We start from the raw sequence: 228,873 nt of genomic DNA on the forward strand, positions 1-228,873 counted from the left end.
ATGCCGCGTTGACGATCATCCCGCACGGCTGGCCCGGATCGTCCGAGTGGAACAGCTCGGTGCCCGGCCGCACCGTGTCCAGCTCGCCGGCGACGTTGGCGAGCGACGTGCGCCGCTTGATCGTGCCGCGATACTGGCTGCGCGCGACCACTTCCTGACCCGGATAGCAGCCCTTGCGGAAATTGACCGCGCCGAGCACGTCGAAGTTGACCATTTGCGGCACGAACTGCTCGACGACCGGCTGCGTGATGCGCGGCTCGCCCGCGCGGATGTCGAGCCAGTCCCACACGGCTGGCGACACGCGCTTTAGCCTGCCGTCGAGCGACGGCAGCAGCGCTTCGATCTGCGCCTTCGGCCCGATCCACAGATAGCGCAGGCGCGCCAACGCATCGGGCACGCGGATCAGCGTGCCCGCTGTGCCGTCGACCTGCACGTGCACACCGTCGGGCAGCGCGTCGAACACGCCGGACAGCGCGCCGCGCACGTCGCCCGCGAGGCCGACCACCGCGAACTCGCCGCTCGCGTCGGCGAGCTTGGCCTTGGCGCGCAGCACGAACATCGACAACCGCTTTTGCACCGCGGCCTGCACGTCTTTGGATACCAGCAGGCGGATCGTATCGCCGCTGCGCCAGCTGAGGAACGACGCGAGCAGCCGGCCCTTGGCCGAGCAGTAGCCGCAGAGGCGCGCGTTCGCGGCGTCGAGATGCTGGACGTCGTTGGTCAACTGGGCGTGCAGGAAGCTCGCCGCGTCGTCGCCGGTCGTGTCGATCACGCCGAACTGCGGTAGCGGCATGTACGCGCCGTGCTCGAGCACGGCGGTGAATTCTTCGGCCGACGGGCGCGGCAGGATGGGCAGGGCGGCGGGCGCCGCCGCGGCGGGAGTGAGACCGGAAGCGTTACCTGAGGCGTTCACGAGCGGTGTGTTCATGGATTCCGGGAACAGTCAATTCTGACTTTGGCGAAGGCAAACAGTCATTATATTCAGTCCAGCCCTGTCGCGTTTCGCAAGTCCCTGGCGAATGAAGGCTTTCCGAGAGCCTGGCGCAGCAGGGGATTGCACGTTATCACCCTGCGGCTGTGCCCATGTTGTGACCATGTTGGGGTGTTCTGCCAGAGGGTCCGGCGCAAGATGGGCAGGCACCCGACGTGCCGGATCTGCTGTCCGCTGCCGCGGTCACAGACGAGCCGCCGCCGGGGTGGCTGCGGCGGGGCCACTGAGGAAGGCGGACGAGCCACTGTCATTCCGTGGGCGGCTTGGCCGGTGCCCAGTCCATCGGCTGCTCAGTCGTGATTTTCAGCCGTTCGCGCAATTCGGGATGCGCGATTGCCTGAATCAGAATCGCCATTCCTCCAAGCTTCCGAGCGTCCTCGTCTGTCACTGGCAACATTGAATTTTCCGGAGCATCCGGTGGGATAGTGATTGCCAGCGCTCGATCAATCGCCGCTTGCACGTGAACCCGTGAAACTGTGCACATCTTTAACTGCTGAGTATCGGCGTCATAAAAAATGACGCTAGCCCGATCCGGTTTAGTCATCTCAATATCCCCTGCATGCCTGGAATTTATCGAATGCTCGCTGTGTGCAGAGCGCATAGGTGCGTGGATCTTGATACATTGCTCGGGCCACCTGACACTGCTCCATGTCTGAATGGTAGTCCGCGAAACACTCAGCCTCATCCAACTCACTGACGCCACGCGCGGCCAGTTCCTGCACATCGCCGAACTGCGGATCCTCGGTGTACTCAAACGGCCGCGCATCGCCGAGCGGCGTCGATACTGGCGTAGCGATGGTTCCATCTGGCAAGACGTCGCCGGGGCGGGCGTACCAGATCGCGAGGCCATCGTCGGCGGCCAGTCGCGGCAGTTTGGGGCGCTCGAATGAGCGCGCGGCACGCACCAAGGGCAGCGCCCTCCGGAATAGCTGCGACGGCGTAACGGTTGGATAGTACGGCCGGGTCTGCTGTTGGACAGGCGCGCCGCGTCCGCGCGAGGCGCGCAGCTTCGGCGCGACTGCAATCACATCGCCACGCTCAAGGGCTGCCCGTAGCGCCTGGCCGAGTTGAGCCGGTGCCGCGCCGCTCGCATACGCGCCGCCCCGCACATTGCGCATGAACTCGACGAGCCGCGGTAGCTGGCGCGTGTCATGCGTAAGCTCCCATGCGCTTGCCGAGGCAATGAGCTTCCGGCCGGCTCGCGCTTCGTCGCTAAATGCGTTGCCGCGATATTCCTGCCGCGTGTGGAGCATGCAGCCCCAGTCGGTTCCGACTTTGAAGTCGATCGCCATGTGCCCCTCTGTAACGTCAGATCAGCCGGCATACCTATGGCCGGGACCCGATCGTGCGTTCCGAAAGAATGAATTCCGATGCGAATCCCTATTGTTGTTGTCGTACCGCCTTGGCGACCACAAGAATTCTCAGAGCGGAACGGGGCGTGGAGTCTCCCAATTGCCGCAACTCGTGCTCGGGTCTTTCGCGGCGGCGTGCAGGTCGCCCCTGAACCATCGTTTGAAACTGTCAATAACGGCCAAAAGCGGCAGGAGCCGAAAAGGCGTTTGGTCGGGAATTGTCGAACCTTTGAAACTCTGACCTATGTTGTGACAGCGTACGCCTCGACTAGCATCAGACCGACGCCAGCGGAATTCATATTGTTGTTTCCGGCCGTGACCATCTGGTGCCCGCATCTATACAATACAGGTCGCAAAAGGCCGAAAGGGCTGCAAAACGGCACAGTCTCAATGTTGACCGACGCAAGACTTTCCCGTTAAAAATCAGTTCGTTGCCATCTAAACGCTAATTCTTTCCTGTCGTGTCCCTTCTGAAGAAATGTTTCGTCGCCGGCGCGCTCGTCGTTGTGCTGGCCGCGGCGGCCATCGCCGCTGGATACTACTGGGCCACCCGCCCGCTCGAATTGACCCCGGCGCAACTCGACGTCACCGTCAAGCCGCACAGCAGCCTGCGCAGCGTCGCGCTGCAGCTCAATCGCGGCGGCGTGCTGGTCGAGCCCGAGCTGTTCATCGCGATGACGCGGTTGCTCGGGCTGCAAAGCGAGCTGAAGTCCGGCAATTACGAGTTCAAGAGCGGCATCACGCCCTACGAGGTGCTGCAGAAAATCGCGCGCGGCGACGTCAACGAATATGTGGCGACGGTCATCGAAGGCTGGACCTTCAAACATATGCGCGCTGAACTCGACGCCAATCCTGCGCTGAAGCACGACACGCTCGGCATGAGCGACGCCGATCTGATGAGCGCAATCGGCGCGCCCGAGGCGTCGATCGGCAACGGCGAGGGGCTGTTTTTCCCGGATACCTACCTGTTCGACAAGGGCACCAGCGACCTCGACATCTATCGCCGCGCTTACCGTCTGATGCGCGTGCGTCTCGACGAGGCGTGGCTCTCGCGCGCGCCGAACCTGCCGTATAAGACCCCGTACGACGCGCTGACGATGGCGTCGATCGTCGAAAAGGAAACCGGCAAGGCGTCCGACCGGGCGCTCGTCGCCGCGGTGTTCGCCAACCGTCTGCGCGCCGGCATGCCGCTACAGACCGACCCGACCGTGATCTACGGAATGGGCGACAGCTACGCCGGCCACATCAGGAAGAAAGACCTGCAGACCGACACTCCATACAATACCTACACGCGGATGGGCCTACCGCCGACGCCAATCTCGCTGCCGAGCGTCGCGTCGCTGCAGGCGGCGATGAACCCGGCGCAAAGCAACGCGCTGTACTTCGTGTCGCGCGGCGACGGCAGCAGCATCTTTTCTGACACCCTCGGCGAACACAACAAGGCCGTGGACAAATACATTCGAGGGCAATGATGGCGCGCGGCAAATTCATTACGTTTGAAGGCATCGACGGCGCGGGCAAGACTACCCATTTGGGCTGGTTCCGCGAACGGCTCGAGGCGAAGCTCGCGCCGAGCGGCCGCTCGGTCGTGATGACACGCGAGCCGGGCGGCACGCCGCTCGGTGAGCAGATCCGCGATATCGTGCTGCATCAGAAGATGGATCTCGAAACCGAGGCGCTGTTGATGTTCGCGCTGCGCCGTCAGCATCTGGCCGAGGTGATCGAGCCGGCGCTCGCGCGCGGCGATTGGGTGCTGTCCGACCGTTTTACCGATGCCACTTTCGCCTACCAGGGCGGCGGCCGCGGCTTGCCGCGCGACAAGCTGGAGACGCTCGAGCGCTGGGTGCAGGGCGGTTTCCAGCCGGATTTGACCGTGCTGTTCGATTTGCCGCCCGCCGTCGCCAACGAGCGGCGCAGCGCGGTGCGTAATCCGGATCGTTTCGAGAGCGAGTCGGCGGCGTTTTTCGAGCGCACGCGCGCCGAATACATGCGCCGCGCCGAAGAAGCGCCATATCGATTCGCTATCATCGACTCTTCGCAGAGCATCGTTCGAATTCAGAAGCAGCTTGAGGAGTTGATTGCAAGCCTCTGATTCGAAATAGATATAACCGCTTCTTATAATCTCGTGCGAAGTTCACTCGACATCTGAAGTAGCGCCTACAACCGATTGATTCAAAAAGACAAACGATGATCTATCCGTGGCAAGCCGATGACTGGAATCGCCTGCAGCAGCTGCACGGCCACTGGCCGCACGCATTGTTGCTGCACGGCCAGGCGGGCATCGGCAAGCTGCGTTTCGCGCAGCACCTCGCGCAGGGTCTGCTGTGCGAGGCGCCGCAACCGAACGGCGAGCCGTGCGGCGCGTGCGTGGCCTGCAACTGGTTCGCGCAGGGCAATCATCCCGACTACCGCATCGTCGTGCCGGAGGCACTCGCCGCCGAAGCCGGCCTCGCGAACGCCGCGAACGGCGCCGACGACAAGGCCGAAAAAGCCGATGGCGACGAAGGCAAGAAGACCCGCACGCCGAGCAAGGAAATCAAGATCGAACAGATCCGCGGTCTGCTCGACTTCGTCGGCATCGGTTCGCATCGCGGCGGCGCGCGCGTCGTCGTGCTGTATCCGGCCGAGGCGCTCAACGTCGCGGCCGCCAACGCGTTGCTGAAGACGCTGGAAGAGCCGCCCGCGGGCGTCGTGTTCCTGATGGTGTCGGCGCGCCTCGACCGTTTGCTGCCGACCATCATTAGCCGCTGCCGTCAGTGGCCGATGAGCGTGCCCGCGCCGGACACCGCCGCGCAGTGGCTGGCCGCGCAAGGCGTCGACGACGCCCGCGCGCTGCTCGCCGAAGCGGGTGGCGCGCCGCTCGCCGCGCTCGCGCTCGCCAGCGACGAAAACCGTCCGCTGCGCGACTGGACGCTCAAGCAGCTCGCGGCCGGCGCCGGGTGCGACGCATTCGCGTGCGGCGAGGCGCTGCAGAAGCTCCCAGTGCCGCTCGTGCTCGGCTGGCTGCAGCGCTGGATGTACGATCTGCTCGCGCAGCGCACCGCCGGCGCGCCGCGCTATTTCCCGCAGGCGTCGGCCGCGCTCACCCGCTGCGCCACCCAGGCCGACGCCAATGCATTCGCGCGTTTTCTGCGCACCGTCACGCGCCAGCGCGCGGTCGAGAACCATCCGTTGAACGCGCGGCTCGTATTCGAGGAACTGTTCATCGGCTATCGCGCGCTGTTTGCGTGAGCCCGCAGCCGGACAGCCTGCCGTCTTTTTTCATTCAAGCCAACCCGCCATGAGCCTTTCCTACCGCGACGCCACGCTCGACGATCTGCCCGCGATCGTCGCCATCTACAATTCGACGATCCCGTCGCGCCAGGTCACCGCGGACCTCGAGCCGGTCAGCGTCGAGAGCCGGCATGGGTGGTTTCATGCGCACAGGCCGCAGAAGCGGCCGCTGTGGGTGGTCGAAGATCCGAAGCAGGCGGGCCGCGTGATCGCGTGGCTCAGCTTTTCCGACTTTTATGGCCGGCCGGCTTATCAGCGCACCGCCGAAGTCAGCATCTATCTCGACGAAAGCGCGCGCGGCCAGGGACTCGGCAAGCAACTGCTGGCGGCGTCGCTCGACGCGGCACCGGGTCTTGGCATCGATACGGTGCTCGGCTTCGTGTTCGGTCACAATGAAGCGAGCGTGCGGCTGTTCCGCGGCTTCGGCTTCGATGCATGGGGCACGTTACCGCGCGTCGCGGTGCTGGATGGCGTCGAGCGCGATCTGGTGATTCTTGGCAAGCGTCTTGCACACGCCGGTTAAGCGCGCTGCGCAAGCAGCGCCACCTGAGCTGTGCCAAGCGGCCCCGGCCACGCTATCGCCCAGCCGCAAGCCCCTTTTTTGCAGGACCTGACCATGTTTGTCGATTCACACTGCCACATCAACTTCGAAGGACTCGCGGACCGTCTGCCGCAAGTGCTCGAAAACATGCGCAGCCATTCGGTCTCGCACGCGTTGTGCGTGTCGGTGGATCTTGAAACGCTGCCGTCGGTGCTGGACATCGCCAGCCGCTATGACAACGTGTACGCGTCGGTCGGCGTGCATCCCGATCACGAGCACATGCGCGAGCCGAGCGTAGCCGAGCTGGTTGAACTGGCCGGGCACCCGAAGGTCGTCGCGATCGGCGAAACCGGGCTCGATTACTACCGCCTCGAAGGCCGCTCGATCGCCGACATGGAGTGGCAGCGCGAGCGCTTTCGCACGCACATCCGCGCCGCGCACGCGACCAGCAAGCCGTTGATCATCCACACCCGCTCGTCGTCGGAAGATACGTTGCGCATCATGGACGAGGAGCGCGCCGGCGTGCCGGGCGGCGTCATGCATTGCTTCACCGAACCGTGGGCCATCGCCGAGCAGGCGCTCGCGCAGAATTTTTACATCTCGCTGTCGGGCATCGTCACGTTCAAGAGCGCGACCGATGTGCAGGACGTCGCGCGCCGCGTGCCGCTCGACCGTCTGCTGATCGAAACCGACTCGCCGTACCTGGCGCCGGTGCCGTATCGCGGCAAACCGAATGAACCTGCGTACGTCAGTTATGTCGGACGCTTCATCGCGCAGCAACGCGAGATGCCGGACGAGGCGCTGGCCGCCGTCACCACGCAAAACTTCTTCAGACTGTTCGGACTCGCCGCGCCGGCCGGAATCTGAACCAAAAAGCCGAGTAACATCAAAGGGATAGGAAGATTTCCTAAAGTACCATATGAAAAATATTTCGACGTCGTCCGCTGATTTCCAACCGCTGTCCGCCGGGTCGGCCGCCCGGGCTTTCGCGCCGGCGCGCCGTCTCGCGTGCGCCGCCGCGCTCGCGTGCGCGGCGCTCGTCGCGGTGCCCGCGCATGCGGCGCCGATCGACTCGCTGATCAAGTCGGTCAAGTTCGACGACGTCGACGGCGTCAACAAGCTGCTCGCGAAGGGCATGGACCCGAACAGCGTCGACAATCAGGGCATCCCGCTGCTCGTGATCGCCGCGCGCGAGAAATCCGACAAGGTCGCGGCCGCGTTGCTTGCGAATCCAAAGACCGATATCGAGATTCAGGACAAGGCCGGCGAAAACGCGCTGATGATGGCGTCGCTGGTCGGCGACCTGAACTTCGTGAATCTGCTGATCGCGAAGGGCGCCGAGGTCAACAAGAAGGGCTGGGCGCCGCTGCACTACGCGGCCGCGAACGGCCACGACGACATCGTCAAGGTGCTGCTCGACCACTCGGCCTACGTCGACGCGGGCTCGCCGAACGGCACCACGCCGCTGATGATGGCCGCGCGCGGCGGCCACGTTTCCACCGTCAAGCTGCTGCTCGACAACGGCGCGGACCTGTCGGTGAAAAACCAGATCGGCATGACCGCGCTCGATTTCGCCAAGACCTACAAGGAGCCGGACGTCGTCGAAGGGCTCACGGCGCGCATGCAGCAGACGCAGCAGCAGAAGCAATGACGTTTTGTCGGCAGGCGCCTCGCCATGCCGTGCCGCTTTGCAGCCGTTTTGTCCGAGCCGCGCGGCTGCCGGCCTGCTGCCGCCGCGTAAAACAGTGCAGAATGACGACTTCGGCGCGCCGCGTAGCGCGCCGTCCGGACGCGGCAGAAAGACCGCGTGAATAAACAACCCTGGAAAGGAACACCATGCTGCGGGCTTTGATTTTCGCCGGCGCGCTTGCCTTGCCGCTTTCGGCAGCCGCGTTTACGGGAGGCGACCTCAACAAGCTGTGCACCAAGACGGACGTGGCTTCGCGTAGCGCCTGCGCGGCCTACATCGAAGGCGCGGCCGACGGCATCTTCAACACGATCGACGCGATCGGCGGCACCACCGGTCCGCGCGTCGGCCAGTACTTCTGCCTGCCGCCGGATGCGCGCTCGGCGCAGTTGACCGACGCGGTGCGCAAGTACATCGCCGAGAACCCGAACGCCGCGGCCTACAACGCGAGCACGGCGATTTCGCTGGGTCTCGGCAAGGCGTTTCCCTGCAAGAGCGGCGGCTGATCGATAACCGCGGCGCATCGAAGAACCCGTTGTAACGCCCAGGCGCGGTCGTGCGCCCCGGATGTCAGTCGTCGCGCAGGCGCGCCGCCGCTCATCGAGCCCGGAGGAAGATGCCCGTTATGCCTACTATCGACGACTTCTACCGCGTGGCGGCCGCGCCGCTGCATACGTGGCTCGGCACGCTGATCGTGACGGCCGTCGTGGCGATCGTGGCGAGCGGCATTCACCGCATCGGCGCGCGCGTCGTGAAGCGTCTCGCGCGGCCGCACGCGCTGACGAGCGTCGTGCTGCGCTACATCGACAAGCCGTCGCTGTTCGCCCTCGTGATCCTCGTGTTCGCGTGGGTCGGGTCCGAGGCACCCGACACCCTCAACTTCATCGAACCGGTGCGCGACATCACCGGCATCGCGCTGATCGCCGCGCTGACGTGGCTGTCGGTGCGCTCGGCCGCGGCGATCGGCGAAGCGATCATCCGCGCCCATCCGCTCGATTCCGCCGATAACCTGCAGGCGCGCCGCATCCATACGCAGGCGCGCGTACTCGCGCGCTCGGTGATGATCGTGATCGTGATCATCGGTGTCGGCGGTGCGCTGATGACCCTGCCCAACGTGCGGCAGATCGGCGCGAGCCTGCTGGCGTCGGCGGGTGTCGCCGGTCTGGTCGCCGGTATCGCGGCGCGGCCGGTGCTCGGCAACCTGATCGCCGGTTTGCAGATCGCGCTGTCGCAACCGATCCGCCTCGACGACGTCGTCGTGATCCAGGACGAGTGGGGACGCATCGAGGAGATCACCGGCACGTACGTGTCGGTGCGGCTGTGGGACCAGCGCCGTCTGATCGTGCCGTTGCAATGGTTTATCGAAAATCCGTTCTCCAACTGGACCCGCAGCAGCTCGCAGATCATCGGCACCGTGTTCCTGTTCGTCGATTACCGGATGCCGCTCGCGCCGCTGCGCGAGGAGCTTGCGCGCATCGTCGAGAACGCGCCCGAGTGGGACCGTCGCGTGCAGGTGCTGCAGGTGACGGACTGCACCGAGCGCGCGATGCAGTTGCGCGCGCTCGTCAGCGCGCCCGATTCCGGCCTTGCGTGGGATCTGCGCTGCCGCGTGCGCGAAGGGCTGCTCGATTTCGTTCATCGGCATTACCCGGAATACCTGCCGCGGGCGCGTGCCGAGGTGTCGGCGGAGCTGGAGACCGGTGGCGCTGGCCCGAGCGACTGGCTGCCGCGCAGCCGGCAGGCGCCAGCCGGCAGCACCGCCGCGCATACCGAAGCCGATCCGGTGGCGAGCCGCATCGGCCGCACTGGCGCGGGCGAGGTCGCGCAGAAGGCGAAGGAACAGGCTTAGGCGGGCGTTGCGGATCGCGAATCGCGAGCGGCGAGTGGCAAATTGCGAGTTGGGTATCGCGAGCCGCGTGCGGCGACCGCCCTCGGCAAGCCCGGCGATGCGCGGGCACGCCGATTGCTACTAACGGGCGCGCCACGCCTGCTCAGGCGTCGCGGCGCATCGCAAGAATGACGGAGGACATGCACTATGGGCCGATTGATCGTCGTGTCGAATCGCGTCGCGACGCCGACGGAGACCAAGGGATCGGCGGGTGGACTCGCGGTCGGCGTATTCGGCGCGCTGAAGGATGCAGGCGGCGTCTGGTTCGGCTGGAGCGGCGACGTAGTCAGCGAAACGGTCGCCAACGCGGGGCCGATGCTCGAGCAGGACGGCGCGGTGACCTTCGCAACCGTCGGCCTCACGCGCAAGGACTACGACCAGTACTACCGCGGCTTCTCGAACGCGACGCTGTGGCCGGTATTCCACTACCGCAACGACCTCGCGCGCTACGAGCGCGAGGAGTACGCGGGCTACCGGCGCGTCAACGCATGGCTCGCTCACAAGCTGGTCAAGCTGCTCGAACCCGACGACATCATCTGGATTCACGACTACCATCTGATCCCGTTTGCCGAGGCGCTGCGCAGCGAGGGCGTGACGAACCGCATCGGTTTCTTCCTGCATATTCCGTTTCCCGCGCCGCAGATCCTGCTCAACATTCCGCCGCACGAGGAACTGGTGAAGTCGATGTCGTGCTACGACCTGCTCGGCTTCCAGACCGCCACCGACCAGCAGGCATTCCACGACTACGTGACGCGTCACGCGCGTGGCACGGTGAGCGCGGACGGCTTCGTCGAGGCGTTCGGGCGCAAGCTGCGCACCGGCGTCTACCGGATCGGCGTGTTCCCCGACGAAATCGCCGAGCAGGCCAAGCGCTACGAAAGCCGCCAGCACGTGCTCGAGCTGAAGCAAAGCCTCGAGGGGCGCAAGCTGATCATGAGCGTCGACCGGCTCGACTATTCGAAGGGACTGGTCGAGCGCTTTCGCGCGTTCGAGTTGCTGCTCGAACGCTCGCCCGAATGGCGCGGCAACGTCACGCTCGTGCAGATCGCGCCGCCTACGCGCTCGGACGTCGCGACCTATCAGAAGATCCGCCAGGATCTCGAATACGAGGCAGGGCGCATCAACGGCCGCTACTCGGGGCTCGACTACACGCCGATCCGCTATCTGAACCAGCAGTACGACCGCTGGAAGCTGATGTCGCTGTTTCGGGAGTCGCAGATCGGCTTCGTCACGCCGCTGCACGACGGCATGAACCTCGTCGCGAAGGAGTACGTGGCCGCGCAGAATCCCGACGATCCCGGCGTGCTCGTGCTGTCGATTTTCGCGGGCGCGGCCGCCGAGCTCTCTGGCGCGCTGCTCGTCAATCCGCACGATGCGATCGGCATGTGCGAGGCCTTGCAACGCGCGCTGCAAATGCCGCTCGACGCGCGCCAGCGGCGTCACGAGATCGACATGGCCGCACTGCGTAAGAACGATCTCGGAGTGTGGCGCGACAGCTTCCTCAGGGATTTGCGCAGCATGCCAGTGCGCGGGTCGGGCGAGGGCGGCGGCCACAAATGACGGCGCGGCGACGGCCCAAAGCCCGCGCAAACCCGGCGCGTGGCCGCGTGTCACCGGATGTAAGCCGCTTGTAACAGCACCGGGCAATTGCAAGACCTGCGGCTTTTCGACCGATGCCAGGGAATAATTCCCCGTAGCGACGATGCATGCGACGCTTAGGGACCGCGTTAGGGACCGCGCGCATTGTTCCGACGTCATGGCGCTGTCATACTCGGCGTCGCCGACGGCATCGCGATTGCGCGCCAGCCGCCGGCTCACGGAGACACAATATGAAGATTGCGCAGATCGCCCCGCTGACCGAATCGGTGCCGCCGAAGCTCTACGGCGGCACGGAGCGCGTCGTGTCGTACATCACCGAAGCGCTGGTCGAGCAAGGCCACGACGTGACGCTGTTCGCGAGCGGCGACTCCGTCACGAGCGCGAAGCTCGAAGCGGTGTGGCCGCGCGCGCTGCGGCTCGATCCGGGCATTCGCGACCGCATCGCGCCGCATATGCTGTTGATGGAACTCGTGCGCCGCCAGGCCGAAGAGTTCGACGTGCTGCATTTCCACCTCGACTACTACTCGTTCTCGGTATTCAAGCGGCAGGACACGCCGTTCGTCACGACGATGCACGGCCGGCTCGATCTGCCCGAGCAGCAGCCGGTGTTCGACACATTCAACACCGCGCCCGTGATCTCCATTTCGAACGCTCAGCGTCATCCGCTGCCGCAGGCGCGCTGGCTCACCACCGTCTATCACGGCCTGCCGGCGCAACTCTATACGCCGCAACCGGTCGAGCAGAAGTACCTCGCGTTTCTCGGCCGGATTTCGCCGGAAAAGCGCGTCGATACGGCGATCCGCATCGCCGGCCGCTGCGGCATGCCGATCCGTATCGCCGCCAAGGTGGATGCGGCCGATCGCGAGTACTTCGAGCGCGATATCCGGCCGTTGCTCGACCTGCCGTACGTCGAGTACATCGGCGAGATTGCCGATCATCAGAAGGCCGAGTTTCTGTCGGGCGCGCATGCGCTGCTGTTTCCGATCGACTGGCCGGAGCCGTTCGGTCTCGTGATGATCGAGGCGATGGCTTGCGGCACGCCGGTGATCGCGTTCAACCGCGGCTCGGTGCCCGAAGTGCTCGAAGAGGGCGTGACCGGGTTCATCGTCGAGGACGAGATCGGCGCGGTGGCGGCCGTGAACCGGCTGCACAAGGTGTCGCGCGCGGGCGTGCGGCGGCGTTTCGAGGAGCGCTTCACGTCGCACCGGATGGCGCGTGAGTATGTGGAGGCCTATCAGTTGGTGATTCGCGCACAGAAGCGCTCGAGGTTCAAGGTGGTCGATTCGTCGGGCCGTTGACGCGGGATCGTTGGGACGTGTCGAAGCGAAGGACGGCGGTGCGCGATGCGCGGCGCCGTTTTTTTGGTGCGCCAGGCATGGCGCGTAGCGCCGTGACTGGCGCTGTCCGACCCGCTGTGGTGGCGAGCCGGATGACTTGGGGGTGAAAGTCCTCTGCACACCCGGCAAGGGGAAGTGCTAGCTGAACGGCAAGGGTGTCCGTCGTAAGGCGGAATCTGAAGGAAGCCGCAGGCAAAATGCTGGCCTGACGAACAGGAAGCGGATATCAGGCGGTGTGGCGGGGTGAGCAGTCCAAGATCTGTAAAGCCCAATACTTGCACGGAACGCCACGACGTAGATCCGACAGGCATAAGCAGGAAGGTCGCGCGCATTACCCTGGGAGCCCCGTCAGTCTGCCTTGTGCTACTGGCATCGCAAGGTGCCGGGATGGGCTGGCGGGAGTCAGCAGAGGCCATAGTAGCGGCTCGGAACCGGAGCAGTGAAGGGCCGAACCTGACGAGAGTGGATAGTCACGCGTGCTCTCTGAGCGTTTGGGCACAAGTCTCGGCACAGCCGGGAGCCTGCGATCAAACTTGACGGCCGGAAGCCTGAGAGAGGTTGGGGTGTCCATTGAACGACAGGCGACACGACGAACGAAACGAAGCTCGCTGGAGCAATCCAGTCGTCAGGAAACGCCGGATACGTGATCCGTACGTCCGGTGTTGTGGGAGGACGGCGGGGGCAACCCCGCCTCCTACCCGATCGCGCGAGTTTTTCCGTTCCCGAGCGTCGGCATCGGCATACATAACAAAAAGACCGCGCGACGACCCGCGCAGGGTCCTCCGCGCGGCCTTCGCCGCGATGCGCGCAAGTGATCAGTGAAGCGCGCCGATGAGCGCGCTCAGATCTTCAGCCGCGTGACCTTCGTGCCTTGCAGCGAGACGTCGCCCATCAGGCCCGCGTTGGTCATCACGAAAACCTGCACCGGCGCGGTGGCCGTGGTCGTGTCGACGGCGCCGTTCGCGCCGATCTTCACGAGCGCGACCGATGCATCGACGCCGGCCGACCAGCCCTCCGCGTTGCGGAATTTGTCGAGCGAATCCTGCGTCATGAACAGGAAGATGATCGCCTTCGACTGCGCGCCCGCCTGCAGGCCGAACGAGCCCGACACGGTGCTGTAGTAGCCGACCGTCGCGCCGCCCACCCGCAATGCGCCTTCGCCATACTGGCCGCCGACGATCAAGCCCGCCTGCAGCACCGACGGGAACACCAGCACGCCGCGCGCCTTCGACACCAGCTCGCGCGAGCCCGGCACGGTCGTGAACAGCTTGGACAGCGTGCCATCGACGCTGGCGTCGATCGACTGTCGTTTCGAGGCGTCGACATGAGCATTTTCCGGCGTGTTGCCCGTCGTCGTGCAGCCGGCGAGTGCAAGGCCTCCGAAAGCAAGCGCAGCGGTCGTCTTCAACATGAAGTGTCGTCTTTGCATCGTTTTTCTCCGTCATGGATCCGGGGCGCAACCGTGGTGGTGTCGCCTGGTTGCCTTTGAGTTATAACACACGCTGGTGCAAAAGGCGCGCTGCGTGACAACGCGAAAAGCCTTATGGGACAAGGGTTTGAGCCTGATCGCAAGAGGTCTTCCCAGTAAATTTGACCGGCCTTGCGCGCGACTTCCGAGCACGCGTCGCGCGACGATCCGAGGGGCGACGCCGAACAGCGCCCGAGTCGCGGCGATTGTGGGGACGCTTCGGCGTGGCCGCACGATGCGCCGGTTTTTACCGATTTTCGCGTCGCGCGGCGGCCCATCGACATGGCAATGAGAGTGTTGTTTCGGCGCAGCAAATTGCGGCGAAGTGCAAGCGGCGCGGCCGCCGCTCACCCATGATTCGCCGGACTCTTGACCGCGGGCGGGCGCCGCAGCGCGCGGCGCACCATGCCGATGATCGCGCCGATCGCGAACAGCATAGCCGCCGGCACCATCCAATAGCCGACGAACGCGTGCCACAGATAGGCGAATAGCGTCGAGCGGCGCACGCTGTATTCGTTGATCGCGTCCTGCTGGCGCGGCGCGTTGGCGGCCAGTACGTCGGCCGGGCAGCCGGCCGCCTTGGCCTCGTCGGGCTTGCCATGGCAATGCGCGGGCGCCCCGGCGGCGCGCTGCGCCTGGGTGAAATTCCAGGTGGTCAGCGCGCGGTCGAGATCGACCGCGTTGTACGACATTTCCTCGCGGATCTCGTTGACCGCGACGATCGCCACAGGCACGGCCCAGAATATGATGACCAGCAACCACCGCCTTAACCAGCGGTTTTTGTGCTTCGATACCATCCTTGCCTCCGATCGATGCTCAGTAGCACCAACGACAAGATGGCGGCCCGCGTAGTTGTTTGGTTCTATATGAGTGAGGGTGGGCCGTCTCCGCAGCCATCATAGAAGAAAACGGCGCGTTGCGGCGGGTGGACGACGAAGCGGGGGACTCGATCGGAGCGCCGCGTGGGCGCAACGATGCGCCGGCGCCGCGTCGATCGGAGGGCGCCGGCGTGGGGGACGGCTACGCCTTTCGCTCAGTGGGCCGGCGCCGAGGAGGACAGGCAGGTCTTCATGAAGGCCTTGCGGTCGTCGCCTTTCTTGTCGGCCGCCTGCTTGTTGCACACCTTCATCTTGTCCTGCTGGCTCATCGGCGCGGCGGCGGCCGGCTTCGCGGAAAGACAGGTTTGCATGAACGCCTTGCGCTCGTCGCCTTTCTTGTCGCCGGCCTGCTTGTTGCAGTCGGCCATCTTGGTTTGCTGGCTGTTCTGCGCAAACGCCGGCGATACGAGTACCGCGCCCAACACCAGCGTAGCGATAGCGGATTGGATTTTCATGGGACACTCCATCGGTGGTGAAAACGTTTCTGATCGTTCATGCGCGCGGGCGACGACGGCATCCATGGGCCCATCGGCGCATCCATTATGGCAAATGCCGTCTGCCAGAACGGCTCAAAATGCATTCCGGTTGACAGCGGTCCGCGCTCGTTTTCCCTGAGCAGCGTGGCGCACCTGGCGCTGCGGCGTTTGAAACAATCGAATGAACGAGAGCGCGAATTTTGTCATGCAATGCAGATTGCTCGTGACGCTTATTTCAAGCTTACTGAAACGAAATTACGGTTCCCGCTATTTTGATCTATGGTTAACAGGCAATGAGAATTTTCTTATTGCTGCGAATGCAACCGAATAGAAAATAGGCATGAAATTCGGTAGTCGCCGTTATCCTCAACTGCGCTCCGGCGCATGCCGCTCCCTGCCAACCCTCAACCTCGCGAGGAGACTCACCATGCATTACCTGTTGATGTACGAGTTGGTACCCGACTATCTGGAGCGGCGCGGCGAGCACCGCGACGCGCATCTGAAACTCGCATGGGCCGCCGCCGAGCGCGGCGAACTGCTGCTGGCCGGCGCACTCGCGGAGCCGACGGACGGTGCGGTGCTGCTCTTCACCGGCGCGTCGCCTGCGGTGGCGGAGGCCTTTGCTACCGCCGATCCGTACGTACTCTCCGGACTGGTTACGCGTTGGCGCGTGCGCGAATGGACCACGGTCGTCGGTGAGCACGCATCGAAACCAGTGCGCCCGTAACGTCGTTCGAAGCGACTTCATCGCTTCTGTCACGCCTCGAACTCCGCGCATGCGCGGCGGCCGCCTCCCGTTGCCTCCACGTCACCGCGCGGGCGCGTCGCAGTCCTTTCGCCGACGCTTGAAACCGATGTTCACATCAACCATCAAAGCGCATAGAAATGCATGCTGGATCGGCAATGACATTTCTAAATCCCATTCTGTTCGGTCATGCGGTATTGTGCTTTGCAATAGACAGATCCGATGCCGGATAAGCAGCGGCTTCTGTTACGGCAATACGAGAATCGACGCAACGAAACCGACAAGATTGTTTCTATCCGTAACACTTGTCTCAACTGTACTCATGCAAAGATTGGAATGGTATGCTTCGTGCACAAATTTTCCCACGCACGAGTGAGACCGCGTTTTGTGCTTCGTAATAGGGAAGAGCCGCACCACGTGTGGGCGGGCTGCTCCAGCGAGCCGAACGGACCAAACAAATTTGTGCAACCGAGGGCCGCACACGGGTCGTGAACGCTGAGAATCCGTGGCAGGCCCAACGCCGCGGCCAGGCCAGGCCGCGTGGAGAAAATCCAATGTTTTTCGATGAGCTAAACAACGACGAATGGGCGCTGCTCGCGCCGCTCGTCTCCGACGAGCCGGCCGTCCGTCTGAACCGGCGCGGCCGGCCGCGCGCCGAACCGCGCATCGTGACGAATGCCGTGCTGTGGATCATGACCACCGGCGAGCCGTGGTCGAAGCTGCCGGGCCGCTATCCGTCCGGTCCCACCTGCCGCCGCCGCTTCGAAGAGTGGCAACTGAACGGCACACTGCTGGAGATGGTCCGTCTGCTGTCGCAGAGCGGGCGTACCTTCGCATACATTCCCCAACCGGCGCCGCCCGTTACGGCCAGACCCGCGGCACCGGTTGCGCAAACCCCGAGCCCGCGCGAAGACAATAATCTGCGCGGCGTGTCGTGGAAGAGTCCCGAGTCGTGGCAGGCGCCCGGCGTCGCGAGCGCGTTGAGCCAATGGCGTACGGCCGATCCGATCGGCGACATCACGCGGCAATTGTCGGGGCTTGCGCCGGCGAGCGCGGTGGCGACATCGGCGTTCGCGACGCCCGCAGTGGCGAGGTCCGCGACGGCGGCGGAGATGCGCGTCGAACCGGCCGCATTTGAAACGGTCGAGACCGTCGCGGTCGACGACCCGCGCCCGTCGCTGACGCTGGGCCTCGCCCCGCGCGGCATGCAGGTCGCCGATTCGCGCGGTTATCTGATCTACGTGGTGGTCGAGGAAGTGCCGAATGCGATGTATCGCGGGTGGGCGGAGATCATCAGGGACGGCAAGCGCGTCGAGCGCTCTGGCCTCGTCGGCCCGCGCTTCGCGGATGCGCAGCACGCGCAGCAGTTCGCGCTCGACTGGGCGCGTCAGTGGATCGATCGCGAATGCGCGACCGACGCGGCGGCCACGACCATGGTCCACGCAACGGCCGCGCCCGCGTCGGCGAACCTTGCGCAGCGGTCCGCGGACCGTTCGTTGTCAGGCCTGCGTCATGCGCCGGAACCGGCATCGGTCAATGGCATCGCGAATCACCCGGGCAATCACGGCGCGCCGTTGCACGGGCCGCTGAAGCCATCACTGAATGCATTACGCGGGACGCTGCGCCGCTATCCGTCGGACACCGCGACCGCGGGCGGGGCAAGCACGCCCACGGTGACGACCGACAGCGGCACCGCGGAGCGCTTATCCGCAACCTACAAAGAACTCATCTCATACGTGGGATGAGCCCGGCGGTCCCCGCGGCCGCTTTGCGCCGCCGCAGGTTCCCGCTTCGTCATTGCGACCGCTCGCGCCTCATTGCCTTCCGTACGTATCGTCGAAGCGCACGATATCGTCTTCGCCGAGGTACGAACCCGACTGCACCTCGATCATTTCGAGCGGCATCTTGCCCGGGTTTTCGAGGCGATGCGTCACGCCGAGCGGAATATAGGCCGACTCGTTTTCGGACACGATAAAGCGCTCGTCGCCGCGCGTGACGAGCGCGGTGCCGCGCACGACGATCCAGTGCTCCGCGCGATGATGATGCATCTGCAGCGACAACCGCGCGCCCGGCTTCACGACGATCCGCTTGACCTGGAAGCGCTCGCCGGTGTCGACGGAATCGTAGTTGCCCCACGGCCGATGCACCTTGCGATGATTGGCCGCTTCGAGCCCGCCATCCTCGCGAATCCGGTTGACGATCTTCTTGACGTCCTGCACGCGTGATTTGTCGGCGACCAGAATCGCATCGGCGGTCTCGACGACGACGAGATTCTGCGTGCCGACGCAGGCAATCAGTCGTCCTTCGGAATGCGCGAAGGTGGAGTTCGCGCCTTCGAGCATCACGCGGCCGCGGCTCACGTTGCGATCGGGGTCCTTCTCGCTGATGTCCCAGATCGCGTCCCACGAACCGACGTCGGACCAGCCGGCCGTAAGCGGCACGACCACGCCCGACGCGATGCTCTGATCGGCGCCGAGCTTTTCCATCACCGCGTAGTCGATCGAATTCGACGGCGAGCCGCTGAACGCATCGCGTTGCAGCCGGAAGAAGTCACCGTCCGCCGTGCTGCCCGCGAAGGCCGATTCGCATGCTGCGTAAATGGCCGGCTGAAAATGGCGGATCGCTTTGAGCCACGTCGATGCGCGCACGATGAAAATACCGCTGTTCCACCAGTATTCGCGTGATGCGACATAGCGCTGCGCGAGTTCCAGATGCGGCTTTTCGACGAAACGCTCGAGGCGATGCGCGACCGGGCGAGCCGCTGCTGCGGTCTGCGCATCGTCAGAACCGAGCGGCGCGCCGATGCGGATATAGCCGTAGCCGGTTTCGGCACGCGTCGGCACGATGCCCATGGTGACGATATGGCCAGCGGCCGCATGCTGTACGCCGGCGGCGAGCGCCGCGTGAAATCCTGCGCTGTCGGTGACCGCGTGATCGGCGGGCATCACGACCATGATGCCGTCTTCATCCTGCGCGGCGACGGACAACGCGGCCACCGTCAACGCGGGCGCGGTGTCACGGCCCACGGGTTCGAGTATCAGCCGGCTCGGCTTGGCGCTCGTGCGCAATTGTTCGGCTGTCGTGAAGCGCTGTTCTTCATTGGCGACGACCACGAGCTGGCCGGCAAGCGGATAACCGGCTTCGAGCCCATCGAGACGGCGGGTCGTCGATTGCAGCAGCGACTCTTCGCCGAGCAGGCCGATCAACTGCTTCGGATGCTGCTCGCGCGACATCGGCCACAGCCGGGTGCCCGAGCCGCCCGCGAGAATCACGGGATGAACCTTGAGCTTGACGCTGGTTGCGGTTGAGGGCATGGACGATTGGGCGGGGGTGGGCCGGGTGCCGGCAGGCGTGACCGGGGCCGGAGCTGTCATGGTGAACTCTCCTCGAGGCTGGATGAATGCGTCGAGTTTTATCACGAAGTCGCGAATCAATAAAAGCGCGTTAAATACAATTCCGATAAAAGGCGCGTCGCATTCATTCGAAATTCACCAAAAAATGTCTCGTCGATTTATTTATAAATAAAAATTACCTGAAAAAAATCAGCAGGCATTTTTTTCGCTTAATGATGCGCAAGAATGACAGCACGAGTAGCGCCCGAGCTTCGCGCCAGGACTGTTGGCAAAGCGAAAGCTTCCATGTGAAAGCGCTGAGATTGGGTGCCCGGAACCTTCTGTCGGGCCGCATTGCGGCAACAATTGCCGCACAAAATGCATAAAAAATGCCGAAATTTTGACCGATACAATTTGAGATTTTTTGCGGTCTTGTCGTGGGAATTTTAATACCGCTTTATTGAGGTATGAACAAGGGTATTCACTCATTCGCATTTGGAATTTGCGGTCTGGCCATTCGGGCTCATTCAGTCCAATCGCGCCGCCAGGCAGATCGGAAATAAAAAGCCCTACGACGAAACCCGCATGCAACAGCCATTTCAACCAACCGACGGATCGCACTTGACTGACGAACAGAGGGGCGGCGCATGCTGAGCGTTCTAGCGAGAATCATCGACATCGCCATGGTCGCGCTCGCCGCGGTGCTGGCGGCGGGCGTGCACAGCGGCAGAGTGGTATGGCTCGACGATATGCAAAGCGTGTCGCTCGCGTTCGGCTGCCTGCTCGTGGTGGTGTTCTTCCCGCCGCTCGGCATCTATCAGTCGTGGCGTGGCAAGCCGCTCTACGATCTGCTGTCGCGCGTCACGGGCGGCTGGCTGATGGTCGAAGTGACCGGCGTGCTGATCAGCTTCAGCGTGCACCGCGCCGACAGCCTGTCGCGGCTGTGGCTCGTTTACTGGGCGCTCGCGTCGATCGTGCTGCTGGTCGTCACGAAGGTGATCGTCTATTCGATCCTGCGCGGGCTGCGCCGCGAGGGCTTCAATCAGCGCGCGGTCGCGATCGTCGGCGGCGCGCCGTACGGCCGCTTCCTGATCGAACAGATGCGCGGCCGTCCCGAAGCTGGCTTCAAGCCCGTCGTCGTGTTCGACGAGGACGGCACGATCAATCCCTACGAAGACCCGGACGCCGCGCACGCGGTCGCGGGCGTGCCGGTCGAGCGCGACTATCAGCGCATGATCGAACTGGTACGGCAGCGCGCGATCCGCGAGTTGTGGCTCGCGCTGCCGATCTCGAAGGAGAAAGCGATTCATCGCTTCGTGATGGATCTGCGCAACGACTTCGTGAACATCCGCTTCATCCCCGACGTCGGCAGCCTGACGCTGTTCAATCAGCCGATGGTCGAGTTGCTCGGCGTGCCCGCGATCAATCTGGCCGCCTCGCCGATCACCGATCTGCGCGTGCTGCCCAAGCGCGTGTTCGACAGCCTGTTCGCGTTCGGCGCGTTGCTCGCGCTGTCGCCGCTGATGCTCGCGATCGCGCTGATGGTGAAGCTCAGCTCGCCGGGGCCGGTGTTTTTCCGCCAGCGGCGCAAGGGGATCGACGGCCGCGAGTTCGAGATCTTCAAGTTCCGCTCGATGAAGGTCCACACGGAAGCGGCCGGCAAGATCACCCAGGCGACGCGGCGCGATCCGCGCATTACCGCGGTCGGCGCGTTCCTGCGCCGCACCAGCCTCGACGAACTGCCGCAATTCATCAACGTGCTGCGCGGCGAGATGTCGGTGGTAGGTCCCCGTCCGCATGCGCTCGAGCACGACGACATCTACAAGGATCTGGTGAAGGGCTACATGCACCGCTACCGGATCAAGCCGGGCATTACCGGCTGGGCGCAGATCAACGGTTATCGCGGCGAAACCGATCGCATCGAAAAGATGATGGGCCGCGTAAAGCTCGATCTGTACTACATGCAGCACTGGACCTTCTGGCTCGACATCAAGATCGTCGTGCTGACGCTGTGGAAGGGCTTCGCGGGCAGCAACGCTTATTGAACGCGGGGCGCCGGGCCGCGCCGATGCCACGCATCGCGCGAGCGCATTCCTGAATCAACTTTTTTACCGAGGTGCAATCCATGAACCTGACGATCATCGGTAGCGGCTATGTCGGCCTCGTGACCGGCGCGTGTCTGGCCGACATCGGCCACGACGTGTTCTGTCTCGACGTCGACGCGCGCAAGATCGACGTGCTCAACAACGGCGGCGTGCCGATCCACGAGCCGGGGCTGCAGGAGATCATCGCGCGCAATCGCCGCGCCAGGCGCCTGACGTTCTCCACCGACGTCGAGGCCGCGGTCGCGCACGGCGACATCCAGTTCATCGCGGTCGGCACGCCGGCCGACGAGGACGGTTCCGCCGATCTGCAATACGTGCTCGCGGCCGCGCGCAACATCGGCCGTTATATGACCGGCTTCAAGGTGATCGTCGACAAATCGACGGTGCCGGTCGGCACCGCCTCGCGCGTGCGCGAAGTGGTGGCCGCCGAGCTGGCCGCGCGCGGCGTCGAGCCGATGTTTTCGGTCGTGTCGAATCCGGAGTTCCTGAAGGAGGGCGCGGCCGTCGAAGACTTCACGCGGCCCGATCGCATCGTGCTCGGCTGCGACGAGGACGTGCCCGGCGAAAAGGCGCGCGAACTGATGAAGCGCCTGTATGCGCCGTTCAACCGCAATCGCGAGCGCACGCTGTATATGGACGTGCGTTCGGCCGAATTCACCAAGTACGCGGCCAACGCGATGCTCGCGACGCGCATCTCGTACATGAACGAGCTCGCGAATCTGGCCGATCGCGTCGGCGCGGATATCGAGGCGGTGCGCCGCGGCATCGGTTCCGATCCGCGCATCGGCTATGACTTCCTCTACGCGGGGTGCGGCTATGGCGGCTCCTGTTTTCCGAAGGACGTGCAGGCGCTGATCCGCACCGCGGCCGATCACAACGCGAACCTGCGCATTCTCGAAGCGGTGGAAGCGGTCAATGATGCGCAGAAGCAGATCCTCGCGCAGAAGATCGTCGCGCGTCTCGGCGAGGATCTGTCGGACCGCACGTTCGGCGTCTGGGGTCTCGCGTTCAAGCCGAACACCGACGACATGCGCGCGGCGCCGAGCCGCGAGCTGATCGCCGGGCTGCTGGGCCGCGGCGCGCGCGTGAAGGCCTACGACCCGGTCTCGATCGACGAAGCGAAGCGCGTGCTCGCGCTCGATCTGAAGGACGTGCCGCAGCAGCATGCGCGACTTTCGTTCGTGAGTGAAGAGATGGAAGCGGCGAGCGGCGTCGATGCGCTCGTGATCCTGACCGAATGGAAGGTCTTCAAGAGTCCAGATTTCGATGCGCTGAAGCGCATCCTGAAGACGCCGCTGATCTTCGATGGCCGCAATCTGTACGAGCCGGACGTGCTGCTCGAACTCGGCATCGAGTATCACGCGATCGGCCGGCGGCATGCGTTGCGCAACGCGCCGGCGCGTGTCGGCGCGAAAGGTTCGATGCAGGCGGCGGACCTCGCCGCGACGGCTGCCTCCGGCCGCTGAGGCCACCGCGATCGCCGCGCGAGAGAGTCCGCCATGTTCGACAACGTTCTGATCGTGTGCCACGCCAACGTGTGCCGCTCGCCCGCCGCCGAGATGCTGTTCAAGGCGAGCCAGGCGCGCGCGCCGCGCTCGGGGGCCGCACCTATTGCGTTTCATTCGGCGGGCATTCGTGCGGTGAACGGCCACGGCATGGACCCGGTGATGCGGCGCCTGCTCCAAGAGCGCGGCGTCGCGGCCGGCGTTCACCACGCGCGGCGCCTCGAGCGCTCGCTCGTGCGCGCGGCCGACCTCGTGCTGGTGACCGAGCGCGCGCAGGTGAGCGAGGTCGAAGCGCTCGATCCGTCGGCGCGCGGCAAGGTCTATCCGCTCGGCAAGTGGGAAGCCGATTCGGACGTCGCCGATCCGCACGGCGGCGCGGAAGACGAATACAGGGAGAGTCTCGTGCTCATCGAACATCTGGTCATGGGATGGCTGAAAAAAATATGCTGAAGAAACCCCGCATCGAAAACTCATTCGCGAGCTTGCGCACGAAGCTCGCCGCCTCACTTCTGCTGACGTCCTTTCTGTCGGCCTGCGCGACCGCACCGGGCAATTACCTCGACACGTCGCGGCTCAAGGACAACGATCATGCGCCGAGCGAAACCTATCCGGTCCATCTGATCGACGCGAACCTGATCATGGCGCAGGCGCAAGCCGCCGCCGCGAGAATCCAGCCGTTGCCGCCAGCGGCGCTGTCCGATCCGTCGCTGTACGTGTACCACCTCGCGCCGCAGGACATTCTCGGCATCACCGTGTGGGATCACCCCGAGCTGACCACGCCGCAGGGCAGTACCTTGTCGTCGGGCGGCAATACCACGCAGACGATCGCGGGTGCGTTGCAGCAGCCGTATACGGCCGCGCTGCCGGGCCAGGCCGATCCGTACGGCCAGACCATCGCCGCCGACGGCACGATCTTTTTCCCGTTCGTCGGCCGCATCCAGGCCGCGGGCAAGACCACGACCGAGCTGCGCGATCAGCTCGCCGCCCGCCTCGTGCCATATATCCGCAATCCGCAGGTCGACGTGCGCGTGCTGTCGTATCGCAGCCAGAAGGTGCAGGTCACGGGCGAAGTGAAGCAGCCGGGACCGCTCGCGGTCAGCGACGTGCCGCTGAAGCTGGTCGACGCGATCACGCGCTCGGGCGGCACGAACCCGGACGCCGACATCCAGCGCGTGCGACTCACGCGCAACCACAAGCTCTATGTGCTCAATGCCGATCGCATGCTCGATCAGGGCGATACCACCCAGGACGTGATGCTGCAGAACGGCGACGTGGTCAACGTGCCGGACCGCACCGACAGCCGCATCTTCGTGCTGGGCGAAGTGAAGACGCCGATCCAGGTGCCGATCGCGCGCGGCCGCATGACGATCGCCGACGCGCTCACGCAAGGGGGCGGCATCCTCAACACCGACGCCAATCCGCGCCAGATCTACGTGATGCGCGGCATGCGCGAGCATCCGACCACGCCCGAGGTGTTCCGCCTCGACATGACGCAGCCGGACTCGATCATGCTGTCCTCGCAGTTCCAGTTGCAGCCGCTCGACGTCGTGTACGTGGGCACCGCCGCGTCGACCACGTTCAACCGTGTGTTGCAGCAGGTGCTGCCGAGCGTGCAGACGCTGTTCTATCTGAAGCAGCTGACGCGCTGAACGTTTGGCCTGTAATGTCCCGCGCCGCTGTTGTCCGGGCGGTGCGGGACGTGCAACGAAAGCAGAAGTACCGCTGACGCGAAAGCCGAAGCCAACGACACGGGATGGAACAGTGAGCAACCAACTCTCTCCACACATGGCTGGTCCGATCAAGACCGAAGAAGAAGACGTCGTCCTCGGACAACTGGTGCAGGTGATCCTCGACGACATCTGGTGGCTGCTCGCGATCACCGCGATCATCGTCGCGATGGCGGTCGCATACTGCTACCTCGCCAAGCCGACTTATTCGGCCGACGCGCACGTGCGCGTCGAGCAGTCCGACAGCACGTCGCAGGCGCTCACGCAAACGCAGACCGGCGCCGCGATCACGAGCGGCTCGACGTCGCTGCCGACCGACGCCGAGATTGAAATCATCAAGAGCCGTGGCGTGGTCGCGCCGGTCGTGCAGCAGCTCAAGCTGAACTTCAGCGTTACGCCGAAGACGATCCCGCTGCTCGGCAGCATCGCCGCGCGCCTCGCGACGCCGGGCCAGCCCGCGCGCGCGTGGCTGGGGCTCACGTCCTACGCATGGGGCGGAGAAAAAGTCGACGTCGATTCGATCGACGTGACGCCGTCGCTCGAAGGCGAGAAGCTGCTGCTGCGCGTGATCGACGCGCAGCACTATGAACTGTTCGCGCCGAACGGCTCGCTGCTGCTGCGCGGCCAGGTCGGGCAGCAGGCGCAGGGCGGGGGCGTGACGATGGTCGTCAATACGCTGATCGCGCGCCCCGGGCAGGAGTTCACCGTCGTGCGCTCGAACGATCTCGATGCGATCACCGCGTTCCAGTCGGCGATCACGGTGCAGGAGCAGGGCAAGCAGACCGGCGTGATCCAGATCTCGCTGGAGGACAAGAGTCCCGAGCATGCGGCGCTCGTCGCCAATGCGCTCGCGCAGTCGTATCTGCGCGAGCACGTGTCGACCAAGCAGGCCGACGCGAGCAGGATGCTCGACTTCCTGAAGAGCGAGGAGCCGCGCCTGAAGGCCGATCTCGAACGCGCGGAGGCCGCGCTGACCGCTTATCAACGTCAGTCCGGCTCGATCAACGCGAGCGAAGAGGCGAAGGTCTACCTCGAAGGCAGCGTGCAATACGAGCAGCAGATCGCCGCGTTGCGTCTGCAGATGACGCAGCTCGCCGAGCGCTACGGCGACGACCATCCGACGCTCGTCGCCGCGCGTCAGCAGATGGCCGAATTGCAGGCGCAGCGCACCAAATACGCGGACCGCTTCCGCAATCTGCCGGCCACCGAAGTGAAGGCCGTGCAGTTGCAGCGCGACGCGAAGGTCGCCGAAGACATTTACGTGCTGCTGCTCAATCGTGTGCAGGAGCTGTCGGTGCAGAAGGCGGGCACCGGCGGCAACGTCCATATCGTCGACGCCGCGCTGCGCCCCGGCGCGCCGGTCAAGCCGAAGAAGATGCTGATCATCTCGGCGGCCGTGATTCTCGGGCTGATCGCGGGCACCGGTTTCGTGTTCCTGCGCCGCAATCTGTTCAAGGGCATCGACGACCCCGATCACGTCGAGCGCGCGTTCCATCTGCCGGTGTTCGGCCTCGTGCCGCAAAGCGCCGAGCAGGTGCAGCTCGAAAACAGCTATGCGCGGGGCGGCGAACGGCTGCGTCCGGTGCTTGCGAACGCGCGGCCGAAGGACGTGACGATCGAAAGTCTGCGCAGCCTGCGCACCGCGATGCAGTTCACGCTGATGGACGCGCGCAACCGCATCGTGATGCTGACGGGGCCGATGGCCGGCGTCGGCAAGAGCTTCCTCAGCGTGAACCTGGCGATGCTGCTCGCCCATTCGGGCAAGCGCGTGTTAATGATCGACGGCGACATGCGGCGCGGCACGCTCGAACGTTACGTGGGCGGCTTGCAGGAAAACGGCCTGTCCGAGCTGCTGAGCGGCCAGATCTCGCTGGAGGAAGCGATTCGCGGTTCGAGCATCGAAGGCCTGAGCTTCATTTCGTGCGGCCGCCGTCCGCCGAATCCGTCCGAGCTGCTGATGTCGCCGCGACTGCCGCAGTACCTCGACGGCCTCGCGAAGCGCTACGACGTGATCCTGATCGACACGCCGCCGGTGCTCGCGGTGACCGATGCGTCGATCATCGGCGCGTATGCGGGCTCGACGTTCTTCGTGATGCGCTCGGGCATGCACAGCGAGCTCGAGCTGGCCGATGCGCTGAAACGCCTGCGCTCGGCGGGCGTTCACGTGCAGGGCGGCATCTTCAACGGCATGCCGGCGCGCTCGCGGGTCGGCTACGACCGCGGCTACGCGGCGACTCAGGCATACCTGAGCACGTGACGCGGGCTCCGCACTCGAGCACCGACTTCTGCACGACAGGAACAGAGGACATCACGATGAAACTGACGGTACTGGTACCGACTTATCGCCGCCCGGCCGATCTGGCGCGCTGCCTCGCGGCGCTCGAGCGGCAATCGCGCGCGCCCGACGAAGTGATCGTGGTCGCGCGCGTCGACGACGACGCGACCCATGCGTGCCTGCGCGATCCGTCCACGGGCGGCCGCCTGCCGCTCGTGATCGCGCCGGTGGACATACCCGGCCAGGTCGCGGCCCTGAATCGCGGGCTCGACGCCGCGAGCGGCGACGTGATCGCGATCACCGACGACGACGCCGCGCCGCGCCGCGACTGGGTCGAGCGCATCGCGGCCGCGTTCGAAGCCGATGCGCGCCTCGGCGCGCTGGGCGGGCGCGACTGGGTGCACGAAAAAGGCCGCGTGCTCGACGGCGAGCGGCCGCTGGTCGGCAAGGTGACCGCGCACGGCAAGATCATCGGCAATCATCATCTGGGTGTCGGTGCGGCGCGCGAGGTCGACATCCTGAAGGGCGCCAACATGAGCTACCGGCGCGAAGCGGTGCGCACGATCCGCTTCGACGCGCGTCTGCGCGGCGCGGGCGCGCAGGTGCACAACGACATGGCGTTCAGCCTCGCGGTGAAAAACGCGGGCTGGAAGCTCGTGTACGACCCGCAGATCGCGGTCGATCATTTCCCGGCCGAGCGTTTCGACGACGACAAACGCGACGCGCAGACGATGGCCGCGCTGCGCAACGCCGCGTTCAACTTCCATCTGATCCTGCGCGACCAGTTGCCGCCGCTGCGCCGCGAAGCCGCGTGGTGGTGGTGGACGCTGGTGGGCACACGGCTTTATCCGGGCCTCACGCATGCGGCGCTCGCGCTGCTGTCGAAGCAGGCGCAGTTGAAGCTGTCGCGCTGGCGCGAGGTTCGCGCAGGCGCCCATGAGGCGCGGCGCGCGCTGTCGAAGAACGGAGTGTCCGCATGAGCACGAAGGTTCACGTTCATCTCTTTTACGGCGCCGATCCGCGTTTTTATCGCAAGGGCGACGATATCGGCTGCCTGTACGGTTATCACCATGCGCAGTCCGAAGCATTCGCGCTGACTTATTCGCAGGACGCGCGCGAAAGCCGGCCCGTGCGGCTCGTACGGCGCGCGCTGAAGGCCGCGCTCGGCTTCGATTTCATCCATACGTGGCGCAATCGCGCGCAGATGCTGCGCTCGGACGTGATCTGGACGCATACCGAGCAGGAGTGGCTGGCCGCCGCGCTGATGCTGCTGCTGTGCGGGCGCAAGGCGGGGCCGGGCGCGTCGCCGCTGCTGCTCGCGCAAAGCGTGTGGCTGCTCGACAAGTGGCCGTCGTACGGCATCGTGCGCAGCTGGTTGTATCGCAAGCTGTTGACGCGGGCGGATCGCTTGACCACACTCGCTAGCGAAAACGCCGGGTTGTGCCAACGCTATTTCCATCGCGACGCGACGCCGCTGCTGTACGGCCTGAACACGCGCGACTTCCCGGTCACCGCGCCGACGCAGTGGACGCCGCGCACGCCGCTGCGCATCGCGGCGATCGGCAACGATCGCGACCGCGACTGGGAGACGCTGATCAAGGCGGTCGGCAACGATCCGCGCTACACGGTGAAGCTCGCGACGCGGCGGCGCATTCCCGCGTCGCTGCGCGCGTCGAATGTCGAGATCGCGCTGTTTTCCGGCATCAAAAAGCAGCACGAACTGTACGACTGGGCCGATGTGATCGTCGTGCCGCTGCGGCCGAACTCGCACGCGTCGGGTATCACGGTGATGCTCGAAGCGGCGGCGGTCGGCAAGCCGATGGTCGCGACCGACGTCGGCGCGCTGCGCGACTATTTCCCCGCCGACGAAGCCGCCTACGTGCCGCCGTTCAATCCGCAGGCACTGCGCGATGCGCTCGACCGGCTCGCCGCCGAGCCTGACGAGGCGCTGCGCCAGGCGCAGGCAGCCGCGGCCGGTCTGCTCGCGCGCGATCTGACCACCCAGCACTACGCGATGCAGCACGTGCGGATCACGCGCGAGATGCTGAGCGCGCGCGGGCAGGCGAGCGCGCATGCCGGCGCGGCCACGCACGCGCAGCCCGCCGCACCCGGGCGCGAATCGCGCGGAGGCCTATAAGCGATGTCGACGATTCCGCGCGCGAACCCGTTGCCGCCGCCAGGCGCGGCCAACGCCGGCCCTGCAAAACACGCCGCGAGCGGGCTGCTGTCAGGCGGCCCGCGAGAATGGCTGCCGCCGCTCCTGCTGTGGCTGATCGCCGCGGTGCTGATCGTCGCGCATCAGGGCACGGTGCTCACGCTGGCGTTCCCCGTGCTGGCGATCCTCACGGGTCTGTGGCTCTACTTCAAGAGCCCGGCGCGCTACATCGGCTTCATGTGGTGGCTGTGGTTCCTGAGCCCCGAAGTGCGGCGTCTCGCCGACTGGTCGAAGGGCGCGTTCACGCCGACGAGCCTGATCCAGGTCGCGCCGCTCGCCGTCACGATGATCAGCGGGCTGTCGCTGCTGCGCTACTACCGGCTGCTCGCGCAGCGCCGAGGCTTGCCGGTGCTGCTGATCCTGCTCGGCCTGATCTACGCGTTCCTGATCGGCGTGATGTCGAGCGGCCCGCTCGCGGCCACCTACGACCTCGCGAACTGGCTCTACCCGATCCTGATCGGCTTTCACATCATGGCGCACACGCGCCAGTATCCGCAGTATCGCGACACGATCATCAACACGTTCATCTGGGGGATGCTGGTGATGGGCGGCTACGGCCTGATCCAGTTTTTCATCATGCCGCCGTGGGACGCGCTGTGGATGCTCGGCTCGCAGATGAACTCGCAGGGCGACCCGGTGCCGATGGGCGTACGCGTGTTCAGCACGATGAACTCGTCGGGCCCGTTCGCGTTCGCGATGATGGGCGCGATGGTGTTCGTGATGGCCGCGCAGCATCGCGTGCGCTGGATCGCCGCCGCGCTCGGCTTCTTCTCGTTCGCGCTGAGCCTCGTGCGCTCGACGTGGGGAGGCTGGGTCATCGCGCTCTTGATCCAGCTCGTGAAGTCGAACAACAAGGTGCGCGTGCGCATCGTCGCGAGCGCGGTACTGCTCGCCGGCTTGTGCGTGCCGCTGCTCGCGGTCGGCCCGGTGGCCGAGCGGATGCAGGCGCGGCTAAACACGATCGTCAATCTGCACGACGACCAGAGCTACGCGGCGCGTAACGAGTTCTACGCGAGCTTCGCGAAGACCGCGTTTACCGACGTCTCGGGCGAGGGCATGGGCGCGACCGGCACCTCGACGAAACTGTCCAACGACGGCGGCCAGCTCGGCCAGTACGGCAACTTCGACAGCGGCGTGATGAACATTCCGTTCGTGCTCGGCTGGCCCGGCACCTTGCTGTACATGTCCGGCATCGTGTGGCTGCTGACGCGCGCGGTGCTCGGCTCGTTCAGGCTGCGCGACGACAAGTTCGTCTCCGCGTGCCTGAGCCTGTGTCTTGCGACCTTCGCGATGCTCGTGTTCACGAACTCGCTGGTCGGCACCGGCGGCCTGCTGCTTTTCATGGGCGCTTTTTCGATTCTTTCCGCGGTTCACCACGAAAAAATGAACCGCGCACGCACGCTATTTCTCCACGGAGGCACGGATTGAGAGTCGCCATTGTCACGCACGTAGTGCGCCATAACGACGGCCAGGGGCGCGTCAACCACGAGATCGCGCGCGCGGCGCTCGACGAGAACATCCGCGTGACGCTGGTCGCGTCGCACGTGGCGCCGGAGCTGCTCGCGCATCCTAACGTGCGCTGGGCGCCGGTGAAGATCGGCCGCTGGTGGCCCACCAATCTGCTGCGCCAGCAGGTGTTCGCGGCGAAGAGCGCACTGTGGCTGCGCGCGCATCGCCGCGACTACGACGTGCTGCACGTGAACGGCTTCATCACCTGGATGCGCGCCGACGTCAATACCTCGCATTTCGTGCATAGCGGCTGGTTCGCGAGCAAGTACTACCCGTTCGGTCTCACGAAGGGCGTGTGGTCCGCGTACCAGTCGGTCTATACGCGCTGCAACGCGTTGCTCGAGCGCTGGGCGTACCGGCGCTCGAAGGTGATCACCGCGGTGTCGCAGAAGGTCGCCGACGAAATCCGCGCGATCGGTCTCACGCCGCGCAACCGCGTGGACGTCATCTACAACGGCGTCGACACGCAGGGCTTCGCGGCGGCGAGCGGCGATCGTGCAAAGTTCGGGTTACCAGACGATGTGTTCCTGCTGCTGTTCGTCGGCGACCTGCGCACGCCGCGCAAGAATCTCGGCACCGTGCTCGCCGCGTTGAAGCATCTGCCCGAGCATGTGCAGATCGCGGTGGCCGGCTTTCTGCCGGGCAGCCCGTATCCGGACGAGGCGAAGGCGCTTGGCATCGCGCATCGCGTGCATTTTCTCGGGCTCGTGAAGGAAATGCCGGTGCTGATGCATTCGGTCGACGCGTTCGTGTTCCCGTCGCGCTACGAAGCGATGAGTCTGTCGCTGCTCGAAGCGATGGCGGCGGGGCTGCCCGTCGTGACCGCGCGCACCGCCGGCGGCGCCGAGATCATCACGCCCGAGTGCGGCATCGTGCTGGACGATCCCGACGACCCGCAAGCGCTCGCTCGCGCGGTCGCGCAACTCGCCGGCGACGACAGCGCGCGCCACGCGATGGGCAAAGCCGCGAGCGAACTCGCGACCGGCTTCGGCTGGGCGCGCATGGCCGCGCAATACATCGCGCTGTACCGGCAGTTGGCGGGGCAGCAGGAAAACCGCCGTCGCAGCCAGACGGAAGCGACGGTCGTCGCGCAGAACGATGCGCTGACGCTGAACCATCTCGCCGGACAGAAGAGCGTGGAATGACCGCGCGAGGCGCGCCGTCCACGTCTACACATAGCAACTCACCGCAAGCAACACACAGGGGCACACCATCATGACGACTGGCTCAATCAAATCACTGCAGATCGGGATGCACTGGTTTCCCGAACGCGCGGGCGGCCTCGACCGCATGTACTACTCGCTGGTCGGCGCGCTGCCGGGCGCGGGCGTCGCGGTGCGCGGCGTCGTCGCCGGCTCGCCGAAAGTCGCGGCCGATACCGGTGGCGCGATCAACGGCTTCGGCCCCGCCGCGCAATCGCTGCCGCTGCGGCTAATGGCGGCACGCCGCGCGCTGCGCCACGAAATCCGCACGTCGCGGCCCGATGTGATTTCGTCGCACTTCGCGCTCTATACGTTTCCGGGGCTCGACGTGACGCGCGGCATTCCGCAGGTGTCGCATTTTCAGGGACCGTGGGCCGACGAGAGCCACGTCGAAGGCGCCGATTCGTTCGGCCAGCGCGCGAAGCGTTATCTGGAGCAGTCGGTATACGCGCGTTCGTCGCGGTTGATCGTCCTGTCCGACGCGTTCGGCAAGATTCTCACGACGCGCTACGGCATCTCGCCGGAGCGCGTGCGCGTGGTGCCGGGCTGCGTCGATGTCGAGCAGTTCAATCTGCCGATCACGCAGGCCGAGGCGCGTCTGCGTCTGCAATTGCCGCAGGACCGACCGATCGTGCTGGCGGTGCGACGGCTGGTGCGGCGCATGGGTCTCGAAGATCTGATCGATGCGGTGAAGCTGCTCAAACGCAGCGCGCCCGACGTGCTGCTGCTGATCGCGGGCAAGGGTCGGCTCGAAGGTGAGCTAGAGGCGCGCATCGCCGACGCGGGGCTCGAACACAACGTGAAGCTGCTCGGCTTCGTGCCCGATCAGCATCTGGCGGCGCTGTATCGCGCGGCCAATCTCAGCGTCGTGCCGACCGTCGCGCTGGAAGGCTTCGGGCTCATCACGGTCGAATCGCTTGCGTCGGGCACGCCGGTGCTGGTGACGCCGGTCGGCGGATTGCCCGAGGCGGTGGCGGGATTGTCGCCCGATCTGGTGTTGCCGGAGACCGGCGCAGCTGCGATCGCCGCGGGTCTCGCCGGCGCGCTGAACGGTACGCTGAAGTTGCCCGATGCGGATGCATGCCGCCGCTATGCGCGCGAACGCTTCGATAACGCGGTGATCGCGAAGCGGGTCGCGGCGGTGTATGCCGAAGCGATTGCGGGGAACGTGCTGCATTGAAGCGCAGCGGCGGCGGTTCAATCGAATGAAACAAGGGGCGAGGCTCGGATCGCTGCGTTCGGGCCTCGCGTTCATGTCGCCGCAAGACCGGCAAAAAAATAGGCCACCAATAACGGCACTTTTCTGTTGAACTTGAGCCCGGATCAGCCCTTAGCCGCGATTTTCCGACCTTATTTTTCAAATCCCTGAAACGTGGCGCCCGGCGTCGACTTCGTCACGTTTACGTCACACATCCGCGACGATAATCCCCGCGCCCGAAAGTACAAAAACACACGGGCGTCCCGCCAGAAAGCGGGGACCTTGTATTTTCAGATCTCGGGGATTTTCAGATGACCATCCGCCACCGCATCACGCTTCTCGTCATTCTGATGCTTGTCGCGCTATCCGCCATTGGCGGATACGCCGTGCTTCAGACCCGCAACAGCGCCGCCAACGTCAGGCAGGTCACCCAGGGCGTCGTGCCGAGCGCGCTCGCGTCGGCAGACCTCGTATCGCAGGTCAAGGACGTGCAGCTCGCGATGATGACGCTCGTCTATGCGCCTGACGCGAACATGGTCTCGCAGGCTCAAGACCTGCTGAAGAGCAAGGAAGCGTCGTTGCAGGCGGCGCTCGACGTGCAGGCGAAGGCCGCGCAAGGTCAGGCCCAAACCGGGCTCGTGAGCCAGGCGCGCGACAGCCTCGCGAATTATTTCAACGCGGTCAACGACACCGCGAAGATGAAGGCCGACGGCAAGAACGAACTGGCGCAGGCCTATCTGTTCGCGAACGTCGCGCAATACCGCGATGAACTCGAAGGCATCGTCGAGACGCTGCGAATCGAAAAGAACCGCCAGAAAGATGCCGCGATCGACGAACTGAACAGCGCGCTCGCCACCACGACGACGGCGATCGGCGCCGCGACCGGCGCGGCTATCGTGGTGCTGTTGCTGATCAGCGCGCTGCTGTATCGCCAGATCACCCGGCCGCTGAGCCGCATGCAGGTGGAGATGAGCGAGATCGCGGCGAGCCAGGACTTCACGCGCCGCGTGCCGGTCGGACGCATGGACGAGATCGGTCATTCGATCGTCGCGTTCAACGGCATGATCGAGAAGATCCAGCAAAGCTCGCTGCAACTGAAGCAGAAGACCGCCGATATCCAGGCGATGCTGCAAAACATGCAGCAGGGGATTCTGACGGTGGTCGAAGGCGTGGTCGTGCATCCGGAGTACTCCGCCTATCTCGAGGCCATCTTCGAGACGCGCGAGATTGCGGGCCGTCCGTTGCTCGATCTCGTGTTCGGCGGCACCGATATCAACAGCGATGCGCTCTCGCAGATCGAAGCGGCGCTGCAGGCATGCATCGGTGAAGACAGCATGAACTTCGAGTTCAATCAGCATCTGCTCGTCAACGAGATCGCCAAGCCGATGGCCGATGGCCGCGTGAAGACGCTCGATCTGAGCTGGTCGGCGATCACCGACGAACACGACGTCGTGCTGCGTTTGATGCTGTGCGTGCGCGACGTGACCGAACTGCGCGCGCTCGCCGCCGAGGCCGGCGAACAGAAGCGCCGGCTGGAAATGATCGGCGAGATTCTCGCGGTGAGTCAGGAGAAGTTCCATCACTTCGTCGAAAGCGCGACGGGCTTCATCAGCGAGAACGAACGGATCATCCGTCAGCATCACGAGCCGAGTCACGAAGCCGTCGCCGAGCTGTTCCGCAACATGCACACCGTCAAGGGCAATGCGCGCACGTACAGCCTTCAGCATCTGACCGGCATCGTCCATGAAACCGAACAGCGCTACGACGCATTGCGCCGCGCTGACAGCAGCGAAGCGTGGGACCAGCAGCTTCTGATCGAGGATCTGCAGCGCGTGAAGGCCGCGCTCGAAACCTACGCGACGATCAACGAAGTGAGCCTCGGCCGCAAGGGGCCGGGCCAGAGCGGCGCGGTGGATCGCTACCTGATGGTCGATCGCGAGTCGATCCAGAAGCAGCTGGACCTGCTCGAAAGCGCCGATCCGGCCGACCGGGACGCGCTCGTGTCGATGCGCGAATCGTTGCAGCGGGAACTGCGTCTGTTGGGCACCGAATCGATCTACGAAGCGCTCGCGGGCGTGCTCGACTCGCTGCCGTCTCTGGCGGCCGAACTCGGCAAGGAGGCGCCGGCCGTCAGCATCGACAACAACGGCTACCGCGTGCGCAGCGAGGTCAGCCATACGCTGCGCAATGTGTTCACGCACCTGCTGCGCAACTCGGTCGACCACGGCATCGAGCCTGCCGCCGAGCGTGTCGCGAACGGCAAGGACCCGGCCGGCGTCATCGAACTGGAAGTGGGCGTCGACCATCACGCGTTGCAGATCACCATCAGCGACGACGGCCGCGGTCTCGCGCTCGCGAAAATCCGTGGGGCCGCGATCGAACGCGGCTGGATCGACGCCGATGCCGCGCTCAGCGACGAAGCGATTGCCGAGATGATTTTCCGTTCTGGTTTCTCGACCGCGCAGACCGTCAGCGAGATTTCGGGCCGCGGCGTCGGCATGGATGCCGTGCGCGATTTCGTGCGGCGCGAGCATGGCCGCATCGAATTGCGCTTCACCGACGATCGTCGCGGCGCGGACTATCGCCGCTTTCAGACCGTCGTGTCGTTCCCCGAGGACTGGGCGGTGGACAGTCTCGAAGCGTCCGCCGATGCAGCGCGCGAGCGTGACGCGGATGCGGTAGCAGGCTGACGGCCTGATGGATTGATCGAAGCGATGGGAGCAGGTTGTGCTTGAAAGTTATCTTTTGGCCGCAGGCGTTGGCGGTATTCTCTGCGCACTCGCGACGGGAATTTTTTATCGTCGCAAGCTTCGCGCGGGTGCGCAGGCGCAGCGTGTCGACGCGCTCGCGCGGCAGGCCCTCGAGCAGCAACTCGACGCGGCGGTCCGGCTCGGCGAGCAGGCCGACAGCGAGCGCGCCGCACTGGAGTCGATGCTCGCCGATCTGCGCGCGCAAGCCGGGCAGTGCGCGCACGATCGCGAAGCGTTGCAGGCGTCGCTCGACGCCGCGAGTTCGCGAAGCGACGAATGGCTGCAGCAAGCGACGCGGATCGCGCACGAGGCGGGCCGTCTGAAGACGCTGACCATCACGTTCGAGCGTTGGCACGAGCAGATGATTTCGCTGATGTCGCAGAACCGCGACATGCACAAGAAGAATCAGGAGCTGTCGTCGATCGTGCAGCACGTGCTGATCGTTTCGCTGAATGCGTCGATCGAAGCGGCGCGCGCCGGCAGCGCGGGTCGCGGCTTTTCGATCGTCGCGGGCGAAGTGCGCTCGCTGGCGTCGCGCTCGCAGGAGTTGTCGAAGAGCTATCGCGAGAGCCTGCATCGCAACGACTTGACGACGGCGGCGACGTTCCAGGACATCCAGGCCGGCGGCAAGATGATCACGGCGTCGCTCGGCGGCGTCGAAGTGCTGGCGACCCAGTTCCAATCCCGGCTCGAGCAGGCCGCAGCGTGATTACCGATCAGGCGAAGCAAAGCATCGCGGACATCTTCTGTCACGCGGCGCGCGCGAGATTGCCCGCGACGCCGGGCGATTCGTGCGAGATCACGGCGGTGCCGAGGTGGGATCGCGATCATCCGGCCGGACCTTGCGCGATGGCGTTGACGATCTCGTCGATCGGCTTTCGTCTGCTGTTCGTGCTGCATTTCGGCAAGGACGACGCGACGCACGCCTACTACGCCAGCGGCGACACGACGCGTTCGCTGTCGGAAACGCTGATGGAACTCGGCAACCTGTGCTGCGGCTACATGAACCAGCAACTGGTCAATCATTTTCCCGATCTTGGCATGTCGACGCCGTATGAATTGAACAGCGCCTGTGTCGAGTATCTCGACGAGTTGCGGCCCGATCACGTGTGGGCGTACGAGCTGACGATCGGCGGTGCGGCCCGGCTGGGTGTCACGTTATGTCTATGCGCGCAGGCGCCCCTCGATTTCAAGGCTGAATTCGCCACGGCCGACGAGGCCGAAGGCGAGCTCGAACTTTTCTAGCCCCTCAACACTGCATTCGCAGACTGAAACACGATGAATACCAGCAAGCCCGTCAGCAAGGTGCTCGTGCTCGACGACTGTCCGGCACACGCGCAAGCGCTGAAGCTCTTTTTCGACGAACACAACCTGATCGCACTGAAGGTGCGCGACAGCAACCGCCTCGGCTCGGTACTGGCCACCAATATCGATCTCGGCGGCGTTCTGCTGGCGGATAACTACGGCGGATCGGTCGAGCAGGCGGCGACGAGCGCCGCGCGCATCAATGCCTTGCGCCCCGAACTGCCGGTGATCCTGCGTTCGAGCGGCCACGCGCCGCTCGAACGGCTTCCGAAGCCGTTGACGAACGCGGCATGCGCGCATTTCAATGCCGCCGATCTGACGGCGCTGCGTGAAGCCGTCGATCGATACATCTTCAGCCTCGACTTCCCGAACGCGCTCGTACGCGGTATCGCGGAGATCACGCAAGCGCGGCTCGCCACGTTGTTCGACGGCGTCACGGTGCAACGCGACACGCCCAGTATCGTGCGCGATCGAATCATCTTCGGCGAGGTCTTCAGCCTGATTCCGCTCGAAGGCAACTGGTGTCGCGGCTATATGTTGATGCAGGCCGAAGAGGAGCCGCTGCTCGGCATGATCGATCGCGATCGCGCGGCACGCGACCCCGACATGGGCGCGGGGCAACCGGGCTTTCGCGATCTGAACGACGTGCTCGGCGAATTGACCAATCTGATCTGGGGAGCGTTCAAAAACCGCTTCCTCGGTCAGCAGAACGCTCGCGATGCAAGTCAGGTGCAGGTGCCACTGCTGGTCAATCACAAGCATCGCTACATCTCGTTCGGCTCGGACAATCCGCAGTTGCGGTTTCAATATCGATTGAGCGACGCCGCGAGCGGACAGTCGGTATCGATCGACCAGCGCTTCGTTTTCAACCTGAGCTGGTCACCCGAAGATTTTTCTGAAAACGCGGTGGATGTCGACGATCTCGTCGAGTCCGGCGAACTCGATCTGTTTTGATACGACGCGTCGGTGACGCAAGGGAATGGTTATGGCAAAGATTCTGGTGGTGGACGATTCGAGCACGGTACGCGATGAAGTCGCGGGTTTTCTGGCGAAAAACGGTCTCGACGTCGCGACGGCCATCGACGGCAAGGATGGCCTTGCGAAGCTGAAAACGGATTCGAATATCCGCCTGATCGTCAGCGACGTGAACATGCCGAACATGGACGGCCTGACGATGGTCGAAAAAATCCGCGGCGAACTCGCGAACAAGACCGTCAACGTGATCATGCTGACGACCGAAAGCAGCCCCGCGATGAAGGAGCGCGGCAAGGCCGCCGGCGTGAAGGGCTGGATCGTCAAGCCGTTCAAGGGCGATGCGGTGCTGGAGACGTTCCGGAAACTGGCGGGTTGACGGGGCAGTGTGCGGCGGCGAGCGCCGCCGCACACGGATGCCGGGTTAGAACGTCTCGTGGTGCTCGTTGCGCGCGATGTCCGCCTGCACCATCATCTGGCAAAGCTGCTCGAGCGAGGTTTGCGGTTGCCAGCCGAGCGTGTCGCGCGCCTTGTCCGCGCAGCCGATCAGCAGGTCCACTTCGGCCGGCCGATAGAACTTCGGATTGACGCGCACGAGCGTCTTGCCGGTCGCGACGTCGATGCCGGTCTCGCGCTCGTCCTTGCCCGACCATTCCAGCTGATAGCCGGCCGCCGCGAACGCCATGCGCACGAAATCGCGAACCGTTTCGGTGCGGCCGGTCGCGAGCACGAACGTGTCGGGCGCGTCGGCCTGCAGCATGCGCCACATGCCCTCGACGTATTCGAGTGCGAAGCCCCAGTCGCGCTGCGCGCTCAGGTTGCCGAGTTCGAGCACGTCCTGCTTGCCGAGCTTGATCTTCGCGACCGTGTCCGAGATCTTGCGCGTGACGAATTCGCGGCCACGTAGCGGCGATTCGTGATTGAACAGAATGCCGCTGCTCGCGAACAGGTCGTACGACTCGCGATAGTTGATCGTCGACCAGTGCGCGAACAGCTTCGCGACGCCATACGGGCTGCGCGGATAGAACGGCGTGCTTTCGCGTTGCGGCACCGCCTGCACGAGGCCGAACATCTCGGAGGTCGACGCCTGGTAGAAGCGTGTCTTCGGGCTCAGGATACGCAGGCCTTCGAGCAGATTCAGCGCGCCGACGCCGGTCACTTCTGCGGTGGTCACCGGCTGGTCGAACGACACGCCGACGAAGCTCTGCGCGGCGAGGTTGTACAGCTCGTCGGCCTGCGTGCCGTCGAGCAGGCGCAGCGTCGAGCCGAGGTCGGTGAGGTCATGTTCGACGAGACGCAGATTCGGATGATCGAGCACGCCAAGCTCACGCATGCGCCAGAAGTTGACCGAACTCGTGCGCCGGTAGGTGCCGGTCACGTGATAGCCCTTGTCGAGCAGCAGCCGGGTCAGATAGGCGCCGTCCTGTCCGGATACGCCGGTGATGATCGCTTTGCGTGGTTGGCTCATAGCTTGCCTTCTAGTTTGTGGGAGAAAAGAGAACGGAACGCGCCTAAGGGCCTGGCTCAATGCGCGTTGTCCAGCAGCCGCCGCACCAACGGTTCGACGACCCGATAATCCTGTTCGGCCTTCAGCCGGTACAACTCCGGCTTTGGATGCGCGCCGTCCGACATCAGCGACTTCCAGTCGGGCAGGCTGCTCACATACGCGTATTGATCGACGAGCGGCACCTGCTGTTCGGCGGCCACGCGTCGCGTCATCGCTATCATCGCGGCGAGCCGGGCGTTGAGCCGGTTATCGGGCATCGGGTTCGAGGTCTGCAAAACAGGCTCCTTGCCGAGCGCTCGCGCGGTTTGCACGAGCGACGTCTCGGCCGCGTAAAACTGCTCGGGCGTCTGGTTGTGCATCACTTCGTTGATGCCGTAGTTGATCAACACGATCCGCGCGGGCGAGGCGGCGAGACGTTCGCGCCACGGCAGTCCCGCCGTCGGCCCCGCGCGACGATTGCCGGTGCCGTCGCGCAACTGCCAGGCCATCGTGCCGCCGACGCCGTAGTTCGTGACGCGCACGCGCTCGCCGTCATGCGCCTGCAACGCTTGCTGCAGAAACGTGACGGCGTTGCGGGCTTGCGGGCCGCAGTGGCCATCGCTGCAGGTGATGCCGAGCGTGGTCGAGTCGCCGTAAGCGTCGATCAGCAGTTGCGTCGGCGATGAAACCGCCGGCCCGGCCACGGCCGCGCGCGTTGCCGGCGCGATCAGCATCAGCGCCGACACGACACCCAGCACGTGGGCAGCAACAACGGCCAGGCGGTTCATGCGCGGCCTTGCGGTGCTTGCCGTGCAACGTTGGCGCCTGCGCGGGTCGTCTTTCTCGACCCGCGCGCGCCGAAAATCAGGCGCTTCTCGAATGCGAACCACGTGATGCTCGCGTACACGAGCGTGATAGCGAGCGCGATCGCGGCGCTCAGATAGCGATTCAGATGCAGCGGCCACACCATGTACAGCACGCTCAGGTGGATCAGATAGATCGTGTAACTGATGGTGCCGATATAAACGAGCACGCGATTGCACAACAGCCGCTTCACGATGCCCTTGCTCTGCAGCGCGATCACGACGATCGACGTACACAGCACCAGCGACACGCTATACAGCCCCGCATTCGACAACGGCGTATTCTCCGCGCGAAAACGCGGGTAGTGCAGATGCAGCCATGCCAGCACCGCGAGCGCGGCCAGAGCGCCGAGCACCGCGAGTCCCTTGAACGGTTCGAGCGCATTGCGATCGCGCCGCACGGCAACCGCGAGCAGCGCGCCGGCCGCGAGCAGATCCATGCGGAACGGCGTCAGGTAGTAGATCGGCCAGAACGAATCGAACCACGGCGTCGCGAGCGCGCGCAGCAGCGGCACCAGCACGATCAGCGCGGCCGCCACCAGCCCAAGCAGACGCTCGGGCACGAGCAGGATCACGAACGGCCAGAAGATATAAAACTGCTCCTCGACCGCGAGCGACCACAGCACGTTGAGGCTGTCATGACCGCTTTGATTGAGCGCATCGCCGATATTGGTCGCGAAGAACGCGTACCAGTACCAGTGCCGCGCCCACGCGAGGCCGAACAGCAGAGACGACACGGCCATCAGCAGCAGGTACGGCGGCAGGATGCGGCGCGCGCGCCGCGCATAGAAATAGCTGAAATACGACTGCTGGCGCGACTTGCGATCGAGCAGGATGCCGCTGATCAGAAAGCCGCTCAAAACGAAGAACAGATCGACGCCCATCCATAGCGGCGCTTTCAACGCGTGCTGCGCGAACACCGCGAGCACGGCGATCGCGCGCAGACCGTCGAGCTGCACGATGCGGGAATGGGAGGGCGCGAGGGGCAATGCGCTGGCTGTCATGAACCGTCCATGGTGTAAAGCGGATGAGCCGGGCGAAGCGCCGCGCGGTTCGCCACGGATTGCCGGCGAGCAGGCGCGCGCTTCGCGTCGCAACTGAAGTGCAATCGATTCTAGGGAAAAGAAACTCGAGAAAAAACCCGATGGAATGGGCTAATTGAATCAGATTGAAACAGGGTATTTCTTTGGCCATTCTCGAAAGATTTATATGTTTATGTGGTGAGCATCGGGCAATCCGTAATAAATGCGCATTGCGTGATATCACATCGGTAGGAACGGGGGATCGTCGCGATAGAGGCGACCTGGCGGCGAGGCTTGCGCTTTTATCGATTTTTAAAAATCGTTTCTTTTGCGACGCATAAGCGGACGAATATTTTTGAATTATTTTCGATTTTCGTCACCGCATTTTTTCCGCGTAACTTAGCCGTGCGGACGGCTGCCTTCAGGCGCCGCGCTTCAAGCGGTTGCGCTTCGTTTCGCTTTGCCACATCACTGAATTTCGCCCCGAGCGGGCGCAGGTCCGCGTGCATCGCGTTGACCGGACATCGACTGGAGGTTCCGCCTTGCGCCGTATCACGTTCAAAAGCTGGTTCGCCCTGACAGCCTGCGCTGCCGGCGTCGTCGCCGCATCGGCCGGTCTGCCGGCGCGCGCCGAAACCGCTTTGAACGCGAAGACCTCATGGATCGGCAACAGCTTCGGCTTTGGCGATGGCACATGGACGCAGATCGATATCACCGCGATCGCGGTCACGCCCGACGGCAAGGTCTATACGAACGCGCCGTGGGACGAAAGCGGCGCTGAAGCGAGCGTCTATCAGGACGGCAAGATGCTCGGCTTCGCGGGCGGCACGCATGGCTGGGGCAACGCCGGCGGCAATGCGATCGCGGTCAACCGGAAGTATGCGTTCGTCGCGATCGCGGTCGGCAATGAAAAGGGACGCCTGGTCGAGCCGGGCGTGTGGCCGGACAAGGGTAAGCAATGGTTTGGTATCTCGCGGCGCCTGATCGACGAGCCGAAGCGCGTGGCACCGTTTCAGCCCGCCGCTAAAAACGCGGACCCGCACGCGCAGCTCGCGGCCGGCTTTCTGATGATGAACGAAGTGCCGACCGGCACGAACGCTGAGATCGGCGGGCTCGCCGCGAACGACACGACGCTGTTCGCGGCCAATACCGCGCGCAATCGCATCGAAGTCTACGATGCCGAATCGATGCAGCAGAAAGCAACGTGGAACGTGCACGAGCCTGGACGTATCGCGCTCGCGCCCGACGGCACGCTATGGGTGCTCAGCGGCACGCGCGGCGATCGCGCGCCGGGTATCGAGCATTACACGGCGACCGGTCAGCGCATCGACGAGATCATCACGCTGCCGGCCGATACGGTCGCGGTCGGCCTCGCCGTCGATGCGCAAGGCCGCCTCCTGATCGCCGATAACGGTCCGCGCCAGCAGGTGCTGTTCTTCACGAAGCGCGACGGCCGCTACACGGAGTCGGGCACGCTCGGCGAGCGCGGCGGCATTTTCAGCGGCGTCGCGGGCAAGCCCGGACCGTTGCGATTCAACGGGTTGACCGGCGTGGGTGTCGATGCGCGCGGCAACGTGTACGTGTCGACCAATGGCATCGGTCCGCGTTACGAGCCGATCGGCGCGGGCCTCGGCGCGACGCTCGAAAGTTATGCGCCGAACGGCAAGCGCAACTGGCAGGTCGAGGGGCTGCTGTTCGTCGACGGCGCGTGGATCGATCCGGCCCGGCCCGACAGCGTCTATACCGGCAACAAGCGCTTCGAACTCGATTTGTCGAAGCCGTCTGGACAGGACTGGAAATACGCGGGGTTCCTGTCGAATCGGTTCAAGTACCCGGACGATCCGGTGTTCCATACCGACCAGTATCCGGGTCTGCCGATCGCGCGGCGGTTGAAGGGGCACACGTTCCTCTATCTGACCGACATGTATGCGGATCATCTGAAGATCTATCGCTTCGATCCGAAGCATGACGGCGAGACCGCGATTCCCTCGGGATTTATCGCAGGTCGCGAGCGCGCGGTCGCGAAGGTGCCGAATGCACCGCCGGGCGGTGACTGGATCTGGCGCGACACGAATGGCGACGGGCGCTTCGATCGCGACGAATACGCGCTGAACACGAGCGGCACGAAGCTCGCCGGCGGCTGGGGCTGGTGGGTCGACATGGCCGGCGACATCTGGCGTACCCGGGATACGAAGGGCATCTATCGCTTCCGTTTCGGCGGACTCGATGCGAAGGGCAACCCGGTCTACTCGTACTCGAACCTGACGCAGTACCCGGTGCCGGCACCGTTCAGCGAACTGCATCGCGCGATCTATGAATCGGACACCGACACGATGTACGTGAGCGGCTATACGGCCGATATGCCGATCGCGCAGGGCTTCTGGAAGGAAGTGGGGCGCGTGCTGGTGCGCTATGACAAGTGGTCGAGCGGCAAGCCGGTGCAGCGCTACGCGATCACGCTGCCGTGGCAGACGCAGAGCAAGCCCATTGCGACGATCATCGGCGTCACGGTCGAGGGACAGTACGTGTTCGGCGTCGAGCCGGTCGGCGCGGTGCACGTGTGGGACAAGGACAGCGGCAAGGAACTCGGCGTGATCCGGCCGGGCCCCGAAGTGGGCCGCGCGTCGGGTTGGGTCGACGTGCCGAACGGCATCAGCGCGACGAAGCGCGGCGATGGCGAGTACCTGGTGTTCGTCGAGGAAGACGCGCGCGGCAAGGTGCTGATGTATCGCTGGAAGCCTTGAGGTGCGTTGGCCTCGCTGACGCAGCCCCGCACCCAATCTAACCGCAAAACCGAAGGGATTCGATGGACAAAGGCATTCTCAGGAACGTGGCGATCAACTTTTTCGGGCTCGTGCTGCCGACGTTCGTATCGCTCGTGACCGTTCCGTCGTATATCCGGCTGCTCGGCGTGGAGCGCTACGGTGTGATCAGTCTCGTGTGGACGCTGATCGGCTACTTCGGGATTCTCGATCTCGGCATGAGCATGGCCGCGCAGAACCATATTTCGAAGGCGCGCGCGTCGGGCGATCAGCAGGAAAGCGCACGCGTGTTCTGGAGCGCAACCTGGCTCAATCTGACGACCGGCGTTGTCGGCGGTCTGATCATCTACTTCGGCGCGTTCCTGTACACCGCGTATTTCACGAAGGTATCGCCCGAGCTGCAGCACGAAGTCTATATGGCGCTGCCGTGGCTCGCGGTCGCGATTCCGATCGCGAACGTGTCGTGGGTGTTCGCGGGCGCGATCAATGGCGCGGAACGCTTCGGCGTCTACAACACGAACCAGACCATCGGCACGTTCCTGTTCCAGCTGCTGCCGCTCGGTGCCGCGTTCTGGCTCGGCGCGACTTTGCAGAACGTACTCGCCGCGGCAGTCGTCGCGCGGATTCTCGCGGCGTTGCTGCTCGGCCGCTACGCGCTGAAAGTGCTTGAAATACGCAGCATTCAGCCGCCGCGGCTCGGCGTCGCAAAGGGGCTGTTCAACTTCGGCGGCTGGATGCTGATCGCGAGCGTGACGACGATGGTCGCCGATTCGCTCGATCGCGTCATGCTCGGTTCACGGCTCGGCGCGCGTTTCGTCACGTACTACACGGTGCCGCAAAACCTCGTCACGCGTCTGAACATCGTGCCGACCGCGCTGGTACGCACGCTGTTTCCGCGGCTTTCCGCAGTCGGCCGCGCCGACGCCGACACGATCACGCAGCAATCGCTCGAATTTCTGAACGGCGTGTTCACGCCGGTCGCGCTCATCGCGATGCTGGTGCTCGAACCGTTCCTGCATCTGTGGGTCGGCAACGAGATCGCGACGGTCGCGGCGCCCGTGGGCCGCATCATGATCGTCGCCGTGTGGCTCGTCGGCCAGGCGAACGTGACGCGCATCCTGATTCAGTCGCAGGTCAATCCAGCCACCGCCGCGCGCATCGGCCTCGTCGAGTTGCCGCTTTTCGCCGGCGCGTTGTGGCTCGGTATCACGCATTTCGGGCTGACGGGCGCGGCGGTCGCGGTCGCTGCCCGCGCGCTGTTCGACTACGCGGTGCTGCTGCGTTTCGCCGCGATCCGCGCGCGCCAGATCGTGCTCGACATGCTCGCCCATCTCGCTTTCCTGCTCGCCAGTCTGTGGCTCGCCAGCTTCCTGCCGAGCCTCGCGCTCGCGATCGCCGCCGGTGTGCTGATGGTCGGCGCGAACGTCGCGTGGTCGATCACGATGACGCCCGCCTTGCGCAATCTTGCGCGTTCACTGCTATTGCGACTGAATCCGAGGAAAAGCGCATGAATCATGACGTCCTTGAAAAAAAACTGTTGAGGCCCGCGACGCGCAGCGCGCTCGACGAACTGACGAGCGTGCCCGGCATCCAGCCGGCACCGCGCCGTACCGCACCGCGCGCGAGCAAAAGCGTGCGCATCGCGATCGTGCACGACTGGCTCGTCACCTACGCGGGCGCGGAGAAAGTGCTCGAGCAGATCATCGCGTGCTTTCCCGACGCGGACCTGTTCAGCCTCGTGGACTTTCTCGACGATCGCAGCTTCCTGCGCGGCAAGCCGGTGACGACGTCGTTCATCCAGAAGTTGCCGCTTGCGCGCAGCAAGTACCGCTCGTATCTACCGCTGATGCCGCTCGCGATCGAGCAGCTCGACGTGTCGGCGTACGACGTCGTGATCTCGAGCAGTCACGCGGTCGCCAAGGGCATACTGACCGGTCCCGATCAGGTGCATATCAGCTATGTGCATTCGCCGATCCGCTATGCGTGGGATTTGCAGCATCAGTATCTGCAGCAGTCGAAGCTGACCAACGGCCCGAAGTCGGCGCTGGCGCGGCTGATTCTGCATTACATGCGCAACTGGGATATCCGCACGTCCAACTCGGTCGACGGCTTCGTCGCGAACTCGGCGTTCATCGCGCGACGCATCAAGAAGGTGTATCAGCGCGAGGCGCAGGTGATCTTCCCGCCGGTCGATGTCGAGGCGTTCACGCTGTGCACGGAGAAGCAAGACTTTTATCTGACCGCCTCGCGCATGGTGCCGTACAAGAAAATCGATCTGATCGTCGAGGCGTTCGCGCGGATGCCCGAGCGCAAGCTCGTCGTGATCGGCGACGGACCCGACATGGAGAAGATCCGCGCGAAGGCGGGGCCGAACGTCGAGATCATGGGCTATCAACCGTTCGAGGTGCTGAAGGACCGCATGAGCCGCGCGAAGGCATTCGTGTTCGCGGCCGAAGAGGACTTCGGCATTTCGGTGGTCGAGGCGCAGGCTTGCGGCACGCCGGTGATCGCGTACGGCAAGGGAGGGGCGCTCGAAACGGTGCGCGATCTGTCGGAGCCGAAGCCGACCGGCATGTTCTTCGATGAACAGGATACCGACTCGATCATCGCTGCCGTGAATCGTTTCGACGAGCTTCGGCACCGGTTCCTGCCGGAGAATTGCCGCGGCAACGCCGCGCAGTTTTCGGCCGCGCATTTCCGCGAGCGCTTTTTCTCGCAGGTGCGCGCGGCGGTGCCCGCGTTGCGCACGGCGACGCTGCCGGCCTATACGCCGTATCGGCCGGCCGTGCAGAGCGCCGCGAACGTGCCGCGCATTCTCGCCGTCGATCAGAGCGGCGTGCTCGGCGGCGCCGAACTGTCGCTGCTCGAGATCGTCAAGGCGCTGCGCTCGCGCATCGAGGTCGTGCTGTTCGACGACGGGCCGTTCAACACCGCACTCGCGAAAACCGGCGTCGAAGTCACTGTACTCGATGCCGGCGCGCTCAAAAATGTGCGCAAGCAGGGCGGTTCGATGCCGAAAGGTCAGGCGTTGAAGGGACTCATCTCGCTCGTGCGTGCCACCGCGAAACGCGCGCGCAAGGTGGATGTGATCTACGCGAACACGCAGCGTGCGATGGTGATCGGCGCCGTGGCCGGCAAGCTCGCGAGACGGCCGGTGGTCTGGCATTTGCGCGACATCGTCAGCGCCGAGCATTTCGGCGGCAAGCAGCTTGCGATCATCAAGTGGTGCGCGCGGCTCGGCCTCACGCACGTGATCGCCAATTCGGCTGCATCGGCGCAGGCGTTTGCGAAGCTCACGCGGTTCGACAGCAAGCGCATCGACGTCGTGTTCAACGGGATCGCCGCAAAACCGTTCGACGCATTGCGCACGGTGCCGCAAGCGCTGCTGCGCGAGCGCCTGAATCTGCCGCGCGACGCGTTTCTCGTCGGCTCGTTCAGCCGGCTTGCGCGTTGGAAGGGACAACATGTGCTGCTCGAAGCGATGGTGCTCAATCCGCAGATGCATGCGGTGCTGGTCGGCGCGGCGCTGTTCGGCGAGGACCAGTACGAGAGCGAACTGCGCGCCTTCGTCGCCGCGCACAAGCTTGGCGAGCGCGTGCATTTTCTCGGCTTCCAGCACGATATTCCGGCCTGCATGTGCGCGGTCGATGCGGTTGTGCATACGTCGATCACCCCGGAGCCGTTCGGTCGCGTGATCGTCGAGGGGATGCTCGCGCAGCGGCCGGTCGTGGCGTCGCGCGCAGGCGGCGTGCTCGAAATCATCGACGACTACGAGAACGGCGTGCTGTGTACGCCGGGCGACGCGCATGCGCTCGCCGATACGCTCGCCGAATTGCGCTCGAACGGCGAGTTGCGCGACAAACTGGTCAGGAACGGCTATCGGACCGCGCAGGAGCGCTTCGGCACGCGCAGCTATGTGGATGGGGTTGCGCAGATTCTGACCGGCGTGGCAGCGCGGTGACGAGGTGATTTTTACGCGAGGATAGACGAGGGCTTGGCCAGTCCTTGCTTGGCGTAGCGGAGCGAAAGTCTCGAACGACTTTCGCTCCGTTTTTTTTATTCCTCGCGCAGCGACAGGTTGATTACTCGCTCAGAAGGCGCTTGAGTTCGTCAAGGAATGAAGCAGTAGTGTGGCCCCACAGATTGGGATCAATCCCTGCGCCGTAATCTCTTTCGAACGCAGAATCGAGGTCGGACGGATGCTCATTCATGAATGAATTTATTTCATCAACTATTTCCTTTTGATATTCCAGTGGGCTATCATTTCTATAGCATGAGACAATTTCAGGGATTGTGTTTCCCCACAAATCAAAATCCTCATTGAAATACGCACCGAAAAGCTCGTACATTCTAGGGTAGCGATCTGATAGCATTGGCTATCCTTAGCCCACGTGGGCGGTAAATATGTAATACGGCATATTATTATATTCCTGAAACTTCAAAATTACGGTGACTTCGTTCATCTTGGTCAGTTCGTTGGTTTTTCTCGTTACCCCGTATCCTATATCGCCACAAACTTTCTTGACCAATGTAAGGGGAATGCGGTTTTTCGGAGATTGTATCCAGCTCTGTATTTTCAAGGCATTTGAGTTCATTACATCAGATATCGCCAACTCTGCCACCTGAAGATTATAAAACGATGAAACAACCCTTTTTTGGGGTTCCCGTTTAAGGCGTTCCCGTAGCCATGCCTCGTCCTTCTCAACATGCTTCAGAATCGTATGCCCGCCAAGCCTTGGATTAATGGCCTTCGCCTCATGCATTTGCAGATTGATCCTGCCCATCGTGACGCTGGCCACGCGTGCAGCCTTGATCGAGCCAGCGAAGCCAAACGGCACGATCATATCAACTGACAGGCCGATCTTGTTTGCCAGGTCAGGACTGGCCTTCATCGCCTCGGCCAGTTTCGTCGTACCTTGCTGGGTCAGCGTGGCCGTATCCCGGCCCGTCCAGATTTGTCGCAAACCTGCCGACGCCGTATCTGAGCCATGCACGCCGAACACAACGCACCCCGCCTTGCTCGCCATCGTCGGTTCGGGCAGCACACACAGAGCCGCCGCCCCGACCATTTCCAATACCCCGCCGACAACCTGCAAATCGCCCCATAGCCGGTTGGAAAGCATTTCGGTGGGGCTGATCGACTGGCGGGAGAGCACCGCCGCCAGTTGAGGCGCACTGAGTACCACTCGCACGGCATCCGGATCGTGTTGATACGACATTACGATGTCCCCTGGAGTTGTTGGGCTACCACGCTAGCAGGCGACTACAGGGAGATGGAATGGGCGACGGATGATTTTAGGGGGCTTTGCCTGTGTCAATCAAACGGCGCGCGGCGAGTGGCGGTCGAAATCGAGACTTCGGCATGCGCGCGAAGCGCCTCAGCCACAAGTTGCCCGCATCAAGCTGGCACGCAGGATTATCCGCGAGCCGCAGCGCGCCGCTGCAATGGATGCAATAGCGCTGATCACGCAGAACACCGGCACACCGGCCGAACCCCGGGCGGCATCGATTCCTGACGGTAAAGGTGGCTCAACGCCGCCCTTTTTGTTGAACCGCGATTGCGGAAATATGCATTGAAAATGAGATACGCGAAATCATCGTGAATATTTGTCAAAAAGTCTTAATCTCAAATTAAAGGTGTTGACCGTGGCTGCTTCGGATGATTAATTCGTCGGTGTGTTCTGGAAAATCAGCAGAGGTCAAATGGAACAACAGAATCAGAAAAGTGCCATGGACGAGAAAGAGTGCCCTGGGAGCAGCACTAACAGATACAAACCCGAGTTCACTTGTAATTCTCCAGTCAGACAGGATCGGCACGCCGTGGAATGTTTCCCAAGCCGGAGTTCAGTTCACTGCGCAGTGGGAGGCCTTTCGGTCGCATTTGTACGATAAGGATCGAGGTGGCGGCGGCGGAAATGCCACGATCGGATACGGACATCTGGTCCATATCGGACCAATATCCGGTGCACCTTCCGAAGCGCTTTACGGAAATGGAATTACCGAACCGCAAGCGCTGAAACTGCTTCATCATGATCTACGCGAAGCCGAGCGAATTGTAAATAGCAGAATTTTTGTTCCGTTGTTTCAGTACGAGTACGATGCGGTGGTTGATTTCATCTTCAATCATAGAAGTGGAAATAACGAGTTTTTCGCGCTCGTTAATACCGGTCATTACGATCAAGCGCCGTCGAAATTTCTGCAATACACAGCGGCGCATGGCAAACACCCGCTGGGGTTGGTCAGGCGCCGTCGTGCTGAGGGCCGACTGTTTGCTACGGGGAATTATGATGCGACTCACTAAGATAACGGTTGCAGTGATCCTATCATGCGGCACGTCGGCCGCCTTTGCAGACGCGACTTGCGAGGCATCCGCGAAAACGCGCGATGACTATCTGGCGTGTACAAATGCAGACACGAAGGGCATGCTAAGTGACGCTGAAAAACTCTATCGAAATCTCCACGCCAACGCTAAGGGCGAAGCGCTCGCGGAACTCGCGAAAAATCACAAGCTGTGGGAAGAAAAATTGCAATCCGATTGCAAGTTATTTGGGATGGCATTCAACGACTGGAAAGGCGGTTATATGCCTGATACAGACTTCCAGGTGGCGGCGTGCAGGCAGGATGCTGCAAAACAGAGGCTCGAATTTTATGAATGGTTGTCTTGTCCGGACGATATGGAATCGTCGGAGCATCCGGAATGCTTAACGGTTAAAACGATTCTTGGACGCAAGAAATAAATCGAAATTGAGTTGCGTCCGATCTGTAACGAGAGGGAACTGCGCGCGGATGTGCGACAAGCTGTTGAACTGCGTACGCACGCTCGTTGAGGACGTGCCGCTTGCAGAAGGGAAAACGCGTTCATTTCCGGTGAAGGATCATCCGAATTTGATCGTCGTGGCTTGGCGTGCAAGGGATGGGCGATGAGTGATCCGATCAATAAGGATCTGCGATTGCTTTTCCAGTGCTGCCCACGGAAGCACGATTTTCTGGACGCTTAACCCCAACTATCTGAAAGCGACAGGCGCCAAAGCATACCGATGAGAATCACTACGATACTGGTGGCCGCTATGGCCGCCCTATCTGGCAGCGCACATGCGGCTCAGTCTTACGACAGCTACGAAGCCTTGTACGTTGCCCAAGCGGGGGCAGTGTTTGGCGACCCGATCAAACAAAACGGTGACCCGACCGATCAAAACGCCGGCGTGGTCTATTCCTACCCAGGCGAGCCAGGCACTTTTATGAAACTGCAAGCCAAACTGGAACGGAAAACGCTAAACATTGAGCTCTGGAAGGATCGCCTGGCAGTCGACGGCAAATCCTATCGCTTTGCGCACGCTACGACATTCCCCGGAGAGCATGTGCCGGAAATCTTTCCGCAATCAGCCAACGTATTCATTGCAGCGCGAACCGATACGCATCCGCCCTTACTCTGCGTGGAAGGGCACGGCAACGGTTCGGGCGAAGCCGGAAGTCGGTACCGGCAGATCTCGCTGCTGGTCAACCCTCTAGCGCGCAAGCCGACGTTTCTTCATCTGCCGAGTTTACTTTCGTCATGTCGGGCCGTCGTGGCGACGAAGGAAGGGAAGCTTGCCTTTCCGAATAACACTTACGTATTCGACGATGCACAGGCATCCCGCGTTGGCCTGTTAGTGTCGTACTACACGTTTAAGAATCAGCGATTTGTCCCGGTCCCGGCTCTAAAGCAACTCCGGCTCAAATTTACGCATCCAGAGATACCGTTTCAATTTTCCCTTCAGGACGAGCACCAGGTATCGACGTTGCTATTCAACGAGATCAAATGATGGTGAAGCACCCGAACGCGCGGGATTGATCCAATGTCAACGTTCTATCAGCGCCCTTTAGGCTTAAAACTCGCCGACCACTTCATCGCAGGCAACTCAACGAGCCGATAAAACACATAGGCAAACGGCACCGCGACCAGCATATAGCCGAACGACGGCCAGATCGACAATTGCAGTGACGAACGAAACAGCCACGCCGACAGCAGTACGAAGATCGGCAGATGGATCAGATACAGCGAGAAGCTGAAGTCGCCGACGCGCGACAGCAGGCGCGCTACTGCATCCGACCCGGCACGAAGCAGCGCGCGCACGCCGCCCGTTTCACGCCGGGGGGCATGACGTCCATCGAGCGCCTTGTACAGATAGCACGCGAAGCCGAGCGCCCATATCTGGAACGCGCCGTACTGGCCGAAATGAAACGCGACGCAGCCTGCCGCGATCAATACCGCCGCGAGCACGTACAGCGATGCCGGCGCACGCGCCGCTCGCACGCTGCGCGCTTTGGCGTCGGCGATCCACGCACCGAGCGTCCAGGAGAACCAGTACGACGTGAAGAACTGCACATCGTGGCGCTCCAACCCGTACGCGGACGCAACGTTGATCGCGCCGACGAGCGCGAGCACGGCGTTCATGCCGATGCGCCGCCGCAGCGCGAACAGCAGCGGATAGATCGCATAGAACTGCACTTCGAGCGACAGCGTCCACAGCGCGCCGTTCGAGCCATACGTTTTACCCGCCACACCCTGCAGCGAAAACAGGTTGACCAGAAACGGATGCCAGCCGATGTCGCGAATCTTGTGACTGACGGGCGGCAATTGCAGGCTCAACGAATCGAGCGCGAAGGTCAGTACGAGCGCCGCGAGCAGCACCGGGTAGATGCGCGCGAAGCGCCGCAGCCAGAAGTTGCCTGCATCGAGCCGGTAAGCGGGATTGCCCGCGAGCCGCAGCGCGCCGCCGCGATGGATGCAGTAGCCACTGATGACGAAGAACATCGGCACACCGGCCGAGCCCCATGCGATCGGAAACGTCAGATACGCGGCGAGACTACTGGGACTCAATGAATGTCCGACGCTCTGATGAAACGCCTGCATGCCGACCCACACGATCTGGCGGCAATGAAAGTAGGCGACCAGCAGCGCGGCGAAGCCTCGCATCGCGTCGATCGCGTGCTCCTTGCCGGCGCTATCGACACGCGCGTCGCTGCGCGCATGCGCCGCGGCCGGGTTTTTCTCCGGGCGCGGCAGCGGGGAGAGGGGCAGGGATGAGCCGGCGGCATCCAGTGCTGGGTCGCTCATACGCGGTCCTTATCTGAAGCGGAAAAAAGAAAAAATTGACGCGGAACAGGGCTTCGAGCGGGCATCTTGCGCACCCGCGACGCATCCATGCTAGAGCACCGCAATCCTGAAAAATGATTAAAAAATTCCATTTCGCATTGAATCCGACATCGATTTTGTGACGAATTGTAATTGCGCGCCGACGTATGGGGTATCGAATTATTTATCGCTTTTGTCGTGCTAATTTAAAGCAAGGATTTTCTCACCCCGAGGTGAAGTCATGAACCTGCATTTACTGGCCGGCGTGGCCGTCCTGCTGATCCTGGTGGCCGCCTCCGCCTACCGCGATGCCTTGCGCAACGAGCCGATCCGTCGTTACCGGATGAACCCAGGCAAGCTGCCACCGGTCGACGAACAGGAATGACGTGCTGCCGAAGCCGGTCATCGGGTCGCCAGGCGACCCGTGCCAGGGGTCGTCCGAAAGGTAAGACTTTCGGATTTGCTCGATCACCAACTGGCAATAGATACGTAATAATTTCCTCAATTTTTCACAATATCGAATTGAGATTAATGCCTGAATTATCCGAATTAAATCGGAGAAAAACGCTTGCGTGAACCTCGCAGTTTTTCTGCTAGTCTTGCGCCGGCATTGATTGGCCGCCAGGTCCGCGAACACACCAATTTCTAACCGATGTGGGAATGCCTACCATGCTGAAAGTCACCAAAGCCGTGTTTCCCGTAGCGGGCCTCGGGACACGATTCCTGCCGGCTACCAAAGCAAGTCCGAAGGAAATGCTGCCGATCGTCGACAAGCCGCTGATCCAGTACGCGGTCGAAGAAGCGATCGACGCCGGCATCACCGAGATGATCTTCGTGACGGGCCGCAGCAAGCGCGCGATCGAAGATCACTTCGATAAATCCTATGAGATCGAGTCCGAACTCGAAGCGCGCAACAAGCAGAAGCTGCTCGACCTCGTGCGCAGCATCAAGCCGGCCAACGTCGACTGCTTTTACGTGCGCCAGGCCGAAGCACTCGGTCTCGGCCATGCGGTGCTGTGCGCCGAAAAACTGGTGGGCGACAGCCCGTTCGCGGTGATTCTCGCCGACGACCTGCTGCATAGCGCGAAGCCCGTGATGAGTCAGCTCGTCGATACCTTCAACCACTATCACAGCTCGGTGATCGGCGTCGAAACGATCGCGCGCGAGGACAGCCGCTCGTACGGCGTCGTCGACGGCCGCGAGTGGGAAGACAACGTGATCAAACTGTCGGGCATCGTCGAGAAGCCAGCGCCGGATGAGGCGCCGTCGAATCTCGGCGTGGTGGGCCGCTACGTGCTGATGCCGACGATCTTCAAGCATATCCGCGCGCTGAAGCCGGGCGCGGGCGGCGAGCTGCAACTGACCGACGCGGTGCAGTCGTTGCTGACCGAGGAGCAGGTGCTAGCGTATCGCTACTTCGGCACGCGCTTCGATTGCGGCAGCAAGCTCGGCTATCTGAAGGCGACCGTCGAATTCGCACTGCGCCATCCCGAGGTGAAGGCTGAATTCGAGGCGTATCTGCAAGCCTTTATGAAGAACGAAGCGTCGGGTGGCGAGGCGTCGCAATTGACGGCAGAAGCCGCGTGAAGTGACACCACCTGGAAGGAAAAACGGGCGCCGCATTACACGGCGCCCGTCGTCGTTTCGGCCGGACGGCCTCAACCCTGCTTCTTCACCTCGAGCCGGAACTTGTGCAGCAACGGCTCGGTATATCCGCTCGGCTGCTGGCGCCCCTCGAAGACGAGCGCCTGCGCGGCCTTGAACGCGATCGTGTCGAAGCCGGGCGCCATCGGCTGGTAGAGCGGATCACCGGCGTTTTGCGCGTCCACCACCTTGGCCATGCGCTTGAACGTCTCCTCGACGAGCTCGCGCTTGATCACACCGTGATACAGCCAGTTGGCGATGTGCTGGCTCGAAATACGCAGCGTCGCGCGGTCTTCCATCAGGCCGACGTTGTGAATGTCCGGCACTTTCGAGCAGCCGACGCCCTGGTCGATCCAGCGCACCACATAGCCGAGAATGCCCTGCGCGTTGTTGTCGACCTCGGCGCGGATTTCGTCGTCGCTCCATTGCGCCTTTTCGACGACCGGAATCGTCAGCAGGCCATCGAACAGTTCGTCGCGCACCGTCGCATAGTCGGTGCGTTCGAGTTCCTGCTGGACCGCCTGCACGTCGACCTGGTGATAGTGCAGCGCGTGCAGCGTCGCCGCGGTCGGCGAGGGCACCCACGCGGTGTTCGCGCCGGCCTTCGGATGGCCGATCTTCTGCTCTAGCATCGCGTGCATCAGGTCGGGCATCGCCCACATGCCCTTGCCGATCTGCGAGCGGCCGCGCAAGCCAGCGCTCAAACCGACCAGCACGTTGCTGCGCTCGTACGACGTGATCCACTTGCTCGACTTCATGTCGCCCTTGCGCATCATCGGGCCCGCTTCCATCGCCGAGTGCATCTCGTCGCCGGTGCGATCGAGGAAGCCCGTGTTGATGAACGCGACGCGCGCCGACGCTTCGGCGATACACGCGAGCAGATTCACGCTGGTGCGGCGCTCCTCGTCCATGATGCCCATCTTGATCGTGTTGCGCGGCAGCTTCAGCAGGTCTTCGACGCGCGCGAACAGTTCGCTCGCGAACGCGACTTCGGCCGGTCCGTGCATCTTCGGCTTCACGATATAGATCGAGCCGGTGCGCGAGTTCAGCTTGTTCTGGCGGTCGCGCAGCGCGCACAGCGTCGTGATCACCGCGTCGAGAATGCCTTCCGGAATCTCGTGGCCGTCTTTCGTCAATACGGCCGGGTTCGTCATCAGATGGCCGACGTTGCGGATGAACAGCAGCGAGCGGCCATGCAGCTTGACCTGCGACTTGCCGTCGGCGCCGATGTATTCGCGATCGGCATTGAGCCGGCGCGTGAAGGTCTTGCCGTTCTTCGTGACCTGTTCGGTCAGGTCGCCGTTCATGAGGCCGAGCCAGTTGCGATAGAGCTGCACCTTGTCGTCGGTATCGACGGCCGCGACCGAGTCTTCGCAATCGATGATCGTGGTGACCGCCGCTTCGACGACGATGTCCTTGACATGGGCGGCATCGGTCTTGCCGATCGAATCGTTCGCATCGATCTGGATCTCGACGTGCAGGCCGTTGTGCTTGAGCAGCACCGCCGATGGCGTGCTCGCGTCGCCCTGATAGCCGACCAACTGCGCAGGTGTCTTCAGCGCCGTGGTGCCGCTCTTCAGCGCGACGACCAGCCGGCCGTTCTCGACGCTATAGCGCGTTGCGTCCGCGTGCGAGCCGTTCGCGAGCGGCGCAGCCTGATCGAGGAACTTGCGCGCGTACGCGATCACGGCTGCGCCGCGCACCGGGTTGAAGCCCTTCTGCTTTTCCGCGCCGTCCGTTTCGGGGATCGCGTCGGTGCCGTACAGCGCGTCGTACAGGCTACCCCAGCGCGCGTTTGCGGCGTTCAGCGCGTAGCGCTGGTTCGACAGCGGCACGACGAGCTGCGGGCCGGCCTGTCCGGAGATTTCGCTGTCCACGTGGTCGGTCGTGGCCTGGACGCGGGCGGGCACGGGCACGATGTAGCCGATGCCTTCGAGAAACGCACGATACGCGCGCAGATCCCGCACCGGGCCGGGATTGGCCCGATGCCAGTTGTCGAGTTCGCTTTGCAGGCGGTCGCGCTCGGCGAGCAACGCCCGATTTTTGGGCGCCAGCTCGTGCACGAGGGCGTCGAATCCCGACCAGAAGGCGGCGCTGTCGATTCCGGTGCCGGGCAGGGCTTCGGATTCAACGAACTGGTCGAGGTTGGCGGCGACCTGCAGTCCGCCGCGCGGGTTCATCTGAGTCATCGACTGCTCCATCTGTTATGGGACCGACGAGGGGGCATCGGTCCGCGTTGTGTCTCGGGAGTGCTTTGACGCTCGGCGCTTTACACGCCGAGCGCCTGAATGCCGGCTTTCGCGATCTGCGCATCCTGCTCCGACTTGACGCCCGACACGCCGACCGCGCCGACCACGTGGCCGTCGACGATCACCGGCACCCCGCCTTCGAGCGTGCCCTGCAGCGGTACGCTGAGGAACGCGGTGCGGCCGTTGTTGATCATGTCTTCATAGACCTTGGTTTCGCGCCGGCCGAGCGCCGCGGTGCGCGCTTTTTCGGTCGCGATATACGAGGTGGAGGGCGCCGCGCCGTCGAGACGCAGCACCGCGAGCGGATGGCCGCCGTCGTCCGCGACGACGATCGCGACAGGCCATTTGTTCTTCTCGGCTTCCGCGCGGGCGGCATCGACAATGCGGGTCGTCTCGGCGACGGTCAACACGGGTTTGCTCAGCATAATGAATTTCCTGTCTCGGTGATGGGAAGGTGGCGTCTACAGCTTCTTTCGGTAACCGGCGATGCGGCGCTTCAGAAGATCCTCGGGGCTCCGTTGCAAGCTTCTTGCGGCTCTCCGGCGCGCGCCTGATTCGACGATTTTACTTCCGCGCGAGGCAGCGCGAAACGGCGGCCTCGCCAGGCGGCTCTGCCCGTGCGCTCGACAGTGCCGCCGCAACGCCACGCGCCGGGCGGTCCACAAGCGCGGCCTGGTTCAGAAATAACGAGGTAGACCAGCCGATGAGCTGGTTTTCGAAGCATTCATTGCGGCCAGACAATGGTCGCGCCGCGAGCCGTAGCGGGGGCGACGGCTTCGGTTCATCGTCGGATGACAGCGGCAAGCGAACTAGGCCCGGTTCACGCTTTCACGAGTGAGCCAGACCCGCGCATGGGCGACGCGAACACCGCTTAGCCGCCCGCGAACCAGTCGAAACCAGTGGAAGGCAGCCGAAACTGGCTGATACGCCCGAAGAAACGTTCGATCTGCGTTCGACCTCTATCAGGTCGGTTTCCCGCACTCGCCGACAATGAGGCCAACCGGGGCAGCAGCATTGACTATGATCGCGCTGTCAGTCCGGACCACACGATGACGGCTCGGCGGTGCGACCCAGTCAGCGATCGGGGCGCGTTGATGAATGGCGATCGCGGAGAAATCCTTGCACCCGGTTTTCGGGGCGACGTCCGAGGTCGGGTGCGCGATGGCAAGCTGGGCGAAGCCCAAACATATTCCAGCGCATAGTGCAGGCAGCGTACGCATGGTGTGTCCTCCTTGTGCGAGAGAACCAGTAGAGTGCCAGTCAACTGTCTGTCAGCTTCGATCAGTGGGGCTCTGCAGCGATCAACCTTGACCCGCGTCGGCAGTGGCGGATCGATCGTTGGCTCGTTGAAGGCACGACAGGCCTGGTACGCTTTCAATCTATGCAGTGGCGATTAAAGCAGGCTTAAAGGCTTTCCCCGTGCCGGCACGATAATGATCGCCCGTTTCTCTCCACTGTGCGGGGACGCCTTGTGGCGGGTGCCTGCTACCCATACGCCGAAGGCCCGGCAAACGAAGAAGGTGGACCTGCACGAGTCGCCGGTCGGAAGCGTCGGGGCGACGCTCGACGAGCCCGGCGGCTTCGCCGCGGGACACGAGCGCCGCGGTGCCGTTGGGCGCGGCCTGCAACCGTTCAGCCAGTTCGCCGATACTGGCCCAGGAGCGGTCGGGAAATCCCCTGACGTGAAGGAGCATCTGATATTGCAGAGGCGTGACTCCTTCCGCGTGAGTAATTTCTTCCGAATACCGCAGGAACCTGCGTAACTGGTAACGGAATGCCGACATGGCTTATCGCAACTTCATCGTCGTGAAGCAATCCGATGCGGCGTTCGAAGTGATCAGCGAACTCCGGCAGCGCCGCGCGGTGATGGCGGTGGTCCTCGTCGATGCCGCTGTCGATGGCGCGTTCGACGTGTCCGGCGTGATTGCGAAGGAGCATATTGCGCACGCCGTCGCCCGCAGTATCGATATTTGCCAGCCCCGGGCTCGCGGCAGGACCGCCACGTCGACGCAATCCGTGCGCGTCAACGACGCTTCGTATGCCGTGCACGGCAGGGGTCCCAAGGTGGGCGATCGGATTGCTGAGGACTTGATGCCGCCGGATTCAGCGGGTCACTGGGCCGGGATGAGGTTGTCGAGCGGCTCGCTTCGCGCATCAATTGGTGATCTCGACCTCGGTAGGTAATAGGCGACCGGCGCGACACCGCGCGCTCGACCGGCCGCCACGGATCGATGTAGCGGTAGCGAGGCGGGCTGGTATTGCGCGACCGTAGCAGGAACTTCCCGCGTCCTCGACCGTATGCCGCGGCTATGCCTCCTCGCCTTTTTCATCCTGTCCGATAACGACGCTCGTCGACGACGCAAACATGTAACGCGGCACATCCAGATTCTGGGGCGCGGGTTTGTCTTTGAACACTCGACCGGCCAGGTCGTAAGTCGAGCCGTGACAAGGGCACAGAAAGCCCCCAGGCCAATCGTCGGGCAGACTGGGTTGCGGCCCGGGCTGGAAGCGGGGCAGCGGGGTGCAGCCGAGATGGGTGCACACGCCGATCACAACGAGTATGTTGCGATGATCCGGGCGCGACCGGTATTCGTTGTTGCAATAGGCCGGCAGCGGTATCGAGAACGGATGCTCGGTATGCGGGTCGGCGACCATCGGGTCGGCCTTGAGCACGGCCGCCAGCATCTCGTTGGTTCTGTTGACGATGAAAATCGGCTTGCCGCGCCACGCCACGGTCATCATGCTGCCAGGCTCGAGTCTGCTGATGTCGGCGCTGACCGGCGCCCCGGCTGCCCTCGCACTCGCTGGCGGCGCAAACGAGTCGACAAAAGGAACGACGACCGCCACGCCTCCTATGGCGCCGACGGCCGATGTGGCGATGAGCCATCTGCGGCGGGTTTCGTCGAGAGGCTCGCTGGAACCGTTTTTCATGGCAAGCTCCGAGTCGGTTCGGTTGCCCATCGCGACTTTTCACGAGTACCGGTTACGAATGCACCGCCGCGGTCGTCACGCGCCGGAAAGCCGGCGAATCGGATCGCGTGCGGCCAGAAACGCGAAACGCCGGTCTACACTACATCGACCACAGGAACACTTCATGCACATGCGACGACGGAGCGATATTCACGTCCCTGCGCTCCGTCTTGCCGTTATATGTGGCGCTTACGCTATACCGGCCGTGAGGCAGCGACGCCAACAGGAAAGGACCCTTTGCGGTGGTCTGCAATATCGTATTGCCGTGCATGTCGGATAGCGTCACCGGGATATTCGCAAGGTACTCGTTGCCGCTAGCCGCCTTGCCCGCAAACTCGAGCGTGAGCGGATACCTTGGCATGACCTCCTTGATAGCGGTGGATTGGCCAAGGCCGATCCCGCCGCTCAGGAACGTAACCTCACCCTCGTGCTGTACCGCGGGTAAAGGCTGAGTTGCCGCGAACGCGTATTGGACGCTTGCACTCAGTGCGAGTGCCGTCAAGCCAACTTTGACGATTGCGTGCTGGTTCATTTCGAGCTCCTCGTAAAGTGTGGCGATGAGGTACGCGCCGCCACTGCGCTGCCAGGGTCTATTTGCATATATAAACAGACCCTAGCCCATGTCGATGGTGACGAACATGCGCTGTCCGTCGCGTTGGACCAATAGCGCGACCGCGTTACCGCTGTTCGCCGCTTTCCGCCGGAACTGGGCGGGACTTGATACATGAGTGCTGTCGACCATCAGGATGATGTCTCCCGGTTCGATGCCGGCGAGCGCGCCGGCCCCCGTGCTTTTTTCGACCAGGACACCACCTTCGACACCTGCGTCGTGTCGCTCCTGTGCGGTCAAACCACGCACGGTCAACCCATCGGGCGCTGCGACCTGCGCAATGGCCGGGGTCTCGGCAGGAGTGGCATTCAGACTGCCAAGCGCGACTGTCGTATCGTGCGTGGCGTTATCGCGCCAGTACACGAGATGGACGGATGTGCCCGGTTTGAGATCGGCTACTGTGACGGGCAACCGGGTCGAATCTGGAATATCAACGCCATTGATCTTCATGATGACGTCGCCTGGTCTGAGACCGGACCTGGCAGCCGGTCCTCGCGGGTCGACCGAGCTGACGAGCGCCCCTTGCGGCCTGTTCAGACCGAAAGATTGCGCAAGCGGCCAGCTGACATCCTGAATCGTGATGCCGAGGCGTCCGTGTTCCGCCTCGTGGTGCAGTTGCAACTGTCGGGCAACTTTCATCGCTTCATCGATCGGCAGCACGAACGCGGCTCCTTCAACGTCGCCGATCTCTTTCGTGATAGGCATTTCGATCCCAATGACGTTGCCGTTCAGACCGAACACCGGGCTGCCTGCATCGCCCGCATTTTCGGTCACGTCAGTCTGGATAAGCGGTACGTACGACTCGCCTGGCAAAGCCCGCGACATGTTGCTGATGATGCCTGCCGTCACCGTGTCGTTCAGTCCATAAGGGGAGCCGATCGAGACGACCCACTGACCGGCCTTGTTCGCGGACGGTGAGCCAATTTTGACTGTCGGCAGTTTGGTGGCGGGAATCTTGAGCAGCGCGATACCGCTCGCTGGGTCGTCGCCGACCACCTTGGCCTTGAACTTGCGACCGTCCTTTAGCGTCACGCTGATTCGGGTTGCTTTGGTTATCAGGCTGGAGTCGGTGAGAATGTAACCATCGGCGGCGATGATGAATCCTGAGCCGCTGCGCTGCGAAGCCAGGCCTGCCGCGCCAGGAGGGGCGTAGGCGAACTGCTGGAACTGCTGGGTAAAAGGATCGTCTTCGCTGCCGGCCGGCGGCCAGAGGGGAGTGACGGTGGCGACGGGTTGAGCCGCTGTCACGCTGATATTGACGACTGCTTTGCCTTCTTCGCTGACGAGGCGCGAGAAGTCCGTCACTATAGCGGGCGCCGTGTCGTGGCCTGGAAGCCTGGCAGCCGGCACATTCGCGCCAGAGCTTACGTTGTTCGGAGGGGATTGCGCCATGCAGCCCGCGGACACCGCCACGGTCAGACATTCCACGATCAGGAAGTACTTGAGGTTGTCGCGTCGCATCACATGCCCCCCGACACGAGGGTTGAGTCGGTTGAGTCGGAGTAACGCGTCTGTCCGATGCGTTCTCCATGCTGCTGTGATTCGACTCTAGGTCGCCACTTTTAAAACAAGCTTAAAAAAGCCCGATGAGAGGGTCCGGCTCGCACGTCCCCGTCAACGCTAATTTCGGTACTATACGGATCTACCTTCAGTCCCCGATTTTCGCCGGAACTGCGCTCCCGACGCGCGTGCAACCATGCCTACCATCAACGAACTATTCGTCTATCCGATCAAATCCTGCGCGGGCATCGCGCTCACCGAGGCGCGGCTGTTGGCGACGGGCCTCGAATACGACCGCAACTGGATGATCGTCGATCCCGAAGGCGCGATGTTCACGCAGCGCGCGTATCCGCGCATGGCGCTGATCAAGGTCGAACTCGGCGCAGAGGATCTGATCGTCAGCGCGCCGGGCATGCGTGAGCTGCGCACGCCGCTCGATGCCGCGCGGCTCGCCGCGGCACCCAGGGTCGCTACCGCGGTGTGGCGCGACGCGGCCTACGGGCTCGACACCGGCGCAGAAACGGCGGTCTGGTTCACGGAGTTCCTCGGTCTGCCCGCGCGCTTGCTGCGCTTCGATCCCGAGCGGGAACGCGTCGTCGATCCGGACTATACGGACAGCACGGGGGGCGCCACGACCTTTTTTGCCGATGGCTTTCCGCTGCTGGTGGTCGGCCAGGCCTCGCTCGACGATCTGAACGCGCGCCTGAACGGCAAAGGCGCACCGTCGATCGGAATCGATCGCTTCAGGCCCAATATCGTGCTCAGCGGCCTCGATGCCTATGAAGAGGACTATGTCGAGACACTCGCCGTCGGCGCGAATGCGGACTCGAGCGCGCGCGTCGAGTTACGGCTCGTCAAGCTGTGCACGCGCTGTCCGATGCCGACCATCGATCAGGCGCGCGGCGCGCCCGATCCCGACTGGCCGAACGAGCCGACCGACACGATGCTCGGTTACCGAGTCAGCGAGCGCTTCGACGGCGCGGTCACGTTCGGCAACAACGCGCTGGTCGCGAGCGGGGCAGGGGCCTGGCTGCGCGTCGGGCAGCAGGTCGACGCGGAACTCGGGTTCGGCGATTGATGGGATGAAAGGCGGGCGAGGCCCGCTTCGAGCGCCGATCAGGCTGCCCGCGCCATGGCCGACGCGGGTAGTGTTTGTCCATCTCGAATCACGCGCGCCTGCGGCGCGAGCGTCACGATGTCGGGATTCGCGAGGTGGTCGAGCAGCACGACGTCAGCGGCCGCGAGCGCCTTGACGGCCTTCAGCGTCAGCAAGTCGAGGTCGCCCGGGCCGGCGCTCAGCAGCGGGACCTTGCCGGTGTTTGTGTTCATGTCGGTGTCCTTATGCCGTTGGTTTCCGTAGGCCCGAAACGAAAACGGCGCCCGCCCGTGAAGATCACGAGGGGACGCCGTTGTCCATTGCATTGCCTGTCGACGGTTGAGTCTGCGCGTCGCGACGACGTTGCCGCGATGACGTTGCGCAAGAGCAATGCAAGGACCACGCCATCGATCCGATCAAGGCGCGCAAGCCGTTGCCGCACATTGCGATTCACGCGGAAAACATGACGGCGATCGCACGCCCGTGCGCCTTCGTTTCGCACGTCGACAGTGCTGCGTCGCACCATCCCTGTGCCTGGCCGCCTCAAAACGCGTCGCGCGCGGGATCCGCTCCGAAGCCGCGCGACTTGCTGCAAATCCCCGCCACACCGCGCTTTCGGGCGCATTTATCGAAATTGGCACAGCCCTTGCGATAAGCGTTGCCATCGGACCAACGTGGGTTCGTCGCGCTTGCAGCACAACTGCACGCGCCCCGCAGCACCCAACAGGACAACGGCGTCCCCCGAATTCGGCCCCTCGGCTGGATTCGCGGGACGCCGTTTTTATTTCCGCAATCGCTTTCGCCAGACACCAGAGGACAGCGCGCTCATGAAAATCATCGTTATCGGTCACGGGATGGTCGGCCACAAACTGGTCGAATGCCTGGCGCAACGGTCCGCGCACGATCTCGACATCACGGTGCTGGGCGAAGAATCGCGACCGGCCTACGATCGCGTGCATCTGTCCGAGTTCTTCTCGGGCAAGACCGCCGATGACCTGTCGCTCGTCGAGCCGGGCTTCTTCGAGCGCCACGGCGTGCAACTGAAGCTGAACGCGCGGGCGGTCGCGGTCGATCGCGACGCGCGCACGGTGACGGTCGCGACCGGCGAAACGCTGCCGTACGACCGCCTCGTGTTCGCGACCGGCTCCTATCCGTTCGTGCCGCCGGTGCCGGGCCGCGAGCGCGGCGACTGCTTCGTCTATCGAACGATCGACGATCTCGAAGCGATGCGCGAATGCGGCGCCCGCTCGAAAACGGGCACGGTCGTGGGCGGTGGCCTGCTCGGTCTCGAATGCGCGAAGGCGCTGCGCGACATGGGTCTGCAAACGCACGTGGTCGAATTCGCGCCGCGCCTGATGGCGGTGCAGGTCGACGACGGCGGCGGCCGCGTATTGCGCGGCCGGATCGAAGAGCTTGGCGTCACGGTGCACACGCAGAAGAACACGACGGCGATCGTCGACGGCGAAGCGGGCACGCACCGCATGCAGTTCGCCGACGGCAGCCATCTCGACACCGACATGATCGTGTTCTCCGCCGGCATCCGTCCGCGCGACGATCTCGCTCGCGCATGCGGCCTCGAACTCGGCGCGCGCGGCGGCATCGCCATCGACGACGCGTGCCGCACCAGCGATCCGCACATCTATGCGATCGGCGAATGCGCGCTGTGGCACGGCCAGCTGTTCGGGCTCGTCGCGCCCGGCTACGAGATGGCGCGCGTGGTCGCGAAGCAGTTGCTCGGCGACCCGGCCGAATTCGCGGGCGCCGACACGAGCACGAAGCTCAAGCTGATGGGCGTCGACGTCGCCAGCATCGGCGACGCGCACGGCAATACGCCGGGCAGCCGCACCTACCAGTTCAGCGACGAACGCAAGCAGATCTACAAGAAGCTCGTCGTGTCCGATTGCGGCAAGCATCTGCTCGGCGGCGTGATGGTTGGCGACGCGAGCGAATACGGCACGCTGCTGCAGATGATGCTGAACCGCATCGAGCTGCCAGAGTCCCCCGAATTCCTGATCCTGCCGCAAGCGGACGGCAGCGCGAAGCCGGCGCTCGGCGTCGAGGCGTTGCCCGCGGCCGCGCAGATCTGCTCGTGCAACAACGTGTCGAAGGGCGAGCTGTGCGCAGCCGTGTGCGCGGGCGCGACCGACATCGGCGCGTTGAAGAGCGCGACCGGCGCGGGCACCTCGTGCGGCGGCTGCGTGCCGCTCGTCACGCAGGTGATGAAGGCCGAGATGAAGAAGCAGGGCCTCGCGGTGAACAACCACGTCTGCGAGCACTTCCCGTATTCGCGCCAGGAGCTGTATCACCTCGTGCGCGTCGAGGGAGTGCGCAGTTTCGGCGCGCTGCTCGCCAAGCATGGCCGCGGGCTCGGTTGCGACATCTGCAAGCCGGCGGTCGCGAGCATTCTCGCGTCGTGCTGGAACGAATTCGTGCTGAAGAAGGAGCACGCGTCGCTGCAGGACACCAACGACTACTACCTCGCGAACATCCAGCGCGACGGCACCTATTCGGTCGTGCCGCGCATGCCGGGCGGCGAAGTGACGCCCGACGGCCTGATCGCGGTCGCGCAGGTCGCGAAGAAATATGGCCTCTACACGAAGATCACCGGCGGCCAGCGTGTCGATCTGTTCGGCGCGCGCGTCGAGCAATTGCCGTCGATCTGGGAAGAGCTGATCGGGGCCGGCTTCGAATCGGGTCACGCGTACGGCAAATCGCTGCGTACGGTGAAGTCGTGCGTCGGCTCGACGTGGTGCCGTTATGGCGTCGGCGATTCGGTCGGTCTCGCGGTCGAACTCGAGAATCGCTACAAGGGCCTGCGCACGCCGCACAAGATCAAGTTCGGCGTGTCGGGCTGCACCCGCGAATGCGCGGAAGCGCAGGGCAAGGACGTCGGCGTGATCGCGACCGAGAAGGGCTGGAATCTGTACGTGTGCGGCAACGGCGGCATGAAGCCGCGTCACGCGGAACTGCTCGCCGCGGACCTCGATAAGGCGACGCTCGTGCGCTATATCGACCGCTTCCTGATGTTCTACGTGCGCACCGCCGACCGACTGCAACGCACCAGCGTGTGGCGCGACAACCTCGAAGGCGGCCTCGACTATCTGATCGACGTGATCGTCAACGATCGCCTTGGCGTCGCCAACGAGCTCGAAGTGGAGATGCAGCATGTGGTCGACACGTACGAGTGCGAATGGAAAAAGGCCGTCACCGATCCCGAAACGCGCAAGCGCTTCCGCCATTTCGTCAACAGCGGCGAGTCCGATAGCAACGTCGCGTTCGTCGAGGAGCGCGGACAGATCCGGCCGGCAACGCCCGCTGAGCGGCAGGTGCAGCGCATCGAGATTCCCGTTGTCGTCGAGACGGTTTGACCTCATCCGATTCCCGCTTAACTCAAAAGGAGCCCAGTCATGAAGAACGAACGCTTGCCCCGCGCCTGGACCGCGATCTGCGCACTCGACGACATCGTGCCGAACACCGGCGTTTGCGCGCTCGTCAATGGCGAACAGGTGGCCGTGTTTCACGTCGATCGCGGCCAAGTCGAGTCGCCGGCCGAGCCCACGGTCTACGCGATCGAAAACTTCGATCCGGGTTCGCACGCGGCGGTGCTGTCGCGCGGACTCGTCGGCAGCCTCGGCGAGCGCATCGTCGTCGCGTCGCCGATCTACAAGCATCACTTCGATCTGCGCACCGGCGAATGCCTCGAAACGCCGTCGTATTCGGTCAGCGCATTTGCCACGCGCGTCGAAAACGGCCAGGTGTGGGTCGCGGTTTGAGGTAGCGGCCTTTGTCCATCGTTCCGATGTTTCAACCCGATCATTCGCGCATGTCTGCTACCAGCGTAAAGAGCGTGTGTCCGTATTGCGGCGTCGGCTGCGGCATGGTGCTGCACGTCGAGGACGGCCAGGTCGTGAAGATCGCTGGCGACAAGGAGCATCCGGCCAACTTTGGCCGGCTCTGCACCAAAGGGCAGTCGGCCCACGTCGCGCTGCGCAAGTCGGGTCGTCTCGAAGGCGCGTTCGTGCGTCGTGCGCGCGACGAAGACCCGGTGCCGCTGCCGATGGCGCAGGCGCTGAGCGATACCGCCGCGCGTCTGCGGCGCGTGCTCGACGAGCATGGTCCCGATGCGCTGTCGTTTTACGTGTCGGGGCAGATGTCGCTCGAAGCGCAGTATCTGGTCAACAAGCTCGCAAAGGGCTTTATCGGCACGAACAATATCGAGGCGAATTCGCGCCTGTGCATGGCGAGCGCGGCGAGCGGCTACAAACTGTCGCTCGGCGCGGACGGTCCGCCCGGCTCGTACGAAGACTTCGATCACGCGGATCTGTTTTTCGTCAGCGGCGCGAATATGGCCGACTGCCACCCGATCCTGTTCCTGCGCATGATGGATCGCGTGAAGGCGGGCGCGAAGCTGATCGTCGTCGATCCGCGCCGCAACACGACCGCCGGGAAAGCCGATCTGTTCCTGCAGATCAAACCCGGCACCGACCTCGCGCTGCTGAACGGTCTGCTGCATCTGCTGCACGAAAACGGCGCAACGGATGCGGCTTTTATCGCCGAACACACCGAAGGCTGGGACGCGATGCCCGCGTTTCTGGCCGGGTACACGCCGGAGAACGTCGCCCGCATCACGGGCCTCGCCGCCGACGACATCCGTCGCGCCGCGCAGATGATCGGGTCGGCCAAAGACTGGATGAGTTGCTGGACGATGGGCCTGAACCAGAGCACGCACGGCACGTGGCACACCAACGCGCTGTGCAATCTGCATCTGGCGACGGGCCGCATCTGCCGGCGCGGCAGTGGGCCGTTCTCGCTGACGGGCCAACCGAACGCGATGGGCGGCCGCGAAATGGGCTATATGGGCCCTGCTCTGCCGGGGCAGCGTTCGGCGCTGGTCGCCGCAGATCGCGCGTTCGTCGAAGCACTGTGGGGCATCGCACCGGGCACGCTCAAAGCGGACGCAGGCACCGGCACGATCGACATGTTCGCGCGCATGGCCGCGGGCGACATCAAGGCGTGCTGGATCATCTGCACGAATCCGGTCGCGACCGTCGCGAACCGGCAGACCGCGATCGCCGGTTTGCGCGCGGCCGAACTCGTGATCGCGCAGGACGCGTTCCTCGATACCGAAACGAACCGCTACGCCGACGTGTTGCTGCCCGGCGCGTTGTGGGCCGAAGCCGAAGGCGTGATGGTCAACTCGGAGCGCAATCTGACGCTGATGCAGCAAGCCATCGAACCGCCCGGCGCGGCGCTGCCCGACTGGCAGATCATCGCGCGCATCGCGTGTGAAATGGGCTTTGCCGATGCGTTCAGCTATGCGAGCGCCGACGAAGTGTTCGCCGAACTCACGCGCGCGGCGAACCCCGCGACCGGCTACGACCTGCGCGGCGCGAGCCATCGCCGCTTGAAGGACTCGCCACTGCAGTGGCCGATCGCGTCGGCCGATTCGTCCGAGCGCAATCCGCTTCGCTATCTGAATGACGGCGTGAGCCAGACACTCAGGGAGTCGGAAGATGGCGGCCACCCGCGCATTGCTTTTCCGACCGCGAGCGGCAGGGCGAAGTTTTTCGCGCGTGCGTATCAGCCTGCGGCCGAGTTGCCCGATCGCGAGTTTCCGATCGTGTTGAACACGGGCCGTCTGCAGCATCAGTGGCACACGATGACCAAGACCGGCAAGGTCGCGATGCTGAACAAGCTGAACCCGGGACCCTTCGTCGAAATTCATCCGGACGACGCGGCCGAACTCGGGATTCGCGCGAAGGACGCGGTCGAGATCCGTTCGCGGCGCGGCCGCGCGGTCCTGCCCGCCGTCGTCACCGATCGTGTGAGCGCGGGTCAGTGCTTCGCGCCGATGCACTGGAACGACGTGTTCGGCGACGAACTGTGCATCAATGCGGTGACCAACGACGCGGTCGATCCGGTTTCTCTGCAGCCCGAACTGAAAGTCTGCGCGGTCGCGCTGAGTCCGGTGACGGCGGATCGCGACGCGAGCACTCGCAATGACGACGATGCGCTCTCTACCCCCGCCGAGGCAGCGGTTTTAGCGCCCAGCGCCAAGGATCAACCCATGCCTCGTATCGAAGCCCTCACGACTTTGCTGCAACTGCCGCCCGAGCCCGCGCCCATGCCGTCGCTCAGCGACGCGGAGCGCGCGTATCTGGCGGGTTTCGTTAGTGGCCTGCGTTCGGCCGAAGCGCAAGGTCTCGTCAACGTGCCGGTGCTGCCGCACAGCGCACCGTTCGATGCGGTGAAGCGGCTCTATGTCGATGGTCTGCTTGCGGGACTGTATAGCCGCAGCGCGACGACAGCCCAGACGTCGACCGCTGCCTTGCGGCCGAATCTCGCACAGGAACAGCCACGCGAATCGGGCGTGCGCATCGTGCGCGTGCGGCCGAAGGTCACGCTCTTGTGGGCCTCGCAAACCGGCAACACCGAGTCGCTGACCGAGCGTTACGCGACGCGTCTGATGGAATCGGGCTTCGAAATCCGCACCGCGTGCATGGCCGACTATTCGTTCGCGACGCTCGCGAAGGCGCAATACGTGCTGCTGATGACGAGCACGTTCGGCGACGGCGATGCGCCCGACAACGCGCAGGACTTCTGGACGCAACTGAACGCCGCCACGGCGCCGCGCCTCGACGGCGTGCGTTTCGCGGTGCTCGCGCTTGGCGATCGCAACTACGATCAGTTCTGCGGTCACGGCCGCCGTCTGGACGAGCGGCTCGCCGCGCAGGGTGCGCTGCGTCTGAGCGAGCGCGTCGATTGCGATATTGAATATCAGCAGGGCGCCGATGCATGGCTCGAACGCGTGATCGTCTGCATCAAGCAGGCGGATGCCGCGCTGTACGCGGTGCCGCCGGGCGGCATGATCAACGCGGTGGTGGGCGCGGTGCCGACCAGGGCGCGGCCGGCCGCGTCGCGCGTCGTCGGCAATCTGCGCCTGAACCGGCAGGGCGCCGCAAAGGATACCCGCTACGTGTCGCTGCAAACGGGCGAGACGAACCTCGAATACGAAGCGGGCGATGCGCTCGGCGTGTGGCCGAGCAACTGCCCCGAACTCGTCGACGAACTGATCACGCTGAGCGGTTTGTACGCGGAGGCATCGGTGCACGTCGCGGGTATCGGCGACATGCGGCTCGCCGATGCGCTCGGCAAGCACTACGAGATCGCGCGGCCGAGCGCCGAGGCGCTCGCGTTCGTCGCGGCGCGCAGCGGCAACGGCGCGCTGGGCGATCTGCTCGCGCCCGAACGCAAGGCGGATCTGAAGCAATGGCTATGGGGACAGCAGCTCGCCGACGTATTGCACGAGTTTCCGGTGAGCCTCTCGGCCGCCGAGCTGACCGGCATGCTGAAGCGTCTGCAGCCGCGTCTGTATTCGATCGCATCGAGCCCGAAGGCGCATCCGGGCGAAGTGCATCTGACGGTGTCGGCGGTGCGGTATACGAATGGGCGGCGGCACCGCAAGGGCGTGTCGTCGACGTTTCTCGCGGATCGCGCAAGCGACACCGACGTGCCCGTGTTCGTGCAGAAGTCCGCGCACTTTCGTCCTCCTCATCAATCGGACACGCCGATGATCATGGTCGGGCCGGGCACCGGCATCGCACCGTTTCGCGGCTTTCTGCACGAACGGCAGGCACGAGGCGAGCGCGGACGCAACTGGCTGTTCTTCGGCGAACAGCATGCCGCGACCGACTTCTACTATCGCGACGAACTCGAAGCGATGCGCGCGAGCGGTCTGCTGACCCGGCTCGACGTCGCGTTCTCGCGTGACCAGGCCGACAAGATCTATGTGCAGGACCGCATGCGCGAACACGGTGCGCAACTGTGGGCATGGCTCGAAGACGGTGCGCACTTCTATGTATGCGGCGACGCGAACCGGATGGCGCGCGATGTCGATGCGGCGCTGAAGGACGTCATCACGACTCACGGTGGCATGAGCGAAGAGAAAGCACTCGAATACGTGAGCCGTCTGACGCGCGAAAAGCGTTATGCACGCGACGTGTATTGAGCCGCCGATGCGTTTCAGAAGATGCCTTTAAAAAGGCCTCGTAACAGACAGCCCGATGGTATGACGCTTGCGTGTCGAGTCCCAGTGAAAACTCCGGGCGACATGCCGGCGCAAAACACAAGTAACGCAGCAACTGGACTACCCGTCATTTTATTTACTGAGGATCTCTGATGAAAAACGTGATGCACTCCCTGCGAAGCGGTGATTGGCGCGCACTGGTCGCCTGCTTTCTGTATTTCGACACGGGCTTCACCGTCTGGGTGCTGTATGGGCCGCTCGCGCCGTTCATCAGCAAGAGCATCGCGATGACGCCCGCGCAGCAGGGTCTGCTCGTCGCGGTGCCGGTGTTGTCCGCGGCGATTCTGCGCGTGACGCTCGGCAATCTGTATCAGTCCGCGCACGGCAAACGCATTGCGTTGATGGGCGTGCTGCTGTCGGCGGTGCCGACGATCGTGCTGCCGTTGCTGCAATCGGTGCCGTCGTACGAAATGCTGCTGGTGCTCGGCGTGTTCCTTGGCGTCGGCGGCGCCAGCTTCGCGGTCGCGCTGCCGATGGCCGGCAGTAACTATCCGCCGAAAGTGCAGGGCCTCGTCTTGGGACTGGCCGCGGCCGGCAACATCGGCGCGGTGCTCGACGGCTTTCTGTTCCCGCAACTGGCGACGCGCTACGGTTGGCAACTCGCCGCGGGCGGCGCCTTGCCGCTGCTCGCGATCGCCGCGATCACGCTGTACTTCTGGGCCAACGACGCGGGCGTCAAAACCGGCAGCGTGCTGCGCGCCTTCGGCAGTTTCGCGACGACGCTGGTCGGCCTGATCGCGCTCGTGCTGCTCGTCGAAGCGGGGCTATTCGGCGCGGGCAAGACCGGCGTGCTGCTGCTGCCGGTGATCGGTGCGCTGCTGGCGATCGCGGTGCTGCCGCAACGCTACCGCTCGGTGCTCGCCGAGCGCGATACGTGGGTCATCATGCTCGTCTATAGCATCACGTTCGGCGGTTTCGTCGGTATGTCCTCGTATGTGTCGCTGCTGCTGACCAACCTGTATCAACTGTCGAAAATCGACGCGGGCCTGTTCATGGCGCTGCTCGCCGCGACCGGCGCGATGGTGCGCCCGCTCGGCGGCCTGATTGCCGACCGCGTGTCGGGCGTGCGCGCGCTGACCGTGCTGCTGGCGATCATCGCTGTTTGCGATTTCCTGTTCGCGGCGGCGATGCCGTCGCTCGCGGGCGGCATTGCGTTGCTGCTGTGCCTCTATGTCGCGTTCGGACTCGGCAATGGCGCGACGTTCCAGCTCGTGCCGCATCGCTGGGCCGGCCGCACCGGGCTGATGTCCGGCATCGTCGGCGCGGCGGGCGGCATCGGCGGCTTCTATCTGCCGGTCGTGATGGGCATCGCGAAGGAGAGCACCGGCAGCTATCAAATGGGCTTCGCGACGTTCGGCACGCTGTCGGCTTGCGCGTTCCTTGCGATCGTCGCGCTGCGCCGGCCGTGGATGGCGTGGTCGATGCAAACCGGCGTCATGCACGCGCATGCGACGGAGTAAGGCGCCGCGCTCGCGCGTCTGGCGTGCGCTGTCCAACGCCGAGGAATTCGGCAAATGGTTCGGCGTGAATCTCACCGGCAAGCAGTTCGTCGCGGGGCAATCCACGCAGGGGCACATCACCTATCCAGGCTATGAGCATCTGCTGATGAACGTGCTGGTCGAGCGTGTCGAGCCCGAGCATCATCTGTCGTGGCGCTGGCATCCGGCCGCGATCGACATCACGATCGACTACACGCCTGAGCCGACCACGCTCGTGGAATTCGATCTGAGCGACGTCGAGTCGGGCACGCTGCTGCGCGTCGTCGAATCGGGCTTCGACCAGTTGCCGGTCGGGCGGCGCGCGCAAGCGTTCCGGCTGAACGACGGCGGCTGGGAGCAGCAGATGGTCAACGTCGAGCGATATGTCGGCGCGAGCTAGGGCGGCCCCCGCGAGGGCGGGCCTCAAGGCGGCGACACTGCGCAGTTCGGCGGCGGTGTTCGCGGCGCTCGGTGACGAGACGCGTCTGCGGCTTGTCGCGGCGTTGTGCGCGGGCAGTGCGATGTCGATCGCGCAGCTGACGGCCGGCACCGACATCACGCGGCAGTCGGTCACGCAGCATCTGCAGGTGCTGGCCGACGCGGGCCTCGTGCACGACGTGAAGGTCGGACGCGAGCGCCTGTGGGCGTTCGAGCCCACGCATCTCGACGCGGCACGCCGCGCGCTCGACGCGATTTCGCGGCAGTGGGATCAGGCGCTGCTGAAGCTGAAGACGATGGTCGAAGAATGAAGGGCGGGCGTCCGTGGTGATTGCCCGAACCGAGCCGGCATGCGGATTGGCCGCCTGCCGGTAGGCTGTACGCGACGGCGGGTGCCGCATTTTTTACCGACTGCGAGCGGCACATCGTGCGCGGAAGCGCGGAACAACACAAAAAGGGGCCAAAAAATTGGCCCCCAATCCGCTGTAAAAAAGGAAGAAAAACGAGCCCGCGACTAATCGGCGATCCGCTTGTCGGCCAGCGCGTTCTGGCAGTCGGCCAGAACCTGCCGGACGAGCCGGGCTTGCGGGTCGAGTTCGTCGGTATCGAGAATTTCTTCAACGGCGTCGCGCGCCCAGTCGGCATCGACGAAGCGCGCGTGGCGCCGCGCGATTTCGACCGCGGTGGCCGACAGCTTCGCGACGCACAGCCAGTCGGCTTCGCGCGCGCGGCGGTCGAGCCACTTGTGTGCGGACTGCACGTGAAACGCCGCGTCGGGCCAGTCTTCGTTCAGATAATAAGCGCCGAGGCTTCCGCATGTGAGCCAGCACAACAGCTCCAGGCGGTCACGGGGACTCAGATGTTGGCGTACATCACTCATGGCGACGCTCGCTGCAGTAAATGGCTTCCCGGTGAGGCCGGCGGGCGCCGTCCTCCGCTTTTTACACACGCTTTTTACAAACATTAGCATGCGGAATTCCCGGGCGGCAATTCCTGACCACCCTTAGCGTGCGGCGCCGCCACAGGTGGCGTTTTCGGGCGGTGCGTCAGCGTGGTGCGGCGGCGATCTGATCGCCCCGGGACGATCCACCGCAGCCGAAGCGCCGGCATTTACCGGCTCGCAGCGGTTCCCGGCGCGGCTTCAACGTTCGCCGCGCGTCGCGACGATGAAAAACCGCGGAAACGGCAGCAGCACCGTGCCATCGGCGAGCGCCGGGTAGGCTCTGACGATTTCGTCGCGATAGCGTTGCACAAACGCCCCGCGTTCGGCGTCGTCGAGCGCGGCGAGAAACGGCCGCAGCGCGCTGCCCTTGAACCATTCGACCACCGCGTCGGCGCCCGCGAGCGGGTGGTGATAGACCGTGCGCCACACGTCGACGCGCGCGCACAGCGGCTTGAGCAGCGCGTAGTACCAGTTTGCGTCGTAGCGCATGGTGCGCTCGATACCGTTCAGCTTCGTCGCCCAAGGCCCGTCGATGGCGATTTCGCGCAGCAGCCGGTGCGCCGGTTCGTCGAGATTGTCGGGCATCTGCACGGCGAGGCTGCCGCCCGTGGCAAGTTTTGCCACCAGCGCGGGGAACAGCCGCTCGTGGTCCGGCACCCATTGCAGCACCGCGTTCGCGAGGATCACATCGAAGGGGCCGTGCGCGTCCCACGTCGAAACGTCGCTGATGTCGAAGCAAAATTGCGGCAGCCGCCGACGGGCCGCCGCGATCATGTCGGCGGAGCGGTCGATGCCACTGACCGACGCGCCCGGCACCCGCTCGGCCAGCACCTCGGTCGAGTTGCCCGGGCCGCAGCCGATGTCGACCGCGAGCCGCGCGCCGTTCAAGGGCACCGCCGCGAGCAGATCGCGGACCGGCCGCGTGCGCTCGTTCTCGAACAACATGTACTGCTTCGCGTGCCAATCGCTATGCTCGTTCGTGGTTTTGTCGGTCATCTTTTGCTCCTTCGCGGGTTCGTTGCGGCCATTCTCGGCCGCTGACAGCCCGGAGTAAAATGAATTTATGATCCCGATTACTTCATTTTTCTAATGAAAATCGACACGCTCGGCGTGCAGGCTTTCGTCGCGATTGCCGATCGCGGCAGCTTCCAGAGCGCGGCGGATTCGCTGCGCGTCACGCAAACCGCGATCACGCAGCGGCTGCGCAAGCTCGAAAGCTATCTCGGCGTCACGCTGATCGAGCGCACCACGCGTTCGATGGCGCTCACCGAAATCGGTCGCAATTTTTCTGCCGCAGGCGCGTCGGCTGCTCGGCGAGCTGGCGGACGCGCTCGTCGAGATCCGCGAAACGGGCATCGCGCGACGCGGCGACGTGTCGATCGCGTGCGTGCCGACCGTCGGCGTGCAGTATCTGCCGCGCATCCTGCAGGCGTATTCGGCGCGCTATCCGCACAATCGCATCAAGATTCTCGATCACGCGTCGGCGGCGGTGGAGGAGGCCGTGTTGCGCAGAGAGGTCGAGTTCGGCATCAACATCGCGCGCGAGCATCATCCCGATCTCGCCACCGTGCCGCTCACCGAAGACCGCTACGTGCTGATCTGCCACGAGGACCATCCACTCGCGAAGCGGCGGCGCATCGCATGGCGGCAGTTGCAGCCGTTCCCGCTGATTTTCGCCGGCGAGGTCAGTGGCAATCGCGCGCTGCTCGACGTCGCGCTGGAATCGAGCGAGCTCGCGCTGCGTTCGTTCTACGAGGTGCAGCGCAGTTCGACCGCCGTCGGACTCGTCGCGCAACGCGTCGGCGCGGCCGTGGTGCCCGCGCTCGCGCTGCAGAACGGCGCGTATCCGAGCGTGCGCACCGTCGAGCTCACGCAGCCCACCGTGTCGCGCACGCTGGTGCTCGTCGCGCGGAAGACCGCGCAGTTGTCACCGGCCGCGCAGGCGCTGTACGACATGATCCGCGAACAGGCGACGCTGAAAAGCGGATGACGGCGCGCCGCGCGCAAGGCAAACTGGCTGGCTTGCGAGTTTCATTCCTTCAACCCGTTCAATCCACGCGACACCCAACGACTCATGCTGCAGATACTCGGCAAGACCACCTCGATCAACGTGCGCAAGGTGTTGTGGACCTGCGCGGAACTTGGGCTTGCGTTCGAACAGGAAGACTGGGGCTCGGGCTTTCGCTCGACCGAGGTCGCCGAATTCCGCGCGCTGAACCCGAACGCGATGGTCCCCGTGATCCGCGACGGCGACTTCGTGTTGTGGGAATCGAACTCGATCATCCGTTACCTCGCGAACCGTTATCGCGGTGACGGGCTGTATCCGGCCGATCCGGTCGAGCGCGCGCGCTGTGATCAATGGATCGACTGGCAGGCGAGCGAATTGAACCGCTCGTGGAGCTACGCGTTTCTCGCGCTCGTGCGGCACTCGCCCGAACATCAGGACCCGCGCCAGATCGCCGCGTCGTGCGCGAACTGGTCGAAGCATATGGCGATCGTCGAGCAGCAACTCGCGCGCACCGGTGCGTATATCGCGGGCGACGCGTTTTCGCTCGCCGATATTCCGATCGCGCTGTCCGCGAACCGCTGGCTCGAAACGCCGCAGCAGCACGACGATTTGCCGGCGCTGGCCGCTTATATGGCGCGCCTGGCCGAGCGCGACGGGTATCGCAAGCATTGCCGAAACGGCACGCCGTAATCGTTGATTCGCGCGCTTCTGCAATCTGTCGGTGCTTACAGAATCCGCCTTCAATGCTTACGCCCTGCTTGTGAATTCCCGCGCTCGACGGCTTCTGCGCGGTGCACCCCGCGTCGCCTACAATGGCGGCCATCTAGCGACATTGAAGGTTCAACGATGCGGTTAACGAAATTCGCTCTGGCTTTGCTGGCGGCGTGCTTCACTCTGAACGCGAGCGCCGAAATGACGGCCGCGCAATACAAGCGCTGGGCACACGCCGACAACAACTCGATCTATGCGGCGTACATCACCGGCACGATCAACGCGTTCGGCTGGGCGAACGGCGATCTGGTCGCGAGGAAACAGCCGCAGCTGTTCTGTCCGCCACCAACGCTCGCGATCGGCAACCAGACGGTCTATCCGTTGCTCGATGCGTTCTTCGCGAACCATCCGGGCATTTCCGAGGATTTTCCAATCGGGCTCGCGATTCTGCGCGCGTTGCAGGGCGCGTATCCGTGCTGACGTGTTGAAGGAGTGAGGGGAGGGAGGCGAGGAGGGGCAACCTCAGGGGCGAAGTCGCGAAGCGGGCCCGCCCCCGCTGGATCAAACCTGCACGAGATTCGGAATCTGCACGTCCGGATTGACGTCCGCGTCGTAATCGACGCCCTTCATTTCAAAGCCGAACAGGCGCAGGAAATCGGTCTTGTAGCCCGCGAAATCGGTGAGTTCGTAGATGTTGTCGTTGCTCACCTGGTTCCACAGCTCCTGCACGCGGCCTTGCACCTGCGGATCGAGTTCCTTGTAGTCGGCGCGCAGACGGCCTTCGTCGTCCAGATGCGGCTGGCTGCCATAGAGGCTGTCCTTGTACAGGCCGTAGACCTGCTCGATACAGCCTTCGTGCGTGCCTTTTTCCTTCATCACCTTGAAGAGCAGCGACAGATAGAGCGGCATCATCGGAATCGCCGAGCTTGCCTGCGTGACGACTGCCTTCAGCACCGCGACGCGCGCATCGCCGCCCTTGGCCGCGAGCTTTGAGCGGATGCCGAGCACTTTCTGGTCGAGATCTTTCTTGGCCGCGCCGATCGAGCCGTTCCAGTAGATGTCGTGGGTGATCTTCTCGCCGAGGTAGGTGAACGCCGTGGTCCTGGCGCCGTCGGCGAGCACGCCGGCAACGCCCAACGCGTCCATCCACATCTGCCAGTCCTCGCCGCCCATCACCGCGACCGTGTGTGCGATTTCTTCCGGCGTCGCCGGTTCGAGCACGGTTTCCTTGATCACTTCCTTGTCGGTGTCGATGCCGCGCAGATTGACAGCCTTGCCGATCGGCTTGAGCACCGAGCTGAACACTTCACCGGTCTTCGGGTGCTGGCGCTTCGGCGCCGCGAGGCTGTAGACGACCAGATCGACCTGGCCGAGATCGCGCTTGATCACTTCGATCGTGCGCGCCTTCACTTCGTCGGAGAACGCGTCGCCGTTGATGCTGGTCGCGTACAGGCCTTCGGCGGTGGCGAACTTCTCGAACGCCGCAGTGTTGTACCAGCCAGCCGTGCCAGCCTTGGTTTCGCTGCCGGCGCGCTCGAAGAACACGCCGAGGGTCGACGCGCCCGAGCCGAACGCTGCGCTAATGCGGGCGGCGAGGCCATAGCCGGTCGACGCGCCGATCACGAGCACCTTCTTCGGGCCGTTGGCGATGGGGCCGCGTGCCTTCACATACTCGATCTGTTCCTTGACGTTGGCTTCGCAGCCGGTCGGATGGGTCGATACACAGATGAAGCCACGCACACGCGGTTTGATGATCATGAAGCACCTCTTGTCGGAATTGGCGACATTATAGTGGCCCCGCCGGAGCCGCACTCCATGCCGCGAACGAAGCAAAAACCGGCGTACCCCCCACATCTTGCTACGATTGCGCCTTTCCCAGCCGACGACAGCAAGTGAAGCGCCTCTTTTCCTCCTTTCTGGCGGCCCTCGACAAAGGGCTGACGCTCGCGAACCCGCTGTTCGCGAAGGCCGCATGGCATCTGCGCCATCCGACCCGCCGCACGTTCGCGTGGGGGCTCGCCGCGCTGCCGGTGCTATTCGTACTGTACGTGCTGCTGCTGATTCCTTTCACGCCGAGCATCGGCGACATCCGCAAGGCCAAGATCGAGCAGCCCGCGCAGATCCTGTCGGCGGACGGCAAGCTGCTCGCCGAGTTCAAGCCGTCGAACCGCGAGTGGGTCAAGCTGAAGGACATCTCGCCGAACGTCGTGAACGCGCTGATCGCGACCGAGGATCACCGCTTCTATCAGCATTTCGGGATCGACTGGCGGCGCACCGCGTCGGCCGCGCTGCACACGTTCTCCGGCGACCGCCAAGGCGGCTCGACGATCACGCAGCAGCTCGCGCGCAATCTGTATCCCGACGAAATCGGCCGCGCGCCGACGTTGACGCGCAAGCTGAAGGAAGCGATCACCGCACTGAAGATCGAGGCGTTCTACACGAAGGACGAGATCCTCGAAACCTACCTGAATACGGTCCCGTTCCTGTACAACGCGTACGGCATCGAGATGGCTGCGCGCACCTATTTCGACAAGTCCGCATCCGAGCTGAACGTGCTCGAAGCGGCGACGCTGACCGGCATGCTGAAGGGCAACGCGTACTACAACCCGGTGCTGAACCCCGAGCGCGCCTTGCAGCGGCGCAATACGGTGCTCGCGCAGCTGGTCAAGTACGGCAAGCTGACGCCCGCCCAGTACGACACGCTCGCCCGCAAGCCGCTGCGTCTCGACTTCGAGCGCCAGATCGAGCCGCCCGGGCCCGCGCCGCACTTCACGCAGCAACTGCGCAAATGGCTCGTCGCGTGGGCCGATCGCAACGACTACAACATCTATTCCGATGGACTCGTCGTGCGCACGACGATCGACTCGCGTCTGCAGACGATGGCGACCCAGGCGGTCACGCTGCAGGGCAACCAGTTGCAGAACATTGCGAACTCCGCGTGGGGCACGCGCGCGGGCTGCTCGGCGGACAAGGACCTGCTGCGCACGTTCCTGCGCGAAACGCCTGACTTCCGCGCGGCCAAAGACACGGGCCTCGCCGACGACGAGGCGCTGAAACGCCTGCTCGCCGATCGCAAGCTCGTGCAGAGCGTGTGCGACACGAAGACGCGCGTGCAGGCCGACTTCCTCGCAATGGACCCACGTACCGGCGAGATCAAGGCGTGGGTCGGCAGCCGCGACTTTGGCGTTGATCCGTTCGATCACGTGCAGCAGGCGCGCCGTCAGCCGGGCTCGACCTTCAAGCCGTTCGTCTACGCGGCGGCCTTCGAGGCCGGCGCGAAGCCGGACGACAAACTGCCGGACAATCCGGTTCAGATCGAACTCGCCGGCGGCGAAATCTGGAAGCCGAACGACGAGGACGAGCCGAGCGGCCGCATGATCAGCCTGCGCGACGCGCTCGCCTATTCGCGCAACCGCATCACCGCGCAGGTGATGGAGTCGGTGGGTCCGAACAGGGTCGCCAAGCTCGCGCGCGCGATGGGTGTGCGCGACAGCCAGCTCGACCCGGTGCCGTCGCTCGCGCTCGGCACGAGCCCGGTCACGCTTAAGGAAATGGTGTCGGCGTACGGCACGATCGCGAACCTCGGCGGCTACGTCGAGCCGCTGATGGTCACGCGCATCGAGGACCGCAACGGCAACCTGCTCGCCGAATTCAAGCCGGCCACGCCGAGTCGCGAGCTGCCCGCCGACACGGCGCGCACGCTGGTCGACGTGATGCGCGACGTGGTCAGCCGCGGCACCGGCGCGAGCATCCGCACGCGCTTCGGCGTGCGCGGCGATGTCGCGGGCAAGACCGGCACGACCCAGGGCAACGCGGATGGCTGGTTCATCCTGATGCAGCCGCAACTGGTGGCGGGGGCATGGGTCGGCTTCAACGACAGCCGCGTGACGCTGCGCAGCGATTACTGGGGGCAGGGTGCGCATAGCGCGCTGCCGATCGTCGGCGATTTCTTCCAGCGCGCGCAGCGCTCGCGGCTCGTCGACAGCCACATGAAGTTCGATACCGCGCAGCAGCCGGGCTGGTTCGCCGAGCGCGCCGAACGCTTGCGCGACTGGATCGGGCACCTGTTCACGCGCACGCCGGCGCAGCCGGACAAGCAGGTCGTGGCGCGTGCTCCGGCGCGGCGCGCGCCGGTGGTGTCGGTGCAGCCACCGACGTCTGCCGTGGCGGCACCGGCGGCGGTGTCAGAGGCAGCGGGCGCGTCCGCGGTGCAGGGCGAAGCGCGCGCGTTGCCGCCGTTGCTGCCGGGGTCGGGGTCGGGGTCGGGGTCGGGGTCGGGGTCGGGGTCGGCTCCCGCGCCGGCGCCGGGTAATACCGTCGACGGTGAAGCGCACGGCGGCGGTGCGGCAGCGCTCGCGCCAACCCCGACGCCGGACGACCTCGTGCCGCCCGATGCGGGCGGTCAGGGCACAGAAGGGTCGAGTAACGGCAGCGGGGCGAATTGAAGGCGACCCGGGCAGGCTGCCCGGGTGCGTATTGAACGGCGCGTGGGACTAGCGCTAAGACCTCGCGACCCCCGCTTCACCCGGCGGTCGCGCATGCGGATTGCCTTGCGTCGTCTCGAGCGACGTGTCGTGATGCAGCAGCAACACCGCCGCCATGCCGATGAGTCCCGCGCCCGACAGGCATAGCAGCCCGGCGCCGAAGCCGCCGGTGCTGTCCTTGATCCAGCCCATCGCGAACGGCCCGAAGAAACCCGCCAGGTTGCCCAGTGAGTTGATCGCGGCGATGCCGCCCGCGGCCGCCGCGCCCGACAGGAACGCGGCCGGCAAGGTCCAGATTACCGGCAGGCAACCGAAGATGCCGAAGCCGGCAATTGATAGCGCGATCATCTTCTGCACCGGATTGTCGAGGCCGGCCGCGGCTGCGATGCCGGCCGCCGCGACGAACAGCGCAATCGCGACGTGCCAGCGGCGTTCGAGGTGGCGATCCGAATGCCGTCCCCACAAAATCATGCTGACGAGGCCGACCACGTACGGCAGCGACGTCACGAAACCCGTCTGCAGATTAGTGAGGCCGAACGACTTCACGATCTGCGGCAGGAAGAAGCTCAGGCCGTAGTTGGTCGCGTTCGCCCCGAAATAGATCAGCGCGATGGCGAGCACGCGCGGATTGATCAGCGCCTCCTTCACGCTGAAGTGGCGCACCGCCTCGCGATGCTCGCGCTCCTGCTTCTGCCGCGCGATCAGCCAGTCGCGCTCCTCGGTGCTGAGCCAGGTGGCGTCGGCGGGCTTGTCGGTCAGATACAACAGCACCGCGACCGACAGCAATACCGCCGGCACCGCCTCGATCAGATACAGCCACTGCCAGCCGCCGAGTCCGCCGCGGCCGTCGAGCGACAGCAGCGCGCCGGAGATCGGGCCGCCGATCACCGTCGACAGCGGAATCGCCGCCATGAAGTAGCCGACCACGCGCCCGCGATACGCGGCCGGAAACCACAAGGTCAGCAGAAAGATGATGCCCGGGAAAAAGCCGGCCTCGGCGACGCCAAGCAGAATGCGCAGGCCGTAAAACACGTGCGCGGGCGAGAGCCCGGTGAAGCGCGCGATGTCCGGGATGAACGCCATCGCGCCCGCGAGAATACCCCACGTAAACATGATCCGCGCGATCCAGCGGCGCGCGCCGAATCGTTCGAGCAGCAGGTTCGACGGCACTTCGAAAAAGAAGTACGCGATAAAGAACACGCCCGCGCCGAAGCCGAACGCGCTCGCGGACAGATCGAGCGCCTTGTTCATCTGCAAGGCCGCGAAGCCGACGTTGACGCGATCGAGATAGGCGATGAAATAGCACAGGATCAGGAACGGCACGAGCCGAACCGTGACGCGCTGAAGGGTACGTGCCTCGAGATCCATATATGTCTCCTCCGGTTCGGCGACCGGTGTATGCCGCTATGTGGTGGGGTCCGTCTGCGGTTCGAAATGCCGGTCCGTCGAACAGGCATCGTTACAGACTAGACGCTCAAAAGGGATTCCGGAAGGTCTTTTGTGAACCATGTGGTCCGCTCATTGCCGACGCCGTCGCGGCGTGGCGCTCGTGTCCATTGTTGGGACTCGCGCAACAGTGTTTTCGGTTGTATCGGCTGATCTTGGGCGAACGATTCCGGATAATTGCTGCCTGACTAATCAGTTAAAAATGCAGGTGATCCACGATGTCGAATCAGGGTTCGGACATGCTTGCTGAGGCGCGCAAAACGGTGCGGGTACGCGAAGTCGCGTCCGTCGCGCGAGCGGAAAGCACGGAAAAGAAGAGGGCGCCGCTGCCCACGCGCATGCGCGGGGTGGCGGCGGTGGCGCTCGCGTGCGCGAGTCTCGTCGGGTGCGCGTCGAGCACGGATGTGGTCGCGAGCGGCAAGCCCGGCAGCTACACGGTCGCCGCCAGCGCGACCGGAGGACGCATGGCCTGGGCGCGCGCGCACGAACTCGCGATGAACGAGGCGCGCGACTACTGCGATCGTCTCGGTATGCAAAGCAGCGTGAAGACGGAGACGGTCAGCGGCGTCAGCGCGATGACCGAGCACGGGTCGTCGGTCAGTTTCGAGTGTCATCCGCGGTTCTGACGCAGCGTTGCGCGCGGGCGGCGGGTGCCGCCGCCCCATGACGATCACTTTCGGCGCCGTTATCGATACGGCTGCGGATCGCGCCCGCCAGCACATAGCCCACCACGAACGCCTGACCATGCCGATGCGGCGCCGATTTGCCGCCCGGCGCGTAGTCGACGACGAGCGCGGTCATCGTCTTGCCCGGCACGTTCGCGATCGGTACGGCGAAGGCGGGGGTGATGGTTTCGTGAGGGGCTGCGCTCGCCTCGCCGGTGTCGGCGGCATAGGTGTAGCGGCCCGATAACATAAATCGCCGGGACCGATTACATCGGTGTTTTGGGGCCACATTAGCTGAGAATATCGGCGCACCGGGGACCACATTACGTGAGAACGGGCCCACATTAGTTGGAACAGCCCGATTACATCGGGCAGGAACCACATTAAGCGAGAACGTCACAGCGGCACGCCCGCGGCCAGTAGGCGGTCATGGAACTCCTGGGTCCTCTCGGGCGGCAGATGCCCGCCGAGAAAGGCACGCACCTCTTTGGGCTTGGCCCCCAACACCTCGATCAGCACCTTCGCGTTGTAACCGTTGCGCGTCAGACGAGCTTCGAGTCCGTCCAGATCCGGTGCCAGAATGTCGCGAACCGTATCTGCATCGACCGCTTTCTGCCCGACTCGAAACGCCTCCTCGAACGCCCTTGTCAAATACAACTCGAATTGCAGCGGTGTGGTCAGGCGTTCGCACTCTGGTTGATGAACTGCCATCCGGGAATTCACCCGAGTCCGGATTCCGTCCGCATCACTAGCCGGAGAATTCGATCCCGTGAGCATCAGCGTGTTATCGCGGAGTTCGCCGAGAACGCAATTCCCGCCGGGGATGTCGCATCGCGGGCGGCGTTCGTGCAGATGGCGCACGACGCTGGGGCCGACCTGTTTGCACGTCAGTCTGACGCGTCGTTGACGCGTTCGGATCGCTGGTCCGTGCTTGCATCGAGCAACATTCCAACGTTGCTCCTGTGGGGAGATGCTGACCGTTTCGTCCCGGTCGATGTTGGCCGTCGCATCGCTGCGCTGATGCCGCATGCATGCTTCGCCCCGCTCGAAGGATGCGGCCATTTCCCAACATTGGAGCGGCCGTCTCTATGCACAGAGCTTGCGCGGCAGTGGCTGATCGGATCTGCCCTTGGCTGAAGTTGTTGTCAGCGGTACCGCCGCTATATGGGAAAACTGGTAACGGCATCAGGCAAGTTTCGGCCAAGAAGCGACATTCGCTCGACCGCGACATATGGCTGAAACTCGTCGCATTTCCGTCATTCGCTGCCGCTTTTGATGTCGGCTGGCCGAACGACCTTTCATGCGGATTCGTCATCTCGTGCGGCCCGCCCGTTCTCCCGCCGTTGGCTATCGGCACGTTGAGTGGCGACATCGCGGAACGCAAAGTCACGACGGTGTGCTTGGGTGAGGTGGATCTACTCAACCTCACGAGGTGCCTTCCGGCGTGCCCGCCGTTGGTCCCAGCGCCTCTGCCATTCCTGATGCAGCGGCGGCAAGTTCAGGTACAACTGCTGAGTCGCGTCACAGAGGGCGAGTAATCCGTGAACGTTTGGGAATCTTGCACGCTGCGCTTCCGACCAACAGTGTGGGGGCCGATTCCAACCCAACAGCTCAGTACCGGTGAGGATCAGAACGGGGTTGATAGAGCGCTCGGCTTTCCAGTGCCTTCGTCCAAGCTTCGCAAGCTTGCCAATTGAGGCGATCTCTTTCGCGGTCAATGCTTCTCTCAACGTACTGAAAACGAGGACAGCCCCCGGGAAAGTGTCGGCGAGCTCACGCATTCTGTCGATGTCCTTTGCCTCGAATTGCCCGTATGTCTTGCACTCGCCAAACAGCAGGCCTTCGCTCTGCTCGCCGTAGAGCGAGTCTCTCCAGAACATGGCAAAGTCTGCTTCCATATCACGCTTGCCGGGTGACGTTGCCGTGAAGCTAGGAACGGATGTCGTCCGTAATGTTGTATGCATACGGTCACTGAGGGCGTCAATGGTCAGCAATACGGCGTGCGCACCGTCTGCGTAATTTGGGACGCTAAATGGTCCGGCGGTCCGGTAGTACCATCCGCCTGATGACTGGTCGACATTTCCGGCAGCTGGGAAGGAGCTCAGGCACTTCGGGCACTCTAGCGACTCGCTTAGTGCTGACATAGCAAACCAGGTATTGCGTTGGCAGGTAGGACACTGCGTTCGCAGCCCAAGCTTGAAGACGCCTCTGCTGAGAAACGTGTCGTACAACAAGGGACTCTTAAGTCGGCTCTTGACTTCGCCGACAGACACCTCACGCGCCGCTGTTATCCGGCTCGCGTCAATCGGTGTTCCGTTCCTGCTCACAGAACCGCCATTCATGTGTTCGAGCAGTCCTAGGACGAATGGCACTTACTTAAGCCCGTGGAGCGTGCCCATATTTTTGGACGCGCTCACGTGCGATGTGACGAGGCTCTTTCAGCCATGGGTAGGACTTCGGTCTTCGTTTGCGCATTCGTGGTTCGATGCGACCGGGGCGACTCCCAACGCAAGAGTGCGTGATCAGGTTGAACAGGAGACTCTGGTTGTGAGTTGCCGTCAGACCTCTGGCCAGCCATTCAGTCCATAACTGCACCGTGTGTTTGAAACTCAGTGTTCTCGGGTCAGTGGCATGGTGACTGGCGGCCTGAGCCATCAGCAGCCGAATCACGTTGTAGGCCAGCAGATGGACCCAGATCTCCTTTTCGTTCATGTGGGCAGTCTGGCAATGCAGCACATCCATGCCCATCGTCGTCTTGATGTTACGTAGATCCAGTTCCACGTTCCAGCGCCTGGCGTACAACTGCGAGAGGTCCTGTTTGCTGGTCTTGCGTGCATCAAGCATCGTGGTGACCAGCACCCGGTGATGCAGCCTGGACTCGCGCACCATCAGCTCATCGGGGAAGGCCTGGTACTGCTCATGCGTCATCCAGTCAGGACGCTGCCGGGGTTTGGGCCACGTCACAATGTGATCGCGCGTGCCCAGGGACCGGCCTCGCCGAAAGTCGGTGCGGCGTGCCCCATGCTGTTCCATCACGACGTCCACCCCGGCGGCGATCATTGAGGCCATCAGAAAGTAGTGGCAGTACAAGGCATCGGCGACGATCACGTCACCTTTGCGAAACGTGCCTTGCAGCATGCGAAACGCCGTCAGCTCCCCGCTGCCTTTGCCCGCGTAAGTTCCGACCGCCGACTCCAGTACTGCGCCGCTTGCCAGACAGATCACCGCAACCAGATAGGCCAATGGAAAGCCCACTCCTTCGGCCTGAGCACTGGACTGCGGGAAACGGGCCTGGTTCGACGGCGTATCGGGCATCGAGATCCCGGTGCCGTCAACCAGCTTGACCGGGCGCCCGCGCCACTTCCAGGCAGCCTCGGCCTGCTCATGCAGTTGGCGCCCCGTCTCGCGCGCCAACTCCCGCACCATCGTCAGCGGCAGTCTCTGGCGAGCGCGGCAGTAGCCTCCCGTACGCACACTCATGGGCCGCAGCCCGTCGGCAGCTCGCTGCGCCGCCCACCCGTTGACTGCCTTCTGACAGGAGGCGTCCTCTTCCAGCGCCTGGCGCATGAACATCGACAGTGTCACCGTCGGCGGATACAGCCGTTCCCGATGTTCTGGCAAATACGCTTCCGTTATGCCCAACAGCCCCGGGCTCGTCAGTATGTTGAAGTAGTCTACCGCCTGGGCCCTGCACGCCCGGCTTTGAACCCTGCTTCGTGTTTGCCTGTGATGACTTCGTGCATTACGATCCATGGGGGCTGATCTTTGGAATGAGACGGTGTTTGCCTGGTAACAACCATCGTATCAATCCCTGGATCAGCCCCCTCCCTTTCTCTTCAAGCACTTACCCGCGTCTTCTCCTCCATGTAGGCTTAAGTAAGTGCCATTCGTCCTAGGACTGCTCTGTTCGCAAGCAGTCTGGGATTGCCACCCAATCGTTTGAAAATCTGCTTGGCCAGAATGCCGGGCGGTGACAGCTCGGCCTTCCACCCTCGGTCTTCTAACCAAGCAAAGAAGATCGTTTCCGAGGAGGGCACAGTGCGCGACTCGATGAACGAATGTTGCACGAGTTTCACCAATCCGTGTCGCCCAATGCGCCATTCACCTCTAAGACCACCAATACCGGAAATCGCGCTAGCCAGATGGTCCCCCTTAATTTTTGGATAGACCTCTGCGAGATGCTCTTCTGCGCCAAACAGTCGCAAGTCGAATTCGTTGGCACAAAGCCCTTGGCTATGGAACCATTCCCGCGGTGCAAATTCTGGCACCAATGGCTTGATTCGCATTTGTAGGTCGGAGGGGCTTGCAATGTCGATTGAGTACTCGCCCTCTGCATAGATGTCGACCACGCCGCCGTCTTTGCTACGGGCCCATTCGTCCCATATCCGTGGATACCAGTGCTGCAACGAACAGTACGATTCGTTCGCGGTGGTTGAGTCTGCCCTAGGAAATTCAAGCGCTTTCGCATACGCCGCCATTTCATCCATGGTGGATTGGCGACTGCGAATGAATGACGCGACATCGAAGTGTTTAGGATCGTGTGGCCATTGCCGTCGCTCCTGGACGAGGAATTCGACCACCACCCTCCTGAATGATTCGTCCTGCATAAACTGCTTCGGCAGTGGAAGTACGTTCCTACCAGTGGCGCGAAGATTCCAGTAGTCGACGACGTCTTCGATACTGCTCGCATCCATGAAAAAGATACATGCGTGTCGTCCATAGTTCAAACGGCCTTGATTGAGAAGGCCCCATGCCGTAATTCTTCTTGGGAAAAGAACGTCTGGTTCCGTGAGTGCCGGAAAGGACTCTGCCGTAACAGGTGGTCTCTCGATCTCCAGTGGTTCTGCGTATTGGCTCGTTATCGCCGAAAGAAAGTCGTCGTCGTACTCTCCATATACGGCTGCCCAAAACAGTCCCAGCTTATTCGGAATAACTGGCACAACGACTTTTGTGGGGTATTTTGACTTGTACTTGAAGCATTCTGCGTAAATGGCATCGAGCAGTGTGAATGCGCCAATTCCGTAGGTGGGTTCGCCTAGGGCCTGCGCTCTCTCCCACATTTCTTGAGGCTTTACAATCGCCAGGCGTGTATCGGTGATATAAGACGGAAGGCTTTCAGAAAACTGCACTAGGATGTCGGGATCGAAGGCATCGATATAGCCGCGCACCACGTCGCTTGAGGCAGGAGGCGAAAAGGGCCGTTCACGCCAGCTCGCGGGCATCCGCTTAAAGAGCGGGATGATTGGAAAGTAGACCCCTCCCCACAGGCTACTGGCAAGACGGATAGCTTCACGAACCTGCGAAGCTCTATTGGGATCAACTAGGAAGGCCAGCTTGGTCGGTCGAATCTTGATGTCAGAGGTGGCCTCGTTCGTTCAGACAGGATCTGCGAGTTTTTAAGTGGAATCGCTGAGGCAGTCAAGCTGCCGATTTTATCGCTGGCAGCGTCGCGAAGTATGCTTCATCCGGTGTCTGGTCGGCGAGCTTCGAATGAGGCCGGTTCTGGTTATACCAGTTCAGGTAATTGCCGATTGAGCGGCGGGCGTGGCTGACCGAGTCATATGCTTTCAGATAAACCTCTTCATATTTGACGCTGCGCCACACCCGTTCGACGAACACATTGTCACGCCAGGCACCCTTTCCATCCATGGACAGAAGAACGTTCCGGCTGAGTACCGCGTCGGTGAATTCGGTTGCGGTGAACTGGCTGCCTTGATCCGTGTTGACGATCTCAGGCAGCCCGTATTTCGCAAACGCTTCCTCCAGCGCCTCGACAGCATGGCAACTCTCCAGTGTGATCGCCACCCGGTGTGCCAGCACCCGACGGCTCGCCCAGTCCACTACGGCTGTCAGATAAACGAAGCCGCGCGCCATCGGGATGTAGCTCGTATCGAGTGCCCAGACCTGATTGGCCCGATCGATCTTCCTGTTGCGCAGCAGGTACGGCCAGATCCTGTGGGCCGCATGCTTGCGGCTCGTGTTGGGCTTGCGATACAACGCCTCGATGCCCATGCGCTTCATCAGGGTGCCGACGTGCCTGCGTCCGACCTTGATGCCTTCGCGACGCAGCAGCCGTGCCAGCATTCGCGCCCCTGCAAATGGATGCTCAAGGTGAAGCTCGTCAATCCGGCGCATCAATTTCAGATCCGCTTCGCTGACGCCACGCGATCGGTAATAGACGCTCGACCGGCTGATGCCTACCAGCCGGGCCTGCTGTGTCATCGGCAGGGCGTGATCACGATCGATCATCGCCTTACGCCCAGCAGTCCCGCCTTGCTGAGCGCGCTTTCTAAAAAATCGTTCTCCAGCGTCAACTGCCCAATCTTCGCGTGCAGCACCTTCACGTCAACGGGCGGTGCCGCCGACGCCGCGTTGCCCGCTTCGAACACATCGGCAACCCGCTCCTGCAGTTGCTTCTTCCAGTCCGTGATCTGGTTTGGATGGACATCAAACTGCTGGGCCAGTTCTGCCAGCGTCTTGTCGCCCTTAAGCGCCGCGAGTGCCACCTTTGCCTTGAACGCCGGTGAGTGTGTCCGTCGGTTTCGTTTCGTCATCTTCTGGTTCCTTGTCGCCGGCCATTATGACCGACTCACGCCCCAGCTTTTCCACTCAACGAACTGTCCGAATTCTCGGCGCCACCTCTGTCAACAGTGCCGCGCATATGATCCAGATATAATTTTTTGCGATGACGCAGTTTATCAAGCGTTGGGGAAGCACGTAGGTGCGTCGTCCGCCCAACGCCCGCGCGGGGCTGGCCGACAGCGTCGGCATCTGGAATACAGCACTCAAAAACCCAGGTGAACGTGGATGTGCGATAGACGGACAGTCCGGGACCACCGTGGTGGCTTGGGATCACTCGATCAGTTTCGCGATACGCAGGAAATAAAGGCATCCGCAGCAGCGGATCCTCACAGGCCGGAATCGTTTCAAGATCAGACACTCGAAGACGGTACGCCGAAGGTCCGCTGCGGGTCGCGTGCTGCCGATCGCAGCCCTGCGGGGGGCAAGCTGCGTATGCCCCGCCCATTGAGGGTGCGGCCGGTCGCGTCACGTCCTTGCGTTCTTATGGCTTGACGTCCTCGCGGCCATGCGGCGTTGCCAGCGCATGGGTTGCATCAGGCAGGAAAACCGCCGGCTGCGTTCGGCGACTTCTCGTGCTCATCAAGCACGAAGGCTATGCCGTCCTTCCGGCACATGCGGCGCACTGCGCGCCGCGCGGTAATCAGGCCAGACGGCAGGCCGCCGCCGGGCATGACCCACTGGCCGATCATGAGGAACCGCCGCAGGCCGGGCAGCGTTGGCGGCAAGGGTCTTACGCCCGTCTGCGGCGTGAGCAGCCAACCTTCCATGCTGCCTTGCCAATTGCGCGTGCAGCGGACCACGGTGGCGGGCGTCGACACGTCGACCACTTCTATCGCTTCGCGCACACCGGGCGTGGACTTGTCGAATATCGCGATCACGGTGTTCGCCACGCGCTGCTTTTCCGCTTCATATCCTTGCGGGTCGTGCTCGCTCAACCGCGACCAGTACCCCACGTTGCGCGTGGGCAGTGTGCACGTCACGGCGGTCTTGCCTGCAGGCGCGAACGTTGGATCGTAGTGGAACAGCCGGAAGGCGATCTGATGTAGCACTGTTTGCGGGTCTAATGTGAACGGCTTGTCGAGCAGTCGCATCACATATCCGCATTGCTGCGAAAGATCGCGCGCCACGCCGAGGCTCACCTGCAGGAACGAAGGGAAGGGCTTGTACGTGCGATAGACGTGCGCCATGCGCTGGCCGACATACCGCCCGTCGAGCATGTTGTACACGGTCGTGTGCCCGTCGGCGGCGGAGACGACCCAGTCGGCGTCGATGCGCTCGCCGTCGTCCAGTTGCACACCCACTGCAGTGTCGTCTTCCACGAGAATCTGCTCGACGCTCGAGCCCGTGCGCAACACACCACCGAGCTGCTGCAGGTTCTGCGCGATCGGACCGATCACCGCGTGCGAGCCGCCTATTGGATAGCCGGCGTTGCGGTTGCTGACCCATGCGAGCGCGAAAACTAGCGCAACGACCGCGAGCTGCGCGTTTTCTCCTTCGCCGAAGAAGCCTCGCAGCAACGAGTCGTTGAACCGCTTGCCATAGTCTTCGGAAGTAATGTGCGAGAGGTTTTGAAGAAGAGGCATGTGGCGAAGCAATTGCAGCCCCGTCGTGAGGCGGTCCTGCCAGGCGCTGCTCAACGACGGAAGCGGGCAGTGGCTCAGGCTGCGGACGGCATGCATGAACTGGCGGATCTGTGCTTCGTCCTGCGGTGCGTGCTGCAGCAGCTCCGCTTCGAGGCGCTCGAGATTCGAGTAGATGGACAGACTATTTCCGTCTTCGCTTTCTACACGCATCCATTCTTCCGGGTAGACGAAATGCAGGCGGTCGATATCGAACACTTCGCGCCATAACGCGTGCGTGGGGTCGTGCAAATTCGACCCGAGCAGCCAGTGCAGACAAGCTTCGAACGTATAGGTGCCACGCTGCCAGCTGGTGGCGAGTCCGCCGGGACGTTCGTGCTGCTCGAGCACGGTGACGGCGTATCCGCACTTGCGCGCATGAACCGCGGCGCACAGGCCAGCAATGCCGGCGCCGATGATGACGACCTTTCGGGGAATGGGGTTCATGGCTGCGACTCCAGCGGGATGAGGGGATCGTATGGCGCGTATTACGACGCGTACGGCCGTATGGGAGCGTGTGGGACGTTGGATGGACGCGCGCCACACACATCAACTAATGTGTTGCGCGGTGCGGTACTACTGTTGATCTGTATCAAGCGCGGAGCGAACTACACCACGATCTGGCCGGCCGATGCAGTGCTTGTGTTGCGCACGCTGATTGCGCTCTTCATCGTCGGTGGGCTCGTCGCGATCTGGGTGCGCGTGGCGCTGGGCTGGCAGTGGGTGCATGAGCCGCTCCTCCGGCTCATGCATCTGGTCGCCATCGGCATGGTGGCGGCGGCTCATCACCTGCTGTCCTGATGGTGGCGCTCATCGGCGCGACCCCGGTTGAATCCGCCCCCGCAAGCGGCCGTTGATGGCGCGCCGACCCGACCGTCAGCTGCGGGTCGCGTGGCTGCGGATCGCCGACAGGCAGCGGGCGGTCAGAAGGCGACCTCCGTTCGTTGCGTCGCCATGACATTCAGGCGGCAGTTCTGCTTCGATACTGTTGAAAAAGTCGCTACATGGCTTTTGCAATTGGCAAGCTAAAAAATCGACCTCTCAGATCGGCCCACGAACCGCTCGCGAGCGTCGGTCAAGGGTAAGAAGACCCATGAAAACCTCCCGAGAGAGACGGTCAGCCACTTTTTCAACAGTATCGCTTGAGAGCCGCCATATATGTCTCGGTGGGGCCGACGGTCAGCAACGGGTCGGCAAGGAGCATTCGAATTTCTCGAAAGCCCCGTTCGCTGTCGACAAGTTCCAGCGGAAGTCGAATGGCTGCTGTGGCACCGAAGTGAAGACCTTCCGCAGCGTAGGAGGCCGTCCTTGGAACGTCGAGTGCCTGTCGAACACTTGAGTCGAAGCGAGGTGCACGATTGCGCCCTAGGTCCGCGCTTCACACCACGCTCAACTTATCCACGACGCGCTGTACTCCTTTCGCTGACCACGCAGCCCCGCACGCAGCGCGCTTTTCTGCCAGCGAACTGACAGTACCGGTCAGCGTGACGACCCCGTCGTGCACGTCGATTGCGATGCCGGCGAACTCTCGCTTTGCACGTCGCGCAAGTGCTGCAGAAATCTGGGCACCAACGTCGGCGGCGACTTCATCGGCCCGGACGGTGATCTGGTTCGACACACCCATTACTCCACGCATGCGGCTCACCAGCATTTCAGCGGCATGACGCTGATAGCCCCAGTCGACTTCGCCGGCAAGGGTCACGCAACCGCGTTCGACTTCGACCTGAATGGCGTCCTTGGGGAAGTCCTCCTGCCACTTGAGCGCCGATAAGATCGCGGTGGCGAGATCCTCATCGCTGTGCGACGCAGGCGACGATTCCGGGACATTCAATTCCATCACGAGCGCGCGGCAGCCGGTCACACGTTGCGCCGCCTTCTGTGCCGCGAGTTTCTGCGCGTAACTCGACACTGCCCCCACGAGTGTAACGATGCGATCATGAACCGTTACCCTGATCTGCCTGGCGTCGATTGCCGGGTCCCAGAGCAATTCCTGCTCAACGTCTTGTTTTAGCGCTTGGTCTGACTTCATCCCGGTCTCCTGCACAATCGTCGACGGCGCCGAAGGACGCCGGTACGGCGACGCATCCCGCACGTGGCGTGACGCGCAACTTCTAGCATCGTCCGAAGCGTTCTGACTATGTTGATATCGATCAACCCAGAGCTTCAGTGTGCGCGGGCGTGGCCCGGCCCCGGCGCGCGCCCGCTATGACGGTGATCGTTAAGGGTTATTCGACGCCTGCCGGCGCGCGCCGAGGTACGTCGCGTTCCTGTGGCCAACGGCAGGCATCGAATAACCCTTAACGTTAGCTGACGTTGACACGCACCTTGGCTGAGCCGCTTGGGCATTCTCACTTAATGTGGTTCCTGACCGATGTTATCGGGCTGTTATCACATAAAGTGGGCCCATTCTCCATGTAATGTGGTCCCACGCGTGCCGATCTTCTCAGCGAATGTGGTCCCGCAAACCCGATGTAGTCGGTTCCTGCGTCGGATGTTATCGGGCCGCTACAGATAGGTCACGCCGGTCCGCGTGATGCTATCGATGAACGCCTTGAACGCAGACGGCATCGACCAGTTGTACATCGGCATGGCGAACACCAGCGCGTCGGCGGCGAGAAGGCGCGCGCACAGGGCATCCGATGACGCCAGCGTCGCCCGCATCGCCGCCGTGCGCTCGTGCGCCGGCGTGTACGTGGCGATCGCGAACGCTTCGGTGACGTGCGGTGGCGTGTCGACTGTCAAGTCCAGATAATCGACGTCGAAGTCGACGCGTGCTTCGCGCAGACGCTCGAGAAAATAGCGGGCGAGCGCGCGGGAATTGGATCGCTCGCGTTTCGCGCTGGCCTCGACGTGCATGATCTTCATGTGGTCCATCCTTGCGGTGGGTTTGACGTGAGATCAGGTTAGAGGGTCGACTGGCTTGGTGGAATAACCGGTTTTGTCGAATTCAAGGTAACCACTTATCGCGACTCGCGTGGTGACATGCCGCCGGGGCGGCGGCAGTCCTCAGTCTTCGCGTGGTTTGGCGTTGGTCGAACGTTTGACGAACGGTGCGCCCGAGAAGCCCACCGTCGCGCGGCCCTGCACGGGTGATGTTTCGCGGGCGCGGCGGGCAGGGCGCGCGGACGTTTTTTCTGTTCGCGCCGTCTCGATCTGACGCGAGAGCGTGCCGATACGCTCGCGCAACAGGTCGGTCGCCGCCACCCGTTCAGCCAGCAACGCATCCTTTTCCGCAAGCTGCCCGCGGGTCGCGGCATGCCGCGCAGCGGAGGCAGCCAGTTCTGCCTTTGATGCGGCCAACTCGTCCCGAATCGCGTCGCGCTCGGCCCGCGATTCGGCTTCGAGCGTCGCCGCCCGCTCGTGACTCGCCTGGAGCTCCTTACGCAGACGTTGCGCCACCGCTCGTTCACCGTCGATTTCGAGCAAGGCGCGCTTTTCCGCCGCGGCGAGCCGCTGCTCGTTCTGCTCGTGCGAGCGGCGCAGCTTCGCGAGTTCGTCGGCGAAATCGCGGCGGGCATCGGCGAGCGCGGCGGCTCCTGCCGCGATTTCTTCCTTCGATGTCGCCAGTTGCGCCGTCAGCATGTCGTTGGCCGTCTGCAGCTCGACGATGCGCGCGTCGAGTCCGGCAATCCGCGCGCGCAGGGTCGCGACATCGTTGGCCGCCTGTTCGGCTTTGTCGACGGCGTCTTGACGCTGCTTGTCCTGTTGTTTGGCCTGTTCTTGCGCGGCGGCGATTTGCGCGTCCGCGTCGTGCCTGAACACGTCGAGCGCGGCGTTCGCGGCGTCGCTCGACAGACGCCACAGCTGGGCCGCCAATTCGCCGGCAGCCGCTGCGACCTCGGGCGGCAAGTCCGGACGGCCGACGTCCACACGCGTCTTGTCGCGCACGTCGGTCCAGAAATCGCGCAACGCTTTGGCCGGCGCGCTCATGCTGCCTTTGCGCACCAGCTGGTACAGGCGGTTCGCGGTCGGCGTTTCGCCGTAACGGAAAAACAGCAACGCGCAGACCTCGCGATAAAGCGTCTGCGTGTCGGACGCGTTTTGACGGGCGACTTCGATGTCGGCTTCGAGGGTCATGGTGGAAGCGGCTTTGGGGAAATATGGATGTGTTGATAATACAACGTAAAACGCACCATATACTACACAATTCAATCCACAACACGACATTAGTACTATAATGTCGCGTTCATGATTGGCGTCCGGATTATTCAATCGACGGGTCGGCAGCGAATATCGATCAGAGCGCGGGAAACTGCATTTCGCGCTTGCATGGAACGGGAAGCCGCACAATGCTGCAACGCAGGCTAACGCGCGCCAGCGTGTGTCGGGCCGCCGTCGGTCAGTGCGTGCGCGCTCGCGCTGCGATCGTTTCGAGTTCTTGTTCCGCGAGATCGAACGCGCCACGAATCGCCGCCTCGGCGTTGTCGCCTGCGCAATGAGCGATCGGCTTGAATTCGTGCGCGGGCGTGATCAGATCGAGTCGCACGTCGTAAAGCAGGCTGCTGCGGTCCGGGCGTAATGCCTCGATCGCCAGATGGCAGTTCGACAAGAGCGCTTCGAACCGCGCGAGACGCACCAGTTGCGCACCTGCCTCCGCTTCAAGCTGCGCCGCGCCTGGGAAGCCAAGATAGACAATCTGCATGCCGATGCCCATCCTCCGCTCCCCTCTCGTATATGGTCCGGACGCTCTGCGAACCGTCCGTGGTCAGCGCCAGATACCACTGGCTTATAGTGTTACGACGCAAAACGTGGTCATTGACCTGAGTCAAGCGCGATGAAGAGCGGTGCAAGCGGTCATTGGTCCGCGCGCGTTACCGAATACCTATCGGCGCTTAAAACCGCGCGCTCATCGCAGGTACCTGTTCATCGGGCGGGAACACATCCCACGAACCGGTGCCGTTCCGGAAAAAAACGATCGTCAGGGGTCTTGAAGAAATCGCGCCTTCGAGCCGGACATAACGCGCCCGCGTGATCGCCATGCGGCCGGTGCGCACGACATGCGCGGGTGTCGCGCGGGTTGGCGCAAGCCATTTCTCGACCAGTGCCCGCAACGGAATGACAGTGTCGTTCATTGCCTACTCCTCAGTCTCGCCGAGCTTGACGCCGTGCAATGCGGCGTGCCTTCGAATCTATTATTGGCAACGGACCGCGTTATCTAAATCAGCGACGGCGGAAACGCGGGTAGTCCGTCGAGACCGATCGTAGGAATCGGCTGACCCTCGATGAACGATCGGACGACAGCGTCACCTTGGCGCGGACTGATATGCTCGCGTGCACCGGCGGCCTGCGTCATCTCGCCGAGCGCATCCATGCGCGAAACTCGCCTTCGACCGCGACGATCGCATCCGCGCAGGTCGAATACAGCAGGCTCGCTTTGCCGTCGGTGTCGTACATACCGCGGCACATCGCTTTCAGCTGGATCTGCGTGTTACCTTCGTCGGTGTGCTCCTTCAGCGCCGCGAGATACACGAAGCCGAACGAATGCGGTCGCGCGGTTTCGATCTGTGTGTCGTCAGCGCGAACGATCCGGCTCGCCGAATGCGTGGCGACGAACGCGCGTGCGCGCGCCCACGCCGCCTTGCAATCGTCCTGGGCTTCGCAATGCACGGCGGCCTGCTGGCGCGCCTCGAACAGCGCGACCTCCTCGCGACGGAAGGCCGCTTCGCGCGCCGCGCTCGCGCAGCCGGCGATCAGCACCGGACCGAGCATCGACACACAGAGCCAGCACGCGGCGCGCTTCACGACTGCCCCCGTGCCGACGTAGCCGGCGGCACGCAGGCGCCCGTCGCGGCCAGTTCGGCGATTTCGGCGGTGATCTCGTCCTGCCGGACGATCCGGTAGTCGCGCGTGAGTTCCTGCAGCCGGTCCTTCACATGACGGCTCGCCGCCAGCATCGCCCCGACGCGCGCGGCGGCGATGCCGCGCATCGCGCCGATCACCGTGTCGAGCTGTCTCGCCGAGGCAATGCGGCTCTCGATCTCACTGAGTTTGCTGCTCATCGCGGCTCCAATCTGCTTGCGTCGCGTCCGCCCACGGCGCCCGCGTCGCGCACTCCACGATCGGTTCTGGAATCCCCACGATAGCGGTACGCCGCGGATGAAATCTGATCCTGATCAAACCTCGCAAGCGACACCGGCCGGGGACACGCGCCGAGACCCGCGTCGCGATGCCGAACCGCGCTTTATTGACGACGATCAAGCCGAACCTGCGCGACGCGCTTACGCTGGCGATGCACACGGCCACGGCCACGTAATCACCCCGCAGCGAGGACGACATGAGAGCGGCTCTGATCGTTTCGATTCTGTTTGCGCTGCTTTGCATGTCCGGATGCGGGACCGATCCGGCGCCGGCTGCCGATCACGAACTCGCCGCGGCGTTCGCCGACGTGCTGGACCTGTACGACGCACGCCTCGACCTGACAGCGCAGGCGCTCCTCACGCTCGCGCGCGGGTATCTGCCGCCCGATGCGCCGGTGCTCGCGAAAGTGGCAAGGTCACGCGCGGCCGTCGCGGATCTGCAGGCGTCGCCCGCGCTGCTCGATTCGCCGGCTTCTTTTGAACACTTCGATGTCGCGCAACGCGATCTGACCGACGCGATTTCGCAACTGCTGATCGCCTGCGAGGGTGTCCACCGTCTGAGCGCGAGCCCGCCGTTTCACGCGCTGCAGTCGCGGCTCGCCTCGTCGGCCGGCCAGATCGCCTTCGCGCGCGAGCGCTACGACGAAGCGGCACGGCGCTACGACGCGGCGCGTCACGGCTTGCCTTTGCACCTTGCGGATGTCATGCATCCGCAGCGCGACAAGCCGACTTTCACGATGCCGGACCCAACGCCTGTCCACCGTCAACCACGCACCGACTTCGGCGCGTTGCGCGGCTCGCTGCGGGTTTAGCGCGCTTGATCTGCGTCATCAGCCGCGCTTACCCGGCCCCTGGACTCGATCTCAGCACGGGCTGCCGCCCGTCTCTCCATGTTCAGCCACGGAGCACCGGCGACGAGCTACAAAAGCATTCTCGTTCATCTCGATACGAGCGCGCGTGGCGCAGTTCTGATCGGCAGCGGACTGGCATCGGTTGCCCTGACTCAGCGTTTCGTCGGCAAGCACAGTCTGGTACTCGGTCAGAAATGTGCTCGGTACTCAACGGCGCGCGATCGAATCGCCTAACTGTTCGTCGTGCTCAGCGGCGTCAGATAGAAAGTACTCTCTTCTCGCCTCTCGATAACACGCGGGACGTAGGCGTCGTACCCAGCGTGACCTATCGATTCCATATTCCAGTTGCACGTCTCAGCATCTACCGCGTGGACCTTCGGCAGCGGGACTGGTATTTCCACCCGGTCTTCACCTGCTGGTTTGTCCTGATGGATCTTTCTTTGCCATTTGCTGATCCAGGGAAAGTTTGGAAGGCCGCGATGGCAGACACGATGCCGACAGCGGGTTGTGGTGATCAATACTCTTACTACCGCGTATCCGACGCGCAAGGATTCAAGGCTTCCCGTTGATCGCCGTCAGATATCGTGCGATCTGATCAACCTCATCGGCAGCCAGCGGCGCACCGTAGACCGCACGCATCTTGGCCACTTCCGCTTTCCACTCCTGAAACGACAATGGCGGTTGCCGGGTGACCATTCCGGCTGAATGGCAAATCACGCATTGCGCGTTCGCGAGGTTCGAACCAACGCCCGGCGGGAAAGTCAGGCTGCCATTGGGCAGCGTGACGTCGACGGTCCGGATTACGGCAGCGCCTCCAGGCTTGTCCGGCCCGGCCATGGCAGACGCGCTCACACAACTCGCCCATACCAGCAGCACTGCAGCAGACGCTTTCATGTTCGCCTCCTCACGCGACGACCACAGTTGCCGATTCGACGACATTGCGCATATAGCCGCCGCTGTTCCAGTTCGGTGTGTCCGGCTGCTCAACGCCGTTCTCGTTGACCGCCTTCACCTTCAACACAAACTGGCCGGCGTAATGGGGTGTGAACTGCGCATCCCAGCGGCGGAAGCTGTATTTTCCATAGCTTTTTTCAAGGCGCGCCGGCATCCATGAACCGCCCCCGTCGGAGGAAAACATAACCCGCTGCACACCCGCGTCGCCACCGAATGCGATTCCCCTGACCGTCCGCGTCCGCATCACCGGGAGCACGGAACCGTCGCCGAGGTTCGTGAAGAACGATCTTGGCACCATCCGGTTGATGGGCACCGTCTTGACGCCAGTCTGTCCGGGTTCGACATTCGCGTGAGGTGTGTCAGGAATCTGGTACGCCTTGGCCATCCAGAAATTCTCGTCCGGCCGGTCGATGACCTCGATGTCGTTCAGCATCTTCATCCAGTATGTCGAATACCAACCGGGCACCACGAGCCGCAACGGGAACCCGTTCAGAAGCGGCAACGCCTGGCCGTTCATCCCGAACGCCACGATCACTTCGCCGTCGCGGGCATGGTCGACAGTGAGCGTTTTGATGAAGTCGGGCGTGGCCGCGATCACCCCTGTGTCGAGCCCATTGAAACGAACCTGAACGGCGCCCGCCTTAACCCCTGCCCGATCCAGAATATCCTTGAGCCGCACGCCGGTCCACACGGCGTTGCCCATCGCGCCGTTGCCCCACTCTCCGCCGGCGACACGCGGTTTGAAGAAACCGCGAGAGTTGCCTGCGCACTGATTCACGGCAGCCACTTCGACGTGAGGAAAGCCATTCATGATTTCGCTGACGCTCAGGCTAAGTTCGCGGCCGACCAGTCCCCGCACCACCAGTCGGAAGGCGCCGCCGTCGACCCGGGTCGGAATGCCGGCCAGATGCCAACGCACGAAAAACCGGTCATTTGGGGTGAACACGCCTACGTCGAATACGGAAAACGGTGTTTCGAGCAATGGCGGGCGGCTTCGCAAGAGGAGCATCTCACCCTTATGCGGAAACCCACTCGTCAACTCTCGCAGACCGTTCGCGAACGGCAGCGTCACTGCATTGGCAGCCCACGAGCGGCGTACCCAACCGCCACCCATGCCTATCAGGCCGCCTGCCGCCAAGGCATGAACGAACTGTCGGCGTTTCGTCCCGTATTCGTCTCTCATTGTGCTCTCCTGTGCACGCCTATCGGCTTCTTTACGTCCCTATCGGGTCTGCGGAAATTAAGGAAACGCAGGTATGGTCGGATCCGTGCCCTCGACATCCGCTGCGCTGCGCAAGCGTCGCTGCGGGCAAGTCTTCGAGAGGTACATCGGGGCGGGCCAGCACGTGGATATGCCGCCATTCGACGCGCTTGAGAAGGAGTTCGTCGATGATCCCTTTTGCGCTCTCGACGTTGGGCAACAGGAAATAGATGCGCCTCATCTCGTGCCTCCTGTAGGGAATACCCGGAACCCCGGCCGGGTAACCCATGACTGTGCGCCACCCCAACCCGCGCGATGTGCAAGGAAATTCTGTCATTCAATATAGTCTCAATTCCGACTGACTTCCTTCGTCGCACCGATCAGACTGACCCGATCCGGCTGGCATCCTCGGAGAGTGTCATCGCGGACGACCAGCGCGCACTACAAAGCGTCGACGCGGTTCACATCGGGAAGCCACGGGAGCATTCAACATCGCACGCTCTGCCGCCATGTCGCTCGTCTACAAGCCGCGCCGATAAATCTGAAGCGGTAATGGACCAGCCAGCGCAGCACACGGGCAGCGAACATTTCGGCCAGATTGATTTGCATCAAATGCGGCGGCGGACACGTCACTAAGCTTGGTGGTGATGCCCGTCAGATTGGCGGCCATACTGATCCTGGACAACATCGTCCGGGCGGCTCGTTAGGGTGTTCGCATATTTCAGATGGAGTTCGCCATGTCCCACAATGCCGACGAAGTCGCCTACCTGCTAGACCGCGCGGCCTCGCTTGACGCCGCCGCGCGGGCATTGTCGGTTGCGCTGGAGGCGCCCTGCCATGAGCCCCGCTTCACACTCAAAGGTATCGTGTACAAGGCGTTAGGCAACAAGCCCGGCTTTACCGTCGCCCTCCACGGCGTCACCTTGCTGCCCGTATATGAACACGTGCTGGACCGATCTGGCGACAGTCCCGATCTCTTTGCAAGGATTCAACTGTGCTTGCCAGGCGACGGCACGAAACCGGGTAAAGTTCTGATCAGCCTGCTCGTAGCGGACACCGGCGACTACTCGGACGATGGCACATCCAGTTTGGCCTACAGCACCTACGACCCTACCGGCCGACCCAGCGACCTCTGTCGCTACAGACTCTCGCTTGCCATTGCCGAGGCAGTACAGGCCTCTTTGCCGGTGCTATCTCCCACCGACGCGTCAGCGCGGCCGGCGAAAGACGACGCACTGCGCGTAGCCTGACGCGACGCCGCAGCGCACATCGCGCACCAGCGTCTAACCAGCACGAAGACGATTGACACGCGCGCGCAGCGCATCGATTTCGTCGAGCAGATCGAGGGCGAGCGCGATGCCAGGAGGGTTGATTTGAAGATCGCGTGCGAGCCGCTGTGCGGTCCGTACGCGCCGAAACGCCGCACCACTGAAACGCCATTCCTGCGGTTGATCCCCCTTGGGTTCGAACACGCCTTCGGAGACCCAAAGCCTCAATTCCTCTTCCGATGCCCCGCTCGCCCGACTTAATTCGACGAGCGTAAACTCGACACTCTCGTCGACAACCTGTCCTTGCAGGCAGGTCGTCGTCCTGGTCTCTTTCACGATGATCCTCCATAAAAGTGCGCGCGCGGATCGAAGTTGAAGGCCCGTTGCATCGATTCGTAAGCGGCCTTCGCCGTTTCGCTGTCCGCCGGCGGCAGAACGATGTTCAGTATCACGTAGAGATCGCCAGGCGGATTGGCGGGGATCCCCTTGCCTCTGAGTCTCAGGCGTCGGCCGCCGGCGGAACCCCGCGGTATAGTCATCTCGACCATACCATCCGGCGTCGGCACCGCGATCTTCGCGCCCAGCGCGGCTTCCCACGGCGCGACCGGCAATTCGAGCGATACGTCGCGGCCGTCGACGCGAAAGCGGGGATGTTCGCGAAACCCGATTTCCAGGTAGAGGTCGCCAGCGTCCGCGGGCGTGGCACCCGCGCCGCCCTGACCGCCTAGCCGAAGATGCTGGCCCGCGCGTATCCCTTTCGGAATCGATATGTCGAGCGTGCGCGATTCCAGTGCGACATGGCCTTGCGCATCGATCACCGGCACTTGCAGCGAGATCGAACGCTGCGCGCCGCGATACGCGTCTTCGAGATCGATCAGCACTTTCGCGTGATGATCTTCGCCTCGCACGTTGAACGCCCTGGGCCCCGCATGCGCATGCGCGCCGCGCGCGCCGCCGAACATCGACTCGAAAAATTCATGGAAGTCGGTCTGCGCACCCGGCTGACTGCCCGCGCCGCGGAATTCGAAGCCTTCGTCCCAGTTAGGCGGCGGCTGAAAATCCTGACCGTCGCGCCATTTGTCGCCCATGCGATCGTAGGCGGCGCGCTTCTCGGGGTCCTTGAGCACCTCGTAGGCCTCGCCCAACTCCTTGAAGCGGTCTTCCGCATCGTCATGCTTGCTGACGTCAGGATGATATTTGCGCGCGAGCTTACGATACGAACGCTTGACGTCTTCCTGAGAAGCGCTGCGTTCGAGACCCAGGATCTCGTAATAGTCCCTGTATTTCATTTTGGAGGCTGACCGATGAGGAACGGGGGCGGCAATATGGGTCCAACGCGCCAGTGGCGGCGCCCGGTTCACTTTATACCAATCCGGACAGCCCAGCAGAGCCGCGGCAGCTCTCTCGCCGACGGCCGGCCGTTCAAATACCCGGCATGACCGGATACGGCTCCGTATGGTCGTCGACGCCCTTCACGCCGGGGATGCTCTCGGCTGCCACGCGAACCGCCTGAACGGACTCCGCCGAGTGGAAGACGCCCCAGAGATGGATCACGCCGTCGCTCACGACGATGTTGCGTCCTGCGAATGCCCACTTGTGGCCGGCCAACTCGCCCATCAACATCGCACGAATCTCCCGGTCCGTGACGTCGGCGCCGGCGTCGCGCGCAGGCTCCTCCGGGAGACTGGCCAATGCCTGAATCAGATTGGCTCGGCTGATAATGCCGCTCATCTTGCCGGCCCTGGTCACGGGCACGCGTTTGATATGCTGCGTTTCGAGAAGTGTGGCGACGTCGCTGATCGGCGTGTCTTCGTCCACGGAGACGACCTCGCGCGACATCACGTCTTCGACTTTCAGTCCATGCGACTTCACATAGTTGCGAGCGTCGTCGCTCGCGGAGAACAGGTCGAGCCATGACGAACGCACGGGTTTATCGGTGTCGAGCTCGACGCGTCGAAGCAGATCGCCTTCGCTGATCATGCCGACGATAGCGTCGGCCGCATCGACTACCGGCGCGCCACTGATTCTCTTTTCCACGAACATCCTCGCGACTTCGCGCACGGTCATGTCGGGCCTGACGGATACCACGTTACGGGTCATTATGTCGAAAGCACGCATGGCAAGTCTCCTGACTATTGCGTTGAGTGTGGTTTGAGTTGAGCGTAGTCTGCCGTCTGAAGCGACAACGTCTTTGACATCTTCAGCTGCACCCACACCATCCCCTCGCGCAGACCGGCGAGCACGGCTTCGCGTTCGCTCGGAAGTACGCTGCTGTGCGTGAACTCGTGGGTGAAGACGCCTTCCGGTGTCGTGTGACTGAGCTGGATCGAGCAGTTGAAACCGCCCGCCGTCGGATGCGTCACGACCGATACCGACCAATGGCCGTCGCCAACTTTTCCGGAAAGCGTCATGAGTCGCTCCTGATGTTTCACCCAGATGAAGTGACGCGGGCCGCACGCAAATGCGCCCCGGCCGCCACGCCGCAAGCTAGCCCACGGTCAGATTGTCGATGACCGCATGCACGCCCGGCGCCGACCACGCGGCCCCGCGCACAGCCGAGCGCTCCGCCGCCGAATCGAGCTTGCCCGTCAACGTCACGGTGCCTTCGTGTGCCTTGATCGCGATATGCTTCGCTTCACGGTCCGTGTGACGCTGCAGGGCCTGGCTGATTTGCTCGCCGATATCCTGCGCGGCCGCGTCGCTAACGATACGGATCACGTTCGATACGCCCGTCACGCCACGCATATGCGAAATGGTGCGGGTCGCGACATGACTCTGATAGGCATTGTCGACTTCGCCGCTTAGTGTCACCCAGCCCTTTTCGACCTGCACCTTGACCGACTCTTCGCTCAGCCCGACGGTCCAGCGCAGGATCGTGCGAACGGCTTTGGCGATGTCTTCGTCGGTGCGCACGTCCGTATGCAGCAGGCGAACATCCATTTCCACGACCACGGCCTTCACGCCCGCGACACGTTGCGCCGCCTTTTCCGCCGCGACTTTTTCCGCGTAGCTGACCGGGTGGCCGGACAGCGTGACGACGCGGTCGCATACTTCGACGCCGATGTCCGTGACGCTGACGGCCGGATCCCAAGCCAGCTCTTCTTCGACCTGCTGCTGTAATTCCATGTCTGACTTCATTGCCTGCTCCTTGTTGGCATGCAAGGGTTGCCGCTGCGCCGGGACGTACAGCGGTGCGCCCGGCGCCGCGCCAATCAGTTGATCGGCAGGCGTTTGCGCGCGGAGGCCGCTTTCTTGGGCAGCGTCAGCGACAGCACGCCGTCCTTGTACTGCGCCGTTGCAGTGGCTTCATCGATCTCGCTCTGCAGCGAGAACGAACGGCTGACGGCGCCCGAATAGCGTTCGCGACGAACCACGCGTTCGCCCTCCTTCAGCTCCTGCTTACGCTCGACCTTGGCGCTGATCGATACGAGATTGCTGTCGATCTTCACGTCGATATCGTCTTTCTCGACGCCGGGCAGTTCGGCTTTCACGGTGTACTGGGTATCGCTCTCCGTCACATCGATCTTGATATCGGCAAGCGGCGCCTCCCCGCCCGCGCCACCGCGCAGTGGGCGGAACAGGCCCTGAAAGAGATCCGACATGGGTTCGATTGCAAACGGGTCAAAACGGGTCAAGTTGCTCATCGTGTTACTCCTTGGATCATCCATTACGGTCATGGATAGGGGGCTGGGTTAATGGCGCGGGTGCGCATGCGTCCGCGCAACGCGCCGGTCAGGACACTTCATTAATCACTTTCAGCGCATGCGTGTCCGCGGCACGGCTGAAGGTATCGTAGGCACCGGCCACGTCTTCGAGCTTGAAGCGGTGCGTAATCGGCCGCGCGGGATCGATGCGGCCCGCTCCGACCGTCTTTAGCAGCATCGGCTTGTCTCGGCGTGCGCAATGCGCACGTACTCGGCCTGGGTGCCATCAATCTTGTTGCCCAGAACCCGGCCGCCCGTATGTGCTAACTCCGTTGAGGGAAACTGGCCTGCCATACGACCGACTTTAGGCCGTCTCGCGCCACATGGATTGACATGTATCAAGCGATAGTCGTCGGTCGCCGCCCGCTCGAAACGTTCGCCGCGCCGCTTCAGCCCATATGCATCCCACCGTTGATGGCGAAGTTCGCGCCGGTGACGAAACCCGCGTCGTCCGAACAGAGGAACGCCACTAGCGCGGCCACTTCGTCGGGTTGCCCGAGGCGGCCAACCGGAATCTGCGGCAAGATCTTCGTCTCCATCACATCCTTCGGCACGGCCGCGGTCATCGCGGTCGCGAGGTAACCGGGCGAGACGGTGTTGACCGTCACGCCATGTTTCGCGACCTCCAGCGCCAGCGACATCGTGAAGCCATGAATCCCCGCTTTCGCCGCCGCGTAGTTGGTCTGGCCGAAGGCGCCGCGCGCGCCGTTCACCGAGCCGATATTCACGATGCGCCCGAAGCGTTGCGCGACCATCCCGCCGAGCAAGGGCTTGGTCATATTGAACAGCGAGTCGAGATCGGTGCGTAGTACCGCATCCCAGTCGTCCTTGTTCATTTTCGCAAAGCTCGAATCGCGCGTGATGCCGGCATTGTTGACGAGAACGTCGACCGCGCCGAATTCGTCGAGCACGCGTTCCGCGCAATGCGCGCACGAATCGAAACGGGTCACGTCGGCTTCGTAGGCATGAAAACGGCGGCCGGCGTCGCGCTCGCGCACCAGCCAGGTGGCGACGTGATCGTTGCGTTCCGAATGCGACATGGCGACCACCATGCCGGCATCGTGAAGGCGTCGGCTAATGGCGGCGCCCAGTCCGCCCATACCGCCGGTGATGAAGGCAATGCGCTTAGCCGACATGCTGTTCTCCTGATTGCGCAAAGCGGCGTGCCGTCGCGGGAGGCGTCGCCGAATCCGTGCGCCAACCGAATGGCTCGCCGCCGTCCAGCGCGTTCCTGACCGTCTGTTCGAAGCGCCGCATCCAGTCCTGCAGCGGCAGCGTCGCGAGATCCATGCCGGCGCCCTGCCGCCGGTTGCCGGTCCATGCGGCCTGCCATCCGGCGAGCGCGTCGCGCATGTCGTCGCTGCAAGCGGTTTGGTGCCGGGCCGCCGAAACGAGCCCCTGTTGCCAGAGATTCGTGGTAGCCGCCATGTAGTCGCGCAGCATCGTCTGATAGTCAGGACGATGCTCAGGCGTCGGCGGCGCTTTCCCGAACCAGCAGCACGGGGCACGGCGAATGCCGCACGAAACGCTCGGCGACGCTGCCGAGCACCATGCGCCGCATGCCGCGCCGGCCATGCGTACCCATCACCACCAGATCCGCGCCGCGCCGCTCGACACAGCGTGCGATGCAACTCGCGATGTCTTCGGCGATGCCCTGGGTTTCGATGATTTCAGAATCGCCGGCCACGTCGAGGACTTCCATTTTCGCGAGTGCGTCGTCCAGCAGGCTTCGTCCGACCTGGCGCGCGGCATCGGTCAACAGATGCGGGTCGCACGCGCCCGCGTAAATAAAGGCCGCCGACTGGTCGATCGCATACACTGCGGTCAGCTTCGCATGCGCCAGCTTGGCCATGCGGGTAGCCTCACTAACCGCGCGTTTCGACGCCTCGCTGCCATCCACGGCAACCAGAATGTTTTGGTACATGACTTGCTCCTCGTAGGGCATTAAAAAGCGCTGCCGTCGCACGACTCGTTGCGATGATCAGGACCGGCTACGCACCGGATTGCACGCCAGTTGCTCCTCGGCGGAATTGAATGCCGCCTGGATCGCTGCTTGCGCGTTGGCGTCGACACAACGTTTGATCGGGACGAGTTCGCCGCTGCGCATGATCAGGTCGAGCCGGGCCTCGAACAGCCGACCGCGCGCATCGCCTGGAGGCACGTTGGCCCGATGGTCAGGAAGCGCGGCATGGACCGATTCGATCACCAGATCACAACCCGCGATTGACCTGCTGAACCGCTCCAGGCGCACCAGTTGCGAAGCCGCCTCAGCTTCGATTTGCGACGTCCCGGCAAAGCCGAGATAGACGATTTGCATGCCGACTCCCATGTGCCCTCTCCCAGGCGTCCAGCGTTTTCGCGCAGGTTCCTTAGCGAATTCACCCGCCGCAGTGGCGGGGGCGAGTTGACGAGACGCAACCGGCGGGATGATTGGATCATCGGCTGGGACGGTTTGAGCCACTTGACTTGCGTCAAGACATCGAGTGGATGCCGGCCTTTCCTGATCACTGGACCATCGTATGAGGGCAGCTTCGGGCGAACTTGATGCGGATCACAAAGAGGCGAGATACGCAGCGCAGCGCCGCCCGCGTCGCCTTTGCGAATCAACCTGAGTTCGACGCCCGCCCGAGCGCGCCGCCGCGATCGTTGCTTGATCCAACTCAATCGGATCACCCGAGCCTCGCGTATGTTGGAACAACGCCCGCTCTGCGCGGCAGGGCGGTCCGGCTGCAGTTCGATTGCAGCGAACCTCGAAAGGGAAAACAACGTGCAAAACTCTGATCCGATTCACGCACATGCGCCGCGCGCCGACGTCGACCGTGACGGCCATCCCGCAGAGAACGACAAGTTCTATCTTGTCGGCGGCGGCATCGCCTCGTTGGCGGCCGCGGCCTTCCTGATCCGCGACGGCCACGTGCGCGGCTGCGACATCACCATTTTCGAAGCGCTCGACAAGCTGGGCGGCAGCCTGGATGGTGCGGGCAATCCCGAAAACGGCTATGTCGCGCGCGGCGGGCGCATGCTCGAAAGCAAGTATCTGTGCACGTATGACCTCTTCTCGTCGATCCCCACGCTGGACGGCACTAAAAGCGTGACGCAGGAAATCTTCGACTGGAACGAAACCATGCGAACCTCGTCGCGAGCGCGGCTCGTGCGCGCGGGCAAACGCGAAGACGCGCCGGCCTACGGGCTCGATGAAAAGCATCTGGTGACGCTCGGCCGCCTGTCGATCGAACCGGAAGCGATGCTCGGCGCTAGCCGGATTGCCGATCACTTCGACACCTCCTTCTTCGAAACCAATTTCTGGCTCATGTGGTGCACGACGTTCGCATTCCAGCCGTGGCATAGCGCGGTCGAATTCCGCCGCTATCTGCTGCGTTTCGCGCATATGTCCACCGGTTTCAACCAGTTGCACAGCATCATGCGCACGGTCTATAACCAGTACGATTCGATGATCCGGCCGCTGCGCCGCTGGCTCGACGACCACGGCGTGGCATTCCGGCAGGACACCCGGGTCACCGAGCTTCGCTTCGACGAAACGGGCCCACTGAACCGGGTCAGCGCAATAGTGGGCGAAACGGCGCACGGGCGCTTCGATCTGCCGGTCGATCCCGCCGACAAGGTGATCGTCACGCTCGGCTCGATGACGGCCGCCTCCAGCCTGGGCGGCATGGACCGTCCCGCGCCGCTGGATACGGTCGACGCAACGGGGGCCTGGAGCCTGTGGAAAAACATCGCCGCGGGCCGGCCGGAATTCGGTCATCCGTCCATCTTCGCCGATCATGTCGACGCGTCGAAGTGGCTCTCCTTCACGGTGACGCTGCGCGACCCGACGCTGTTCCGGCTGATCCGCGATCTGACCGGCAATGTGCCCGGCGAAGGCGGCCTGATTACTTTTCCGGAGTCGAACTGGCTCGTGTCGATCGTGCTGCCGCATCAGCCGCATTTCATCGGTCAGCCGGCGGACGTGCAGGTGTTCTGGGGGTACGGCTTGCGAGTCGATCAGCCCGGCGATTTCGTCGACAAGCCGATGCAGGCCTGCACCGGCCGCGAAATCCTGACGGAGATCGTAGGTCACCTGAAGGCGCAGTCGGAGTCGGCCCGAATCCTCGAGCGCGCGGTTTGCATTCCCTGCATGATGCCGTTCATCACGAGCCAGTTCCTGCCGCGCCGTCGCGGCGACCGGCCTGCCGTGGTACCTGACGAATGGCGCAATCTCGCCTTCATCGGGCAGTTCTGCGAGTTGCCCGACGACGTCGTGTTCACCGTCGAATACTCGGTGCGCTCGGCGCAGAACGCGGTGTATGCACTGCTCGGGCTCGATCGGGCCGCACCGGCTGTCTACAAGGGGCAGCATGACCCGCGGATCGTCTACAAGGCATTCGCGACGCTGCGGGACCATTAGCGAGGTGATCGGGTGGAAGTCGACAGTTTGCGGCATACCAAAAGCCTGCGGACGCTGCTCGCGCGTCTGAAGGAGCATCCGCTGGCCCATGTCGGTCCGGGCCTCATCACGGGCGTCGCCGATGACGATCCGAGCGGCATCGCCACTTATTCGCAGGCTGGCGCGCAGTTCGGCCTGAACATGCTATGGACGATGCCGCTCGCCTTTCCGTTGATGGCCGCGGTTCAGTCGATGTGCGCGAACCTCGGCCGGGTGACCGGCAAAGGGCTCGCCGCCAACATCAAGAGCGCGTTCCCACCTGTCGTGCTGATGGGCGTCGTGTCGTTGCTGCTGGTCGCGAACGTGCTGAACATCGCCGCCGATGTTGCCGCGATGGGCGAAGTGGCGGAACTGGTGAGCGGCGTCGACCGGCACCTGATGACGGCCTGCTTCGTGTTCGGCACGCTGCTGCTGCAGGTTTTCGTGCCGTACCATCGGTACGTGTTCTTTCTGAAGTGGCTGACGGTCTCGCTGCTCGCCTATGCCGTCGTGCTGTTGACCGTTCAGGTGCCCTGGCGCGAAGTGGGCTGGCGCATGCTGTGGCCGCATCTGACGCTGAACGGCAACGCGGCGGCGATGGTCGTCGGCGTGTTCGGCACCACCATCAGCCCGTACCTCTTTTTCTGGCAGGCTTCCGAAGAAGTAGAAGACCTGCACGCCCATCGCGGTGATGCCGCGCTCATCATGGATGCCGGCGCGGCGCCCCGCGAGCTGCAACGGATTCGCTGGGACACATGGTCCGGCATGTTCTATTCCGACCTCACCGCCTTTTTTATCATGCTGGCGACCGCCGTGACGCTGCACGAGGCCGGCGTGACCGATATCACCACGGCGGCACAGGCCGCGAGCGCGTTGCGACCGCTCGCCGGCGACTTCGCTTACCTCCTGTTCGCGGCGGGCATCCTCGGCGTCGGTCTGATCGGCGTGCCGGTGCTGGCGGGTTCAGGCGCGTATGCGCTATCCGAAGCGATGGGCTGGCATGAGGGGCTCGAGCGCAAGGTGCGCGACGCACGCGGTTTCTACGCGATCATCGCCGTCAGCGTGCTGGCCGCGCTCGTGATCCAGTATTCGCCGATCAGCCCGATGAAGGCGCTGTTCTGGAGCGCGGTCATCAACGGCGTGGTGGCGGTGCCGTTGTTGGTAGTCGTGATGATCCTCGTGTCGAGGAAATCGGTGATGGGCGCGTTCACGGCCAGCAAACCGCTGATCGTGCTCGGCGCGATCGCCACCTTGGTGATGGGCGTGGCCGCACTGCTGATGTTTATTCCCGGGTAAGAGAAAAGCAGGAAAAAGCACGCCGCGACACGGTCACAGTGAACGTGCGATGCGGTTGTGCATTCGCATGCTGGATTCGCAGCGCATGCCACGAGCATAGGCGCGGTTGAGCGAATTCTCATGATCCATATCAAGCGACGAACCTGGCCGTCATGACGGCGCATCGTTGCGTAGGAAAAACCTGACAAGCATGCAGAACGTCCTACCTGAAGCTCGGTGCCACCTGATTTGTACCGGCCGGGTGCCGACCCATACTGGATCCGTGACAGCCCGAATCGATTGCCCTCGCGATGCGCCCGGTGCGCGTGCCGAGGTAGACCCGTAAGGAGACCGGCCATGTCGGACACAGCCTTTTTCGCCCGCGCCGCGACATCGGCGGAACCATCACAGGACGCGCGCAACGCGATCCCTGAATTCGATGCCATCCTCGCGCTCGCGCGCGAGTCGGGGCTGCTGATTACGCTCGACGGACAGATCGGCCGCGAAAAATACCAGAGCATCGGGGGCTCGCTGCATGCGTTCAAACGCTTCGCCGAAGCGCTGTGCGATACCGTCGGTCAGCGTGCGCCGGTCTGACGGAATGCAGGACGCCAGCAGCCGCGTCTCCGAAACAGATGATGCAGATCAACTCACCGGAGCCTCGGCATGACTTAATCGACGTACCTGAAACTCACACGGCATCGTGTCGTGTCGGAGCCATCGTGAACGACAACCTTTTGCGCAACCGCACTTTCGGCGAAATCGAAATCGGCGAGTCGGCGTCGCTCGTACGCGTGGCCCTGCAGAACGATATCGATCTGTTTGCGGCCGTATCGGGCGATCTCGATCCCGCGCATGAAGATGCGGCGATCGCCGCGGGCGCGCTGTCCGGCCATGGAGTCGTACACGGCATGTGGACCGCCGCGCTGATTTCCGCGCTGCTCGGCAAGCGGCTGCCCGGCCCCGGCACGATCTGCCTCGGCCAGACCCTGCAGTTCCGTCATCCTGTCTCAGCGGGGGACAGCATCACCGCGATGGTCAAGGTGAAGGAAAAGCGCAGTGACGGACGCATCGTCCTGCTCGACATCTGCTGCACGAACCAGAGAGGCGACAGCGTGCTGCTCGGCACGGCAACGGTCGTTGCACCGTCGATGCCGGTAGTGTGGCCATGCACCGCGAATGCCGAAATCGCCTTGCGACGTCACGACCGCTACGACGCGTTTATGCGGCAGGCGCGCGTGCGTCCCGCATTGCGCACGGCGATCGTTCATCCCTGCTCGGAAGAAGCCATCCTGGCAGCGATCGAAGCACGCGACGAAGGCCTGATCGAACCGGTGCTGATCGGCCCCGAAGCCAAAATCCGCGCCGCTGCCGAGGCCGCCAATCTCAGCCTCGCGGGTGTGCCGATCGAAGCGGTCGAGCACAGTCATGCGGCGGCTGCGCGTGCCGTGGAAATGGGCGCGACCGGCCGGGTCGCCGCGTTGATGAAAGGCAGTCTGCACACGGACGAACTGCTCGGCGCGGTCGTCGCACGGACATCCGGCTTACGCACTTCGCGGCGCATCAGCCATGTCTATGCGATGGACGTGCCGGCCTATTCGAAGCCGCTGGTGGTCACCGACGCCGTGGTCAATATCACGCCATCGCTCGACCATAAGCGCGATATCTGCCAGAACGCCATCGACCTGTTGCACGTGCTGGGTGTCGAACTCCCGCGGGTCGCGGTCCTCGGCGCGATCGAAACGGTCAACTCGCGCATGCCGACTACGCTCGACGCTGCCGCGCTGACCGTCATGGCCGCGCGCGGTCAGATCACGGGCGCGCTGGTGGACGGCCCGCTCGCCTTCGACAATGCAATCAGCCTGGCGGCCGCGAAAATCAAGCAGATCGATTCGCCCGTGGCCGGTCAGGCGGACATCCTGCTGGCGCCAGATCTGGAAGCCGGCAACCTGCTCGCCAAACAGCTCATGTACTTCGCCGGCGCCGACGCGGCTGGTCTCGTGCTCGGCGCGCGGCTGCCGATCATCCTCACGAGCCGTGCCGACAGCGTGCGCGTAAGGCTCGCATCCGCCGCACTCGCCAAGCTGACGGCGGAACGTGCGCTGGCAGGCTCGGGGCGCCCGTGAACGGGGCGTTTGCGGACCGGCGCGCCCCGTCGTTTTCAGGTTCCACTGTCCGCGCCCCCCCCAGTCGCACGGTTGATCTGAATCAACGCCGCAGCGCCATCGGCTCATAGACTCAGATCACATGGTCGGGCGCCGCCCATTCACTTTCCGGGAGCTTTGCAATGAGCTACAAAACCATCGTCGTTCACCTGGATACGAGCCGTCGCGCGCATCCGCGGCTCGAAATCGCGCTGCGCCTCGCGAAGCACTTCGGTGCCCATCTGACCGGCGTATTCGCCCTGTTCAGTCCCGATCCGCGCTCGCTGTACGTGATGGCCGGCACCGCCAGCTACTACGCGACGCATGAGCAGCTGCGCGCCGAGCGGCGCGGCGCGCTCGAACGCCTCTTCCATGCGGAGCTGAGCCGGGCCGGGGTGGCGGGCGAGTGGGTCGCCGTCGATCAGTCAGCCAGTCTCGCGGTGCCGCACCGGGGACGCTGCGCGGATCTGATCATCGCCGGCCAGGACGATCCGGATGATCCGGAGTCGTACGTCGGCAACTATTTCCCCGAAAACCTGGTCATGTCCGCGGGCCGGCCGGTGCTGCTGGTGCCGAACGCCAGCAGCGTCACTTCCCCCGGCGGCCACGTGATGGTCGGCTGGGACGGCAGCCGCGAAGCCACCCGTGCCGTGCATGACGCGCTGCCGTTCATGCGCACAGCGCGGCTCACCACGATCGTCGCGGTCAACGGCGCTCGCAGGGAAACGGGCTCCCGTATTCCGGGCGCCGACATCGCAGCGGTGATTGCGCGGCACGGCATCAAGGTCGAAGTCAAGGACGTCGAAGCCGGTCCGGCCGCGTCGGTTGGCGACACCCTGTTATCGGAAGCAGCCGGGCTCGGTGCGGACCTCCTCGTGATGGGAGCCTACGGCCATGCCCGCTGGCAAGAACTGGTGATGGGCGGCGCAACCCGCACGGTGCTGCAGTCGATGACCGTGCCGGTGCTGATGTCGCACTGATTCGAAACGGATTCTCGTCCAGATCCCGTTCGCGCCGGACCAGCAGGACCGGTACCTCGGTGCGCCGCAAGACGGCTTCAGCCACACTGCCCACCAGCAAGCGTCCTATCCCGTGCCGTCCATGCGTGCCCATCACGACGAGATCGGCTTCGCATTCGCCGGCGATACGGCAGAGCACACCCGCGATGTCCTCGCCGTACGCGTCGACAACTCGCGTCAAGCCACGCACCCCACGCTGCTCGAATAGCGCGCGAGCATCTTCCAGCGTCGCCATCGCGGCCTCGGCCGACACCGTCGAGCGGCTCTGCTGATCGATCAGGCCGATGCCGACGTCGACCATTTGCGCAGCATGTTCGGCGACGAATACCGCTGTCACGGTCGACTGTGCCGCCTCCGCGATGGTCAGCGCTTCCTGAAGCGCGAGTTGGGCTGCTTGACTGCCGTCGATTGCTACGAGAATCCGCTTTTACATGACATGCTCCTGAACTTTGACGCATCCCCAACGAATGCGTCATCAACCGCAGCTACTGGCATGATCCGTGCGAATCGCGCAAAATAAACAGCGCAGCATGGTCTGTCGCCCATCGCAAAGGCTGCCGTCGGCCGGCGTCGTGAGTTATCCGTTATCCATCGAGGCGCGCATGCCCCTTCGCGACAAAACGCCCTTCGCGCCCGGGCCGTCCTCGCGGTCGCGAGTCGCGACCTATGTACGACACCCTGTGCTCGTCGGCGCGCTCGCCTTCGTGGTCGGGCTCACACTGGCGCTCGGCATCTGGCGCTGGCTGGCGCAATGGTCGCTGCGCGAAGCCCCGCTCCGGGAAAACAGCTTGCTGACGGCATGCATCGCCGCTGCCTGTCTGTTCGCCGTCGTGGCCTTTCTGCTTGCCCGCGCACGCGGCGTCTCGACCTTGACTAGCGAGGCGCGAAGCCAGTCGAGCGTCAACGAGGCACGCATGATGGCGATCATCCGCTCGTCGATGGAAGGCATCATCACCGTCGATGAACGACAGAAGATTGTCATCTTCAACCCGATGGCCGAACAGGTATTCGGCTGCAGCGCGGCGGACGCGCTCGGCGCTTCGCTGTCGCGCTTCATTCCGGAACGTTTTCGCGCGGCGCACGAGCGGCATGTCGACCAGTTCGGCGTCACGGGCGTGGCCGACCGCCAGATGGGCAAACAGCAGCGCGTGCTATTCGGGCTGCGCAGCAACGGCGAAGAATTTCCGATCGAAGCGTCGATTTCCCAGGTGGCCGACGGTGACAGCAAGCTGTACACAGTCATGCTGCGCGACATCACGGAACGGGTCAAAGCGGAGAACGCGCAGCGCAAATCGCGCGAGGAATTGCGCGAACTGTCGGCCAATCTGCAGATGGTTCGCGAGGACGAAAAAACCCGTATTGCCCGCGAATTGCACGACGACCTCGGCCAGCAGTTGACCGCACTGAAAATGGACCTTTCATCGGTCGAACAGGCGCTCGAAGCCACCGCCGAGTCCGGGATTCTGCGGCAACTCAGCGACATGCAACGGCTGATCGACGCGACGGTCGCGTCGGTGCGCCGGATCGCGGCCGACCTGCGCCCGGTCATGCTCGACGATCTCGGCCTGATCCCGGCCATCGAATGGCTCGCCAACGACTTTACGAACCGCTACGGCATCGAGGTGAAACGTGACATCGAAGTCGGCGACACACCCCTTACGCCGGCAGGCGCAACCACACTATTCCGCATCGTGCAGGAGGCGCTCACCAACGTCACCCGCCACGCGCAAGCCACGCTCGTCACGCTGACGGTGCGCCGCGAAGAGGACGCCTGCATTGTGCGAGTGGCGGACAACGGTCATGGTGTGGGCCGTTCGGACGCGCGCGCCGAAAAATCGTTCGGGCTGCTCGGGATCCGCGAACGTGCGCATATGCTAGGCGGCACCGTCGAAATACAGACGTCCAGCGGCAAGGGCTTTTCACTGACCGTCACGTTCCCGGCCGCGGCCGTGCAACAGCAGGAGACGCTAACATGATTCGCGTGCTGATAGCCGACGATCACGCGCTCGTGCGCGATGGGCTGCGACATATTTTGCAAAACACAAACGGCTTCGAAGTGGCCGGAGAAGCCAGCGACAGCGTCAGTACGATTGCTCTGGTTCGCTCGCACCCGGCCGATGTGCTGGTGCTGGATCTGTCGATGCCGGGGCGCAACGGCGTCGAGTTGATCAAGCAGATCAAGGACGAGATGCCGGCGCTGCGCATTCTCGTACTCACCATGCATGCGGAGCAACAGTACGCCGTGCGTGCTTTCAAAGCCGGTGCATCGGGCTATCTCACCAAGGAGAGCGCGAGCGCGGAACTGGTCTCGGCGGTGAGCAAGGTCGCCTCCGGCGGCGTCTATGTCAGTCTCGCGATGGCCGAGCGCTTCGCGCAAAGCCTGAACGAGCCCGCCGACACACTGCCCCACCAGCGCCTGTCGGATCGCGAATTCGACGTTTTCCGGCGCATCGCCGCAGGACAAACCCTCACGGAAATTGCCACCGAATTATGTGTCAGCAGCAAGACGGTAAGCACCTATAAAACCCGCATTCTCGAGAAAATGCAGATGCCGCACGAAGCCGCGCTGGTGCGCTACGCGCTGCGCCACAAGCTGCTCGGGGAAGACGACGAAATCTAGCGCCGTCACGGCGCCGCTGTCACTGGGTCCGCTCCGTCGTGACCCCCGTCACATCCGTGGCTCCTCGCGCGGCTGCTTTGCCGTCACAGAGTGTGTGTAGGAAATTTCCTACAACACTTCCCGCTCGCCTACCCGAAGCTCGTTCCCCGCTGATTTTATTTTGAGATGACGCGGCCGATACTTCGAGCCATGAACACAAGCCCGTCACACCCGGCCGTACGCGTGTTCCTCGTGGACGACGCGATTTCGATCAGGAAACGGATCGCCGCGCGTTTCGGTGCGATCGAAGGCGTCGAGATCGTCGGTGAAGCGGAGGAACCCGGTGCGGCACTGGACGGCATCGGCGCGACGGCAGCCGACGTCGTGGTGATGGATTTACATCTGAGCGGCGGCAGCGGCATCGACCTGCTGCGCAGCCTCGCGCAGAGCATGTCCACCGTGATCACGATCGTACTCACGAATCATTCGGGCACGTGGTTCAGGCAGGCGTGCGTCGCCAACGGCGCGCAGTACTTCTTCGACAAGACCAGTGAATTCGATCTTGCATGCAACACCATCGAGCGAATTGCCCACGAGCATTGCGCGCGCGGTCTCTACCATCTCGGAGCCCATCATGTCTGACGTTGCCGAATATTCCCAGACCCGGACCATCGCGCAGATTCCGCTGCACGCGCTGAAAGATCCCGGATTCGCACCGGCCCGGCCGAAGCACGGCGGCGCCAACTGCCCGAGTTGCGCGATGCGTGCTTCCTGCTTGCCGGAAGGTCTGACGGCGACAGAGACCGAACGGGTCGACGCGCTGATCTGCCCTTCGCGCACGATCAAAAATGGCGAATCCCTGTTTCGCGCAGGCGATTCGTTCCAGAGCATCTACGCAGTTCGCGCGGGCTCGTTCAAGACCGTCGTGATGCATCGCGACGGCCGTGAACAGGTCACCGGGTTTCATCTTGCGGGCGATGTGCTGGGTCTCGACGGCATCGGTTCAGGCAAGCATAGCTGCGATGGGCTCGCCATCGAGGACAGCAAGGTCTGCATCATCCCGTTCCATTTGCTCGAAGCCATGTGCCGCGACGTCAAGGCATTGCAGCAGCATGTTCACAGGCTGATGGGCGGCGAGATCGTGCGCGAGGCGACGCTGATGATGCTGCTCGGCACGATGTCCGCGGACCAGCGGGTCGCGACGTTCCTGCTGAACCTGTCGGGCAAGCTCAAGTCGCGCGGTTATTCGCAGGCGGAATTTCATCTGCGCATGACGCGGGAAGAGATCGGCAGCTACCTCGGGATGAAACTCGAAACCGTCAGCCGTATGCTGTCGAAGTTTCAGAAGGACGGCCTGCTCGATACCCACGGCAAGCAGATCAGGATTCTCGACAGGGAAGGTCTCGCCCGCGTTTAGCCGCGCGCGCTCGCCGCCGTTTGATCGGAGTCAAGCCCGCCGTAGCGCATCAGACACTCGTCGCCGGCTCGCCATTGCTGCTGTGCATCGGCACCGGCACGGACGACGCGGCCGCATGGCTCGCGGCCGGGCAGGCGCTCGAACGGGTGCTGCTCACCGCCGCCTCCGAAGGCATGACGGCTTCCTACCTGAATCAACCGATCGAAGTGGCTTCGCTGCGCGAGCGCCTGCGCGCCGCGCTCAATCTGGACGCCGTCCCGCAACTGCTGATCGGGGTTGGCCGTGGCGGCGCCGTGCGGCATTCGTCGCGGCGCCCACTTGCCGAAGTGGTGTCGTAGCGCGGCGCAGTCAAAGGGCCGATCAGCGGCCCGGCCGCGCGGCTTCAATCGCGGAAGCGAAAGTAGCCGCTGTGCATCATGACCGGCTTCGCGCCCACTTCTTTCAGCAAATTTCGCGCGGCGGCCTCGATGGGCAGCCGGTGTGTATCGAACGCTTCGATCAGATCGTCTTCACGCAACGACGGCGCGCCGAAGTGGTCTTCCAGCGCCTCCGCGGTAATGGCGCACTGCACGCGCTCACCGTCGACCTCCGCCGGAAAGGCGACGACGAGATCGCGCGCGCAGTACTCGGGACGTTCCTGCGGGAAATGGATATGCATGGCCGGTACCTGTGAGAGTGAAAGTTCGTGGCTTGAACAAAGCCGACGGAAGCGGCGCGGATAACCAGAGTGCGGCCACGCTCGACGCTCCGATGTGTTCAGAATAGACCCGCTTGAAACGTCGCCAATTTTTTGGTGGCGATCCTGGCTGACTCGGATCAAGCGGGTGACATCACCTGACGGCAGGCCTCGAACAGCCCCATGTTCGCGAAAGCCGGTTGATTTGAGTCAATCATTAAATGCCGCGGTGGTACACGATGACGGGGTGCCGTTTGCAGTTCCGGCTTGCACGAGGACGACGTGTTCATGAAACATCTAACGCGCCGCTTCGCTGCCGACTTGCTGGACGACACGATTCTGGTGTACGTCGCCGATCTTGCACGCATCCACGACATCGCACCGTCGCAGCGCAAACCTTTTGCGTCGGCGAGCGCCGGCGCGATGGTGCAGAACGTCTATCTCTTCTGCGCGGCCGCAGGACTCGCTGTCGCGGCGCGCGGCTGGCTCAACCGCAGTGCGCTGAGTATCGAAATGCGCCTGCCGCGCGACAGCGTTCCGGTGCTCGCTCAAACGGTGGGCCACTTTGATTTATCCGCTGGCGCCGGCGACGCCCGATGACTCACGCAAACGGTCGATGGAGCGCGGGCAAACGTCGGCTTGACGTGAGTCAATTGCAACCGCGTCGTCGAACGTAGACTGAGCCTGCAACCTTTCGTGGAGTGCGTCTCGTGAAAGCCATGTTTCCGCCGTACCTGGCCGCGCATGTCGTCGGGCTCCTGCTGACAGCAAGCGGCGCGGCGTTCGCGCAGTCCGAGCCGACCGCCCTCGTCGATCAACAGCATTGCATGTTCTGCCATACCCGCGACGCGCCGTTTCTCGCCCCTTCGTTCCAGCAGATCGCGGAACGTTATCGCAACGAGCCGAATGCGCAGGTGATGCTCGAACACAAACTGCGGGTCGGCGGCAAGGCGCATTGGGGCGACATGGCCATGCCGCTGCCGCCAGATCGCGGTGGACCGCTTACGCCCGAAGACGCCCACACGCTGATCCAGTGGGTCCTGAGTCAATGAACAGCAACGAACCGACTAGCCGCTTACTGCGGACGCACTTGGTACAGATGGAGAAAATCATGCGCCTGACCATCCACCTCGACACATTCGACCGTGTCAATCGGATGGCATTCGCCATCCTGTGGCTCGACAACGAAACGCGTCAATGGTCGCGCGAGGGGCACCTGGGCCTCGAACTGCCCGAATGGGGCACGCTGCAAGTCGACTGCGGCAATACACTCGTGTGCGGCCCGCACGATTCGGTGCCCTGCTGTGTGCTTGAGGGGCTTGATCTGAACGTGTCCGGCGGCCCGTTCGAAGGTGAGGCCGGGCGTGCGCAATGGTGCGCCAATGCAGGCAGGACGCTGATGAGCGGCCACTGGCACATTCAATGTGTCGACCACGAGGGCGCAGAGCCTGAAAATGGCATTTTCGCGGATGACGACACTGCCTGAACCTTATTTGAACCGTCACGACAACGAGGTGCGCTCATGGGATTGACCGCGGATCTGGACGGCGTACGGCACAGGTATGGACTCTGTTTCGTGCGCGCCCCGTGGGCCTATTTCACGCGTGTGCCACTCGATCAGCAATGGGGCGACGGCTGGGAACAGGTGCCGTATGAACAACATGCCGGCGTCCCCTACGCTGACATGCCGCAGCAGATTCTGACGGTCGCCTTCGACGGTCCGTTGTATCCGCCCGATGCGGGCTACGACGGCAAGACGCGCAGCGTCATCGAGATCAATCGGGGCGACGCTCCGTGGCTGCGCACGCAGGATCTCATCAGCAACGCGCCGATTCACATCATGGCTGGCGTGACGCTCGAATCGTTTGTCGAGCAGGTCGAGCTTGCTGGCGGCCGCGTGTTTGCTCCGCTCGGCTGGGGCGCGTTGCGGCTCGAACGTTGCGAGCGGGACCAGCCGGGTGACGCGCCGGCGTCGACGGCTTCCGCACCTAAGGCGAGCAACGTCTGAGGCGCACGCTGCGCGGGCCTCGATCCCGCGCCCTCCACGCATCGCCCTCCCGGCGCCATGCCCGCGAACTCTCACTCGAAAACTTGCCCGGTCATTGCCCGCTCTCCCATCCCCCACCCAGCGCCGCATATAACGCGACCGTATCCTGCAGCCGTTGCGCCACGCCCTGTAGCCACGCGATGCGCGCCATGAACTCGGCTTTCGTGTATGCGACGTAGCCGAGCGATTTCACCACTTGCTTGATATGCGCGATATCGGCTGGCGACTTCGGCTCGACGAGGATGTACGAGGTGGTGTAGCGGGTCGTGGGGATGTAGGTGATAGCACGCTTGTAAGTGGTGTAGAGCGTGGGTGTGCCGAACAGGCCGCTGCTCGCGACAGTCGCGATGCCGACCACCACGCCGCGATGATCGTTCAGCTCGAAATCCGTGCCGAGCGTGGGGTTCTTCAGCTTCACTAACTCGGCGATCGTCGATCGCGATGAAGCCGTTCTCGGCATAGATGTCTTCGATCTTGCCCTGCTTCATGATCGGCCAGCCGAACAGGCTGGCGTCGTCGAGTCCGATCACCGTGACGGCCTGATAAGTGCCGTCGCGCAGCTTGACCAGCGCGCCGCCCGAATACAGCGGCACCGCGTATTTGACGCCGTCGGTGCTGCGTACCGCGTCGAGGACGTAGTCCGGCATGCCCTCCTCCAATCCCGGCCAACGCTGTGAAAATGGCCACTGCGGCGACGATGATTCTTGGTTCTGCGCGGACCATGATGTCCGTCCTCCGTCAGTTGACGCACGCGATGTCTGAGCGCGTGTCGGCTTGCGAGCCGTCGCGACGAATCCATCATCGACCCGATAGCGCTATTGCAATTGATACGCGTCAAGCATCGGTTGCTTTGCGTGGTCAGTGCCACGTGACGGCAGGCGCGGCGACATCCGGCCGGGGAAATGTTGCAGTGCGCCCGTCAGCGTGCGTCGCGGTGGCCGAGGCCGCAGTGGTCGGCCGTCCCGACGATACCTTCGGGGAAGCGATCGTGGCGTTCATGGTGCTCAAGACGGCGCGGCCGAACGGCCCGGACTGACGCGTCTGATCAGAGCTCGTCGTTCATCGCGTCGCCCCATGTCGGCCGACGGCAATCGAGACGCATGAAAGCCGCAGATTAGCGAGCCTATCGGCCTCATTCATATGAATTTCACCTATTTTTCGAAGACATAGGTTCCCGGCGCGTCGCAGAGGGCGCCGTCGACTGCATGGGCAGCCACCTCCCCGCTCGACTGCTCGCGTAGCCACTGGTTCCAGCAGAGCCACCACGACCCCTCGACAGGTGTGGTCTGGGCGAGAAAATCGCGGCGGCTGCGGTAAGGCGCTCCGCGAGGACGGGTTACACATCGGTAGTAACGGCCCACATGGCCGGGCTCGGACACGATTCCCGCATTATGTCCGCCTGCCGTCAGCAGGAAAGTCAACGGATTATGCGTCAGCAGATGCAGCATGTAGACCGAGCGCCAGGGTGACACGTGGTCCCGCTCCGTCCCGACGACAAAGGTCGGCGCTTCGATGTCGGACAAGGCGACAGGCCGGCCATCGACGCAGTAGCGTCCCTCGGCAAGATCGTTGTTCAGGAATAGCCGCGTGAGGTACTCGCTGTGCATCCGATAAGGCAGGCGCGTGGTGTCGGCGTTCCACGCCATCAGGTCGTTGGGCTTCGAGCGCCGTCCGAGAAGGTATTCGCTCATCATCCTCGACCAGATCAGATCGCGCGCATTCAACAGCTGGAAAGCGCTCGACATCTGCCGTCCGTCCAGATAGCCCTGGTGCCACATCAATGCGTCGAGCGCGGCAAGTTCACTCGCATCGATGAACAGGCCCAGTTCGCCCGGCTCAGCAAAGTCCGTTTGCGCCGCAAGGAGCGTCACCGTCTTCAGTTCGTGCCCTCTTCCATCGCGAAACAGCGCTGCAGCCGCCATCGCGAGGAGCGTGCCCCCAAGGCAATAGCCAACGGCATGCACCGGCTGTGCATGACGTAGACGGACCTGAGCCAGCGCGGCAAACAAACCGTCGCGCAGGTAGTCGTCGAGTCCGACGTCACGAAACGCTGCGGGCGGGTTGCGCCACGATATTGTGTACACCGTGTAGCCAGCGTCCACGAGATAGTGAATCAGGGAATTGTGCGGCTGAAGATCGAGAATGTAGTACTTCATGATCCACGACGGGACGATCAGGAGCGGTTCGCGCGCCACGGTGGCTGTTGCAGGCGCGTACTGAATCAACTCGCACAAAGCGTTGCGCCACACTACCTTGCCCGGGGTAATGGCCACGTCTTTTCCGGGCAGCCACGCATGCGAAGGGGATGCCAGGTCGTCTTTCGCCGCGCCGGCAAGCTCGCGCAGGTCCTCGAGCCAGTGCTGCATGCCCACCACGAAATTCAGTCCGCCGCTTCGCCACGCCGCCGTCTGTATCGCGGGATTGGTTGCGATGCAGTTGCTGGGTGAGCATGCGTCCAGCCATTGGCGCACGAGGAAGCGCACCAGTTCCTCATGATGCCGTTCGACGCCCGGTATCGCCGTGGTCGCCGCTTCCCACCATTGCTGGACTTGCAGGAAGGCATCCCGATATAGCCAGTAAGGCCACCGCGACCATGAATCGGCAGAGAACCGAGGGTCCTCGCTCACCGGCTCGGCGTGCCAATGAGCCGTAGGCGCGACCTGTATGTGTTCTGTCAGCTCGCTATACGCCATCGCGCACCGGTTCACCAGGTCGAGTGCCTTACCGGGCGAGAGCATCATGTGCAGTGCCCAGTCTTGGGCCGCCATGAATATCGAAGCCGGCGACAAACCGCCTGTCAGCGCCGCGACCGCCGCGTGCGCGGCCAGGTCCAGTTCGTTGCGCGAAAGTGCAGGCACGGGCGCGCCATGGCCGTCCCGCGCCCCGGACAGTTGGTTGGCACCGGCCAGGGTAGTCGTCTGAGATGGAGAGCGCTTCATAGCTTGCGGCGCATGGGGGAATTCAGTCGGATCGTCTACGCTCACGTTCGCTCATCCTTGTCGAGGTCATCGTGTATGAATGCCGCGCCTGATGGCCGAATCCGCGCTCAATGGCGCTAGCCGCCATGCGAGCCAGAGCGGGCGCGGGGCACGTCCCTTCGCCATCGAAGCGCAGCAGCGCTCAACCGGTTGCGACTGCGTCTGGTCGGCGTGCCGGGCACCGCGGACGCACGTTGAACAACTGTCGGGCATCCCTGATACCAGCAGTGAGACTACGTACGCGGCTGCGATGCGGGTTGATTTGCATCAACGAGAACCGGGCAACCATGAGCGCCGTACGATTCATGCGCGGCGAGAAGGCTCAGTTGACACGCATCAAAGCACAGGCGTTCAGCGCGGCTATGGTGAAAACGCGTGCGCGGTTCACCTGCGCATGCACCGGCGCTGACCTTGAACGGAGTCGATCATGACCGATATGCAACTGCTGTCCTATGAACCGGCGCCCGGACGCGCCCCCTCTCGTACCCGCGGCGAAACGCCTGCCGTGATCACGCTGCCCAAGCCTGACATGGCCGGCGGCGTGCCGCTGATGAAAGCGCTCGCGCTGCGCGCCAGCACCCGCGAATTTTCCGACACACCCTTGATGCCCGCGACGCTTGGTGCGCTGCTATGGGCGTCGGACGGCGTCAACCGTCCGGCGACAGGCGGCCGCACGGCGCCGTCGGCCCATGCCTTCAATGAAATCGACCTTTATGCGGTGCTGCCGAACGGAGTCTATCGCTATGACGCGCCAAACCATCGGCTCGTACTCAAACGCGAGAGCGACGCGCGCAATATGACGGGATACCAGGATTTTGTCGGCGACGCACCGCTCGATCTCGTGTATGTCGTCAACATGTCGCGCCTGCTGACGATGCCGCCTCAGCAGCGCGATATTTTTTCCGCCGTCGCGGCGGGCGCGATGGCACAGAACGTTTCGCTGTATTGCGCTTCAGCCGGACTCGGATGCGTCGTACGGGGTTGGATCAATCATCGCTCGCTGAGCGACGCACTGAAATTGAACGAGGACGAATTGCCGATCCTGGCTCAAACAGTAGGCGCGCTGGCAACGACACTGAATTCGCTCGCGGATTGAAGCGGCGTGGCGCGCAGCGGTTATCGGGCGGCCGGCAGGGTTCCGTTGGCAGCATGCCTGATCCGAAGAGGCAACCCATGTGGTGCGGCCTGCTCGATACACAACGGCGCCTCGCCAAGGCGTTCGCCGAAAGCGCGCTCAACGTCTGCGTCCGGACGCCGGGTCTATCCGAGCTTCATCCAGCAGGCTGCCATCCTGGTCGCGCACCCTGCGCGTCAGGTCGGCCTGGAATACCGGCGCGCTTGGGCAAGTCCCGCTTTGCACGATCGAGGGAGACCGCGACGACATCACCGGCGCGGATCAGACTCATTGCGCGCACGCGCTATGTCATGCGCCGGACGCACCACGGCATCGGCGCGCGACCATCGGCCAGTGCGACCATTACGATCTTTTCACGGGCCCACGCTGGCACGACGCTGTTCATCCCCAGTTATGCGAATTCTGGCGCGCGATCGAATGCGATAGTGAAGCGAAAGCCGAACCGCCCGGCCGCATTCGATGATCCATGTCAAAGCTGCGCCAGGCCAATGCAGTGCAATGGCATTTATCCCCGCCATGGGCGGGTTCCGCGCGAGGGCATGATGAAACTGACTTTTCTGGGTGGCGCGGAAACCGTCACCGGCTCGAAATATCTGCTCGAAGCCGCCGGCTTGCGGATTCTGATCGATTGCGGTCTGTTTCAGGGTACGAAAAACCTGCGCCTGCGCAACTGGAGCCCGCTGCCCATGCCGGTCGACACGCTCGACGCCGTGATCCTCACGCACGCGCATATCGATCACACCGGCTACCTGCCCGTGCTCGCGCGCAGCGGCTATCGCGGCCCCGTCTACTGCACGCCCGGCACGGCCGACCTGTGCAACATCATGCTGCGCGACAGTGCGCGTCTACAGGAAGAGGAAGCCGACTTCGCGAACCGTCATGGCTTCTCGAAGCACAAGCCGGCTCTGCCGCTTTACACGCTCGACGACGCACAGCGCGCGCTGCGGCTCATCGTGCCACGCGAATTCGATGTCCCCACCCCACTGAACGACGAATTGTGCTTCCGCTTTCTGCCTGCCGGACATATCCTGGGCGCGGCCAGCGTCGTGCTCTGCTGGCGCCATACGGTGCTGGCTTTTTCAGGCGATATCGGCCGGCCGAACGATCCGATCATGCGCGCCCCCATGAAGCTCGCGCACGCGGACTATCTGGTCGTCGAGTCGACCTACGGCGACCGCCTGCATGCCACGACCGATCCCGAGCGGGAGTTGGCCACGCTATTCGAGCGGACGTTCGCGCGCGGCGGCGTCGTGGTCATGCCCTGCTTCGCGGTCGGACGAGCTCAGGAAATCCTTTATTACATCGCGCATCTGAAGCAGACCGGGCGCATGGCAAACGTGCCGGTCTATCTGGACAGCCCGATGGCCACCGGCGTCACGGAGGTGTACCGGCACCATCTGAGCGAGCACCGCCTGACGGCTTCGCAGGCGGCCATGATCGACAAGGCGGCAGTCATGGTGCGCACGGTCGAGCAGTCCAGAGCGATCGCCGCGCATCATGGTCCGATGGTCATTATCGCTGGCAGCGGCATGGCCACCGGCGGTCGCGTGCTCCATCATTTGCGCCTGTATGCGCCGGACCCCAGGAATACGATCGCGCTGGTCGGCTATCAGGCCGCGGGCACACGCGGCGCCGCCATTGCCGCACACGAGCCAGCGGTAAAGATTCACGGCGAGTACGTGCGAATTCGCGCACATGTCGAGACGATTTCGTCCCTGTCCGCGCATGCGGACTACAGCGAAACGCTGAACTGGCTCGCAGCGATATCGCCGGCGCCCGCGCAAACGTTCATTACGCACGGTGAGCCCGCCGCCGCCGATGCGTTGCGCCGTCGAATCACCGACACGCTTGGTTGGCCTTGCACGGTGCCGGTGTATCAGCAAAGCGTCGAGCTGGCGGAAAGGTCCGCGCTCGACGGCCGGTCCGCGGCCGCCGCTGCGGCATGTTCGATCTCCGGCCCAGCGCAGAGCTGATGTCACGCCCTGCGCAAAACCTCGCGCGCTGCCGCGCCGTCAAGCGCGCGACAGGCAAGCCGTTACGGCCCGCATGGCCGCGCGTGACGATGCCCGGTAAGCTGGCACCCACGCGCGCAGCCGGTCGACAGCTGTCACCACGTGTGCGCCATCTTCTCGAAAGCCCGACATACCTGCGGGCCGACGAAGACGCGTCGTTCCTGCAACGCCCCGAGATGTGCGGCGTGCGGCCGCAGCTCGACTACTGGAAGACCGAAGAGAGCCTGCACGCCAATCCCCACCCCTTCTGTGCGACTAGCATATGCGCGGCAACTGCTCCCCCGTGAGCATGTCGAGTGCGCGCACACCGCCGATCGTCCCCAGTTCAACTGTGCCCGCACGGGCGGAGGTTTCGACGGTGCCGATGATGGCCGCGTCCCCAAAGAAGCGGCGCAGGATCGCGACGGCCCGCTCCGCGCAGGCAGGCGCCATCAACGCGACAAACCGCCCTTCGTTCGCGACATAAAGCGGATCGAGGCCCAGGATCTCGCAGGCGCCGCGGACCGAATCCGACACAGGAATGGCCGCTTCATCGAGCCGGATCGCCACCCTGCCCGCCAAGGCGATTTCGATCAATGCGGTCGCGAGCCCGCCGCGCGTCAGGTCGCGCATGCAATGCAGTTCGATTCCGCCGTCGATCAGCGCCCGCACGCAGGCCGCCAGCGGCGCGCAGTCGCTTGCAATCGTGGTCTCGAATCCGAGCCCCTCGCGTACTGCCATGATGGCGATGCCATGGCGGCCGATGTCGCCGCTCAGCACCACGGCATCTCCCGCCCTGACTTGCCGGGGCGAAACCGGAGAGCTCGCCAGAACGAGTCCGACGCCAGACGTGTTGACATAGAGGCCGTCGCACTTGCCGCGCTCGACCACCTTCGTATCGCCGGTCACGATGCGCACACCTGCCGCCCGTGCCGCATCGCGCATGGACACCACCACGCGGCCCAGATCGTCGATCGGAAAGCCTTCCTCGAGCACCAGCCCGACGCTCAGATAGCGCGGTTCGGCGCCGCACATGGCCAGATCGTTCACCGTCCCGTTGACGGCAAGCGAGCCGATGTCACCGCCGGGAAAGAACAGCGGCTGCACCACATAGGAATCGGTCGTGAAGGCAAGCTGGGCGCCGCCGATATCGAATACGGCCCCGTCATGCGTGAGATCGTCCGGCGATCCGGCGAAGGCGGGACGAAAAAGCCCATCGATGAGCCGCTGGGTCAGCAGGCCACCACCGCCATGGGCGAGTTCAATGGTGTCGCCGCCTGTCGCCGGCAGCGGACAGTTCGCGACGAAGCGTGGAGTTTCGCTCATAGGCCCCCCGTGCAGTCGAGCGCACCCGCTGCATCGGCGGACAGCGGCCTGCGATAGCGATAGTAGGCGGCGCAAGCGCCTTCGGACGACACCATGGTCGCGCCCAGCGGATGCTCCGGTGTGCACCGGGTGCCGAAAGCCGGGCACTGCCCCGGCTTCTTCAACCCGCGCAGCACCTCGCCACTGATGCATTCGCTGCAGCGTTCAGGCGGCACTGCGATATCCGGAAAGCGCTGCAGCGCATCGTAGCGCGCGTATGCGGGCGCGAGACCAAAGCCGCTGCGGGCGATTTCGCCGATACCGCGCCACCGCTGTGACTGAACGGCAAACACGCGGCCGAGCACGTCCTGCGCGGGGCGGTTGCCGTTGCGCTGCACGGTGCGCAGATACTGGTTCTCAACCTCGGCGCGGCCCTCTTCCAGTTGCCGGATGCACAGGTAGAGGCCCTGCACCAGATCGACGGGTTCGAAGCCGGTCACGACGATCGGAATGCCGAAGCGGCGCGCGATCGGCTCGTATTCCCAATATCCCATCACCGTGCAGACATGGCCGGCGGCGAGGAAACCTTGCACGCTGTTGGCCGGGTCGCTCAAAAGCGCGTCGATAGCGGGCGGCACAAGGACGTGAGACACCAGCAACGAAAAATTCGCGAGCCCCTCGCGCTCCGCCTGCAACACAGCCATGGCGGTGGCGGGCGCAGTGGTTTCGAAACCGATCGCGAAGAAGACGACTTCGCGCTCCGGTCTGTGACGCGCGATCGTCAACGCATCGAGCGGCGAATAGACCATGCGGATGTCGGCGCCGCGCGCCCTCGCGGCGAGCAGACTGCCCGTTTCACCCGGCACCCGCAGCATGTCGCCGAACGAGCAGAAGGTTACGTCGGGCCGGCTTGCAATAGCGATCGCGGCGTCAATGATGCTGGCGGGCGTCACGCACACGGGGCAGCCCGGTCCATGCAGAAGACTCACGCCACGAGGCAGCATCTGGTCGATGCCGTGCCGCACGATCGAATGGGTCTGACCACCGCAGATCTCCATGATGGTCCACGGCCGCGTCGTGATGCGAGCAATCGCGTCGGCATAACGGCGGGTCACGGCCGGGTCGCGAAATTCGTCGACGTATTTCATCTGGGATCCTCGGGCTCGAATCCGGCCAGGTAAGCCAGCGTTCTCAGGGCCTGCACCTCGTCGATCAAGGCGATGGCGAAACCGGCGTGGACGAGCACATAGTCGCCAGGCTGCGCTTCGGGGACGTAGGCGAGGCAGACCGCTTTGACGATGCCGGCGAAGGCGACCCGTCCTTGCCGCAACAGCGGCTCATCGCCTGCGATGCTCAGAACCTGTCCGGGAATGGCGAGACACATCAGATCTTCTCCCCGCTCAGCGGCCGGGCGGCGAAAGCGGCCTGGCCCACGGCAATGCCGCCGTCATTCGGCGGAATGCGGCGATGCCAGTACGGATCGAAGCCCGCCTCGCGTAGCCGCTCAACCGCCCGCTCGACGAGTCGCGCATTCTGGAAGCAACCTCCGCTCAGCAGCACGCGCTCGAGCCCAACGCGGGTGGCGACGCAGACGATGGCCTCGGCCAGGGCGTCATGAAACGCCGCCGCCACTGAAGGTGTGGGGACGCCGTCGCGGCACGCGGCCACGACGGCGGCCAGCATCGGACGCCAGTCGAGCACGAGGCCGCTGGCGTCTTCCGACAGGCGCAGCGACGCCAGCGATACCGACCTCAGCGCGCGCTGCGCGGCAAACTCGACCGCCATCCCTGCTTCGCCTTCGAAGCTGGCGACCTGCACGAGATCGAGCAGCGCAGCAATCGCGTCGAAGAGCCGACCCGCGCTCGATGTCAGAGGCGCGTTGACGCCGCGGCGCAGCATGACGCCGAGCGTCTGTCGCTCTCTCGCGGCGAAAGCGGCGACGGGCTTCTGGTCCGTCATCGCCAATGCGGCATCGCCAAAGGTCGCATAGAGGGCGCCGAGCGCGGCACGGCGCGGCTCGCGCATGGCGGCCTCCCCACCGGCCAGGCGAAACGGCAGCAGATGCGCAACCCGTCTGTACCGGGTCGCGTCGACGGCCAGGAACTCAGCACCGCAGATCGAACCGTCCGTACCATAGCCGGCGCCGTCCCATGCAACACCGAGCACAGGGCCCGCGAGATCGTTGTCGAGCATGCCGGCCAGCACGTGCGCGAGATGATGCGGCACGCGTCGCACCGGCAGTCCTGATGCATCCGCAAAACGGGTGCTGTAGTAGTCCGGATGGAGGTCGCACGCGACATGCCGGGGGCGTACGTGGTATAGCGTCGTCATAGCCTCGACGGCCTGCGCAAAGGCCTCACGCGTTGCGGGTGCGGCGAGCTCGCCGATATGAGGGCCGAGCACGATCTGTCCATCGACGGCAAGCGCGATCGTGCTCTTCTGATGCGCGCCGAGCGCGAGTCCCGGCTCGGCGCCAGCCGAAAACGGCAGGGCGAGCGACAGCGGCGCGTAGCCCCGCGCGCGCCTCAACACCGCCTCGCGTCCCGCTATCACCCGTACTACGGAATCATCCACCGGATGCAGGATCGGGCGGTCGTGCACGAGGAAGAGATCGGCAATGCCCGCAAGCCGTTCGAGTGCTTCGCGCTCGTCGGTCACGATCGGCTCGCCGCCCCGGTTGCCGCTCGTGGCCACAACGGGAAAGCCAAGCTCAAGCATCAACAGGGCATGCAGCGGCGTGCAGGGCAGCATGATCCCGAGCAACGGGTTGGCCGGCGCTATGCCTCGTGCAATCCCAGGCAGATCCGTTCGCGCCTTGACCAGAACGATCGGCGCCGCAGCCGAGCAGAGGAGCCGTTGATCGAGCTCGGAAAGCTCGGCGACCATCGACGCATCGGCCAGGCTCCGAACCATGACGGCAAACGGCTTGGCCGGACGCGTCTTGCGCTCCCGCAGACGGCGCACCGCAGTGTCGCTGCGGGCATCGGCAATCAGTTGGAACCCCCCTAGTCCTTTGAGAGCGACGATCAGGCCCTGGCGCACGGCTTCGGCCGCAGACCGCAGGGCCTGATGCCGCTCGCCCAGCACGGCGCCCGCCGTATCCCATAGCGCGAGTTGGGGTCCACACTCGGGGCAGGCATTCGTTTCTGCGTGAAAACGGCGCGACGCCGGTTCGCTGTACTCGTTGCGACAGCCCGCGCACATCGGAAAGTGTCGCATGGCCGTGCGTGAGCGATCGTACGGCACAGCCTCGATCAGACTGTAGCGTGGTCCGCAGTGCACACAGGTCGTAAACGGATACAGGTAGCGGCGATCGTTCGGGTCGCAAAGCTCGCCAAGGCACTCCGGACAGACGGCAAGATCGGGCAACACCATGGCCGAGCGTGGGCCGCCGGTCGCGCTCGGGGCAATCACGAAGCCTTGCTCGCCCTGGGCTGGAAGCCGGCAGCTTTGCCGCTGATGAATGGCCGCCGGCGGCGCGATTTCCGCGTCGAGTCTGGCCAGAAAGCGCTCAAGCGCCTGTGGGGCGCCTTCGACTTCGAGCGACACGCCCTCGCCCGTGTTGCGTACAAAGCCGCCCAGCCCCTCGCCGACGGCAAGCCGATGAACGAAGGGCCGAAACCCCACCCCCTGCACCGCGCCGGTGACATCCAGCCGCAGCCGGAGTCGCGTCCCCGCTTCGGCGATATCGACGCCCGTCGTGTCCATGGCGTGTCACCCTTCCCCGTCCGGGACGTCGAACTCGATGCCCGTGATCATCACGTCCTGTGCATCTGGATGGCGGACTTCCTGCGACACCTCGATACGCAGCGCGGCGCCCTCGGCCAGGGTGCCGCGCGCTTCGTCGGTGAAATGCTCGCGGAAGTGTTCCGGCGAAAACTGGCTGAGCGCACCAAGCCAAACGTCGACCCCGCTGACTCGCAAGGCGCGGTTCTCCTGTGCGGCAATCTCCAGCCGGTGCACCAGGTTTCGGACGATGCCTGATTCATGCATGAGGTTCGATCTCCGTAACGGTCTTCCTGAGGGGTTGCCTAAGCCGCTCCACCTCGGTCACCACACGCCCGGCCACTTCATCGACAGCGGCCGCGACTTCCGGGGTAACCGGCGCGCCGCGGTCGAAACAGACGCCTTCAATCGCATAGACGACCATCTCGCGTGGCGCAAGCCCGAGCGTGCGGGCAAGTTCGATTGCCTCGGCCACGCCGAACGCATGGCTCGACGCAAACGACATCTCCCGCACCAGTTGCTCCGAGGCGAGGTCGATCCGGAGGATGCGGCCCGGCGTCGCCTCGGGCGCGGCAGCATCCACGCACACCAGCGCATCGAAACCGGCCCAGTCCTCGATCAGCGACAGCGCATCGCCGCTGCGTACGACGAGCGATACCTCGGCCGGCAGCCGTCCGGCGATGCTGCGCACGACGAGTGCTCCGACGCCGTCATCGCCTCGATCGGGGTTACCCATGCCAACCACCAACACCTTGCGTGGCGCGCCACACTGATCGACGGTTCGGGTCATGTCCGCTGCACCGAAAGTTTGAGGAAGTGAGCGGAACACGAGATGCATGGATCGTAATTGCGGATGCTGCGTTCACATCGATCCCGCAGCACGTCGTCGGGTTGATCCAGCGAGGCGGTCGCGACAGCCATCAGGTCCGCCTCGATACTCGGCTGATTCTGCGAGGTCGGCGGCACGATGCGCGCCTCCATGATCGCTCCGTCTGCATCGAGGCGATATCGATGCCAGCAGATCCCACGGGGCGCCTCGGTACAGCCAAAGCCCGTGCCCGCGCGCGGCTCGGCCGGCAAAGCGGGGAACTCCGGCGGCTCATAGGCCGCGATTAGTCGCAGCGCCTCATCGCACGCGTAGACCAGTTCGAGCGCCCTCACCACGATGCTCCGAAACGGGTTCCGGCAGACCGGGCCAAGCCCGGCTTCATGGGCCAACGCCCGCACCGGCTGCGGAAAACGATCGAAATTGATGGCGTAGCGGGCGAGCGGCCCGACCAGATACGCGCCGCGCTGCTTCACCACAGCATGCAGCGCAGTCGAGTGGGCAACGTGCCGCTCCTCGAATTCGGTGTCAAAGTCGCTTATGTCGATATCGATACCACGGGTGGAGACGAGCCGCCCCTCGTTGAACGGATATTCGTCCGGGTGCCGCAGCGCCACGAACTCGTAGTCGCGCTCGAACGCCGGAAAATCGAAGCCCGCCACCCAACGGACCAGATCCACTGCATGGTCGCGCGCGCGCTGGAGACTTTCGGCGACCGGCGCGAGCTCATCGCGGCCCGGCACGCGGTAGAAGCCGCCCACCTTCACGTTGACGGGATGAATCTCGCGTCCGCCCAGAAGCCGCATCAATTCGTTGCCGGCTTTCTTCAAGGCAAGGCCCCGGCGGACTGCGTCGCCGTGCTCGCGAGCCATCTGGATCGCGTCCGGGAAACCCAGGAAGTCTGGTGCATGCAGCATCACGACGTGCAGCGCATGGCTCTCGATCCATTCGCCGCAGTAGATCAGCCGGCGCAACACGCGTAGCTGTCCGTCGACCTTGATGCCGAAGGCGTTTTCGAGCGCATGGACCGCACTCATCTGGTAGGCGATCGGGCAGATCCCGCAGATGCGGGCCACGATGTCGGGCGTTTCGGCAAAACCGCGCCCGCGCAGCAACGCTTCGAACAGGCGCGGCGGCTCGAAGATATTGAGCTGCGCCGATATCACCTGCCCGTCCTTGAAATGCAGATCGAGCGCGCCCTCCCCCTCGACGCGGGTGAGGTAGTCAACCCGGATCGTCTTCGTCGCCATGAGCCTCGCTCTCCTTGAGAAACTCGGGTGCCGTCGCGTTGAAGGTGCGCAACACGCGGCGGATATCCAGCGGTCTCGCGCCGAGCGCCTGCCATTCGCGTGTCAACGCACCCATGTTCGGCGTCTCCATCGGGCCATAGCAACCGTAGCAGCCACGCCGGAAAGCCGGGCAGATCGCACCGCACCCGGCATGCGTTACCGGCCCGAGGCAGGGCGTGCCCTGCACCATTACGCACACCGTGCCGCGCTGCTTGCATTCCACGCAGACACTGTGACTCGCGATCGCCGGCTTGCGGCCGGCGAGAAATGCCGAGATGACCTCGATGAGCTGCATCTTGTTGATTGGGCAGCCACGCAGCTCGTAGTCGACCGGCACGTGTGAGGAGATCGGTGTCGAGGTCGAGAGCGTCGTGATGTATTCCGGTGACGCGTAGACCGCGGCCACGAACTCGCGTGCGTCCGCAAAATTGCGCAACGCCTGGATCCCGCCGGCGGTCGCACAGGCGCCGATCGTCACGAGATGTTTCGACTGACGCCGCACCGCCTGAATGCGCTCTGCGTCGTGCGGTGTGGTGATCGATCCTTCAACCAGCGAGAGGTCGTAAGGCCCGGTCCCGATGGTGCTGGACGCTTCCGGGAAGTTGGCGATTTCGATGGCATCGGCAAGCGCGAGCAGTTCGTCCTCGCAATCCAGCAAGGAGAGCTGGCATCCGTCGCAGGAAGCGAACTTCCAGACCGCGAGCCGCGGCCGCTTGTGCGGGGTCGTTGCAGATACGCCCATCTCAGATCTCCGGGACCGCGAAGATGCCCGCAATCGTGTCGAAGCGCATCACCGGCCCGTCCTTGCAGATGAATGCAGGGCCGAACTGACAGTGCCCGCACAGGCCGATCGCGCATTTCATGTTGCGCTCCATCGACAGATAGATACGCTCGGGGGAAACGCCGGCATCGCGCAGCGCATTGGCCGTGAAGCGCATCATGATCTCGGGCCCGCAGACCAGCGCAAAGGTCTCGCGCGGATCGAAGGCCGCACGCGCTACCAGCGCCGGCACGACGCCGACGTGGCCACGCCACCCCGCGTCGGCGTGATCGACGGTGACCTCGATCTGGACATCCAGCCGCTGTCGCCACTGTTCCAGTTCGCGGCGGTAAAGCAATTCCTTCGGATTGCGGCTTCCGAACAAAATGATCACGCGTCCATAGCGGCTCCGGTTGGCCAGCACGTCGTAGATTGCCGGGCGCAGCGGCGCGAGGCCAAGGCCGCCGGCTACGAAGACGATATCCGAGCCCTCGGCGGCGGCGACCGGCCAGCCCGTTCCAAACGGGCCGCGCAGCCCGACCGTCGCGCCCCCTTCCAGCTTCGCGAGCGCCGCACTGACAGCACCGACGTTGCGAACAGTGTGCACGAAAGACCGGTCGTCGCTCCGGTCGCCGCTCATGCTGATCGCCGCTTCGCCAACACCGAACACGTAGAGCATGTTGAACTGCCCCGGCACAAAAGCGGGTCGCTTCCCGGCGAGCGGTACGAACTCGAGCGTTGTGGTGTCGGCGAGTTCGCGGCGTGTCCGCGCGACACGATAGATCTGTGGCACGAACGGATCCGGGGCCCAAGCGGCAGCCATCTCAGCGCTTCCCGTAGACATCGAGCAATTGCAGCCTCGTTGCGTCCAGCCGCTTCACGAAGATCGGCAGAAAGCGCTTCATCAACGCATAACCCAGATCGTGGTCGGACTCACACTTGTCTCGCAAGCACCTGGCATCCATGCCGATCGCACGCGTGAGCTCGACGGCCCTGGCATCGAAAGTCCACCGATAGGGTGGAACCAGCCATGATGCCCCCACGATCTCGCCGGCGCCGAGGGTCGCCACCACGATGGGCGGCTGCCCGGGCGCGACGATCTCGAGCGCCACCTGGCCATGACGGATCAGGAAGAACTCGTTCGCGGGCTCGCCTTCCCTGAACAGATAATGTCCGGCATTGAAGCGGTGGTTTCTGGCACAGCCTGAGATCAATCGGCTATGCGCGGAATCAAAACCCGCAAAAAAGGGGTGTTCACTCAGAATATGTTCAAGCCCCTCCATGTTCACCCTCCTTTGCCGCGGTATCGGTGGCGCGAATGGCGGCCGCTTCCTCCGTGATGTCGATACCGACCGGACACCAGGTGATACAGCGGCCGCACCCGACACAGCCCGATGTTCCGAACTGGTCGATCCAGCTCGCGAGCTTGTGGGTCATCCATTGCCGATAGCGCGAGCGGGCTGTCTTCCGGACGCTGCCGCCATGGATGTAGGAGAAGTCCATCGTGAAACAGGAGTCCCACTTGCGAACGCGCCCGGCGGACTGTCCGGCCAGATCGCTGTGATCCTCGACCGTCGTACAGAAGCAGGTCGGGCAGACCATTGTGCAGTTGCCGCAACTCAGGCACCGCTCGGCCACTTCGTCCCAGCGCGGATGGTTTGGGTTGCCTTGCAGCAGCTGTTTGATGCCCTCGGTCTCCAGGGTGCGTCCCATCTGGGTCGCCGTATGCGCGACAACCGCCTCGGCCGCCGTACAGTGCGCGTCCGAAGCTGGCCGATGAGCAATCTGCGCCAGAACCTGCGCGCCGGTTGTGGTACCGACCTCGACCAGGAATTCATGGACGTCTTCGTCAAGCAGTTCGGTCAGCGCCAGGTCGAAGCCGGACTCCGCCCGCGGGCCTGTTTGCATCGAAACGCAGAAGCAGGTCCCGCCGGCCTGAGCGCAATTCACCGCAACAATGAACGCGTTCTGGCGACGAAGGCCGTAAACCGGGTCTGGGTAAGGTCCCTCGCAAAAGACCCGGTCCTGGATCGCGATCGCATGAATTTCGCAGGAGCGTACGCCAATGAACGCGAATTTCGGCGGGGGTTCGTCCGCTGTGGTGATCGCGAGCCCTTCTTCTCCGGTTCGCGCCTCCCAGAGCGTCTGTACCGGCGGATGCAAGAAACGCTTCCACGAATGCGGACCGACGGCGAAACCAAACAGCGCAGCATCATCGCGCCGCACGAGGCGATAACGCCCAGCTTCCTGACGATCAGTCCAGCCGACCGGCAAATCCGCCACCCTCGCGATCCTGTCGTACACGATAGCGCCGTCCCGCACGGTTGGCCCCATCACCTGATACCGGTCGGTGACAAGAACATCGATGAGAGACTGAAGGGCCTCATGGGTAACGACCACCTTGTCGCCCTTCGACAACGGATGCTCTACCATCGCAGCTCCTTTGAAACCACACAGTGATCGTGCTGGTTGTCTGACGTTAGCAAGGTCAGAGCGAGTCGGGTGCGTGTGGTTTCCGGCTAGTCGTCATGGTGGCACCCCATCTTTCAAGTGGCCTTATGCGAGCAGTGCGCGTGGCGCGCAGAATGACCCGCGCGCGCAAAATGCGACCTGATGTGACGCAATTCGAATCCCGCACCCGAAGCGCCGTCGACGCAATCCAACCGGATGAACGGGCCGGTCGTCTCGAACAAGGTCGATCCTTCACGGTTTTCACGCCCGGTACGCGCGCAGCCGCCGCGAGGATCGCCTGACGCTCTTCCTCGGAACGCACGACGCCCCAGCAATGCACGATGCCTTCCGTGACGATCAGACGGTCGGCGGCCATCGCCCAGCGGTGTCCGTCGAGCTCTTTCGCGTGCCACCGCGCAGCACCGGCAGAATGTTCCTTCAGATACTCGGCCGCGAGTTCACGCGTAGGCGCCATGAATTCGGCAAGCCACGAGCGGCGTGGCTTTTCCGTGCCCGTTTCGACGCGTCTGAGCAGATCGCCCTCGCTGACGACGCCGATCACGTCGCCGTTGTCGTCGACGACTGGCATCCCGCTGATCCGGTGGTCGATCAGCGGCTTCGCCGCGTCGTAGACCGAGTTGTCGGGTGCGATGGAAACGACCGGATTCGTCATGATGTCCGAGGCTCGCAAGTGAGTCTCCATATCAAGGGCCTACCCTGTTGCAGATGAGTGTAGGCATGAGCGAGACCATTCGATTGACGAGCGTCAAAGAGAACGACATTTCGGTCTCACGTCGCGTGCGTGGCCGCGCGAGAACCGGGCTTCGCGGATTGAAATCCGCTCCCGTTGTCCGCACATGCGACATGCGACACGTGACGGCGGCGCCGGTATCGCCGTCCCTCCACGCTGAGTGTGTACCGGCCACTGGAGCTCGAACCCGCAACCCGCGGTCGATCCGCCAATGCCATGATGACGAAGGAGCGTGCCCGAGACACAGACATGTCCGGCTTTAGTCGCGCCGGACTTCTCGAACTGGCTGCACAACGGGGTTATCCCGCTACCCGGCCTCGACGAACATCGACTGTGATCTCGGGCCCGCGCATGCCGTCCCGCCAGTCCAGCGTAGTTTGGATCGCAGCAGCCAAGTCGCTCTACTCCTCGCCGTCCGCCTTGGAGATGCCAAACGACTGGCAATCCGCCAGCGCAAGATAAAACCGTTCGACATCGGCCCGCTCGCACAATCCGGTACCCGCGACCAGCAAAGTCGCCGACGCAGCGGCAAGCGCATACCGGAAGGCAACTTCCAGGCTCGAATCGTGGTTGAGAGCCAAAACCATGGCGGCGACAAAACTATCACCGGCACCGATGGAGCTCGACACCTGCACAGGGAGTGCCGGTGCGCGCAGCGTACGGTCGCCGGTGACGACCAGGGCGCCCTGATCGCCAAGCGTGAGCGCTACGATCGATGCTCGCCCGTCGCGGACGATCCGCCGTGCCGCCTCGCACCACTCCCGTTCTTCGACAAGCGGCATTCCGGTCAATCCACGCAGCTCGTTCAAACTCGGCTTGACGAGAAAAACCCCCGCTTCGAGTGCCGCAGCGAGTGACGGTCCCGAGGTATCCAGCACGACCCGCATGCCGCGCGCGCGAGCGCACCTGGCGATGCGCGCATAAATGTCGATGGGTGCACCCGGCGGCAGGCTACCGCTGAGTACGAGATAGCGCGGGGACGAATCCAGCGCGTCGATGTAATCGGTGCAGGATTGCCACTCGCGCTCCGTGACCGCAGGTCCCGGCAAGACGAAGCGGAATTCCCGCCCGGTGGATGTCTCAAAGACGGAGAAGTTCTCCCGCGTCTCCCCCTCGATCCTCAGGCAAACGCTCGCTGCCTGTTCTGCCGCGAGCAGGTCTTGCAGCACGCGCCCAGTCAGGCCTCCCGCGAGATACAGCGCAAGACAATCGCCGCCAAGGCGCTGAAGCACACGCGCCACGTTGATGCCGCCACCGCCGGGATCGCGCCGCGCCGCCGCGCACCTCAGTTTTCGGGTCGGCTCCAGCACCTCGACGGAGGTCGCCACGTCCACCGCTGGATTCAGTGTGACCGTCAATATCTCCGCCATGATGGACCTTTCCGTGAAAACGCTGCCGCACCCGCCGCGCCTAGGTTGCCGTGTGGGTTTTAACCTCGGCTTCCGCAGCCGCGACACGCTGCTTGACCGCGATGAAGCTGTCGGGGCTGACCGATACCGAATCGATCCCGCATTCGACCAGGAACCCAGCGAATTCGGGGTGATCGCTGGGCGCCTGTCCGCACAGCCCGACCTTCGCGCCAACGCGATGCGCTTGCGCGATCACGTTGCGAATCATCCATTTGACGGCATCGTCCTGCTCGTCGAACAATTCAGCCAGCTCGGCGGAATCCCGATCCACACCGAGCGTCAATTGAGTCAGGTCGTTACTGCCGATGGAAAAGCCATCGAAACGCTGCGCGAACGCTCCCGCCAGGATCACGTTCGAGGGGATTTCGCACATCACGTAGACCTGCAACCCCGCTGCGCCGCGCGCGAGCCCATTTTCCGCCATCACCGAGAGCACCTGATCGGCCTCTTTGGTGGACCGGCAGAACGGAATCATCACGATGACATTGGTGAAACCCATCTCGTTGCGCAGGCGTTGAATCGCCCTGCATTCGAGTGCGAAGCCTTCGCGATAGCGCGCAGAGTAGTAACGCGACGCGCCGCGAAAGCCGAGCATCGGGTTCTCTTCCTGCGGCTCGAACTCGGCCCCGCCGATCAGATGGGCATACTCGTTGGTCTTGAAGTCGCTCATGCGGATAATCACGGGGCGCGGAAACTCAACCGCTGCGATACGCCCAAGCCCGAGCGCCAGACGCTCGACGAAGTAATCGGTCTTGCTCGCATAACCCGCAGTCAGCTCGGCGATCGTCTGCTTCGCATGAACGTCCTGCAACGTGTCGTAGCGCACCAGCGCCATCGGATGGATCTTGATGTGATTGCTCACCACGAATTCCATGCGCGCGAGCCCGACACCGTCGGCCGGGATGCGCCACCAACGGAATGCAGCAGCGGGATTCGCGAGATTGAGCATCACGCGGGTGCGCGTCGCCGGAATACTGCTGAAGTCGATTTCCTCCACCTCGTAATCGGCGATCCCGTCGTAGACAAAGCCTTCGTCACCTTCCGCACACGACACCGTGACCTGCTGCTCGTCGTGCAGGACGTGCGTGGCATTGCCGGCCCCGACGATCGCCGGCAAGCCAAGCTCACGGCTGACGATTGCCGCGTGCGATGTGCGCCCGCCGTGGTCCGTGATGATCGCGGCCGCGCGCCTCATGACCGGCAGCCAGTCGGGGTCGGTGGTTTGAGTCACCAGCACGGCTCCGTCGACAAAACGCCCCATATCTCGTACATGCTCGATGACGCAAACGCTGCCCGCCGCCACCGCCTCGCCGACGCTCACACCGGACAACAGCTTGCGCCCCGTCTTGCCGATCCGGTAGGTCTTCACCGCGCTTGCTTCGCGGCGTGACTGCACGGTTTCAGGCCGGGCCTGAACGATGAACATTTCGCCTGTCGCGCCGTCTTTGGCCCACTCGATGTCCATCGGCTGGCCATAGTGCGTTTCGATTTCGCACGCCCAGCGCGAAAGCGCCAAAATCTCGCTGTCGTTCAGGACAAACGAGGCGCGCTCCTGTTTCGACGCCGGAACGTTCTTCGTCCGGTGAGCGCCGTTGGCCCCGTAAATCATCTTGTGTGCTTTCTCGCCCATTTTCTTTCCGACTATGGGCGACAGCGAGGGGTCGTCCAGCAGTGGCTTGAACACCTCGTATTCGTCGGGATCGACCGCGCCTTGCACGACATTTTCTCCGAGCCCCCACGCGGCATTGATCAGCACCACCTTGTCGAAGCCTGTCTCCGTGTCGATCGAGAACATCACGCCGGCGCCCCCCAGATCGGAGCGCACCATGAGCTGCACTCCGATCGACAGCGCGACTTTCAGGTCATCGAAACCCTTTGCCTGCCGGTAACTGATCGCCCTGTCCGTGAAGAGCGACGCATAGCATCGCCGGCAAGCCTCGAGCAGTGCGCGTTCGCCGCGGACATTGAGAAAGGTTTCCTGCTGTCCGGCAAAGCTCGCGTCCGGCAGGTCTTCCGCCGTCGCGCTCGAGCGCACGGCTACGTCGACCTCAGCCTGCCCGGCACGCTGGCTCAACGCTTGGTAGGCTGCCCGGATGGCCTGCGCTGTCCGGTCGGGCCACGTTCCATGCAAGATCGCCCGGCGAATCTGATCGCCGGCTTCGGCAAGGCTCAGCCGCCCTTCCGACAGATCGTCGAGTGCGGCGGCAATCTTTGGGCGCAGCGCGTTCTCGTCGATGAAGCACCAGTAGGCATCCGCAACGGTCGCGAAGCCCGGTGGCACTTTGACGCCGCGCGCGGCGAGGTTCGATACCATTTCACCCAGCGAGGCATTCTTGCCACCGACGCGAGGCACGTCCTCGCGCCGCAATTCCTCGAACCAGACGACGTGAGAAGTGTCGTAAGCCATGTCCAGCTCCATTGCCATGCCACCGTCCGGCCACCGGTCGGGCGGACCGGTGAGCGAACAAATCAGCGAATTCAAATGCTGACGTAGCCCTGGAAGAACCAGGGCAGTCCCATCTGAGGAGAAGATGCGGGAAGCTCAGCGTGCGCGGTGCTTGTACCGAGAAAGCCGGGGGCGCCGTCCGAAGCAAAAATCGGCACGAACGAAAAGGCGCCATTGACCGTGATCAGACAGTCACGATTCAGGCACGACGGCGCATAAATCGTGATCTCGCGAAAGAAAGATAACGCCGGCTCGTCTCGCACAACCCCGCTCAAGTCCGTCGCCAAGGGCTTCATCGTGTCATAGCGTGCGGGCAGGTCGTAAAAGAGATCGCCGCGTTTGATCACTTCGCCTGGCGTAAAGACAAGCTGGACGCCCGGATAGGGCAAGGAATGGGCCGGGCGGGTCACCGGCCCGTCGGGACCGAGCGCCAGTGGTGGATAAGCCCACAGCGAAATTGTCAGGGACTTCGTCTGTTGAGCGAAATATTCTGTCAGCCAGTTCATGTCAACCTCCGTTCACACGTCGCGCAGGAGAGCACGCGCCTTAGTCGCGATGTCGCGAGCGCTTGATTGCGCCACTCGGCGCAAGCGACTCATTCTGTCAAACAGAGAATGCCCTCGCAGTCCGATGACGAATTGATGCGCATCAAGGATTTACACGTCAACGGATAAGGGTAGTCCCGCGTGTCCTGGAGATTTATTCACCTTCTGGCCACGCCACGCAATTGACAACATTCAGCCCTCAGGTAGCCGGTTGAATTTATCCCCCTGCGCGCCCGTGACCGGCCGCGCCCCGTCTGGCGCGCGCTCCTTCGTTAGCCGGCCGCACTGCCGGCGCTGCCGACGGGCAGAGCAAACTCACTCGCCTATGCCGGCGGCTAACGCCGGAAGGACTACTCCCGCATCGGCCACATGATTCGCAACGTCTGTCGTATCGGCACGAGCAGAACTGTCCGCGTGCTGGTCCGCGATCAACTGCGCCAGTGCGTCGTGATCAAGCACCTCGCGCTGCACCAGCCGCTGCGCTATGCGCTCGAGCAATGCACGCCGTTCGTCCAGCGTCTGTGTGACACGGTCGTTCGCTTCCGCAAGAAGCCGCCTGACTTCCTCGTCGATTAACTGGGCTGTGCTGTCGCTGCATTGCCCACTATTGAAGGCGGGGAACATCCTTCCTGTCACCTGGCCGTCAGCATCGCCGACAGCGACGAGATCGATCCGCTTGCTCATCCCGTAACGGGCAACCATGTGGCGCGCCATCGCAGTGGCGCGCTCGAGGTCGTTTTCCGTGCCGGTCGAGCAGGCATCCCAACGCGGCGGCGTATACGGAAGACAGCATCGCTCCGCGGGCGTTGGAGATGTTGATGTCGATCAAGCATCGATGCGCGGCGATCGTGCTCATTGGAATCACCACCGCGTTTCCGTTGCACTCGTCATCTTCGCCTTCAATTCACTTGCCGCGCAGAGCTCAGGCTGTCAGCCGTCCGTCAAAAAATGCTTGATTCATATCAATTTTGCACGGTAGGACCGGGTGTCGAATAAGCCTTGACCTATCCGGAGGCAGATGAAAGACCAGCGACTTGCCCGATGTAGGAGCGCTTCACCGCTGCCCACGCAATTCGATGAGCAATCTCCTCCTGTCGCGCATCCCCGGCATGCGCTGCGTAAGAGTGATTGAAGGCGGCACGATAGATGTCCTGCGCATGCGGGGGCAAGTGAGCTTGCACGGACGAACGTAGATCTGAGTTGGCGTAGTAGGGCATGCCTCACCCCCCCTTTGATATGGATCAGCAACTGATGCGAGATCGCGCCGATGATGAACGCAGGACGGCACTTCGTGATCCGGAAGGAGTATAGCGATGCGCATCACCTTTCCCCCCACCGCACCGGAGTATCGCGGCTCGAATCTGACCATTGGATTCGATGCATGCGTCGACGGAAAAAGCATTGATTGCGCGATTTCAGCCGAAGCGCTGGAAGATCACTTTGGCGCGAAATCGCCCTCTTCGGCAGATCTGCTAAACGCGTTCACCCGCCATCGGTCCGAAATACAGAATATCGCCCGCGACCTTCTGCACCTGGTGGACACAAAACAACTGCTGCTGCACAGCGGCCATTTCAGGTTCAGGCTGGGTGCGCGCCCCGATTGCGTCTGAATATGAATGAAGACTCGATCGCCCAGAGACGATGTTCTCCTCCTACATTCCGGTCCACGAGCATGCTCGTGCAAATTTCGGGCGCGGTATCGTATCGATGTGCGCCCTCAGATTGGAATTTTCAGGAATCGCTCCAGAAAGTGGTGATCGAAGTATTCAACTTCGACTCCTTGCCGAAGCAACGCGAACAGCGCCGTCCGATTGACGTCGAGAGAGATGTCCAACACCCCTATGCACAAATCATTTGCGTGCGTCGCCTCGTTCGTCATCTGCGTTGCCGGTTGCGCGTACGATCCGGCAGTCCCGCCGCACCCGCCAGCGCCCCCGTCGGCATGTAGGTCGGGCCCGCCGATCGACCTCGACCGGTACATGGGACTGTGGTACGTGATCGCGGAAACGCCGGTTCTCAGTGAGCACGATTACGTCGGCAATTACGACGAGTGGACGCTGCGCGGCGATGGAAGGATCGACGATAAATATCTCGGCCGGCGTCACGACTTCGACGCGCCGGTCACGGGAAGCCATTTTGTGGCGAAGGTGATGCCCGGAACCGGTAACACGAAATGGCGCGTGGGACTGATCTGGCCGTTGGAAGTAGTGGTCGTCACAGCGTATGTGGATCCCGACTACCGTTACACGATCCGCTGCGTGGCCGACGGCGACATGATGTGGCTGCTCTCACGTAGTCCAGCGATGGATGAAGCCACCTATGCGGAGATGCGCGCGCGTCTTGCCCGCATGGGCGTCAACCTGAACCGGGTACGGCGGGTTCCGCAAAGCGCGGAGCAAATCGGCCAGCCCGGTTTTCAATGAGTCGCTGGACAAGACCGGAGAGCCGAGCCACGGCGGCAGAGCCACTCCTGCCTGCTGTCCCGGCGCGATGGTCGGCATGGCCGCACTCGGGGGGGCACTGTCCGCCCCGCCAGAGTCAGCCATGCACGGCAATGAACGCGCCAGCGGCCGGCTTCGCCGCGTCAGCCGATCACCATACGGTCCACGACAGCCTTCACGCCAGGCGTGGAACGCGCAGCCCCCGATACGATGGAGCGCTCGATGGACGAACTGAGACGCCCCGACAGGATCACCCTGCCGTCGTCGACTTCGACGCCCACATGCTTCAACTCACGATCGGTATGGCGCTGAATGGCTTTGCGGATGTTGTACTCGATCTCGATCGGGGAAGCAGAGCCACGAATCCGGATGTCGTTCGTCACGCCCGTCACACCACGCATGTGGACAATGTTTTTCTCGGCGATGTGGCTGCGGTAACCGTCCTCGACTTCACCGCTCAAGCTCACCCAACCCTTTTCGACCTTGATCTTGATCGCCTGCTCTTCGAGGCCCGTGATCCAGTCGAGAACGGCGCGCACGCTCAAGGCAACGTCCTCGTCGGTGCGCTGTTCGGACTCGTGAAGTTTAACGTCGATGCCGACCACCACCGCGACGACTCCGGCTATTCTGAGTGCGCATTTCTCAGCCGCGACTTTCTTCGCGTAGTCCGGAACGTGCCCGCTGAGCGTCACGATGCCGTCGACCACGGCAACACCTATTCCGTTTGCGTCGACGGCTGAATTGTTCATCAGCTCGTCCTCGACTTCCTGTTTCAGTTGACTGTCCGGCTTCATGGAAAATTCTCCTCAGCAATTATCGCAACGCGACACGGTGTCCCGCCGCGGATACGTCACGCACTCAGACTAATGCGCCTCCGCACGATTCAATTGACCGAGGTCAATCATGGAGCGCACCGCTGGCCCGCGCGTCGGACGCTGCGCCCGGTGTTCCCATGATCGAAGTCCGCCCTACCGGGGCAACGCCACCCCGGCACTGCGGGCACTTCAACTGCGCATCGCCGGTGGAGCGCTGCGGCAAGACAGCGGCAGTGATTCGAAGCGCTCTCGGAGGCATTGGACAAGTCCGCAAAGACCCTTTCCGCCGCAGCCAGAATCACCTTTCCTTCTTCGACAAAGGCATCCTCGAGAACCCGGATCGGCGCGGCATCGGGGAGGTGGGCGGCACGGTCTATCACGTAGATTGCACGGAGGCGGGACTCCGGCATCGCCAGTTGGAGTCCAAAATGCAAAGCGTCCAGCGAGGCGGCGCTTCCGTCCAGCGCGAACAGGACCCGGCGCGGTGACGGCTGGATCGGCGCTTCGTAGCTGGCAGGCACGATGAGAATCGAACACGGCGCTTCAGTAGTGACGAACTCCGAGACGGTTCCTTCGATCCAGCGCAACAGGCCGTGATGCTGATGCGCACCTACGACGAGCAGGTCCGCCTTTCATTCGCTCGCGGCATCGATCAAGGCATTGGCGGTGTAGCCGCCTTGCCGTGAAATTTCGATGACGACCGACTCCATCTCGATGCCGGCGTCCGCGAACGAGGCGCTCGCGCGTGCCACGACTTCGCCAGCGTCGCGCGCCAGTTTAGTATCACGAGCAGGTCGGCGCGCCATTCCCGAGCGGCCAGTCCAATCGCCTGCGCGATGTCATCTCCCTCGTGCGCCGGCTGAAGAATCACAGCCTCGTGGCTTAACCTGTCCCATCGATCCTGCGGCGAACATGCCACATAGCCGACTCGCACTGCTGCGCGATCGGCGGCGATTCGCATGGCTTCGGAGACTGCCGCTCGCAAAAATCCGCGCGGGCGGCACGTGGCACCGTCCGATGCCCCCAGCAGGCAACGTGAGTACCGGACAATGCACCTCACGCGCAAGACTGGCCGGCCCGGCGCAGTCAGTCAGCAGCAAGTCGGCGCCCCAACGGCGAGCCGCCTCGGCCAGTGCATGCACGCTGTTCGCGTCGGGGTGCGACAACGCAAGAGGCGCCGTGCTTGCGTTGAGCCCACGCATCGCAAGCAGGGCTTGGGCAGTCCGCAATATTTCCTCGGCCGTACGGCGCGCATCGCCCGAGTCGCGTAACCGCGTGCCCTCACCGGCAGGCCGCGCTAGCGCCGCGGCGACTTGCAGTACCGTCTCGCGGCCCGCCCACGCGGATGCATAGTCAATCAGAGCGCCCGGGAAATGACCACCCCGCGCACCAATGAAAATGCGCCGATAAGTTGCAGTTGATGCCGCGCGCCCTCCATGGGCGGTCGGCTCGACATCCGGGTTTATTGCTTTACTCGATAGCACCTGCCTCTCCCGTCCGATGGTGTAAGGCTCACGTCATAGCATCGCGCTGAATGCGCAGAAGAGAGGAAGGTGCCCTCCCCGTGACGCGCCTTTGTCACACCAGCCTGGCTGGCAGACGGCAACCGTTGATCCGTTGCCCGCGGCAATGGTCCTGAGGTTGGCACGCCAGCCTCAACGGCCACGACCGGCGCAACAGGCGCAACACGCGAGTCAACACCGCTCGATGTGCTCGACGCTGGATCGGAACGCATGATCTGGTATCGGAGCTCTGGTATCGGAGCAAAACAACCGGGGGCGAACTCATTCATTGCCGCATCAGCGGCAGATTGCCATATTGGCTCTGGCTCGCGCGTCGAAGTCGACGCCGACGATTCTGCTTTCATACCTCCGAGCCCACTGAGTTGAATCCGAAGGCCGTTACTCGGTATGCATCGGAAGTATCGCCGTCTTGTCCGCCGGATTCTCCACGCGGTCAGCCACGCCAACTGCGGCATGCCCGGCGGCGGACGCGGGAAACGTCGCCGGCTCCCCCGGCACGTCGCAAGGCACGCCTCCCATCTTGAATGCCGCGCCGTTTCGGCCACCATCTGCTAGATGCCGGGCATCGCTGGATACGGCTCCGTATGATCCTCCACGCCCTTGACGCCAGGTATGGCCTGCGCCGCCACACGAACCGCATCGACGGCTTCCATCGAATGGAATATGCCCCACAGATGCACGACTCCGTTGGTGACCACGATATTGCGTCCGGCGAATGCCCAGTTACGGCCCGCGAGCTCGTCCATCAAGATTGCGCGAATTTCGCCATCCGCGAGCGTCACATCCGATGTCGGCTCATCCGGGACGCTCGCCAGCGCCTGCACAAGATTGGCGCGGCTCACAATGCCCACAAGCTGCCCCGCCTTGGTCACGGGCACACGTTTGATGCGCCGCGTCTCCAGAATGGCGGCCACTTCGGCCAGGGACGTGTCGGGCTGAACGGTCACCACGTCCTTTGTCATCACGTCGCGCACTTTTGGCGCATGGGTCTTGATGTAGTCCCGTGCCTCGTGACTGGCAGACCAGAGATGCAGCCATGAAGTTCGCGGGCGCACGTCGGTGCCGATTTCGTTGCGGCGAAGCAGATCGCCTTCGCTGATCATGCCGGCGACGGTGCCGTCGGGATCCAGCACCGGCGCACCGCTAATGCCGTTGTCGACAAATATTTGCGCGACCTCTCGCACGGTCATGTCGGGTGTGACCGATATGACCGTACCGGTCATGACATCGGATGCACGCATGGCAACGCTCCTGAACAGATGGGTCGTTTAATGGGCGGAAAAGGCCGTCCTCGGTCGTGGGCACCAAGCTGCCCGCGAGCGCTCGTATGGTTCGAGATTAGGCCGGCACGGCAGCGTGTCATTTGACATGGATCATCCCGGAGACCCACGCGTGAAGTTCTCGCTCGATGTGTAGCGGCGGCGCTGTGTCGCTTGACTCAGATCAACTGGGCGCCGGCCGTCTGCTGTCGAATAGCAGGCGTAACTCGCGTTTGCCGTAGCGCTGACGTCGTCCTCCCGCTCGCGCGCTCTGCGGAACACCGCTTCATGGCGCCGTTCGCTCCCATGTTCGATCGCGCGGGCGGGCGCTCGGCCATGGACGACACGTCGAAGGCGGCGGTGACATGGAAGTACGTGCCGCTCGTCAACCTGGACGTACTCGACAAGTCAAGGTAGTGCCTGCGACGGGGGAGCCGCGATGGGAACCGATCAACTATTCGACAGCACGCACCTGGCCGAAGGAGTTCTCGGCGTGGTCACAACGCTCTACGCGGAAACGCACGCCGACGCGGCCCCCCCAGGATCCGTCGATCTCGACTCGCAGTTCGAGCGTGATCTTGGTTTCGACAGTCTTGCGCGCGCTGAACTGTTTAACCGGATTGAGCAGACGCTTCATGTCCGCGTGCCGCTCGATGCCTTTTCCACCGCACTAACGCCCGCCGACCTCGTACAGGCCATCAAACGCTCAGAGGAGCCGGCGGCTTCCGGCGGCGAACAGCCGTCGATTGCGCAGCGCGCGCAGGCGCCGGCGTCGGTTTTGACCGAAGAACCGCATGAGGCGACGACGCTGATCGAGGTATTGCAGTGGCACGTCGACCGGCATCCGCAGCGCACGCACATCGTTTTTCTCGAAGATGGCATGACGCCTGCCGAGCTGTCCTACGGCGATCTGCATCGCCGCGCCGCCGCGGCTGCGTCGGGTCTGCGCCGCCACGGAATCGGCCCCGGCGATACGGTTGCACTGATGCTGGCGAGCGGTTGGGATTACTTCGTCTCGTTTGTCGCGATATTGATGAGCGGCGCCGTTCCCGTTCCGATCTACCCGCCCGCTCGCGTCTCGCAGATCGAAGAGCACGTCCGGCGCCACGCAGCCGTGCTGTCGAATGCCGGCGCCAAAGCGCTGATCGCCTCGCCTGAAGTGGCTGGCGTGGGCCGTCTTCTGAAGCTGCATGTGCCCGCTTTGCAACAGGTCCTGACGGCGGCGCAAATCGGTGTCGACCGCAATGAAACGTCCGTGCCACTGGCGGCCAGTGACATTGCGCTCCTGCAATACACGTCAGGCAGCACCGGCGACCCGAAAGGCGTAATGCTCACGCATGCCAACCTGCTTGCCAATATCCGCGCGATGGGCGCGCGCATGCAGGTGACGTCCGCCGACGTGCTGGTCAGCTGGCTCCCGCTTTACCACGATATGGGGCTGATCGGCGCGTGGTTCGGGCCCATGTATTTCGGCATGCCGCTGGTCGTGATGCCGCCCACCGTTTTTCTGGCGCGCCCGGAGCGGTGGTTGCGACTGATCCAGCGCTATCGCGGCACGCTCACCGCCGCGCCGAATTTCGCTTATGCGCATTGCGCCCAACATCTTGACGAAGCCATCCTGGCGGGTCTCGATCTGTCGTCGTTGCGCTTTGCCTTCTGCGGCGCCGAGCCGGTCAGCGCCGCTACTGTCCGCGCGTTCGCGGCGCGTTTCGGCCACTATGGCTTCGACGCGCGCGCGGTGACGCCCGTCTACGGGCTCGCGGAAAACACGTTGGGCTTGAGCTTTCCGCGTCCCGGCCGCGGGCTGCATGTGGACCGCGTGCAACGCGACGTGCTCGGCGCCACAGGACAGGCATTGCCGGCCCCCTCTGACGCAGACGCGATTGAAGTAGTGGGCTGCGGCGAAGCGCTGGACAGCGTCGAGACCCGAATAGTCGACGAGGACGGCACAGAACAGCCGCAACGCCAGGTGGGTCGCATTGAATTTCGTGGCCCGTCGGCGACGATGGGCTATTTTCATAACCCCGCACAGACCGCGCGGCTGATCCACGACGGCTGGCTCGACACCGGCGATCTCGGCTATCTCGCCGACGGCGAACTCTTCATCACGGGTCGAGCCAAAGATCTGATCATTCGCGGCGGTCACCACATCTTCCCGTACGAACTCGAGGAGGCGATCGGCAGGCTGCCGGGTATCCCTGCCGGCGGCGTGGCCGTATGCGGCAGCACGGATCGCGCGAGCGGCACCGAGCGCGTCGTGATCCTCGCGGAAACGGCATTGACGCAAGCCGCCGCGCGCGAGCAACTGCTTGCGCGCGTCCGCGCCACGGCAGTCGAAGTGCTGGGCACGCCTGCCGAGCACGTGTGCCTCGGCACACCGGACACCATTCTCAAGACACCGAGCGGCAAGATCAGACACGCCGCCACCCTCGACCAGTTCGAACGCGGCGGCAGGCCGTCACCGGCGAGTCCTGTATGGCGCCAATTCGCCAACGTCCTCGTGGGCGCCCTCTTGCCGTTCCTGCGACGGATCGTGCGGCAGGCCGCGCACCGCGGCATACGGGCTCTACTGCTGGACGGTTCTTGGCATGCTCTCGCCACTCATAGGCACGGTCTTCCTGTCGGTCGACACGCCGCGCAACTGGCGTCGGGCAGCCGCCGTCGGCCGTCTGTTTTTGCGGCTGACCGGGTTGCGCGTCGACCTGGAGATCGATGCGCGGTCAGCGGCGATGCGCGAGCTCGTCATGGTGGCGAACCATAGCAGCTATCTGGACGGCTTGATCCTGCTTGCCGTATTGCCGCAGCCTGTCCGGTTCGTCGCCAAGCGGGGCCTGGACCGCCACTGGTTGGGCGGCCGTTTTCTGCGCGCGATCGGCACCTCGTTTGTGGAGCGACGGGAATACCGGGGCAGTGTCGACGACGAGCGGCGGCTCGTACAGCAGGCGGACGGCGACTCGCCTTTGCTCTTCTTTCCGGAGGGCACGTTCGGTCGCGGCGCGGGCTTAAGGCCATTTCACCTGGGCGCGTTCCGGGCGGCTTGCGCCGCCGGCCGCGCCGTCGTGCCGGTGGCGCTGGCCGGAGTGCGCGCGGTGTTGCCGGACGGCGTATGGTTGCCGCGATCGGGGTCCATCAAGGTCGCCATCTTGCCGCCCATCGTTCCCGACGGCTCGGACCTCGGCGCAATGACCCGACTCCGTGAAGCCGCCCGGAACGCAATCCTCGTGCGTTGCGGCGAACCTTCTCTGATCGCACACCCTACCGATAAGACGGCGCAAGAGCATGACAACGAACACGACTTCGCGAGCACCGTATCGTGATCGGTCTATTAATCGCCCTGAACGCCGCCGCATTTCTGGTTGAGCAACTCGCTCCCGAGCGGCTGATCGGACTCTTCGCGCTCTGGCCAGCGGGCAGTAGTAGTACGCCGGCATTTCACGTGTGGCAGTTGCTGACCTACAGTTTCCTGCATGGCAACTTCATGCACCTCGCCGTCAACATGTTCGGACTGTACATGTTTGGCCGCGACGTGGAGGCCGCGATAGGTCGCACGCACCTGGCATTGCTGTATGGCACCAGCGTGATGAGCGGGGCGCTGCTGCAGTTGCTGGCAGGCCTCGCTGATGCGACGGTGCGTGTACCGGCCATCGGCGCCTCGGCCGGCGTGTTCGGCCTGCTGATCGCCTACGCACTGCTGTTCCCGCACCGCCGTGTGATCCTGCTCTTCCCGCCCGTGCCGATGCCCGCGTGGCTATTCGCTACCGGCTATGGCGTGCTGGAACTCGTTCTTGGCATTTCCGGCGCACAAAGCGGCGTCGCCCACTTTGCGCATGTTGGCGGCATGCTCGGGGCGGCGACGCTGTTACTGCACTGGATGCATACGCCACGCGAACGGAGGACCGACTGAGGGCCGCGATGCTGTGCCACCGATCCCGCGCATACGACGGCAGACCGCACCGATGTGGGCGCGTCAGTTTTGTGCCCCATTACCCCATTCGACCCGCGACGATTGACACATATCAAGCCCCGCCGACACGCGACGCCTAAGCTGGCTGCATCCCCACTCACCCTACGCCCGGAATCCGCCATGCTAAAGCGACTCGTATTTTTCGGTTTCCTTGCGTTGCCCGGTGCGTTCGTGGTGTTGACGACGCTCGTATGCATGCATCCGCGCTACCGGGAAAAGATGGCTCATCTCATCGGCGTTCCCGTTTTGCAGGCATGCCTTGCCGGCAGGCGCGGTCATGCTGATTTGATCGCGATCAATGCGCTCGGTCCTGGCGGGTTCAGTCTGTAACCAGCGGCGCTAGCTAGCTAAGTTGCGGCATACGCAGTTCTGCAGTTCTGCAGTGCTGCAGTGCTGGGCTGTTACGCTGAATACAATTTTGACGGAGATGTCTCATGAACGCCTGGGGACGCAGGGATGGACCCAGTATCATCCTCAAGGAGCATCAGCAACTGACGACGGTGATCGGCGGGATGCTCCAGTTTGTTCGGCTTCGCGAGCAAGATGGCGCTGCACCTGCTTTCGTGGTCTTTCGCTCAATGCTTTACTACGTCCGGGAGTATCCAGAACGTGTTCATCATCCGAAAGAGGAACAGCACCTGTTCATGCGGATACGAGAGCGGACCAATGAACTCAATGACGTTTTGGACGAACTGACTCGTCAACATGCCGAAGGCGAGACGAGGGTTCGGAATCTCGAGCACGCATTAACCCGTTATGAATTGGCGGGGAACTCCGCGCTCGCTGACCTTCGCAGCCAGGTCGAACAATACGCAAGCCTTTGCGCAAATCACCGTCGGATCGAAGAAGAGGTAGTCTTACCCGTCGCCCTGCACGTCCTAACCGCAGACGACTGGGCGGAAATCGATGCGGCGTTCGGCTCGAATCGCGATCCCTTCAAGGGTGTCGAACTGGAAGAGGATCTCGACAAGCTGTTCCACATGATCGTGAACATCATTCGGGAAGTCAGCCACTGAAACTCTGGCGTCTCGCAGAGTTGGCGAGTTGTGGTGCGTATGAGAGATGCCTCTCACAGCGGCCAGTTTGGGTCATCCATCCCGCGGCTTTGGCTGACCGGGGTAGATGGAACTTTGGACAGATCTCTTGGCGCTCACTTGGACTAATCGCCCCCTGAGGACGACCTGGTACGTTGCCGCTGTCGTCCCCCCGTAGACCCGAGCGGGCGTCGCGGTTATAAAATGGAATGCGCGGGCCGAACGCTGCGTGGAAGCAGAAACCAAGTTCGGCGGAGCAATCCTGCGCGGTAAATGATTCGGCTGACAGGCAGGCGCCTTTGCTGAGCGGTCAATGGCCGACTGTATTCCGACAGTCAATTCGAAAACGAATCCGGAGATCGAATTGGAACCGTACAAGCAACTGAGCGGCCTGACCCATGAACTCTTCCGGCAGGTCGTGGAGGCTGCGCCCAACGCCATGGTGATGGCCGACCGCGACGGCCGCATCGTCCTGGTGAATGCACAGACGGAAAAACTCTTCGGCTATTCGCGCGACGAACTACTCGGGTATAGCGTCGATAAACTCGTACCGGAGCGCTTCCGTTCCGCCCATTCGGGATACCGTCGTACGTTCTACGACGACCTGAAGAGTCGCCCGATGGGCATCGGCCGCGACCTCTTCGCTCTGCGCAAGGATGGCTCCGAATTCCCGGTCGAGATTGGACTCAATCCGGTCACGACCAATGAGGGCGTATTCGTGCTGGCGGCCGTTGTCGACATTACCGAGCGCAGACGGCTGGAGGAACGTTTCCGGCAGGTGGTGGAAGCGGCACCCAATGCGATGGTGATGGTGGAGCGCGAGGGCCGGATTGTTCTCGTGAACGCGCAGACCGAAAAGCTGTTTGGCTATGCGCGCGAGGAGCTCTTTGGAAAGACCATCGAAACACTCGTACCTGCGCGCTTCCGTGCTGGCCATCATGGCTATCGGGCCGCGTACTTCGACGACCTGAAACCTCGTTCGATGGGCACCGGCCGCGATCTCTACGGGCTGCGCAAGGACGGTTCGGAATTCCCGGTTGAAATCGGACTCAACCCGGTCCGAACCTCGGAGGAAGTGTTTGTGCTCGCCGCGATCGTCGACATTACGGAGCGCAAGCGCGCGGAGCAGGAGCTCGTGAGAAGGACCGAGGAACTGGCCCGTTCCAATCAGGACCTGGAGCAGTTTGCGTATGTGGCTTCCCATGACTTGCAGGAACCGTTGCGCGCCGTCGCAGGCCCTCTGCAACTGCTGCAACGCCGATATCAGGGGCAACTGGATGCGCGTGCTGATGAGTTCATTGCGCACGCGGTGGACGGCGCAATCCGAATGCAGACGCTCATCGACGACCTGCTCGCCTATTCCCGTGTAGGCCGATCCGAAGCCGCGCGCCAACTGACCGAATGCGGGAAGGCACTCGATCGGGCCCTGAAAAGCCTGAGCGTCGGCCTCCAGGAGTCTGGCGCGATGATTAGTCGCGCAGACCTGCCCACCGTGATCGCAAATCCCACGCAGCTCACGTTGCTCTTTCAGAATCTGGTGGGAAATGCTCTCAAGTTCCGGCGTAGCGACCGCCCTGCGCAAATCAATATCGATGCCGTGCGTCAAGGCGACGATTGGCTGATCTCGGTGAAAGATAACGGGATTGGAATCGATCCCCAATACTTCGAGCGCATTTTTCTGATCTTTCAGCGCCTGCATTCGCGCGTCGAATATCCGGGCACCGGGATAGGACTTGCGCTGTGCAAGCGAATCGTCGTGCAGCATGGTGGCCGCATCTGGGTCGAGTCTGCTCCCGGCAGCGGAACGACGTTCTTTTTCACACTGAATGCCAAGACGGACGGTAGAGTTCAAGCTCAGTCCACTCCGCAGGAGTAGCCAATGCTTTCCGACGCAACGGACGATCTGGTTCACATCCTCCTCGTCGAGGACAGTCCCACGGACGTCATGATGACGCGTGAGGCCCTCGAATACTACAAAGTGCTGAATCCCCTGCACGTCGCGGAAGATGGCGTGGCAGCGATGGAATATGTGCGGCGCGAGGGCAAGCATAGCGCTGCGCCTCGCCCCGGTCTGATCATCCTCGATCTCAATCTCCCCAAAAAGAGCGGGCGGGAAGTGCTCAAGGAGCTGAAGGCAGACCCAGAACTCATGACCATCCCAGTGGTCGTGCTGACCACGTCCAAGTCGGAGGAGGATGTGGCCAGAACCTATGGCCTCCATGCCAACTGCTACATCACCAAGCCCGTTGATTTCGCCAAGTTTGCCGATGTCGTGCGCAGCATCAAGGACTTCTGGTTTAGCGTCGTCACCCTACCTCCCGTCAAGTCATGAATGCGCTTGCCGAAATCGAGATCCTCCTGGTCGAGGACAGCCCAACCGACGCTCTGCTGATCAGCGAGACGCTCACGGATGTGCTGGATTTTCAGCACCGGCTGGCACACACAGAGTGCTTGTCGGACGCGCTTGCGCGCACCCAGACTAGCCATTTCGACGTGGTGCTGCTCGACCTGGGGTTGCCGGACGCACAGGGCCTTGACACATTTAGAACCTTCCACCGGCAGGCGCCCGAGTTGCCAGTGTTGGTTCTCACCGGCCTTGATGACCTGTCGGTCGGCCTGCTGGCGATCCAGGACGGCGCTCAGGACTACCTCTCCAAGCGGGAGATGCGCCCGTCGGAGTTGAGCCGGGTCATCCGATACGCGATTGAACGTCATCGCGCAGCCATGGCGCTCAAAGAAAGCGAGGAGCGGTTTCAGCTTGCGATAAGTGGCGCAACTGCAGGCTTGTGGGACTGGAATCTGCAAACCGATGCAATATATCTTTCGCCTCACTTCAAGGAAATCCTAAGGTATGCCGGCGATGAACTGCCGAATCGAACGCAGCTTTTACTTGAGTCGATTCACCCAGACGACATCGATCGGGTCAAAACCAGCCTCGCGGCGCATCTCGAACGCAAGCGTGCCTACGACGTGGAATATCGATTACGCACCCGATCTGGCGAGTTCCAGTGGATACACTCTCGCGGCCAGGCGTTGTGGAACGGCGCCGGTGAGCCCTATCGGATGGTTGGCTGGATCATGGACGTGACGGATCGGAAACGCTCGGATGAAGCGCTGCGAGAGTCGCGCGAAGAATTGCAGCACCTCTCGGCGAATATCCAGCACGTTCGCGAGGAGGAAAAAACCCGTATCGCGCGCGAGCTGCACGACGATCTCGGCCAGCAACTGGCTGCATTGAAAATTGAGGTCGCCAGAATCGAAAACCGCGCCGAGGCCGCCATGACGGCGTTGGCCGATGCGGATCTGCGCACCATATACGCGTTGATCGATCAGCTCGTTGGGTCCGTGAGGCGAATTGCTGCGGACCTGCGTCCCGCGATGCTGGACGATCTCGGCCTGATCCCGGCCATCGAATGGTTCAGCGACCAGTTCTCGGCGCGGCATGGTGTACGCGTCATCCGTCACATCGGCGCGGACGACATCGATTTCAATGGCGAGAGCGCGTCTGCGGTGTTCCGAGTCGTCCAGGAAGCGATGACCAACGTCGCACGCCATTCAGGCGCGACCGAAGTGACGCTCAAAATCGTGCGAGACGGGCCGAACTGTATCGTCAGCATCATAGACAATGGTCGAGGGTGCTTGAGCGATAGGCGACCTGCAAGGAATTCGTTCGGCTTGCTGGGCATGCGCGAGCGTGCCGTAGCGCTCGGCGGCGAATTACGGATTCGGACTGCCCCTGAGCAGGGCTTTGCGTTATCCCTCTCATTGCCGCTTGCGATGGTCGAGGGCAAAGGACAAAGGTAAGCTCGCATACGATGGCCGACGCCGCCACGATACCGAACGCCAGCCGTTCGAATCTGCGAAAGAAGCGATACATGGCAGTGCTCCCTGCATCACGGCCACGCGTGGCCAGTGAGCGTTGCGCTGCACGGGCGCCCAGCGCGCCCGTGGGGCGTTTCATTCGACGTTCGGCAGACTGACGAGCGTGCGCACGCCCGGCGCCGCTTTGGCCGCTCCGTAGACGAGCCGCCGCTCGCCGTGCGAGGCAACCTTGCAGGTCAACGCGGCCGTGCCGTCGTCGATCTGGCGCGCTGGTGAACACTTGAAGCGCCCCACCGCGGGTTCGTTTCATTTGTAATTCACGCCGCCGGCACCGAAGCGAAATGCCCGCGAACGAATTCACGCACCTGCGCGAAATGAGTGGCGGCCATGGCAGGAGGCATGGCCGGACCGACTTCGTCGAAATGCAGGTGCCCGATCAGGTCGAAACCGGATGCGCGGAAAACGTGTGTATCCTGCAGCAGCTGCAGCGCTTGCCATCGGCCGTCCGCCACAAAAGAGGCCAACGGTGCGGCGGAGACGGTCACCACGACGGCGCGGCGTCCGGACAGCAGGCCGTGCACGCCGCCCGGTTGCGTCTCATACGCGAAACCTCGGCTGAACACGCGGTCGATGTAGCCTTTCATCATCGCAGGCATCGCCATCCACCAGAGGGGATAGACGACAGTCATGACATCCGCCGCGAGCACGTCTTTCTGCGCGATCAAGACGTCGGCCATGCGAAGGTGCGCGTCGCTTCCCCCGGTCAATTCCTGCGCGGAAAGCACGGGATCGAACCCCATCCGGTACAGGTCGTGAACGCGCACGTCATGGCCTATGCGGATCAGTTCCCCAAGGTAGGCGCGCGTCACGCTCATGGTGAAGCTGTCTTCCACCGGATGCGTGACCACGATCAGGTGTTTCTGCATGGCAGGGGCTCCTTTCAAAAACGCGCCGCGCGGGCGCTATTGCGCACGGACGGGATCATCGTGCGCGTCCCGGCAGCCACCCGATTGACACACGTCAACAATGTGGGGATTGCCCTGAACGTGCCCAGCGCCCCGGCTCATTCGACAACCAGCCTGCCGACCACGCGCCGCACGCCGGTCGCGCAGCAACCACATCGTGCTGCCCAGCGTCGCCACGTCGTCCGCGACCGTGATAGGGATCGCCCGCGAGCTCCCGCTGCACGCCGCGCGCGAGAGCCGCATAAATGGGCTCGGCAACGTGGGCCACGGCGTCGCTGTTGGGTACGTCGAGCCGGTTGATGTCAATCGAACTAAACATAGAACCGCGGCATCGGCTGAAACCCGCGTCAGGCCGCGACAACGTTGATGAACATCAAAAACATCTACTGACTTCGTGGCGTTCTGGAGAGCTTTTCCGCCGAGTGTGCTGCCAAGAACCACGATCAGAGTCAGCTGGAAAGAGTCCACGCGACAGGTACTGGCGGTCACCATCCTCAGCGCATCCGGTCTTGAACGCACGTACGCGGTGCGAAGGTGTAGCCATCGTAACGACGGAGCAATGCGATGGAGAACACCAGCGCTCAGCGCGACAAAGGACGCGGCGAATGCGAGCACGCATGCGCACCCAGCGCGGTGGCCGCTTCATCTTCCGGCTCCGCGGACAGATCCCGCTTGAAAGTCTCGGCGAGGAAAAACGCGCACACCAGGCTCAGCAACCCCGTCGCCGGATCATGACCGACATCGGTGCGCGTTATCGTGGGTACGTGGCCGATGACGGACGCGGTTTCACCTACGGTCCGGCGAATCCGAGCGAAGCGCGCGGCCCTGGCACCGGTCACGGCACCGGCATGGACCCGGAAGAAGAAGCGCCGTGGATCGGGCCGGGCAACAGGACCGTGCTGCAGGAAAACATGGTCTTTACCATGAAGGCGACCATCACGGTGCCGAACGTCGGCGGTTTGCGCACGGAACGTATCGTGCGGTTGACCTCGGGCGGCGTCGAAACGCTCGACCAGTTCAGACCCCCTGATCGAACCGCGCAAGGTGATTAGCTCGCTACCGACTCACGACGACAGATCCGCCAGCCGCCCTAACCACAGACCTTCAGGCACGTTGCGCTCGAGGAATATGTTGCAGGCGAAGTCCGCGTTGCGCTCGGGAAAGTCTTCGCGGTAATGACCACCCCGGCTCTCGCGCCTGACAAGCGACGCCGAAGCCATCAATTCACCGACCTGGATCAAGTTCGCCAATTCGATGCCCCGCATGAGCTCAGCCGGCGTGCCGATCACCGTGTCGTGAAACAACTGGTTTCGCGTCTCCCTGCAGACACGCCTGAACGTCCGAAGCCCGGCTTCCTCGCGCACGATCAGCAAATACCGGTTTGCACACTGCTGAATCCGTGCTTTCAGTTCGTCCAGCGTGTGCCTGCCATTTCGGCGGAATTGCGTGGCGACCGTGCGGTTGTCGTCCAAGGCCCCGGTCATCGCGCGGTGCGTCATCATTTTCGCGCGTTCGGCCGCGGCGAGGCCCGCCCGGCGGCCGAAGACCTGGCACGTCAGGGCCATATTGCCGCCGAGACGGTCTGCGCCATGTGGACCCGCTGCCACCTCACCCGCAGCGAACAGACCCTTCAGATTGGACTGTGCGTTTTCGTCTATATATAAACCGCCGTTGATCGCATGCGCGGAACAGGTGATCTGCACTCGGTCCCGATAAAGGTCGACGCCGTGCTCCTTATACCATTGGCAGGTTAGCGGCCACATCCTTGCAATGCTGCGGCTCTTGTCGGCCAGTATCGATTCGAGATCGCATCCGGCGAAGTCGAGAAACACGCCTCCTTCAGCCGTGCCGCGGCCATCGTTGAGTGCCTTCTGAATCGAAATTTCGACGTAGCGTGAGATGTCGCTCGAGCTGAACGGAAAGTGCCGCTCTTTTTGCCGAATGACGTCTTCCTGAGCCAGCCCCGTCGGCAGATAGTCAGGGACGAACGCCCTGCCATCGCGGTCGGTGAGATTCGGGTGCGCGTCCCACAGGTAGTTGCCGAACAGGTTGACGAAAGGCGTCAGCACGCTCACACCGGCCTGCATGAACTCCATGTTGACCAGTCGCGCGCCCGCGCGATAAGCCATTGCATAGCCGTCGCCGGTAATGTCCGACGGATACAGGTTTTGGGCGAACAGCTGACTTGCACCCCCAGTGGTAAGAATCGTCGACTTGGCACGGATCAGCATCGGGTTTCCATCCGAATCGATCGCGTATGCGCCGAGACATTCGCCGTCCTGCGACAGCAGGTCGACGATCATCAACCGGTCCATGACCTTGATGCCGCGCCGGGACGCTTCGGTCCCCAGCGATTTCACGATTGGTTTGAAGTGCTCATGAATCACATGCGAGCGCGGTTTGGAAGAAAAGCATGCGCGAAAAACCAGGTAGTGGTCGTCCTCGCGCTCAAACTTTACGCCGTATCGTTCGAGGTAGCGCAGAGACTCATGCGCTTCGTTCGCGAGAATCGCGCTCAAGCGCGGGTCCGCCATGCCTTGAGCGGCGTGCAGGATATCGGCGAGAAAAACATCAGGATTATCGCTGTGATCCCCTGCTCCGTCCGGCACATTGAAGGCGCCTACTTCAGCTACGCTATGAAACGTCGCGCCGCTTTTGCGAAATTCCCCTTTGATCACGACCAGCACGTCAGCGCCGCTGGAATCCGCCTCGAGCGCGGCCCGCAGCGCAGCGCCGCCGCTGCCAACGACCAGCACATCCGTACTGACTTCCCTGCACCTGTCACTCATGCCTGCTTCCCCTGTTTTCATCGACGCGTACGGCACGCTCGCCGCATGGCTGGCTTCAACCCCGCTTCACGCGACTCCGCCTTTTGCCGCGGCCGCCGCAACGGCCTCGGCGTCCTCGGCAACGCCGATTACGCCGTCCGCCAGCAGCGAGTCGATCATCGGCCGGTTCATTCCCACCCCTGACAAGATGTCGATCGTGTGCGCGCCCAACCGTGGCGGCGGCATACGGATAGCTGGCGCGCTGCCGTCGTAGCGCACCGGGTGATTGACGAGCGTCACTGGGGTGCCGGTTGCACCCTCGACTGTCTCGAAGCTCTTCAAGTGGCGCACCTGCGGATCGGCGACCACCTGCGCATAGTCGTTGACGCGCGTGTGCCAGACATGATGCCGTTCGAATAGTGGCAACCAGTGTGCCGTCGTGTCCTGCGCAAGCCGGCGCGCAAGCCGGTCGGAGATTTCCTGCTGCTCGTCGAATGCGCGCTTCGCGGGAATCCGTTTCTTTTCCGGGATCTCGAGGATCTGATAGATGATGTCGAGAGGACTCAGCGACAGTGCGATGAAACCGTCCGCAGTTGCATATATGCCGTACGGTGCGGGGAAGTACCAACCTGATACACGCCCCGCCTGTCGCACGTCGTCATGGCCGTCGCCGTTCAGGAAACACGTGAGAGACTCCTGTTGCAAATCGAGCGCAGCCGCCAGCAAGCTTACGTCGACCCGGCAGCCCTCGCCCGTACGCTCGCGGTTGAGCAGTGCCGTCAGGATACCGTTCGCATACAGCGCAGCGCCGTGATGATCCACGACAGACACGCCCACCGCGCGTGGACCGTCCTCCCGGCTTCCGGTGATTGTCGCGATACCCGACATGGCCTGAATGATCAGGTCCTGCCCCGGCCGGCTGGCATAGGGTCCATCCGGACCGAATCCCGAGCCGGACGCATAGATGATGTCCGGCTTGACTGTCTTTAGTGCCTCGTAACCCAATCCCAGCTGTTCCATCACACCGGGGCGGTAATTCTCGGCCACCACGTCGACTTGAGGCAGCAAGCTCATGACGATATCGATCGCCCGCGGGTCCTTGAGATTCAAAGCCAGACTGCGCTTATTGCGATTACCCATCAAAAGCAGCATCGTCTGCCCATCGATGGCGCGGTTCGCGCCGCCCCACTTGCGCTGAAATGCGCCGTCGACGGGTTCGACCGATATGACGTTGGCCCCGCAATCGGCGAGGTGCTGCACGCCCAAAGGCCCCATCAGAAAATGATTGAAGCTGAGAATGCGGATACCATTCAGCCCGTTCATATAATCTCCGTTACGTCGTGAGTCCGGCTGTCGGGGTGAGGTGGAACAGGGTTCTACTGAACTCCGCGTTCGCCCTGAACATTCGGAAGACCGCGGCGCGGATATCTGCATCGATGCCGGTCAGAACTAAAGGAAAGCGTTGCCGATCGCGTCGAGAGGCGCATGCGCGAGGCACCAATGGTCAGCGACCCTTGAAGCGCGGCGGCCGCTTTTCGACGAATGCGCGGTGGCCTTCGGCGCGATCCTCGGTCTTGAACACGTCGAGATTCGCCTGATGCTCGCACTGCAGGCCTTGTTGAAGGTTGGTCTCGAACGAATCGAGCACGGCGCGCTTGGCCAGTCGAACCGCGAGCGGCGCGCGGGCGGCGATCAGCGACGCGATCTCGACGGCGCGTGCGATGCTGCGTGCCGGCGCGACGACCTCGGTCACAAGTCCGTGGCGCTCGGCCTCGGCTGCCGTCAGCGGCTCGCCGGTAAGCACGAGTTTCATCGCCAGTGTCTTGCCGAGCACCCGCGGCAGGCGCTGGGTGGCGCCATCGCCCGGAAGGGCGCCGATGACGATCTCTCGCTGCGAGAAGGTCGCGTCGTCCGCCGCGACGACGATATCGGCCAGCATCACCAGCTCGTGGCCACCACCGATGGCGAAGCCGTTGACCGCGGCGATCAGCGGCTTCGGAAAGGTTTCAATCGCCTTCCAGCTCGCGAGGCGCACCGGGTCCGCATACGCTGCGACCCCGCGTGCCGCCATGTCGGCAATATCCGCACCGGCGCTGAAGAAACCCTCGCCGCCGGTGAGCACGACAGCCCTGACTTCGTCGCTGACTTCGGCTGCCGCGAGCACGCGCGCCAGTTCCACCAGCAGCGGCACACACAGCGCATTGCGCTTGTCGTGATGATTCAACGTGATCAACCAGACGAAGCGAAGTGGTTGTTCGAGCTTCAGGTACTTCAGGTCCTCGAATGCGGCCAGCGGGACCGGCGCCGCGCCGCTTCGCTCGACGTGAGTCGTGTTCATGATGAGCCTCCGTTCTCGTGTTATTTGATTGCCAGCAAGTTCGGCAGGAAGCGTGGGATATGCGGGAAGACGATGATCAGCAGCAGGTCGACCGCCAGCGCGAAGATGAACGGCAGAATCGCCCGAGTCGCTTTTTCGACGGACACGCCGCCTATGGACGCAGCCGTAAAGAGGCAAAAACCGATCGGCGGCAGGTTGATGCCGATGGCTGAGTTGACCAGTACGATGACGCCGAACACCACCGGGTCGATATGCATTTGCACGACGAGCGGCAGGAACACAGGGATCACCACCGCAATACTCGAGATCGTTTCGAGTACGGTATGGGCTACCAGAAGGAAGAGATTGATCAGGATCAGCAACACGAACGCGCTGGTCGTCACGGCCAGGAAGCTGTTGGCGACGTGTAACGGAATTTGCGCCTCAATCAGATAACGGCCGAGCACGAACGCGAGCCCGAGAAGAAACGATACCCGCGTGGTATTGATGGCCGTGCGCGTGAGTATTTCCCCGAACTGCGACAGCTTGAGCGACTTGAAGATGAAGGCGCTCACCAGCGTCACATAGAACGCGGCGACGACGCCTGCTTCTACCGGCGTGAAGACGCCGCCAAGGATGCCGCCCAGAATGATCACGGGCGTCAGCAATGCCCAGATCGCCTGTCTGAAAGTCGTCCACAGCCGCCTGGCGGAAAACGCTTCGACCGCCGTATAGTTCTGGCGCACGGCAGTCAGGTAGTTCACGAGCATGAAGGAAACGACCACCAGCAGCATCGGCACTATCCCCGCGACGAACATCGTTCCGACCGAAACGTTGGCGGTGTAGGCGTACACCAGCATGCTCATCGACACGGGCGACAGCAATCCGAGTGAGCCCGCTGCCGACTGCAGCGCGACTGCGAACGCGCGTGAATATCCCTGCTTGACCATCCCGGGGATCATGACCGAGCCGATCGCTGCGGTATCCGCAGTCGCCGAACCGGAGAGGTCGGCGAAGAACATACTCGCAACGATCGTCACCTGTCCGATGCCGCCGCGCATGAAGCCGACAAGCGCCTGCGAAAAGTCGATGATCCGGCGCGAGACGCCGCCCGCATCCATGATTGCGCCTGTCAACATGAAGAACGGGATGGCCAGCAGGCCGACGTTATTCAGGTTCGAAAACAGCTGCTGCGGAATCACCAGCAGCGGGGTTCCATTCAGCGTCAATGCAATCGTCGCCGCAATGCCGATGCAAATGGCCACCGGTACACCCAAGCCGAGGAACCCGGCGCCTAGAGCGAGTGCCCACATGTTGATTCACCTCAGATATGTTCGGAGACGCCCTGCAACAGAGACTGCCTCGTTTGCGCGCCGGGCGCGAGATGAGAAACCGCGATTCGGACCGCGGAATGAAAGACCAGCAACGCGCCGCAGACGGGAATCGAGAGATATGGGTACACCATTGAGATCGGCAGAGAGGTCGCAGTTTCGGTGCCCATCAGCTCCAGCATGTCGCCACCGTACATAAGGAAGACCACGCCGAGCGCGAGGACTACGCAGTCGGTAAGGTCCGCCAGTGTCTGCGCGAAGGCGGGCGGACAACGGTCGGCCAGTACCCGCACCTCCGGATGAACCCGCAGCTTGGCTCCTGCCGCCGCACCGAGGCACGTGAGCCACACGAACAGATAAGCCGCGAGCTCGTCGGACCACGACAGCGAGTTGTGCAGGATGAAGCGGAAGACCACCCCGAGGCCAGCGACGAACACCATCATGAGAAGTAGTCCACCGCATAGGAACAGCGTGATCTTCAGGACCAGCTCATCGATAAACAGGAGATGACGGGCAAGCTTTTCCATGGCACTCTCCCTTCATTTCGAAGCGACAGCGGACTTGTCGGCCGCCTTGATTTCCTGATAAAGCGCCTGGCCATCGGGAATGTCGCTGAGCAGGCCCTCGCGCGCCCTTGCGGTCGCGGCGGCCCACGGCACCGTGTTTATCTCGGTCACCTGGGTGCCATTCTTCTTCATCGTTGCGAGCGCGTCGTCGTACTCGTGCTTGTATTCTTTCATGTCATAGTCCGCGGCGACGGCGGCAGCGGCATGAAACGCCTGCTGCTCGTCAGGCGAAAGACGCGTCCAGGCGCTCTTGCTGATTGCCAGCACCACGGGCAGGTAGTTCACGTGGGTCAGGTAGTAATGCTTCGCGACATCGGAAAATTTGTCCTGGATGAACTGCTCCGGTGACGTATCGCCGCCGTCGACCAGGCCTTGCGAAAGCGCCAGAAATAACTGGTTATAAGGCAGCGGCGTCGGATTTGCGCCCAGTGCCTTATAGCCCGCGATATAGCCGCGACTCTGCATCACTCGAACTTTCATATCCTTCATGTCATCGAGCGAGCCGACGGGCTTTTTAGCCGTGAACAAATTGCGTTCGCCCACCGACAGCCACGTCAAGCCGATCATGTTGACCGCCGGCATCATGTCGAGAAACTTGCGGCCGACCGGTCCTTGCAGAACCCGGTTGGCGTCGTCGATGCTGCTGAAGAGATAAGGCGTATCGAAGATCTGCCACTGCTTGATCGTGTTTCCGATCGGCGCCTGTGCGGAAATCATGAGCTCCTGGGTACCGGTGCGCAGCGCTTGCGCCATCTGCACTTCGCCGCCGAGCTGTGACTGCGGAAAGATCTCGATCTTGACCTTGCCGTGGGTTCGCTGCGCGACCTCCTTCGCGAACACCTGGGCAGTCAGCTGATAGTGGTTGTCCGGGGCGAGGGTGTGGCCCAGCTTCATGACGATCGGCTCGTCCGCACGGGCAACGCTGGCGACAACGACGCCCGCTGCGAGCAGCGTACCCACCATCATGGTGCGCCATGCGCGGCGCGTGCTGAAGAATGATTTCATTTCGTCTCCTTCCGTACTGGAATGTAATTTTCGCGCCGCGTCAGGCCGATCCGTCTGCAGGCGCTCCAAGTATTCGTGAGTGCACGCAACGGGCGTTAGGACCGGTCGCCCGATTTCTTGTACTTTTTTACGGCGTCTTCGATAGCACGCGTTTGCCAGACTGCCTGGCGATTTATCCGGCGCATGCAGTCAAAAAAGTCCAAGCATTCGCCCAAACCGTCCTAACGGTCAGCAACCCGCACTCATTAAATTTGAGTCACACCCGCCGGCCCCAATCAACAAAGAACAGGCCGGCTCCGCAACCGACTCTCACTTCCAGAACCACCATGGCCAAACCCCCGCACATGGATTGTTACGCGGTCGGCGACACTGCCGATTTCGCCAAGACCGTAACTGAATTCGATATCTACGGCTTCGCCGGGATCGTCGGCGATTTCTATGCGGTGCATTTGAACGAGGAATTCGCCAAAACCACGCGCTTCGAGAAGCGCATTGCGCAAGGATGTCTGTCGGTCGGCTTCTTATCGACTGTGATGGGCTATATGGCGCAAAAGGCGCCGAGCCCCGGTGCGGTTTCTTACCGATACGACATCACGTTCAATGCGCCGGTATTTATCGGCGACACGGTCACCGCCCGGCTTACGCTGCGCGAGAAGGACGACGATCGCAACATTTGCGTGTTCAGAGCAGACGTCACGCGCCAGGACGGCACGCTGGTCGCATCTGGCGATACCTATCTGAAGGTGCTGTAACGCAGCCCCCGGCTTCAACCCATCTCCCGCTTTTTCACAGAGTCGAACATGCCGCATTGGTTAAACGAACAACACACCGCGATACGCGACGCCGTGCGCCGTTTCGCGGAAAACGAAATCGCTCCTGTCTCGGAAGAGCTTTGGGAAGCGGAAGCCTTTCCTTACGACATCTGGAAGCGTGCCGGCGAGCTCGGCTTCGCCGGCCTGCCTTATCCGGAGAGTTGGGGTGGCGGCGGTGGCGAATGGCTTTCCTATGTAATCGTGTTAGAGGAACTCGCACGGGTAGATTGCGCAATCGCCAACTCTCTAATGGCCAATTCGACGGTCGCAAGCCTGCTTTCCAACTATGGCACCGACGAGCAAAAGGATCGTTATTTGCGCCCTATCCTCGACGGCCGCAAAGTCGGCGCGATCGGATTATCGGAGCCCAACGCGGGTTCCGACGCGGCCAACATCGCGACGCGTGCGACGCTGGAAGGCGACCAATACATCATCGATGGATCGAAGACCTTCATTAGCAATTCCGGCACGGAAGTGACCGGGCCGGTCGTCATCGCCGCGGTAACGGGAACGCGCCCCGACGGCCGCAAGGAAATTTCTAACTTCATCGTGCCCAACGGCACCCCCGGTTTCAGCTACGGACGCAAACTGCGCAAGATCGGCTGGCGCGCATCGAGCACCTACGAGTTGTTCTTCGAGCGCTGCACGATCCCGGCCGCCAACCTGCTCGGCGAACGCGGTGCGGGCTTGCGACAGACGCTCGCCCAGATCAGCACGGGCCGAATCCTGATCGGCGCGCTCGCGCTAGGCATCCTGCAGGGTTCACTGGATCGGTCGATCGCGTACATGAAGGAGCGGCGCGCATTCGGCAAGCCGATCGCCGAGTTCCAGTCGCTGCAGTTCAAGATCGCTGACATGGCGGCCCACGCGCACGCCGCGCGACTGATGCTTTACGATGCCGCCGCGCTCAAAGATGCAGGCGTTCGCTTCGATCAGCAGGCGTCGATGGCCAAGCTCTTCGCCACCGAGCGCGCGATGGAGGCGGCTCATCAGGCGTTGCAGATACATGGCGGTTACGGCGTGATGAGCGAGTACCCAGTGTCGCGCGCATTCGGCGACGCCAAGGTGCTGGAGATCGTCGAGGGCACCTCGGAGATTCAGAGAATGATCATCTCGCGAAACCTGCTTGCCTGAACCCTCAGTCAAACAGATACGGACACGCGCTCGGGAGACAAGTCATGCTGGAAGGCATCAAGGTGTTAAGTTTTACTCACTTCTTGCAGGGCCCCGCCGCCGTGCAGATGTTGGCCGACGTCGGCGCGGACGTGATCAAGATCGAACCGCCGGGCGGCGCGTTCGAGCGCGGTTGGACCGGCTTCGATGCGTATGTCGAAGGTGTGAGCATGTTTTTTCTGCTCGGCAACCGCAATCAGCGCAGCATCTCGCTGGATCTGCGCGACGAGCGCGCGCGAGAGATCGTCGGGCGGCTGATCAAGGAAGCCGATGTCCTGATCGAAAACTACCGGCCAGGCGTCCTGCAGCGCATGGGCTTCGGTTACGACGATGTCCGCGAGATCAACCCGCGGCTCGTGTACTGTTCGTGCACCGGCTACGGGTCATCGGGACCGTATCTCAAGCGGCCAGGGCAGGACCTGCTGCTGCAGGCCATCAGTGGCATGACGATGCTCTCCGGCGAGGCCGATTCCCCGCCCACGCCAGTCGGATCCGCGATCGTCGACCAGCACGCGGCGGCGTTGGCGGCCTTCGGCGTGGTCGCGGCCTTGCAGGCGCGTGAACGCACCGGCAAAGGCACGCTGGTCGAAAGCAACCTGCTCAACGCGGCGCTCGATCTTCAGATCGAGCCGTTCACCTACTACCTGAACAAGGGACCACTCTGGCCGCGCACGAACCCGCCGACCGGCAGCCGGTTCCATCCGTCGCCCTATGGGGTTTACCGGACTCTCGACGGCTGGATCGCCGTTTCGCTCACGCCCACTGAGAAGCTGGCGGCGGCCTTGTCTCAGCCCGTGCTGGCCGGATTTTCGCACCCAAAGGACAACGTGCGCCGCCGCGACGAATTGAACCGCATCGTTTATGACGCGCTGACCGCGCGCACGACGGCCGACTGGATGACGACCTTCGACGAGCACGACATCTGGTACGCGCCCGTGAACGACTACCATCAGGTCGAGGCCGACCCGCAAGTGGCGCACAACCGCATCATCATGGAGGTCGAGCATCCGCAGGCCGGGCCGATTCGTTTGCTCGCGCATCCGGTTCGATACGACGGCGCAGCACCACCGCTCACCCGTCAGCCGCCGCGGCAAGGCGAACACACCCGCGAGGTGCTCGCCGAACTGGGCTACGAGCCGGACGAAATCGATACGCTGGTCGAAGCGGGCGCGGCGCTGACCGGGCGGAGAACTGCATGAACACTCATCTGAATCAGTGCCACGAGATGCTGCGCTTTGACGATATCCAGATTGGCCGCTGCCAGGTACTCGTGCGTACCATCGCGGAAAGTGACGTGAACGCTTTCGGCCATCTGTCGGGCGACCTCAACCCCTTACACATGGATCAGCACTTCGCGGCACGCACGCCATTCGGCCACCGCGTGGCGCACGGCCTGCTGACCGCGGCATTGGTGTCGACGACCCATACCGGGTTGACCGGTCCCGGCTTCGTCTACGTCGGGCAGGAGTTGCGCTTTCTCGGACCCGTTTTCATCGACGACACGATCAGGATCCATGTGACCGTAGTCGAGAAGAAACCCGCCAAGCGCATCCTCGTGATGGACACCATGGTTCGCAATCAGGACGGCAAGCCGGTGCTGACCGGACTGTCGGCGCTGAAGGAATTGCGTTTCCAATGATCTGACAATCGGCAGGCGAGGCCAAACCTTTGCGGGTTTTCGACAACAGCCGTCACGCCGATTTGCTATTTACAATTACACTACGTTCGATGCCGACCGGCGAAGGAGAAACAGCACGCTTGATTTAGCCAAGGAGTGAGCTGGATGCAGGAGACAGATTAAATGCGTAGAGGTTGTGGTTGTCAGTTGCCGGTCTTCAAGATCGCCAACTATGAGTATGGGTCGCGAATCAAGTCGATCGACTTTCATTTCGCACCCCTCGAAGATATGAAATCGACGTTGCCGTATCCTCATCGGCACGAGTTCTATCACATCGTCTGGGTCGTGTCGGGCAGCGGTCACCACATCATCGACTCGATTCGCTACGAGGTGCGGCCCAATACGCTGTTCTTCATGGCGCCGGGCCAGATCCACGACTTCGCGTTGTCCGAAGATACAGTCGGGCACGCGATCAGTTTCTCGTCCGAATTTTTCGCCTTCAAGGTGCAGAACCGCCATTCGCAGGCGGAAATTCCGGTCTACGATTTCGAGCGAATTCCGAACACGGTTTATATGAGCGACGCACAAGCTCAGGACCTTCATCATGTGCTGGATGGAATCGATGCGGAATATCAGGGTGAACAGGCAGGCTACGAGGACGTCATCTGGTCATATCTGCGCGTTCTGCTAATCAAGTCCGTGCGCCTGGGCGGCGACGCCGTGACCGACGTCAATTCGTCGCGTAGCGTGCTGTTGTCGCGACGCTTCAAAAGCCTGCTGGAAAAACATTTCACCACGGTCCACGACGTCGCTCGCTACGCATGCCTGCTGAACGTCACAGAACGCGCGCTGAACGATGCAACGCGCCAGGCGCTCGGCAGCACGGCGGCCAAGCTGATTCGTGAACGCGTGATGCTGGAAGCGAAGCGTCTGTTGCTGCATTCGGAGGTCAATGTGGCGGAGATCGCAACACAGCTTGCCTTCGACGACCCGGCCTACTTCAGCCGATGTTTCCGCAAGCACACGGGCCGCTCGCCAATCGACTTCCGCCGCGGCCTGGAGAAACTGAGCATTTGAAGCAGTGGGACGATAGGCGTCCGGCTGCGACGTAGGAAAGTCCAATATAAGCCGCGCTTCGTCCTAACCGCTGGAACCGCCGCGCTCCTAGAATTTGCGTGCCCCCGTCACTCGGGAAACGCGAAAGTCATCAGGAGACAAAGGCGTGAATGCTTCGTACCAAGACCAAGGACTGTCCTCTGACCGGTCCGCCCTCTTCACCGATATCCTCGATCGCATTGCGACCAAAGTTGCAGAGGACGAGCCGACGCTCGGCGTCGAATTCCCCCAGATCACAGCGCCCGACGGAAAGTGGGTCCGGCTTCCAGCGTCGCTGTCCGCAGGCTACAGCGGTTCAGCGTGGAGCCACGGCAATTGGTTTTGCGGGTTCTGGGTCGGACTTTTGCTGACGTCGTATTTGCACACCGGCAACGACAAATACCTCTCGTGGGCCCGCGAGCGCATGCGTCTCGTCGCGCAGCGCGCGCAGGACCCTAACACGCACGACATCGGCTTTATCTTCGACAGCAGCGCCGTCCCCGGCTACGAAATCACCCGCGACTCGTGGTACGCGCACATTGCGATGGAAGCCGCGGACAAACTGCGCGCGCGTCTTGTCACCACGCGCAGCGGCGCCTATCTCGCTTCCTGGGGCCCGCTTGACGATCCGCGCGGACGCAGCGCCTCGGCTATCGACACGATGGCTAATCTATCGTTGCTTTACTGGGCGGCGAACCATTCCGGGGACGGCAGTTATCGCCTCGCCGCCGAAGCGCACTCTGTCATGACCGCCAAGGCGTTTATCCGCCCCGACGATTCGACGTATCACGCGGTGGAGTACGACGTGACAACCGGTGCGCGCCAGCGCGGCTACACGTTTCAAGGCGCATTCGACGAATCGGCGTGGAGCCGGGGCCAGGCGTGGGCCGTCTATGGCTACGTGAACACGGCGCGTGAAACCGGCAAGCGCAACTGGCTAGACCTTGCCGGGCGGCTAGCGGCGTACTATCTGCGCCGGCTCGATGGACGTCCTGTGCCACCGTGGGATTTCGACGCCACTGGCGCGGACGCGGAAATCAAGGACACTGCCGCAGCAGCGGTGATGGCGTCAGCGCTGATCGAGATGGGCCGTCTGCATCCCGACCCTGCTGATGCGCTTCGCTGGCGCGAACACGGACTCGCGATGCTCGAAGCTCTATGTCGTGACGAGTTTGCCTACGAAGCTGCGCAGCGGGGACTTTTGAGGAATTCCTGCTATTCGAAGCCGCACAATGAAGGCGTCGATGGCGCGACGATGTTCGGCGATTTCTTCTTCGCGGAAGCACTGAGTCGCGTGATGCTGCCAGGCAGGCTTCGGCCGGCCGACCCGCGACGCGTATCGCTCGCTTGAAGCGTATCTCCCTCGCGGTTCCCAACTCTCGCTAGCCAGGCCGTCCATGATATCGAACGATCTTCCGCATTTTGTACCTACTGACCTATCCGATGCCCTGCTGGTGGGACGCATCTGGCGAAACGCGCCGATAGACGGGCCGTCGGTCGTCGTTGTTCGCGCCGGTCAGGCCTTCGACATCACGGCGTCGGCGCCGACGACCTCCGATCTGTTCGAGCACGTGGACCTCGTCGAGTTTGCGCATCACGTCGAGGGCGAGGCGCTCGGTCCCGTCGAGAACATCGGCCGCGCATTGCTGGCGCCGTGCGATCTTCAGGCCATCAAGGCATGCGGCGTGACCTTTGCCGTGAGCCTGCTCGAACGGGTCATTGAAGAACAGGCCAACGGCGACGCGACTCAAGCCGACATGGTCCGGGCGACGATCGCGCAACTGATCGGCACTGATCTCTCCAGGATTCGCCCCGGCACGGCAGCTGCCGACTGTCTGAAGCGGGAACTGGAACGGCGCGGCGCATGGTCGCAATATATGGAGGTCGGCATTGGGCCGGACGCAGAGGTGTTCACCAAGTCTCAACCGATGTCGGCGGTCGGCTACGGCGCGGACGTTGGGCTGCACCCGGCCTCCCGCTGGAACAATCCCGAGCCAGAAATTGTGCTGGCGGTAAACAGCCGCGGAACGATCGTCGGCGCAACCCTCGGCAACGACGTCAACCTCCGCGACATCGAGGGCCGCAGTGCGTTGCTGCTCGGCAAAGCGAAAGACAACAACGGCTCATGCGCGATCGGTCCTTTTATTCGGTTGTTCGATGAACGCTTCACCATGGACTCGGTGCGGGCGGCCAGCGTGTCGCTCAGGATAGAAGGCGCGGACGACGGATTTATTCTCGAAGGCGTGAGCCACATGCGCGAGATCAGCCGTGACCCAGAGGAACTTGTGGCCCAGACTGCCGGGCCGCATCACCAGTATCCAGACGGCTTCATGCTGTTCCTCGGCACGATGTTCTCTCCAATCGAAGACCGGCATGCTCCGGGCAGCGGCTTCACGCATCACCTCGGGGACAAGGTGACGATTGCAACACCGGAGCTCGGCGCACTTGTCAACACCGTGCAGTCGTCAACCGAAATCGCGCCCTGGCGATTCGGCGTACGCGCTCTTTACGAGACCCTTGCAAAACGGCGGGCGCTTACCCGCGCCATGGCGTAGGTACCATTCACGTGGACCGCCTCCGCTGATTCCAGCCTCGCCAAGCTACAAAGACTTTGTTCGCGAATCAGCGGAACGGGATACTAAATTTAGAAGCCCGGCGTCAGGACGACTTTCCCTGACGCCGTCCTGCCGTTCTGCAAATCGTCGAACGCCTGGCTTCCGGCGTCGAGCGGCCGCACGTCGAGCCAATCCAGCGAACCGAACGCGCCTTCGTGCAACGCCGAAACCGTCGCGCGAAGATCCGCCATCGTATAGGTGTACGTACCCAGCAGCGTGATTTCAGCGAGCGTCAGCTTGCGCATATCGATTTCGCTTGCCCAATCCTGGAGGCCGATGTGCATCACGACGCCGCCAGGCTTCACCGACGATAACGCGAGCGCGCGTGTCGGCTTTGCACCCACGGCATCGATCACGAACTCAAACCGGCTTTCAGGCGCCGGCGCGTCCAACGGATCCCATGTCTCGCACTGCGCATGCTGCTCCGCCGATCGTCGACGCAGTGGATTGACCTCCGCCATTTCCACCGACCGGCAGCCATACGATTTCAGTAGCAACGCCGACAGCAATCCAATCGCCCCGCCGCCAATGACCAGCGCGCGGGTTTCCGGCAACGGTCTTTGCAGCGCGCGCATCGACAGATTCAGCGCATGCAGCGCCGTAGCAGCCGGCTCGGTCACCGCGGCGTGCGTTGCGGGCATCTCCTGCGGAATTTCGACAACGCATCCCGCAGGCAACGACATATATTGTGCAAATGCACCCGGACGCGTCATGCCGACCATCGTCCGGTTCGCGCACAGATTGTCGCGCCCCTGCACACAATATTCACAGTGCCCGCAGGTGATCAACGGATTGCCCGTGACGCGCAAGCCTTTCATCAGATGCGGTGCGCGCGTCTCCACGATCGTGCCGGCGAACTCATGACCGAGAATGAGGCCGGGTTTGCGTCGCGGATCGTGGCCGTGGAATGCATGCATATCGGAGCCGCAAATACCGACCGCATCGATCCTGAGTATCACCTCGCCGTCGGCTGCCAGCGGTTCGGGCCGATCCAGCAACTGGACCTCATTGGGCTGCGTGTAGACAAGTGCTTTCACAAGCGTTCTCCGTCGTGCAATTGCGTTACCGCCTACCGCGCGGTGTACCCGCCGTCGACCATGATGGTCTGGCCCGTGACGTACGCGGACGCGTCACTCGCAAGAAACACCGTGACGCCATACAGATCGTCGAGTTGTCCATTGCGTCCGATGCACGTGTTCTGCGCGTGCATGTCCGCGACGCGCGCGTCGTTGAAAACGGGAGCCGTCAGCGCAGTGGGGAAAAAGCCCGGCCCAATCGCGTTGCACGTGATGCCGTAGCGTGACCACGCCTGCGCGATAGCACGCGTCAATTGCACGACACCGCCCTTCGCCGCGCCGTATGGCGCGCTATCGTTGAATGCACGGTATGACTGCAGCGACGCGATGTTGATGATGCGACCATGTCCGCGCGCCTTCATCGAGGGTGCGAGCGCCTGCGTCATGAAGAACGGCGCGCCAAGATGCAGTGCGAGCTGCTGTTGCCACGCTTGCGGCGTCACTTCATCGAATGGTTGACGCAGATTGACGCCCGCCGCGTTGACGAGAATGTCAATCTGGCCGTGCTGTGCCGATGCATCGAGCGCGCAGGCGCGCGCCGCATGCGCGTCGCTCAGATCGCATGCGTGCATGTGCGCATCAATACCGTCATCCCGCAGCCGCATTGCCGCTTCGTCGAGCGCATCACTTCGCCGCGCCACCAGCACGACGCGTGCACCCGCCCCGCCCAACGCGCGCGCCATCGCTTCGCCGATGCCCGAGTTGCCGCCGGTCACGAGCGCGGTTCTGCCATTCAGGTCGAATAGTCGAGCGATATTCAACGGTGTCCTCCTTCGTCGTACCGATTGCACATGCCGATGGCGTTCATACCTGTACCGGTTCGCCACGCACGAATGCTTCGTCGGGAAAGTACTTCTGCAAGCGGTCGTCAGCGGTACGGGCGTGGGCTTCCATGCCTTCGAGCCGCGAGATACGCGCCGTTACTTCGCCAATGCGCTTCGCCGCATCGCGCGTCATGCGCTGCCACGTCAGCGTCTTCACGAACTTGTGCACCGAGAGCCCCCCTGAATAGCGCGCTGCGCCCTTGGTGGGCAGAACGTGATTCGGACCGCTCGCCTTGTCGCCGAATGCGACCGTCGTTTCTTCGCCGAGAAAGAGCGAGCCGTAGCACGTCAGATGTTCGAGCCACCAGTCCAGATCGGCAGCCTGCACTTCGAGGTGTTCCGATGCATAGCGGTCAGACACGTCCACCACTTCCTCTCGCGTGTCGCACAGGATCACTTCGCCATAGTCGCGCCACGCGGCGCCTGCGGCATCGTGTGCGGTCGGCGGCAACGCATCGATGAGTTGCGGAACCCGCTCAATGACCTCGTCGGCGAGCGCCTTCGACGTCGTGAACAACCATGCCGGCGACTCGTGGCCATGCTCGGCCTGGCCGACCAGATCGCTCGCGACCATCGCCGGGTCGGCACTGGCGTCGGCGATCACCGCAACTTCCGACGGCCCCGCGAAGACGTCGATCCCAACCTTGCCAAAGAGCGCGCGCTTCGCCTCCGCGACGAACTTGTTGCCCGGCCCCACCACAACGTCCGCCTGCTTGCCGGTAAAAAGCCCATACGCCATCGACGCAATCGCCTGCACGCCTCCCAGCGTCATCACGACATCGGCGCCTGCCGCCTTGAACGCATACAGCACATACGGATGGATGCCGCCTCCGCGAAACGGGCTCGAACAGGCAATCACCGTCTTCACGCCCGCTGCCTTGGCAGTCGCAACGCCCATGTATGCCGACGCGATATGCGCGTACCTGCCAGCAGGCGCATAACAGCCGACCACGTTGACGGGCACCACTTTTTGCCCTGCCGTCACGCCTGGATACAGTTCGACCGAGAAATCCCCAATCGAGCGCCGCTGTGCGAGCGCGAAGTCGAATACCTGTTGCGCGGCGAAATCGATATCGGCCTTCACGTGCGCGGGCACTTCGAGCGCACGCCGTTCGATCTCATCGGCGCAGACGATGATCGGACCGTCCCAGTTATCGAGTTTCTTCGCATACGCACGCGCGGCGTCTTCGCCATGCGCCTGAATCTGCGCAAGCATTTCACCAACGACCTGTTGCGCCGTCGCGGTCTCGGTTTCCGGCGTCTTGGCTGCTTTCTTCAGGTAAGTCACGCTCATCGCCTTCTCCTTCATCGATGTTAAAAATAATGCAAGCGCTTGCAGCGAGGGGCTTTTAAAAGGCCACACCGTGGCCTTTTTGCGCGATCGCGACCGCGCGTCATTTGCTGCCGTCCATTGCGAACGCCGCGAGTTTAGGGTCGTCCAACACACGCTTCATCGCGCTGTCGTCGATATAGTCTTTTGCTTCGGGGACGGACGCGAGCGCGCCCGATGCATGCATGAACTGCGCGATCTTCGTGAACGAATCGTCGGCCTGCGATGCGCCTTTCGTGCGGTCCATCGCGGCGAGTTGCTGCTTCAGGTCGAAGGTCGGGCGCGTAGCGAATTCCTTGCGCATCGAATCGTCGCTGATGTTGACGCCGCCCTCCTGGTAAAACTTCTTCATCATCGCGACGGCCTGGTCAGGGTGCGCCTTCATCCACGCCCATGCATGCAGATAGACGGCGAGAAACTTTGCCACCTCATCGGGATGCTGCTTCTCGAATTCGCCACGCGTGACGAGCGCGCCGGGCACCGATGCGCCGCCGTCCTTACCGGAGCACAACACGCGCGCGCCCGCCTTCTCTTCGAGCGTGTAGTCATACGGCGCCCACACGCCCGCGTAATCAGCATTGCCCGACGACACAGCGGAAATGATCTCGGCCTGGCCCATGTTCTTGAGCGTCACGTCAGCCTTCGTCAGCCCATACTTTTTCAGGCATGCCTGTACCGCGTAATCACCCGTCGAGTTGGACGTCAACACGATGGTTTGGCCTTTCAGCGACGCCGGATTGCGGCGCACCGCGTCATAACGCGCCTTGCTCGCCATCAGAACGTTGCCCTGCGATTCGTCGTTTGTCAGGCCGATCACCTGAATGCCGAAGCGCTTGTAGCCGAGCACGGCCGGCACGGAACCCGTGCCGCCCACGTCCCAGGATTTCGACGCCGCCGCCGCAATCTGCGGCACGCCGGCGGGAAACACCGAAAACTCGGGCTTCAATCCGACCTCTGCCCACCACCCTTTTTCGGTTGCGACATAGAACGGCAACGCCCAATACAGCGCGGGCTGATAGCTGACCCTGATCGGAGTGAGATCGGCGGACCACACCGTGCCCGGCAACGCCGCACTGCCCGCGCAGAGCAACGCAATGAAAGGGATCGCACGCAGACGTTTCATGTTGGTCTCCTGTTTTATGGGGTATTGCACTCAGCCGTTGGAACCGGTGGCAGTTTTATGCAGCTTCATGCAGCGACACGTTCGACAGCGCCGTGTTCGTCGCGCAACGACTTCCAGATATGCGTGCGCAACCGGACGAACGATTCGAGATCCATCACGTCTTCGATCCGCTTGCACGCGTCCCAGCCATGCTGCTCGCGCACGGACTTCACATCGATCACTTCTTTCACGCGCCCCGGCCGGCCCGTCATCACGACGACGCGATCCGCGAGATACACCGACTCTTCGACCGCGTGCGTGATGAACAGCACCGTGCGCGGATTCACGCGCGTGAGCCGCACCAGTTCTTCCTGCATGACGACCCGGGTTTGGGCATCGAGCGCGCCGAACGGCTCGTCCATCAGCAGCACGCCGGGGTCGAGCGCATACGCGCGCGCGATCGCGACGCGCTGCTGCATGCCGCCCGATAGTTGATGCGGATACGCCTGCTCGTAGCCGCGCAGATTCATCAGCGACAGATAGCGCTCGATCGTTTCGCGTCTTGCGTCGGCGGCCATGCCCTTCGCGCGCAAGCCGAGATCGATGTTGTCCCACACTGTCTTCCATGGGAACAGCGCGAACTGCTGAAAGACGACCGCGCGATCGGGTCCTGGCCGTGTCACCTTGCGGCCCGCCACCGTCACGCTGCCCGAAGTCGGAAACTCGAGACCCGCGACCATCCGCAGACACGTCGTCTTGCCACAGCCCGACGGCCCGACGATCGCAACGAATTCCTTGTCGGCGATTTCCAGTTCGACGTGTTCCAGCGCGACGACGCTCGCCTTGTCGCGCCTGAACATGCGGGACACATCATTGAAACGAATCATGCTCATCGTGCGCTCCGTCACGTTTGAGAGAGTGAAGCCACGGTGCTAGTGCCGCGCCACGCGCCGGTTGCGCATCGCGTACGCTTCGATGCGTCCAAGCAGCAGGTCGATTGCCGCGCCCACCATACCGATTGCGATCATCGCGCTCATCACCGTCGCCGTGTCGATTGCCGCTTGTCCCTTGACCATCATGTAGCCAATGCCGCTCGACGCGACGATCAGTTCGGCGCCGACCAGCGACATCCAGCCCAGTCCCGCCGCGACGCGCACACCTGCGATCACCGACGGCAACGCGCCTGGCAGCAGCACTTCGCAGACGATCATCCGGTTCGACGCGCCGAGCATGCGCGCCGCTTCGAGCAGCCTGGCGTCGACCTGCTGCGCACCGCGATAAGCATTGACGACGCACGGCGGAAACGCACCCGCAAAAATGATCAGCACCGGGCCACCGATGCCCGTGCCGAACCACAACGCGGCAAACGGCACCCATGCAATCGGCGCGATGAAACGCACGGTTTCGAACAGCGGCGTCACGCAGTAGTCGAGCCAGCGGAACCAGCCCATCATCAGACCGAGCGGCACGCCCAGCGCGACGGCCAGCAAAAAGCCCATCAGATAGCGCTGCAAGCTCGACCACAGATGCACTTCGAGCGTGTAACCGACAAACGGATGCGTGAGCAGATCGGCAAACTTGTGAACGACTGCAAGCGGCGTCGGTAGAAAGATCGCGGGGACGAGTTCTGCTGCCGATGCCAGCCACCAGATGCCGAAGAATGCGATCAGCCCCGCGGCATTCAGCGTCCAGAGCGGCACGTTGCGTCGAGCCACAGCACGCCCAGGCTCGCTGACCATCTTGCGCTGGCGCAACGTGCGTGCCGCACTGCCGGACTCGCGATCGACGCCGACGGACTCGATGTCAGGATGCGCGACACCGCGCAGATGACCCGGTTTCATCTGTTCGCTCTCCAAGGCATGAGTTGCCGTTCGATTTGCCCAAGCGCGAGCGTCATCAACCATCCACACAGCGCGACCGTCAGCATCGCAACGACGATCATCGCCGGATAGATGTCGAGCGAGCCTTGCGTCAGCAGATGCCCGAGACCTTTGACCGAACCGATCAGTTCGCCCGCCACGAGCGTCGTCCATGAAGCCTGCAATGAGAGGCGCAAGCCTGTGAAAATCATCGGCAGCGCGCCGGGAATCATCACTTCCAGCACGAAGCGCGAACGCCGCAAACCCAGCATCTCGGCGGCTTCGAGCATCGGCACGTCGAGATTGCGCACGCCCGCGAAACTGTTGATCACGCATGGCACGAACGCCGCGAACCAGATCACCATCACCTTTGCGGAGTCGCCGAGTCCAAGCCAGACGATCGCGAGCGGAATCCACGCGAGCGGCGGAATGGGTCGCAACAGCAGAAAGATCGGGTTGAAGAACGCTTGCGCGCGCGCCGAGTAGCCCATCCATAGGCCGAGCGGCACACCCGTCACCGCCGCCGTCGCGAAGCCGTATAGAACGAGCTTCACGCTCTGCACGATGTGCTGATCGAGACGGCCGTCGGCATAACCGACCGTCACCACCTGGGCAAGCGCCTGCCAGGTATCGAACGGAGTGGGGAATCTCGACGCTGCGACGATGCCTGTGAGAGCCGTCAGCACGTACCACGCGGCGAGCGTTGCTGCGAGCGTACCGATGCTGCACAGGAAGCGCGGTGAACGGAATGCGGGGAACACATTGTCTCCTGCCTGTTCAGCGGCGTGAAATGCAACGCGCCGCGCAATGAAATGTAACCGCTTGCATTTGAATATAGACGCTATGATCACGGGTCACATCGGGATTTATACCGATTCGAATGATGTTGTACTGTCGTTCGCTTGCAATCGGGCACTACAATCAATGGAGCCTATCCAAACCGGTCTGATCTGCCGCAATGAATACCTTGCCACGCGCCCGTATCAGCGATGTCGCCACACTCGCCGGCGTCTCGACGGCAACTGTGTCGCGCGCTCTCTCCAACCCCGACATGGTGAAAGCGGACACGCGCGCGCGCATCCGTGATGCGATCGCCACGCTGGGATATGTGCCCGACGGCGCGGCGCGCGCGCTTGCGCTGGGCCGTGCGCGAATGGTCGGCGCAATCGTGCCGACGCTCGACAACGCGATCTTCGCGCGTGCGGTGCAAGGCTTGCAAACCACACTGTCGAATTCCGGCTATCAGTTGCTGATCTCCGCGCACGAGTACAACCTGTCCGCGGAAATCGAAGTCGTGCGCGCGCTGCTGGAACGTGCTGTCGACGCAATCGTTCTGGTCGGCACCGACCATGCGCCGCAAACCTATGAACTGATTCGCGCGAGCCACGTCGCGCTGCTGCTGACCTGGTCGCACGCCGAGCGGCCCGGCGCAGCCGGCAGCGGCGACGCAGATACACCGCCGTCGATTGGCTTCGACAACCAGTTGATCGGGCAACTGGCCGCTGAACATCTGCTCGAACTCGGTCATCGCCGCTTCGGCGTGATCTCGGGCTTCACGCGCCATAACGACCGCGCGCGTCAGCGGATCGAAGGCTTCCGGCGAACCCTTGCACAGCACGAGATCCGTCTGCCTGATGCGAACATCATCGAACAGCCGTTCGGCTTCGAAGGCGGTCGCGCCGGGCTCAAGCTACTGACGCAATTGCGCCCTGCTCCAAGCGCCATTTTCTGCGGCAATGACGTGCTCGCGCTGGGTTGCCTGTTCGAAGCGCAATCGGCCGGTATCGCCGTGCCGCAGCAGTTATCGATTGTCGGTTGCGACAATCTGCCCATCGTCTCGCAGATCACACCAGGTCTCACTACCGTGCTGTTGCCCACTTACGAACTCGGCGAACGCGTCGCCCGCGCACTGCTGCGCTGGCTCTCGGACGGCGTGCCGCCGCAGCGCGAGTGTCTGCCGATCGAACTGATCGTGCGTGGCACGAGCGGCCCGGCGCCCGCGTGAAGTGCGCCGGGTTCCTTTCGGCGCATTCGCGCATCACGCGATCAAGGTCTGCAACTGTGTGAGCAACGCATCGGGAATCTCGATTCCATCGCGGCTTGCCGCGTCGGCCAACGCATGCCGCCGTTGCCCTGGCAAACGGACATCCGCATCCTGCAACATCGCCGCGACAAGCGCCTCGACCCGTTCTACGTATATCTCATTGCCCGCCAGCGCGCCCGGATCGATGGCCCAGAACAGATGGCCGATCCGCGAGCGTGCCCCCTCCTCGGTCAGGAACGAGCCCGCTTCATAGCCGAAGTTCGCGCCCGCCAGCGCCGCCGCCAGCAGTTCGACCATCAGCGCGAGCATCGCGCCTTTCGCGCCGCCGAACGGCAGCATCATGCCGTCGAGCGCCGCCTTGGCGTCGGTGGTCGGGGTACCGTCGCGGGCGGTCGCCCAGCCGGACGGTATGGGCTTGCCTTCGCGCGCCGCAACCATGATCTTGCCGCGCGCCACTTGCGACAGCGACAGGTCGACCATCAATGCGTCGCCATTGCGGCGCGGAAACACGGCGGCAATGGGATTGGTGCCGAATAGCGCATGACGCCCGCCCCACGCGGGCATCGCCGCCGGGGAATTGCTGAACGCAAGGCCCACCATGCCCGCCGCGCCGATCGCCTCCAGGTGATATGCGCCGACGCCGAAATGATGGCTGCGGGTCACGCTCGCCACTGCGCTGCCGTGTTCGCGCGCACGGCCGATCAAGGTCTCGACAGCAAGCGCGCAGGCGGGAAACGCCATGCCATCGGCGGCATCGACGAGCACGGCGGCGTTGCGCGTCGCAACAATGGAGGGCTTCGCCTGCGGATCGACGCGCCCGTTGCGCAACTGCGCGACGTACATCGGCAAACGCGAAACACCGTGCGACGACAACCCGCACGAGTCCGCATACACCAACGCGCGGGCCGTGGCCGTCGCGGTCTCCGGCGTTGCGCCCGCGTTGCGGACGGCGCGCGTCGCGAGTTCGAGAAGTTCGTCGGCTGAGACTCGCGTCATCGTGAAATTCCTTCGGTCACGTGTGAATCACGCTGCGCAAGCAGGGCCTCCGTCACGCGCGCCGCAACGAGCGTGCTGACACGTTCGTTCGACTGCATGGTCAGCCCCGCAATGTGCGGCGTGAGAATGAGGTTTGGTGCGTCGGCCAGCGGGGAACGGGCGGCGAGCGGCTCATCGTTGAAAACGTCGAGCGCCGCGCCGCCGATGCGGCCTTCGCGCAACGCCAAGGCAAGCGCCGCTTCATCGACGATCCCGCCGCGCGACGTGTTGACGATGATCGCGTGGCGCTTCAGCGCCGCGAGTTGCGATGCGCCGAGCAGATTGCGCGTGCTGTCGACGAGCGGCACGTGCAGCGTGATCACATCGGCGGCACGCAACGCTTCGTCGATGCTCACGCGGCGTGCGCCGGTCGCGGCCCAGCACGCCGCGTCGGCCGGCTGCAGCGGATCGTAGGCGAGCACCTGCATGCCCAGCGCGCGCGCGAGCTGCGCAACGAGTTGCCCGATGCCGCCGAAACCGATGACGGCAAGCGTGCTACCCGCCGCTTCGCGGCCATTCGAAAGCGCCGCGCGCGGCCATTTGCCCGCCGCGACCTCCATGCTCGAACGGTATGCACCGCGCAGCAGCATCAGTGCCGTGGCGAGCACGTACTCGGCCACCGCGCGTGCATTCGCACCCGTCGCCGGGAACACCGATACGTTGCGTTGCGCGCATGCGTCCAGATCGATGTTGTCGAGCCCGACGCCCAGACGCCCCACTACGCTCAGACGCGGCGCGGCATCGAGCACCGCGGCCCTTACCTGCGTGCGATTGCGCACGATCAGCGCGTCGGCATCGGCCAGCAACGCGTTCAACGCAACGGGTTGATCGACGAGCGACGCATCGGCATGCACGTCGAAGTGCTCGCTGAGCGCTGCGACTGCGCAAGCGTCGATGAATTCGCTGATGACGATCTTCTTGCGCTTCGCGCGCGGATTGGTATTCAGGTTCGTGCTCAATTCGAGCGCTCCTGTGCATACGCGGGCGGCGCCATGTCGTTGACATCGCTTGCGTTCGCTTGCGGCTCGCCGCGTTGAACTTCCGGCGGCGCGGCCAGCAGTTTGCGCGCGGCCTGCACATCGAATGCGCCTTCCCAGCGGGCGACGACAATCGTCGCCACCGCATTGCCGATCATGTTCACGATCGCGCGAATCTCGTTGAGCACGCGATCGATACCGAGTATCAGCGTAATGCCCGCAACCGGAATGATGTTGTGCGTCGACAGTGTCGCCGTCAGTGCGACCAGCGCCGCACCCGCCACGCCCGCGCCGCCCTTTGACGTCACCATCAATATCGCCAGCAGCCCGATCTGTTGCAGTAGCGTGAGATGGGTATTGGTGGCCTGCGCGATGAAGAGCGAGGTCATCGTCAGATAGATCGCGGCGCCGTCGAGGTTGAACGAATAGCCCGTCGGCAGCACGAGCCCGACTACCGGCTTCGGACACCCAAGCCGTTCGAGCTTTTCCATCAAACGAGGCAACACCGATTCCGTTGTAGACGTGCCCAATACGATCAGCAGTTCCTCACGCAGATACTTGAGCAGCGGCCACAACCCCACGCCCGCCCAGCGGCAGATCGTGCCCAGCACCAGGGCGATGAAGAGAAAGCTCGTCAGATAGAAGCACACGATCAACAGACCGAGTTGCTGCAACGTCGAAATGCCATATTTTCCGACTGTGAACGCCATCGCGCCGAACGCGCCAAGGGGAGCCAGGCGCATGATCATTTCGACGATCCGCATCAGCGCTTCGCCGCTCTGTTCGATCACGCGCGACAGGAAGCGGCTGCGCCGCGACATGATCGATAGCGCGATGCCGAACAACACCGAGAACAGCAACACCTGCAACAGATCGCCCCGCGCGAACGCGCCCACGACCGAATTCGGCACGATCTCTTCGAGGAAGCTGGTGTTCGACTGCGCGTGAACTTCCGTCACGTAATGGCTGACTGCATGCGTATCGAGCGTCTTCGGATCGATGTTCAGCCCGGAGCCGGGGTGCAGCAGATTGGCGACGGCAAGGCCGATGACGAGCGCCACCGTCGTCACCGCTTCGAAGTACACGATGGTTTTGAGGCCGACGCGCCCGACCTGCTTGAGATTCTCCATCCGCGCGATGCCGACGGAGACGGTACAGAAGATCACCAGCGTGATCAGCATCTTGATGAGCCGGATAAAGGTATCACCGAACGGCTTCATCTGGACGCCGAGATCCGGCCAGAAATAACCGACGAGAATGCCTGCCGCAAGTCCGATCAGAACCTGCACGTAAAGATGTTTTAGCACGCGCAAGATGGTGTCTCCTCCACTCGCTGCTGCTGGAAAATGGAACAGCGCCGTGCGGCGCGTGCCGGGCTTCTCGGGCCCGAGACGTCACGCGTGCGCGCGCTGCTGCGAAAACTCCATTGAATACGGGGGATCCGAAGCTGACGCGAAGCTAACTGTCATCGCAGCCGCCTGCGCGATCAGGATTCATGCGCTATGCAGCGCGGCCCGTCGCGAGGACGGGCCCGGAGAAATTACGCGCTTTCGAACAGGCGCGTCAACACGAACTCGCGGTGGCCCAGCGCTTCCGCCGACGTAAAGCGCCCGTTCGCGGTGCGCAGCATCGATTCCAGCAGCTTGTCGCCAGCCTGATCGAGATTCTGTTCGCGCTGCAAAAGTCCCGACACATCCACGTCGATATGCTCGCTCATCGTGCGCACCGTACGCGGGTTCGCGCAAATCTTGATGACAGGCACGATCGGATTGCCGATCACGTTGCCCTGCCCGGTCGGGAAGAAATGCACGGCAAAGCCCGACGCGGCGCACAGCGTCACCATCTCGGCCGCGGCTGACGACGAATCCATGAACCACAAGCCCGGCCCCGTCGGTTCCTCGGCCTTGTCGAGCACGCCGTCGACTCTGCACTTCTTGCCGATCTTCTGGATATTGCCCAGCGCTTTTTCTTCGATGGTCGTCAGGCCGCCCGCGATGTTGCCTTTGGTCGGCTGCGACTCCGACAGATCGTCGGTCTTCCAGCGGTTGATCATGTCCTGATAGCGGTCGAACATGAACTGGAAGCGCTCGCGCACCTGGTCGTTCGCGCAACGCGCGGCAACGATCTGCTCGCCGCCCGTGAGTTCGGACGTCTCGCCGAAGACGAGCGTCGTGCCCAACCCATAGAGCTTGTCGAACGCATTGCCGACAGTCGGGTTCGCGCCGCAGCCGGACGTGGTATCGGATTCGCCGCACTTCGTGGATACCCACAGGTCCGAAATCGGGCATTCTTCGCGATCGAGCGACGTGGCGTACTGCACCATCTCTTTCGCGGTTTTCGAGGCACGCATGATCGTATCGTGATCGCCATGCAGTTCGATGCCGAAGCCCATCACCGGCTTGCCTGACTTCGCAATGCCGTCTACGACGCGTTTGGTCCAGCCTTCCTCGATCCCGATCACGACGACCGCCGCGACATTCGGGTTGCAGCCGGCGCCGATCAGCGTGCGGAAATGCAGATCGAGGTCGGCGCCGAACTGCAGGCGGCCGTATGGATGCGGTAGCGCCATCGTGCCTTTGATGGCCGTTTCGACGGCCAGCGCGGCGGCGTTCGACAAATCGTCGACGGGCAGGATGATCACATGGTTACGCACGCCGACGCGTCCATTGGAACGGCGAAACCCGCGGAAAGTGGTGTTCTGGTCAATCACGCTCATGGTGGCTCTCTTCGATCTGGCTCTGTTGAGTGGGGAAGCTCGCTCGCAATGTCGATGCGCGAGCTGGTCGATCCTCGCGCCGGTTACCAGCGCTTCGTCTTGATGTTGTGAACATGCGCATGTTCACCCGCGCGGATCGGCGCAACGACCTTGCCGATGTCCACGCCGTACTTGAACACCGTGTCGCCGACCGCCATGTCTTTTAGCGCCACCTTGTGACCGATCGGAATGTTCTGTTTCGCCGAGATCGTCACGAGCTCGTCGTCGTCCATGATCCACGCGTTCAATTGGGTCCCCGCCTTGATGCCTTCGACAACCGCCACACCGACGGTGTCTTTCGCTTCGTGCAGCACGATATGAATCGTTTTGCGGTCTGACGAAGGGCTGGCGGAAGATCCTTCACCGGGTTGTTGCGGTGCACCTGCTGCGGTGTGGCTCATCAGTTGTCTCCAGTCTGTTGGTACGGTTTGGTTCGCCTGCGTGAACCCATCTTAGGCGGCACATTTGCATATGTCAACCAGATCATCTATATGTGTTTGATGAACCGTATGAAGTAGAATCAATTGAAAGACAGCAGCAGTGAAGATGCAACGACAGGATGAGAACGATGAATACGTTGACGACGGGTATCAATCTACCGAACGGTGCGGCCGCCACGCCGGCAATCGGCGGCACGCGCTACAAGGAAGTGAAGAATGCGATGCTGGCCGCGCTGGCCGCGCACGAATGGAAGGGCGGCGAAACGATTCCTTCGGAAAAGCGGCTGGCCGAACGCTTCGGCGTATCGATCGGCACGCTGCGCAAGGCAATCGACGAACTGGTGGCCGACAACATTCTGGTGCGCCATCAGGGGCTCGGTACTTTCGTCGCGCAACACCAGCGTGATCGTCATTTCTTCCGCTTCTTCCGCATCGTCCGCCAGGACGGCGACAAGACCTACCCGAGCGTAACGCTCGTGCAGTTCAGGAAGGCCAAGGCTACGCGCGATATCGCGACGCTGCTGAAAGTCGAAACGGGCGCGCGCGTGTTCACGTTCATCAACCGTCTGGCGCTGCATGGCGAAACGGTGATGATCGACAACATCACCGTACCCGAGGCGCGTTTTCCGGGCCTGACGGAAGCCGCGCTGCGCAGCCGGCCGAGCACGCTGTACAACTTCTATCAGGATGCGTTCAACATCAACGTGCTCGGCACCGAGGAACGCGTGCGCGTCGCGGTAGCCAATGAACTCGAAAGCAAACTGCTGGAAGTGCCGCACGGCACGCCGCTTCTTGAAGTGCGGCGCGTCGCGTATTCGTATCATCGGGCGCCCGTCGAAGTGCGGATCTCGCATGCGAACACCGCACGCTACGAATACGTCGGTGCTTCGGCATCGCACGAAGAGCCGCTCTGACAAGGCCAGAAGCCAAGCGCGGTGCGCAGCGCCAAAAGCCGCCGGCCGCGCGCCGCACACGTCACGTTTTCCCGCATTTGCAATCAACAGCACGATCACCTACACTCGCTACTCATACAGATGAGTTAAATCACACGGCACTGAATTCGCTGAATGCCACGGTCACCGAAGCAAGGCATTTCACGCGCGATCCGGTTGCCCACAACACACCATCTGTGAACCTGATTCCGGCCGCGTCGCGCAAACCGTTTTGTCGCGAGCAGGCCGGCAACAAGGAGACACTCACGATGCGTACCCCGCCTCATCGTCATCCCGCTCATGTCCTTCATGTCGCGCCTTGCCGCGTGACGCATGCGTTGCGCCGGCCGCAGCCACGCGAGACCGAATAAGCACACGCAGCCCCCACCCATCCGGTTTATCCGGTGTCGCATTTCAACAGATTGGCCGTGCCGTTCCTGTCGCAAGGAGTGTCCAGCGATGAGCCTTCGTAAAGTTGCCGTATTTCTCTCAACGCTGCTCGCTCTCGGCGCAGCTCTCACCAGTGCGCCCGCCCGCGCCGAACTGTCGGAGATCCGGATCGCGCGCCAATACGGCGTCAGCTATTTGCCACTGATGCTGATGCAGGATCAGAAGCTGGTCGAAAAGCACGCCGCGCAACTGGGCGTGCCGAATCTGAAAGTGTCATGGGTCGAATTCGCGGGCGGCAACGTGATGAACGACGCGCTGCTGTCCGATTCGTTGCAGATCGCGTCAGGCGGCGTCGCGCCGCTCGTGCTGCTGTGGGCGCGTACGCGCGGCACGCCCGTCGAGGTCAAGGCGCTGTCGGCGATCAATTCGATGCCGCTGCTGTTGAACACCAACAACCCGACGGTGAAAACGTTGAAAGACTTCACCGGCAAGGACAAGATCGCGCTGCCCGCAGCGAAGGTGTCGATCCAGGCAATCACGTTGCAAATGGCCGCGGAAAAGGCCTTCGGCGCCGGCAACCAGGGGCAGCTCGATAAATACACTGTCTCGCTGGCTCATCCCGATGCGCAGCAGGCGCTGCTGTCGGGCAATAGCGAAGTGACCGCGCATTTCGGCTCGCCGCCGTTTCAGGAACAGGAATTGGCCCACCCTGGCGTGCGCACCGTGGTGAATTCGTATGACGTTCTGGGCGGCAAGTCGACATTCAATCTGGTCTGGTGCATGACGAAGTTCTATCAACAGAATCCGAAACTCGTGCAAGCCTTCATGGCCGCGCTCGACGATGCCGAAGCGCAGATCACCAGGGACAAGCACGCGGCCGCACTCGCCTACCTGCGCATCAGCAAGGACAAGAGCAATGTCGCCGACATCGAAAAAATGATTTCGTCGCCCGATGTCGCCTTCACGACCACGCCCGAAAACACGCTCAAATACGCGGATTTCATGGCACGCACGGGCCTGATCAAGACCAAACCCGCCTCGTGGAAGGACATGTTCTTTCCGACCGCCCAATCGCTTCAAGGGAGTTGATCATGCATCGCACGCGTGCTGGAGCCACCCGCGCCACATCCTCGCCGAGCGGCATGCCGTTACTGGATGTCGCCGGCGTAACGCTGCAATACAAGACGCCGCGGCATCTCGTGATGGCAACGTATCGCGTCGACTTTCAGGTATTCGAAGGCGACCGTTTCGTTTTGCTTGGGCCATCGGGTTGCGGGAAGTCGACGTTGCTCAAGAGCGTCGGCGGCTATCTGCTGCCGACGGAAGGTTCGATCACGCTGAAGGGCAAGACGGTGACGAAGCCGGGCCCCGACCGGATGATGGTCTTTCAGGAATTCGACCAGTTGCTGCCGTGGAAGACGGTCAAGCAGAACGTGATGTTTCCGCTGCTCGCTTCGCACCGGCTGTCGGCGCGCGAAGCGGAACAGCGCGCGATGCATTACATCGACAAGGTCAACCTCACGAAATTCTCGGACAGCCATCCGCATACGTTATCGGGCGGCATGAAGCAGCGCGTGGCGATTGCGCGCGGCATGGCGATGGAACCGGACATCCTGCTGATGGACGAGCCGTTCGCCGCACTCGATGCGCTCACGCGCCGCAAGATGCAGGACGAACTGCTGACGCTATGGCAGGAAACGCGCTTCACCGTGCTATTCGTCACGCATTCGATTCCGGAAGCGATCAAGGTCGGCAGCCGGATTCTGTTGCTGTCGCCGCACCCGGGGCAGGTCAAGGCAGAACTCGATACGGCGGCGGCAGGCGAATCCGCTGCCACGCTCGAAAAACGCATCCAGCACATGCTGTTCGAAGACGAAATCCACGAGGCAGAGAATGTCTGACGCTACCGCACACGGTTCCTCATCCGTCCATCCGCCCCGTGACGACATGATCACGCGCGCGCCGCGCGGCGAGATCATTCGCGAACCCAGCGATGCACAGCATTTCAGCGTCGTCGAAAAGCCGCTGTCACTGTTCGAGCGCCTGTACAACCAGAGCTGGCTGCGCAAGTTCCTGATCCTCGCGCTGCTCGCGCTGGTCTGGGAAGGCTACGGACGCTGGCTCAACAATCCGTTGCTGTTTCCCACTTTCAGCGCGACCGTCGACGCCTTCTGCACGAGCATCGCAAACGGCGAACTGCCCGGCAAGGCATGGGCGTCGATCCACGTATTGCTGCTCGGCTACGGCTGCGGTCTGCTGCTGGCCGCGTTGCTGACGGCCGCCGCGATCACCTCGCGCATCGGCACGGACTTTCTCGAAACGATGACCTCGATGCTCAACCCGCTGCCCGCCATCGCGCTGCTGCCGCTCGCGCTGATCTGGTTCGGGCTCGGCAACGGCAGCCTGATCTTCGTGCTCGTGCATTCGGTGACATGGTCGGTCGCGTTGAATACGCACTCGGGCTTTCTGTCGGTGAGCAACACGCTGAAAATGGTCGGGCGCAACTATGGCTTGCGCGGCGGGCGCTACGTCGCCGCGATTCTGGTGCCCGCTGCGTTCCCGAGCATTCTGACCGGCCTGAAGATCGGCTGGGCCTTCGCGTGGCGCACGCTGATCGCGGCGGAACTCGTGTTCGGCGTGAGTTCGGGTTCCGGCGGCCTCGGCTGGTTCATCTACGAAAACAAGAACCTGCTCGACATCGCGAACGTGTTCGCGGGTCTGTTCACGGTGATTCTGATTGGCCTCGCCGTCGAGAACCTGATCTTCCGCGTACTCGAACGCCACACCGTGCAACGCTGGGGCATGCAGTCGTGAAGCATGGCGCGCACGCACGGGAGGCTCGTTGCTAAGCGCCGACATCGCGCTGCTGGTGATTGGAGGCAGCGCGGTCGCGGGCTTCGTGTCGGGGCTGGCGGGATTTGCGTTCGGTCTCGTCGCGATGGTGTTCTGGGCATGGGCGCTGCCGCCGCAAGCGATCGGGCCGATGCTGGTGGTCGGCTCGCTGGTCGGACAGATGCTAACCGTGCATACGGTGCGCTCGCAGATACGGCCGAAGATCATCGGTCCGTTCATCGCAGGAGGCATCGTCGGCGTGCCGATCGGCGCGACGCTGCTGCCGTTCATCGATCCCGTCGGCTTTCGGATCGGCGCCGGTCTGCTGATGATCGTCTATTGCGGCGTGATGCTCGCCGCGAAAGATCTGCCGACGGTGACGGCAGGCGGTGCCTGGGCGGACGGCGGCGTCGGCGTGGTCGGCGGCATTCTGGGCGGCATTGCGGGGCTCGTCGGTCCGGCACCGACCATATGGTGCATGCTGCGCGGTCACAACAAAGATACGCAGCGCGCGATCTGCCAAAGCTTTTTCATCGCGATGCAATCGCTGACGCTCGTCACGTATGCACTGACGGGCCTGATCGGCAAGCAGACGCTAGTACTCTTCGGCTGGATGCTGCCGTCGTCGCTGCTGTTTGCGTGGCTCGGCTCACGGCTTTATCGGCGTCTGTCGGACACCGCGTTTCGGCGGGTGCTGCTTGCGCTGCTGTTCGCTTCGGGCGTGGCGCTGCTGGGCTCATCGCTTGTTCACGCGATAAAGTAATGCCGATGCGGCAACGTCAAGCGGAGTGAGCGTCATGAGTGCGATTCGCTATTTCGTCACGTTTCTGTCCGTCGCGCGCCACGGCTCTTTCGCCGCAGCCGCCGACGAAGTGTGTCTCACACAGGCCGCCGTGAGCCTGCAGATGCGTTCACTGGAACGCGATCTCGACATCGTGCTGTTCGAACGGAGCGCGCGCTCGGTCGCATTGAGCGAACAGGGACGCACGATCGTGCCGCTCGCCGAAACGCTGGTCGCCAACTATCGGCGGATTCTGGCCACGGCGGGCCGCGACGAACTGGCGGGCGTCGTGCGGGTCGGCGCGCTGGTGTCGTCGCTGATGGGCGCGTTCGCCGATGCGATGCTGAATCTGAAACGCCGCTACCCGCGCCTCGAACTGAAGCTTTTCACGGGCCTGTCGAGTGACTTCACGCGACGCGTGGAGAACGGAGAACTCGACGCCGCCATCGTCACGCAGTCGCCCACCGGCTTTCCCGCCGCGTTGAAGTGGACGGTGCTGTATCACGAGCCGATGGTGCTGATCTCGTCGGCTGACAATCCGCGCGCGCACGTCGACACGCTGCTTCGTGAGCCGTTCATCCGTTTCGACCGGCAGACGTGGACAGGCATGCTGATCGACGACGCGCTGCGCGGCCTCGACGCTTCCGTGCACGACATCATGGAGCTGAACTCGCTCGAATCGATCTGCGAAATGGTGAAGCGCGGTTTCGGCGTTTCGGTAGTGCCGCGTCTCGCGAATGCGAACTGGAATCACGAATCAGGGCTGCGCGTGACCGAGTTGCCCGAGCGGATCGCGCCGCGCCGCGTCGGCCTGCTGGAACGGCGCGAACACGGACGCGAAGCGTTCACGGCCGCCGTGAAGCGTCACTTCACGACGGCGGCCGACGTTTCCGCCAGTGGCAATGATTCGTCGAGCAGCGACTGACCAGGCTTCACGCGCGTGAACTGCACGCGCCGGCGGCTGGTTTCGAAGGCGTTCTGCTCAAGCCGCAGGCATACATACTCGGATGTGTCCAGATCTCCGGCGTCGGGAAAGTCTTCGCGGAAATGCGCGCCGCGCGAATTCTCGCGCAGCAACGCCGACTCGGTGATCGCGCGGCTAACGAGCGTCAGGTTGTGCAGGTTCATCCAGTCGTGCCACGACAGGTTGAAGCGCAGATCGCGTCCATCGACACCCGTGCGGTCCAGCCGTTCGCCGATGTCGATCAATGTGCTTCTCGCGCGCAGCAAGCCCTGCTCGTCGCGCAGGATGCCGACGTCGCGCCACATCAACTCGTACAGGTCGTCGCGTATCGATTCGAGATCGCCCGCAGGCTGGCCGAGCGGCCGCGTGCAACGTTCGATGGCGCGCTCGATCTGACTGGCATCGGCGGTGGCGAGGCGCCCATGGCGCGGCACCCAGCGCGCGAGCGTCTCACCCGCAATGCCGCCGAACACCGTCGAATTCGCGACGCCGTTGCCGCCCAGCCGGTTCGCGCCGTGCACGCCGCCCGCATCCTCGCCCGCGACGAAGAGGCCCGGCAGCGTCGTCGAACAGTCGGTCTCGAACAGCACGCCGCCCATCATGTAGTGCGCGGTCGGCACCACTTCGACCTGGCCGCCCGCCAGATCGAAGCCGCAATCCGCGCAGCGTTCGACCATGCCCTTGAAACGCTGGCGCACGCTGTCGGGCCCGAGATGATCCATGCGCAGATAGACGCCGCCGTTCGGCGTCGTGTTGCCCGCGCGCAGTTCACGGTAAATGCTGCGCGAGACGATGTCGCGCGTCGCGCGCTCGCCGCGCGGATCGTAGCGGTGCATAAAGCGCTCGCCGTCGCCCGTCAGCAGATAGCCGCCCGCGCCGCGCAGCCCTTCTTCGAGCACGGTGCCCGTCATGCGCGTATGAGTGCCCGCCAGCAAGCCCGTCGGGTGGAACTGCACCATCTCCATGTCGCGCAACGTGAGGCCGGCACGCAGCGCCATCGCCATGCCGTCGCAACTCTTGTCTGCGCTCGGCGTGTGGTACTTGTACATCGTGGGGCCGCCGCCCGTCGCGAGCAGCACGGCCTTCGCGCGCACGAAGACGAATTCGCCGCTGCGAATGTCGATCATCAGCACGCCGGCCAGTGCGCTGCCGTCTTCGGACTCGATGAATTCCACCGCGCGATGTTCTTCGAGCCGCTCGATCCCGCGCGCCCACACCTGTTCGGCAAGCCGGTTGATGATCTCGATGCCAGTCTGATCGCCCTTGTGCACCGTACGGTCGAAGGTTTGCCCGGCGAATGCCTTCTGCTTCAGCGTGCCGTCCGGGTTGCGGTCGAAGAAGCAGCCCAGTTCGTTTTCGAGTTCGTTGATCCGCTCGACCGCGCGTGTCACCAGCGTCCACGCGAGTTCCTGGTTCGACAGCCATTTGCCGCCTTCGATCGTATCCATGAAGTGACGTTCGATCGAATCGCCCTGTGCCAGCGCGACGTTATAGCCGCCCTGCACCATGCGCGTACAGCCGCATTTGCCGAGCAATCCTTTCACGGCGATCGTGATGCGCAACTGCGGCGCGTCGGCCTGCGCATGCAGCGCGGCAAACAGGCCTGCGCCGCCGCTGCCGAGAATCAGGATGTCGGTATCCACGTGCTTCATGGTCGGTTCCCGTGATGAACGACGCTGCGTTCGTTCAGCTTTTGATGCCCAGCGACGCGAGCACCGCTTCGCGCCGCTCACGCGTGCTCTGCTGGACCTTCGTGTAGACGCTGCCGCCGTGACTATCCATCGCGACGAGCAGCGGGCCGAATTCGCCGATCCTGAAGCGCCATAGCGATTCGGGGTTCAGGTCGTCGAGATCGACGTCTTCGATCTGTTCGATCCATGTCGTCTCCAGCGCCGCCGTGCCGCCGACGATCGCGAGATACACGCCGCCGTATTTTGCGAACGCATCGCTCGACGCCTGCCCGAGCCCGCCCTTGCCGATCACGATGCGCACGCCGTACTGCGCCATCAGCGCCGCGGTGAAGCGCTCCATGCGTGCGGACGTCGTCGTGCCGACGCAGACGGGCTCGTAGCCCGCCGGATGTGCGTCCGAGCGTGGCACCTTGCGCACGTTCGGCGCGGTGTGAATCACCGCATGGCCGCGCAGATCGAAACGAGTCGTGCGGCCACGGTCGAACATATGGATCTGCGTGGCGTCGCGGATGCCGAACAGCGTGCCTGTCAACGTAACGGTATCGCCCGTGCGCAACGCGCGAATCTGCGCTTCGCTAGCGGGCATGGACAGGGTGTGATGAGTCATCGATCGTTCCTTGACGGTGTGCGTGCCGATGCGGACAGCCCGCGTGTCAGTAGCCGTACTCGACGCCCGCCGGCGTCAGCGTGGCGCGCGCGCGGCGGGCCGAATGACACTGCATGTTCACGGCAACCGGATTCATCGTGATATGCGTCGCCGCCAGTTCGAGGTGGACCGCGAACGATGTCGCGTCGCCGCCGAGCCCCTGCGGGCCTACGCCCAGGCGGTTCACCGCGGCCGACAGTTCCTCCTCCAGCGCGGCCGCCGCCGGATCGTCGCAATGCGTACCGAGCGCGCGCGTCGCGGCACGCTTGGCGAGCCACACGCACAGATCCGAGGTACCGCCGATGCCCACGCCTACAATCGTCGGCGGACACGTCTTGCCGCCCGCATCGACCACGCAGTCGATCACGAAGCGTTTGATCGCGTCGACACCTTCCGCCGGAATCGCCATTTTCAGAAACGAGTTGTTTTCCGAACCGCTGCCCTTCGGAATCATTTCGATCACGAGCGTGTCGGCTGTCGAGTCGAAGTCGATATGGATCGCGGGCATCAGCACGCCGCAAGACGAATGTTCGTTGTTCCGCGTCAACGGATGCACGACCGACGAGCGCAATGGATGCTCGCGCGTGGCCCGTTCGCAGCCGCGCCGGATCGCTGCTTTCAACGCGACGCCGTCGAGCGCGAGGCCCGTGCCGATCGTCACGTTGTAGATCGGCAGCCCGGTGTCCTGGCACAGCAGGTTGTCCTGATCTTCGGCAATCGCGATATTGGTGCGCATTGTGCCCAGCACGCGGCGCGCGGTGTCGTCGGTTTCAGCGCGTTCGAGGCGCGCGATACCGTCCTTGATGTCGGGCGGCAAATGCTTCAGCGCGCGTATGTACAACTGCTTCGCGACCTCTTCGATCTGCTGCATGTCCATTGATGAATCTCCGTCGGGGGACCGTGCGTTCACAACGTGAGCGACAGCGCAAACGCCAGCCCGATGACCAATGCGCCGCCCGCTGTCGCCGCGATCAGGTTCTTGCGCAAACCGCTCCATGGCCGGTATTCGATGAGCAGAATGCGCACGCCGCCGAACAGATGCGCGGCCAGCAACGTGACGAGGCCCCACTCGGCGAATACGAAGGCGGGTTGCCTCGTCACGGCGAGAAACGACTCGAACGATGCTGCGCCGTGCAAAGCGGTGCCGAGCGCCCAGAAGTGCAGCGGCAGAAAGAAGGCGAGCGCGAGTCCGGACAGACGGTGCACAAGAAAGGCCCACCACGCGGGATGGTTGCGCGCGCGCGAGTCGGCGCGCCGGCCAGGGGTGCGGTGTCCCGCGTGGTTCGTGTCTGTTGCTGGTTTCGCTGCGCGTGCCATGTCGCTCATTGCGGCCCTCCTACCAGCGCGAAGACCGCGCGCAGACCGGCAATCGCCAGCGCAATGCCGACGATCACGCTCGCCACCCCGACGCTGCGCCCGCGCCAGCCGAGCCACTCCTCGGCGATCCTTCTCAAGCCGACAGGCACATGCGCGGACGACGCAAGCACGAACACTGAATAGAACACCGCCCACGCCGTATTGCCGTGCAGACGCGCGATCACGTTCGCCGCGCTCAGCCCGCCATGCACGACGATAATCATGGTGACAAGATGGACGGCCACGCATAAGGTCAGCACCATCGCCGACAGGCGCTGCAACCGCCAGCCGCTCATCATCGCGGTTCTCCTTTCGGCGCATGGCCGCGAAGCCGCTTCAGGCCAGCAATGCTGGCCGTCGGCTGCAGCGACTTGGGACACCGTTCGGTACACGAGCCGAGCGTATGGCACGAATGACAGCCTGCGTCGTTGGAGACGGCTGCGACGCGGGTTTGCTGCTGGATGTCGCGTACGTCGTTGACGAGCGTCCACGCACGATTGAGCGCGGCGGGTCCGAGATAGTCGGGGTTCCATGCGACGACGTCGCAGCTCGCATAACAGACACCGCAGCCGATGCATTCAATCCCCGCGTCGGCCGCCTTGCGTTCGGCGGAGGCGGGATCGACGCAAGTGGCAGGTTCGTTACGCGTGTGCTCGCCCTTGAAATAGCCCTTCGCGTCGCGCCATTTGTCGAAGAAGGCGGTCATATCCGTCGCCAGATCCTTGATGACGGGCAGGTGATTGAGAGGCGCGATTTCGAGCACGTCACCGGCGTGCTTCATGACTTTGGTGACGTGCGTGCGGCAGGTCCATCGCGCGCGGCCGTTGACGGTCATCGCGCATGAACCGCACATGCCGACCCGGCACGCAAAGCGATAGGACAGCGTCGCATCCAGATGGCGCTGGATGTGGATCACGACGTCGAGCACGGTCTGACTTTCCATGCGCGGCACGTCGAAGCGCTGAAAGCTGCCTTCGTCGTTACCGCGCCAGACGTCGACCTTGAGTTGCGGGGGAGTGGTTCGCATCGTGACCGTTGAGGTTCGAATGATTGCGAAGCCAGTCTAAGGGGCGCGCGCCGCCCGTCAAAGCCAAAGATTCTTGTTGCAAGCTCAAGGTTTTTTTATGCTCGCGGGCGTGCGAGTGCCTGTGAGAACGCTCTTGAAACCGCCCCACCAGGCTTGTCATTTCAGAGTGCTCGAAATTCCGCGCTAACATATGTTCGATTGCCCAGTTGGAGTGCGTACGCACTCGTCGACGCCTGGGAACGCCGCCGCGTCCGCGGGTCTAGGGGATCCTGAGTTGCCGCAACACGCAACTAATCCGCGAAGTCGGACAGCTTTAGTCAAACGGTCTGCAGAATGAGAAAACGATTACCTCCGCTTAACTGGTTGCGCGCATTTGAATCCTCTGCCCGGCATCTCAGTTTCACCCATGCGGCGACAGAGTTGAGCCTGACCCAGGCGGCGGTAAGCCAACAGGTGAAGGGACTCGAGTCGCAGTTGGGGGCAGTCCTCTTTAAGCGCTTGCCAAGAGGACTCGAGCTCACTGAGGCCGGGCTAGCCTATTTGCCGGTTGTCCACGAGGCCGTAGAGCGACTGGCGGCCGCAACTGAAGAGATCTTCGGGCAAGGTCACGGCAGAGTCCTTACCGTTCGGGTCAGCCTGGTGTTTTTTACCCATTGGCTGGCAATGCGCTTACCCGACTTTCGTGAACGCCACCCCGAGGTCAATCTGCGTATCACCAGCAACATATGGGGGGGCGATTCGAGCGTGACCGACGTCGAAGCCGATATGGAAATCCGCTATGGACATGGAGAATGGACGGGACTCAAGGCCGAGCGGCTGACCTGGGATACGTTGCTGCCGGTCTGCGCCCCATTCTTGCCCTCCGAACAGGCGCCACTGGCTACGCCGAAGGATCTCCGTTACCACGAACTACTCCACGTCCTGGGCTACGAGGAGGGCTGGGGATACTGGTTGAAGAAAGCAGGCGCGGGACAGGTCGACTCTTCGAAGGGAATGCAGTTCGATACCTTGATCTCTGCTTTGAGAATGGCCGAGCTTGGTCAAGGGGTGGCCTTGGCGCGCTCGTCGCTGGTCCAGTCGATGCTGGACACCGGGCAACTGATAGCGCCTTTCAAATCCCGGCTTACGACCAGTGAAGCTTTCTACCTGGTCTATTCTCCTCACAGCATCGTCAACCCTGATGCCGCGGCGTTCGTGGCCTGGTTGAGTGCGAAGGCTCAGGAGGGGCGTGCGCGGAACTGAGCAGGCAGGTTGACATCGCACGTCCATTTCGCCGGGCTGCCAGTGATCGACTGGTCATTTTCCTGCGTGTTCACTCCGCCGGCCTCAGCCATAAATAAAATAGCCCCATCCTCGTTTTTTTTATTGCTTTACCGGCTCCCCGTTGTATCCGACAGTGATCCCCAGTTCGTCGCCAAGGCCCCTCGCCTCGCATTCGAAATGCGGTTGATTGGTGCTGGCGGCGACCCACCACAATGACGACCTGCGTTTCGGAAGATCTGCAGGTCCTGGAGATGAGTCGGTGAGCCATGGGAAAGCATGATCAACTGCCTTTTAGCGGCGTGAAAGTCATCGACTTTGGCCAGTACATCGCCGGCCCGGCCGTGGCGATGATCCTGGCGGATCTCGGCGCCACCGTCATTCACATTGATCCCCCTGCTGGGCCGCTTTGGGACAGCCCGGCCAATGCCGTACTGAACCGCAACAAGTATTGCTTGCAGCTTGACCTGAAGTCCGCGCAGGGGCTCGAGGCGGCCATGGCATTCATCGCGCGTGCCGATATCGTGATCGAGAACTTCCGGCCGGGCGTCATGACCCGGTTGGGCCTGGACTTCGCGGAGCTGCGTCGTCAAAGGCCCGAGCTCATTACGCTGTCCATCCCTGGCTTCGCCAGCAACGACCAGTTGCGTCGTCACTGGCGCGCCCTCGAGCCGATTATTGCGTCGGCCTCCGGGGTCTTCACCGATATGGGTCAGAACCGCGTACTGATGGGAATAAACCCGAGCTTTTCGCCGCTGCCGCTAGCCTCGTCCTACGGCACCATGCTGGCTGTCTCCGCGGTGGCACTCGCTCTGCAAGCGCGGGAGCGCACGGGAGTGGGTGATGAAATCGAGGTGCCTCTGGCCGCGGCGGTGATGGAGGGGCTGTCTTACAACTCGATCAAGATCGACGGTTATCCCGAACGCTACAAGACCTTGCGCGAAAAGGAAATTGAGCGGCGGCGGTCGGAAAATCTTCCGATGAACCTCAGCTACGAAGAACTGCAAGAATATCTCGACCCCTTTTACCGCACCTACGAGTGCGCGGACGGTCGCAAGTTCTATGCGGTATGCCCGTCACACCGCTCGCACGCCAGGCGTTGCCTTCAGGCGATGGGGCTGTACGAGGAAATGCTATCTGCCGGGCTGCCGACAGTGAGCGACCCCTACCTTCCTATCTCTCAGTGGGAGGGGGACGCCTCGCTCGGTGTCTACCCGTTGCCTGACCATTGGGCCCGGCGCATTTCGGCACGCATGAAGGAGGTGTTCCTGACCAGGACAGCGACCGAGTGGGAAAAAATTTTCGGCGAAGGCCGGTTTCCCGGTGCGCCCCACCGATCGACTCAAGAATGGTTGCATGACGAGCACGCCAACGCCGCGGGTCTGGTGGTCGATGTCGACGACCACCAGTACGGCAACATGAAACAGCCCGGCGCGATCGCCTGGCTGGAAGACAGTGCCGACTTGATGCTCTCGCCCGACTCACGCCGCACGGTGAGTCTCAAAGAAGCCCTGGCCATCCTGGATAAGTGCGCGCCCACGGCACTGCCGCCCCCATCTGAACAGCATGTTGGCGGCTGGCTTGACGGTGTGCGTGTCCTCGATCTGACCAATGTCATCGCGGGTCCGCATTCGACCTCCTACCTCGGCCGGTTCGGCGCCGAGGTTATCAAGCTCGACCCCGTAACGCCCAACTATGATCCCTGGAACACAGTGGTCTTTGGCATGTCTTCGGGCCGCGGCAAGCAAAGCGTCCTGGTCGACCTGAACCACCCTGACGGACGCGAGGTGTTTAACCAATTGGTTCGTTCGGTTGATGTGATCGTGATGAATGCACCGGATCGTCAACTGGCACCTTTGGGTCTTGACGAAGCCAGTCTCCAGGCCGTCAACCCTGGCGTGATCTTCTGTCAACTGGATTGCTTTGGGGGACCGCGTCGCGGCCCGCGGACCGATTATCTCGGTTACGACGACTTGATCCAGGCCAGCACCGGCATCATGCTGCGCTTCGGCGGCGGCATGGCAACGCCAGAGGAACACGCTCACGTCGGAACCATTGACGTGAATTGCGGGTTCGCTGCAGCGCTCGGCGTTGCCGCCGCGTTATATCGCAAAGCCAGAACCGGCCAGATCAGCCGCGCCCGGACCTCCCTGGCATCGCTCGGCAACCTGGTGCAGATTCCCTTCTGCTACGACTACCCACGGCGGGCCCCGTTCGATGAGCCTTCCGGGCGTAGCGCCCAGGGCTTTGGCAACCTGTCACGCTTCTTTCGGGCCGCGGATGACTGGTTGTATGTGGACGCCAGCGAAAAGGAACTGGACAAGCTAAACGCCGTAGAGGGGCTGACGGGCATCCGCGACGCGGCAGATCCCGCAGCGTTTCTCAGTTCCGCGTTCGCCACGGCCTCCGCCGAAACCTGGCAGACGCGGTTGCAAGCGGCCAATGTGGCGGCAGCCATTCCGGACAATATCGACAACTTGCGCCAACGCTACAGCCGCCCTGCAGACAATCGTCCGGGTATCGATAACGCCAGCTATTCATTCAGTGTGTATGCCGAGCATCCGAGTGGACGACGCGTCATCCAACTCGATCCTTTTGCGATTCGCCCTCACGTTGCTCCGATCCGCGCACTGGCGCCAGCAGAAAAGTTTGGTGCCTCGACCCGAGGGGTTCTGCGCAAGATGGGCTACAGCGATACCCAGATTGCGACGTTGATTGCGCGAGGGGCGGTCGGCGAAAGCTGGTGCGAAGAGTACTTGCCCAGCTGAACACGTCACCGTTGCGGGCAAGCCGGAACAAATCGCGGCCGATAGCAGCAAGCACCCTAGAAGAAAAAAGGCTGTAGCGAAGGGGTGTTCGAATATTTATAAGATTGGAGACGAAGATGCACGTACGACACCGCAAGCTCCCGGGTACCGAAAACACCCGGCGAGGCGCAGAAATCGTTATCGAGAACCTCAATCGAGCTACGCAGCACATGGCGCGAAAACGCCCATGGCGAGGCACGGGGAAGGAGGTACCCTGCGCGCCTCCCTGTCGCCGCAGCCGATCTGCAGACACAGCACTACCGCCTGCGCTGCCAGGTGCCTTCCGCACCGAAAGACATTGAGGGTAACGATCATGCAAGACCAGGGCAACACATTTGTGAGCTTCCGCAATGTTCGGAAGACATACGACGGAGAAACACTCGTCGTCAAAGACCTGAATCTCGACATCCAGAAGGGGGAGTTTCTCACTTTGCTTGGTCCGTCCGGCTCGGGAAAGACCACCTGTCTCATGATGCTCGCCGGGTTTGAATACCCAACCGATGGAGAAATCTGGCTGGATGGTCAGTTACTTAATCGTATTCCGCCGCATAAACGCGACATTGGAATGGTATTTCAGAACTATGCACTCTTTCCACACCTGACCGTCGGACAGAACCTCGAGTATCCCCTCAAGGTTCGCAAGATGCCGCCAGACGAGCGGGCCGCGCGCGTCAAGCGGGCGCTCGAGATGGTCCATATGGAAAAGCTGGGTAAGCGAATGCCAGGTCAGCTCTCAGGCGGTCAGCAACAGCGAGTGGCGCTTGCGCGTGCGTTGGTGTTCAACCCAAAGCTTGTGCTGATGGACGAACCGCTTGGCGCGCTGGACAAACAGCTGCGCGAGCACATGCAGATAGAGCTCAAGGCATTGCACGAATCTCTTGGCCTGACCTTTGTGTACGTCACACACGATCAAGGTGAGGCGCTCACGATGTCTGATCGAGTAGCGGTCTTTGATCAGGGGGTGATCCAACAGCTCGACCGGGTCGACTCGCTCTACGAATCGCCGAGGAATCTGTTTGTAGCCAACTTCATTGGTGACAGTAACCGGGTGGAAGGCACCGTCGTAAGCCGGGATGGTAATTATTGCGAGTTGCGCATTGCAGACGGTACGACCGTACGTGCGCTGAATGTTGCCGGGCTCAATGTGGGTAGCCACGCCACAGGGGTGATCCGTCCCGAGCGGCTCTCGATTGGACGGCAATCCGAACAGCAGCGCAATGTCATCAACAGCGAAACGCTTGGGATGATCTACTTCGGCGATCACGTCCGGCTACGCTGCCGCTGCCCCGGAGAAACAGAGTGTTTCGTGAAGGTTCCGCTCGGGCAGGACGGGGCGGCCCATGTCCAACCGGGAAATCGAATCGCGTTGTCGTTTCATGAAGATCATCTGAGAGTCTTTAATTGACCACGCGTAGCGAAATCACCTTGTGCCAAGGAGAACGAAATGAGGTTCTTTAGAAATACGGTCGGCGTGGCTGCCATGATGTGTTGTTCCGCTTTCGCATTGGCCGATGGCCTTACGACGGTCAATTACGGTGGCGCCGTGGGGAACGCCGAGAAGGCTGCCTGGGTTGAACCGTTCTCGAAAGCGAGCGGTATTCCGACGATTGCGATTGAGTACACGGGCGAAATGGCCAAAGTCAAAGCGATGGTCGACGCCAAAGATGTCACGTGGGATGTCGTTGAAGTCGAGTCGGCAGACATCGGACGCGGCTGTCAGGACGGACTCTTCGAGAAGCTCGACTGGTCGAAGATCGCGAAAAAGGGTGATCTGGTGCCTGGATCGGTGACTCCCTGCGCTGCCGGCACATTCGTGTGGTCGACCGTGCTGGCATACAACCCGACGCTGACGAAGGGCACGCCACAGGGCTGGAAGGATTTTTGGGACGTCAAGAAATTTCCTGGCAAGCGTGGCATGAAGAAGGAGGCGCGTTATAACCTCGAGTTCGCACTGATGGCAGATGGCGTTCCGGCAAAAGACGTGTACACCGTGCTGGGCACGGAGGCTGGCGTCAATCGGGCGTTCAAGAAGATGGACGAGCTCAAGCCATACATTCAGTGGTGGGAGGCCGGCGCACAGCCGCCGCAGTTCCTGGTCGCCGGTGACGTTTCGATGTCCACCGCGTATAACGGCCGCATCGACGCCGCAATGCGGGCAGGAAACAAGAACCTGGGTATCTCGTGGGACCAAAGCATCTATGAACTGGACTTTTTCGTGATTCCGAAGGGCTCGAAAAATAAGGATGCAGCCGAGAAGTACATTGCCTACGTGCTCGAACCTCAGGCTCAAGCTGCGTTCGCGCGGCACATTCCGTACGGGCCAACCAACAAGAATGCTTTAAAGTTGCTCGATGCAGCCACTCTTGAAAACCTGCCTAACTCGCCGAAGAACGGCAAAACCGCTATCCCCAACGACGTAGAGTTCTGGACCGACCACGGTGATGCGCTAGAACAGCGTTTCACCGCGTGGGCAGCGAAATAACGCGAATCGCGTACCCATCGCTCGAACGCATGGGTACGCGAAGGAGAGAGACATGAGCGCGGTAACTACTCAGCAGCAGGATTGGCATTTGCGTGAGCTCAAGCGATCGCTTAGGAACGTGAATTTACGTAAGCAAATGGCGGCGCTGGCGCTGGTCGCTCCTCTTGCTATTTTCATTTTTCTGGTATTCGTGATGCCCGTTGCATCCATGATTTCGCGGTCGATTCAGAGTCCGGAAGTCGTTGACGCGTTGCCAGACACGACGGCGGCGCTGCGAAACTGGGATCGGAAATCGGCAGTTCCGGATGACGCTTTTCGCGGGCTGATGCTGGATATCGAGCGCAACGGCGGGAACAACAGTTCGGGTACCGCTGCCGGTCGACTGAACGGGCAGAAGGCGGGTTTCCGTTCGCTGTTTTACAAGACTTCGAGCGCACTTCCGTTCGGCGACGATGATTCAGCGCTGCCTGCGCACGAGGTTCGACAAAAGCTGATCGAAATCGACAGGCGTTGGGAAGATCCCGGTTACTGGCAGGTAATCGCTAAAGATTCATCCCGATACACAAGCCAGTATCTCCTCGCGACGATGGACTACCGTCGCAATTCTGCCGGTGACATCGTTCCGGTTGATCCAGGCGCCTCGGCATATCGGGAGGTATTCAAGCGAACGTTCGTGATTAGCGGCCTGGTAACGCTCGCCGCGCTGCTCCTCGGCTACCCCCTGGCATACTGGATCTCCAGTCTGCCGGCGGGTAAGGCAAATCTGCTGATGATCCTGGTGCTCCTTCCCTTCTGGACTTCGATCCTCGTGCGGATCTCCGCCTGGATTGTCATCCTTCAAGGATCGGGCCTCGTCAACAAGGCGTTGCTGTCGTTGGACCTGATATCGTCTCCATTGACACTGCTGTTCAACCGGACGGGGGTGCTGATCTCGATGACTCATATCCTCCTGCCGTTCATGATTCTGCCGCTGTACAGCGTCATGAAATCAGTGCCAGCCAGCTATACGAAGGCAGCGATCTCGCTGGGTAGTCACCCGTTCGGCGCGTTCTGGAAGGTCTACTTTCCGCAAACGCTGCCGGGAGTCGGCGCCGGCGGACTGCTGGTATTCATCACGGCTTTGGGCTACTACATTACTCCGGCATTGCTGGGCGGAGCCGGCGACCAGATGGTGAGCTACTACATTGCCTATTTCACGAATGTGGCCTTGAACTGGGGGATGGCGTGCGCACTGGGAGCGGTTCTGCTTCTCGTGACGTTGATACTCTTCGGTGTTTATCGAAAGATCGTTGGCAACGAACTGAAGGTAGGTTAGGACCATGAAAACGACCGTATTGCGTTTTGCACCTTATACATCGGCTCCCGAGATCGCGTGGCACTACGTTTTGCGATCGACCAATGTCATGATCCTGCTTTTTCTGGTCTTGCCGATACTGGTGATCATCCCGCTTTCTTTCACGGACAATACATTCCTGATCTATCCGATACACAAGTTCTCGTTCAAGTGGTACCACAATCTGTTTACGTCGATTGACTGGCTTCGTGCCGGAAAAAACAGCTTCATCGTAACCCCGCTTGCCACGATCCTGGCCACTGTCCTCGGGACGTTGGCCGCGTTGGGCCTCAACAAGGCGACGTTCAAAGGCAAGGGCGCGCTGATCGGCATTTTGATCTCGCCGATGATCGTGCCGGTGATCGTCACTGCCGTCGGGATGTATCTGTTCTTTGCGAAGTGGGGGTTAGCCGGGTCGTACCTTGGTCTGATTTTGGGTCATACCGCTATCGCTGCTCCATTCGTGGTGGTCACTGTCAACGCCACCCTTGCCGGGTTCAACCAGAATTACGTGCGCGCGAGCCTGAGCCTCGGTGCGTCGCCCGTCACGACGTTCTTCTCCGTCACCCTGCCCATCATTGCGCCGGGCGTTATTTCTGGAGCCCTGTTTGCATTCGCCACGTCGCTCGATGATGTCGTCATCACGATGTTCATCGCGGGTCCGACACAAGGTACATTGCCGTTGCAGATGTTCATCGGCCTCCGGGAAAACATTACGCCGACGATTGCTGCCCTTGCGACAATTCTGATTGTATTTTCCAGCCTGCTTCTGGTGACGATGGAGTGGCTGAGGTCCAGAAGCGCGGCGCGACAGATAGCGACGTGACATTGCTTGCCGCGGCACCTGTCGCATTATTTCCGTGGAGGCCGTCGGGCATGGCGTAGTGGTACATCCTTGCATGGTTTATGTTGTCCGGATGTACCATTTCGCCTTGCCTGCCCGCCTGCGTTCACCGTCAGAGAGGACAAGCATGGCTTTTTCAGCCCTTTATCTGCAGCAGAATGACAGCGGTTTTTCGGCCGGGGTTACCCGCCTCGATGACCGAACCCTCGACAAGCATCCCCTCGCAGCCGGCGAAGTGCTCATTCGTATCGCGCACTCGACGCTTAACTACAAGGACGCGCTAGCGGTCACGAACCGCGGTCCGGTCGTACGCGCCTGGCCAATGGTCGCGGGTATCGATGGCGCCGGCGAGGTGGTGACATCGACAGATTCTCGCTGGAAAGCGGGAGATATCGTCCTCGTCAACGGATGGGGCCTCGGCGAAACACACTGGGGGTGCCTTGCAGAGAAAGCCCGCCTGAAGGCCGACTGGCTGATTGCGGTACCGCAGGGACTATCAACGGCCGAAAGCATGGCAATCGGGACGGCCGGTTACACGGCGATGCTATCCTGCCTTGCGCTGGAACAGGCCGGCGTCAAGCCGGCCGACGGCGAAGTCCTCGTGACCGGCGCGAGCGGCGGTGTGGGCAGCGTGGCAATCTCGCTATTGAGCAGTTGGGGATTTACGGTCGTGGCATCGACGGGCAAGCCGGAGCAGGCGCATTTTCTGAAGCGTATCGGCGCCGCCGATGTGGTAGATCGGGACTCGCTGTCGGCAGCCGGCAAGCCGTTGCAGAAAGAGCGCTGGGCGGCGGTGGTGGATTCTGTCGGCTCGCATACGCTTGCCAACGCATGCGCACAGACGAAATATGGCGGCGCCGTAACGGCATGTGGTCTCGCGCAAGGCATGGAGTTCCCGGCGAACGTTGCGCCTTTCATTCTGCGCGGTATAAAACTGTTGGGCATCGACTCGGTTATGTGTCCGATCGCTCATCGTCAGATAGCGTGGAATCGGCTCGCTGCGGATCTGGATCGAGCAAAGCTCGCCGAACTCACGCACCGAATAGCGTTGCACGACGTGCCGGAGGCAGCCGTGCAAATGATGGATGGAAAGCTGAGCGGTCGCACGGTTGTCGACATTTGCCGTAGCGCATGATGTCGGGCGCTTCCGTTCGGATTTGAAGGTCTGCGACTTCAGGACCGGTGGTGTGCTCTCCCGTGCCGGGATCTGGCGGCACGGGAGCTGTAGCGGGTTTTGCAGTGGAAAGACTACCTCGCCGTCGGCATCGCGAATTCGGCACCTTGCTCGATACTCTCCGGCCAGCGTTGCATGATTGACTTCTGACGCGTATAGAACCGGACGCCTTCTTCTCCATACGCGTGCGTGTCACCGAACAAGCTACGCTTCCAGCCGCCAAATCCGTGCCACGCCATCGGTACCGGAATCGGTACGTTGATGCCAACCATTCCAACCTCAATTCTCCGGCCAAACTCGCGCGCGATGTGTCCATCGCGAGTGTAACAGGCGACGCCATTGCCGAATTCGTGCGCGTTGACCAGGTCGACGGCCTCTGTAAAGTCCTTCGCACGGACGCAGGACAGCACCGGTCCGAAGATTTCCTCTTGATAGATTCGCATCTCCGGCGTGACGTGGTCGAACAACGTGGCACCGGTAAAAAAGCCTTCCTCGTGCCCCGGAACTTTGAGGCCACGTCCATCGACAACCAGCGACGCGCCTTCTTCGACGCCAATCGCGATGTAGTTTTCAATGCGTTCCAGCGCCTGACGTGTGACGATCGGCCCCATCTCGGCGTCGGGCTCCGTGCCGTTCTTTACTATTACGGAGCGTGCTCGATCAGCGAGCCGCGGAATCAGCTTGTCCGCAACGTCGCCTACGAGGACTGCGACCGAGATCGCCATGCACCGTTCACCCGCGGAGCCGTAGCCTGCGCCGACCAAAGCGTCGACGGCTTGATCAATGTCAGCGTCGGGCATCACAACCATGTGATTCTTCGCTCCGCCAAGCGCCTGGATCCGTTTTCCGTGCTTTGCCCCCGTCTCGTAGATGTAGTTGGCAATCGGCGTCGAACCGACGAAACTGATCGCTTTTACGTCAGGATGCTCGAGCAGAGCATCCACGACTATCTTGTCCCCTTGCACGACGTTGAACACTCCGTCAGGCAACCCGGCTTCCTGCAGCAAGCGGGCCATGTAGAGCGACGCTGAGGGATCACGCTCGCTGGGCTTCAGAATGAACGCATTGCCTGCGGCAATCGCGATCGGAAACATCCAGCAAGGAACCATGCACGGAAAGTTGAAAGGCGTGATTCCCGCGACAACGCCGAGCGGTTGCCGGGTCGTCCAGTTGTCGATGTCGGTCGACACCTGTTCCGTATGGTCACCCTTCAGCAATTGCGGAATGCCGCAGGCAAACTCGATCACATCGATGCCCCGTGCCACTTCGCCTTGCGCATCGCTGAACACTTTTCCGTGCTCGGCGGTCATGATCGCTGCCAGTTCGTCCTTGTGCTGGTTCATCAGTTCGAGAAAGCGGCGCATGACGCGCGCGCGACGGATGGGTGGCGTATTACTCCATCCCTGGAACGCCTGTTTCCCCGACGCTACGGCGGCACTTACGTCGGACGCGTCGCCGAGGTGCAGCATGCGTGCCGGAGAACCGGTCGCGGGGTTGAATATCGGCTGCTTTCGAGTGCCTGAGCCAGGCACTCGGCGACCGTTGATGAAGTGAACCACGTCTGCGTCGTCGTTGAAGGGCTGCATTTCATACTCCTTGCTGGGATAGGAAAAGGCTCTAAGGGCCACAAAAATGGGCGATGGGAATAGGGTTCTGCTTCCCGATGCGAAGAGTTGTTGTCGCATCTGAATGACCTTCACTTCGATAGCTCAGATGCGGTTTTTTGAGGGGGAATTCGCTTACCAGAGACCGCGGTAGAGCTCGACCATTTCCGCGACCGAGGGCACGCGTGGGTTATTGCCAGGCGAGCCAGAGGCCAGAGCCTGCTGTGCCATGGTCGGCATTAAGCTGAAGAAGCGCTCGCGGTCGATACCAAATTGTTCGGGCGTCGGCACCTGAAGGTCATCGTTGATCGACCGCAATTCAGCGAGCAACCTGGCGTTGGCGGCCTGCGTACTGTCCTGGCTGTCGGCCACGCCCATGGCACGAGCGCAATCAGCGTAGCGTTCTTCCGCCGCCGGGATCGAGAACGCGGTCACACTGGGCAGCAGCATGGCGTTGGACAGGCCATGGGGAACGTGGAAAAAAGCGCCGATCGGTCGACTCATGCCGTGTACCAGCGCCACGGATGCAGCGGAGAACGCCACACCCGCGAGCGTCGAACCGAGCATCAGGGCTTCGCGGGCGGCTGTATCCTGGCCGGATCGATAGGCTTTACGCAGATTGGGGCCAATCAAGCGCATGGCCGCCAGGGCCTGACTGTCGCTGTACAGGTTGGCTTTCTGGCTGACGTAGGCTTCGATCGCGTGGGTCAGCGCATCAATACCCGTATCGGCGGTGACGCGCGGCGGCAGGCTGAGGGTCAGGTTATAGTCGACCAAGGCTGCCACGGGCATGAAGCCGATGCCCACACAGAGCATTTTTTCGTCGTTCTGCTGGTCAGTGATGATCGTGAAACGGGTCACTTCCGAGCCGGTTCCCGCAGTGGTGGGCACCGCGATAATGGGCAACCCAACTTCGGTAACAATGCGCGGAAATTTATAGTCGCGCATTTCTCCGCCATGCTTGGCAAGAATGCCAATCGCCTTGGCGCTGTCGATCGGACTGCCGCCGCCCAGTGCAATGATACTGTCGTAGTCTCCTGCGCGAGCCTTCTCCACGCCAGCTCGAATCGAGTCAACCGTGGGCTCGGGGACCGTATCAGCGAAAATTTCGGCTGTCATGCCATTGGCGGCGAGATTTTCCTGAATGCGCCCGGCATAGCCCAGCTGCACCATCATCTTGTCGGTGATGATCAGAGGTCGACTGCAGCCGAGAGTCGCCAGAACCGTGGGAACTGTCTCGCTGGCGTTGGCGCCGACCTGGAGGATGCGCGGCAAAATCACATGGTTAGACATATCGAATCCAGTATGAATGTCGGTTAAATATAAAAAGCAATCCGGGATCTAATCATTAATCGAAGTCTTCATCTCGATGCCTGGTCTTTCTGATAATTTAGATAACCAGACATCGATATCTATGCTATTGGGAGCTTCCACATGACTCATCGTCTCGTCTCCCGGACCCGCAGATTTTCTGCAATGCAGGTCATCATTGTCGTAGGTAGCCGTCAGCACTGATCAATCGCGTTTCGGCTGCAAGCTGCCGTGGCGGCGCGCTGAGGTGACTGTCGGGTAGAACGAGGAGCGGGTAAAGCAATAAAAAAGCCGATGATGGGTCCGCTTTACTTATGGCTATGGCCGTCGGGGCGAGGTGGAAGGCTATTTTTGCCCGTCCCCGCCGAACTGAGCGATCTGAAGAAGCAGTTACATTAATCTCGTCCACGTCATGTGAGCGGTCGCCGCGCGCGAGAGCGACCTTCGGCGGGGACATTTGCGCTGATCCGCCCCGCCGCCCTCGATCGATATGACAAGCAGTTCTTCCCCGCTTCGAACACGATGTCGGTCGCGACGTTCGGCTGGTGCGAGCAGGAACGCCTTTCTTGCGTATAGGACTTCAACGCCTGATGCCCTCCAGTGGCGCCACCCAGACTGAGCGTTCGGCGCTGCAATGGCCGTTGCCAAGCCGGATCTTGAGGCGGGTGCCGCGCCTCACAGCGATCTAGCGCTTCTGTCTGAGCAAGTCAAATTGGCGCTGTTGTCTCAGCGAATTCAGTTCGCGCTGCTGCCTCAGCAAATCCAGGTCGCGCTGTTGTTTCAGTAATTGGAGTTGTTCGTTCTGGAGTTCGATCTGTTGCTTCTGCGCTTCCAATTGCGCTCTATAGGCCCCCATGCTTTGGTCAGCCAGCGCTCCCTGAGGGTAAGTCTGCGCGTAGGCGAGGGAACAGCCAGCCGTCAATGTCGCAGCAACGATAAGTGCTTTCATGATGCCCCTCGCACGGATGCTCCTTTGAAATATCTTAGGCCAGAAAGGCCGGGCATCGGCGGGACCGACGTGGCTGTCGGCGTCGTGCCTGGATCCGTGATTGCGTATGTTGAGCGAGCGGCGTGCGTGGCAACGAGAGGCCGGCATCGCCCCGATCCGGCCGCTGGACCCTTGTACACCTCAATGGCAGCTTCCAATGTTCAACGGTCATCCGCGCCTTCATGCCGGCCGACAACGTACAGCGCCATTCCGGCTGGTAGCACGGCGCCGGCGAATGGCCGTTATCGAGCATGATCGGGGTGGAGACCGGCCTCGACCCGGTCAGCTCCGGGCGTTCGCTCTTCGTGACAGCTAACGCCTACCAAAACCGAAACCTGGCGGTAGGTGACCTATGATTGAGCCATCGAGGTGCGGCACTTGCACTCCCTAATCCGAAGGAGCGAGAACCGTGATCAAGGAGGCGACCAGATCCCGCGTTCATCAGGTCACAGAAATCATCGGGCGCGAGCCCCATTCTTTTGGTGGAGCGAGAACAAAATGGGGCCCGCTTCAGGGTCTCTCCCCTGCACGGGCCAAGACCCTGGTCTGCGTATTAACCATGCTCATCTTTGGCTTGGACTACTACTCGCCAGGCGACATCAATCCTGCGGTTTTCTATGTATGTGTAATTGTGGCCCTGGCCTGGACTCGGTCCGCTCGATGGTTGTGGGGCGGTACTGCGGTCACGGCGGTGCTGACGGTGGTCGGTTTTTCTGCGGGAAACACACCGGTAGGGCACCCAAATTTCGACTGGATTGACTGGACTAACCGCTGTATCACCGTCAGCGTGCTAATAGTGACCGCAGGCTTTGTCCACATTGGAGTCGGCCTGAGCAAGAAATTGGAAGCGCGTGAAGCGCTGCTCGCGGAAGTCGCCGCCCGCGAGCGTGCCGAGGCAGCGCTTAGGGACGTGCAGGCGGACTTTGCACATGCCGCGCGCGTCTCGACGCTGGGCGAACTGACCGCCTCAATCGCCCACGAGCTGAAGCAGCCGCTCGCCGCTATCAGCACGAATAACGAAGCTGGTCGAAACTGGATAGACCGGCAAGTGCCCAACATAGAGGAGGCGCTCGAAGCGAGCGCGCGCATCGCAGCCGACGTGCGGCGTTGTGCGGACATCATTGTCCGCATTCGCGAGATGGCGGTCCGGCGAGTGCCCGAGCACAAGCTGGTGTCGCTTGACGAGCTCATCGATGAAGCCCTCGTGTTTCTACGACCTGAAGTCCAGTCACGCGGCGTCACGGTATCGCACCAGTTCGCTTTGGGAGGGTTGAAGGTGCTCGCTGACCGCATTCAGCTCCAACAAGTAATCGTCAACCTCCTCGTCAACGCCATGCAGGCGATGGAGCAAGCGGGAAGCCCGGAGCGCAAGATCACCATCAGGACCACCGTGCGGGATGCCTCCATCGTGTGCTGCGCTATCGAGGACAGCGGGCCCGGCATCGCCCCCGAGCACGTCGACCGCCTCTTCGAGAGCTTCTTCACGACCAAGGAAAACGGCATGGGCTTAGGCTTGCCCATTTGCCGCTCGATCCTCGAATCCCACTACGGGCGCATCGCGGCGGACAACGCGTCCGCCCATGGCGGTGCTCGCTTCTACTTCACGATTCCGGCGGCCACCGCCATCGGCTAAGCGGCCGACGCGGCTTCGGTTCGCGTCGCCCCGATGGAGTACTTCTGTGCGCGCGGCGGTAACTCATTGCGGCGCAGTGTCGCCGTTATCCCGAGCCGACTGCTAGAGTCGCCCCATCGGGAGCTTGTGGAATCGATCGATCAACCGGGCGCTGAGATGTCTCCTGCTCCCGGAAACGAAGAGGTCGCAGATAGGCTCGACGTACGCGGGCCGTTTGGGCGTGCTTCGGTGCTTCGGCGCCGGCAGTTGCGCTCTTTGCGCGCTCGGACAGAGCGCATCGGTACCGTATCCACCCTCGTGATGTCCATGCGATTGATCGATTGATCAACGGACCCAGGTAGGCCGCTTCCTAGGTGGAGCGGCCGTTTGAGTGTCCATTTGTTGGTGCGGGCGAACGGCCGGAGATGGCCGACTATCGCCTGATGCGCCCAGCGTTTGCCACTCCGCAAGTGGCGCTCGACTTTCTCACGCACGGTCGCTGGCGAAAGGTTGGTCTCAGGTAGTTCCGCGGCGCGCGCCACCCTCACGAGTAACCGGCAGCAGGCCGCTGCCGGTTTCAACTACGCTCTCATCCGTCAATTTGCTGAATGCCGGCCAGTCGCCACGCCTGGTTGCCACGTGCGTCGCTGACCATGTTCCAGACTTCCTGGAACGGCTGGGCAGTCGGCGCATCGTCTTCCCGCATTTGACCGTAAAAGCGAACGCTAACCAGCGTTTCATCCGCATTGCGTTCTGTGCCAAGCACTTCCGCATCAAGTTGCGTGACTTCCGTATGACTCACCTGCCGACCCCGAGCTTCGAGATCCCGCTTGATTTGCGCGAACATCTCCGGCGTCGTCAATTCGAACAGGTCACCCTGCTCGTTCCGGTCCCATGCGCCTTGAAGGCGCATGAACAAGGTCTTTGCCGATACAAGAAACGCCGCCTGATCCTGCTCGAGTGGTAGTCCCGTTGTCCTCTCCGTGTCCGCTGCTCCCGTCGAACCCATCGCCGCGTTCGGCCAGCCCCGCAAGTTCGCTTCAGGCCGCGCTTGCGGGATCTGATTCAGAAACCGTGAGCCGTTCGTTTGCTGGTGGTTCACGGGACCGTGTCCATAGGCAAGATCCGGACGACGCCGGTTGGCGATAAAGCGGAATAGCATCACGCCGGCGAAAATCACCGCCCCGATCAGCAACGCATTCGACAGCATCTGCGCCAGCCCTTCGCCCAGGCCAAACGACGACAGTAATGCGGCAATCCCAAGGCCCGCAGCGAGACCCGCCAGCGGGCCCATCCAGCGGTTACCCGCTGCCGCAGCAGGCGCCTGCGCGGCCTGTTGTGCCGGCTGTGCCTGTTGGCTTCGCTGCGCTTGTCCAGACGGCGACGCCGTCTGCGACTGCCGCCCGATGCTTTGACTCCCGCCTACGCGCTTCGCCTCGGCGTCGTTCGACGCCACGGCGCCCAGCGCCAGCAGTCCCGCCAGACCGAGCGCGGCCGTCCCGCGCGTGACTGCACCGGCAGCACGTCGTAATTCGTTGATGATTTGCGTGTACATAAAAACCTCTTTCGATGAGTCGCGAAACTGCCCGCAACGCGCTCCATTTGCGCGCGCAAATACATTACGAACAGTAATATTTTTAGCTACGCAAGCTCGCCGCTGGTTGTGCCTTCGATCCATCAAAAGCGGCGTGAAAACCGTTGCCGTGGATGTAGTGCTCCAGTTGCCGGATGGTGTGTTCCTGCTCGGAAATCAGGTTCTTGATCAGGTCGCCGATCGACACCATTCCTGTCACCTGCCCTGCGCTGATCACAGGCAGATGGCGAATCTGATGTTCTGTCATGATCGCCATGCACTCGTCCGTCGTCTGCTCCGGACTGACATAACGCACCGCCGTCGACATGATGTCGCGCACAGGCGTATTCGTTGACGAGCGTTCCATCAGAACGATCTTCCGGGCGTAATCGCGCTCCGTCACGATGCCGGCTATGCGCCCGTCGTGCGCGGCGATGAGCGCTCCAACCTCCCTGTGAGCCATGATCGATATCGCGTCGTAAACCGAAGCGGATGCCTCGATCGACCACACTGTCCGGGAAGCTTTCGCACGCAGCAATTCTGCAACCGATGCCATATGTCACCTCTGTCAACTGTCATGAAACGCCCGCCGACGCTTCGGGGCGAGGTTTCAATCTAACTGAGCTCATGCCAACATAAAATTCGTATTTTTATTGTTGATACTTCGAGAAAAACGTATCTTTCCGTAATCGGTGGAGGGTTCGTGAATTTCAAGCATCTCTATTACTTCTGGGTCGCGGCTCGCGCGGGCGGCATCGTGCGCGCGGGCGAGCAGTTGCACATCACGCCGCAAACGCTCAGTGGCCAGATCAAGCTTCTCGAAGAGGCGCTGGATAAGAAGCTGTTCAGGAAAACCGGCCGCACGCTCGAACTGACCGATGCCGGGCGCCTCGCGCTCGATTACGCCGACGAGATATTTTCGTTAGGTTCGGAACTCGAAAGCGCTGTGCGGCGCGAAAGCGAAGCCGGTGCGCAAACGCGGTTTCGCGTCGGGATCGCGGATTCGGTCCCCAAGGCGATTGCGTACCGGCTGCTGGAACCCGCGCTGAGCGCGTCGGCGTCGCTGCGCATGATCTGTCACGAAGGCAAACTGCACGCGCTGCTCGCGCAACTGGCCGTGCACCGCCTCGATCTGATCATCGCGGACGCCCCCATTCCCGTCGACGTCAACATCAAGGCGTTCAATCACCGCCTCGGACGTTCGACGCTAAGCTGCTTCGGAACCCAGGCGCTGATTCAAAGCAGCAAAAAACGCTTCCCGATGTCGCTCGACAAGCTGCCTGTGCTACTGCCCGGCACGGAATCCGCCGTGCGGCGCAAGCTGGATCACTGGCTCGCCTCGCACGCCATTTCGCCGCGCATCGTCGGCGAGTTCGACGACGGAGCGATGACCATGGCATTCGGCCGCGAAGGCCGCGGCCTGCTGTTCGCGCCAACCGTGCTCGAAAGCCAGTTGCAGACAGAGCACAACCTGACGATAGTCGGGCAGATCAATTCGATCGTCGAGGAATTTTTTGCAATCTCTATCGAGCGCCACATCAGCCACCCGGCTGTGGCGATGATCATGGACGCGGCGCGTAGCGAACTGTTCAACGTTTAGCGGGGCCGTTTCCGATGTGAACGCGACGTTCGAAAGTCCTCGTGAGAGGACGTGCCGGTGGGTGGCGATGGCCGCACCCGGCCGGATGGCCACGCACTCGCATAAGCACCACGAATTGAGCAGCGGCGATAAATGAATAGGCTCCAGCAAAACGGTGGCGTTGGTATCAGGCGGAATGCCAGCAGGCGGAACCCGACTAAGGCGCCGGCGTCGTCCACGATACAGCTGCGCTGACGATGATCGCAATGCGATAGTTCCATTGGGCCGATCGCGCCTTGCGAGCCGAGAAATGGAACCGTGCAAAGGTCGCCCATCGACCCTTTATGTCATTCGACAACAGCTCTTGCCACCGTCTCTTCCTGAAGTACTGCGGTCGTTCGTTCACTACTTTACCAACGGATGTTGGTGGAAAGCCGGCAGTACGCTGTTTCGCGGGTATTGACTGCAGTCGCACAATCGATCTCGCCTTTATCGCGGCGACGTCCCGGCAATTCGTCGCCGCGTTCGCCGGTTGCAACCGACTGAGGGGCCCGATATGGCAATGCCAGGAAGCGAATTACCCGGCGGCCGCCAAGCTCCGGTAATAGGTAGCGCCCAGCGGTGCGTTGCTATCCGAGCCTTCCAGAACGAATCGAGCGGCATTGTCTTAGGGGCAGTCCGCTAGGCCTTGTCGCGCCTAGAGGCCGCTACCCCGGTAAACGGCATCAAAATCACGGGGACCCCGAGTCGCAATGCGCGCCTGCTGCCTGCGGATGATCGAACGCGCCGCGCGGGCCAGCGCGAGATCGAGTGCGCCGCGCCAGTCTCTTGCGATCGAGGTCACGACGACAGGCGTCGCATCGGGCGTCTGCACCTGCACCTGGCAGCGTTTGTCGAGTCCGCCGCGCGGGCCGTTGATGTCCGACATGCTGACGGTCGCCTTCGAAATCAGCCAGTCCATGCGGCGAAAAACGAACCGGATGCGTTGGCGCGCGAAGCTGCGCAGACGGACGGCTTCACGGTCGCGGGACTTGAACAGGACTTGCATGAGACACCTCCTTCGTGGGTACGGCTCAAGAGTACGGTGAGAAGGCGTCGAGGAAAAAGCAGAAATAACGGAAATGCAGCTTCGGAAAAACCGAACCTTCTTTTTCGTGATCACGAGCGCGCTCACGCATGCGCCGCACTCAACACCTTTTGCGTCGAAGGATGATGCCGCCCGCGCCGCGACACGATTGCGTGTATTTCCTCCTTCACTTCCGGCGAGCGGCCGAGCCAGCGCAAGCCGTGATGCATGGGATCGTTGCGCTCGGCGCCTAACGCCGCGAGCGCAAACACGCCCATGCCGCGCGACGCGAGGCATTGCGGAATTGATCGACATGCGTTTTTTGCACCACGGCGGCCGGCCCGTACCAGTCGATCGGCGAAGCGATCAGGCGCTCGCTGGATAGACGCAGATTCGAGTTGTGCGGCGCGGGCTGGCTGGACAGCACGAGCCGTTGTGCGGCGCGGGCTGGCTGGACAGCACGAGCAGGGCACCGCGGGGAACCCTGTCCGCTTACGCGCCGGCACCCGTCTCATCGAAGAATGAGGTTTTGTCCGTCCCGTTCGCTTTGGCGCGATACATCGCGCTATCGGCCTGGCGCATCAGGGCGTGTACATCAAGACGTTCGTCCGCGCTATTGGTACCGAGCATGCGCACGCCAATGCTGGCCGATACGGCGACGGGATGACCGCCGATCTCTCGAAGCCCATGAAGGATGTCGTGAATACCGTCGGCAATCGCGCGCGCGCCGGCGTCGTCATGCACGTGGCGGGCGAGCACCGCGAACTCGTCGCCTCCCAGGCGGGCAACCGTATCGCCGCGGCGAATGCGTGTCTGCAGACCGTTGGCGAAGCACTGCAACAGTTCATCACCCACCGCATGCCCATAAGCGTCATTGACGTATTTGAAGCCGTCGAGATCGATGAACAGCAAGACAGACTGTCCTTTATCGTCGTCTCGCGCCGCAGTCGCTTTGGCGATCGCCTGCTCGAGGCGAGTGCGGTTGCTGAGTCCTGTCAGAGGGTCCGTCGCAGCCTGCCGTTCGAGCCGATGCACGAGGGCCATCAAGTACACGGAAGTCGCCGCGATGCTGAGCATGATGCCCAATCCCACCGCGAGGTTTTCTCTCCACCACGGCTCGACGTGCATCAAAATCACGACGCCTGCAAGCGCAACTGCACATGAAAGTAGCAACGGCCGCTTGCCGTGGCGGCAACCGGCACCCACAAGGAACCAGAACACGACCCAGAGCAAGGGCAGCGCCACGCGCCCGCCGAGCGCCAAGGCAGTCATGACAAGCGCCTGGTCTGCAATGGTGGTGACCGTCAATCGAAGGCGCGGCCGAACTGTCGCGGCGGTCGCGGCTACGTATGTCGCCACGCCGAATACAACGTATGCGAAAACCACGCCCAGAGTGTCATACGCGGCGGCCGTGCGTTGGAGCGCGGCGACGGCGATATAGCCGATCAACACGACCGTGCCCAGGCATATCCGGAGGAGCGCCTGCTCCTTCTCAGGTCGTCCGCGAAAGACACCTAGAAACGTTTGCTCATGCCAACGCTGCGCGCCCGGCCGCTCCATGCCGTGTACCCCGTCAATATTGTCTTTTGCAGAGCGGGCATTCTATCGCTTTTGCCGGCGACCAATGCTTCTTGCCGCTCTCTCCGTCTACTCACAGGCCCGGCTTAATGCAGTAGCAAGGCGGCTCAATGAACGCCCTCGGAAAACACTAAACTTCGACGCACCAGCTGAGCGATTTCATCAAACTGTTGCATCGACCGGTTGAATCCGCAAGCCAGAACGGCCGAAAGATCGATGAAAGCAAGAGGGCGACTTTCCGGCGAAGACGCTTTGAAGGGGGCAAACTAGGATGCTTTCCGGCAACGCCTCGCTCGGCGACACACGCCTCGCAGACGAGGCCGCAACCGGTTCTGCCCCCCCCAACCGAGGAGTTCCACGATGCCAGCTCATTCGCTCAACTTAAACGATCGTGTCGCCTTGGTGACCGGCGGCTCGCGCGGAATCGGACGCGCCATTTCGATCGCGCTTGCCTCAGCCGGCGCAGCAGTCGCCGTCAACTATCGGCAACGCGAGAACGACGCGGCCGACGTCGTCGCGGAAATCGAACGCGCCGGAGGCCGCGCGATAGCGGTATGCGCCGACGTATCGGTCGGAGACGACGTCGAAGCGATGATCGTCGAGGTGGAAAACCGCCTCGGCCTGATCGACGTGCTCGTGAACAACGCGGGCACCGCGACGATCGTCGACATCGATGATCTTGTGGAAGCGGAGTTCGATCGAACGCTCGCCGTCAATCTGAAATCGGCGTTTCTCTGCACGCAGGCAGTGCTGCCCGGCATGCGCGCGAGGCGCTGGGGCCGCATCGTCAACGTCTCGTCGGCCGCCGCCCGCGGCCCCGGCTTGGTTGGCGTTCACTACAACGCATCGAAAGCCGGGCTCGAAGGCTTGACGCGCGGCTATGCTGCACGGCTCGCCCGCGAAGGGATCACCGTCAACGCCGTTGCACCGGGACCGATCGACACCGAAATGGCTGGACCGCTTAAGGCGTCCAACGTCGCAGAAAGGCTGCCCGTCGGGCGCTTGGGCGAAGCGAGCGAGGTCGCGGAGGTCGTGCTGATGGTCGTCGGCAACGCATTCATCACGGGCCAAACGATCCCCGTCAACGGAGGCGCAAGCTTCATATAGATCCTTGGCCGCATCGCGCGCGGGCAAGATCCGATATGGGCACCGCTTGGACCACGCAGCCGCAAACGGTCCAGTTTGAGGATGCGTTTAAAGCAGGTTGCTTGAAGTGACGCGACAACTGCGTTGACAGCCGCCGGTCCGCTGATAGTCAATGAAATATCAGCGGACCCACGGGCAATGGAGCGACTACGACTCCGCTTTCCCGGTATGCCGACGAAGAATGCTGGCGAGCAGTGCGCCGACCCCAAACTCCCAGGGCGCAATGCGATGCGAATGGTTGACCGTGTTGATGAGCGCACCGAATCGCGGGCTCGATATCGTCACCGTATCGCCGATCTGATGCGTGAATCCTTGCCCTGGCACGCTACGATCCGCGGTCGGTGCAAACAACGTCCCGAGATAAAGCATCATTCCGTCCGGGTATTGATGGTGAGAGCCCATCGCTTGCGCAACGAGTTCTGTCGGGTCCCGGCTGATGCGTTTCATGGAGCTCGCCCCTGTCAGAACATATCCATCTGTTCCTTCTACGCGTAGCGAAAGCTCCGCAGCCCGAACATCATCGAGACCGAATCTACTGTCGAAGAGGCGAATGAACGGGCCAATCGAAGCTGACGCGTTGTTGTCCTTCGCCTTACCGAGCAGCAGCGCACTCCGGCCTTCGAAATCCCGGAGATTGACGTCGTTCCCAAGCGCGGCGCCGACGATTTCCGCCCGGCTGGTCACCGCCAGCACGATTTCAGGCTCCGGGTTATTCCACTGCGAATTTTCATGAATTCCGATTTCGCTGCCGGTACCGACAACGGACATGGGCTGCGCTTTCGTGAAAATTTCCGCATCGGGACCGATGCCGACTTCCAGATACTGCGACCACATTCCTTCCTGAATAAGTACGTGGCGCACCGCTTCGGCTTCGGCAGACCCCGGGCGAACGCTTGCGAGCCGATCGCCCAGTACTGACATGACACGCGCGCGCACTTCGTCGGCCCGGCTCGCGTCGCCTCCCGAGCGCTCCTCGATCACCCGCTCCAGAAGGCTTTCGACGAACGTCACACCGCTCGCCTTGACCGCCTGAAGGTCACATGGCGCGATGAGCCAAGGAGTCGACGGATCGCGCCGATCGAAGGCGGAATTGGCAAGAACGAGGTCCAGTGTCGCAAGTCTCGGCAGGTTCGCAGCGGCCTCCTTCAGCCGAAGGCCGATTCCTGGCTGCTCAAGCAGCGTGCTGGTCGTCAGCGCGAACGACGACACATCCACCAGTTCGCCACCGATAACGGCAACAGGACACGGCGCGCCGATATCGGGGCACCACGCGCGCCCCACGAGCACCCCCTGCTCCAGATCGTCAGGCAACGCGGATCGGTCATTCAATGGCATCTAATCTTTTTCCAACCTGGTATGGGTTATTGCTGAGCATCAGTGCGGTGCACGCTCTACTTGTGCCGGACAACAGCGGCTCACATGATTGCGCTGATTTGCCAAGGCACGAATTCGTTTTGCCCGTAACCGTGCTGCTCGCTACGAGAGCGTTTCCCGGAGGCCACGTCGAGCAGCAGTTGGAACAGCACTGCGCCAAGTTGCTCGATCGTTGTGCTGCCTTCCAGCACTTCTCCGCAGTTCAGGTCCATATCGTCGGACTGACGTTGCCACAGCGCGGTGTTTGTCGCGAGCTTTACCGATGGCGAGGGCGCGCAGCCGTAAGCCGAACCGCGTCCCGTCGTAAAGCAGATCAGGTTCGCACCGCCGGCAACCTGGCCGGTCGCCGACACCGGATCGTAGCCAGGCGTGTCCATGAACACGAGACCGCGCGCCTTAACCGGCTGAGCGTATTCGTACACCTCGACCAGGTTCGTGGAGCCTGCCTTTGCGATGCCGCCCAACGATTTCTCGAGGACGGTCGTCAAACCGCCGGCCTTATTGCCCGCCGACGGATTGTTGTTGATCTGCGCCCCTTGCCGCTGCGCGTATGCTTCCCACCACCTGATGCGATCGACCAGTTTCTGTCCCACTTGGGGCGTTACCGCGCGGCGGGTCAATAAGTGCTCGGCGCCATAAATCTCCGGCGTCTCCGAGAGAATCGCGGTACCGCCGCGCCGCACGAGCAAATCGACGGCTGCACCCAGCACAGGATTGGCCGTGACGCCCGAATATCCGTCCGACCCACCGCATTGAAGGCCAATGGTGAGATGACTTGCCGAAACCGTTTCCCGCTTAACGTCATTCGCGTCGGGCAACATCTGCCGAACCAGTTCGATACCTTTTGCAATAGTCAGGGTCGTGCCACCGGTGTCCTGAATCGTGAAGGTTCGCAAGCGGTCGTGTTCCCTGAGCCCCTGGGTTTCGAGCAGCCGCGAAATCTGATTCGTTTCACAGCCCAGGCCGATAACCAGCACGCCCGCGAAGTTGGGATGGCACGCATAGCCGCCAAGTGTGCGCTGGAGGATCGCGAGGCCGTCGCCTTCGGAGTCAATAGCGCAACCCGAACCATGGGTGAGCGCGACGACGCCATCGACGTTCGGAAACGCGGCCAACGCTTCAGGATGAATGTCACGGCGGAAATAGTCGGAAATGGCTCGCGCGACCGTGGCGGAGCAGTTCACCGAGGTAAGGATGCCGATGTAATTGCGCGTTGCCACACGGCCGTCTTCACGCACAATGCCGCGAAATGTCGCTGATTCAGTTGACGGGACAGTGGCACGTACGCCCTGACTGAATGCGTAGTCACGGGCGAATTCGCCCATCGCGAGATTATGGGTGTGAACGTGCTGCCCCGCGCGGATCGGCTGACTCGCAAAGCCCATGATCTGGCCATAACGGTGCACCGCTTCACCTTCACCGACGTCGCGTGTCGCCACTTTGTGACCGGGCGGGATCAATCCCGAGACCGTCACCGCTTCCTCATCCAGCACCGTGCCGGACATGAGCTGATCGAGGGCGATGACGACATCGTCAGCGGGATTGAGTCGAATGACGCGAACCGGTCTGACCGCGGTCGATGCGACGGACTTGCTCGCAACAGGGGACGACATGGAACTACTCCTTCGTTTCTCAATGCGTAACGACAGTTTCAGGGCCGGCTGCGCGGCGTCGCGTGACGCGGGTTGCAGCCGTGTTCAAACGACGTTTCAGCCAGCGCTCCACGGCGTCTTGCAGCGCGTGTACTCGAGTTGATAGAGCGTGGAGTCCGGCGCAACCGCAGCGGCCCCTGGCAAAGCAGTGAGCCCGGCAAGGAAAGCGTCCACTGTTGTGCGGACATAGTCGGCACGGCATCCTTCGATCATCACGATCCATGTCGGCACCTGGGTGCCTTCCGAACGCGCCTTCTTCTCAGCAGTTTCGACCTTGCTGACGGCCTCATCGGCCAGACACAGGTGCACGCCCGTGGTCCCGGGCCGGTCGGCGAGCGGCGGCAAGACCCGTTGACGCAATCCCTTCACGACATCGGCCCGCGCCGCGGAAGGCACGTCGAAGCGCACCGTCATGAGACTGGCGCCCTGGCCCACACCGTCGGAATACGCCACATGGCAGATCGAGCGGGCCACGCTGCGAAACGAGGCGACGACCTGCTTCGTCCACGGCGTCGGCGAATTGAGCCGAAGCAGGTAGTCCTGCGCGCCGAGCACCTCCACGGTGTCGGCTTCATACAGATTGAAGTACTCGGGGCCCGCATCCAGCGCAATGTAGCGCCGCCCGCGCCTGAACCCCGGAATTCCGGCGCGTTCCGGCATGTGCTCGCGGTTGTGCCACTCGTAGAATTCATCCTTCGCTTCCGGCAGCAGGTCATGCCAGATTGCGACGACGCCCGTTCCAGCAAGGCTCATATCTCCTCCTTCTACAGATCGAATCGTTTTATCGTGCCAACGGATATTCGCCACGGCCCCATGCCGTGCCAAGCGAATCCGCATACCGCACGACCTTCTGGCTCTGCTCGCCGAGTCTGCTGCCGCCGAGGGTCATGGTGTCGCCCGCTTTCAGAAAGACGGGCGGCTTCTGACCGAGGCCGACACCGGGAGGCGTCCCGGTAATAATGACGTCGCCAGCCATCAGTGGCATGAAGCGGCTGAGATACGCCACGATATGCGCGACGTTAAAGATCATCGTGCGTGTGTTGCCTGTCTGACGACGTGTGCCGTTGACGTCGAGCCACAGGTCGAGCACCTGCGGGTCGGGCACTTCATCACGCGTTACGAGCCACGGGCCGAGCGGCGCAAAAGAGAAGCCGCTTTTGCCCTTGGTCCACTGGCCTTCGCGTTCGAGCTGATACGCGCGTTCGGAAACGTCATTGGCAAGGCAGTAACCCGCCACATGATCGAGCGCGGTAGCTTCGTCGATCTGCCAGGCGGGTTTGCCGATCACCACGCCCAGTTCGACCTCCCAATCCAGCTTTTGCGCGTCTGCCGGCAAGATAACCGGATCGTTCGGACCGCTGATCGAACCCGTATGCTTGTTGAACACGACGGGTTCCCGCGGGATCGGCGTATCGGTTTCGGCGGCATGGTCGGTGTAGTTCAGACCAATGCACACGAGGTTACGGACATTGCCGATACAGGGGCCCAGGCGCGTGCCCGCTTCCACGACGGGCAGGCGATTCAGATCGAGTTCGCTCAGCTTCGCAAGAGCCGCAGGCGAAACAGTCGTTCCGTCGATGTCGTCGACGACACCGGTCAGATCGCGGATCACGCCGCTCGAATCGATGACACCGGGATGCTCCTGACCAGGCTGGCCGAAACGGACGAGACGCATTTGAAGACTCCTATCAAGACAAAAAAAGTATCGGCAACGTGCCGAGATCACCGAAGCCGATATGCAACTCACAACCAATCGGCAACTCGAGCACGCCCGCGTAAGAGCCCGTGATCACTGCCTGGCCGGCATGCAATCCAAGGCCGCGGACGCGGAGAAAATTGACGAGCCACACGATCGGCGCGGGCACGCTGCGATCAGGGTGGCAGCCAGCAAAACTGACCGTGTCGTGTCCGGCGCGAGTCACACTGACGGTGAATTCGACCGGGAGATCGGCCGGCGTCGCGCCATCGCGCAACTCAACGCGTGGCCCAATGACAAGACCGGCATTGAACAGACCGTCTGCCAGCAATTCAGGAAACGTCAGCGATTCCGGATGCGCATAGCGACTGCCCAGCAGTTCGAGCGCGAGGTGAACATTCCCGAGAGCGTCGAGCACCTCGGCTTCGCCATACGCTTCGCGCCGTGGCGGCAGATCGCGAGCCAGCAAACAGGCGAGTTCAGGCTCTGCCCTTACCCAGGAATGCCCAGGCATGGCGCGAATGCGGCATTGGGCGCCTCGATGAATGACGGCGTCGTAGATTGGCGCAGCGATAAGTTTGCCCGCCGGCGGCAGCGCACATTTCCACGCGCCAGCCTGCCGGCCGAGCTGATCGCCCACCTGTTGCTGGATCGCAAAACCCTCGTCCAGATTCGCGGGCCGCAGCTCGATGGGAAGGCGCTCCACGAGCGTGCCTTGCCGGCGCGCCGCGACGAGGACACGTGCTGCCTGCTCATCCAACGCGGTGAGTCGCTCGAGAGCCTGATCTGCGCCCGGCGCGTTCATGCCGCCTCACTCACATGCGCACCGACGCTCTGGCGCGGCCATACGGCACCCAGCTTCGCGGACGCTTGCTGCAATAGCGCGTAAAAGGCCTCGTAACGCTCCGGCTGAAGCCGTGTGACCGGCCCGGCAATGCTCATGGTGCCGACCACCGCACCGTCAGGCAGCGCACGCACCAGCACCGCCAATGCGACGACACCCGGCTCGGCCTCTTCGACGACAAGGCCATAGCCACGCTGCCTGGTCCGCTCCAACTCCGGAATCAGCTGCTCGACGCTGGTAATGGCCTTCGGCGTCCATGCGCCCGCGGCGGACGCTTTTCCGAGTCCACCACGCAGGGCGTATTCGATCGCCTGGTCGTTCGGCATTCCAGCCAGCCACGCCTTGCCAACCGATGTGGCATGCAAGACGATGGGACTATGCATGGACGGCGAATACATCAGGCCCGGTGCCGCGCCCTGGGACGCTGCCAGCCACGCGAGTGTTCCTTCGTTGACCACCGTCAGCCGGACCAGCTCGCGGCACTGACCCGCGACCTCATCGAGGATCGGCTGCACCAGACCCGGCAGACCAAGCCCATGCAGGTACCGCTGACCGAGCAGGGACAGCTTCAAGGTCAGACGGTACTGGGAGGTCTGTTCATCCTGTTCCGCCCAGCCCTGCTCGCACAGTTGCGCGAGTACGCGATGCGCGGGGCCCTTCTCCAGCCCGAGTTCGGCGGCGATATCGGAGATGCGCATCCAGCGCGCCTCACGTGCGAGCAACTCGATCGCCTGTAGCGACCGGTCAACTGCTCCCTTGACAACTCTCATAATTGACGTAACATGATTCTTAATGGAACGATGTTACAACAATAGACAAACAGCACCGGAAAGTCAATCACGATGGAGACAAGCATGAATCGGAATACCCGGGTTAAGCCTCACGGCAAGCGCCAGTCGAAGATAGCCGCGGCCAGCGGCTGGATCGGCTCGGCGCTGGAGTACTACGACTTCTTCATTTACGCGACTGCGGCGTCGCTGGTGTTCCCGCAGCTCTTCTTTCCGTCTGATAATCCAACGGTCGCCATCATCGCCTCACTGGCAACCTTCGGTGTCGGCTATATCGCCCGCCCGGTGGGCGCCGTCGTCCTCGGCCACTGGGGCGACCGCCACGGCCGCAAGACGGTGCTGCTCCTCTGCATGTTCCTCATGGGCTTTTCAACGATGGCCGTCGGGGTCCTGCCAACCTATAAGCAGGTCGGCATCTGGGCGCCGGTGCTGCTCGTGGTTCTTCGCCTCATCCAGGGCTTCGCGGTGGCCGGGGAGCTCTCCGGCGCCAGTTCAATGATTCTCGAGCACGCACCGTTCGGCCGGCGCGGCTACTTCGCGAGCTTTACCCTCCAGGGGGTGCAGGCCGGACAGCTCATGGCGGCAGCGATCTTCCTGCCTCTCGCGCATTTCATGCCCAGGGACCAGTTCGCCTCCTGGGGCTGGCGGATTCCGTTCCTGCTCAGCATCGTCGTTCTCATCGCGGGCTACGTCATTCGCCGCAAAGTCGATGAGACCCCGGCGTTCGCCGAGGAGCGCGTGCACGGCGAAATTCCCGCTTCGCCAGTCATCGAAGTGCTCCGGCAGAGCTGGGACGATGTCGTGCGCGTGGTCTGCATGGCGCTTACCGCCGTCATCGCCCTTGTCGCCGCGGTCTTCGGCACCGCCTACGCGGTTCAGCCGGCGTACGGCATCGGCTTCCCTCCCGGCATGTATCTGTGGATCCCTGTTCTGGGCAATATCTGCGCAGTGATCCTGATTCCCTTCGTCGGCAACCTCTCAGACAGGATTGGTCGCAGGCCGCCAGTCCTTGTCGGCACCCTCAGCGCCGGACTGCTCTCGTTCGTGTATCTGTACGCTATCAGCATCCATAACGTGTGGCTGGCGATGGTTCTCTCGGTGCTCATGTGGGGCATCGCCTATCAGGGCTTCAACGGCGTATTCCCGAGCCTGTTCTCCGAACTGTTCCACACGCGCGTGCGCGTGTCCGGGATGGCCATTGGACAGAACGTCGGGACGACGCTTTCCGCGCTGCTCCCGGCATTCTTCGTCGCGGTCGCGCCCCCCGGCTCCGCGAATATTCCACTGAAGATCGGAGCCCTGACATTCGGCATCTGTGTCGTGGCCGCGATCGCCGCCTTTACCACGCGCGAGACGTACCGGGTCCGGCTCCACGATCTCGGCGACCGCAACGCGGTTCCGGTACCGAAAGGCGACTACGATCGTCTGCGCGCCGAGATGTTGCGTGAGGCGACCGGAACAGCCGGCTCACAGGATCTGACGAACCAACTGCGCTCGTAGCCGAAAGCAAGGGCCATATCGGCAGCGACCGCCCGGCGCAACTTACGCTGTTCGGACGAGCCGGGCAGGAACACGCGGCTGCGGCACTCGCCAATATCTGATGC

214 protein-coding genes and 16 pseudogenes (1 of these 230 cut by a window edge) are annotated in these 228,873 nt (G+C 62.8%); 111 read left to right on the plus strand and 119 right to left on the minus strand.

From position 1 onward, the window contains the following. From OKW27_RS37660 to OKW27_RS37670, 3 genes are all read right to left on the minus strand, one after another. Positions 1-928 carry the 5' portion of a YgfZ/GcvT domain-containing protein gene (locus tag OKW27_RS37660; RefSeq protein WP_429336428.1) on the minus strand. 140 nt of this gene lie to the left of the window's left edge, so only the first 928 of its 1,068 coding nucleotides appear in the window; it begins with the start codon at positions 926-928; its stop codon lies beyond the left edge, outside the window. A 310-nt stretch (positions 929-1,238) separates the two neighbouring features. Then, positions 1,239-1,535 carry a hypothetical protein gene (locus OKW27_RS37665; RefSeq protein ID WP_090804775.1) on the minus strand — a complete coding sequence of 99 codons (297 nt, stop codon included), beginning with the start codon at positions 1,533-1,535 and terminating at the stop codon, positions 1,239-1,241. Between the two features lies 1 nt (position 1,536). After that, complete coding sequence (locus OKW27_RS37670) at positions 1,537-2,283, minus strand: hypothetical protein (protein ID WP_429336429.1); 747 nt, start codon at positions 2,281-2,283, stop codon at positions 1,537-1,539. Positions 2,284-2,804: 521 nt separating this feature from the next. Here OKW27_RS37670 and mltG point away from each other — a divergent pair. From mltG to OKW27_RS37720, 10 genes are all read left to right on the plus strand, one after another. Continuing rightward, on the plus strand, positions 2,805-3,815 hold the full coding sequence (gene mltG / locus OKW27_RS37675) for an endolytic transglycosylase MltG (protein WP_429336430.1): 1,011 nt from the start codon (positions 2,805-2,807) through the stop codon (positions 3,813-3,815). Next, positions 3,815-4,435, plus strand: a complete 621-nt coding sequence (gene tmk / locus OKW27_RS37680) for a dTMP kinase (RefSeq protein ID WP_429336431.1) — start codon at positions 3,815-3,817, stop codon at positions 4,433-4,435. The genes mltG and tmk overlap by 1 nt, the downstream gene beginning before the upstream one ends. A gap of 95 nt (positions 4,436-4,530) precedes the next feature. After that, positions 4,531-5,574, plus strand: coding sequence for a DNA polymerase III subunit delta' (locus OKW27_RS37685; protein ID WP_090804783.1), 1,044 nt, complete (start codon positions 4,531-4,533; stop codon positions 5,572-5,574). 49 nt (positions 5,575-5,623) lie between these two features. After that, complete coding sequence (locus OKW27_RS37690; protein ID WP_429336432.1) at positions 5,624-6,139, plus strand: N-acetyltransferase family protein; 516 nt, start codon at positions 5,624-5,626, stop codon at positions 6,137-6,139. A gap of 93 nt (positions 6,140-6,232) precedes the next feature. Beyond that, entirely contained in the window at positions 6,233-7,024 is a 792-nt protein-coding gene (locus OKW27_RS37695; RefSeq protein ID WP_429336433.1) for a TatD family hydrolase, read from the plus strand. 52 nt (positions 7,025-7,076) lie between these two features. Further along, positions 7,077-7,808, plus strand: coding sequence for an ankyrin repeat domain-containing protein (locus OKW27_RS37700; RefSeq protein WP_429336434.1), 732 nt, complete (start codon positions 7,077-7,079; stop codon positions 7,806-7,808). 185 nt (positions 7,809-7,993) lie between these two features. Further along, positions 7,994-8,350 (plus strand): Rap1a/Tai family immunity protein, encoded by a 357-nt coding sequence (locus OKW27_RS37705; RefSeq protein WP_187610099.1) that lies wholly within the window; start codon positions 7,994-7,996, stop codon positions 8,348-8,350. Between the two features lie 119 nt (positions 8,351-8,469). Beyond that, on the plus strand, positions 8,470-9,693 hold the full coding sequence (locus OKW27_RS37710) for a mechanosensitive ion channel family protein (protein ID WP_429336435.1): 1,224 nt from the start codon (positions 8,470-8,472) through the stop codon (positions 9,691-9,693). A 186-nt stretch (positions 9,694-9,879) separates the two neighbouring features. Next, the gene (otsA, locus tag OKW27_RS37715; protein ID WP_429336436.1) at positions 9,880-11,292 is read left to right on the plus strand and encodes an alpha,alpha-trehalose-phosphate synthase (UDP-forming); all 1,413 of its coding nucleotides are present in this window, start codon (positions 9,880-9,882) and stop codon (positions 11,290-11,292) included. 269 nt (positions 11,293-11,561) lie between these two features. Further along, positions 11,562-12,629 carry a glycosyltransferase family 4 protein gene (locus OKW27_RS37720; protein ID WP_090804800.1) on the plus strand — a complete coding sequence of 356 codons (1,068 nt, stop codon included), beginning with the start codon at positions 11,562-11,564 and terminating at the stop codon, positions 12,627-12,629. Between the two features lie 880 nt (positions 12,630-13,509). Here the strand turns inward: OKW27_RS37720 and OKW27_RS37725 are convergent. The 3 genes from OKW27_RS37725 to OKW27_RS37735 all read right to left on the minus strand — a co-directional run bounded on the left by OKW27_RS37725 (position 13,510) and on the right by OKW27_RS37735 (position 15,469). Continuing rightward, a complete protein-coding gene (locus tag OKW27_RS37725) occupies positions 13,510-14,097 on the minus strand; it encodes a BPSL1445 family SYLF domain-containing lipoprotein (RefSeq protein ID WP_090804802.1) in 588 nt (195 codons plus the stop codon). Between the two features lie 386 nt (positions 14,098-14,483). Further along, positions 14,484-14,933, minus strand: a complete 450-nt coding sequence (locus OKW27_RS37730; RefSeq protein ID WP_090804804.1) for a hypothetical protein — start codon at positions 14,931-14,933, stop codon at positions 14,484-14,486. A gap of 236 nt (positions 14,934-15,169) precedes the next feature. Beyond that, a complete protein-coding gene (locus OKW27_RS37735) occupies positions 15,170-15,469 on the minus strand; it encodes a PsiF family protein (RefSeq protein ID WP_090804806.1) in 300 nt (99 codons plus the stop codon). 39 nt (positions 15,470-15,508) lie between these two features. Between OKW27_RS37735 and OKW27_RS37740 the strand changes: the two genes are divergently transcribed. The 3 genes from OKW27_RS37740 to OKW27_RS37750 all read left to right on the plus strand — a co-directional run bounded on the left by OKW27_RS37740 (position 15,509) and on the right by OKW27_RS37750 (position 17,980). Further along, the gene (locus OKW27_RS37740; RefSeq protein ID WP_429336437.1) at positions 15,509-15,766 is read left to right on the plus strand and encodes a hypothetical protein; all 258 of its coding nucleotides are present in this window, start codon (positions 15,509-15,511) and stop codon (positions 15,764-15,766) included. A gap of 151 nt (positions 15,767-15,917) precedes the next feature. Further along, a complete protein-coding gene (locus OKW27_RS37745) occupies positions 15,918-16,217 on the plus strand; it encodes a YciI-like protein (protein WP_018418036.1) in 300 nt (99 codons plus the stop codon). Between the two features lie 572 nt (positions 16,218-16,789). After that, on the plus strand, positions 16,790-17,980 hold the full coding sequence (locus OKW27_RS37750; protein WP_429336438.1) for a transposase: 1,191 nt from the start codon (positions 16,790-16,792) through the stop codon (positions 17,978-17,980). A gap of 69 nt (positions 17,981-18,049) precedes the next feature. Here OKW27_RS37750 and OKW27_RS37755 read toward each other — a convergent pair whose 3' ends face one another. Together OKW27_RS37755 and OKW27_RS37760 are read right to left on the minus strand one after the other, a co-directional pair. Beyond that, complete coding sequence (locus OKW27_RS37755; RefSeq protein WP_429336439.1) at positions 18,050-19,609, minus strand: mannose-1-phosphate guanylyltransferase/mannose-6-phosphate isomerase; 1,560 nt, start codon at positions 19,607-19,609, stop codon at positions 18,050-18,052. A gap of 168 nt (positions 19,610-19,777) precedes the next feature. Continuing rightward, positions 19,778-20,170 carry a hypothetical protein gene (locus tag OKW27_RS37760; protein WP_429336440.1) on the minus strand — a complete coding sequence of 131 codons (393 nt, stop codon included), beginning with the start codon at positions 20,168-20,170 and terminating at the stop codon, positions 19,778-19,780. Between the two features lie 44 nt (positions 20,171-20,214). On the opposite strand from OKW27_RS37760, the gene OKW27_RS37765 reads away from it, so the two are divergent. From OKW27_RS37765 to OKW27_RS37835, 15 genes are all read left to right on the plus strand, one after another. Continuing rightward, positions 20,215-21,612 carry an undecaprenyl-phosphate glucose phosphotransferase gene (locus tag OKW27_RS37765; protein ID WP_184066658.1) on the plus strand — a complete coding sequence of 466 codons (1,398 nt, stop codon included), beginning with the start codon at positions 20,215-20,217 and terminating at the stop codon, positions 21,610-21,612. Between the two features lie 80 nt (positions 21,613-21,692). Then, positions 21,693-23,138: a UDP-glucose dehydrogenase family protein gene (locus tag OKW27_RS37770; protein WP_429336441.1), complete on the plus strand. Its 1,446-nt coding sequence runs from the start codon at positions 21,693-21,695 to the stop codon at positions 23,136-23,138. Between the two features lie 33 nt (positions 23,139-23,171). Then, positions 23,172-23,627 (plus strand): low molecular weight phosphotyrosine protein phosphatase, encoded by a 456-nt coding sequence (locus OKW27_RS37775; protein ID WP_429336442.1) that lies wholly within the window; start codon positions 23,172-23,174, stop codon positions 23,625-23,627. Continuing rightward, positions 23,621-24,826 carry a polysaccharide biosynthesis/export family protein gene (locus tag OKW27_RS37780; RefSeq protein WP_429336443.1) on the plus strand — a complete coding sequence of 402 codons (1,206 nt, stop codon included), beginning with the start codon at positions 23,621-23,623 and terminating at the stop codon, positions 24,824-24,826. Before OKW27_RS37775 ends, OKW27_RS37780 begins: the two co-directional genes overlap by 7 nt. Before the next feature lie 136 nt (positions 24,827-24,962). Next, positions 24,963-27,161, plus strand: coding sequence for a polysaccharide biosynthesis tyrosine autokinase (locus tag OKW27_RS37785; protein ID WP_429336641.1), 2,199 nt, complete (start codon positions 24,963-24,965; stop codon positions 27,159-27,161). Positions 27,162-27,217: 56 nt separating this feature from the next. Further along, entirely contained in the window at positions 27,218-28,159 is a 942-nt protein-coding gene (locus OKW27_RS37790; RefSeq protein WP_429336444.1) for a glycosyltransferase family 2 protein, read from the plus strand. Beyond that, the gene (locus OKW27_RS37795) at positions 28,156-29,316 is read left to right on the plus strand and encodes a glycosyltransferase family 4 protein (protein ID WP_184066631.1); all 1,161 of its coding nucleotides are present in this window, start codon (positions 28,156-28,158) and stop codon (positions 29,314-29,316) included. Before OKW27_RS37790 ends, OKW27_RS37795 begins: the two co-directional genes overlap by 4 nt. A gap of 3 nt (positions 29,317-29,319) precedes the next feature. Further along, the gene (locus OKW27_RS37800; RefSeq protein WP_187610087.1) at positions 29,320-30,822 is read left to right on the plus strand and encodes a glucose-6-phosphate isomerase; all 1,503 of its coding nucleotides are present in this window, start codon (positions 29,320-29,322) and stop codon (positions 30,820-30,822) included. Beyond that, the gene (locus tag OKW27_RS37805; RefSeq protein WP_429336445.1) at positions 30,819-32,048 is read left to right on the plus strand and encodes a glycosyltransferase family 4 protein; all 1,230 of its coding nucleotides are present in this window, start codon (positions 30,819-30,821) and stop codon (positions 32,046-32,048) included. Before OKW27_RS37800 ends, OKW27_RS37805 begins: the two co-directional genes overlap by 4 nt. A gap of 70 nt (positions 32,049-32,118) precedes the next feature. Beyond that, positions 32,119-33,285: a glycosyltransferase family 4 protein gene (locus OKW27_RS37810; RefSeq protein WP_018418024.1), complete on the plus strand. Its 1,167-nt coding sequence runs from the start codon at positions 32,119-32,121 to the stop codon at positions 33,283-33,285. Positions 33,286-33,614: 329 nt separating this feature from the next. Next, positions 33,615-35,993: an ATP-binding protein gene (locus OKW27_RS37815; protein ID WP_429336446.1), complete on the plus strand. Its 2,379-nt coding sequence runs from the start codon at positions 33,615-33,617 to the stop codon at positions 35,991-35,993. 37 nt (positions 35,994-36,030) lie between these two features. After that, on the plus strand, positions 36,031-36,762 hold the full coding sequence (locus tag OKW27_RS37820) for a methyl-accepting chemotaxis protein (protein ID WP_429336447.1): 732 nt from the start codon (positions 36,031-36,033) through the stop codon (positions 36,760-36,762). Next, a complete protein-coding gene (locus tag OKW27_RS37825; protein ID WP_429336448.1) occupies positions 36,759-37,298 on the plus strand; it encodes a hypothetical protein in 540 nt (179 codons plus the stop codon). Before OKW27_RS37820 ends, OKW27_RS37825 begins: the two co-directional genes overlap by 4 nt. 33 nt (positions 37,299-37,331) lie before the next feature. Beyond that, complete coding sequence (locus OKW27_RS37830; RefSeq protein WP_429336449.1) at positions 37,332-38,312, plus strand: chemotaxis protein CheX; 981 nt, start codon at positions 37,332-37,334, stop codon at positions 38,310-38,312. A 31-nt stretch (positions 38,313-38,343) separates the two neighbouring features. Then, on the plus strand, positions 38,344-38,709 hold the full coding sequence (locus OKW27_RS37835) for a response regulator (RefSeq protein WP_018418019.1): 366 nt from the start codon (positions 38,344-38,346) through the stop codon (positions 38,707-38,709). A 45-nt stretch (positions 38,710-38,754) separates the two neighbouring features. On the opposite strand, the gene gmd is transcribed toward OKW27_RS37835, so the two are convergent. The 4 genes from gmd to OKW27_RS37855 all read right to left on the minus strand — a co-directional run bounded on the left by gmd (position 38,755) and on the right by OKW27_RS37855 (position 42,210). After that, the gene (gene gmd, locus OKW27_RS37840; protein WP_429336450.1) at positions 38,755-39,798 is read right to left on the minus strand and encodes a GDP-mannose 4,6-dehydratase; all 1,044 of its coding nucleotides are present in this window, start codon (positions 39,796-39,798) and stop codon (positions 38,755-38,757) included. A gap of 56 nt (positions 39,799-39,854) precedes the next feature. After that, a complete protein-coding gene (locus OKW27_RS37845) occupies positions 39,855-40,604 on the minus strand; it encodes an SGNH/GDSL hydrolase family protein (protein WP_429336451.1) in 750 nt (249 codons plus the stop codon). Next, positions 40,601-41,683: an acyltransferase family protein gene (locus OKW27_RS37850; RefSeq protein WP_429336452.1), complete on the minus strand. Its 1,083-nt coding sequence runs from the start codon at positions 41,681-41,683 to the stop codon at positions 40,601-40,603. The genes OKW27_RS37845 and OKW27_RS37850 overlap by 4 nt, the downstream gene beginning before the upstream one ends. Positions 41,684-42,003: 320 nt before the next feature. Next, positions 42,004-42,210, minus strand: coding sequence for a hypothetical protein (locus OKW27_RS37855; RefSeq protein WP_429336453.1), 207 nt, complete (start codon positions 42,208-42,210; stop codon positions 42,004-42,006). A gap of 33 nt (positions 42,211-42,243) precedes the next feature. Here OKW27_RS37855 and OKW27_RS37860 point away from each other — a divergent pair, with 33 nt between their 5' ends. From OKW27_RS37860 to OKW27_RS37870, 3 genes are all read left to right on the plus strand, one after another. Then, a complete protein-coding gene (locus tag OKW27_RS37860) occupies positions 42,244-44,445 on the plus strand; it encodes a hypothetical protein (RefSeq protein ID WP_429336454.1) in 2,202 nt (733 codons plus the stop codon). 62 nt (positions 44,446-44,507) lie between these two features. Beyond that, complete coding sequence (locus tag OKW27_RS37865; RefSeq protein WP_429336455.1) at positions 44,508-45,974, plus strand: flippase; 1,467 nt, start codon at positions 44,508-44,510, stop codon at positions 45,972-45,974. After that, complete coding sequence (locus OKW27_RS37870; RefSeq protein ID WP_429336456.1) at positions 45,971-48,424, plus strand: glycosyltransferase family 4 protein; 2,454 nt, start codon at positions 45,971-45,973, stop codon at positions 48,422-48,424. The genes OKW27_RS37865 and OKW27_RS37870 overlap by 4 nt, the downstream gene beginning before the upstream one ends. Before the next feature lie 121 nt (positions 48,425-48,545). Here the strand turns inward: OKW27_RS37870 and OKW27_RS37875 are convergent, their stop codons facing one another. After that, positions 48,546-48,836: a contact-dependent growth inhibition system immunity protein gene (locus OKW27_RS37875; protein ID WP_184066600.1), complete on the minus strand. Its 291-nt coding sequence runs from the start codon at positions 48,834-48,836 to the stop codon at positions 48,546-48,548. Between the two features lie 9 nt (positions 48,837-48,845). Next, the gene (locus tag OKW27_RS37880) at positions 48,846-49,682 is read right to left on the minus strand and encodes an RNase A-like domain-containing protein (protein ID WP_429336457.1); all 837 of its coding nucleotides are present in this window, start codon (positions 49,680-49,682) and stop codon (positions 48,846-48,848) included. A 70-nt stretch (positions 49,683-49,752) separates the two neighbouring features. Between OKW27_RS37880 and OKW27_RS37885 the strand changes: the two genes are divergently transcribed. The 4 genes from OKW27_RS37885 to OKW27_RS37900 all read left to right on the plus strand — a co-directional run bounded on the left by OKW27_RS37885 (position 49,753) and on the right by OKW27_RS37900 (position 52,265). Further along, positions 49,753-50,040, plus strand: a complete 288-nt coding sequence (locus OKW27_RS37885) for a hypothetical protein (RefSeq protein ID WP_184066596.1) — start codon at positions 49,753-49,755, stop codon at positions 50,038-50,040. Between the two features lie 82 nt (positions 50,041-50,122). Then, positions 50,123-50,764 (plus strand): lysozyme, encoded by a 642-nt coding sequence (locus OKW27_RS37890; RefSeq protein ID WP_429336458.1) that lies wholly within the window; start codon positions 50,123-50,125, stop codon positions 50,762-50,764. After that, positions 50,751-51,200 carry a hypothetical protein gene (locus OKW27_RS37895; protein WP_429336459.1) on the plus strand — a complete coding sequence of 150 codons (450 nt, stop codon included), beginning with the start codon at positions 50,751-50,753 and terminating at the stop codon, positions 51,198-51,200. The genes OKW27_RS37890 and OKW27_RS37895 overlap by 14 nt, the downstream gene beginning before the upstream one ends. A 300-nt stretch (positions 51,201-51,500) precedes the next feature. Continuing rightward, positions 51,501-52,265 carry a hypothetical protein gene (locus OKW27_RS37900; RefSeq protein WP_429336460.1) on the plus strand — a complete coding sequence of 255 codons (765 nt, stop codon included), beginning with the start codon at positions 51,501-51,503 and terminating at the stop codon, positions 52,263-52,265. A gap of 47 nt (positions 52,266-52,312) precedes the next feature. Here the strand turns inward: OKW27_RS37900 and OKW27_RS37905 are convergent, their stop codons facing one another. Further along, positions 52,313-53,560 (minus strand): acyltransferase family protein, encoded by a 1,248-nt coding sequence (locus tag OKW27_RS37905; protein WP_429336461.1) that lies wholly within the window; start codon positions 53,558-53,560, stop codon positions 52,313-52,315. 259 nt (positions 53,561-53,819) lie between these two features. Between OKW27_RS37905 and OKW27_RS37910 the strand changes: the two genes are divergently transcribed. Both OKW27_RS37910 and galU read left to right on the plus strand, forming a co-directional pair. After that, positions 53,820-53,963, plus strand: coding sequence for a hypothetical protein (locus tag OKW27_RS37910; protein ID WP_008921966.1), 144 nt, complete (start codon positions 53,820-53,822; stop codon positions 53,961-53,963). Positions 53,964-54,247: 284 nt separating this feature from the next. After that, complete coding sequence (galU, locus tag OKW27_RS37915) at positions 54,248-55,165, plus strand: UTP--glucose-1-phosphate uridylyltransferase GalU (RefSeq protein ID WP_429336462.1); 918 nt, start codon at positions 54,248-54,250, stop codon at positions 55,163-55,165. A 71-nt stretch (positions 55,166-55,236) separates the two neighbouring features. Here the strand turns inward: galU and OKW27_RS37920 are convergent, their stop codons facing one another. The 4 genes and pseudogenes from OKW27_RS37920 to OKW27_RS37935 form a co-directional block, all read right to left on the minus strand. Next, positions 55,237-57,411, minus strand: a complete 2,175-nt coding sequence (locus OKW27_RS37920; RefSeq protein ID WP_429336463.1) for a malate synthase G — start codon at positions 57,409-57,411, stop codon at positions 55,237-55,239. Between the two features lie 80 nt (positions 57,412-57,491). Continuing rightward, positions 57,492-57,896: a heme-binding protein gene (locus OKW27_RS37925; protein ID WP_429336464.1), complete on the minus strand. Its 405-nt coding sequence runs from the start codon at positions 57,894-57,896 to the stop codon at positions 57,492-57,494. A gap of 537 nt (positions 57,897-58,433) precedes the next feature. Continuing rightward, positions 58,434-58,691, minus strand: a complete 258-nt coding sequence (locus tag OKW27_RS37930) for a hypothetical protein (protein ID WP_143037170.1) — start codon at positions 58,689-58,691, stop codon at positions 58,434-58,436. Positions 58,692-58,988: 297 nt separating this feature from the next. After that, positions 58,989-59,255 (minus strand): annotated as a pseudogene (locus tag OKW27_RS37935) (MarR family winged helix-turn-helix transcriptional regulator); the annotation flags it as partial. Between OKW27_RS37935 and OKW27_RS37940 the strand changes: the two are divergent. Continuing rightward, entirely contained in the window at positions 59,254-59,655 is a 402-nt protein-coding gene (locus tag OKW27_RS37940) for a hypothetical protein (RefSeq protein WP_429336465.1), read from the plus strand. The pseudogene OKW27_RS37935 and the gene OKW27_RS37940 sit on opposite strands and share 2 nt — an antisense overlap. Positions 59,656-59,778: 123 nt before the next feature. On the opposite strand, the gene petA is transcribed toward OKW27_RS37940, so the two are convergent. The 3 genes from petA to OKW27_RS37955 form a co-directional block, all read right to left on the minus strand. After that, positions 59,779-60,402, minus strand: coding sequence for a ubiquinol-cytochrome c reductase iron-sulfur subunit (gene petA / locus OKW27_RS37945; RefSeq protein ID WP_090805769.1), 624 nt, complete (start codon positions 60,400-60,402; stop codon positions 59,779-59,781). Positions 60,403-60,541: 139 nt separating this feature from the next. Then, a complete protein-coding gene (locus OKW27_RS37950) occupies positions 60,542-60,973 on the minus strand; it encodes a carboxypeptidase regulatory-like domain-containing protein (protein WP_090804862.1) in 432 nt (143 codons plus the stop codon). A gap of 81 nt (positions 60,974-61,054) precedes the next feature. Continuing rightward, the gene (locus tag OKW27_RS37955) at positions 61,055-62,512 is read right to left on the minus strand and encodes a trypsin-like peptidase domain-containing protein (RefSeq protein ID WP_429336466.1); all 1,458 of its coding nucleotides are present in this window, start codon (positions 62,510-62,512) and stop codon (positions 61,055-61,057) included. A 235-nt stretch (positions 62,513-62,747) separates the two neighbouring features. Here OKW27_RS37955 and OKW27_RS37960 point away from each other — a divergent pair, with 235 nt between their 5' ends. Continuing rightward, positions 62,748-63,629, plus strand: coding sequence for an MOSC domain-containing protein (locus tag OKW27_RS37960; RefSeq protein ID WP_429336467.1), 882 nt, complete (start codon positions 62,748-62,750; stop codon positions 63,627-63,629). 74 nt (positions 63,630-63,703) lie between these two features. On the opposite strand, the pseudogene OKW27_RS37965 reads toward OKW27_RS37960, so the two are convergent. Beyond that, positions 63,704-63,880 (minus strand): annotated as a pseudogene (locus tag OKW27_RS37965) (SAM-dependent methyltransferase); the annotation flags it as partial. Between the two features lie 594 nt (positions 63,881-64,474). Between OKW27_RS37965 and nirB the strand changes: the two are divergent. The 6 genes from nirB to OKW27_RS37995 all read left to right on the plus strand — a co-directional run bounded on the left by nirB (position 64,475) and on the right by OKW27_RS37995 (position 73,960). Continuing rightward, positions 64,475-67,015: a nitrite reductase large subunit NirB gene (gene nirB / locus OKW27_RS37970; RefSeq protein WP_429336468.1), complete on the plus strand. Its 2,541-nt coding sequence runs from the start codon at positions 64,475-64,477 to the stop codon at positions 67,013-67,015. 39 nt (positions 67,016-67,054) lie between these two features. After that, positions 67,055-67,420: a nitrite reductase small subunit NirD gene (gene nirD / locus OKW27_RS37975; protein WP_429336469.1), complete on the plus strand. Its 366-nt coding sequence runs from the start codon at positions 67,055-67,057 to the stop codon at positions 67,418-67,420. A gap of 50 nt (positions 67,421-67,470) precedes the next feature. Further along, entirely contained in the window at positions 67,471-71,655 is a 4,185-nt protein-coding gene (locus tag OKW27_RS37980) for a molybdopterin-dependent oxidoreductase (protein WP_429336470.1), read from the plus strand. Between the two features lie 170 nt (positions 71,656-71,825). After that, positions 71,826-73,193: an MFS transporter gene (locus OKW27_RS37985; protein WP_187610065.1), complete on the plus strand. Its 1,368-nt coding sequence runs from the start codon at positions 71,826-71,828 to the stop codon at positions 73,191-73,193. Then, entirely contained in the window at positions 73,180-73,611 is a 432-nt protein-coding gene (locus OKW27_RS37990; RefSeq protein ID WP_429336471.1) for an SRPBCC family protein, read from the plus strand. The genes OKW27_RS37985 and OKW27_RS37990 overlap by 14 nt, the downstream gene beginning before the upstream one ends. Next, a complete protein-coding gene (locus tag OKW27_RS37995; RefSeq protein ID WP_429336472.1) occupies positions 73,595-73,960 on the plus strand; it encodes an ArsR/SmtB family transcription factor in 366 nt (121 codons plus the stop codon). The genes OKW27_RS37990 and OKW27_RS37995 overlap by 17 nt, the downstream gene beginning before the upstream one ends. A gap of 203 nt (positions 73,961-74,163) precedes the next feature. Here OKW27_RS37995 and OKW27_RS38000 read toward each other — a convergent pair whose 3' ends face one another. Both OKW27_RS38000 and tam read right to left on the minus strand, forming a co-directional pair. Beyond that, positions 74,164-74,529: a hypothetical protein gene (locus OKW27_RS38000; protein WP_026225375.1), complete on the minus strand. Its 366-nt coding sequence runs from the start codon at positions 74,527-74,529 to the stop codon at positions 74,164-74,166. Between the two features lie 261 nt (positions 74,530-74,790). Next, the gene (tam, locus tag OKW27_RS38005; RefSeq protein ID WP_429336473.1) at positions 74,791-75,588 is read right to left on the minus strand and encodes a trans-aconitate 2-methyltransferase; all 798 of its coding nucleotides are present in this window, start codon (positions 75,586-75,588) and stop codon (positions 74,791-74,793) included. Positions 75,589-75,681: 93 nt separating this feature from the next. Here tam and OKW27_RS38010 point away from each other — a divergent pair. From OKW27_RS38010 to OKW27_RS38020, 3 genes and pseudogenes are all read left to right on the plus strand, one after another. Beyond that, positions 75,682-76,582, plus strand: a pseudogene (locus OKW27_RS38010) (LysR substrate-binding domain-containing protein). A gap of 84 nt (positions 76,583-76,666) precedes the next feature. Then, the gene (locus tag OKW27_RS38015) at positions 76,667-77,290 is read left to right on the plus strand and encodes a glutathione S-transferase family protein (protein WP_429336474.1); all 624 of its coding nucleotides are present in this window, start codon (positions 76,667-76,669) and stop codon (positions 77,288-77,290) included. A 156-nt stretch (positions 77,291-77,446) separates the two neighbouring features. After that, positions 77,447-77,791 carry a hypothetical protein gene (locus tag OKW27_RS38020; protein WP_090804882.1) on the plus strand — a complete coding sequence of 115 codons (345 nt, stop codon included), beginning with the start codon at positions 77,447-77,449 and terminating at the stop codon, positions 77,789-77,791. Positions 77,792-77,872: 81 nt separating this feature from the next. Here the strand turns inward: OKW27_RS38020 and fabV are convergent, their stop codons facing one another. Beyond that, complete coding sequence (gene fabV / locus OKW27_RS38025) at positions 77,873-79,069, minus strand: enoyl-ACP reductase FabV (RefSeq protein ID WP_090804884.1); 1,197 nt, start codon at positions 79,067-79,069, stop codon at positions 77,873-77,875. Between the two features lie 134 nt (positions 79,070-79,203). Between fabV and OKW27_RS38030 the strand changes: the two genes are divergently transcribed. Next, positions 79,204-81,756, plus strand: a complete 2,553-nt coding sequence (locus OKW27_RS38030; RefSeq protein WP_429336475.1) for a penicillin-binding protein 1A — start codon at positions 79,204-79,206, stop codon at positions 81,754-81,756. 54 nt (positions 81,757-81,810) lie between these two features. Here OKW27_RS38030 and OKW27_RS38035 read toward each other — a convergent pair whose 3' ends face one another. Next, positions 81,811-83,163, minus strand: coding sequence for an MFS transporter (locus OKW27_RS38035; RefSeq protein WP_429336476.1), 1,353 nt, complete (start codon positions 83,161-83,163; stop codon positions 81,811-81,813). Positions 83,164-83,459: 296 nt separating this feature from the next. On the opposite strand from OKW27_RS38035, the gene OKW27_RS38040 reads away from it, so the two are divergent. After that, complete coding sequence (locus tag OKW27_RS38040; RefSeq protein ID WP_429336477.1) at positions 83,460-83,867, plus strand: hypothetical protein; 408 nt, start codon at positions 83,460-83,462, stop codon at positions 83,865-83,867. A 55-nt stretch (positions 83,868-83,922) separates the two neighbouring features. Here OKW27_RS38040 and OKW27_RS38045 read toward each other — a convergent pair. The 7 genes and pseudogenes from OKW27_RS38045 to OKW27_RS38075 form a co-directional block, all read right to left on the minus strand. After that, positions 83,923-84,156: pseudogene (locus OKW27_RS38045) on the minus strand (cupin domain-containing protein); the annotation flags it as partial. Positions 84,157-84,302: 146 nt separating this feature from the next. Continuing rightward, positions 84,303-84,968, minus strand: a complete 666-nt coding sequence (locus tag OKW27_RS38050) for a hypothetical protein (protein ID WP_429336478.1) — start codon at positions 84,966-84,968, stop codon at positions 84,303-84,305. A 353-nt stretch (positions 84,969-85,321) separates the two neighbouring features. Beyond that, a complete protein-coding gene (locus OKW27_RS38055) occupies positions 85,322-85,804 on the minus strand; it encodes a hypothetical protein (RefSeq protein ID WP_429336479.1) in 483 nt (160 codons plus the stop codon). A gap of 478 nt (positions 85,805-86,282) precedes the next feature. Then, a complete protein-coding gene (locus OKW27_RS38060) occupies positions 86,283-87,659 on the minus strand; it encodes an IS4 family transposase (RefSeq protein ID WP_429333435.1) in 1,377 nt (458 codons plus the stop codon). A gap of 119 nt (positions 87,660-87,778) precedes the next feature. Next, complete coding sequence (locus OKW27_RS38065; protein ID WP_429336480.1) at positions 87,779-89,074, minus strand: hypothetical protein; 1,296 nt, start codon at positions 89,072-89,074, stop codon at positions 87,779-87,781. A gap of 250 nt (positions 89,075-89,324) precedes the next feature. Beyond that, a protein-coding gene (locus tag OKW27_RS38070) for an IS3 family transposase (protein WP_429333642.1) occupies positions 89,325-90,460 on the minus strand; the annotation gives its coding sequence in 2 pieces (ribosomal slippage) (positions 89,325-90,196 and positions 90,196-90,460; 1,137 coding nt in all). A gap of 561 nt (positions 90,461-91,021) precedes the next feature. Next, positions 91,022-92,554, minus strand: coding sequence for a phytoene desaturase family protein (locus OKW27_RS38075; protein WP_429336481.1), 1,533 nt, complete (start codon positions 92,552-92,554; stop codon positions 91,022-91,024). A gap of 135 nt (positions 92,555-92,689) precedes the next feature. Between OKW27_RS38075 and OKW27_RS38080 the strand changes: the two genes are divergently transcribed. Further along, positions 92,690-92,908, plus strand: coding sequence for a hypothetical protein (locus OKW27_RS38080; RefSeq protein ID WP_429336482.1), 219 nt, complete (start codon positions 92,690-92,692; stop codon positions 92,906-92,908). A gap of 577 nt (positions 92,909-93,485) precedes the next feature. On the opposite strand, the gene OKW27_RS38085 is transcribed toward OKW27_RS38080, so the two are convergent. The 7 genes and pseudogenes from OKW27_RS38085 to OKW27_RS38115 all read right to left on the minus strand — a co-directional run bounded on the left by OKW27_RS38085 (position 93,486) and on the right by OKW27_RS38115 (position 98,106). Next, positions 93,486-94,136 carry a BON domain-containing protein gene (locus tag OKW27_RS38085; RefSeq protein WP_429336483.1) on the minus strand — a complete coding sequence of 217 codons (651 nt, stop codon included), beginning with the start codon at positions 94,134-94,136 and terminating at the stop codon, positions 93,486-93,488. Between the two features lie 482 nt (positions 94,137-94,618). Then, positions 94,619-94,972: pseudogene (locus OKW27_RS38090) on the minus strand (FMN-dependent NADH-azoreductase); the annotation flags it as partial. Between the two features lie 141 nt (positions 94,973-95,113). Further along, entirely contained in the window at positions 95,114-96,184 is a 1,071-nt protein-coding gene (locus tag OKW27_RS38095) for a DNA-binding protein (RefSeq protein ID WP_429336484.1), read from the minus strand. Between the two features lie 262 nt (positions 96,185-96,446). Further along, positions 96,447-96,761 (minus strand): hypothetical protein, encoded by a 315-nt coding sequence (locus tag OKW27_RS38100; protein WP_090804894.1) that lies wholly within the window; start codon positions 96,759-96,761, stop codon positions 96,447-96,449. A 178-nt stretch (positions 96,762-96,939) separates the two neighbouring features. Further along, positions 96,940-97,179, minus strand: coding sequence for a hypothetical protein (locus OKW27_RS38105; RefSeq protein WP_429336485.1), 240 nt, complete (start codon positions 97,177-97,179; stop codon positions 96,940-96,942). Positions 97,180-97,396: 217 nt separating this feature from the next. Next, on the minus strand, positions 97,397-97,849 hold the full coding sequence (locus OKW27_RS38110; RefSeq protein ID WP_429336486.1) for a hypothetical protein: 453 nt from the start codon (positions 97,847-97,849) through the stop codon (positions 97,397-97,399). Beyond that, positions 97,846-98,106: a hypothetical protein gene (locus tag OKW27_RS38115; protein WP_429336653.1), complete on the minus strand. Its 261-nt coding sequence runs from the start codon at positions 98,104-98,106 to the stop codon at positions 97,846-97,848. The genes OKW27_RS38110 and OKW27_RS38115 overlap by 4 nt, the downstream gene beginning before the upstream one ends. A 275-nt stretch (positions 98,107-98,381) precedes the next feature. Here OKW27_RS38115 and OKW27_RS38120 point away from each other — a divergent pair, with 275 nt between their 5' ends. Beyond that, positions 98,382-98,996 (plus strand): LemA family protein, encoded by a 615-nt coding sequence (locus OKW27_RS38120; protein ID WP_429336487.1) that lies wholly within the window; start codon positions 98,382-98,384, stop codon positions 98,994-98,996. A gap of 359 nt (positions 98,997-99,355) precedes the next feature. Further along, a complete protein-coding gene (locus tag OKW27_RS38125) occupies positions 99,356-99,604 on the plus strand; it encodes a hypothetical protein (RefSeq protein WP_429336488.1) in 249 nt (82 codons plus the stop codon). On the opposite strand, the gene OKW27_RS38130 is transcribed toward OKW27_RS38125, so the two are convergent. From OKW27_RS38130 to OKW27_RS38140, 3 genes and pseudogenes are all read right to left on the minus strand, one after another. Further along, complete coding sequence (locus tag OKW27_RS38130; RefSeq protein ID WP_429336489.1) at positions 99,588-99,929, minus strand: c-type cytochrome; 342 nt, start codon at positions 99,927-99,929, stop codon at positions 99,588-99,590. The two genes, OKW27_RS38125 and OKW27_RS38130, sit on opposite strands and share 17 nt — an antisense overlap. Positions 99,930-99,939: 10 nt before the next feature. After that, positions 99,940-101,172: a molybdopterin-dependent oxidoreductase gene (locus tag OKW27_RS38135; protein ID WP_429336490.1), complete on the minus strand. Its 1,233-nt coding sequence runs from the start codon at positions 101,170-101,172 to the stop codon at positions 99,940-99,942. 100 nt (positions 101,173-101,272) lie between these two features. Then, positions 101,273-101,431: pseudogene (locus tag OKW27_RS38140) on the minus strand (DUF1269 domain-containing protein); the annotation flags it as partial. 496 nt (positions 101,432-101,927) lie between these two features. On the opposite strand from OKW27_RS38140, the gene OKW27_RS38145 reads away from it, so the two are divergent. Continuing rightward, entirely contained in the window at positions 101,928-102,440 is a 513-nt protein-coding gene (locus OKW27_RS38145) for a hypothetical protein (protein ID WP_429336491.1), read from the plus strand. Between the two features lie 33 nt (positions 102,441-102,473). On the opposite strand, the gene OKW27_RS38150 is transcribed toward OKW27_RS38145, so the two are convergent. The 11 genes and pseudogenes from OKW27_RS38150 to OKW27_RS38200 form a co-directional block, all read right to left on the minus strand. After that, complete coding sequence (locus OKW27_RS38150; RefSeq protein ID WP_090804910.1) at positions 102,474-102,794, minus strand: chaperone modulator CbpM; 321 nt, start codon at positions 102,792-102,794, stop codon at positions 102,474-102,476. Beyond that, positions 102,791-103,747 (minus strand): DnaJ C-terminal domain-containing protein, encoded by a 957-nt coding sequence (locus tag OKW27_RS38155; protein ID WP_184043624.1) that lies wholly within the window; start codon positions 103,745-103,747, stop codon positions 102,791-102,793. The genes OKW27_RS38150 and OKW27_RS38155 overlap by 4 nt, the downstream gene beginning before the upstream one ends. A gap of 133 nt (positions 103,748-103,880) precedes the next feature. Continuing rightward, a complete protein-coding gene (locus OKW27_RS38160) occupies positions 103,881-104,576 on the minus strand; it encodes a CBS domain-containing protein (protein WP_090804914.1) in 696 nt (231 codons plus the stop codon). Between the two features lie 14 nt (positions 104,577-104,590). Beyond that, positions 104,591-104,869 (minus strand): UDP-glucose 4-epimerase, encoded by a 279-nt coding sequence (locus OKW27_RS38165; RefSeq protein ID WP_429336492.1) that lies wholly within the window; start codon positions 104,867-104,869, stop codon positions 104,591-104,593. A 76-nt stretch (positions 104,870-104,945) separates the two neighbouring features. Continuing rightward, positions 104,946-105,596 (minus strand): BON domain-containing protein, encoded by a 651-nt coding sequence (locus tag OKW27_RS38170; protein WP_429336493.1) that lies wholly within the window; start codon positions 105,594-105,596, stop codon positions 104,946-104,948. 74 nt (positions 105,597-105,670) lie between these two features. Beyond that, the gene (locus OKW27_RS38175) at positions 105,671-106,102 is read right to left on the minus strand and encodes an Hsp20/alpha crystallin family protein (RefSeq protein ID WP_429336642.1); all 432 of its coding nucleotides are present in this window, start codon (positions 106,100-106,102) and stop codon (positions 105,671-105,673) included. A gap of 88 nt (positions 106,103-106,190) precedes the next feature. After that, a pseudogene (locus tag OKW27_RS38180) lies at positions 106,191-106,343 on the minus strand (alcohol dehydrogenase); the annotation flags it as partial. A gap of 208 nt (positions 106,344-106,551) precedes the next feature. Continuing rightward, the gene (locus tag OKW27_RS38185) at positions 106,552-107,298 is read right to left on the minus strand and encodes a beta-ketoacyl-ACP reductase (protein ID WP_429336494.1); all 747 of its coding nucleotides are present in this window, start codon (positions 107,296-107,298) and stop codon (positions 106,552-106,554) included. Then, the gene (locus OKW27_RS38190) at positions 107,288-107,515 is read right to left on the minus strand and encodes a hypothetical protein (RefSeq protein WP_429336495.1); all 228 of its coding nucleotides are present in this window, start codon (positions 107,513-107,515) and stop codon (positions 107,288-107,290) included. Before OKW27_RS38190 ends, OKW27_RS38185 begins: the two co-directional genes overlap by 11 nt. Before the next feature lie 112 nt (positions 107,516-107,627). Then, positions 107,628-108,086 (minus strand): universal stress protein, encoded by a 459-nt coding sequence (locus OKW27_RS38195; RefSeq protein WP_429336496.1) that lies wholly within the window; start codon positions 108,084-108,086, stop codon positions 107,628-107,630. A gap of 57 nt (positions 108,087-108,143) precedes the next feature. Continuing rightward, positions 108,144-108,479 (minus strand): hypothetical protein, encoded by a 336-nt coding sequence (locus tag OKW27_RS38200; RefSeq protein WP_429336497.1) that lies wholly within the window; start codon positions 108,477-108,479, stop codon positions 108,144-108,146. Positions 108,480-108,947: 468 nt separating this feature from the next. Here OKW27_RS38200 and OKW27_RS38205 point away from each other — a divergent pair, with 468 nt between their 5' ends. The 5 genes from OKW27_RS38205 to OKW27_RS38225 all read left to right on the plus strand — a co-directional run bounded on the left by OKW27_RS38205 (position 108,948) and on the right by OKW27_RS38225 (position 114,984). Next, a complete protein-coding gene (locus OKW27_RS38205) occupies positions 108,948-110,567 on the plus strand; it encodes an oleate hydratase (RefSeq protein ID WP_429336643.1) in 1,620 nt (539 codons plus the stop codon). Positions 110,568-110,579: 12 nt separating this feature from the next. After that, positions 110,580-111,881, plus strand: a complete 1,302-nt coding sequence (locus tag OKW27_RS38210) for an NRAMP family divalent metal transporter (protein WP_429336498.1) — start codon at positions 110,580-110,582, stop codon at positions 111,879-111,881. 336 nt (positions 111,882-112,217) lie between these two features. Continuing rightward, entirely contained in the window at positions 112,218-112,457 is a 240-nt protein-coding gene (locus OKW27_RS38215) for a hypothetical protein (RefSeq protein ID WP_090804932.1), read from the plus strand. A 125-nt stretch (positions 112,458-112,582) separates the two neighbouring features. After that, a complete protein-coding gene (locus tag OKW27_RS38220; RefSeq protein WP_429336499.1) occupies positions 112,583-113,986 on the plus strand; it encodes a bifunctional enoyl-CoA hydratase/phosphate acetyltransferase in 1,404 nt (467 codons plus the stop codon). Between the two features lie 161 nt (positions 113,987-114,147). Beyond that, positions 114,148-114,984 (plus strand): universal stress protein, encoded by an 837-nt coding sequence (locus tag OKW27_RS38225; protein WP_429336500.1) that lies wholly within the window; start codon positions 114,148-114,150, stop codon positions 114,982-114,984. A gap of 94 nt (positions 114,985-115,078) precedes the next feature. Here the strand turns inward: OKW27_RS38225 and OKW27_RS38230 are convergent. After that, positions 115,079-115,444 (minus strand): annotated as a pseudogene (locus OKW27_RS38230) (universal stress protein); the annotation flags it as partial. Positions 115,445-115,625: 181 nt separating this feature from the next. On the opposite strand from OKW27_RS38230, the gene OKW27_RS38235 reads away from it, so the two are divergent. From OKW27_RS38235 to OKW27_RS38255, 5 genes and pseudogenes are all read left to right on the plus strand, one after another. Continuing rightward, on the plus strand, positions 115,626-116,999 hold the full coding sequence (locus OKW27_RS38235; protein WP_429336501.1) for a PAS domain-containing sensor histidine kinase: 1,374 nt from the start codon (positions 115,626-115,628) through the stop codon (positions 116,997-116,999). Beyond that, on the plus strand, positions 116,996-117,643 hold the full coding sequence (locus OKW27_RS38240; RefSeq protein ID WP_090804939.1) for a response regulator: 648 nt from the start codon (positions 116,996-116,998) through the stop codon (positions 117,641-117,643). Before OKW27_RS38235 ends, OKW27_RS38240 begins: the two co-directional genes overlap by 4 nt. Positions 117,644-117,832: 189 nt before the next feature. Next, positions 117,833-118,264 (plus strand): response regulator, encoded by a 432-nt coding sequence (locus OKW27_RS38245; protein WP_429336502.1) that lies wholly within the window; start codon positions 117,833-117,835, stop codon positions 118,262-118,264. After that, a complete protein-coding gene (fnr, locus tag OKW27_RS38250; protein WP_090804943.1) occupies positions 118,257-119,039 on the plus strand; it encodes a fumarate/nitrate reduction transcriptional regulator Fnr in 783 nt (260 codons plus the stop codon). Before OKW27_RS38245 ends, fnr begins: the two co-directional genes overlap by 8 nt. 38 nt (positions 119,040-119,077) lie before the next feature. Then, a pseudogene (locus OKW27_RS38255) lies at positions 119,078-119,377 on the plus strand (nitroreductase family protein); the annotation flags it as partial. A 44-nt stretch (positions 119,378-119,421) separates the two neighbouring features. Here OKW27_RS38255 and OKW27_RS38260 read toward each other — a convergent pair. Next, entirely contained in the window at positions 119,422-119,697 is a 276-nt protein-coding gene (locus tag OKW27_RS38260) for a DUF1488 domain-containing protein (protein ID WP_090804945.1), read from the minus strand. Between the two features lie 357 nt (positions 119,698-120,054). On the opposite strand from OKW27_RS38260, the pseudogene OKW27_RS38265 reads away from it, so the two are divergent. From OKW27_RS38265 to OKW27_RS38280, 4 genes and pseudogenes are all read left to right on the plus strand, one after another. After that, positions 120,055-120,315: pseudogene (locus OKW27_RS38265) on the plus strand (nitroreductase family protein); the annotation flags it as partial. A gap of 119 nt (positions 120,316-120,434) precedes the next feature. After that, a complete protein-coding gene (locus OKW27_RS38270; RefSeq protein WP_090804947.1) occupies positions 120,435-120,767 on the plus strand; it encodes a c-type cytochrome in 333 nt (110 codons plus the stop codon). 59 nt (positions 120,768-120,826) lie between these two features. Beyond that, entirely contained in the window at positions 120,827-121,201 is a 375-nt protein-coding gene (locus OKW27_RS38275) for a DUF3564 domain-containing protein (protein ID WP_090805779.1), read from the plus strand. A gap of 36 nt (positions 121,202-121,237) precedes the next feature. Continuing rightward, entirely contained in the window at positions 121,238-121,723 is a 486-nt protein-coding gene (locus OKW27_RS38280) for a hypothetical protein (RefSeq protein ID WP_429336503.1), read from the plus strand. 175 nt (positions 121,724-121,898) lie between these two features. Here OKW27_RS38280 and OKW27_RS38285 read toward each other — a convergent pair. Continuing rightward, positions 121,899-122,412, minus strand: a pseudogene (locus OKW27_RS38285) (ABC transporter permease); the annotation flags it as partial. Between the two features lie 269 nt (positions 122,413-122,681). Here OKW27_RS38285 and OKW27_RS38290 point away from each other — a divergent pair. Then, a pseudogene (locus OKW27_RS38290) lies at positions 122,682-122,795 on the plus strand (AMP-binding enzyme); the annotation flags it as partial. Positions 122,796-122,913: 118 nt separating this feature from the next. Here the strand turns inward: OKW27_RS38290 and OKW27_RS38295 are convergent. After that, positions 122,914-124,701, minus strand: a complete 1,788-nt coding sequence (locus tag OKW27_RS38295) for a PHA/PHB synthase family protein (protein ID WP_429336644.1) — start codon at positions 124,699-124,701, stop codon at positions 122,914-122,916. 466 nt (positions 124,702-125,167) lie between these two features. Between OKW27_RS38295 and OKW27_RS38300 the strand changes: the two genes are divergently transcribed. From OKW27_RS38300 to OKW27_RS38315, 4 genes and pseudogenes are all read left to right on the plus strand, one after another. Then, complete coding sequence (locus OKW27_RS38300) at positions 125,168-125,836, plus strand: SagB/ThcOx family dehydrogenase (RefSeq protein WP_429336504.1); 669 nt, start codon at positions 125,168-125,170, stop codon at positions 125,834-125,836. Positions 125,837-125,980: 144 nt separating this feature from the next. Beyond that, positions 125,981-126,338 (plus strand): annotated as a pseudogene (locus tag OKW27_RS38305) (hypothetical protein); the annotation flags it as partial. Between the two features lie 79 nt (positions 126,339-126,417). After that, positions 126,418-127,848 (plus strand): MBL fold metallo-hydrolase RNA specificity domain-containing protein, encoded by a 1,431-nt coding sequence (locus tag OKW27_RS38310; protein ID WP_429336645.1) that lies wholly within the window; start codon positions 126,418-126,420, stop codon positions 127,846-127,848. A gap of 89 nt (positions 127,849-127,937) precedes the next feature. Further along, positions 127,938-128,114: pseudogene (locus tag OKW27_RS38315) on the plus strand (cytochrome D ubiquinol oxidase subunit II); the annotation flags it as partial. Positions 128,115-128,142: 28 nt separating this feature from the next. Here OKW27_RS38315 and hypE read toward each other — a convergent pair. The 17 genes from hypE to OKW27_RS38400 form a co-directional block, all read right to left on the minus strand. After that, positions 128,143-129,192 (minus strand): hydrogenase expression/formation protein HypE, encoded by a 1,050-nt coding sequence (hypE, locus tag OKW27_RS38320; RefSeq protein WP_429336505.1) that lies wholly within the window; start codon positions 129,190-129,192, stop codon positions 128,143-128,145. Beyond that, entirely contained in the window at positions 129,189-130,319 is a 1,131-nt protein-coding gene (hypD, locus tag OKW27_RS38325; protein ID WP_429336506.1) for a hydrogenase formation protein HypD, read from the minus strand. The genes hypE and hypD overlap by 4 nt, the downstream gene beginning before the upstream one ends. Further along, on the minus strand, positions 130,316-130,555 hold the full coding sequence (locus tag OKW27_RS38330; RefSeq protein WP_429336507.1) for a HypC/HybG/HupF family hydrogenase formation chaperone: 240 nt from the start codon (positions 130,553-130,555) through the stop codon (positions 130,316-130,318). Before OKW27_RS38330 ends, hypD begins: the two co-directional genes overlap by 4 nt. After that, positions 130,555-132,879: a carbamoyltransferase HypF gene (gene hypF, locus OKW27_RS38335; RefSeq protein WP_429336508.1), complete on the minus strand. Its 2,325-nt coding sequence runs from the start codon at positions 132,877-132,879 to the stop codon at positions 130,555-130,557. Before hypF ends, OKW27_RS38330 begins: the two co-directional genes overlap by 1 nt. Positions 132,880-132,885: 6 nt before the next feature. After that, positions 132,886-133,164: a hydrogenase/urease maturation nickel metallochaperone HypA gene (locus OKW27_RS38340; RefSeq protein ID WP_429336509.1), complete on the minus strand. Its 279-nt coding sequence runs from the start codon at positions 133,162-133,164 to the stop codon at positions 132,886-132,888. After that, a complete protein-coding gene (locus tag OKW27_RS38345; RefSeq protein WP_429336510.1) occupies positions 133,157-133,735 on the minus strand; it encodes a hydrogenase maturation protease in 579 nt (192 codons plus the stop codon). Before OKW27_RS38345 ends, OKW27_RS38340 begins: the two co-directional genes overlap by 8 nt. Continuing rightward, positions 133,684-134,973 (minus strand): Ni/Fe hydrogenase subunit alpha, encoded by a 1,290-nt coding sequence (locus tag OKW27_RS38350; RefSeq protein WP_429336511.1) that lies wholly within the window; start codon positions 134,971-134,973, stop codon positions 133,684-133,686. Before OKW27_RS38350 ends, OKW27_RS38345 begins: the two co-directional genes overlap by 52 nt. Then, positions 134,948-135,754 (minus strand): oxidoreductase, encoded by an 807-nt coding sequence (locus OKW27_RS38355; protein WP_429336512.1) that lies wholly within the window; start codon positions 135,752-135,754, stop codon positions 134,948-134,950. Before OKW27_RS38355 ends, OKW27_RS38350 begins: the two co-directional genes overlap by 26 nt. Position 135,755: 1 nt before the next feature. Next, entirely contained in the window at positions 135,756-136,451 is a 696-nt protein-coding gene (locus tag OKW27_RS38360; protein ID WP_429336513.1) for an FAD/NAD(P)-binding protein, read from the minus strand. A 145-nt stretch (positions 136,452-136,596) separates the two neighbouring features. Continuing rightward, positions 136,597-137,055, minus strand: coding sequence for a cyclic nucleotide-binding domain-containing protein (locus tag OKW27_RS38365; protein WP_429336514.1), 459 nt, complete (start codon positions 137,053-137,055; stop codon positions 136,597-136,599). Then, on the minus strand, positions 137,042-138,205 hold the full coding sequence (locus OKW27_RS38370) for a 4Fe-4S dicluster domain-containing protein (RefSeq protein ID WP_429336515.1): 1,164 nt from the start codon (positions 138,203-138,205) through the stop codon (positions 137,042-137,044). The genes OKW27_RS38365 and OKW27_RS38370 overlap by 14 nt, the downstream gene beginning before the upstream one ends. Before the next feature lie 55 nt (positions 138,206-138,260). Further along, entirely contained in the window at positions 138,261-138,914 is a 654-nt protein-coding gene (locus tag OKW27_RS38375) for a CBS domain-containing protein (protein ID WP_429336516.1), read from the minus strand. A 461-nt stretch (positions 138,915-139,375) separates the two neighbouring features. Next, a complete protein-coding gene (locus tag OKW27_RS38380; RefSeq protein ID WP_429336517.1) occupies positions 139,376-140,344 on the minus strand; it encodes a 1-phosphofructokinase family hexose kinase in 969 nt (322 codons plus the stop codon). Positions 140,345-140,384: 40 nt separating this feature from the next. Beyond that, positions 140,385-142,790: a phosphoenolpyruvate synthase gene (gene ppsA / locus OKW27_RS38385; protein ID WP_429336518.1), complete on the minus strand. Its 2,406-nt coding sequence runs from the start codon at positions 142,788-142,790 to the stop codon at positions 140,385-140,387. 71 nt (positions 142,791-142,861) lie between these two features. Next, entirely contained in the window at positions 142,862-143,335 is a 474-nt protein-coding gene (locus tag OKW27_RS38390) for a hypothetical protein (protein WP_429336519.1), read from the minus strand. Positions 143,336-143,689: 354 nt separating this feature from the next. After that, positions 143,690-144,076, minus strand: a complete 387-nt coding sequence (locus OKW27_RS38395; protein ID WP_429336520.1) for a hypothetical protein — start codon at positions 144,074-144,076, stop codon at positions 143,690-143,692. Positions 144,077-144,378: 302 nt separating this feature from the next. Beyond that, complete coding sequence (locus OKW27_RS38400) at positions 144,379-144,591, minus strand: ChaB family protein (protein ID WP_429336521.1); 213 nt, start codon at positions 144,589-144,591, stop codon at positions 144,379-144,381. 96 nt (positions 144,592-144,687) lie between these two features. Here OKW27_RS38400 and OKW27_RS38405 point away from each other — a divergent pair, with 96 nt between their 5' ends. Beyond that, complete coding sequence (locus OKW27_RS38405; RefSeq protein WP_184043572.1) at positions 144,688-144,984, plus strand: DUF1488 domain-containing protein; 297 nt, start codon at positions 144,688-144,690, stop codon at positions 144,982-144,984. Between the two features lie 231 nt (positions 144,985-145,215). Then, entirely contained in the window at positions 145,216-145,797 is a 582-nt protein-coding gene (locus OKW27_RS38410; protein WP_429336646.1) for a lipocalin family protein, read from the plus strand. Between the two features lie 161 nt (positions 145,798-145,958). On the opposite strand, the gene OKW27_RS38415 is transcribed toward OKW27_RS38410, so the two are convergent. The 3 genes and pseudogenes from OKW27_RS38415 to OKW27_RS38425 all read right to left on the minus strand — a co-directional run bounded on the left by OKW27_RS38415 (position 145,959) and on the right by OKW27_RS38425 (position 149,394). Then, a complete protein-coding gene (locus tag OKW27_RS38415) occupies positions 145,959-146,609 on the minus strand; it encodes a BON domain-containing protein (RefSeq protein WP_429336522.1) in 651 nt (216 codons plus the stop codon). Between the two features lie 263 nt (positions 146,610-146,872). After that, a pseudogene (locus tag OKW27_RS38420) lies at positions 146,873-147,421 on the minus strand (universal stress protein); the annotation flags it as partial. A gap of 1,283 nt (positions 147,422-148,704) precedes the next feature. Further along, complete coding sequence (locus tag OKW27_RS38425) at positions 148,705-149,394, minus strand: CBS domain-containing protein (protein WP_429336523.1); 690 nt, start codon at positions 149,392-149,394, stop codon at positions 148,705-148,707. Between the two features lie 306 nt (positions 149,395-149,700). Between OKW27_RS38425 and OKW27_RS38430 the strand changes: the two genes are divergently transcribed. The 9 genes from OKW27_RS38430 (at position 149,701) to OKW27_RS38470 (ending at position 158,214) form a co-directional block, all read left to right on the plus strand. Then, complete coding sequence (locus OKW27_RS38430) at positions 149,701-149,829, plus strand: hypothetical protein (RefSeq protein WP_429336524.1); 129 nt, start codon at positions 149,701-149,703, stop codon at positions 149,827-149,829. A 22-nt stretch (positions 149,830-149,851) separates the two neighbouring features. Next, positions 149,852-152,173: an AMP-binding protein gene (locus tag OKW27_RS38435; protein ID WP_429336525.1), complete on the plus strand. Its 2,322-nt coding sequence runs from the start codon at positions 149,852-149,854 to the stop codon at positions 152,171-152,173. Beyond that, entirely contained in the window at positions 152,142-152,729 is a 588-nt protein-coding gene (locus OKW27_RS38440) for a lysophospholipid acyltransferase family protein (RefSeq protein WP_429336526.1), read from the plus strand. The genes OKW27_RS38435 and OKW27_RS38440 overlap by 32 nt, the downstream gene beginning before the upstream one ends. Then, positions 152,726-153,316 (plus strand): rhomboid family intramembrane serine protease, encoded by a 591-nt coding sequence (locus OKW27_RS38445; protein WP_429336527.1) that lies wholly within the window; start codon positions 152,726-152,728, stop codon positions 153,314-153,316. The genes OKW27_RS38440 and OKW27_RS38445 overlap by 4 nt, the downstream gene beginning before the upstream one ends. Positions 153,317-153,496: 180 nt before the next feature. Continuing rightward, entirely contained in the window at positions 153,497-153,706 is a 210-nt protein-coding gene (locus tag OKW27_RS38450) for a hypothetical protein (RefSeq protein WP_429336528.1), read from the plus strand. A gap of 104 nt (positions 153,707-153,810) precedes the next feature. Beyond that, the gene (locus OKW27_RS38455; RefSeq protein WP_429336529.1) at positions 153,811-154,392 is read left to right on the plus strand and encodes a hemerythrin domain-containing protein; all 582 of its coding nucleotides are present in this window, start codon (positions 153,811-153,813) and stop codon (positions 154,390-154,392) included. A gap of 331 nt (positions 154,393-154,723) precedes the next feature. Then, positions 154,724-156,286 carry a sensor histidine kinase gene (locus OKW27_RS38460; protein WP_429336530.1) on the plus strand — a complete coding sequence of 521 codons (1,563 nt, stop codon included), beginning with the start codon at positions 154,724-154,726 and terminating at the stop codon, positions 156,284-156,286. A 3-nt stretch (positions 156,287-156,289) separates the two neighbouring features. Continuing rightward, the gene (locus OKW27_RS38465) at positions 156,290-156,742 is read left to right on the plus strand and encodes a response regulator (RefSeq protein ID WP_184037705.1); all 453 of its coding nucleotides are present in this window, start codon (positions 156,290-156,292) and stop codon (positions 156,740-156,742) included. After that, positions 156,739-158,214 carry a PAS domain-containing protein gene (locus tag OKW27_RS38470; RefSeq protein ID WP_429336531.1) on the plus strand — a complete coding sequence of 492 codons (1,476 nt, stop codon included), beginning with the start codon at positions 156,739-156,741 and terminating at the stop codon, positions 158,212-158,214. Before OKW27_RS38465 ends, OKW27_RS38470 begins: the two co-directional genes overlap by 4 nt. 153 nt (positions 158,215-158,367) lie before the next feature. On the opposite strand, the gene OKW27_RS38475 is transcribed toward OKW27_RS38470, so the two are convergent. After that, positions 158,368-158,526 (minus strand): hypothetical protein, encoded by a 159-nt coding sequence (locus OKW27_RS38475; protein ID WP_429336532.1) that lies wholly within the window; start codon positions 158,524-158,526, stop codon positions 158,368-158,370. Between the two features lie 23 nt (positions 158,527-158,549). Beyond that, on the minus strand, positions 158,550-159,158 hold the full coding sequence (locus OKW27_RS38480; protein WP_429336533.1) for an NAD(P)H-dependent oxidoreductase: 609 nt from the start codon (positions 159,156-159,158) through the stop codon (positions 158,550-158,552). A gap of 644 nt (positions 159,159-159,802) precedes the next feature. Here OKW27_RS38480 and OKW27_RS38485 point away from each other — a divergent pair. After that, entirely contained in the window at positions 159,803-160,249 is a 447-nt protein-coding gene (locus OKW27_RS38485; RefSeq protein WP_429336534.1) for a M24 family metallopeptidase, read from the plus strand. Positions 160,250-160,261: 12 nt separating this feature from the next. Here the strand turns inward: OKW27_RS38485 and OKW27_RS38490 are convergent, their stop codons facing one another. The 6 genes from OKW27_RS38490 to OKW27_RS38515 all read right to left on the minus strand — a co-directional run bounded on the left by OKW27_RS38490 (position 160,262) and on the right by OKW27_RS38515 (position 167,253). After that, positions 160,262-162,007, minus strand: a complete 1,746-nt coding sequence (locus tag OKW27_RS38490; protein WP_429336535.1) for an FAD-binding protein — start codon at positions 162,005-162,007, stop codon at positions 160,262-160,264. Positions 162,008-162,052: 45 nt separating this feature from the next. After that, on the minus strand, positions 162,053-163,288 hold the full coding sequence (locus OKW27_RS38495) for a CaiB/BaiF CoA transferase family protein (RefSeq protein WP_429336536.1): 1,236 nt from the start codon (positions 163,286-163,288) through the stop codon (positions 162,053-162,055). A 181-nt stretch (positions 163,289-163,469) separates the two neighbouring features. Further along, positions 163,470-164,303: an enoyl-CoA hydratase-related protein gene (locus OKW27_RS38500; RefSeq protein ID WP_090804960.1), complete on the minus strand. Its 834-nt coding sequence runs from the start codon at positions 164,301-164,303 to the stop codon at positions 163,470-163,472. A gap of 20 nt (positions 164,304-164,323) precedes the next feature. Further along, positions 164,324-165,595, minus strand: a complete 1,272-nt coding sequence (locus OKW27_RS38505; protein ID WP_090804962.1) for a TRAP transporter large permease — start codon at positions 165,593-165,595, stop codon at positions 164,324-164,326. Between the two features lie 11 nt (positions 165,596-165,606). Beyond that, entirely contained in the window at positions 165,607-166,140 is a 534-nt protein-coding gene (locus tag OKW27_RS38510) for a TRAP transporter small permease (RefSeq protein WP_429336537.1), read from the minus strand. 12 nt (positions 166,141-166,152) lie between these two features. Further along, positions 166,153-167,253, minus strand: a complete 1,101-nt coding sequence (locus OKW27_RS38515) for a TRAP transporter substrate-binding protein (protein WP_429336538.1) — start codon at positions 167,251-167,253, stop codon at positions 166,153-166,155. Between the two features lie 257 nt (positions 167,254-167,510). Between OKW27_RS38515 and OKW27_RS38520 the strand changes: the two genes are divergently transcribed. The 7 genes from OKW27_RS38520 to OKW27_RS38550 all read left to right on the plus strand — a co-directional run bounded on the left by OKW27_RS38520 (position 167,511) and on the right by OKW27_RS38550 (position 174,437). Further along, positions 167,511-167,936, plus strand: a complete 426-nt coding sequence (locus OKW27_RS38520) for a MaoC family dehydratase (RefSeq protein ID WP_429336539.1) — start codon at positions 167,511-167,513, stop codon at positions 167,934-167,936. Between the two features lie 48 nt (positions 167,937-167,984). After that, positions 167,985-169,130: an acyl-CoA dehydrogenase family protein gene (locus OKW27_RS38525; RefSeq protein ID WP_429336540.1), complete on the plus strand. Its 1,146-nt coding sequence runs from the start codon at positions 167,985-167,987 to the stop codon at positions 169,128-169,130. A 44-nt stretch (positions 169,131-169,174) separates the two neighbouring features. Then, complete coding sequence (locus tag OKW27_RS38530) at positions 169,175-170,368, plus strand: CaiB/BaiF CoA transferase family protein (protein WP_429336541.1); 1,194 nt, start codon at positions 169,175-169,177, stop codon at positions 170,366-170,368. Beyond that, positions 170,365-170,808: a MaoC family dehydratase gene (locus OKW27_RS38535; protein WP_018424295.1), complete on the plus strand. Its 444-nt coding sequence runs from the start codon at positions 170,365-170,367 to the stop codon at positions 170,806-170,808. Before OKW27_RS38530 ends, OKW27_RS38535 begins: the two co-directional genes overlap by 4 nt. 162 nt (positions 170,809-170,970) lie before the next feature. After that, entirely contained in the window at positions 170,971-171,864 is an 894-nt protein-coding gene (locus tag OKW27_RS38540) for a helix-turn-helix domain-containing protein (protein ID WP_429336542.1), read from the plus strand. A 145-nt stretch (positions 171,865-172,009) separates the two neighbouring features. Next, the gene (locus OKW27_RS38545) at positions 172,010-173,233 is read left to right on the plus strand and encodes a glycoside hydrolase family 88 protein (RefSeq protein ID WP_429336543.1); all 1,224 of its coding nucleotides are present in this window, start codon (positions 172,010-172,012) and stop codon (positions 173,231-173,233) included. Between the two features lie 46 nt (positions 173,234-173,279). Then, positions 173,280-174,437 carry a fumarylacetoacetate hydrolase family protein gene (locus tag OKW27_RS38550; RefSeq protein WP_429336544.1) on the plus strand — a complete coding sequence of 386 codons (1,158 nt, stop codon included), beginning with the start codon at positions 173,280-173,282 and terminating at the stop codon, positions 174,435-174,437. A gap of 89 nt (positions 174,438-174,526) precedes the next feature. On the opposite strand, the gene OKW27_RS38555 is transcribed toward OKW27_RS38550, so the two are convergent. The 7 genes from OKW27_RS38555 to OKW27_RS38585 all read right to left on the minus strand — a co-directional run bounded on the left by OKW27_RS38555 (position 174,527) and on the right by OKW27_RS38585 (position 181,449). Continuing rightward, complete coding sequence (locus OKW27_RS38555; RefSeq protein WP_184066475.1) at positions 174,527-175,534, minus strand: galactitol-1-phosphate 5-dehydrogenase; 1,008 nt, start codon at positions 175,532-175,534, stop codon at positions 174,527-174,529. Between the two features lie 32 nt (positions 175,535-175,566). Then, entirely contained in the window at positions 175,567-176,334 is a 768-nt protein-coding gene (locus OKW27_RS38560; protein WP_429336545.1) for an SDR family NAD(P)-dependent oxidoreductase, read from the minus strand. A gap of 43 nt (positions 176,335-176,377) precedes the next feature. Beyond that, positions 176,378-177,691 carry a histidinol dehydrogenase gene (hisD, locus tag OKW27_RS38565; protein WP_184043548.1) on the minus strand — a complete coding sequence of 438 codons (1,314 nt, stop codon included), beginning with the start codon at positions 177,689-177,691 and terminating at the stop codon, positions 176,378-176,380. Between the two features lie 100 nt (positions 177,692-177,791). Continuing rightward, positions 177,792-178,850 carry an ABC transporter substrate-binding protein gene (locus tag OKW27_RS38570; RefSeq protein WP_429336546.1) on the minus strand — a complete coding sequence of 353 codons (1,059 nt, stop codon included), beginning with the start codon at positions 178,848-178,850 and terminating at the stop codon, positions 177,792-177,794. A gap of 65 nt (positions 178,851-178,915) precedes the next feature. After that, the gene (locus OKW27_RS38575; protein ID WP_018422900.1) at positions 178,916-179,722 is read right to left on the minus strand and encodes an ABC transporter ATP-binding protein; all 807 of its coding nucleotides are present in this window, start codon (positions 179,720-179,722) and stop codon (positions 178,916-178,918) included. A gap of 39 nt (positions 179,723-179,761) precedes the next feature. Then, a complete protein-coding gene (locus OKW27_RS38580; RefSeq protein ID WP_429336547.1) occupies positions 179,762-180,670 on the minus strand; it encodes an ABC transporter permease in 909 nt (302 codons plus the stop codon). Then, complete coding sequence (locus tag OKW27_RS38585) at positions 180,667-181,449, minus strand: ABC transporter permease (protein WP_429336548.1); 783 nt, start codon at positions 181,447-181,449, stop codon at positions 180,667-180,669. Before OKW27_RS38585 ends, OKW27_RS38580 begins: the two co-directional genes overlap by 4 nt. Positions 181,450-181,646: 197 nt before the next feature. On the opposite strand from OKW27_RS38585, the gene OKW27_RS38590 reads away from it, so the two are divergent. Then, on the plus strand, positions 181,647-182,693 hold the full coding sequence (locus OKW27_RS38590; protein WP_090804987.1) for a LacI family DNA-binding transcriptional regulator: 1,047 nt from the start codon (positions 181,647-181,649) through the stop codon (positions 182,691-182,693). 33 nt (positions 182,694-182,726) lie between these two features. Here the strand turns inward: OKW27_RS38590 and OKW27_RS38595 are convergent, their stop codons facing one another. From OKW27_RS38595 to OKW27_RS38615, 5 genes are all read right to left on the minus strand, one after another. After that, a complete protein-coding gene (locus tag OKW27_RS38595; protein ID WP_429336549.1) occupies positions 182,727-183,728 on the minus strand; it encodes an Ldh family oxidoreductase in 1,002 nt (333 codons plus the stop codon). After that, complete coding sequence (locus OKW27_RS38600) at positions 183,725-184,726, minus strand: hydroxyacid dehydrogenase (RefSeq protein ID WP_429336550.1); 1,002 nt, start codon at positions 184,724-184,726, stop codon at positions 183,725-183,727. The genes OKW27_RS38595 and OKW27_RS38600 overlap by 4 nt, the downstream gene beginning before the upstream one ends. Then, entirely contained in the window at positions 184,723-186,057 is a 1,335-nt protein-coding gene (gene dctA, locus OKW27_RS38605; RefSeq protein ID WP_429336551.1) for a C4-dicarboxylate transporter DctA, read from the minus strand. The genes OKW27_RS38600 and dctA overlap by 4 nt, the downstream gene beginning before the upstream one ends. A gap of 227 nt (positions 186,058-186,284) precedes the next feature. After that, complete coding sequence (locus tag OKW27_RS38610; RefSeq protein ID WP_018422893.1) at positions 186,285-187,460, minus strand: UxaA family hydrolase; 1,176 nt, start codon at positions 187,458-187,460, stop codon at positions 186,285-186,287. An 83-nt stretch (positions 187,461-187,543) separates the two neighbouring features. After that, complete coding sequence (locus OKW27_RS38615; RefSeq protein WP_018422892.1) at positions 187,544-187,813, minus strand: UxaA family hydrolase; 270 nt, start codon at positions 187,811-187,813, stop codon at positions 187,544-187,546. A gap of 254 nt (positions 187,814-188,067) precedes the next feature. On the opposite strand from OKW27_RS38615, the gene OKW27_RS38620 reads away from it, so the two are divergent. From OKW27_RS38620 to OKW27_RS38645, 6 genes are all read left to right on the plus strand, one after another. Then, a complete protein-coding gene (locus tag OKW27_RS38620) occupies positions 188,068-188,853 on the plus strand; it encodes a GntR family transcriptional regulator (RefSeq protein ID WP_429336552.1) in 786 nt (261 codons plus the stop codon). Between the two features lie 477 nt (positions 188,854-189,330). Then, entirely contained in the window at positions 189,331-190,350 is a 1,020-nt protein-coding gene (locus OKW27_RS38625; protein ID WP_184066444.1) for an ABC transporter substrate-binding protein, read from the plus strand. A 2-nt stretch (positions 190,351-190,352) separates the two neighbouring features. Further along, the gene (locus OKW27_RS38630) at positions 190,353-191,162 is read left to right on the plus strand and encodes an ABC transporter ATP-binding protein (RefSeq protein WP_244144794.1); all 810 of its coding nucleotides are present in this window, start codon (positions 190,353-190,355) and stop codon (positions 191,160-191,162) included. Beyond that, positions 191,155-192,075 carry an ABC transporter permease gene (locus tag OKW27_RS38635; protein ID WP_429336553.1) on the plus strand — a complete coding sequence of 307 codons (921 nt, stop codon included), beginning with the start codon at positions 191,155-191,157 and terminating at the stop codon, positions 192,073-192,075. The genes OKW27_RS38630 and OKW27_RS38635 overlap by 8 nt, the downstream gene beginning before the upstream one ends. 28 nt (positions 192,076-192,103) lie before the next feature. After that, on the plus strand, positions 192,104-192,856 hold the full coding sequence (locus tag OKW27_RS38640) for a sulfite exporter TauE/SafE family protein (protein ID WP_090805001.1): 753 nt from the start codon (positions 192,104-192,106) through the stop codon (positions 192,854-192,856). A 34-nt stretch (positions 192,857-192,890) separates the two neighbouring features. Beyond that, complete coding sequence (locus tag OKW27_RS38645) at positions 192,891-193,799, plus strand: LysR substrate-binding domain-containing protein (protein WP_429336554.1); 909 nt, start codon at positions 192,891-192,893, stop codon at positions 193,797-193,799. On the opposite strand, the gene OKW27_RS38650 is transcribed toward OKW27_RS38645, so the two are convergent. Genes OKW27_RS38650 through OKW27_RS38675 form a run of 6 tightly spaced genes read right to left on the minus strand, consistent with a single transcriptional unit; the run spans position 193,739 to position 198,558 of the window. Then, complete coding sequence (locus OKW27_RS38650; protein ID WP_429336555.1) at positions 193,739-195,490, minus strand: L-aspartate oxidase; 1,752 nt, start codon at positions 195,488-195,490, stop codon at positions 193,739-193,741. The two genes, OKW27_RS38645 and OKW27_RS38650, sit on opposite strands and share 61 nt — an antisense overlap. Before the next feature lie 34 nt (positions 195,491-195,524). Next, entirely contained in the window at positions 195,525-196,136 is a 612-nt protein-coding gene (locus tag OKW27_RS38655; protein ID WP_090805009.1) for a FumA C-terminus/TtdB family hydratase beta subunit, read from the minus strand. 46 nt (positions 196,137-196,182) lie between these two features. After that, on the minus strand, positions 196,183-197,052 hold the full coding sequence (locus OKW27_RS38660) for a fumarate hydratase (RefSeq protein WP_184040191.1): 870 nt from the start codon (positions 197,050-197,052) through the stop codon (positions 196,183-196,185). Positions 197,053-197,081: 29 nt separating this feature from the next. Further along, positions 197,082-197,501: a succinate dehydrogenase, cytochrome b556 subunit gene (sdhC, locus tag OKW27_RS38665; protein ID WP_187610040.1), complete on the minus strand. Its 420-nt coding sequence runs from the start codon at positions 197,499-197,501 to the stop codon at positions 197,082-197,084. Beyond that, positions 197,498-197,830: a succinate dehydrogenase gene (locus tag OKW27_RS38670; protein ID WP_184040186.1), complete on the minus strand. Its 333-nt coding sequence runs from the start codon at positions 197,828-197,830 to the stop codon at positions 197,498-197,500. The genes sdhC and OKW27_RS38670 overlap by 4 nt, the downstream gene beginning before the upstream one ends. Next, positions 197,827-198,558 (minus strand): succinate dehydrogenase/fumarate reductase iron-sulfur subunit, encoded by a 732-nt coding sequence (locus OKW27_RS38675; protein WP_018422880.1) that lies wholly within the window; start codon positions 198,556-198,558, stop codon positions 197,827-197,829. The genes OKW27_RS38670 and OKW27_RS38675 overlap by 4 nt, the downstream gene beginning before the upstream one ends. A gap of 333 nt (positions 198,559-198,891) precedes the next feature. Between OKW27_RS38675 and gcvA the strand changes: the two genes are divergently transcribed. The 7 genes from gcvA (at position 198,892) to OKW27_RS38710 (ending at position 208,419) form a co-directional block, all read left to right on the plus strand. Beyond that, entirely contained in the window at positions 198,892-199,800 is a 909-nt protein-coding gene (gcvA, locus tag OKW27_RS38680) for a transcriptional regulator GcvA (RefSeq protein WP_090805019.1), read from the plus strand. A 287-nt stretch (positions 199,801-200,087) separates the two neighbouring features. Then, complete coding sequence (locus tag OKW27_RS38685) at positions 200,088-202,586, plus strand: CoA transferase (protein ID WP_429336556.1); 2,499 nt, start codon at positions 200,088-200,090, stop codon at positions 202,584-202,586. A 352-nt stretch (positions 202,587-202,938) separates the two neighbouring features. Further along, entirely contained in the window at positions 202,939-204,030 is a 1,092-nt protein-coding gene (locus tag OKW27_RS38690; RefSeq protein ID WP_090805787.1) for an ABC transporter ATP-binding protein, read from the plus strand. Between the two features lie 39 nt (positions 204,031-204,069). Further along, positions 204,070-205,107 carry a polyamine ABC transporter substrate-binding protein gene (locus tag OKW27_RS38695; protein ID WP_429336557.1) on the plus strand — a complete coding sequence of 346 codons (1,038 nt, stop codon included), beginning with the start codon at positions 204,070-204,072 and terminating at the stop codon, positions 205,105-205,107. A 52-nt stretch (positions 205,108-205,159) separates the two neighbouring features. Beyond that, positions 205,160-206,422, plus strand: coding sequence for an ABC transporter permease (locus OKW27_RS38700; RefSeq protein ID WP_429336558.1), 1,263 nt, complete (start codon positions 205,160-205,162; stop codon positions 206,420-206,422). A 4-nt stretch (positions 206,423-206,426) separates the two neighbouring features. Continuing rightward, positions 206,427-207,266, plus strand: coding sequence for an ABC transporter permease (locus OKW27_RS38705; RefSeq protein ID WP_090805030.1), 840 nt, complete (start codon positions 206,427-206,429; stop codon positions 207,264-207,266). A gap of 145 nt (positions 207,267-207,411) precedes the next feature. Then, positions 207,412-208,419 (plus strand): MDR family oxidoreductase, encoded by a 1,008-nt coding sequence (locus OKW27_RS38710; RefSeq protein ID WP_429336559.1) that lies wholly within the window; start codon positions 207,412-207,414, stop codon positions 208,417-208,419. Positions 208,420-208,532: 113 nt separating this feature from the next. Here the strand turns inward: OKW27_RS38710 and OKW27_RS38715 are convergent, their stop codons facing one another. From OKW27_RS38715 to OKW27_RS38725, 3 genes are all read right to left on the minus strand, one after another. Next, positions 208,533-210,044 (minus strand): CoA-acylating methylmalonate-semialdehyde dehydrogenase, encoded by a 1,512-nt coding sequence (locus OKW27_RS38715; protein WP_090805035.1) that lies wholly within the window; start codon positions 210,042-210,044, stop codon positions 208,533-208,535. A 153-nt stretch (positions 210,045-210,197) separates the two neighbouring features. Then, the gene (locus tag OKW27_RS38720) at positions 210,198-211,355 is read right to left on the minus strand and encodes an iron-containing alcohol dehydrogenase (protein WP_090805038.1); all 1,158 of its coding nucleotides are present in this window, start codon (positions 211,353-211,355) and stop codon (positions 210,198-210,200) included. A gap of 703 nt (positions 211,356-212,058) precedes the next feature. Further along, complete coding sequence (locus OKW27_RS38725; protein ID WP_429336560.1) at positions 212,059-212,322, minus strand: hypothetical protein; 264 nt, start codon at positions 212,320-212,322, stop codon at positions 212,059-212,061. A gap of 448 nt (positions 212,323-212,770) precedes the next feature. Between OKW27_RS38725 and OKW27_RS38730 the strand changes: the two genes are divergently transcribed. Then, entirely contained in the window at positions 212,771-213,994 is a 1,224-nt protein-coding gene (locus OKW27_RS38730) for a sensor histidine kinase (RefSeq protein ID WP_244144795.1), read from the plus strand. 568 nt (positions 213,995-214,562) lie between these two features. On the opposite strand, the gene OKW27_RS38735 is transcribed toward OKW27_RS38730, so the two are convergent. Together OKW27_RS38735 and OKW27_RS38740 are read right to left on the minus strand one after the other, a co-directional pair. Beyond that, positions 214,563-215,528, minus strand: a complete 966-nt coding sequence (locus tag OKW27_RS38735) for a Tim44 domain-containing protein (protein ID WP_429336647.1) — start codon at positions 215,526-215,528, stop codon at positions 214,563-214,565. Between the two features lie 82 nt (positions 215,529-215,610). Continuing rightward, a complete protein-coding gene (locus OKW27_RS38740) occupies positions 215,611-216,102 on the minus strand; it encodes a CBS domain-containing protein (RefSeq protein WP_429332190.1) in 492 nt (163 codons plus the stop codon). Between the two features lie 147 nt (positions 216,103-216,249). On the opposite strand from OKW27_RS38740, the gene nhaR reads away from it, so the two are divergent. Next, complete coding sequence (nhaR, locus tag OKW27_RS38745; protein ID WP_429332189.1) at positions 216,250-217,146, plus strand: transcriptional activator NhaR; 897 nt, start codon at positions 216,250-216,252, stop codon at positions 217,144-217,146. Positions 217,147-217,822: 676 nt separating this feature from the next. Here nhaR and OKW27_RS38750 read toward each other — a convergent pair. The 3 genes from OKW27_RS38750 to OKW27_RS38760 all read right to left on the minus strand — a co-directional run bounded on the left by OKW27_RS38750 (position 217,823) and on the right by OKW27_RS38760 (position 219,751). Then, complete coding sequence (locus OKW27_RS38750; RefSeq protein ID WP_184066411.1) at positions 217,823-218,173, minus strand: HPF/RaiA family ribosome-associated protein; 351 nt, start codon at positions 218,171-218,173, stop codon at positions 217,823-217,825. A 122-nt stretch (positions 218,174-218,295) separates the two neighbouring features. Then, on the minus strand, positions 218,296-218,469 hold the full coding sequence (locus tag OKW27_RS38755; protein ID WP_429336561.1) for a hypothetical protein: 174 nt from the start codon (positions 218,467-218,469) through the stop codon (positions 218,296-218,298). A 214-nt stretch (positions 218,470-218,683) separates the two neighbouring features. Further along, the gene (locus OKW27_RS38760) at positions 218,684-219,751 is read right to left on the minus strand and encodes a diguanylate cyclase domain-containing protein (protein ID WP_429336562.1); all 1,068 of its coding nucleotides are present in this window, start codon (positions 219,749-219,751) and stop codon (positions 218,684-218,686) included. Between the two features lie 79 nt (positions 219,752-219,830). Here OKW27_RS38760 and OKW27_RS38765 point away from each other — a divergent pair. Together OKW27_RS38765 and OKW27_RS38770 are read left to right on the plus strand one after the other, a co-directional pair. Beyond that, positions 219,831-219,956 (plus strand): annotated as a pseudogene (locus OKW27_RS38765) (IS30 family transposase); the annotation flags it as partial. A gap of 173 nt (positions 219,957-220,129) precedes the next feature. After that, positions 220,130-220,876: an SDR family NAD(P)-dependent oxidoreductase gene (locus tag OKW27_RS38770; RefSeq protein WP_429336563.1), complete on the plus strand. Its 747-nt coding sequence runs from the start codon at positions 220,130-220,132 to the stop codon at positions 220,874-220,876. A gap of 186 nt (positions 220,877-221,062) precedes the next feature. Here the strand turns inward: OKW27_RS38770 and OKW27_RS38775 are convergent, their stop codons facing one another. The 6 genes from OKW27_RS38775 to OKW27_RS38800 form a co-directional block, all read right to left on the minus strand. Further along, a complete protein-coding gene (locus OKW27_RS38775; RefSeq protein WP_429336564.1) occupies positions 221,063-222,250 on the minus strand; it encodes a fumarylacetoacetate hydrolase family protein in 1,188 nt (395 codons plus the stop codon). Between the two features lie 80 nt (positions 222,251-222,330). Further along, positions 222,331-223,902, minus strand: coding sequence for a UxaA family hydrolase (locus tag OKW27_RS38780; protein WP_429336565.1), 1,572 nt, complete (start codon positions 223,900-223,902; stop codon positions 222,331-222,333). 96 nt (positions 223,903-223,998) lie between these two features. Continuing rightward, a complete protein-coding gene (locus OKW27_RS38785) occupies positions 223,999-224,748 on the minus strand; it encodes a hypothetical protein (protein WP_429336566.1) in 750 nt (249 codons plus the stop codon). Further along, the gene (locus OKW27_RS38790) at positions 224,723-225,616 is read right to left on the minus strand and encodes a fumarylacetoacetate hydrolase family protein (RefSeq protein ID WP_429336567.1); all 894 of its coding nucleotides are present in this window, start codon (positions 225,614-225,616) and stop codon (positions 224,723-224,725) included. Before OKW27_RS38790 ends, OKW27_RS38785 begins: the two co-directional genes overlap by 26 nt. 13 nt (positions 225,617-225,629) lie before the next feature. After that, complete coding sequence (locus OKW27_RS38795) at positions 225,630-226,442, minus strand: 2-keto-4-pentenoate hydratase (protein WP_429336568.1); 813 nt, start codon at positions 226,440-226,442, stop codon at positions 225,630-225,632. Next, positions 226,439-227,251 (minus strand): IclR family transcriptional regulator, encoded by an 813-nt coding sequence (locus OKW27_RS38800; RefSeq protein WP_429336569.1) that lies wholly within the window; start codon positions 227,249-227,251, stop codon positions 226,439-226,441. The genes OKW27_RS38795 and OKW27_RS38800 overlap by 4 nt, the downstream gene beginning before the upstream one ends. 84 nt (positions 227,252-227,335) lie before the next feature. Here OKW27_RS38800 and OKW27_RS38805 point away from each other — a divergent pair, with 84 nt between their 5' ends. Beyond that, positions 227,336-228,769 (plus strand): MFS transporter, encoded by a 1,434-nt coding sequence (locus tag OKW27_RS38805; RefSeq protein ID WP_429336570.1) that lies wholly within the window; start codon positions 227,336-227,338, stop codon positions 228,767-228,769. Positions 228,770-228,873: the final 104 nt, after the last annotated feature.

The sequence above is a fragment of the Paraburkholderia sp. 35.1 genome (genome assembly GCF_050436525.1).
Classification (GTDB): Bacteria; Pseudomonadota; Gammaproteobacteria; order Burkholderiales; family Burkholderiaceae; genus Paraburkholderia; species Paraburkholderia tuberum.

Bases quoted from the DNA above. Each gene is read 5' to 3' on its own strand.
- OKW27_RS38755 (WP_429336561.1), bottom strand. From the start codon at position 218,469: ATGGGCGTGTTTGCGCTCGCGGCGTTAGGCGCCGAGCGCAACGATCCC.
- OKW27_RS37870 (WP_429336456.1), top strand. From the start codon at position 45,971: ATGAATCATGACGTCCTTGAAAAAAAACTGTTGAGGCCCGCGACGCGC.
- petA (WP_090805769.1), bottom strand. From the start codon at position 60,402: ATGAAAAACGGTTCCAGCGAGCCTCTCGACGAAACCCGCCGCAGATGG.
- OKW27_RS38735 (WP_429336647.1), bottom strand. From the start codon at position 215,528: ATGTACACGCAAATCATCAACGAATTACGACGTGCTGCCGGTGCAGTC.
- OKW27_RS38495 (WP_429336536.1), bottom strand. From the start codon at position 163,288: ATGAACGGGCTGAATGGTATCCGCATTCTCAGCTTCAATCATTTTCTG.
- OKW27_RS38175 (WP_429336642.1), bottom strand. From the start codon at position 106,102: ATGAGCAACTTGACCCGTTTTGACCCGTTTGCAATCGAACCCATGTCG.
- OKW27_RS38185 (WP_429336494.1), bottom strand. From the start codon at position 107,298: ATGTCGGCTAAGCGCATTGCCTTCATCACCGGCGGTATGGGCGGACTG.
- OKW27_RS38020 (WP_090804882.1), top strand. From the start codon at position 77,447: ATGCGGTTAACGAAATTCGCTCTGGCTTTGCTGGCGGCGTGCTTCACT.
- hypF (WP_429336508.1), bottom strand. From the start codon at position 132,879: ATGGACACGACGGGCGTCGATATCGCCGAAGCGGGGACGCGACTCCGG.
- OKW27_RS38360 (WP_429336513.1), bottom strand. From the start codon at position 136,451: ATGCTCTACGTGTTCGGTGTTGGCGAAGCGGCGATCAGCATGAGCGGC.
- OKW27_RS38275 (WP_090805779.1), top strand. From the start codon at position 120,827: ATGCGCCTGACCATCCACCTCGACACATTCGACCGTGTCAATCGGATG.
- OKW27_RS38435 (WP_429336525.1), top strand. From the start codon at position 149,852: ATGGGAACCGATCAACTATTCGACAGCACGCACCTGGCCGAAGGAGTT.
- OKW27_RS38695 (WP_429336557.1), top strand. From the start codon at position 204,070: ATGAGGTTCTTTAGAAATACGGTCGGCGTGGCTGCCATGATGTGTTGT.
- OKW27_RS38460 (WP_429336530.1), top strand. From the start codon at position 154,724: ATGGCCGACTGTATTCCGACAGTCAATTCGAAAACGAATCCGGAGATC.
- tam (WP_429336473.1), bottom strand. From the start codon at position 75,588: ATGACCGACAAAACCACGAACGAGCATAGCGATTGGCACGCGAAGCAG.
- OKW27_RS37920 (WP_429336463.1), bottom strand. From the start codon at position 57,411: ATGACTCAGATGAACCCGCGCGGCGGACTGCAGGTCGCCGCCAACCTC.
- OKW27_RS37850 (WP_429336452.1), bottom strand. From the start codon at position 41,683: ATGACAGCCAGCGCATTGCCCCTCGCGCCCTCCCATTCCCGCATCGTG.
- OKW27_RS38465 (WP_184037705.1), top strand. From the start codon at position 156,290: ATGCTTTCCGACGCAACGGACGATCTGGTTCACATCCTCCTCGTCGAG.
- OKW27_RS38075 (WP_429336481.1), bottom strand. From the start codon at position 92,554: ATGAACCCCATTCCCCGAAAGGTCGTCATCATCGGCGCCGGCATTGCT.
- OKW27_RS38805 (WP_429336570.1), top strand. From the start codon at position 227,336: ATGAATCGGAATACCCGGGTTAAGCCTCACGGCAAGCGCCAGTCGAAG.
- OKW27_RS37690 (WP_429336432.1), top strand. From the start codon at position 5,624: ATGAGCCTTTCCTACCGCGACGCCACGCTCGACGATCTGCCCGCGATC.
- OKW27_RS37865 (WP_429336455.1), top strand. From the start codon at position 44,508: ATGGACAAAGGCATTCTCAGGAACGTGGCGATCAACTTTTTCGGGCTC.
- OKW27_RS37705 (WP_187610099.1), top strand. From the start codon at position 7,994: ATGCTGCGGGCTTTGATTTTCGCCGGCGCGCTTGCCTTGCCGCTTTCG.
- OKW27_RS38470 (WP_429336531.1), top strand. From the start codon at position 156,739: ATGAATGCGCTTGCCGAAATCGAGATCCTCCTGGTCGAGGACAGCCCA.
- OKW27_RS38400 (WP_429336521.1), bottom strand. From the start codon at position 144,591: ATGCCCTACTACGCCAACTCAGATCTACGTTCGTCCGTGCAAGCTCAC.
- OKW27_RS37695 (WP_429336433.1), top strand. From the start codon at position 6,233: ATGTTTGTCGATTCACACTGCCACATCAACTTCGAAGGACTCGCGGAC.
- otsA (WP_429336436.1), top strand. From the start codon at position 9,880: ATGGGCCGATTGATCGTCGTGTCGAATCGCGTCGCGACGCCGACGGAG.
- OKW27_RS37940 (WP_429336465.1), top strand. From the start codon at position 59,254: ATGGCTTATCGCAACTTCATCGTCGTGAAGCAATCCGATGCGGCGTTC.
- OKW27_RS38455 (WP_429336529.1), top strand. From the start codon at position 153,811: ATGAACGCCTGGGGACGCAGGGATGGACCCAGTATCATCCTCAAGGAG.
- OKW27_RS38395 (WP_429336520.1), bottom strand. From the start codon at position 144,076: ATGGTTGCCCGTTACGGGATGAGCAAGCGGATCGATCTCGTCGCTGTC.
- OKW27_RS38225 (WP_429336500.1), top strand. From the start codon at position 114,148: ATGAGCTACAAAACCATCGTCGTTCACCTGGATACGAGCCGTCGCGCG.
- hypD (WP_429336506.1), bottom strand. From the start codon at position 130,319: ATGAAATACGTCGACGAATTTCGCGACCCGGCCGTGACCCGCCGTTAT.
- OKW27_RS38035 (WP_429336476.1), bottom strand. From the start codon at position 83,163: ATGGATCTCGAGGCACGTACCCTTCAGCGCGTCACGGTTCGGCTCGTG.
- OKW27_RS37735 (WP_090804806.1), bottom strand. From the start codon at position 15,469: ATGAAAATCCAATCCGCTATCGCTACGCTGGTGTTGGGCGCGGTACTC.
- OKW27_RS38130 (WP_429336489.1), bottom strand. From the start codon at position 99,929: ATGAAAGCGTCTGCTGCAGTGCTGCTGGTATGGGCGAGTTGTGTGAGC.
- OKW27_RS38135 (WP_429336490.1), bottom strand. From the start codon at position 101,172: ATGAGAGACGAATACGGGACGAAACGCCGACAGTTCGTTCATGCCTTG.
- OKW27_RS38630 (WP_244144794.1), top strand. From the start codon at position 190,353: ATGCATCGCACGCGTGCTGGAGCCACCCGCGCCACATCCTCGCCGAGC.
- OKW27_RS38235 (WP_429336501.1), top strand. From the start codon at position 115,626: ATGCCCCTTCGCGACAAAACGCCCTTCGCGCCCGGGCCGTCCTCGCGG.
- OKW27_RS37800 (WP_187610087.1), top strand. From the start codon at position 29,320: ATGTCGACGATTCCGCGCGCGAACCCGTTGCCGCCGCCAGGCGCGGCC.
- OKW27_RS38120 (WP_429336487.1), top strand. From the start codon at position 98,382: ATGAGAGCGGCTCTGATCGTTTCGATTCTGTTTGCGCTGCTTTGCATG.
- OKW27_RS38485 (WP_429336534.1), top strand. From the start codon at position 159,803: ATGCGAGCACGCATGCGCACCCAGCGCGGTGGCCGCTTCATCTTCCGG.
- OKW27_RS37770 (WP_429336441.1), top strand. From the start codon at position 21,693: ATGAACCTGACGATCATCGGTAGCGGCTATGTCGGCCTCGTGACCGGC.
- OKW27_RS38675 (WP_018422880.1), bottom strand. From the start codon at position 198,558: ATGCGAACCACTCCCCCGCAACTCAAGGTCGACGTCTGGCGCGGTAAC.
- OKW27_RS38000 (WP_026225375.1), bottom strand. From the start codon at position 74,529: ATGAGTGATGTACGCCAACATCTGAGTCCCCGTGACCGCCTGGAGCTG.
- OKW27_RS37910 (WP_008921966.1), top strand. From the start codon at position 53,820: ATGAACCTGCATTTACTGGCCGGCGTGGCCGTCCTGCTGATCCTGGTG.
- OKW27_RS38790 (WP_429336567.1), bottom strand. From the start codon at position 225,616: ATGCGTCTCGTCCGTTTCGGCCAGCCTGGTCAGGAGCATCCCGGTGTC.
- OKW27_RS38200 (WP_429336497.1), bottom strand. From the start codon at position 108,479: ATGCAAATCGTCTATCTCGGCTTTGCCGGGACGTCGCAAATCGAAGCT.
- nirB (WP_429336468.1), top strand. From the start codon at position 64,475: ATGAAAATCATCGTTATCGGTCACGGGATGGTCGGCCACAAACTGGTC.
- OKW27_RS37830 (WP_429336449.1), top strand. From the start codon at position 37,332: ATGAATACCAGCAAGCCCGTCAGCAAGGTGCTCGTGCTCGACGACTGT.
- OKW27_RS37885 (WP_184066596.1), top strand. From the start codon at position 49,753: ATGATTTTAGGGGGCTTTGCCTGTGTCAATCAAACGGCGCGCGGCGAG.
- OKW27_RS37900 (WP_429336460.1), top strand. From the start codon at position 51,501: ATGAGAATCACTACGATACTGGTGGCCGCTATGGCCGCCCTATCTGGC.
- OKW27_RS37875 (WP_184066600.1), bottom strand. From the start codon at position 48,836: ATGCTATCAGATCGCTACCCTAGAATGTACGAGCTTTTCGGTGCGTAT.
- OKW27_RS37835 (WP_018418019.1), top strand. From the start codon at position 38,344: ATGGCAAAGATTCTGGTGGTGGACGATTCGAGCACGGTACGCGATGAA.
- OKW27_RS38040 (WP_429336477.1), top strand. From the start codon at position 83,460: ATGTCGAATCAGGGTTCGGACATGCTTGCTGAGGCGCGCAAAACGGTG.
- OKW27_RS37775 (WP_429336442.1), top strand. From the start codon at position 23,172: ATGTTCGACAACGTTCTGATCGTGTGCCACGCCAACGTGTGCCGCTCG.
- OKW27_RS38685 (WP_429336556.1), top strand. From the start codon at position 200,088: ATGGGAAAGCATGATCAACTGCCTTTTAGCGGCGTGAAAGTCATCGAC.
- OKW27_RS38780 (WP_429336565.1), bottom strand. From the start codon at position 223,902: ATGTCGTCCCCTGTTGCGAGCAAGTCCGTCGCATCGACCGCGGTCAGA.
- OKW27_RS37725 (WP_090804802.1), bottom strand. From the start codon at position 14,097: ATGCAAAGACGACACTTCATGTTGAAGACGACCGCTGCGCTTGCTTTC.
- OKW27_RS38590 (WP_090804987.1), top strand. From the start codon at position 181,647: ATGAATACCTTGCCACGCGCCCGTATCAGCGATGTCGCCACACTCGCC.
- OKW27_RS38620 (WP_429336552.1), top strand. From the start codon at position 188,068: ATGAATACGTTGACGACGGGTATCAATCTACCGAACGGTGCGGCCGCC.
- OKW27_RS38370 (WP_429336515.1), bottom strand. From the start codon at position 138,205: ATGGTAGAGCATCCGTTGTCGAAGGGCGACAAGGTGGTCGTTACCCAT.
- OKW27_RS38510 (WP_429336537.1), bottom strand. From the start codon at position 166,140: ATGGAAAAGCTTGCCCGTCATCTCCTGTTTATCGATGAGCTGGTCCTG.
- OKW27_RS38310 (WP_429336645.1), top strand. From the start codon at position 126,418: ATGAAACTGACTTTTCTGGGTGGCGCGGAAACCGTCACCGGCTCGAAA.
- OKW27_RS37785 (WP_429336641.1), top strand. From the start codon at position 24,963: ATGGCTGGTCCGATCAAGACCGAAGAAGAAGACGTCGTCCTCGGACAA.
- OKW27_RS37780 (WP_429336443.1), top strand. From the start codon at position 23,621: ATGCTGAAGAAACCCCGCATCGAAAACTCATTCGCGAGCTTGCGCACG.
- sdhC (WP_187610040.1), bottom strand. From the start codon at position 197,501: ATGAGCGACATGGCACGCGCAGCGAAACCAGCAACAGACACGAACCAC.
- OKW27_RS38280 (WP_429336503.1), top strand. From the start codon at position 121,238: ATGGGATTGACCGCGGATCTGGACGGCGTACGGCACAGGTATGGACTC.
- OKW27_RS37790 (WP_429336444.1), top strand. From the start codon at position 27,218: ATGAAACTGACGGTACTGGTACCGACTTATCGCCGCCCGGCCGATCTG.
- OKW27_RS38295 (WP_429336644.1), bottom strand. From the start codon at position 124,701: ATGAAGCGCTCTCCATCTCAGACGACTACCCTGGCCGGTGCCAACCAA.
- OKW27_RS38425 (WP_429336523.1), bottom strand. From the start codon at position 149,394: ATGCGTGCATCCGATGTCATGACCGGTACGGTCATATCGGTCACACCC.
- OKW27_RS38105 (WP_429336485.1), bottom strand. From the start codon at position 97,179: ATGAACGACACTGTCATTCCGTTGCGGGCACTGGTCGAGAAATGGCTT.
- gmd (WP_429336450.1), bottom strand. From the start codon at position 39,798: ATGAGCCAACCACGCAAAGCGATCATCACCGGCGTATCCGGACAGGAC.
- OKW27_RS38330 (WP_429336507.1), bottom strand. From the start codon at position 130,555: ATGTGTCTCGCCATTCCCGGACAGGTTCTGAGCATCGCAGGCGATGAG.
- OKW27_RS38645 (WP_429336554.1), top strand. From the start codon at position 192,891: ATGAGTGCGATTCGCTATTTCGTCACGTTTCTGTCCGTCGCGCGCCAC.
- OKW27_RS37730 (WP_090804804.1), bottom strand. From the start codon at position 14,933: ATGGTATCGAAGCACAAAAACCGCTGGTTAAGGCGGTGGTTGCTGGTC.
- OKW27_RS38430 (WP_429336524.1), top strand. From the start codon at position 149,701: ATGGCGCCGTTCGCTCCCATGTTCGATCGCGCGGGCGGGCGCTCGGCC.
- OKW27_RS38270 (WP_090804947.1), top strand. From the start codon at position 120,435: ATGTTTCCGCCGTACCTGGCCGCGCATGTCGTCGGGCTCCTGCTGACA.
- OKW27_RS37905 (WP_429336461.1), bottom strand. From the start codon at position 53,560: ATGAGCGACCCAGCACTGGATGCCGCCGGCTCATCCCTGCCCCTCTCC.
- OKW27_RS38060 (WP_429333435.1), bottom strand. From the start codon at position 87,659: ATGGATCGTAATGCACGAAGTCATCACAGGCAAACACGAAGCAGGGTT.
- OKW27_RS37925 (WP_429336464.1), bottom strand. From the start codon at position 57,896: ATGCTGAGCAAACCCGTGTTGACCGTCGCCGAGACGACCCGCATTGTC.
- OKW27_RS37950 (WP_090804862.1), bottom strand. From the start codon at position 60,973: ATGAACCAGCACGCAATCGTCAAAGTTGGCTTGACGGCACTCGCACTG.
- OKW27_RS38650 (WP_429336555.1), bottom strand. From the start codon at position 195,490: ATGAAGCACGTGGATACCGACATCCTGATTCTCGGCAGCGGCGGCGCA.
- OKW27_RS38240 (WP_090804939.1), top strand. From the start codon at position 116,996: ATGATTCGCGTGCTGATAGCCGACGATCACGCGCTCGTGCGCGATGGG.
- OKW27_RS37750 (WP_429336438.1), top strand. From the start codon at position 16,790: ATGTTTTTCGATGAGCTAAACAACGACGAATGGGCGCTGCTCGCGCCG.
- OKW27_RS38300 (WP_429336504.1), top strand. From the start codon at position 125,168: ATGACCGATATGCAACTGCTGTCCTATGAACCGGCGCCCGGACGCGCC.
- OKW27_RS38365 (WP_429336514.1), bottom strand. From the start codon at position 137,055: ATGGAGGGGCTTGAACATATTCTGAGTGAACACCCCTTTTTTGCGGGT.
- OKW27_RS38440 (WP_429336526.1), top strand. From the start codon at position 152,142: ATGCGCGAGCTCGTCATGGTGGCGAACCATAGCAGCTATCTGGACGGC.
- OKW27_RS37755 (WP_429336439.1), bottom strand. From the start codon at position 19,609: ATGACAGCTCCGGCCCCGGTCACGCCTGCCGGCACCCGGCCCACCCCC.
- OKW27_RS37960 (WP_429336467.1), top strand. From the start codon at position 62,748: ATGCCTACCATCAACGAACTATTCGTCTATCCGATCAAATCCTGCGCG.
- OKW27_RS37880 (WP_429336457.1), bottom strand. From the start codon at position 49,682: ATGTCGTATCAACACGATCCGGATGCCGTGCGAGTGGTACTCAGTGCG.
- OKW27_RS38415 (WP_429336522.1), bottom strand. From the start codon at position 146,609: ATGAAGCCGGACAGTCAACTGAAACAGGAAGTCGAGGACGAGCTGATG.
- OKW27_RS38100 (WP_090804894.1), bottom strand. From the start codon at position 96,761: ATGGGCATCGGCATGCAGATTGTCTATCTTGGCTTCCCAGGCGCGGCG.
- OKW27_RS38170 (WP_429336493.1), bottom strand. From the start codon at position 105,596: ATGAAGTCAGACATGGAATTACAGCAGCAGGTCGAAGAAGAGCTGGCT.
- OKW27_RS38610 (WP_018422893.1), bottom strand. From the start codon at position 187,460: ATGAGCGTGATTGACCAGAACACCACTTTCCGCGGGTTTCGCCGTTCC.
- OKW27_RS38195 (WP_429336496.1), bottom strand. From the start codon at position 108,086: ATGTACCAAAACATTCTGGTTGCCGTGGATGGCAGCGAGGCGTCGAAA.
- OKW27_RS37995 (WP_429336472.1), top strand. From the start codon at position 73,595: ATGTCGGCGCGAGCTAGGGCGGCCCCCGCGAGGGCGGGCCTCAAGGCG.
- OKW27_RS38775 (WP_429336564.1), bottom strand. From the start codon at position 222,250: ATGCCATTGAATGACCGATCCGCGTTGCCTGACGATCTGGAGCAGGGG.
- OKW27_RS37665 (WP_090804775.1), bottom strand. From the start codon at position 1,535: ATGACTAAACCGGATCGGGCTAGCGTCATTTTTTATGACGCCGATACT.
- OKW27_RS37765 (WP_184066658.1), top strand. From the start codon at position 20,215: ATGCTGAGCGTTCTAGCGAGAATCATCGACATCGCCATGGTCGCGCTC.
- OKW27_RS38345 (WP_429336510.1), bottom strand. From the start codon at position 133,735: ATGCATCTCGTGTTCCGCTCACTTCCTCAAACTTTCGGTGCAGCGGAC.
- OKW27_RS38655 (WP_090805009.1), bottom strand. From the start codon at position 196,136: ATGACTCATCACACCCTGTCCATGCCCGCTAGCGAAGCGCAGATTCGC.
- OKW27_RS38155 (WP_184043624.1), bottom strand. From the start codon at position 103,747: ATGAAATACAGGGACTATTACGAGATCCTGGGTCTCGAACGCAGCGCT.
- OKW27_RS37855 (WP_429336453.1), bottom strand. From the start codon at position 42,210: ATGCACGCGGACCTGCGCCCGCTCGGGGCGAAATTCAGTGATGTGGCA.
- OKW27_RS38635 (WP_429336553.1), top strand. From the start codon at position 191,155: ATGTCTGACGCTACCGCACACGGTTCCTCATCCGTCCATCCGCCCCGT.
- tmk (WP_429336431.1), top strand. From the start codon at position 3,815: ATGGCGCGCGGCAAATTCATTACGTTTGAAGGCATCGACGGCGCGGGC.
- OKW27_RS38570 (WP_429336546.1), bottom strand. From the start codon at position 178,850: ATGAAACGTCTGCGTGCGATCCCTTTCATTGCGTTGCTCTGCGCGGGC.
- OKW27_RS37930 (WP_143037170.1), bottom strand. From the start codon at position 58,691: ATGCGTACGCTGCCTGCACTATGCGCTGGAATATGTTTGGGCTTCGCC.
- OKW27_RS38550 (WP_429336544.1), top strand. From the start codon at position 173,280: ATGATATCGAACGATCTTCCGCATTTTGTACCTACTGACCTATCCGAT.
- OKW27_RS38245 (WP_429336502.1), top strand. From the start codon at position 117,833: ATGAACACAAGCCCGTCACACCCGGCCGTACGCGTGTTCCTCGTGGAC.
- OKW27_RS37890 (WP_429336458.1), top strand. From the start codon at position 50,123: ATGATTAATTCGTCGGTGTGTTCTGGAAAATCAGCAGAGGTCAAATGG.
- OKW27_RS37895 (WP_429336459.1), top strand. From the start codon at position 50,751: ATGCGACTCACTAAGATAACGGTTGCAGTGATCCTATCATGCGGCACG.
- OKW27_RS37795 (WP_184066631.1), top strand. From the start codon at position 28,156: ATGAGCACGAAGGTTCACGTTCATCTCTTTTACGGCGCCGATCCGCGT.
- OKW27_RS38145 (WP_429336491.1), top strand. From the start codon at position 101,928: ATGTCCCACAATGCCGACGAAGTCGCCTACCTGCTAGACCGCGCGGCC.
- OKW27_RS38580 (WP_429336547.1), bottom strand. From the start codon at position 180,670: ATGAAACCGGGTCATCTGCGCGGTGTCGCGCATCCTGACATCGAGTCC.
- OKW27_RS37815 (WP_429336446.1), top strand. From the start codon at position 33,615: ATGACCATCCGCCACCGCATCACGCTTCTCGTCATTCTGATGCTTGTC.
- OKW27_RS38530 (WP_429336541.1), top strand. From the start codon at position 169,175: ATGCTGGAAGGCATCAAGGTGTTAAGTTTTACTCACTTCTTGCAGGGC.
- gcvA (WP_090805019.1), top strand. From the start codon at position 198,892: ATGAGAAAACGATTACCTCCGCTTAACTGGTTGCGCGCATTTGAATCC.
- OKW27_RS38705 (WP_090805030.1), top strand. From the start codon at position 206,427: ATGAAAACGACCGTATTGCGTTTTGCACCTTATACATCGGCTCCCGAG.
- OKW27_RS38115 (WP_429336653.1), bottom strand. From the start codon at position 98,106: ATGAGCAGCAAACTCAGTGAGATCGAGAGCCGCATTGCCTCGGCGAGA.
- OKW27_RS38215 (WP_090804932.1), top strand. From the start codon at position 112,218: ATGTCGGACACAGCCTTTTTCGCCCGCGCCGCGACATCGGCGGAACCA.
- OKW27_RS38015 (WP_429336474.1), top strand. From the start codon at position 76,667: ATGCTGCAGATACTCGGCAAGACCACCTCGATCAACGTGCGCAAGGTG.
- hisD (WP_184043548.1), bottom strand. From the start codon at position 177,691: ATGAGCGTGACTTACCTGAAGAAAGCAGCCAAGACGCCGGAAACCGAG.
- OKW27_RS38500 (WP_090804960.1), bottom strand. From the start codon at position 164,303: ATGAACACGACTCACGTCGAGCGAAGCGGCGCGGCGCCGGTCCCGCTG.
- OKW27_RS38725 (WP_429336560.1), bottom strand. From the start codon at position 212,322: ATGAAAGCACTTATCGTTGCTGCGACATTGACGGCTGGCTGTTCCCTC.
- OKW27_RS38690 (WP_090805787.1), top strand. From the start codon at position 202,939: ATGCAAGACCAGGGCAACACATTTGTGAGCTTCCGCAATGTTCGGAAG.
- OKW27_RS37985 (WP_187610065.1), top strand. From the start codon at position 71,826: ATGAAAAACGTGATGCACTCCCTGCGAAGCGGTGATTGGCGCGCACTG.
- OKW27_RS38740 (WP_429332190.1), bottom strand. From the start codon at position 216,102: ATGGCATCGGTTGCAGAATTGCTGCGTGCGAAAGCTTCCCGGACAGTG.
- OKW27_RS38595 (WP_429336549.1), bottom strand. From the start codon at position 183,728: ATGACGCGAGTCTCAGCCGACGAACTTCTCGAACTCGCGACGCGCGCC.
- OKW27_RS38160 (WP_090804914.1), bottom strand. From the start codon at position 104,576: ATGCGTGCTTTCGACATAATGACCCGTAACGTGGTATCCGTCAGGCCC.
- OKW27_RS38340 (WP_429336509.1), bottom strand. From the start codon at position 133,164: ATGCATGAATCAGGCATCGTCCGAAACCTGGTGCACCGGCTGGAGATT.
- OKW27_RS38625 (WP_184066444.1), top strand. From the start codon at position 189,331: ATGAGCCTTCGTAAAGTTGCCGTATTTCTCTCAACGCTGCTCGCTCTC.
- nirD (WP_429336469.1), top strand. From the start codon at position 67,055: ATGAAGAACGAACGCTTGCCCCGCGCCTGGACCGCGATCTGCGCACTC.
- OKW27_RS38055 (WP_429336479.1), bottom strand. From the start codon at position 85,804: ATGGAAGCAGACTTTGCCATGTTCTGGAGAGACTCGCTCTACGGCGAG.
- OKW27_RS38795 (WP_429336568.1), bottom strand. From the start codon at position 226,442: ATGAACGCGCCGGGCGCAGATCAGGCTCTCGAGCGACTCACCGCGTTG.
- OKW27_RS38260 (WP_090804945.1), bottom strand. From the start codon at position 119,697: ATGCATATCCATTTCCCGCAGGAACGTCCCGAGTACTGCGCGCGCGAT.
- OKW27_RS38710 (WP_429336559.1), top strand. From the start codon at position 207,412: ATGGCTTTTTCAGCCCTTTATCTGCAGCAGAATGACAGCGGTTTTTCG.
- OKW27_RS38575 (WP_018422900.1), bottom strand. From the start codon at position 179,722: ATGAGCATGATTCGTTTCAATGATGTGTCCCGCATGTTCAGGCGCGAC.
- OKW27_RS38750 (WP_184066411.1), bottom strand. From the start codon at position 218,173: ATGCAAGTCCTGTTCAAGTCCCGCGACCGTGAAGCCGTCCGTCTGCGC.
- OKW27_RS38165 (WP_429336492.1), bottom strand. From the start codon at position 104,869: ATGACGCTTTCCGGAAAAGTTGGCGACGGCCATTGGTCGGTATCGGTC.
- OKW27_RS37710 (WP_429336435.1), top strand. From the start codon at position 8,470: ATGCCTACTATCGACGACTTCTACCGCGTGGCGGCCGCGCCGCTGCAT.
- OKW27_RS37955 (WP_429336466.1), bottom strand. From the start codon at position 62,512: ATGCGACGCGACAACCTCAAGTACTTCCTGATCGTGGAATGTCTGACC.
- OKW27_RS38505 (WP_090804962.1), bottom strand. From the start codon at position 165,595: ATGTGGGCACTCGCTCTAGGCGCCGGGTTCCTCGGCTTGGGTGTACCG.
- OKW27_RS37685 (WP_090804783.1), top strand. From the start codon at position 4,531: ATGATCTATCCGTGGCAAGCCGATGACTGGAATCGCCTGCAGCAGCTG.
- OKW27_RS37980 (WP_429336470.1), top strand. From the start codon at position 67,471: ATGTCTGCTACCAGCGTAAAGAGCGTGTGTCCGTATTGCGGCGTCGGC.
- OKW27_RS38085 (WP_429336483.1), bottom strand. From the start codon at position 94,136: ATGAAGTCAGACCAAGCGCTAAAACAAGACGTTGAGCAGGAATTGCTC.
- OKW27_RS38700 (WP_429336558.1), top strand. From the start codon at position 205,160: ATGAGCGCGGTAACTACTCAGCAGCAGGATTGGCATTTGCGTGAGCTC.
- galU (WP_429336462.1), top strand. From the start codon at position 54,248: ATGCTGAAAGTCACCAAAGCCGTGTTTCCCGTAGCGGGCCTCGGGACA.
- OKW27_RS38050 (WP_429336478.1), bottom strand. From the start codon at position 84,968: ATGGCCGCATCCTTCGAGCGGGGCGAAGCATGCATGCGGCATCAGCGC.
- fabV (WP_090804884.1), bottom strand. From the start codon at position 79,069: ATGATCATCAAACCGCGTGTGCGTGGCTTCATCTGTGTATCGACCCAT.
- OKW27_RS38715 (WP_090805035.1), bottom strand. From the start codon at position 210,044: ATGCAGCCCTTCAACGACGACGCAGACGTGGTTCACTTCATCAACGGT.
- OKW27_RS38535 (WP_018424295.1), top strand. From the start codon at position 170,365: ATGAACACTCATCTGAATCAGTGCCACGAGATGCTGCGCTTTGACGAT.
- fnr (WP_090804943.1), top strand. From the start codon at position 118,257: ATGTCTGACGTTGCCGAATATTCCCAGACCCGGACCATCGCGCAGATT.
- OKW27_RS38390 (WP_429336519.1), bottom strand. From the start codon at position 143,335: ATGAACTGGCTGACAGAATATTTCGCTCAACAGACGAAGTCCCTGACA.
- OKW27_RS38355 (WP_429336512.1), bottom strand. From the start codon at position 135,754: ATGGGCGTATCTGCAACGACCCCGCACAAGCGGCCGCGGCTCGCGGTC.
- OKW27_RS38720 (WP_090805038.1), bottom strand. From the start codon at position 211,355: ATGTCTAACCATGTGATTTTGCCGCGCATCCTCCAGGTCGGCGCCAAC.
- hypE (WP_429336505.1), bottom strand. From the start codon at position 129,192: ATGAGCGAAACTCCACGCTTCGTCGCGAACTGTCCGCTGCCGGCGACA.
- OKW27_RS37700 (WP_429336434.1), top strand. From the start codon at position 7,077: ATGAAAAATATTTCGACGTCGTCCGCTGATTTCCAACCGCTGTCCGCC.
- OKW27_RS38670 (WP_184040186.1), bottom strand. From the start codon at position 197,830: ATGATGAGCGGCTGGCGGTTGCAGCGCCTGTCGGCGATGGTGCTGACC.
- OKW27_RS38540 (WP_429336542.1), top strand. From the start codon at position 170,971: ATGCGTAGAGGTTGTGGTTGTCAGTTGCCGGTCTTCAAGATCGCCAAC.
- OKW27_RS38095 (WP_429336484.1), bottom strand. From the start codon at position 96,184: ATGACCCTCGAAGCCGACATCGAAGTCGCCCGTCAAAACGCGTCCGAC.
- OKW27_RS38450 (WP_429336528.1), top strand. From the start codon at position 153,497: ATGCTAAAGCGACTCGTATTTTTCGGTTTCCTTGCGTTGCCCGGTGCG.
- OKW27_RS37740 (WP_429336437.1), top strand. From the start codon at position 15,509: ATGCGCGCGGGCGACGACGGCATCCATGGGCCCATCGGCGCATCCATT.
- OKW27_RS38525 (WP_429336540.1), top strand. From the start codon at position 167,985: ATGCCGCATTGGTTAAACGAACAACACACCGCGATACGCGACGCCGTG.
- OKW27_RS38350 (WP_429336511.1), bottom strand. From the start codon at position 134,973: ATGGCGACGAAGACGATCCGGGTTGACTACCTCACCCGCGTCGAGGGG.
- OKW27_RS37990 (WP_429336471.1), top strand. From the start codon at position 73,180: ATGCGACGGAGTAAGGCGCCGCGCTCGCGCGTCTGGCGTGCGCTGTCC.
- OKW27_RS37810 (WP_018418024.1), top strand. From the start codon at position 32,119: ATGACGACTGGCTCAATCAAATCACTGCAGATCGGGATGCACTGGTTT.
- OKW27_RS38520 (WP_429336539.1), top strand. From the start codon at position 167,511: ATGGCCAAACCCCCGCACATGGATTGTTACGCGGTCGGCGACACTGCC.
- OKW27_RS38405 (WP_184043572.1), top strand. From the start codon at position 144,688: ATGCGCATCACCTTTCCCCCCACCGCACCGGAGTATCGCGGCTCGAAT.
- OKW27_RS37745 (WP_018418036.1), top strand. From the start codon at position 15,918: ATGCATTACCTGTTGATGTACGAGTTGGTACCCGACTATCTGGAGCGG.
- OKW27_RS38380 (WP_429336517.1), bottom strand. From the start codon at position 140,344: ATGGCGGAGATATTGACGGTCACACTGAATCCAGCGGTGGACGTGGCG.
- OKW27_RS37845 (WP_429336451.1), bottom strand. From the start codon at position 40,604: ATGAACCGCCTGGCCGTTGTTGCTGCCCACGTGCTGGGTGTCGTGTCG.
- OKW27_RS37670 (WP_429336429.1), bottom strand. From the start codon at position 2,283: ATGGCGATCGACTTCAAAGTCGGAACCGACTGGGGCTGCATGCTCCAC.
- OKW27_RS38800 (WP_429336569.1), bottom strand. From the start codon at position 227,251: ATGAGAGTTGTCAAGGGAGCAGTTGACCGGTCGCTACAGGCGATCGAG.
- OKW27_RS38480 (WP_429336533.1), bottom strand. From the start codon at position 159,158: ATGCAGAAACACCTGATCGTGGTCACGCATCCGGTGGAAGACAGCTTC.
- OKW27_RS38770 (WP_429336563.1), top strand. From the start codon at position 220,130: ATGCCAGCTCATTCGCTCAACTTAAACGATCGTGTCGCCTTGGTGACC.
- OKW27_RS38760 (WP_429336562.1), bottom strand. From the start codon at position 219,751: ATGGAGCGGCCGGGCGCGCAGCGTTGGCATGAGCAAACGTTTCTAGGT.
- OKW27_RS38190 (WP_429336495.1), bottom strand. From the start codon at position 107,515: ATGCGCGACGCGCTCGCCGGATGGCAGGCCGCATGGACCGGCAACCGG.
- OKW27_RS37720 (WP_090804800.1), top strand. From the start codon at position 11,562: ATGAAGATTGCGCAGATCGCCCCGCTGACCGAATCGGTGCCGCCGAAG.
- ppsA (WP_429336518.1), bottom strand. From the start codon at position 142,790: ATGGCTTACGACACTTCTCACGTCGTCTGGTTCGAGGAATTGCGGCGC.
- OKW27_RS38490 (WP_429336535.1), bottom strand. From the start codon at position 162,007: ATGAAAACAGGGGAAGCAGGCATGAGTGACAGGTGCAGGGAAGTCAGT.
- OKW27_RS38410 (WP_429336646.1), top strand. From the start codon at position 145,216: ATGCACAAATCATTTGCGTGCGTCGCCTCGTTCGTCATCTGCGTTGCC.
- OKW27_RS38660 (WP_184040191.1), bottom strand. From the start codon at position 197,052: ATGGACATGCAGCAGATCGAAGAGGTCGCGAAGCAGTTGTACATACGC.